Source organism: Paenibacillus sp. MB22_1, assembly GCF_047200555.1.
GTDB classification, from domain to species: domain Bacteria; phylum Bacillota; class Bacilli; order Paenibacillales; family Paenibacillaceae; genus Fontibacillus; species Fontibacillus phoenicis.
On record NZ_JBLADV010000001.1, the window covers coordinates 1,610,480 to 1,841,165 of the forward strand.

Sequence of the window (230,686 nt, forward strand, 5' to 3'; positions counted from 1 at the left end):
TGATCAAAATGGAGCCAATCAGCGACTTGTATGTAAATTCCTCATGTAAAAAAATAAGTGCCAGAACCAGCGTGATCACGATGCTTAATTTATCGATTGCCACCACTTTGGAGGTATGTCCCAACTGAAGAGCTTTAAAATAGCAGAGCCAGGATGCACCGGTAGCCAAGCCGGACAGGATCAGGAAAATCCAGCTTTTTCGGCTGATCTCGAACAGTCCGCTCTGGGCGTGGGTGAGATACACCATCCCCCATGCCATAATGACCACCACAACCGTGCGAATCGCTGTCGCCAGATTGGAGTTAACCCCCTCAATACCAACCTTCGCCAAAATTGACGTAAGCGCCGCAAAAATAGCGGACAACAAAGCGAGTATAAACCACATTTACGAGAGACTTCCTTTCACTTTCATAGGGAGATTTAAAGTTACTTTACAACATGATCCGTCGACCTAGTGTCATAGGTACGCACTCCAAACAATAACGGAACTTTTTACCCTTATTTCGCCCAAATGAGCTAAATCCAAGCAAATAGCGGTAAAAAATGTCCTTATTCCGCTCAGAAACTTGCTGAAACCCGGCTCAAATGTGCCCACTCCCAGCAATAGCGGAACTTATTACCCTTATTTCGCCCGTTCAGCCACAAAAGGGCGAAATAACGCCCTTTTATGGCCTTATCTGTGGCGAGGAAGGGTAAACTTCTCACCCCAGCTCCACGCTCTCCGCCGGGCTGAGGTGCTGGATGTTGTACAGCTGCGCGTACACGCCGTCCGGGATCGCCATCAGCTCGTCGTGCGTGCCGCGCTCGACGATTTCGCCGTTCTTCAGCACGATGATCTGGTCGGCGTGGGTGATCGTCGACAGCCGGTGCGCCACGATCAGCGTCGTGCGGGCGCGCGAGAGCTGCTGCAGCGACTGCTGGATCAGGTGCTCCGACTCCAGGTCAAGCGCGGATGTCGCCTCATCGAGCACGAGGATCGGCGGGTCTTTCAAGAAGACGCGGGCGATGGCAATCCGCTGCTTCTGCCCGCCGGACAGCTTGACGCCGCGCTCCCCGACCTCGGTGTCGTAGCCCTGCGGCAGCTGCATGATGAAATCATGCGCGTTCGCCGCGCGGGCCGCCTCGATCACCTCCGCCTCGGTGGCGTCCGGCCGGCCGAACAAAATGTTGTCGCGCACGCTGCCGCTAAACAGGAAATTGTCCTGCAGCACCATGCCGATCCGGCTGCGCAGGCTTTCCATCGTCCACTCGCGGACGTCACGGCCGCCCACCGTCAGCGCCCCCCGCTGCACATCGTAGAACCGGGGAATCAACCCAACGAGCGACGATTTCCCGCCTCCGCTCATGCCAACGAAGGCAACGGTTTGGCCGGGATTGACTTCGAATGAGATATTTTTGAGCACCCAATCGCCATCTTCCCGATACTTGAACCACACATCCCGGAACATCACGCCGTGGCTGCCCTGCGGCAATACCTTTGCATCCGGCGCATCGATCATATCGTACGGCTCCTCCATCAGCTCGAGCACCCGCTCCCACGAAGCCGAAGCCTGCGTTAACGTGGTCGAGGAGTTAATTAATCTCCTTAACGGTGCGTAAAGCCGATCGAGATATCCAAAAAAGGCCACAAACGTCCCCAGCGTCAAATCGCCGTGAATCACCTGATACCCGCCGTACCCGATCACCAGCAGCGGCGCGATATCGGTCAGCGTGTTGATCACGGCAAACGTCCACGCGTTCCAGCGGCTGTGAGCCAACGCTTTTTGCAGAAACCGGCCGTTGGTCCCTTCAAATCGTTTGCGGTCATAACGTTCCAACGCAAAGCTTCGGATAACGGAAATGCCCTGAATCTGCTCATGCAAATAAGCCTGGATCCCGGCGAGTGCCGCCGAACGGTCTTTGGTCAGCTTCTTCAAGCGCTTGTACAGCACTTTCACCGCGATCGCGTACAGCGGGAAGATCGCAATCGCTACCAGCGTCAGCCAGGGGTTCAGATAAAACATAAATCCCAGCACGAACACCAGCGTAAACATGTCCAGCCAAACGTTCATCATGCCGACCTCGACGATGTTCTTGGTCTGCTCGGCGTCGTTAATAAAGCGGGAGATGATCTCCCCCACCTTCGTGTTTTGGTAGTACCGCAGCGAGAGCCGCTGCAAGTGCGCGTACAGCTTGTTGCGCAGATCAAACAAAATCCGTGCCGTGATCAACTGGGCAAAATATTGCCGCGCATATTCCACCGGACCACGCACGATCACAAACAGAAACAGCGTGGCCCCCAGCACGATCATCAGCTGCGAAACCTTCTGCTCCAGCTCCATCGCACCGCCCAGCAAAATATCGTCCACTACATATTTCTGCACCAGCGGCAGCAAGGAGGGAATGCCAAATTTCAGCATCCCGATAAACAAGGTAAGTATGATCCATTTCGTATAAGGCCTAACAAACGTCAAATAGGCTTTCCAATGTTTCAATTTGTTAGCACATCCTCTATTTGTTTCTTACCGTTCGGTGGCGGAGGTATCCAGCTTCCGGATCAGTCGCTCCGCGTATTCGTCCAACCGGCGGGCGAGAAGCTCCGGCGTTAACCCGTTCAGTCCCAAATCCGGCCAACCCTGGTACACTTCGGGCGGACCTGGCAGCATTTCGATCAGGCATAGCATATCCCAATAGGGATCGTTTACGTCGCACCCCTCCCGCCGCGCTTGAGCAAGATAGTTGTCCAAAAAAGCATCCGCCGCCTCCACCCCATACATCTGCACGAGATTCAATCGGCAGTGGCCGGTATCGATCCCGGTCGGCCCCATGCAGGCATTGGCCCAATCCACGACCCCGCTGATCGCCCCCTCCTGCCACAACACGTTAGCCGGATGGTAGTCGCGATGAATGAATTGCGGCACGTATGATGGTACAGGTCCTTGCACGCGATCAATAATTCTCCGCCACGCCTCAGGAACACGGGACCACTGGGGCACAGACAATCGGGACACCTCGTTATAGGTAAAATAGTTCCATCTGATCGGCTGAGCTTCTGCCGCATGGATCTCCACCAGCATCCGGGCAAGCCCGTCCAGCCATTCCGGCAGATCCGAAGGGTTCAACACGACCCGGCCAGGCAGCCGGGTCATCAGCACGGACGGCACGCCGCAAGCACTGCCGTACGAATCGCAGGCGAGCGCACGCGGCGACGGCAGTCCCGCCGCATGGGCCGCCTGCAGCGCCGCCGTCTCGTGCAACGCGAGCTCCGGCTCTTCCTGCAGCCACTCCCTGTTGGTAAATTGCCTTAGCACCGCTTCGTGGCAGGTGTCTCCTTGGGTTATTTTTACCCCGTAAACCACCGATGAAGTGCCGCCTTTCAAGGACAACGCCGAGACCACTTTGGCGCCTTGCCCGAACTGTTCCACTACCCAGCGCAGCGTTCGCTGAGAGAGTCCGAAAGTTTCTTTCTCCATGTTTGCTGTCATTCGCCACTTCCCCCTTCCCGTAGATGAAAGCCGATTTTCGTGCGGCAAAGCTGAATTTATTAACTGGTTATGGTATACTCCTTAATAAATTGAGTTGTCGTAAGATACTTAAGGCAGCAATGAGTTACAGGCCGTTTTAGGAGGATGACCATGTCACGCCGATTTGTGATCGAAGCCGTGATGGTGGCGATATATGGTGAATTGCTGGTGCCGGGTGCGCCTGTGGAATATATTGTACCTTACAACACCGTCATGGAGCTTTATGAATTTCAAAACAGTCCCGAGCCGCTGATGAACGACCCCGTCGACGATATGCACGTGAAGCAGAAAATCAGCGAATTGATCGCTTACCTCGAAGAACCGCTGAACCGCAAGAAGCTGGAGCGGGCACTCACCATTCCTTGGGCTAAGAGTCCTTCGATCTTATTCGGTGATCATGTCACCTGGACCGTGGTGAACGCGGTGGACAACGAGCAATACGGGGAGTTCCTCGATCCGATCGAAACGGAGATCGTACTGACGGCCCATCGGGAGAACGTGCCAATCCTGACCGATCAGCTGGAGCTGATCCGGCGGATCATCGAAGCCGAGGTGCCGGTGCAGGTATACGATATCGGCGATTTTGAATTTGCGATGGAAGACAGCATTATTTGACGATTGACGGGCCCGCGCCCGTCCGTCTGATCCTTCAAAGGAAAAGGCCCGTGAATGGACGGGCCTTTTTGTTCTTGCGTTTATTGCCTTGGCTTAATTCGATGCCGCAACCTCGTACTCATATTCAATGTCACCCAACTGCGGATCATAGGTCACGTTGAGGTGATATCCATCCAGATACCACAAATCCTGGTCTTCCATGTAGAACGTAATGCCCTCGACTTCGGATTTGATCCCCGGGGATACGGGTTGATCAACGTCGATCCCCAGCGAGAAGCCCGGATGCAGCTTGCCTCCCGCGCTATAGCGCGCAAAGAAGCGTACTGCCTGACCTTCCTGAAGTCCCAGTTCCTTCTTAAACCACGCTGCGGCTTCGCTGCTCACATGAATCATGATCGTTTCTCCCTCCTCTTTCTATTCAACCTTCTTGGTGCTCCAAGTGAAACTGAACAACGTTCCGTACCACACCATCTTCCCTTTTATTGTAGTCGATACCGGGCCAAAAGCCAAACCTTTGTTCGAGCCGTTAGGAGGCATTGGATAGTTACTGAAAAAAATTAATGTTTGACATCTTCTTTGGCACGATGCTAAAATCGGGAACATACGAGATCGCATTTCAAATAATTACCATTCAAGAAAGGGTGAAGCACGGTGTTTAAAGTTAATCTTATGTCAGTGTATCTTCATGCGCATCCCAACACACAACTAAATACCGGAGCAACCCCTGCAGGATTGGTTCATCTCATGCGATAACCGCCCCTTTGGCTTATTTTCCAGTTATTGGGTAAACGTGATATCATACACGCGGAGGTTGCTTATCATAAGTAACGGACGCGACATATGTTATGGTTTTAAGGCATATCGTTTTCGGACGATATGCCTTTTTGCGGTTTTTGGCAGGTTTCGGACACTTGTAGAGGTTCTCCGGCAAGTTAGGCAATCGGGAATTCAAAGGAGGAAACCCCACTATGTTTTCGGTTTTAAAAAATTTAGGTTGGTTTTTCAAACGGGAAAAAAGGCGGTACATCATCGGCTTGTTCCTGCTCATCTTTGTGGGCATCGTAGAACTAGCACCGCCGCGGCTGCTCGGCAGCGCCATCGATGAAATCGTGGCCGGCACGGTCACTTGGGCATCGTTAACCCAATATATTTTGCTCATTATCGGCGTACTGATCTTCATCTATCTCATTACGTACATATGGATGCATTCCCTGTTCGGAGGCTCGAACCTCGTGGAGCGGCTGCTCCGCACCCGGTTCATGAGCCATCTGCTGCGGATGACGCCGCCGTTCTTCGAGCGGAGCCGCACCGGCGACCTGATGGCCCGGGCGACCAACGATTTGCGGTCGGTGGCGACAACCGCTGGTTTCGGGATGCTGACGCTGACCGACTCGACGGCGTACCTCACGGTCATTTTCCTGGCCATGAGCACGCTGATCAGCTGGAAGCTGACGTTGGCGGCGATCATCCCGCTCCCTTTTATCGCCTTGGCGATGAAGATTTATGGAAAAATCATCCATGAGCGCTACACCTTGGCCCAGGATGCCTTCGGGGACATGAACGACCAGGTGCTGGAGTCGGTCGCCGGGATCCGTGTCATTCGCGCCTATGTACAAGAGCGTAATGATGAGAAGCGTTTCGCGGAGATCACGGATGACGTTTACAAGAAAAATTTGGCGGTGGCCAAAGTTGACGCTTATTTTGAACCAACGATCCGCTTATGTGTTGGACTCAGCTATGCCATTGGACTCACGTACGGCATTTATCTCGTCTTTCAAAATGAACTGACGCTGGGCGATCTCGTAACCTTTAACATGTACCTGGGGATGATGATTTGGCCGATGTTTGCGATCGGCGAGCTGATTAACATCATGCAGCGCGGCGGCGCTTCGCTGGACCGCGTCAACGAAACGTTAAACGAAAAGCCGGACGTCGAGGACCTTCCGAACCCGATTTCGGTAGAAAAACCGGAAACAATCGAGTTCAAAGATGTGACCTTCCGTTATCCGACTTCAACGATCAATAATCTTGAGCATATTAACTTAACGATTAAACGCGGCGAGACGCTGGGCATCGTCGGCCGTACCGGCAGCGGGAAATCCACCCTGCTGAAGCAACTGCTGCATGAATATCCGGTGGGCAGCGGCGAGCTGACCATCTCCGGCGTGCCGATTCAGCAGATTGCCTTGAAACGGCTGCACAGCTGGATCGGCTATGTGCCGCAGGAGCAAATTCTGTTCTCCAAGACGGTACGGCAAAATATCCAATTCGGCTGCCCAGGCGCGTCCGACGAGAAAATTCTTGAGGCGATCCGCACCGCAGCCTTCGACCAGGATCTCGGCACCTTGTCCGACGGCTTGGATACACTAGTCGGCGAGAAAGGTGTCGCCCTTTCCGGCGGCCAGAAGCAGCGGGTCTCCCTGGCGCGGGCGTTTATCGCCGATCCGGAGCTGTTGATTCTCGACGACGCCCTGTCCGCCGTTGATGCCCGGACCGAAGCGCGGATCATCGAGAACATCCGCCGTAAGCGCGCCGGCAAAACGACGCTGATCTCCACGCACCGCCTGTCCGCCATCGAACACGCGGATTGGATCGTCGTGCTGGAGAAAGGCAAAATCATTGAAGAAGGTACCCATGACATGCTGCTGCAGTTAGGCGGCTGGTACCGCGAACAATACGAACGTCAACAGGTCGAATCGAACCTGACTGACGGGGAGGTGTCTTAAGCGATGCACACCCATACAGGAAAAGCACTTTTCAAATACGCCTTAACGGCGAAAAAGACGTTTATCCTCGCGCTCGTCATGCTGGCGATTGGGGTCGCGGCCGAACTGGCCGGCCCGTTTATCGCCCGCACGATGATCGACGATCATATGCTGGCGATCGAACAGCCGTTTTACGAAACCACGGTCAAAGACAAATATACCGCCACGTATGACGGCCGCAACTTCAAACGCGGCGACCGCTTTGCGGAAGGCGAAGCCAAAGGCGCCGAGGTCCGCGTGCTGCAGGTCGGCAAAAGCTTCGTCTTCGTGGAAGCGGCCATCCCGGACGTCTCCGGCGACCGCAGCTTTAAAGACGGCATACTGACCCTTACCGGGAACGACGGCGCAATTAGCGAATATCCGGCGCAACAACTTAGCGCATCTGGCCTGTTTGCTTTTTACAAGCCGGAGGTTCCTGGCATTCTGTCGCTTATCGTCTGGTATTTCGTCTTCCTGGCCATTTCCATTGTGATGGAATTTGGCAAAACTTACTGGCTGCAATCCTCGGCCAACCAGGTTATCCGCAAGCTGCGCATGGACGTCTACGCCCATATTCAGCGGCTGCCGGTGCATTTTTTCGATAATCTGCCTGCCGGGAAAGTCGTCTCCCGCGTCACCAACGACACGGAGGCGGTAAAGGAATTGTTTATCGCTGTGTTGGCGAACTTCTTCTCCGGAGTCATCAACATGCTGGGCGTGTACATCGCTTTGTTTATCCTGGACGTGAGACTTGGACTGATCTGCTTATTCGTCGTTCCGATCATTTACTTATGGGTCGTTCTTTACCGCAAATTCGCGACGAAATATAACACGATTATCCGCTCGCGGTTAAGTGAAATTAACGCCATCATTAACGAATCGATTCAAGGGATGTCCATCATCCGGATTTTCCGCCGCGAGGAGCAAACCAAGGAAGAGTTCGAGAACCTGAACAGCGATTACATGAAGCACCAGAACAAGATGCTGAACCTGAACGCGTTCACTTCGCATAACCTGGTGAATGTCCTCCGTAACTTGGCATTTGCGACCGTGCTTTGGTATTTCGGTTCGGTGCAGCTTGGGGGTTCCAGCGTCATTTCACTTGGCGTACTGTACGCTTTCGTTGACGTGCTTGGACGGTTGTTCCAACCGATCACCGGGATGGTCAACCAGCTGGCCGCACTGGATTCCTCGATGGTCTCCGCCGGCCGGGTGTTCGCGCTGATGGACGAACCGGGTGAGCCTGTCGTGGACGGCTCGATGCCGCGCTACAAAGGCAATGTGGAGTTTAAGGACGTCTCGTTCGCCTACAAGAAGGACTATGTATTGAAAAATATTTCCTTTGAGGCGAAGCAAGGCCAGACGGTTGCGTTGGTCGGACACACAGGCTCCGGCAAAAGCTCGATCATCAACCTGCTGTTCCGGTTCTACGATCCGCAGAAAGGAACGATCACGATCGACGGTAAGCCGGTAACGGAGCTTCCGAAGCAGTGGATCCGCCAGCATATGGGGATCGTCCTCCAGGATCCGTACCTGTTCACCGGGACGATTCTGTCGAATGTCACGCTGGGGGACGAACGCATCTCCCGCGAGAAGGCGGAGAAAGCGCTGATCGACGTTGGCGCGGACCGGATTTTGGCCCACTTGCCGAAAGGTCTAGACGAACCGGTCGTGGAAAAAGGCAGCACGCTGTCCGCCGGCGAACGTCAGTTGATCTCCTTCGCGCGGGCGCTCGCCTTCGACCCGGCGATCCTCATTCTCGATGAGGCGACCGCCAACATCGATACGGAAACCGAAGCGTTGATTCAATCCGCGCTGGAGGTACTGAAACGCGGCCGGACGACCTTCATCATTGCGCACCGGCTGTCGACGATCCGCAGCGCCGATCAGATCCTCGTTCTGCACCGAGGTGAAATCGTCGAACGCGGTACGCACGAAGAGCTGCTCGCCCTGGGCGGACGGTACTATCAGATGTACCGGCTGCAGTCGGGAGCTGCTGAGGCACCAGCCGTACCCGGCGCCGGTCCAGCGATCTCGCCGGTGGCGAATCCGAGTTAAATCGGGTAGGAGGCTACCCATTAATTGGGCAGCCGACCTCCCACACCACCGTACGTACCGTTCGGTATACGGCGGTTCCATTAGGAATGCGCAGTAACTTGTCGATAATAATCAGAAAAGAAAAGGAATCCGAGGTTCTTCAGCCTATTGTTACCGAGGGACTTCGAGAGGATTGGGCTATTGGAGATTCTCCAATAGCCCTTTCTTGTGTTTGCGTATTCCCACGCCTTCTGTTCATGAATTCCGAGCGATATAAGCCTTTCGAGTTTCGTCCTCACTCGTTTCCATTGCTTCCAGAAGACCATTCGGATACGCCTTCTCATCCATTTATCAGTGGTTTGGAGTAGTTGTTTCATGTCAGCAAGCTTGAAATAATTTACCCATCCCATGATGTAACGCCTAAGCTTCAGCGCCCGGTCGGTGTTGCCCATTCCGTTGCTTCTCGACGTTAGCTCTTTCACTTTAGCTTTCATCTTGGATACGGATTTGGGATGGATTCTGACCCGCGTTTCCCCTTTGCTCTGGTAGAATGAGAAGCCAAGAAATTTAACTTTTGTCGCATCGTCCACGATCGTTTTCTCCCGGTTTACCTTGAGAAACAACTTCTTCTCGATGTAAGGGAGAATTTTCGTCAGGGTACGCTCCGCACTCCTCCTGCTCCGGCAGAATATGAGCATATCGTCTGCGTATCGCACGAATCGATGTCCTCTTGCTTCCAGTTCCTTGTCCAATTCATTCAGCATGATATTGCTGAGAATCGGACTTAGGTTCCCTCCCTGCGGTACGCCGATTTCCGTGTCCTCAAACTTATGCTTCACGACGACTCCCGCCCGGAGATACTTATGGATGAGCGAGATCACTCGTCCGTCTTTGATCGTTCTTGAAAGCACCTCGATGAGCTTGCTTTGGTTGACGGTGTCAAAGTATTTCTCCAAGTCCATATCCACCACGTAACGATATCCCTCTTGCACGTATTGTTGGCTTCGTTTCATCGCGTGGTGTGCGCTCCGTTTGGGTCGGAATCCGTAGCTGTTGTCTGAAAACTGCCTCTCATAAATTGGCGTAAGCACTTGGGCGATTGCCTGCTGGATGACTCGGTCAACCACTGTTGGAATGCCAAGGTTTCTCTTCTTTCCGTTCTCTTTGGGAATCTCTACCCTTCGAACGGGATTCGGGCGGTACTTGCCGCCCAAGATCAGTTGCTTGATGGTCTCGCCGTTGTCTCTGAGATATTGTAGAAGTTCATCTACTCCCATCCCGTCGATTCCGTGCGATCCCTTGTTCGCTTTGACTCTCTTGAATGCTTCGTTCAAGTTGTCCCTGCTAACGATTTTCTCAAGCAACCGGTCCTTCGACTCGGTTGCGTTGGTGTCGTCGGTTTCGGTTATCCTCGCAGGACTGTGCACTCCCGCATATCCTTCGTGTTCCGCACTATTCTTTTGCAGAGAGTCTTCCGTTAGAAGTTGGCTGCCCTTGGCTCCTGTTTCGGTAACTTTCATTGACTTCACCTCCTAAGGTTCAGCCCTTCCCTCGAACCGTCGACTGTTCGCGGTACTATGGCGTCTGCTGACTTCTCATGATAAATCTTGTTTCAACCGTGATTCGAAGTGCATCTCCTCACGTCCATGAGACCTCCCACGGTAAGACGATTCACTTTCCTTCCATATACCCACATCATTTACATTGGTACGTCCGTGTAGTTAATTGGACTTCGTCTTGTTTAGCAGACTCATCCCGTATCCTATGCCTGATGATGTTCGTGTTCCTTGGGCCGGAAGTTTGCCTCCAGCTTCCTTTGGATTCCACCTCGCGGTGGACACCCTTGCTCTTGGCTAGTGGTTGGTAACTACAAACCCCCACAGTGGACTTTCACCACCTAGTTAATCGCCATGCGTGGCACACTAAAAACAACCGTTCCTGATGATTAGGAACGGTTGTTTCCTTTTGCCGTTATTCGGACAAACGCTTGATTTCCACCTGATACTCGCTGGAGACGTACGTTTCCGCTTTCGTATCGGTGATAACTTGGATGTAATCTTTATCGGGCTCAGGGGATAGCAACTCATAATACACGGTAGCCGTTTTCCCTGTGAACTCGACTTTGGCGACGCGTATGCCGTAACCCGGATTCGGCTGCTGGGCCCGGGTCAGGACCACTTTATTGATTTGCTCATTTACTTTCTCGACTTCAAAGCTCACCTGATCCTGCACGTCTTGCTCCGCTTCCTTATATTTGTTTACGAAATCAGCAGCATTGTGAACGAGCCGGGCTGCTTCAATCCGCGTAATCGCCTGTTTCGGGTGAAATTCCCCCTGCTCATCCAGACTAGCGATCTTCATCAGCAGCAAGGTCTGAATGCTGTTCGCATAATCCGGATTCATTTGGTCGGCATCGGCGACCTCAATATACATTTTAATGGTCGGGTAATTTCCCGTGACGTTAATGGCCTGCATCAGAAGATCGGCGAAGGCTTCCCGGCTCAGCTCGGCATTAGGCGCAAAATCCTTCGGCAACTTAATGCCGTTATCCTCTGCAATCCGCAGCGAGGATGCGTACCATTCAGTATGACCCGAAGGTTGCAGTGAGCCGCCGGCTTTCGGCTTGAGCTCCAACGCCTTCACGATCATATGAATACCTTGCGCACCGGTCAGCTTGCCGAGCGGAACGAAATGGTCTTTCGTGATCCCTTGAATGATCCCTTTCTGTTGCAAAGCTTCCGTTATCTTCGCGTCCTGTCCTTGAACATCGCTGAAGGCGGACACAGAGGAGGCCAGAAGCAGCGAACTGGTCATCATAAGGCTGGCAGCCAGTTTTATCTTGCGGTGGTTATTCAGTTTGGATTTTAGTTTTGTTTTATTCATGTCTTTATCACCTCTGCCCCTCCTAGACGGCCTGTCCACCAAAAAGGTTGCACCCTTTCCCCTTTTACGTCCGACAAGGGATCCACGCTTACCCGGGTTGCTCCTTCTGCCGTTCTTCCGCCCAGCGAAGCCAGCCATTCACTTCCAGGATCTCAATAAATTTGCGAAGCCTGGGCAGGAGCGGCTCTGCGGCTTCCCCGAACCTCGTCTTGACCGTTTCGGCGATCTCACCTACCGTATGGGTGCCGTCGCAGCGGGATACGACCTCGCTCCCAAGCTCATCGAGGTGCACATGAATGACCGGCGGTTGTTTCAGATAACGAACCGATTGACGCTCCAGCCAACTGCGGCGAGGCAGCAACAGTTCGGTCCGTCCATCCTCCCCTGTCGCCACCTTCAGATGCGGCTGCAAGCAAGGGATCATCTCCAACAGGTTAAGTTCGGGCGCTTTCAGGTGACGTTGTTTTTGGTGCGGTCGATCGTCGTCTTCTCGTTGAATGCGGAGCGCTGCATCAGGCCGTTCAGCGTGGAGCGCAAGGAGCTGTACAGCATCGGCAACGTTTTTATGAGCGTAATCAAGCCGCCGGCGGCTACCGCCCCTGCGCCGATATAGCGAATGTAATCGCCCCAAATCCCCCAGGCATCAAGTTCGGCGATTGGGGACAGCGAAGGCGCTACTGCCCCCGCCGAGTTGGCGCCAAAAAAGCCGATCATCGGAATCAGCACCAGCCAGGCCAGAATCCCGCCGGCCAGCATTTGCCCGGCGATCCGCGGCCCGATAATATAGCCAACGCCCAGCAGGGCTGGATACGTATCCATCCCGATGACGGCGTTTCTGAAGCGAAAGATTGTTGTTTCAATCTCCGTCTTAAATAACATGAAGCCATCGCCTAACGCTTTGACCAGGCCGCCAACGCCAAAGCCAAGCGAGACCATGCGGGCGCTCCGGCCGCCGGTCTCCCCGGAGACCAGCACCTCGGCACAGGCCGTCCCTTCCGGATAAGGCAGCGTTTCATGTTCATTCACGATCAACAGCCGTCTTAGCGGAACCATCATGGCTACGCCCAGGAACCCGCCGATCAGCACGACAAAGCTGATCATTTGCTGGCCGGGATTCAAATCCCACATATACAGCGCCGGGAGGGTAAAGATGGCGCCAGCCGCCACCGCTTCACCGGCGGTTGTCATCGTCTGCACGATGTTGTTTTCCAGGATCGATTTGCGCCGGAATAGCCCTCGCAGCACCGCCAAGGATATCACCGCCGCCGGAATGGAGGCGCTGACGGTCAGACCGATTTTCAGCCCTAGATAGGCGTTCGCCGCGGCAAACACAACGGCCAAAATGATCCCGAGAACGACGGCAACAGCCGTCAACTCCGGCAAGGAGCGCTTAGCTGACACATAAGGAACGAACTTCGTGGAGTTTTTAGATTTTCCATTCATGTGATTCTCTCCCTCTTCAAGAAAAAAGCAGTTTTAGGTTACCCCGGGGAGATTTAATTTAATCGACGCCAAAAAGAAGAGAACCGCGATGGACTCGCGGTTCTCTTGGTCAATTTGGCTTAACGTTCGTTACTATTATCCGATACGTTGCGCTCCAGGGCGTGCAGCCGCTGTGCTAAACCCTGCTTGTCGAAGTGCTCTCCGATAAACACGGCAACGTCAGGCACGTCCCCTTGCGGTGTGATTTTCAGGTAATCGGCTTCCCTATACGCATATTGGAACAGGAACCGGCTGGCTGTATCGGTAAATCGCAAAACCCCTTTGCCGCGGTAGACTTCCCGGGGCAGCTCGGCAATAAATCGCTCAAAGTCCTCGCTGTCCACCGGCCCGTCGAAATAGTGCGTATAGACAGTAACATGCTCATGCGACGCGTGAGGATGTCCATGGTGATGATCATGACTATGCGCCGCATGATGATCATGGTGATGCTCGTGGTTGTGACCCTCATGATCGTGGGTGTGATCACGAGCTTGGTGTTGCGCCCATAATGACGGCAAATCAACTTCACATTTCACTGCCGGAATGATTCGAGCGTAAGGGTTCATGCGGCGAAGAAACGCCGTCATTTCCTGCTGGCGATCAGGCTCAAGCAAGTCCATTTTATTTAAGATCAATACGGACCCGCAGCGGATCTGCTCCACCATAAGCCGGTAGGACTTCCCCTGCTGGGATGCGTACAGCTCGGCCAGATGGGCTGCATCCACCACGGTCACCATCGGCTTGATGTCCAGTTTGAGATAAAGCGACACTTCGGTCACCGCATCAAAGATTTCCATCGGATTGCCCGCGCCTGTCGCCTCAATAACGATCAGGTCCGGCTTCTCCCCTTCGATCAGCTCCGCCATCTGCACGCTCAAGTCGCCGCGAATCGTGCAGCAAATACAGCCGCCCAGCATCTCCGCCATCGGCACTTCGCTGGAAACGAGCAATCCATCGAGATTGACGTCTCCGATTTCGTTCATGATCACGGCCGGACGAAGCCCCTGCTCCTGCCAGTGACGGATCAGCCGCTGGAGCAGCGTCGTTTTACCGCTTCCTAAAAATCCGGACAATATAAAAACGGGTGTCACCCTGCTTCCCACCTCAACAACCTCCTGCAATCGGGATAAAGGATAAAGCCATTCGAATGCGAGTGTACACCAACCATCCCGGACATGCAACCACATTTCCTGTTCCGCCTCAGATCTGCTCCTGGACAAGCTCAAGCCCGTCAAACATGGTACAATGGAATTAACCTCCAAGGAAAGGAAGCGAACACGATGAGATCCGTCGATGAACACCGGATGGAAGCGCCGGATGAAGTATCTTGTTTCGTCATTACTGTCTCCGATACACGGACCGAAGAAAACGATACCAGCGGCCGGTTGATCCAAGAGCTGCTTCGGCAGCACGGGTATCACGTTGCCCGCTATATGATCGTTAAGGACGATTATAACGGCATCCGCCAGCTGCTGCGGGAAGCGGCTTCGGACAATACGATCGAAGCGGTTCTGCTAAGCGGCGGCACTGGCATTGCGCCGCGGGATACGACGTTTGAGGCGGTGCGCAGCCTTCTGAACAAAGAGATGCCGGGGTTTGGGGAAATTTTCCGTTACCTCAGCTTTACGGAAGATATCGGCTCGGCCGCCATCCTCAGCCGCGCGATCGCCGGAACGATCGGCAATACGGCGGTTTTCTCCATGCCCGGTTCGCAGGGCGCAGTCAAGCTGGCGATGGAACGGATTATCCTTCCAGAGCTGCGTCACGTCATGCGAGAAATCTATAAGAAGTAGAAATCGGATAGGAGGCTACCCATTAATTGAGTAGCCTGTAGCGGACTTTCACCGCCTAGTTATCGCCCATGCCGGGCGCACATGCAAAAAACCAACCGCTCTCCTTCCTTAAACGAAGGCAGCGGTTGGTTTTGTATTGGGAAACGCTTTGCCATTTACTTCGATGTATTATTCATTTGGTTCAGCAGTTTACCAAATACCGCCTGCATCTCTTCCCGGTATTGACTGTCCTTCTGCGCGCTGGACGAATAAACCAAGGCGGCGTTGCCCTTCACCGAGATGACGGCAGCCTGACTGGAAGCCGACTGCGCTGAGATCGCCTGCTTGCCGTCCCCGGTTCCATAAATCTCGGAAATTTCGCGAATCCGTTCTTGCTCGCTGGGAAATACATGTACGATAATAAAATGCCGCGCATCCCCGTTAATAAAATAACTGTAGCTAATATTCCCGTCCAGCCCTTCGGCATAGGTTTCATGGGTCAGTTTAATCCCGCGCTTCGCGCATTCCGCTTTCAAAGATTGCAACAGCGCCGTATTAAGCGTCTTCCCTGTCGTTAATTGGCGTTCGTTTCCTTGCCGATAGCTTTGCATGCTATACTTGCTCATTTCTTCCTTGGCGACCCGTTGCACATTACCGCACCCTACGGTTAAAGAGAGCGCCAAGGCCATTCCCAATCCTGCCTTCCACCATCTCATTGGTATCCCATCCTTTACCCTAAGCTAAGCCAGCTTCGGCCGATGGTGTTAGGTTGTCTCAAGATCCCCCAATTTATACCATGAGTTCCGTTTCAGTTGATGAAGGAAATGACCTGGCGTCCGATGGCTTCCCCGGCCAGTACGGTACGAAGCGCCTCCGGGAGCTTCTCCAGCGGATACTCGGTGATGCCAGAGGCCAGCACCGGCTCCGGCTTCCACGGTCCGGCCAGAAGCTGCCAAAGCTCGCGCCGCAGCGGCTCCGGACAAAATACGGAATCGATCCCCAGCAAATTCACACCGCGTAAAATAAAGGGATACACGTTCGTTTCGATCCCGCTGCCGCCGGTTAACCCCGACAAGGCGATCGAGCCGCCATAACGAACCGATTTCAGCAGATCGGCCGTCATAGCCCCCCCCACCGGGTCAACGATGGCCGCCCAGCGCTCTTTGCCAAGGGCGCCTTTGGCTCCCGAAGCCGCCTCCTCACGGGAGAGGACCTCGGCGGCGCCGAAGGCCGCCAGCTTCTCCCGCGCCTGCGGCTTGCCCGTGACCGCGGTGACAGTAACCCCAAGCCGGCTGAGGATCGCCACGGCCATGCTGCCCACGCCGCCGGTGGCGCCGAGGACGAGCACCGGCCCTTGTCCGGGCGCCAGCCCGTTATCGAGCAGGCGCCGGACCGACAACGCTGCCGTAAACCCGGCCGTTCCGATTGCCATTGCTTCGCGGAACGAAAGGCCTTCCGGCAGCGTCACCAGCCAGTCGCCCGGGACACGGGCGACTTCAGCAAACCCGCCCGCGTGCGTCACGCCAAGCCCGTAACCGGTGCACAGCACCCGGTCCCCGGGCTTCAGCCGCGGATCGCGGGAGGCGATTACCTCCCCGGCCAGATCAATGCCGGGGATAAATGGATAGGTTTTAACGATTTTTCCCTCTGGTATGCTTGCCAATCCGTCTTTATAGTTGACGCTGGAATAATGCACCTTGACGGTCACATCGGCGTCAGGAAGCGCCGAGAAGTCTAGCTGCTCGACCCCTGACCGAAACCCGGACTCGTCCTGGTGTACGCGAAATGCACGAAAGGATGGGTTCATCCTCTCACTCTCCTTCCATTCGGGATGTAAGCTTCCGAATAACGCTTTGATCATAAAAGAAGCTGCACATTGCCGCTTCCCCTAATATCGTGTTTTGTCCACTTTCTGGCCTGTTTTTAGAGATAAGGATGTTCGTGTTTAGCCAGAAGGATTTTCCAACGCCGTTCTACCTCTTGTTCGAACTCCGCAAGAGCCTCAGCGTTCTCCGGCTTCGTCAAATGACGGGTCTTGCCCATCGTCTTCAGCCAATCCGCCAGCGGAATGCGGTTGCCCTTCTCCTCCGGATTGTACGTGATTGTGGTTTGACCATGCTCCACCTCGTACAGCGGGAAGAAGCAGGAGTTAACGGCAGCGTCGATGATATTCGTGCCCTGATCGTCCGGCGAAATCCAGTTGAGCGGGCAGGCTGTTAATATTTTACCATAAACCAGTCCTTCATTTTGCGCGTACCATTGGGCTTTGGCTGCTTTCTTCACCAAATCCTGCGGGTAAGCCTCGCTGCCGGTAAACACGTAAGGAATGTTGGTGGCCGTCATGATTTGCGGCGTGTCTTTGTGCTGGAACGTTTTGCCTTGCTGCGCTTTGCCGATGTTCGACGTAGAGGTACGGTGGCCAAGCGGGGTCGAATACGACAGCTGTGCCCCGGTATTCATATATCCTTCGTTATCATACTCGATGATGATCATTTTATGACCGCGCAGCGCCGCTCCGATCGCCGGCCCCATGCCGATGTCCATGCCTCCGTCGCCGGTAACCATCACGAACGTAAAATCGTCCTTCAGGCCAAGCTCGTCGAGCTCACCGCGGCGTTTTCTTTCCCAGAACATTTCGACGACACCGGACAAAGTGGCCGCTCCGTTCTGGAACAGGTTATGGATGTACGTCGCTTTATGGGACGAATACGGATACCCAGTCGTGACGACCATCGCGCAGCCCGTATGGAACAGGGCCACGATGTCGCCTTCGATCCCTTTAAAGAACAGCTCTAGACCGGAGAAAATCCCGCAGCCCGGACAGGCCCCATGCCCCGGTGCAATCCGCTTTGGCTTCTTCGTTAATGCGCGAAGCGGCGGAATGCGCACGCCAAGCTTGCCGGTTTCTTCATTCTTCGTGACCGTGATCAGGCCGGTCTTCAGGTCCTCAAACTTCAGCGGATTCAGCACCCGCTTAGGCGCTTTCTCCGGATCCCCCGGGGTATGTCCATAGTAATCAAACGGCACTTCTACCCGGCCTGTTTTCGCCGCTTCGATCGCCAATTGGAAGAAGTGATGCCCGTCCTCGGCATAAAACTCCTTGCCCCCCAGACCGTATATCCGGCTGATGACCTTCGTTGTATGATTTCCATGCGTGAACAGCGCAGCTTTAATCTCATTAACCATATTACCGCCATAAGCGCCATAGGAATCACCGCGGTCGCCGACCGTGATCGCTTTCACGTTCTTCAGCGCTTCGGCAATTTGTCTTTGCGGGAAGGGCCGAATCATATTTGGTGCGATCGAGCCGGCTTTGATGCCTTGGCGGCGCAAATCATCCACGACGTCTTTAATAATTTCAGATGCCGAGTTCATGAGGAAAACCGCCACCTCTGCGTCTTCCATCCGGTACAGATCCAGCATTTTGTACTCGCGTCCGGTCAATTCCGCATATTCGCCGGCAATCCGTTCAAAGACGCGTTCCGCGTTATACATCGCTACGGACTGCTGATAGCAGTTATTGATGTAATCCGGCTCGTTCATGTACGGCCCGACGGTAATCGGGTTGTTGCGATCCAGCGTATGCGGGAAGCCGCCCGGCGGGCGTTCACCAACGAATTTCAAAACGTCCTCACGGTTTGCGAAGGTATGCACGCGCCGCTTTTGGTGGGACGTAAAGTATCCGTCGGACGCGACAAGCACCGGCAGCCTTACCTCCGGATCCTCAGCCAGCTTGATCGCGATCAGGTTCATATCGTATACCGCTTGCGGATCTCGGCACATCAGGATCGGCCAACCGGTGTTTAGCGCAAAATAAAGGTCCGAATGGTCGCCGTGAATATCCAGCGGTCCGGAAATGGAACGACAAACCAAGTTCATGACCATAGGGAAACGCGTGCCGGACTGCACCGGCATTTGCTCCAGCATGTACAAGTAACCTTGAGCACTGGTCGCGTTAAATACCCGACCGCCGGCGGTTGAAGCGCCGTAGCAGATACCGGCCGAGCTATGTTCGCCGTCCGATGGAATCAGCTTGATGTCATGCTGTCCGTTTGCTTTCATCAAATCGAGAAATTGCGCTACCTCGGTGGAAGGGGAAATCGGAAAGTACCCCATAATATGATAATTGATCTGGCTGGCCGCATAAGCTGCCATTTCATTTCCTGACTCATAAACCACGCGCTGCTCAACCGTGCCGGAGCGGCGTTCTTTCTCCAAATCGATCGCCATGATGAACATACCACCTTTCCTGCGTATTAGCGTATCGCCAAATCAAACAGATGCGGTACGCGATGCGCCTCCGCATACCCTTCTTCCTCCCGCTCCCCGGACAAGGCGTCCGTTGGACATGCGTGGATACATTTTAAACAACCTTTACAATATTGATAGTCGATGCCTTTTAGGAACATTTGCGGTCGGCCCTTCTTATCGGGGCGTTCCTCCCATACGAAGCAATTATCCGGGCAGACGTTGTCGCATTGGGCGCAGTGAATACAAGACTCTTCCTTGAAATGCGGCATCATCCCAGAACGGGAAATACTAAGGTCCTTCAGGATGCTGTTGCCCGGATTGATAATCAACCCGCCGATCGGCTGTGTTTCATAACCAAGCACCGGCGTATCAGCACGAACGAAGGCCGGCATGCTTACACCTTCCGGCAAAGCAAACGTTTCAAAGACAACTTCATGATAACCCCGTTCGAACGTCGCAATAGCTGGGGCTACGGTTTGCGGATATTTCTTCTCCAGCGATTTGCGGATGACGTCTTTCATCGTTTCAGGATCGAGGAATGGGCACAACCGGAATAAGGCACCCAACATCGCCATGTTCACCCGGTTTTTCTCTTCGAGCGCAATGCCGGTGGCATCGATCACCGCGATCGTGCCGCCGATCAGCTTCATTTTCTCCTTAAGCTCCTGCGGAGTTTTGCGCGAATTCACCAATACGGTGCTGTCCTCGTAAATGCCGCTGATCACGTTCACTGTCTTGGCGAGCGCCTCATGAAAGATCCCCACAATATGCGGGCGTTCTACTGGCGACGTATCGCGAATCGGCGTACTCAGATCGCAGAAGCGGATATGCGCCTTGACCGGGGATCCTTTTTTCTCCGAGCCATAAGAAGAAAAGCTGACCCCATTCAATCCGGCTCCCTCAACCCCGGCTTCGGCCAGCATTTTCCCTGCCAAGTTCGCACCCAGCCCACCAATGGATTCCAAACGGATTTCAAAAAATCCCAGCTCGTTTAATTTCGGTAATTGTACCACGCGCTTGACTCCCTTCTTCGCAAATGCGAGCTCTTCACGACGTAAATAAGTGCTAAACATGACATCAAACGATATCTTTCTTAATTTTAAAATTTATCATAGATGCGATGTGACTTATGTAACAAATGTCATATAGACATTCTTGTCTAGGCGGATACACCACCCCGCCCAGGAATGAATAGGATAGCGGTAAAACAACTTCAGGAGGAACCTCAAAGGATGATACCCAAGTACCCTTATTACAGCTCGAAAACGGTCTGCCAAGAACAACCAATTACCTTCCCGCCGCAACATCAACCAAGACAACCCGGCTTAGAAACCCTGATGGTTCCGCCCCCGATCTCCGAAAACCCCGCTTACGTCGGCAGCGGCAAGTTGAAGGATAAGGTCGCAATTCTGACCGGCGGTGACAGCGGCATCGGGAGGGCTACGGCGATTGCTTTTGCCAAAGAAGGCGCAGACTTAGCCATCGTTTATCTGGATGAGCACGAAGATGCCCAGGCAACCAAACGGCGCGTTGAGGAACTGGGACGACGGTGCCTGCTCATTCCCGGCGACTTGCGCCAAGAGGCTTTCTGCCATGCAGTGATTCATCATACCCTGCATCATTTGGGGAAAGTCGATATCCTGGTGATCAATCAGGCGGTTCAATTTCCTCAGCAGCAAGGGATCGAAGCGATTTCGACCGAACAGCTGTACCAAACCTTTGCCACCAACATCTTCCCTCATTTCTACTTGACCAAGGCCGCGCTTCCCTATTTGCGACCCGGTAGTACCATTATTAGCACCGCCTCGATCACCGCATACGCCGGCGCTCCGCTGCTGATTGATTATTCCTCTACCAAAGGCGCTGTCGTTTCCTTTACCCGCTCCCTGGCGCTGTCGCTCGTTCATCGAGGCATTCGTGTCAATGCCGTGGCGCCGGGACCGATCTGGACCCCGTTGATTCCATCCAGCTATTCTGCGGAATACGTGTCTACGTTTGGCCTGGAAACTCCGATGAAGCGAGCCGGGCAGCCGTTTGAATTGGCACCGGTCTTCGTATTCCTGGCTTCCGACGATTCCAGCTATGTGACCGGGCAAACGATCCATGTCAACGGCGGCGCGATGGTTACGAGTTAACCTTCGGGGAGAACGACAAAAGCACCCTTTCCAAAAAGAAAGAGTGCTTTTTCGCATGTTTGCTTCAATATATTAATGCCCCGCCATCAGACTTGGGTCTGGTTGCGTTCCTTCGGCTGCTGAATTCTTGCCTGCTTCGGTTTGCTTCTTTGGCTTAGATAAGAATAAAGTCAGCAGGAAGCCAGCAGCGGCAATGCACGAAGCCAGGAAATAGGTATCCCCAAAGCCGGATGCGGCCGCCTCCAGCGGATTTCCGCCTTGTGCTGCCTCCTTCATATGGCTGCTGATTTGGGAAGTCAGATAGCCGGTTAAGCCGGCTACCGCGAAGGAGACGATAACTTGTTGCGCCGCCGTCATTAGCGGGGTAACCCGAGCCACCAAATGGCGCGGCGCGGAGTTTAGAATATGCGTGTTCAGCGGCATCATCGTCAGACCCATCCCGCCGCCGAGCAAACCAAGCGGCACCAACACCATCGCCAGCGGCGTTTCCGCTGTAATTCGCGACAGCAGGAACAAGGCCGTCGATACGATACCAAGGCCGATAAAGGCCAGCGGCCGCGCACCAACCCGGTCAAACAAGCGCCCGCTGATCGGCATGAAGAACGCCGACATCAATGCTTGAGGCAGCAAGTAAATCCCGGTTTCCAACGCGTTGTAGCCTCTGACTTGCTGCAGGTATAACGGAGTCAGAATCATCGAACCAAACAACGCCGCTTGGGCAATCCAGACCAAGATGATCCCCCGGGTGAAATGAGACGAACGGAACACACGCAGCTCAAGCAGCGGTTGTTGATGTCTTATTTCAACGAAGATGTACAGAAGTAAGGCAAGTCCTCCTACGCTAAGACCCGTAATTGTCGTCGCTGAGGTCCAGCTGGTTCCCCCTTCACTCACGCCGTAGGTCAGCATCGCAAAAGCGATCGGAGCCAGGATCATCCCCAGCTTATCCAACTGTGGCGCCTCCCGTCGACTGGACTTCGGCAAGAACCGCAGCCCGATCAGAAACGCCACAATCCCAATTGGCAGATTGATCAGAAAAATCCAGTGCCAGCTGACGTTCTCCACCAGCCAACCGGATAGTACCGGACCTAGCGCAGGCGCCAGCAACATAGGTACACCCAGCGCCCCCATCACGGCTCCGCGCTTCTCAGGTGGTGCCAGCTTAAACACCATCGCAAACCCGATCGGCGATACCATCCCGCCGCCCAGACCTTGAATGATGCGATAGATGATCAACTGCTCCGGCGTCTGCGCTACGGCACACAACACCGAACCAATCGTAAACAACGCGATCGTCATCAAGAAAATGCGTTTCTCCCCAAATTTATCGGTCATCCATCCCGCTAGCGGAATGACGGCAGATAAAGCCAGCGTATACCCTGTGATCGTCCATTGCACCGTCTTTAAATCGGTTGCGAAGAAGTCGACCAGCTTAGGTACGGCCACGTTAACCACCGTGCTGTCCAAAATGACCATAATCATCCCAACGATGACCGCCATCAGCGGTGCGATAATCGACCGGATGGAAAATTCTTTGCTTTCGATCGAACTCTCCACAGTATTCGGCATCCTCTCACTCAGCTTTCTTTCTAAATTTAAACACCGTTTAAAACAATGTTTAAAACAAAATTAAATGGATGCCGCCGTTTTGTCAAGGCATTTGTCATCGGTGGCTTCTGCAAGATCTGGTTCGCTCTTCCTTCCCCGCTGCGCCTTATTCTTGACACCTGGAGTGAGAGCGTATTATGGTAGTTTCTATACGGGCAGTAGATTGGATGGCATAAAGGAGCGAAACTATGAGCAATTGCGTCAAGGGGCCGACAACCAAACAGAATATTCTACAGGCTACGTTGGAGCTCATTAAAACCGAAGGGGCCGATCAAGTCACCTTGCGCAAGATCACGGCTGCGGCCAATGTCAATTTAGCTCTAGTGAATTACTACTTTGGCTCGAAGGACAACTTGATTAACGAAGCGCTGAAACTGCTGCTGACAACGTTTCAGGAGAATTTCTCCGTCTTGGACGATACTTCGCTACCCCCTAAAGATCGATTAAAGGCATTTCTTCTCCAATACGTGGATTCAGTACTGCAATACCCCGGTTTGTTGCATGAAGTCTTAGGCAAAGGACGAATTACTTTTGAATCCCGGCAGGACTTCACCGGTTTTATGAAAACGACCGGATTCAGCAAGATTACTGGCGTGCTGGAGGAGATTACCGGCGAGACCAATCCGGATATTCTTTTTATTATGATGATGCAAATCAATGCAGCCGTCCTCTTCCCGCTCGTCTTGGCAAGGCAGATTAAGCAACTGGAGAACCGTCCGGGCAAAGAAATCGTTGAGCGGCAAATCGATATTTTGTTTGATCACTACTTCGCGAAATATGAGTCGTGTCGTTAACTTGTCGAAATCAGCCTTCTATCCGCCGATTTATAGCGCTTTTTGCGCTTTCCCGAGAAATAATTTCCAACGCAAATGAAGACCGCTTCGCCGCCGATTGGCGAGAAGCGATCTTTCTGTCTTAAGGGGGTTAGAAGAAGTTAATCCTCATGCTGCCCCATATATTCTTCGATCATCTTTTGCTTTAACTCCCAGGCTTCCTGGCTTAAGCTGATGCGGTAAATTTCCGGGTTCAGCTTGCGGAGATATTCTGGCCAGAATAAATTTAACTGCTCGCGGTGGTACTCACGAATTTCATCCAGCGTTGGCAGCTTGTACACGAGCTGACCATCCACAAAGATCGGCTGCAGCATGGACACCGCTTCATAGTTTTTGACTGACTTTTTGATATAAGGATGTACCGGATCAAACAATCGGAGTTTGCCGCCCGTCCGCGCTTGCTGTTCATGCGGAAAACAGATGTAATCGGCAATCGCTTTGCCGCTGTCTTTGCTGACAATGCGCAATACGTCTTTTCTGCCGGGGGTTGTGACTTTTTCCGGATTACCGGAGATCTTGATCGTGGGCACCATCTGACCGTCCTTCTCCCGTTCAACCAGCTTGTAGACGCCTCCGAGAGCCGGTTGGTCCGCTGCTGTAATCAACTGAGTCCCTACGCCCCAAATATCGATCTTCGCACCTTGTGCCTTCAGGTTAAAAATCGTATTCTCGTCCAAGTCGTTTGACGCGACGATTTTGACATAAGGTAAGCCAGCGTCGTCCAGCATTTTGCGGGCTTGAATCGACAGATAAGCTAAATCGCCGCTGTCCAAGCGGATGCTCGCCAGCCGCTTGCCTGCGGCTTCCAGCATTTTGCCGGTGCGGATCGCATGCGGAACGCCGCTTTTGAGCGTATCATACGTATCGACCAGCAGGGAAACCTGATCCGGCAGCGCTTTGGCATACAACTCAAACGCTTCCTGCTCCGAGTCGAAGATTTGCACCCACGAGTGGGCATGCGTTCCTCGGGTCGGAATGCCAAAGATCTCCCCAGCCAGCAAGTTGGACGTCCCATCAAACCCGGCCAAATAAGCAGCCCGAGCCCCCCAGATGGCCGCATCTGCTTCTTGTGCCCGGCGGGTGCCGAACTCCAGCAGCACGTCGTTCTCGGCGACCCGTTTCACCCGTGAAGCTTTGGTGGCGATCAAGGTCTGGAAATTCATAAAGTTTAGCAACGCCGTCTCAATCAGCTGTGTTTCCATAATTGTGCCTTCAACGCGGATCAACGGCTCGTTCGGGAAGCAAAGCGCCCCTTCGGCCATCGACAGCAGCGTGCCTTTAAATTCAAAGTTACGCAGCAATTCCAGAAATTCCGGCTTATAGTTCTCTTCTTGTTTGTCCAAATACGCTAAATCCTCTTCCGTAAACCGCAGCTGCCGGATATAGTCCACGATCCGCTCCAAGCCTGCAAACACCGCATACCCGTTGCCAAACGGCAGCTTGCGGAAGTAGGCCTCAAATACGGTCCTCCGCAAATGCGTTCCGTTCATCCAATGCGCATAGATCATGTTGATCTGATATTTATCGGTATGCAGTGCTAAACCCGTGGTTGGCATCGCCTGTTCATCCTCTCTGGCTGTTCGTTACGTTTGCTCCTAAACTGGTGCGGAAATGCCCCAGCGCCCAGGTATGTCCCTCCGGGTTAAAGCTGGCTACCGCATCTTCGTATACTGTAATTGCAAATCCCTTGTTATAAGCCTCCACCGCCGTATGCAGCACGCAAATATCCGTGCACACGCCGATCAGATGCACCTCCGTAATACCGCGTTCCCGGAGCTTCAGCTCCAGGTCCGTTCCACAAAACGCGCTGTATCTCGTCTTATCCATCCAATAGATGCGGTCCTGGTTCTTCGCATAAACCTCAGACAACCGCCCGTACAACGCACGGCCTTCCGTATCCCTCAGATTGTGGGGAGGAAACAGCTTCGTTTCCGGATGCAGGTGGTCTTCCCGCTCGTGCAGATCTACGGCCATCACGACAAAATCCCCTTGCGCCACAAAGGATTCCGTTATCCGGCAAATCGCCGGTTCAATATCGATGGCCGGCTGGCCCACCGGAAGGTTACCGTCCACGAAATCCTTCGTATAATCGATGACGATCAGAGCTTTCATGATTTCACTCTCCCTTCACACATTCCATTTGCCGCAACTAATATTTCATTATGTAAAATATCTTAAGTGTAAATCGAAAGCCGCGGGGTGTAACCAGTAAATCGGTACAATTGAGCCGGCCGTTGCGAATATTGGTTAGACAACATCGGCTTGCCATTCTCGTCACGCACTTCTTCCAGTATCCCCTGACGACTGCGCGTCGATGTAATTTTGCGGATAAAATTTAGCTCTTCAAAGTCTGGAACGACCGTTTGAATCACCTGATACAATTCGCCGAGAGTGAAATGCGGCGGCAAAAATTGCTTCGCAATCGTCGTATGCAGCATCTGCTGCTGAATCCGTTTATAAGCGTCTTGCAAAATCTCGCGGTGGTCGAAAGCGAGCTGCAGATCCTCTAAGGCTTCTCGAACGGTAAACAGACCAACCTCTTGGGCATCATCCGCCGATTGCCGTTTCTCCAGCACCCATTCCTCTACTAACGCGAAAAAAGCGTGGGAGATAATCCAGCCGCGCGGGTCCCGCCCCGGCTTGCTGTAGACCCCCAAATATTCAAGATGTGAGCCGTCGACACCGGTTTCTTCCTTCAGCTCGCGACGCGCGGTTTCGTACAGCGATTCATCCTCCTGCGAGAAACCGCCCGGCAATGCCCAGGCCCCGGCGAACGGCCAGCTCCGCCGACGGATCAGCATGACCTTCAGATCAAAGCGCGGCAGCGATTTGGTCGATGCTTTTCGTTCCTGCCTCGTCAACGTAAACATGACGATGTCGGCCGGGATTCCGTCCGGCGTGCGATATTTTTTAACCTCATTAACTACCTGCTTTTGTTCTTCGTTCATCATGTATCACCACATCGTCTAGGATAACGCCGGCCGTTGGATGTCCGGCACTTACGAATTCAAGCGATCTAAACTGGAAGACGGCCCTCTGCTCACTTCGGCAAGCGGAACGTTGCCGTCGATATACATCCGAGGGTACCTTCTTCGTTACGAACCTCAGAGCGGAGCGTTAGCGTCCGATGGGTCTCATGGATTGGCATCGCCAACACCACCAGTTCCCCTGTACGCATAGGGCTTAGAAAATTAACATTCAAATGAGTTGTGACTCCAAGCTTCCCTTTAATCGTTGCTACCAACGTGCCCATCGCTTGATCCATCATGGACGACAGCACGCCCCCATGGACGATGCCCATGGAATTGAGATGGGATGCCCCCGCTGTAAGCCCCAGCTTCACCAGGGATTTGTCGGCAGAAATCAGACGCAATCCGAGTAACCCCCAGAACGATTGCTCATCCCGCCGCAGTACTTCTTCGCTCCATTCATCCATCTCGGTGTCCCCCCTATCCTTGCTTCTCTTTATATTATAGTATTCCGATGCGACGTTGCTTCAATCATTACAGACAAGATGAAAAAAAGCGGAGGGGTTGCCTCCGCACCAACTGCCTCGTATTACTCTCCGTATCCGGATGAAACAGCCGGCTCGCTGCCCGACTCGACGTTCACTTTGCTGGCTACCGTATCGCGGATGACAGAAACGACGAGCTGGAGCAGATAATTGATATCGCTTTGGCTCTGCTGGAACTCCGTAACGAGCGGAATCTGATCGAGTTCGTCCTGCAGCTCCTCGATTTCACGTTCGATCTTCTGCACCATAGCTTGGTTCTGGAACGTTTCAAATGCGACGATTTCCTTCTGTTTCTTCTTAATTGCACTGATCAACGCCTGCACGCGGTCATGCTTCTGGATCAGCTTCTCCGCCTTCTGAAATTGCTGAACCTCTTCACTGGTACCGATCAGTTCAGCCAGCTCTTTGGCCTTCTTCATAATATCCTCGCGGATGACCAGGTCCCGCGAATCATACTTCGGAATTCCGCAATCGGTTTGATCTTTGTGCTGTTCCACTGTCAATAACCTCCCCTGCATTACGCCAATTTGGCGGTTTGCTCTACGAGCTTGCCTTTGATGTACCAAGTCATCGGATCGGTAATCTCCACCTGGACAAACGTTCCGATCAATTCCGTTCCGCCCTCAAAATGGACAAGCTTGTTGGTGCGTGTACGTCCGGATAACATATGGGCGTTGTTTTTGCTCTGGCCTTCGACCAGCACCTCAACGATCTGTCCGCGCAACGCTTCGTTACTGTTGCGGCTGAATTCGTTAATGGTATCGTTTAACTTCGTCAGCCGCGCTTTCTTCACTTCCATCGGGACGTTGTCTTCCATGACGGCAGCCGGCGTACCTTCCCGTGGCGAGTAGATAAATGTATACGCCGAATCGTACCCTACCTCGCGTACGAGGGACAGCGTTTCCTCGAACTGCTCCTCGGTTTCACCCGGGAATCCAACGATAATGTCCGTGGTGAGGACGACGTTTGGAATTTTCGCCTTGATTTTACGCACCAGTTCAAGGTAATGTTCACGGGTATATTTGCGGCTCATCTTCTTCAGCACTTCGCTGCTGCCCGATTGAACTGGCAGATGAATGTGCTCCACCAGATTTCCGCCTTTGGCCAGAACATCGATCAGCGCATCGTCAAAATCGCGTGGATGCGATGTCGTAAACCGAACGCGCGGAATATCGATTTGACGGATATCGTCCATCAGATTCGCAAACGTATAGTTGATATCGGTAAAGTCCTTACCGTAGGCGTTGACATTTTGCCCCAGCAGCGTAATCTCTTTATAGCCCTGACGCGCCAGCTCACGAACTTCGGCAATGACGTCCTCCGGACGGCGGCTGCGCTCCTTGCCCCGCGTAAACGGCACGATGCAATACGTACAGAACTTGTCGCACCCGTACATGATGTTCACCCATGCCCGCATGCCTTCGCGCTTCTTCGGCAGACTCTCGATGATGTCGCCTTCCTTGGACCAGACCTCAACCACCATCTCTTTGCTGAACAAAGCTTCTTGAATGAGGTATGGCAAACGGTGAATGTTGTGCGTCCCGAAGATCATATCCACAAAACTGTGCTTCTGCAGGATCCGCTTCACGACACCTTCCTCCTGCGACATACAGCCGCAAACGCCCAGCAGCAGATCCGGCTTCTCCGTCTTGAGACTCTTCAGGTGACCCAGCTCACCAAACACCTTATCCTCTGCGTTCTCCCGAATCGCGCAAGTATTCAGCAAGATAATGTCCGCCACTTTGCGGTCCTCGGTCGCACGGTAGCCCATCTGCTCCAGCAAACCTTTGATCGTTTCGGTGTCATGCTCGTTCATCTGGCAGCCAAACGTATAGACGATATAATGCTTGCCAACGCCAATCCCCTTCAGTTCTTCGGGAACGGCATTTTCATACAGCACCTTCACGTCTTCTTTCCCGCGTTGTTTCTCTTTGCGTTGGTTCGGCTCGGACAAAATTTGAATATCCCGGCCACGGATTCGGATTTTCTTCCCTCGCTCATCCTCCGAAATGACCCGGGCGTCCGAGAAGTCAAAGTATTTGGCGTAATCTTTCGTTTCCTTAGCCATGTGCCCGTTCACTCCTTTACCTGATCTATCTTCGTTCCATGTGGGCATCGTTATCATTCATAAAAATGCATTACACTAAATTATAACATGGCCAGGCTTCGATATCCAGATAAACGCCGTATACGTGGAAACGCAAATAGACCCGTTCGAATGAACGGGTCCTTTCTAATCATAGTTAGAATCCCTTGTATTGAGGTTCTTCGCTTTCCAGCTGCGCTACGCGGCTTTCCACTTGCGTTACGATTTGCTGCGTTTGTTGCGCGCATTGCGTAAACAGATCCTTCGCTTGCTGGTTTTGCGTGCTTAACGCGAATTGTTCCAGGCTCGCTTGCGCGCTTTTTAACGAAGCTAAGGCCGTTTTGACTTGAGATGCTACGGTCACAATTTCACCACCTTTGTTTTGGCATGTTGTTTATGAACAATGCATAATTTCACCTGCTCGAAATTGATTCATACGCCCTGTTCCCTTCCACATATTACCTTAGTAAATTTGCGTACCCCCGCGCATAATTGGGATATCTCGCCTTGGATTGTCTACGAAAGGAGTATTCCCCATGCCAATGTGGTTGGAAGTTATCGTCCGAACGTTGGTGGCCGTCGTCGTGTTATTTGTGATCACCCGGCTGCTCGGAAAGAGGCAAATTTCACAGCTTTCCTTCTTTGAATACATCACCGGGATTACGATTGGGAGTATTACCGCCTACATCTCCCTGGATATTAACACAGATTGGTATCTCGGCATCATTGCCGTAACCGTCTGGTTTCTCGTATCGCTGGGAATCGAGTTTTTACAGCTCAAAAGCAAGAAAGCCCGGGATATGATTGACAGCAGCAGCACCGTGCTGATCAAGGATGGCAAGATTCTTGAAGAGAATCTGAAGAAGGAAAAGCTAACCAACGAAGAGCTCATGGAGCAGCTGCGGAAGAAGAGCATCTTCAAAGTGGCAGAAGTTGAGTTTGCGGTCATGGAGCCCGATGGACAAATCAATGCGATGCTGAAAAGCGAATATCAGCCAATTACGCCGGCTCACTTGGGGATCAAGGTTGCCCCTCAGCCGGAGCCTCAAACCGTCATCATCGACGGAAATATTATGGACGAGCCGCTTGCTACACTGGGTCTCAACCGGAAGTGGCTGAATACCGAGCTTGAGAAGCTGGGCGTATCCCTGGATAACGTCAATTTAGGGCAGGTTGATGCGTACGGCCAGCTTTATGTCGATTTGTACGACGACCAGATCACCGTGCCGCAGCCTCAAGAAAAACCCGTTTTGCTGGCCCAGTTGAAGAAGTGCGAAGCCGATCTGGAGATGTTCGCTCTCTCGACGGACGAGGAAGAAGCCAAGAAACTGTACGGCGATTGTTCGGTGAAGCTGCAGAAGGTCATCGATCAAGTCAAACCGTTATTAATCCAATAGGAGGATGGGAGCATGGCCAAGAAAAAAAATAAGCAATTGACTCCTACACAGCAACAGTATCAACGGCTGGCACATGCCCATGAGCCAAAGCGCCCGGTAGCTGTCAATTGTCTGAGAGCCTTTTTGGTCGGCGGATTGATATGCCTGATTGGAGAATGTATCCGACAGGCCTTTATCCATTTTGCCCATATGGGCGAAAGAGAAGCCGCTAACCCGACCGTCGCTATTCTTGTCATCTTGTCCGTGCTGCTCACGAGCTTTGGTGTCTATGACAAAATCGCTCAGTGGGCCGGAGCAGGTACCGCTGTTCCTGTCACGGGCTTTGCCAACTCGATGGCATCGACGGCGATTGAGCATCGCCCGGAAGGTCTGGTGCTGGGCGTAGCTGCAGGCATGTTTCAATTAGCCGGTTCCGTCATCGTGTTTGGTACGGTGGCTGCTTTTATCATCGGGGTGATTTACGCGGTGTTTATCCCCGGGTATGCCGGAGGTGGGCACTGAAATGCTGAAAGGCCATCAAAGCTGGGTATTTGAAAATAAACCTAAGATCATTAGCAGCGCTACTGTGGTGGGGCCATTTGAAGGCCAAGGGCCGCTCGCTGAAGATTTTGATGTGATCCATGCCGACCTCTATATCGGTCAAGACAGCTGGGAGAAAGCCGAAAAGACACTGCTCGAAGAATCAGCGCAGTTAGCGATCAGGCATGCCGGGTTAACGAAGGAACAGATTCAATTCTACTTCGGCGGCGATCTGATGAATCAGATCATCAGCAACAGCTTCGCCGCACGGACGTTAAGCATTCCGTACATCGGCATGTTTGGCGCTTGCTCAACCTCGATGCAGACGCTGGCGATGGCCGCCTATGTCGTCAATTCCGGAGGCGCGAAATATGCCGTAGCTGGAACGTGCAGTCATAACGCCAGTGTGGAGAAGCAATTCCGCTACCCGACCGAATACGGGTCGCAGAAGCCGCCCACCGCGCAGTTCACGGTCACTGGCTCGGGCTCCGTCGTTTTATCCCCTGAAGGAGAGGGGCCTTCGGTAACGTCAGCTACGATGGGCAAAGTCATCGACATGGGCATCACCGACCCATTTAATATGGGCGCTGCAATGGCACCGGCTGCTGTCGATACGATCCAGGCTCACTTCCGCGACCTGGAGATCGAGCCATCTTACTATGACCTGATCGTCACTGGGGACTTGTCCAAAGTCGGCTATGCCATCGCGAACGATCTGTTCGTCCGGCACAACTTCCCCATCAAGCAGACGACCTATATGGATTGCGGGATGATGATTTACGACTACGAGAACCAACAAGTCCAAGCCGGCGCCAGCGGCTGCGCCTGCTCCGCCGTCGTCACTTACGGCCATCTGCTGAACCGGATGAAACGCGGGGAATTAAAACGAATCCTCGTCGTGGCCACCGGGGCGTTGCTCTCTCCGCTCTCCTACCAGCAAGGCGAGAGCATCCCCTGCATCGCCCACGCGGTGTCCATCGAAGCTTAAGCTGTTCACACCAAAAAGGGCTTGCCCCACGGCATTTACAGCCGCTGGGCAAGCCCTTTGCTTTTTTTTCAAGTGTAACCGATTAGTCGATGATTTCTGCCGTGTCTCCTGTTTTCGCACCGGCAGCGTTCGCTTCGTCCGTATCGATATGCATATCGAGGGCAAAGTTGTCAGATACGCGCGCAATGACGTTCTCCAACACCAAACCACGTTCTCCGCTCAAACGAACTTTCAGCAGTTGCTTGTCTTTAATGCCCCATTTCTCAGCATCGGAAGTATGGAAGTGAATATGGCGAGCAGCGACGATCACGCCTTGCTCCAAGTCGATTTCGCCGGCAGGGCCTTTCACCTTGATGCCAGGCGTGCCTTCAATGTTGCCCGATTCGCGCACCGGAGCTTTAACCCCAAGCGCAAAGGAATCCGTACGGGAAATTTCCAGTTGGGACGCCGGACGGGCTGGACCCAAAATGCGAACTTTATCGAACTGTCCTTTTGGTCCGATGACTGCCACTTGTTCGTTCGCAGCAAATTGTCCCGGTTGGGACAGCGGTTTGAATTCCGTTAATTGATAGCCTTGTCCAAACAAAATTTCAATGTGCTCCTGCGTCAAATGGATATGACGCGCGGATACGCCGACAGGTACAGTTTTGCTCATGTCTACAAACACTCCTCGTATATTCTCTATATCGATGACGATTCACATCGCTACTCATTATACACCTAATGGCGAAAAAAAGGAAAAGGCGTCCACCAGAAATGGACACCTTTCACCTGATTATTTGAATTCTGCAACAAGATTGTCAAACTCGCTTTCAGAAAGTGCCAGCGATTGATGGACCAGCGGCTCTTTCTTAAAGCCGTGAACCAGATCTTCGTAGCATTTCTTCTCTTTGTTCTGATAGATCAATCCGGTGATCATGCCGTTTGTCTCCATCAGCTTCGCCATGGCCATCGCCCGGTTGCTTGGATCATAATCTGGAACGGTCTCGAGATTGATGATGTTCTCTTTGAACCAATCGTACGTATTTACCTTGTTAAAGGTGACGCACGGGCTAAACACGTTGATCAAGGAGAAGCCTTCATGCTGGATGCCTTGCTCGATCAAAGAAGTCAGCTGCTTCAGATCGCTGGAGAACGATTGAGCCACGAAGGTGGCACCGGACGCCAGAGCGATTTCGAGCGGCGACAAAGTCGATTCTACCGAGCCTTCCGGCGTACTCTTCGTCTTAAAGCCTTCACCGCTGCGCGGGGAGGTTTGCCCTTTGGTCAACCCGTAAATTTGGTTGTCCATGACAATGTAAGTGATGTTGATGTTTCGGCGAATGGCATGTACCGTGTGTCCCATCCCGATTGCAAAGCCGTCGCCGTCGCCGCCTGAAGCGATGACGGTCAGGTCGCGGTTGGCCAGCTTTACACCTTGGGCGATCGGCAGCGCACGGCCGTGAATCCCGTGCAATCCGTAAGCGTTGATATATCCGGAGATCCGTCCGGAGCAGCCGATCCCGGAAATCACGGCAAGTTGCTCTGGCTCAAGACCCACATTCGCTGCAGCGCGTTGGATTGCGGCTTGAATGGAGAAATCGCCGCATCCCGGACACCAGTTAGGTTTAACGTTGTTACGGAAATCTTTAAACGTTGCCATTTTTCACCAACTCCTCCTGCGCTTTCTTCCCGGCTGCCTTCTTGCACTCTTCGTAGACTTCCGAAGGAAGGAACGGATTGCCGTTATATTTCAGGACATTCACGATTTTGTCGTGGTAACCTACGTTTTGTTTAATCAGGTTAGCCAATTGGCCCGTTGCGTTATTCTCCAGAACAACCACTTTCTTCGCCTTCTCAATTTGCGGTAGTACTTGCTCCGTGGGGAACGGATGCAGCAAGCGCACCGTCATGTGGTTCGTCTTCAAGCCGTCCTCCGACAGACGGATGCGGGCTTGATCAATCGTCCCACCCGTAGAGCCCATGCCGATGATCAGCAGATCTGGTTCAGCATGCGGGGCTTGAAGGTGAATCGGATTCGTGACCTCCAGATTGGCCAGCTTCCGCAACCGCTTATCCATCATTTTCTTCCGGTTCACCGGACTTTCCGACGGACGACCGGATTCGTCGTGTTCCACCCCAGTCACATGGTGAATGCCGTTCTTCTCACCTGGCAGCACCCGCGGGGAGATCCCGTTTTCCGTAAAGGCGTAGCGGTTGAACATGCTTGAATCTTCACGATCTGGAATATCCTTCACCAGGTAACCGCGATCGATCGTAACTTTGTTGAAATCGAGCATTTCGCAGGACTGCTTCCCAAGGGATAATTGCAGGTCCGTCGCCACGATAACAGGCACTTGATATTTGTCAGCCAGGTTGAACGCCTCTACCGTATCGTAGAAGCACTCTTCAATCGAACTCGGCGCGATCACGATCTTTGGAATTTCCCCATGGGTACCGTAGATGAGTGCGTTGATATCGCTTTGCTCCTGCTTCGTCGGCAGACCTGTACTTGGGCCGCCCCGTTGCGTATCGATGATCACGACCGGCGTTTCGGTCATGCCAGCCAGTCCGATTGCTTCCATCATCAGGGACAAGCCGGGTCCCGCCGACGCAGTCATCGAACGGACGCCCGCATAACTCGAACCAATCGCCATCGTAATAGCTGCAATTTCGTCTTCCGTCTGAATAACCGTACCGCCAAATTTCGGCAATTTCTTAATTAAATATTCCATAATTTCAGAAGCAGGGGTAATCGGGTAAGCACTCATGATTCGGCAACCTGCCGCAACGGCCCCCAGCCCAATCGCTTCGTTACCGATCATAAACAGCTTCTGCTTGCCATCCGCCGGCTCGAGTCTAAACTCCTCCAGAGGTCCTCCAGCAAGCTCAAGCACGAAATCCGCGCCCCGTTTCACTGCTTCGATATTTTTCTCAACAATCGCAGGTCCTTTGCGGCCGAACTCTTCTTCCACCGCTTTGTTAAATACCTCAAGCGGAAGACCGAGCAGCGCCCACGATGCACCGGAAGCAACCATGTTCTTCATCAGCGAAGTTCCAAGCTCTTCGGCAATGCTCGTAATCGGCACCGGGAACAAACGGGCATCCACGCCCTCCGGTACGGTCGGGTTAAACTTAGCGTCCGCTACAATAACCCCGCCGCCGCGCAGTTCATGTGCATTCAAATCGATACTTTCTTGGTCAAAAGCGACTAAAATGTCCAAGTCGTCGGAAATCGCACGAATTGGCTTGGTACTGATCCGGATTTTGTTATTCGTATGACCGCCTTTGATACGGGAGGAGAAATGCCGATACCCGTACAAATAATATCCCAGCCGGTTCAAAGCCGTCGAAAAAATCCGGTCTGTACTTTCAACGCCCTCTCCCTGCTGTCCACCGATCTTCCAAGACAATTGACTAATCAAGATCGCCCACCCCTTTAATCGTATCGCAATGGAAAAATAGAAATAATAATAAAAGTTGTAGAATGCTAACGTGCAAGAGGTCACATTCCGGCCTATTGTTTGTGAACATTCTGTTTCAGAGTCATGTCAATTTTATGTCTCAACTTGGTAAAAAGCAAGCGTTTTCTAGCCTTTTTTCATATAGTAGTTTTCGATCAATTCGTTCTCACAATTGGATGAATTAAAGCGCTTACTTGTGGGAAGGCAACCAAGCCCGCAGGAATGCGGCTGCATTGTCGTACAACCATCCGCGAACAAGCTCTTCCGGGTAGTACTTCAGCAAAGTTTCCTGCCAATTTGTGTAATGTCCCGCATGCCGGAAATCGGTCAAATGGGTGTCGATCCCGTCGAAGTCGGATCCGAACATCAGGTTCTTCGCTCCACCCAATGAACATATCCGCTCGATATGCGGCAGCAAATCTTTGCTGGATGCATTTTTCCCCTCTTTGACGAACCAAGGCACAAAGGTCACTCCAATTCGCCCGCCTAACTTAACGATCGCCTGGATCTGGTCGTCACGAAGGTTCCGTGCATGCGGGCAGATCTGATAGGCGTTGGAATGGGAGGCGATAAACGGCTTGCCGGCAGCCTCCGCGAGCTCCTGCAGCTCCCAAAATCCTTTGATCGACAAATGTGAGACATCCAAAATGATGCCGAGCTCATGGCATAACTTGACCAGTTCCAACCCAGCCGGGGTAAATCCGCCGTTTCGCGGCTCCATGACCCCGTCAGCGGCCCAGTTGGCATAATTCCAGGTTAACCCGAGTAACCGCACGCCTTTCTCATAACAAACACGGACATACTGCAGGTTCCCCTCAAGCCCGTCCGCTCCTTCCAGCGATAACAGCCCTCCGATGACCTCTCCTTGCTCCAGGGTATGTAAATCCTCGACAGACTGCACAGGGAGCACGCCTAGCGGGAGAACCCGTTCCCGAAACAAATCGATTTGTCCGAGGATATGTTCCATTTTCGCTGGCCCCAACTCGCTGGACAGAAAAATGGCGAACGTTTGCAGCTTCACCCCGCCTTCCTCCAATCGGCGAAGATTGACGTCCAACCGGCGGTCACGGGCAAAGTCCAGCTTCGGGTCCAACTGCAATTTGCTTAACACATCACAATGAAAATCGATAATCGGCAGGCTCATGATTTTTCCTCCTCGGTTACCATTATTTTAGCTCAAAAAAAACAAAAAAGCCTGTCTACGGAACGTAAACAGGCGTCATTCTATCCAAAACTTATCTCGGTTCTACGATCAGTTTAATCGCGGTCCGATCCTCACCATCGATGACGATGTCGGTAAAAGCAGGAATGCAAATCAAGTCCACGCCGCTTGGCGCGACGAATCCCCGGGCGATCGCAACGGCTTTGATGGCTTGGTTAAGAGCACCCGCCCCAATGGCCTGAAGTTCAGCAGCGCCACGTTCTCTAAGGACGCCAGCCAACGCACCGGCAACGGAGTTGGGGTTGGATTTTGCTGAAACCTTTAATACTTCCATGGTTAGTACCTCCCTGGGAATATTCGTTGGATTCCACTACTTAGAAGATATTCGTGAGAATTTGGGATATTCCTTCTTTTTCCCCGAAGAGAAAGTTTCGAGAGGCCTTGATTTATCGGACTTCTTGGCGATTAACTAATCCATAATCCATTCGTCTTCCAGTAAACGGATTTTTTGAATCTTCTGAGCTTTGCCCGTGGATTCATCCACATCGACGATCACCGCGTGGAAATGCCACTTCCCTTCGCAGACTTGGAACCGGACAGGAAGCTGTGTGGTGAACTTGCGCAGCACCGCCGTCCGTTCCATGCCCAGGATGCCTTCACGCGAGCCGACCATACCGGCATCGGTCAAGTAGGCCGTCCCCTGCGGCAGGATCGTGTCGTCATTGCTTTGCACATGGGTGTGCGTCCCCACTACGATCGAGGCACGGCCGTCTAGATACCAGCCCATGGCGATTTTTTCCGAAGTGGCCTCGGCATGGAAGTCGACCAGGATACACTTGTGCTTCTTGGACAGTTGACCGATGATCTCATCCGCAACCCGAAACGGGTCGTCGAGCGGCGGCAAAAAGGTGCGGCCCATCAAATTGACCACGGCCAGCTCCTTCCCATTGGCTTTAATCACGGTGTAACCTAATCCTGGCGTACCTGGCGGGTAGTTGGCCGGCCGGACCATTCGCGGCTCCTGATCGATGAAGTCGAAGATTTCTTTATTGTCCCACGTGTGATTCCCCATCGTTAAACCGTGAATGCCCTGATCGAAAAACTCTTTGGCGATGTTGGCGTTAATGCCCCGGCCTGCCGCAGCGTTTTCCCCGTTAGCGATGATGATATGCGGGTTGTATTTAGATTTCAAATGAGGCAGCGTGGCCTTCAGCGCTTTGCGCCCCGTATTTCCAACGATATCTCCGATAAACAGAACTTTAATGCTGGTTCCCTCCTCTGACTACTACCCCTTGCAGCATGTGAGCTCAAGGCTTATCCAAGTAATGAAAAAGCGGCCCGCGAGGGGCCACTTTTCAGCATAACCTTTACTTGGCGTATTCAACCGCCCGCGTCTCGCGGATTACGGTTACTTTGATATGACCTGGATAATCCAGTTCATTTTCAATCGTCTTCGTAATGTCACGCGCCAAGCGGAATGCTTCCGCGTCGTCAATCTTATCCGGCTGCACCATCACGCGAACCTCGCGGCCCGCCTGAATGGCAAACGATTTCTCGACGCCTTCAAACGATTCGGAAATTTCCTCAAGCTTCTCCAACCGACGAATGTAGGTTTCGAGCGTTTCCCGGCGCGCCCCCGGTCTTGCTGCCGACAATGCATCGGCTGCGCCAACCAACATGGCAATGACTGAGGTGGCTTCGCAATCGCCGTGGTGAGAGGCAATGCTGTTGATAACCACCGGATGTTCTTTATACTTCTTAGCCAATTCCACGCCGATTTCGACATGAGATCCTTCCACTTCATGATCAAGCGCTTTGCCGATATCGTGCAGCAAACCTGCCCGTTTGGCAAGAGTGATGTCTTCGCCCAGCTCTCCAGCCATTAATCCGGCCAGATAAGCGACTTCCATCGAGTGTTTCAGGACGTTTTGGCCGTAGCTTGTCCGGAACTTGAGACGTCCCAAGATCTTGATCAAATCCGGGTGCAAAGCATGTACGCCCACCTCGAACGTAGCCTGCTCGCCATATTCGCGAATCCGTTCGTCCACTTCTCTCCGGGATTTCTCGACCATCTCTTCGATCCGTGCCGGATGAATCCGTCCGTCTGCCACCAATTTCTCCAAGGCGGTCCGGGCGATTTCGCGGCGAATCGGGTCAAAGCCCGACAGGATCACCGCTTCCGGCGTATCGTCGATAATGAGATCGATCCCGGTCAACGTTTCGAGTGCACGAATATTCCGGCCTTCCCGGCCGATAATCCGTCCTTTCATTTCTTCGTTTGGCAGTGTTACGACGGAAACCGTTGTTTCCGCTACATGATCAGCTGCGCAGCGTTGAATGGCCAGCGTAATGATCTCGCGGGATCTCTTATCCGCTTCTTCCTTCGCTTGCTGTTCAATATCTTTGATCATCTGCGCCGTTTCATGGCGAACTTCCTGCTCCACGTTGTTCAATATGATCGTACGGGCATCTTCCATGGTAAGGTTGGAAATCCGTTCGAGTTCCTGAACCTGACTCTTATAGATCAAGTCGATTTGTTGCTGGGTTTCTTCGATCCGTTTCTCTTTGCTGACCACTTGCTCTTCTTTACGTTCAAGCGATTCTAATTTTTTATCCAGCGACTCTTCTTTTTGCAACAATCGTCTTTCTTGTCGTTGTATTTCATTCCGACGTTCACGAATGTCTTTATCAGCTTCGGCTCTCAGCTTATGGACTTCGTCCTTAGCTTCCAGAACCATTTCCTTTTTCAGTGCTTCCGCGTCCTTCCTAGCATTCTCCAGGATTTGGCTGGCCGCGTGCTCTGCACTGGAAATTTTAGCTTCGGCAAGAGACTTGCGAATAAAATACCCGATCACGAACCCAAAGAATAAAGCGGCTGCAACGAGAACGATCCAGATTACTGTGTGCATCTGTTCACCTCCCCGTTGTTTCCTCCAAGGCATTCCTTGGGATGTTTGCAGTTGTAGTTACTTTTCGTTTCTTAGGTTCATCATTCCATACAAAGAATTCATGACTTGCCCTTTCAGCTCAGCACTTCATGCTGCAAAAGCATGACTCTTCCGCAGTAGCCTAGCGGACGCACTTTGCCTGATTGGAGAACATAAATCCTATACCCTCAGAGCCATAATTTTGGAAGGAAAAAAAGGGCCCTCAAGGTATGGACTCAAATTCATTTTATTATTTGTGAAAAGATATTGTCAAGCAAATGACAGGAGTTCACTCGCCCTGTTATTCTTCGTCCCATTCATCCATTCCATGCATTTCTTCACGGTTTCCGAGTTCGCGCATGACCCGGGACACGACGCTTCCACTAAAACCACGGCGCTGCAGGAACGCCCCGGTTTTGCGTTTTCGGTCAAGCATTTCACCTGTGGTTGATCGCCACTTCTTCATGCCCAGCTGCAGGGCGCTCTCAAACTCGTCCTCTTCGCTGACCTCGCCAAGCGCCTCCTCGATATACGCCTTGGAAATCCCCTTCTGGCGCAATTCATGCTTGACCCACAGCTTCCCTTTTCCGCGCAGCTTCACGCGTTGAGAAGCCCATTCCTGAGCGTATGCGGCGTCATTGACGTAACCTTCCGACTGCAACCGGGCAAGCACATCCTGAATCGTCTCCTCGGCCCAGCCTTTCTCTCCCAGACGTTGTGCAATTTCATAGGTTGTCCGCGGTTTTAAGCTTAAATACTTCAACGCGTCGGCATACCCTTGCTGACGCTCATCTGCTGCTACGATTTCCTCCAGCTCCGCTTTCGTAAATACCGCACCTTTAATCATGCGGTATTTGATCATCACGTCCTCGTGAACCTCCAGCGTATATGCCCCAAAAGAGATCCGATAACGATGCTTCGGCCGCTTTAGCATCAACACGGACGTGATCGCAAGCTCTGTGTCCTTAGGGAAAGCGTCCAATCCGGCAGGGATTTCGCCTTCCGTCTCCTCTCGGTTCGAATCCCAGCCGGTATCCCGCGGCCGCGGCTCCCAGAACGCCTCGTCGGAGATATCTACGATATCGTCCTCTCTCCGTTCGCCAGAGTTAGCTCCATCTCTTCTTCCCGCAGCCTTCCTGCGCGATTGTCCCCACGTACTCACGTCCTATCCCTCCTGTCTATGCCCTAGGCGATCCATCCGCTTCCTTAAGTACTGCAAAAGCGCCCTGACCCGGCATATTGCCGCGGTCAGAGCGCTTGATAATTACGGCTTAACAAGCTTATTCATCTGCGAACAGCGCTTGCTCTTCTGCAAACTCCGCTTCCAGCTCGCTGGCGGAAGCCGAAGCTACTGACGTCGTCAGATTGCTGGATTCGCGGATCTTCTGCTCAATTGCATTTGCAATCTCCGGATGTTCCTTCAAGAACTGCTTCGCGTTCTCGCGGCCTTGTCCCAAACGTTCGCCGGCATACGAATACCAGGCGCCGCTCTTATCCACGATATCCAGTTCCGTCCCGAGATCGATAATGCTGCCTTCCTTGGAAATGCCTTCTCCGTACATAATGTCGATTTCGGCCTGTTTGAAAGGAGGCGCAACCTTGTTCTTCACAACCTTGATCCGCGTCCGGTTCCCGACCATGTCGTTGCCCATCTTGATCGTCTCAACGCGGCGTACATCCAAACGAATCGTCGAATAGAATTTCAGCGCGCGGCCCCCCGGCGTCGTCTCTGGGTTCCCGAACATGACACCGACTTTCTCACGCAGCTGGTTGATGAAGATCGCAATCGTCTTCGACTTGCTGATTGCCCCCGACAGCTTCCGCAGCGCTTGAGACATCAAGCGGGCCTGCAAGCCGACGTGCGAGTCCCCCATTTCGCCTTCGATCTCCGCTTTAGGTACCAATGCCGCAACGGAGTCGATGACGATAATGTCCACTGCGCCGCTGCGCACGAGTGCTTCAGCGATCTCCAATGCTTGTTCCCCCGTATCCGGTTGGGACAGCAGGAGTTCGTCGATGTTGACACCCAGCTTGCTGGCATAGGAAGGATCCAGCGCATGCTCGGCGTCGATGAAGGCAGCTTGTCCACCGATCTTCTGAACTTCAGCGATCGCGTGCAGCGCTACCGTCGTTTTACCGGAAGACTCCGGCCCGTATACTTCAATAATCCGTCCGCGTGGAAGTCCACCTGTACCAAGGGCGATATCCAGAGCGATCGATCCACTTGGAACGATCTCGACCTGCATATGCGTCGATTCTCCAAGCTTCATAATCGAACCTTTACCGAATTGCTTTTCTATTTGGCGAAGCGCCATCTCCAGCGCTGCTTTACGATCTGACAATCAGCTCACATCCTTAAATGTTATATAAATCATTGAATACTTAAAGTTACTGAATTCAGTATACTTCGGACCTCTCGTAACTTCTTTCGTATATCATTGTACCTTGTTTTGGAATGTTTGCCAAGCGTTTTTTCGAACATACATTCGCAAAATTTCTCCACCTCCCAAACCGCTGACTCTCCTCTCCCTATCCCTCTTTTACCGTAAGGGAGGGCCCCCAAAGGCCTGCTGCCCTTGGGAATCCGTAAACTGGACAAACGTTGTTGTGACTGAGGCGCTTCTTAGATGCTCTATTGTGCGGTGAATCGCTGAGTTTGTTACTTGACAGACCTCTCCTGCTCCTAGATGCGGGTACTTTTGGAAATGTGCTACCAGGGTGGTGGCGCGGTACATGGTGCGTTACATGATATGTTGCATAAATGCGTTACATAGTGCGTTGCATAGTGCTTTAGTGCGGTACATGCGCTACATAGTGCGTTTGCATAGGTTCGTTACTTGGGGGTCACATGCTGCGCTACAACTTGATATGTATGAAATTTCATATATAATTCGTCGAAATGAACTGGAATCGCGGATTATGTTCGATTTTTCATATATATTTGCTCGTATCGACCACTAGCCTTGCACCAAACCTGACATGAGAAATTACAGAAAAATTGTTTGTAAAATATCCTAAATATGGTTGCTATTACTGGTATTCTTCTGGTTGCTCATAAAAAAATCTCCTATTGTTAAGGTGTAGGCATGTTACCCACTCCATAACAGAAGGAGACCATAGCATGGGTAACAATAACTCAAAATCAGTCATTTGTAAATGCCTAAATTTGCTGAATGTCGGAGAATACCGCGGCCTGCTTGCCGACCATCGCACTCGCAAACTTACAACCGGTAAAGCCATTCAGATTTTTGTGGAGTCTCAGCTTGCAGGGCGTACCAGCTATGATGAAATCTCGGAACACCTTCGCATCATGCCGGATCTGCAGGACGACCATCTGAAGTCGATCAGTGCCTCTCAGCTTTCACGAAAGATCAAGCAACTCCCGACGGATCTGTTACAAGCGATCTTTCTCTGCAACATCGCACGCATCCAGGAGATCACCAAGCAGAAGCAAGGGATCCCGAATATCGGCAAGCTCCGGATTCTCGACTCCACCGTGCTTACCTTGCCTACCCTAGCTGGACGCTGGGCGTACTGGAGCAAAGAGCAAAATGCGGTCAAGATCCATACCCAGCTCGTGGTGGCCGATCGCGAAACGGTGTTTCCCGGCAAGATCATCAACAGCACAGCGGCGGTGAGTGATCAGGAAGTCGCTCTTGATCTGGTGGTGGCGGACGATGCGATTCATGTGATGGATCGCGGGTATATCCAGTACGAGCTATATGAATCGCTGATTCACCAACAGATGAGGTTTGTGGCCAGATTGCAGACCAAGAACAAGGTGACCATCCTCCATCAGCGAGCGGTTCCTGAGGGTTTTCCCATCACGATAGATGCGGACGTCGAGATCCAGTGGAACGATAAGCAGAAGCAGACGCATTACCTCCAAGCCCGACTGATCGAGTTTACGGATGAGCAGAAACGGACCTACCGCTTGCTGACCAATGTGCAGGATCGCTCTGCCCAAGAGATTAGCGAGATCTACCGCTATCGATGGTTGATCGAGTTGTTCTTCAAATGGATCAAGCAACATCTGAGGCTGGTGAAGATCTACAGCGCAAACCAGACCGCCATCTGGAACCAAATCTATCTGGCGTTGATCGCGTACAGCTTGGTGCTGTTGATCAAGTTAGAGATGCAAACGGATCTAAGCTTATGGCAGATCTTGAAACGCATGCGCTTATATGCTGAGCGATCGTGGGAAGAGTTTCAACAAGCTGTGTTACGACCGCCGTCTCGGCCATCCAAAGGCCGGCGTAAGAAAGGGCGGCCAGGAAGGCCGAGAAAACATCCGTTGAAGCTCAAGAGCGTCAAGATGGTACTAGAGTAACCGAACGATTCATCTACTAATTTTTGGTAACATGACTACACTTCACGTCCTGTTACCCTTTTAGCACATTGGCGGGAAATAGAAATGGAAAATTTTAATACAATAAGCTGATATAACTAATATTAACAATTAATTAAATACCATGTCACTTTAGATGCAAGGCTAGTGCGTATCGACTCAATAGTGCTGGATTATATTCGATTTTTCATACATATCACGTAAATTTGCTCTTACGGAGCACTATTATATATGATTTTTCGAACAGATTCTCTGCCCCCACCACGCGCACGCACCAAAACGAGCCTACCGACAGCCCGACCTTTCTTATTTTCCTATTTACTTGCTTGTTTGTTTGCTTACCGGATTACCAGATACTTACTTTCTACTGCTAACCAGCTAACTAGCTTATTTACTTGTTATAGTCTCAAGTAGTGGTGTAAAATTAGCCCGGGCTTCTTGACAAAGGAAGCCACGGTATGATTTCTACTAAAGTGAAGCCAATCACCTTTAGAAGGAGGATCACACCGTGACTTCTATAGATAGAATGTCACTTTTAGAGCTGTTGCGCAAGTCCGGAATTGATGGTGATGTAGATTTTCTTAAAGAGGCTTTGAACGTTCTGGTTCATGCACTGATGGAGGTGGAGGTAGCGGCACAAATCGGTGCAGAGCGTTATGAACGCAACACAGACAGAACCAACCATCGAAATGGCTATCGACACCGTGAATGGGATACACGCGTAGGAACACTCGATCTAAGAATCCCAAAACTACGCAAAGGCACTTATTTTCCTTCGCTGCTTGAGCCTCGAAAGCGTGCAGAGAAAGCGCTGCTTTCCGTGGTTCAGGAGGCATACGTTCATGGCGTCAGCACACGGAAAGTAGACGAACTCGTAGAATCGCTCGGCATGAAGGGCATTAGCAAAAGTGAAGTCTCCCGGATCTGCAAAGAGCTGGATGAAGTCGTACTGGCCTTCAAGGAGCGTCCGCTCGAAGGGCAGTTCCCTTATGTTTGGTTGGACGCGACATTCCCGAAGGTGCGTGAAGGCGGCCGTGTACGAAGTATGGCACTGGTTGTAGCCATTGGGGTTCGGGAAACCGGAGAACGAGAGATCCTTGGTTTTGACCTTGGGATGAGCGAAGACGGCCCGTTCTGGGTTGAATTTCTTCGCAAATTGGTTTCAAGAGGGCTGCATGGCGTTCAACTGGTGATTAGTGATGCACATGAAGGATTACGCGGCGCAATCGAGCAAGTTCTGACAGGCGCGGTTTGGCAGCGTTGCCGTGTTCACTTTATGCGCAATGTGTTGAGCCAGGTGCCGAAGTCTTCACAATCGATGGTTTCTTCGATTATTCGGACCATTTTTGCACAGCCGACCCAAGAAGATGCAATCCTGCAATTACGGCAAGTCGTGAACCAGCTTCACGGGAAGTTCCCGAAGGCTATGGAGATCCTTGAGCAGGCTGAAAGTGATGTCCTGGCTTACATGGCTTTCCCCAAGGAACATTGGCGGCAAATCCATTCCACGAATCCATTGGAGCGCTTGAACCGAGAAATCCGCCGGCGTTCCGATGTTGTTGGGATCTTTCCGAATCGAGAGTCTGCCATTCGTCTTATTGGTGCCATCCTGATGGAACAGCAGGATGAATGGACAGTATCGCGCCGTTATTTTAGTAAAGAGTCCATGGCCAAAGTGGTTCAGGGGGAGCAAAATCTCTTAACATCTGCTATGCTCTTGCAGAAATAAATATGGGTCACAGAGTAGAAATCAATTTTACACCACTTGACGGGACGCTACCATTTACTTGTTACTTCCTTATTTACTTCCTTATTTACTTCCTTACATACTCACTTAATTACTTCTCACTCTCCCCTCCCCATGGTTTCTCTTACAACAAAAAAAGAACCGCAGCACAACTAAATCAGTTTGCTACGGTTCTTCCGTACCTTGATTATATGTCATAATCTTCCAAAGCACAAGGGCCTGCTTAACAAAGTCAGTGTCAAGCTAGCGTGGGCAGTCATTTAAGATGCCTGGAACGCGAACCCCGAAGGAACCTCTTCCTTGTAAGCGCTTTGCTTCGTTCTTTCATCAAACACAAGTGATTTGTCAGAATTTTTTGCCGTTATCCGCGAAGTGCTTTGAGTGCCATACCCGTTGTGCTGCTTTGCTTCGGTCCTTGCAGCATGCGAATCATTCCAGCGATACAACCCTTGACCGGTTGCGTCACGTTCTTGAGCAATTGCCGCATGTTTATCGACTGCTGCGGCGTTGCCTGCTTACTCGCTTGTCCTTCAACCGTTCTTACCACCGTGCCCGCTTCTTGAATCCTCATCATCGTCCTCAGCATCGCCCTGACGCCTCGCTCACTCCAACTGTACCCGCCACGCTTCGTCCGCTTGGCGAATATACGCATCTGCGATTCCGCGCTTCCCATCGGGCGCATGCCGCTTGTGTCGATCCCCTTCGCCTGGAGTGTTTTTCGGTAGTCGTCCAAATGCTTCTCATGCCGCTTTAGAAATCTTTTATACGGCTTCCAATCCTTCCGGTTCTCTTCCGCTATCTCTTGCTCCGACACGCCTTCCAGGACCGCCATAAGCGCGGCTGCATCCTGTTTGGCCAAAGACCGTCTCACGGTCTCCCACACCTGCGGCAAATGACCGACAAAGCGTTTCAAATCACGCGCCACATGAAAGCGGTCCAGCATGTACAGACATTGGTGAAAGTAGGATGTACATTCCCCGATCCACGCCGCGCCGTCTCCGTTCACCACAAGCCACGTGTTCTCGTCGATTTCGTAACGCTCCACCAGAAAGTCCCCGAACCCTTCCCAGAAGTCGCCGCCGCTCGTATGCAGGTAATGCTGTTTGTTCTTCAGCTGTACCCGCTTGCCGTTCTTCTCCCAGCCTTCGTGTACGACTGCAATTGCGTTCTCCATCCCGCGCTTTTTGCTCCGCTGCAGCTTCGTGTACAGCCCATCCACTTCCACGAACAGCACGCGGGCAGCGCGCCGTTTCACCGCTGGCATCGGCTGTTGCGCACGCTCCATCAGTTTTTCCCTGATCGCTTGGTGGCTCAGCACATTGTAGCCCAAAAGCTGCTCCAGCCGCTTTGCGCTGTCCCGGTACGACGGTCCTTGGCTTGCGAATGCGATTGCTGTCTCTTCCAAATGCGGACTGACTTTCCCGCGCCCTTCGAATTGCAACAGCTGATCCAGCAGATACACGTGTTTGCCGCTTCTACGGTCACAGTACAATCTCCGCTTAAAGCGCACATTCCCGAACACTGTGTTGACGCTTGTTTCACGCTCGTCCTTTACTCGATAACGCTCTCGGTCCCGTTGCTCCAGGATCTGCTGATCCAGCGCCTCCAGTACCTGCTTCATCGCACGAGCGAATTCCTCCTGCATTTTCCGGAAAATCCATTGCTCAATCTCTTTCATCGTCGGCATTGTTGTGGTAAAGTGGCTCACAGGAGCTTCCTCCTTCTTGGTGTGTTGTGCGTCAAACATCACTTTACCAAGGGAGAAGCTCTTTTTCTATATCCGCTTTTTCCAATTCCTACACCCACAGAGATTTTACACTATCCTTAACAAAGAACATTCACCCATCCGGATTGCTGAAGCGCTTCTTCCGTCATCCCTGATTGATCGGGATAATGCGCGAAAGGAAGCCACGAAGTACTAAACTACCGAACACGCAGATGGAGCACTACATACAGAACACTGCACACAGAGCAGCGAAAGCACGTGACCGAGAGCACATGACCACAAGAGCACGAGCCCCCGAGAGCATTAAAGCACTAAAATCCCTGTTTCCCCTGCAATACCCGCCACAACTGGTAGAACAGCGACTTCACTGCGCGCAGCCGGATGATCTCGCGGTTGCCCTTAAGGTTCAGCTCGAAGACGGCGGTGTCCGCTCCCTCGCGCGCAATCGCGATATACACAAGCCCCACAGGCTTGCGCTCGGAATGGGCGGGGCCGGCCACGCCGGTGATCGCCAGGCCAAAGTCGCTGCCTACGGTCAGGCGCACCTGCTCCGCCAGCACTTTGGCCGTTTCCGCGCTGACCGCGCCGGGCGCGCCTTCGCCTTCCAGCAGGTCATGCGGCACGTTGAGCAGCTTCTCCTTCATCTCATTGGAGTAGCAGACGATCCCGCCCGCAAACACGGCTGAACTGCCGGGCAGCGCGGTGAACATCTCCATGAGCAGCCCGCCGGTGCAGCTTTCGGCCGCGCTCAACGTAAGGCCGCGCGAAGCCATCAAATCGAGGATCGTCTTCTCGATAGGCTCATCCACGTTCGCATACAAGTGCTCCGGCAGCCGCGAGGCAATCTCGCGTTCCATCGCATCCAGCTTCACCGCCGCTTCCTGCTCGTTTGCCGCTTTGGTGGAAATGCGAATCGTGACCTCGCCTTCCTTCGCATATGGCGCTACCGTAGGATCGCTTTGCGCCTGGATCAGGTCAAGCAGTTTGGTTTCCAATGCAGATTCGCCAATCCCGGCAAACTTCAACATCCGCGAAAAAATCGGCATCTCGCTGGTCAGCACATGCTTCAAAATCCAAGGCTTCGCCTGATGCTCGAACATCGGCTTCATTTCCTTTGGCGGCCCAGGCAACACGATATAGAACTTGTCGTTCAATGCAATCGCATTGCCCACAGCCAGTCCGGTTTCATTCGGAAGCGGCGTGCCTCCTTCAATGGCGAGCGCCTGGCGGCGGTTGTTCTCCGTCATCGGGACCCCCCGGTCTTGAAAGAAACGCTCGATGTTCGCCATCGCATCCGGATCGATATAAAGCGTCCGACCGAGTACCTCAGCCAGCGCCTCTTTGGTGAGATCGTCCTGGGTCGGACCCAGCCCGCCGGTAAGGATCAGCACATCCGCCCGCCCCGACGCCGTCTTCACCGCTTCCGCCAGCCGATTCATATTATCTCCGACCACGGTTTGGAAATAAACGTCGAGCCCGAGTGCGGCTAACTCCTGAGACAAGTACTGCGCATTCGTATTTACGATTTGGCCAAGCAGCAGCTCCGTACCAACCGCAATAATTTCCGCTTTCATCTTCGCATGCCTCCTTTTTCTCAGTTCCGCCTAACTCATCAACATCATTTATATTTTGGAAAAAGAAAGCACGCTCTTATTTTTCACGAAATAATCGATCCCCGAATACAACGTGATGATAGCCGCCAGCCATATCGCGATATCATCAAACGGGAACGACAGCCATTCGAACGGAAAATTGTTCAGCAGCAGCGCTGAAATGGCGATGATCTGCGTGATCGTCTTCGCCTTGCCCCACTTGCTGGCCGCAATGACGGAGCCTTCCAGAAGCGCAACTTCACGCAAGCCGGTCACCGCAAACTCCCGGGCGATGATGATGACTGCAATCCAGGCATCGCATTTGCCCAAGGCCACAAGACCGATCAGCACCGTTCCAACAAGCAGCTTATCCGCGAGCGGATCCAGGAGCTTGCCTAAGTTGGTGACCAGATTATATTTACGGGCGATGTAACCATCGATTCCATCCGTACTGGCAGCGATGATAAACAGCACCGCCGCAATCAGTTGATTTACCGGCAGCGAGTACTCGCCAAGCGTAAACTCATAGGCGAGCCATCCGGCATCCAACAGCAAGAAGACCAGCATCACCGGAATCATGAAAATACGAGCTAATGTGATACGGTTGGGCAAATTCACAGGACAGCCTCCCCGGATAAATCATAGTCAAAAGCATGCGTAATCCGCACTTTGGTCAGTTCCCCAAGCCCAACAGGGCAATTCGTGACGTATACCTCGCCATCGATTTCCGGAGCGTCGTATTGCGAGCGGCCCACGTATACGTCGCTGCGCCCGTCATAACGCTCGATCAGCACATCCAGAACCTGACCAATGTACTTACTGCTGTTGGCGTTTGCAACTTCCCGCTGAATCTCCATCAGCGTATTAGCCCGCCATTCTTTTACCTCTTCATCAACTTGATCCGGCAAACGCGATGCCGGCGTATCCTCTTCCTTGGAATAGGTAAATACGCCAAGGCGGTCGAACTTGATCTCACGCACAAACTCACATAACCGCTCAAAATCTTCCTCCGTTTCCCCTGGAAAACCAACGATCAAGGAAGTACGCAAGGAAACGTTCGGAATCCGCGCACGAATCTTAGCAATCAGCTCACGGATATCGCGATTCCGCCCAGGCCGGCGCATCCGTTTCAGAATGGAATCTTCACTGTGTTGCAGCGGCATGTCCACGTATTTGCAAATTTTCGGGTTGGTCGCCATCATCTCAATCAGCTCGTCTGTAAAAAAGCCAGGATAAGCATAATGCAACCGCACCCACTCAACGCCTTCCACCTGGGTGACCCGATCCATCAGCTCTGCCAATTTAAACTCCCCGTACAAATCGGTCCCGTAATTGGTGGAGTCCTGCGCAATCAGGCTGATTTCCTTGACGCCTTGGGCCGCCATGCTCCGTACTTCCTCCAAAATCGATTCCATCGAGCGGCTGCGGAACTTCCCGCGCATGATCGGAATGCTGCAGAATGTACAGTTGTTGTCGCAGCCCTCAGCGATTTTCACGTAAGTCGTATAGCGGGCTGTAGACAGCTTGCGCGGCAGCGCTTGCTCATAATTAAAGACAGGGTTGCCGACCAGCGCCGGCTTCTTGCCCTTAAGCGCTTCGTCAACGATCCGGTTGATTTGGTGAAAATCCCCCGTACCCACAATCCCGTCGATCTCCGGCATTTCCTCCATTAAAGCTTGCTTATATCGCTGCGTCAAACACCCGGAAACGATCAGCGCTTTCAGTCTTCCGCTTTCCTTCAGATCAGCAAGCTCGAGAATCGTATTTACCGATTCTTCCTTAGCCGCATCGATAAATCCGCAGGTGTTGACGATAATGACGGTTGCATCCTCGCGATTATCCACCAAGGAATAGCCGCGCTGCTCAATCAGACCCGACATGATTTCCGAGTCCACCAAATTTTTCTCGCAGCCGAGTGTCACGATTTTTACCTTTTCTGTCATGAACCATTTCCCCCATCGTTGAAAGCCAAAATTCCCGTCAAACTTAAGGATTAAACAACCTCTACAAGTATAATATTCAGGGACCGATGCTGTCAAAAATATGAAAAGGGCCTGCCGCAGCTAGAAATTCCCTGCAGGAGACCCTTGCGCTCTATTTGAAATTGGTGAACTGCAAATCCACCGATAAATCGGCTTTACGCAGCATCTGAATGATCTCTTGTAAATCGTCACGGCTCTTGCCCGTCACGCGAATTTGATCGCCTTGGATCTGGCTTTTGACCTTCAGCTTGGAATCGCGGATCAGCACATTAATTTTCTTGGCATTTTCCTGATCGATCCCTTGTTTGAGTTTAATCCGCTGACGCACGGTACCCATTGAAGCCGGTTCCACTTTGCCGTAATCCAGGTTCTTGATCGGCAACCCGCGCTTAATCATCTTCGATTGCAGGATATCGATGACAGCCCCCAGCTTGTATTCATCGTCAGAAACGATCACCAGTTCGTCTTTCTCCAGCTTCAGCTCGCTCTTGCTTCCTTTGAAATCGAAGCGGTTCGCAATTTCCCGCTCTGTTTGATCGATTGCGTTGGTCAATTCCTGCATGTCCATTTTTGAAACGATGTCGAAAGAATTTTCCGAAGCCATAAGTCACATTCCTTTCTCGGTTTCCAATCTTATCATAAATAAATTATATGTAAAAAAAATCGCAAAGTCGAGCAATTCAGCCACCACCATCCGTATACAGCCAAAAAAGCGCCGTTTGACCTGACCGGTCCTCACCGCGCTTTGATTAAGCGAATAAGCGATCGGCTTGTTGCCGCCCTCGCTTATTCGTTGCCTTCTGTGGTTGAATTCGTTCCGCCCGTATCGGCGTTATTCGTAACGGCGCCTTCCGTTCCGGTATTTCCGGTGGTACCGCCGCCTGTCCCGTCGTCAAGGTTCAATAGGAACTTTGACGTCGTTTTTCCATCCTCGATTGTCTGTCCGGCGACCGTGATCACGGTTTGAGAGGAATTCCCCGATTTGACGAATAACCCTTCAGGTCCGATATCATAGGTCAACACGTCGCCTTCTTTGGTGTTGTCATAAAACAACTTCTCACCCTTAGAGTTGCCTTTACGCACTTCAACCCAACTTTTTCCGCTAGCCGTAATGACGACTTGCACGGGCCCCGTTCCAGGGTTTTGAATCTTGAACTTCGTTGTGCTGCCTTCCGCTCCATCCGGTACGATCGTTACCGTCTGATTGCCGGTATCATTCGTCGGGGATTCGTCTCCCGTGTTACCCGCATTCCCGGTATTCGTGTCTGTCCCCTGATTTATTCCCGGTTCCGTACCATTGTTCGTCCCGTTCTCGACGCCATTGTTCCCGCCAACGGCATCGCCGCCGGTTGCGTTACCGGTTTGGTTGCCATTTTGGCTGGTACCCTGAGTTACCGGCGTAGGATCCGGTTCCTTATTGCCATCCGCTTGATCGTTATTGTTTCCCCATACCGAGAAATACAGATAGATGACAATCAAAATCAGCACAGCAAACGACCACATCAGCGTCGTAGACAGCCATTTCGAGTTGCGCTCGTTGTGCTGCCGGCTGCGGCGTTTTTGAATCACCGGTTCCATCGTAGGTTCCGGAGCTGTAGAAGGCACGTTTTGCCGATGTTCGGCAAGCAGTTCGTCCGCGTCCAAGCCGACGGTCTCCGCATACGTCTTAATAAAAGCCCGAACATAGAAGCTACCAGGCAGAACCTTATAATCCCCCATTTCGATGGCTTCCAAATATCGTTTGCGAATCTTCGTCATTTCCTGTACGTCATCCAGCGACAAACCTCTGGCAAGGCGGGCTTCTCTTAACTGCTGGCCCAAATCCGACACGACCATCACCTCCTGCTTATGATTTCATTATGCGGCACATCGTTTATAGATCGTCCGTATAAATTGTCGTGAACGTATCGTAAACGATTTGCTCCTCGGGATTGTTACGCAATTCAATAATTATGTCAAAATTGTCATAACTATATTCAGACTCTTTCACGAACACATCCGGATGTTCGATGACTTTCGTGGAAGGCATGGACATCAACTCTTGCAAGAGCTGATGATGCTTTTCATTGGAACGAAGAGTACTTATGATACCGTCGATAATAAATACATTGCGAGGATCCATTTCATTCTCTGACAATTGGCTGCGTACCGTTTGTCGCAAGAGCGTTGAAGATACGAACGTCCATCGTTTCATCGCGCAGACGCTTCCAGCGATAATCGATTCCGTCTTCCCCACGCGGGGCATCCCTCGTAATCCGATCACCTGATGGCCATCCCGCTTAAAAATTTCGCCGAGAAAATCAACCAAGATCCCCAGCTCATCCCGCGTAAACCGAAAGGTCTTGCGGTCGTCAGAATCCCTATCAATATAGCGTCCATGGCGGACGGCGAGCAAATCGACCAGACGCGGATTACGCAAAGCGGTGACCGTAATACTGTCCACCTTGTTCAATAACTGACTGACTTGTTCGATTTTTCCGTCATCGTTGGTTTCCAGCAGCAGCCCGCGCGTCTTGCCTTCCACGCCGTTAATCGTTAAGATGTTGATCTCCAACATCCCTAACATGGAGGCAATATCCCCCAAAAGTCCCGGTCGATTTTTATGTATTTTGTATTCCAAGTACCATTGTTTCCCATCCATCCCAGACACCTTCTCCATATCCTCTTGCTCTTTCGACAAAATAGGTCTTAATTCCTGCTAATTTACAGAAAACAATTTATAAAGAACAAATCTTCCCATTCCTGATAACCGATATTCATATGTGTTTTATGATATATAAAATGAAATTGAAAGGCAAGCGGGCGGAGAAAATGAGGGAAAAGCTCCCGAAGCGGGAGCTTTTCCAAAGCGTGACTATGCGTTTTTCTTGGCCAACTTCACCATCAGACGAGCAATGGTCTTCCGCTCTTCCTCCGTACCCACATCCCAAATTTCTTTGAGGGCGCGGTTGGATTCGTTTTGCGGATCCACTTTGTCGTCCAGAAAACCGCCGATTTCGTAAGCAAGGTTGGTAATTGCCTCTTCGCTAAAACCGGCATTTTCCGCATGCTTGACGCGCTCACCCAGGAATTTCTTCCATGTATCAAAATTTTTGAGTACTGTTGACATGATAAATCCTCCTTCGCTTGGCGATTTAAAATCAACAGTTGTAATATGCGAAAATCCCGGGGAATTTATGCGCGCACCGAGCTCGAACCCTTACTCCAAAACCTGTGAATGCAGGGGTCTCAAGTAATCCAGCCGCCGTTGGGGCTGATGATTTGCCCGGTGATATAACCGGATTCCGGCAGTGCCAAAAAATAAACTAATGAGGAGATCTCCTGCGGTGAACCCAGCCGTCCTACGGGAATATCCTCCTCCAACTGCCGCAGCTCCTCCGCATCAAACCGCTCCATCATCTCGGTCTTCACCGCTCCTGGAGCGACGGCATTCACTGTAACGCCGGAGGGGGCCAGTTCTTTGGCCAGCGCTTTGGTAAATGCATTAACTCCGCCTTTGGCTGCCGAATAGGCAACCTCACAAGAGCCGCCCGTGATTCCCCAAACGGAAGAAACGTTGATAATACGCCCGAAGCGTTGGCTGATCATATGCGGCATAAACAGCTGGCTGCACAGAAACACACTTTTTAAATTGACGTTCATAATGTCGTCCCATTCGTCTTCGGTCACATCGGACAAGAGTGCATAATGCGAGATGCCCGCGTTGTTGACCAAAATATCGGGATGCAAGCCGTAATTCTCAAGCCGTTCCTTCATCCGCAGAATTTGCTCCTTGCTCCGCAAATCCGCCGCGACCGTATACGCCTTGGCTCCGAGCTCCAAGCATTTGCGGGCGACCTCATTCGCCGCTTCGTGAGATTTCATATAATGAATGACCACGTTCATGCCCACCGAAGCGAACCGCAGCGCCACCTCGGCGCCGATCCCCCGGCTTGCTCCGGTGATGAGGACGGTCATGTCCGCGATATTTTTTCCTATCCCATGATTGGTCTGCATTTACGGGCTCACCACAATCGAGACGGCGAGCTGTTCCCAATCGATATGCTCGCGCAGCCGCGCGTTGATCTCATCCAGCGTCAGCGATTCGTAAATCGGAAGTACAGCAAACAGGTCGCCGCCGCGGAATTTGTAACGGGTGAATTCATGGGCGATGTTCTCCGGCGAATTCAGCATGCGCAAGTACCCGCCGATCTTCTTCTTGCGCGCGCGTTCGAAATCCTCCTGACGGAATCCGGAAGCAAGTACCGCCTCGGTTTCTTCCTTAATCACAGCCAGCATCCGGTCTGGATCCTTCGTATCCCCGCCAATCGCGGAAAACGCATAATTCGGGTTGCTATTGTATTCGTGGCCAAAGCTGTCAGAGATGAGGTCCAGATCATAAAGCTTTTGGTACAGCTTCGTGCTGGCCCCAAACAGCAGGTCGAGCGCCAGCTTGGTGGCCAAATCGCGACGCAGCAACTCCTCGCCGGTAAAGCCGAGGCGCGTCTCCTTAAAGCCAAACAAGCATTTGGGCTGCGACACTGGCAGACGGGATTCCCGCCGTTTCTCCGACACCTCACGCGGCTCCGGATCAAACAACCGCTCGATGGATCCTTGCGGCTTGTATTCCTTTTTCGCTTGATTGTACCGGACCAGCTTGAATACTTCCTCCGGATCCACGCCGCCAACGACGAACAACAGCATGTTGCTCGGATGATAAAACGCATTGTAGCATGTATATAACGTTTCCTTCGTAATGGTGCCAATGGATTCCACCGTGCCGGCGATATCGATGTGAACCGGATGCACCTTATACATCGCTTCGATCAGGCCAAAATAGACCCGCCAATCCGGGTTATCCCGGTACATGCCGATCTCTTGGCCGATAATGCCTTTTTCCTTCTCGACGTTCTGGTCGGTAAAGTAAGGATGCTGCACGAAATTAATCAGCGTCTCCAGGTTGGCCGCAATATTCTCCGTCGCAGAGAACAGATAGACCGTCTGGTCGAAGCTGGTAAACGCATTCGCGGAAGCGCCTTGGGAAGCAAAGGTGGCAAAAATATCACCTTCGGGCTCCTCAAACATTTTGTGCTCCAGAAAATGGGCAATGCCATCCGGAACCGAAATGTCGTCCTGGCCTTCTACCCGAAAATGGTTATCGATTGAGCCGTATTTGGTCGCGAACGTGGCGTACGTTTTCTGGAAGCCCGGTTTCGGAAGCACATACACCTGCAAACCGTTGTCCATCGTTTCGCGATACAGCGTTTCCTGCAAAGCGTCATAACGTATCGTTTCCATCCGCCTACCCCTCCTTCTGGCCTGTCAAAAAGTATATCGTATCAAGCTGGACGGTTTCCGCGGCCGCTACAACGTCCTGAGGCTGAACCTGCTCGACTTGTTGAAGCAGCTCCTCCGCCGGCCGGTCTTTTCCGGACAAGACGCGGTTGAAGTCATAGGCGATCATATCAAAAGCGGAATCCTGCATCTCCAGCAGACTGTTACGGATCATCGCCTTCGTCTGACTCATCTCAAGCTCGCTGATTTCTCCGGCGCGCATGCTGGCCAGCTGAGCTTCGATAATGCGAAGAGCTTTCTCGTAATTGGCGATTTCGATGCCGGATTGAATGCTGACGATGCCTTTATGCCCGTCGTAACGGGAGGCGGCGTAGTACGCCAAGCTTTCTTTCTCCCGAACATTAAGGAACAACTTGGAGTGTGGATAGCTGCCCAGAATGCCGTTATAGAGCAGCAAGGAAGCGTAGCGATCGTCCCCGTAAGTGATCGGCGTGCGGAGGCCTAAATTCAACTTCCCCTGATTGACGTCGAGCACTTCCTTCACGGTCCGGACTTCTTTGCCGCGAAGATCCACCTGCTCCGGTTGATATTCTGGAGTGGTTGAGCGATTTAAGCTAAAATGCTTGGCAACCAGCTCCTCCACCTCGGCCAGCGTCGTGTCGCCAACCACATACAAATCGAGGTGTGCCTGCTGCAGCCAGCTTTGATAGGAGGCGTATAAGGATTCGGGCGTAATCCCGTCCAGTTCGCTTCGCTCACCCAGCGGATGGAGGCGATACGGATCGTCCTTAAACATCTCTTCCGTACAGCGTTCAGCCGCATAGCGGATTTTATCATTGATGATCCCTTCCAGCTTCTTGCGGACGGACTCCCGTTCGGAATTCACGTAGGCGGTGCGGAACACCCCGTTTTCCTTAGCCGGTTTGGTGACGACTTCCCCGAGGAAAGCAAAGCTTTGACCCAGGAGTGAATCGTTGCTCTTGACAAAAGAATCATTAATCGTGTCCATACGGAACTGGACCATTTGGTAATTGCCGCGTTTATATACATCAAAGCCGAAGCCCGCTCCGTACATATGCTCGAGCTGCTCGCGGAACTGCGTGGTTTCCGGATACGATTCCGTACCCCGGCGCAGCACGAACGGAGTGAGGGCCGTTGCGGTGACCGTTTGCTCTTGCAACGGCAAGCCCGCATATAGGGAAATGGCAAAAGTTTTGAATCGGTTGGTCGGCAGGACATGCAGACGAATATGGCCTACGGTGCCGCGCTCAAATCGCGTTTTGTTCAAAACCAAAACTCCTTTACAAGAAAGTCAGTTCCATTCTATACCAATTCAAAGGAAAGAAGCAACCTGACGACAAGCGGTTGCTCCTTCGATACTCAGCTATTTACATGCAGAAAATATGCTCTCCGATCGTCTTCACCTGCGGACGTGACCAGATCCATTTCGATGTCGCCGTTTTCGGGTTAAAGTAATACAAGCAACCGCCGGTTGGATCCCAGCCGTTTAACGCCTGCTGCACGGCTTTACGCGCCTGTGCGTTTGGCTCCAGCCAGATTTGGCCGTCAGCAACGGCTGTAAATGCTCCGGGTTGAAAAATAACGCCGGATACGGTGTTAGGGAAGCTCGGCGACTTCACCCGGTTCAAAATAACCGCCGCTACCGCAACCTGGCCTTCAAAAGGTTCCCCTCGCGCTTCCCCATATACCGCGTTCGCCATAATTTTCAAATCGTTTTCCGACAGCCCCATGGTGTTGGAGGCGGACAGTTCATCGGATTCCGCTTTGACGCTGCCACTGCCGGACTTATTAGCTGCACCGGCTTGCGATTTCTCGTTTCCGCCGGCATTAGCGTATTCCATGCCTGGCTTCCAGTTTTTTGTGGCATTGTACAGCTTCAGTTTCGTTTTTGGTCCAGCCAGTCCGTCAACCTTCATGCCAAATTCCGATTGGAACCATTTGAGGGCCCCGAGGGTTTTGGGCCCAAAATAACTGTCCAACTTCCCATGATAAAAACCAAGATAAGCGAGCCGTCCCTGCAGCTCATACACGTCCTTCCCGTAAGCTCCATAGTCGATAACCTGCTCACTGAACGCGGGCTGCGCTTTATAGGTATTGACTTTGCCCTCGGTAAGCGTATGCCGGAGCACATCGGCCCCGTATCCGATTCCGAACAAAAGCAGCACTAAACCGGAGGCAAACCAGATCTTTGCTTTCTTCATACGTTTAGCTCTACCTCTCTTCTTAGAAGTTGTTCAACAAGGATGGGTAACTTTAGTATGACAAGCGTTGTCCCTTCCTATGCACCCATAAGGTTCGAGCTATACGAAATAAAGAAAAGGGAAGGCTCCCTTCGATTCTACAGAATCAAGAAGAGATTCTTCCCATTTTATATTGATCGATGGACATTAACACTTCCCGCGGTTTGCTGCCTTCATACGGCCCAACGATTCCTCGCGCCTCCATGGAGTCGATCAGCCGAGCAGCGCGAGTATACCCAACCCGCATACGCCGTTGCAGCAAGGAGACGGAGGCCTGCTTGGCTTCCAGTACGATTTGGACGGCTTGATCAAAGAGCTCGTCCTGTACCTCTTCGGTCTCCTGTACTTCATCGCCCACTTCAGGAACCAGGCTTTCGTCGTATTCGGCTTGGCCTTGCCCGCGCACATAGTTTACGATCGCCTCGACCTCTTGGTCGCTCATAAACGCTCCCTGCACCCGGATCGGTTTGGACGCGCCCATCGGCATATAGAGCATGTCACCGCGGCCCAGAAGCTTCTCCGCACCGGCCATATCCAGAATCGTCCGGGAATCGACCTGGGACGATACGCCAAACGCGATCCGTGACGGGATGTTGGCCTTGATTACGCCGGTGATGACGTCAACGGACGGCCGCTGCGTAGCGATGATCAAATGGATCCCCGCCGCGCGGGCCATTTGCGCCAGTCGTGCAATCGCATCCTCGACGTCGCTGGCTGCAACCATCATGAGGTCAGCTAACTCGTCCACAATCACCACGATATACGGCAATACCGCCTCAGGTTGGTCCGCCATCATTTGGTTGTAGCCTTCAATATTCCGCGCTCCCGATTTGGAGAACAACTCATACCGTTTCTCCATCTCCACAACGATCTTCTTCAGCGCCAGTGAAGCTCGCCGTGGATCGGTCACAACCGGGGTCAACAGATGCGGGATGCCGTTATACACATTTAATTCGACCATTTTCGGGTCGACCATCATAAATTTCACTTCATCCGGCTTCGCTTTGAACAGAATGCTGGTGATAATGCCGTTAATGCACACCGATTTCCCGGAGCCTGTAGCCCCGGCCACCAGCAAGTGGGGCATCTTCGCCAGGTTGCCAACGATCGTCTGGCCGGAAATATCCCGCCCGAATGCGATACTCAGCTTGGACTCCGCCTCCATAAACGTTGGCGTCTCCATCACCTCGCGCATCGTCACCAGCGATACTTCGTTGTTCGGCACCTCGATACCAATCGCGGATTTCCCTGGAATCGGCGCTTCCATCCGAATATCCTTCGCTGCCAAAGCCAAGGCGATATCGTCCGTCAAGTTAACGATTCGGCTTACCTTCACGCCGATATCCGGCTGAATTTCATAGCGCGTCACCGCCGGTCCGCGTACTACCTCCAGCACCCGGGCCCGCACGCCAAAGCTTTCGAGCGTGGCTTCTAGCTTACGCGCAGTTTGCATATAGTCCGCTTGATCGCCGGACTTCCCTGCCCCGACCGGCTTCGATAAGAGCCGGAACGAAGGCAGCTTGTACGGCTTCGGAACAGGCTTAGGCGCAGGCGGCGGCACCGTGGCTTGTCCGTCGCTGTCAGCCTCTTCGGCCGCAGGATTCCCGAGTCCAGATTCGTCACCGCCCCCGGAGAATTCCCCTCCTACGGGATCTAGTGCATCCTGTGCCGCCTCATCGAACAAGACTCCATGGGAGCTATGTAGCCCAGGCTCGTCCTCATCGTTGTCCTCATCTTGATGCAGGCTTTCCCGCTGAATATTGTCGAAGAAATCGCGGATAATCGGCCCGGTGTCACTGCCAGCGAATCCGTCCGACTTCCTAAGCTCCACGTCCTCATCCCTGCCGATGTAGTTCACCTCATTCCAGTTGATTCCTGTATCAGCAGCTTGCGTAGCAGGCTCCACGACCGCAGGTTCCTCTTCCTCGATGGACGCTGTCTCCACGGGTTCATCCGATCTTCCCTTGAAGTTCAGCAGCTGAAAAAACACCGGCTTCTTGCTCGTTGCCGCAGGCACCGTTTCTTCGTCGAGAGGGGATTCTTCATCCTCTGGATCATCATATGAGGTGACCGCAGGCTCCGCCTTCTTCACCGCCCGTTTGGCTTTGTTCCGCACTGGGATCGGACGCAGCATGCGCATTTTTTTCCCGAAGCTTTCGGCCAGCACGGCCAATCGGGAATGCAGCATCCGGAATAAATCCACATACGATAGTCCGGTCACCAGCATAAAACTGATAGCTAATAGCACGATCATAATCAGCTTCGCACCGGCCATGCCAAACAAAGAGTACAACAAGGCAAATTCTAGTGCGCCGACATACCCTCCGCTAATATCCAGCCCCAGCAGGCTCATGCCGGCATCGCTCACCGCAGGCTGGAACAGCGCTCCTTGCAGATCGCGATGAATCTGGCCCAGCACGTTGCCTGCGGACAAAGGCACCGCCGGCGCCAGCTTATGCTGCATGGCCGAAATGGTGCTCATCAGCGTCAGCGCCAACACCGCCAGCAGCACACCGCTGCGGCGGGCATTCCAGCGATTCGGCCATTTCCGGTTGATCATGACAGCTAGTCCTATGTAAATGCCAATTAAGGGGATCACAAAATAAAATTTGCCGAGGATTAACGCAGCCATTTTCGATAGCGTCCTTCCTACGGCAGCCTCCCCGCTCAAGGCGATAATGGATAAGGTGATCAGGATGATTCCGTATATTTCGTATTTCAGCATGCTGCCGATGGCAGCTTTCCTCTTCTTCCGTTTCCGTGGCAAGACGAAAACACCCCCTAGATGAATATTATACCATATTCACCGAGGGGGGCCTAGAAAAGATGCCGTCACCGGCATAGATTCTCAATTTAATAAGGTTGGATAGAAGGTGATTTGCCGCCCGGGCGCCAGATCGGGATTCAAATAATCCTCCAGCCGGCAACGCAACAGCCGTACGATGGTCGCCCGATTGCCTTCCTCCATCCGTATTTGCATCAGCACGCCGTTTAGTTCGATTTCACCGTACGCCGCCTGATTTTCGGCATTCTCCCAATAAGCCTCTTCCGGTAAGATCGTATAATGCGTCATTGGGTAATCCCTCCTGCTTGCTTCGCTTGTCGCTTCGATTCAATCATCGAATTCAGCTTGGCCAATCCATCGCCAATCCCGCCGATGGCATCGATCAGCCCGTACTTCACCGCATCGCTGCCGCCAACTGCTGTACCGATGTCCCGGTTTAACTCACCCGTCTTAAACATGAGCTCCTTGAATTTCTCCTCGGAAATTTTCGAATGTGTCGTTACAAAACGCACGACCCTTTCTTGCATCTTCTCAATATACTCAAAAGTCTGAGGAACTCCGATCACCAGCCCGGTCATACGAATCGGATGGATGGTCATCGTGGCGCTTTCGGCAATCAACGAATAATCGGAGGCTACGGCGATCGGAACGCCGATGCTATGTCCGCCGCCGATGACAACCGTGACGGTAGGCTTGGACAAGGAAGCAATCATCTCCGCAATGGCAAGTCCGGCCTCCACATCGCCGCCTACGGTATTTAATATAATTAACAGTCCTTCAATCCGCGGGTTCTGTTCCGCTGCCACTAATTGGGGGATGACGTGCTCGTATTTCGTTGTTTTATTTTGCGGCGGAAGCACTAAATGTCCTTCGATCTGACCGATAATCGTTAAGCAATACACATTTGATTCACCGGGAGTCGGCACCGCCGTTTGCCCGAGCTGCTGGATCATTTCCGGTACCGTGGCTTCTTTTTTCTCCGGTTCGGTTGTTGGCGGAAGTTCAGATTCACTGCGAACGCTTGATTTGCTTAGGTCCTTATTCATGATTAAGCCTTCCTTTCGGTGTCGGCAATCGACAAAGTCTCGTTACTCTATGCAGCCCTTAGTATGCCGACAACCTTCTTCAATCTATACAACGATACCTCAAGTCAGGAACCTTCCGCCATTTCGCGCTAAACGACGAAAAGCCCCTTTCCTGCGGAAACCGTCCAAATAACCGGCAGGAAAGGGGCGACTGTGTGCTTAAAGTTATTGATTTCTTCTTTATACTTCCATGATGATCGGCAAGATCATCGGTCTGCGGCGCGTTTGCTCATACAAGAAACGGCCGAGAGCATCCTTAACGTTGGTTTTCAACGAAGCCCATTCGTTTACGTTCTCGCTCATCAGCTTCTCCAGCGTGCTGGAGACAATGCGGTTTGCTTCTTCCAGCAAACCTTCCGATTCACGCACATAAACGAAGCCGCGGGAGATAATATCCGGTCCGGATACGATCGTTCCGTCTTGCTTGCTCAGCGTTACAACAACAACCAAGATCCCGTCTTGGGATAACAGCTTACGGTCGCGCAATACGATATTGCCGACGTCGCCTACGCCAAGACCGTCGATGAGCACGTTGCCGGCAGGAACTTTCCCGGCTTTGCGGGCTACACCGTTCTGGATCTCAATCGTATCCCCGATATCAATCAGGAAAATATTGTCCGGATCAATACCAACCGACTCACCAAGCAAAGCATGCTTCCGCAGCATACGGTATTCCCCGTGGATCGGAATGAAGTATTTCGGCCGCATCAGGTTCAGCATGAGCTTCAGCTCTTCCTGGCTGCCGTGACCCGAAACGTGCACGCCGGAATTTGATCCGCTATAAATGACTTCCGCACCGAGACGGAACAATTCATCTATCGTCCGGCCAACGTATTTCTCATTGCCCGGTACCGGTGTTGCCGCGATGATGACCGTGTCGCCTGGAAGAATATCAACCTTGCGATGCGTCGAGCGAGCCATCCGCGTTAAGGCAGACATCGGTTCACCTTGGCTGCCTGTGCACAAAATGACAACGCGATCTGCAGCCATCTTGTTGACTTCTTCCGGCTCAATGATAATTCCGTCCGGTACGTTCAGATAACCCAACTCTTCTGCGATCGTCACAACGTTCACCATGCTGCGTCCAATGATGGTCAGCTTCCGGTTCGTTGCGTGTGCCGCATCGATGACTTGCTGAATCCGATGCACGTTGGAGGCGAAGGTCGCCACAACAACGCGCTGCTTCGCTTTGTGGAAAATATCGCTAAGTACAATGCCTACATTCTTCTCCGATGGCGTAAAGCCCGGTCTCTCCGCATTGGTACTGTCGGATAACAGCGCAAGCACGCCGTTCTTCCCGATTTCGCCCATCCGGTGCAAATCCGCATATTGATCATTGACTGGGGTATGATCAAATTTGAAGTCACCGGTATGAACGACATTCCCTTCCGGAGTTTCGATGCATACACCCACCGAATCCGGAATACTATGATTCGTCCGGAAGAACGAAGCTTTCATCGTTGTTCCAAGCTCGATTACGGAATCGGCATTGATCAGCACGCGTTTCGTTTCGCCGAGCAGTCCCGCTTCCTTCAGCTTGTTCTCAACCAGACCTAAAGTTAATTTGGTCCCGTAGACCGGAACGTTTAAGTTCTTCAGCACGTAAGGCAAACCGCCGATATGGTCCTCATGCCCGTGCGTCAATACGATGCCTCTTACTTTATCGCGGTTCTCCGTCAAGTAAGTGATATCGGGAATGACGATGTCGATGCCAAGCATGTCCTCTTCCGGAAACTTAAGTCCGGAGTCGATGACTACAATGTCATTGGCATATTGAACGACATACATGTTCTTCCCAATCTCTGCGACGCCGCCCAATGCGAAAATCGTCAATTTCTCATTATTTATTTTTTTAGACAAGTGAATCTAACCCTCCTAATTATTATGGACGTCGTATCGAAAACTCCTATGGAAATGGCTCCGACCGCTGCATATAAATTCCAAAGCCTATAAATTGCAGGAATAAACAATCGCCTTGATTAAGACGATCTCGCCGTTTCTCAAAGTCATTATCAAATGGTTGCTCAATCAAGTTCTGGTAAACTCCACAGCTTCATCCATTCCAAGCGGTCTGGTAAAACGTTCTCCGTACTCGCTTACACTGGCAGAAGCCAACTTCTTGAACAAGCCATTTAATTCAAAATTCACCGCACCCAGTCACTTGAACTCATTATACATGATTAAATTGGCAAAAAACAAGTCAGCGCTTTTCCCTACGTCTAACCTTACCTTGTGCCATGACAAAAAAACCGATGCCTGCGGATCAGGCATCGGTTTCTGGGAATACGCACATATCTGGTTATAGAAGTAGACCAGCAGCTATTTGAGGAAGCTGCGAATCCGCTGCGCTTCCTGTTCATTTGGCGGCACCAGCGGTAACCGAACCGTTCCTACAGGATGGCCGGTTTCATTTAAGGCATACTTCACGGCTACCGGATTCGGACATTCAAACAACACCTTAAATAACGGCAGAAGCTCGCGATGCAACTGGCTTGCCCGCTCTACGTTCCCGCTAAAGAATTGTGCGACCATCTCTTTGATGGAGCGGCCTGCGACATGACTGGCCACGCTAATGACACCGTAAGCTCCGACCGCCATCGCCGGCAGTGCCGAGGCGTCATCGCCCGAATAAACCTTGAAATGCTCCGGCGCTTGGGCGACGATCATAGCGATCTGATCCAGAGGCGCGCATTCCTTGGTCCCCACGATATTCGGGATTTGCGCCAGCCGCAGCGTCGTTTCCACGCTCAAGCTGACAACTGTACGGCTTGGCACATTGTACACAATAACCGGCAGACTGGTTACGGCCGCAATCGCTTCAAAATGGCGGAAAAGGCCTTCCTGATTCGGCTTGTTATAATACGGAGCGACCAGCAAAATTCCGTCTACTCCGCATTTTTCAGCTTCGCGCGTCAAATGAACGGAATGAGCGGTATCATTGCTGCCCGTGCCGGCGATAATTTTGCAGCGTCCGGCTGCATGTTTCACCGCGAAGGCAAACAGCTCAAGTTTTTCTTCATCCGTTAGTGTAGGGGACTCCCCCGTCGTTCCGCTCACGACCAAACTGTCAGATTGCTGCTCCTCCACCAAATAGTCGATCAGGCTTGCGGTTTGGTCCCAGTCGATTTTTCCTTGATCATTAAAAGGCGTTACCATGGCTGTAATCATTCTTCCGAAATCAATCACGCCATATCCTCCTCCCGTCTCCCGCTTCGCTTATTTATTGCCGTCTTCTCAGTATGCCTTCCATTTCTTAAGCGATGAACTCACATGCCTCGTTAGCGGCCCAGTTCGAACTTGGCATGCAACGCCCGCAACGCTTGCACCATATCGTCCTTCCGCACCAGCACCCAAATCGTAGTATTCGAATCAGCCGATTGCAGAATCTGAATGCCTTGCTCGGTCAAAGCCTCAACGATCTTGGCCATAATTCCGGGAACGCCGTTAATGCCTCCGCCGATGACGGACACCTTGGCGCATCCGGTGCATATTTGCGGTGAGAGGTCCAGCGATCTCAACACCGCTTCTGCCTTCGCCGAATCTTTATCAAAGACCGTATAAACGACACCGGTTGGGGTCACATTAATAAAATCAACACTAATGTCGTTCTCTGCCATGGATTTAAAAACTTGCAGCTGCAAATGATCCGGGCCGTTGCCAGCGGATTCCACCCGGATTTGAGTCACATTCGCCACATATGCAATCCCAGTCACGTAACGGTCCACAATCCCCAGCTGTACGTCCTTAAATCCTTCGGGGTTGGCAACCAATGTTCCTTCCCCTTGCGAAAAAGTCGAGCGAACGCGTACCGGAATCCCCGCTTGCATCGCAATTTCTACGGCGCGGGGATGGATCACCTTAGCCCCTTGATGCGCCATATTGCAGATTTCTGCGTAGCTGACGTATTCCAGCGGCTTCGCATCCTCGACGATCCGGGGATCCGCAGTTAAGATCCCATTCACATCGGTATAAATATCAACCATTTCGGCGTGCAGCGCGGCGCCCAAGGCTGTAGCCGACGTATCGCTGCCTCCGCGGCCCAACGTCGTGAAGTCGCCGTCTTGATTTTGACCTTGAAATCCTGTCACGATCACGACATCCTTCTGCTGCAGTTCTTCCAGCACCCGAGTCGGAACGATATCCAGAATTCTCGCGTTGCCAAACTGGCTGTCCGTTCGGAATCCAGCTTGAGCTCCAGTCAATACGACCGAAGAGATGTGCTGTTCAGCCAGCAGGCTGCACAGCTTGGCTGCGGAAATAATTTCGCCGCAAGCCATCAGTAAATCTTGTTCGCGGGGCGGTAAATAGCAATCCCCTTCAGAGACCAAATCAAGCAAGGTATCCGTCGCGTAAGGATCCCCTTTTCGGCCCATAGCCGAAACCACCACGACGAGCCGGAAACCGTTATCCAGTTCCCGGCGTACGTGTGAGATGACATGCTCTCTCGCTTCTTTCGTCGAAAGAGACGTGCCACCGAATTTTTGCACCAAAATGCGCATGGATATTCCTCCAGTTAATAAGTGCGGAGTAAAGCGATGACTTCATTCCGTTAGTAATAGCAAGATTAACGAACCCAGAGCTTCGAAAACATACCCCTTCGCCGCAATGATCTCCGCGATGGTATACGGCATTCCATGCTGCGCCTTTGAGCAATTTGTTCCGATACTTCCCACCTATATTGAGTCCGTCCTGTAAAGATCACGGCGTGAAACAACCCGAACGGTGCTTCGTACATGGTATGCCGGCTGCGCTGCATTATCCATGAACACGTTCGATGATTAACGGTTGCAGCTGTTTTCCTTCAAGCGCGGCATAGCAAGTTTCAGGGATCAGTTCCATGTTTGCTACGAGCGAATTCGGTTTGCCGGTCGGATTGTCTTGACCAAACGGAACGAAATACACGTTCTTGGCCACAATTAATTTCGCGATATTTGCCAAATTAAAACCTAAACCGTCATTCGTCGACACCGCGATGACAAGCGGTCGCCCGTTTCTCAGCTGGGCTTTTGCGGCCATCAGAACAGGACTGTCCGTTATCGCATTTGCCAGTTTGCTCGTCGTCGTTCCCGTGCAGGGAGCGATCACCAAGACGTCCAGCAGCTTGCTTGGACCCAGAGGTTCGGCTTCGACAATTGAAGAAATAATATCATTCCCTGTAATATCTTTCAACTGTTCGCGCCAATCCTCCGATTTACCGAAACGGGTGTCGGTCGTCAGTACCGACTGGGATATGATCGGCACAACCTTCGCCCCTCCGTCGACAAATCGTTGGATCTGGGGCATTACCTCAGCAAACGTACAATGCGAGCCCGTAATGGCGTAACCTACCGTTTTACCCTGCCAATTCACTGTTCATCCCCCCGTAATTGATACTCATCCATAATCGACTGACAAATCGTGTTTGCCATAATAATTCCAGCCGATTTGGGAGCGACGATTCCGGGGAGGCCAGGGGATAAAATCGCCTTCACTCCGCGCTTCTCGGCGAAACGGAAATCCGTTCCTCCAGGCGCCGAAGCAAGGTCGATAATCACTGCCGTACGGGGCAGTTTCGAGATGATTTGCGCTGTGACTATCATAGTCGGAATTGTGTTAAAAATCAAGTCAACATCCCCTACGTTGGCGGCCAAATCCCTTGTCACAAAAGGCTTCCAGCCCATTTGTATCGCCCTAGCCACATCATCTTCCCGACGTACCCCTACCCTTACATTCGCTCCCAAACCTTGCAGCGTTCCTGCCAGCGTAAACCCTGTCCTCCCGATCCCAAGCACAATACAGTTCGAACCGTGAATCGTGATGTCCGTGTTCTGGATCGCCATCATCACTGCGCCTTCCGCCGTTGGAATCGAGTTGTAAATGGCGACGTCGTCACGTTCGAGCACCTCAATGATCCGGAAGCCGTGCTCCTCGCCCATTTGCTTTAAGAAGCTCTTGGCAATTCCGGTATAGACCAGCGTGCTTTTTCGGACGGATGCAAACCATTCCCGTTTGATGACCAGTTGTTCTGCAGAGAACGGCGCCGGGACGACACCGTGATCATCGCAACCGATTACCGGAAGGATAATTACGTCCGCGCCGGCCAGCAAGCCGGGGCTTAACGTCTCCTGCGAGACTCCTTTAAGGGGTGTCTCCAATCGGTCGAAGCCAACAACCCGTACCGTAGCATCCAGTTCGACACATTTGTTGATGACCTCCACCTGCCGGGCATCCCCACCGAGGAATACAATTGTGATTCCGGTCAGCATTCTTAGACGGCACTCCTTCCAAGCAACACAGTATAGACCATCTTATGCCGTGGCCTACGAAGTGGTGAAAGGCTAGAATGCCTCGCGAAGCTGAGGATAGGAATATCGTCATAGCAAACCTTCACAGCAATTTTGTAGGATGTATTCCATATTATTACAGGTGGTGGAGTGAGTTGAGAAAGCCAGGAAAACGGGCTGTGATTTATGCAATTTTTTTGATGATTCTTTTGATATTGGCGTTTGCAGGATCTGTTGTTATTTCCTCACCGGAGCGGCAAGCGTCAGAGGTCGAACCATTCACCTCGCCTATACAAAGGCTGGGCGAAGCGGATCCCGCAGAAAGTGCTCTCTTGACGCCCGATACGATGAAAGCGGATTTCGATTACCTTATAAGCACGCTGGAACAGGTTCACCCGTCACTGATCGACGGATGGCAGAGAGAGCAACGAAAAAAAAATACGGGATACTTACCGGATGATTCAAGCAGGTCCGCTGCCCATAAGCCGTTTTTATATCTCCGCTGTAGAAATGATCGGGCAACTGCATGACGCCCACACGAGCATCAACCCTTATTCCCCTTCCCTTTCCTATTTGGAGCTGCCGTTATACTGGACTGCGGAAGGCCCGGTGGTGATTCGATCAACGCCGTTGTTACAACGGGGCGACCTTTTACTTGAGTTAGGCGGGCTAACCCCTCCACAGTTATTAGACGAGCTGTCCAAGGTAGTGCCAACTGAAAATGAACATTGGTTAAAAATCATGGGAAGGCCCATGCTAGCTCATCCGTTAACCCGTTTAACGATCACTTGTATCTATTGATCTCCCCCAAAACGTTCAGCGCCGCAAATGTCTTTGCCGTCACCTTCAAAGATAATGGGCTGGCCACTTTGATCGGAGAACCAACGGGCAATCAGCCATCTTGTTATGGAGATATATTCGTGTTTAAGATGCCTCACTCCGGATTTCAATTTACCGTATCTTATAAACATTTTTCTCGGCCGGATCAACGCTTGACCCACGAAACCTCCTTAGAACCGGATATCTATGTTCCAACAACACGCCAAGACATTATCGGCGGAAGAGATGCCCAAATGGAAAAGTTAATGGAGATCATTACTGCAGCAAAATAAGGGACTTTTCGGGCCTTATTTCAGCGAAATTCTTCTAAGCGCAAAAAATAGAGGACATTTTAGGCCTTATTTGGAGCGGAACCCACCATAACCGCCACTTTTGAATGCGATAAATGAAAATAAGGGTAAAAAAGTCCGCTATTCCCGGCCATATCCCTCTCCTAACCGAAAATAAGAACCTTTTTTACCCTTATTCTTCAACACCTGAACATAAACAGGCTACTCAGGTTAAACGTGCCTCAGTCCCTTACTTCGTGCCCGTATGACCAAACCCGCCGGCGCCGCGAACCGTCTCCGACAGCTTGTCTACCTGCACGAGATTCACCTCAGGAACGATCTGGAACACCATCTGCGCAATCCGCTCATTCCGACGGATCACAAACGGTTCCTGCCCGAGGTTAATCAGCAGCACCTTGATTTCCCCGCGGTAATCCGCGTCGATCGTCCCCGGCGTATTCAGGCACGTAATGCCGTGCTTCAACGCCAACCCGCTGCGCGGGCGAATTTGCGCCTCTAGGCCGCCGGGCATCGCGATAGCGATCCCGGTCGGTACGAGGGCACGTTGCCCCGGCTGGAGCGTCAGCTCCTCCGTAACGGCGGCGTAGAGGTCAAAGCCGGAGGCTAGCTCCGACATTTTACGCGGCAGCTCGATATCTTCATTTCCTGCCAAACGGTTGATTTGCACTTCAAACGACAAGCTCATCTCTCCTAACTCCCGATATCACGCGATCTGACGATCCCACCATGGCGAGCGAAAACGGTTGGCTAAACATGCCCTTCAACACCTGATTGACATCGTCCATCGTCACCGCCTCGATGCGGGCGATCATCTCATCCAAGGAATAATGTTTGCCGATCATCAGCTCATTTTTGCCAAGTCGGTTCATGCGGCTTCCGGTGCTCTCCAAGCTCAAAATCAAGCTTCCCTTCAGCTGTTCTTTCCCCTTGCTCAGCTCATTTGGAGTAATCCCGTTCACCGAAACATCGTGCAGGATCTCCTTGGTCAAATCCAGCACTTCCTTCGTTTGGCGCGGCGCGGTTCCTGCGTACACCGTAAACAGTCCGCTGTCCGCGTGCGAGCTGTGATACGAGTACACCGAGTAGGCCAACCCGCGTTTCTCACGGATCTCCTGGAAGAGCCGCGAGCTCATGCCGCCGCCCAGCGCATTGTTCAGTAGCACCATCGCATATTGTTTCTCATCCCCGATCGGCAAACCTGGGAAGGACAAGCAAATATGGTTCTGCTCGGTCTTCTTGCGATGGAATTTCAATCCCCCCAAGAACTCTGGCGCAGCCAAAGGGCTGGAGCTTCCCCGATTCGAAAAATCACCGAAATATTGCTCCAGCAGATCAATCACCTGTTCATCGATATTGCCTGCCACGCTGATGACCGTATTTTCGATTGTATAGTGCTCGCGCATGTATTCCCGCAGGTGCTCGGATTCCATGGCGCGCAGCTTCTCCTCCGTCCCTAAGATCGGCAGAGCCAGCGGATGGTCCCCGTAGGCTGCCTGCGTCACAAGATCGTGGACCATATCGTCCGGCGTATCTTCGTACATAGAGATTTCCTCTACGATCACGTTTTTCTCTTTCCGCAGCTCTTCCTTATCGAACAAGGAACGGAAAAACATGTCGGACAACACGTCAACCGCAATCGGTAAATGCTCATCCAGCACTTTCGCGTAATAACAGGTATATTCCTTGGACGTAAACGCGTTAACATTGCCGCCAATCGCATCAAACTGCTCTGCGATGTCCTTGGCGCTGTAGCGTTCCGTGCCTTTAAACAGCATGTGTTCGATAAAATGCGAAATTCCGCCCCGCTCAGGGCGTTCATTGCGGGAGCCGGTTTTGACCCATATGCCGAACGAGACCGAACGGCAAGTCGGTATCTTCTCCATGACTACCCGAAGGCCGTTTTTCAATTGCGTTCTCTTCACGAAAGGCCCCCCTAAATGTTATGCGATGCATTGGTTAGCGTCGTTAATAAATGCATCCCTATCCTACCAAAAAAAGGCGGAAAGCTCAACTCTGCGGAGCAGGGACTTCGACGCGGTCCGGCGACAGCGTTTGTTCCACGGTTCCGAGCACCAACCCTTTGCTGCGAATGGCCTGAATCATCCCTTCCAGTGCATCGCGGCTGGACGCCGTCGGATGCATCAAGATCAGCGATCCTGGCCCCACTTTGCTGCTGATCTTACTAACGATGCTGGCTGCGGGAGGATTTTTCCAATCTACTGTATCCACGGTCCACAATACCGTCTTCAGCCCCTGTTCCGCCGCCAGCTTGACGGTTTGCATATTATAATCACCCGAAGGCGGCGCAAACCAGCGATTTTCCACGCCCAGCTTCTCCTTCAGCAGCTCCTTCGTTTTGGAGATCTCCAGCCGGGCCCGGGTTTGCTCCAGTTGGCTCATATTCGGATGCGAGTAGGCGTGGTTTTCGATTTCATGCCCGCGCCGCTTGATTTCGGCGGCAAGGTCCCCGTTCTTCTTGAGCCAGCTGCCATCGAGGAAAAAGGTCGCCTTGACCTTCTGCTGATCCAACGTATCCAGCATAGGCACCAGATATTCATTGCCCCAGGCGACATTGATCATGAGCGCTGCCATCGGCTTGTTTGGGTTCCCCCGGTAAATCGGCTGCGGCCCTAAATCCTCGAGATTTACTTTCGGCCGAAGCTCCCGATAGACATATTCGATGTTCGCGCCCTCCGGCAGCTGTTTGGCCTTCTTGTAAGTGCGTTCGATATCCACCTCACGACCGTTATAGCCGGGAATGGCTTTCCAGACCCGGTCGACCACCGCATCGATCGGCTCGATCCGCTGCTTCTCCGCCTCTTCGCGGATCTTGGCCAGCAACGGATCCGTATCCTTCGCTGTCCCGCCGCTAGCCGGGTGAGGCTGGTTCTGGGCCCCCAGGTCACCGGTCAGGTCATGAATCAGGCGGAAAGCGTAGCTGCCGCCATTTTCCCCCGAGCTTTTGGCAACGAATGCCCGAATGCCGGCAAACTGCCCCAATATCATCATCAACGCAATGCAGATCGCGATGACTGCAAACTTGTTCCGCCCCATGCTAACAGCTCATCCCCTTAAACGGTTTTTGTCCCCATCATATGTTGACAAGCCCAGGGATATGCGAAAGCAATAAAAAAGAGCCAGAATTTAATTATTCTGTCTCTTTTCCCGCAAGGGTTGCCTGCGTCGTTAGATTATAAATTTATTTGGTTGGAGTTTTGTCCGTTTCGGCGGTTAATACCGCTTTGCGGGAAAGATTAATCCGTCCTTGGTTGTCGATCTCGGTCACTTTCACCGTTACCGTATCGCCGATCGCCACAACGTCTTCAACTTTGGCGACGCGTTCCGTTGAGAGTTGCGAAATATGCACTAAGCCGTCTTTACCCGGCAAAATCTCAACGAATGCACCAAATTTCTCGATCCGCTTGACGGTCCCGACGTAAATCTCGCCGACCACCACTTCTTTAACGATCCCTTCAATGATCGAACGCGCTTTGTTGTTCATCTCTTCATTGGTAGAAGCGATGTACACGCGGCCATCTTGCTCGATATCGATCTTCACGCCGGTCTCCTCGATGATCTTGTTGATGATCTTGCCGCCGGCTCCGATAACATCGCGGATTTTGTCCGGATTGATCTGCATGATCGTAATCTTCGGCGCGTAAGGGGACAGATGCTCCTTCGGCTTCTGAATCCGTTCCATCATTTTGGACAAGATAAACAATCGACCTTCTCTTGCTTGCTTCAAAGCATCGGACAAAATTTGCCGGTCAATCCCGTCAATTTTGATATCCATTTGGATTGCGGTAACGCCTTCCGCGGTACCAGCCACTTTGAAGTCCATATCGCCAAGATGATCTTCCATCCCTTGGATGTCAGTCAAGATTGACACATGTTCGCCGTCTTTGATCAGACCCATCGCAACCCCGGCAACCGGAGCTTTGATCGGTACGCCTGCATCCATCATCGCCAGCGTACTGGCGCAAATGCTCGCCTGCGAGGTCGAACCGTTGGATTCCAACACTTCCGATACGAGACGAATCGTATAAGGGAATTCGGATTCCGGCGGAATCACCTTCGACAACGCGCGTTCGCCCAATGCCCCGTGGCCGATTTCCCGGCGGCCTGGAGCCCGCAATGGACGAGCTTCGCCAACGCTGAACGGCGGGAAGTTATAGTGGTGCATGAAGCGTTTCGACTCTTCGAGGTCAATCCCGTCGAGAATTTGAACATCACCCAATGCTCCAAGGGTACAGATGCTTAGCGCTTGCGTTTGCCCGCGCGTGAACAGACCGGAGCCATGCGTACGCGGCAGCAGGCTGATATCGCATTCAATCGGACGAATCTCGTCCAGTTTACGACCGTCAGGGCGTACTTTTTCATGAGTGATCAACCGGCGCACTTCTTCCTTAACGATGTCGTGAAGTACTTCCTTCACATCGGCGAGCAGCTCCGGCGTTTCTATGTATTTCTCTTCGAAATGAGCTACCGTTTCGTCGTTAATCGCGTCAATCGCATCCTGACGAGCATGCTTCTCAGCGATCTTCACCGCTTCAATCAAGCGATCTTGGGCATAAGCGCGAACCTCACGGTTCACTTCTTCATTTACCGTATGCAACTGAACTTGCATCTTTTCTTTACCGGCGACTTTTACGAGATCTTCAATGACGGCAACGATCCGTTTGATCTCTTCATGGCCAAACATAATGGCTTCCAGCATCACTTCTTCTGGAACTTCGTTCGCTTCCGCTTCTACCATCATGATAGCGTCCTTCGTGCCGGCAACCACGACGTAAATGTCGCTCGCTTCCTGCTGGGCTACGTCCGGGTTAATGACGAATTCCCCGTTTACCCGGCCTACAGCCACGCCTCCGATTGGCCCGTTAAACGGAACATCGGAAATGCTCAGCGCTGCAGAAGTCCCGATCATGGCGGCAATTTCCGGTTCGCAGTCCTGATCCACACTCATGACCAGGTTTACGATTTGCACATCATTACGGAAGCCTTCCGGGAAGAGCGGACGAATTGGACGGTCGGTCAAACGGCTGGCCAGAATCGCTTTTTCACTTGGACGTCCTTCCCGTTTAATAAAGCCGCCGGGAATTTTACCGACTGCATACAGTTTCTCTTCATAATTGACGGTTAACGGGAAAAAGTCCAAATCCTTAGGTTCCGAAGAAGCCGTAACCGTACAAAGCACCGCCGTATCGCCGTAGCGGACCATGACAGCCGCATTGGCTTGCTTCGCCAATCGGCCGGTTTCCAGAATGAGAGGTCTTCCTCCCAAATCCATTCTCACTTCAGTCTGCATGAAATCCCTCCTTATCACCAATACAAGTTCGGTACTGAGTTCATTATTTCCTGCTTTTCACCAATTCATAATGAGAAGCGGCGCTGGCGCAGAAGAATGTCCTCATAACAAAAGCTCCTGACGGAGCTCTTCATGAAAGCTTATCGCAACAAAGCCTAATTTGTAAAAAGCAACCCGGCCGCACACCGCACGCTTCGCCAGCGTCCGCCATGCAACTAGGCTGCTTTTATACAAACTTGTTTAATTAACGACGCAATCCAAGTTTCTCGATCAAAGCGGAGTAACGATTTACGTCTTTGTTCTTCAAGTAAGCCAACAATTTCCGACGTTGACCAACCATCTTCAGAAGACCGCGACGGGAATGATGGTCCTTCTTGTGTGTACGCAAGTGGTCCGTCAAATTCACGATGTTCTCCGTAAGGATAGCAATTTGCACCTCAGGGGATCCGGTATCGGACTCATGAGTTCTGTGCTCTTGGATCAATTGTTGTTTACGTTCTTGAGTCAATGCCATCCTGTTCACCTCCTTTATCTCAAATCGCCGTTAGCCTCGTCGCCGGCGGTGAAACCGTGCAACCAAGCCAAGGTTCTCGCTGCCGATTGGAAAAAGCAAAGTTCTTCCGCATGACAACGTTACATAGTATACCACAGCCGATGGGCAAAGTAAATGCCGGATCGGTTTAGTTATCAGGAATCTTTCAGCAATCGTTTAGCCGTTTCCGCATCCTGTCCAATTTGAGCGATCAGCTCATCCAGGGAGCCGAACTTGCGCTCCGCCCGAATATAATGAACTAATTCCACAGACAAGCTTTCGTCATAAATCTCGCCGGAAAAATCAAACAGATGGGCTTCCAGCCAAAAGATTTTGCCGTTCTCATGAAAGGTTGGCTTAACCCCAACGTTCATCACGCCGGAGTACGTCGTACCTTCGCGCGTAACTCGCACGGCGTAGACCCCGCTGGCCGGGACGACGTAGTGCTCCGCCAGCTGCAGATTGGCTGTAGGGAATCCGAGCTGGCGGCCGCGTTTCTCGCCGTGCATGACCGTCCCTCTCAGCGTATACGTCCGCCCAAGCCAACGATTCGCTAGCTCAATCTTCCCTTCCTGCAGCGCTTTGCGAATCCCTGAACTGCTGACCTTCTCCCCGTCGATCAGGAACGGCGGCACGGTGTGCACGTCAAGGACGTTGCCGCTCAATTCACGCAGCATGCTCGCATCCCCTTCGCCCCGGTAGCCGTAACGGAAGTCAAAGCCAACCACCGCGGTGTGCACCTGAAGCGGCACCAGGATGCCGGAAACGAAGTTCTGCGGACTTACCCGCGAGAAGGCATCGTTGAATTCAACGATATATACGTAATCCACGCCCATCTCGCGCAGAATACGCTCCTTCTCCTTCGGCGGCGTCAAATATCCGTCGTAGTCGCCTTTTTTCATAACTTCCTTCGGATGGGGATGAAAAGTCATGACGGAGGCAGGAAGACCTAGTTCGCCAGCCAACCGGACAGCCGAATCAATCACGCTGGCATGTCCCAGGTGAAGGCCGTCAAATTGGCCGATCGCCAGCACTTGCGGACGGGCATGTTGTTCTATAAATCGTTCATTTAGTGGATATGATAAATGTATCGTTTCCATGATCGTGTCACCTGCAATTTCCCTCGGAATGCGCATTTCTTGAGGCTATTCGGGTAAAAACACTTTAACCGCCTTCACGGCCTTCGTTCCCTCTTCTACCCGGAAGATGCCTAAAAATTGCTGTTCGGGGCTGTACAGCCGCAGGGTCTCTCCGCGCTTAACCGCCGGAGAGACCACAGAGGGGGACAGCCGCTGACCTTGCAATGCTGCCTTGACCTTCTCGGCAGCAACCGTGTGAGCCGGCAAATGCTGAACAGCTCGATCGACCGGCAGTAAATAATCTTGCAGCGATCCGCTTGCCGCGTGGCGGGCCACCTCATCCAGCGTCAGACAATGCGACTCCGTGATCCCCGCCGACATCGTCCGCTTCAGCTCCGTCATCGCTGCAGGCACGCCTAGTGCACGTCCGATATCAACGCAGAGCGTACGGATATAAGTTCCTTTGGAGCATAACGCACGAAAAGAAATCCGCGGATGCGGCCCCTCCGGATGAAAAGCAAGCAGCTCCAATTGATAGATTGTGACTTCCCGGGGCTTACGCTCCACGGTCTTCCCTTCCCGTGCCAGTTCATACAGACGTTTACCGTCTTGCTTCAGCGCCGAATACATCGGCGGAATTTGCGAGATCGTGCCAACAAAACGGGACAACACGCGCCGTACGTCCTCTTCCGTCACCTGAACCTCATTTACCTGTTCGATGATTTCGCCGGTCATGTCCTCTGTATCGGTCGCAACGCCAAGCACCAAGGTCGCTTCGTATTCCTTCGGCAAGTCCTGCAAATACTCCACCATTCGCGTTGCACGGCCCAGGCATAGAGGCAGCACTCCGGTGACCGCCGGGTCTAACGTACCCGTATGGCCGATTCGCTTCATTTTCAAAATCCCCCGGCATTTGGCAACCACGTCATGCGATGTAAAACCGGCCGGCTTGTGGATGGGCAAAATGCCTTCGTATGCGTTCATAGCTGCAGCCTCACTTGTTCCAACACTCTAGGGACAACCGTGTCTAGGGTCCCTTCAATGCGAGCACCCGCGGCCCGGACATGGCCGCCGCCGCCAAAGCTTTGGGCCACCTTGGCCACGTCAACTTTTCCCGCCGAGCGCATGCTCACCTTTATGGCTTGTTCGTTAATGACTTTAAACAACAGGCCTACTTCGACCCCTTGGATATTTCGCGGATAGTTGACGATGCCTTCCATATCCTCGTGAACGGCGCCAGTCGCTTTCAGGTCCTCATCTGTAACCGATACCCAGCCAATCTTCCCGTCTTCCGTAAGCTGAAGACCGTTTAAAGCCCGAGTCAGCAAACGCAGCTGCGGAAGCGTCATTTGCTCTAGCAGCAATTCGGATAAAGCGGGACCGTCCACGCCGTATTCCAGCAGTTTGGAGGCAGCCGCCATCACCTTCGGCGACGTGTTGGAGTACCGGAACCCGCCGGTATCCGTCAGCAGTCCGGTATAAAGCACCGTTGCTATCGTTTCATCCAACGGCAGACCCATATAGTTGATCAGATCAAACAAAATTTCAGCGGTCGCCGCCGCATTTGGCACTACAAGATTCACCGAGCCGTAGTGGTCGTTGGTCGGATGGTGGTCGATGTTCAGCAGTCGTGCCCCTTCGGCAAACCATTCATGCGTCGTGCCAACCCGTTTGAAATCCGCGCAGTCCACGCAAATCACATGATCAAATTTGCGGTCAAGCGGCGTCACCGACAAATCGAGAATCTCGTCCGCATGCCACAAATAATGCATCCGCTTTGGGATCGGGCCTTCGTTGACCATCACGAATTTTTTACCCAGACATGACAGAAGCCAGCCCACCGCAAGGGTGGAACTGACTGCGTCACCGTCCGGCTGAACATGCGACACAATTAGGAAATGATCATTCTGAGTCAGGAACTCCTTGGTCTGACTCAGCTCCCTTTCATAGGTCGTCTGCATTGCCGTCTCCTTTAGGGACCTACAAAACTCATCCGCTCATCTTCATTCAAGGGTGGCAGATGAGTTATCGATTCCCTTTCATATTTCATTCTTTGTGCTCTTGCGTAATTTCGCCGAGAAGCTTCTCTATCCGGCTGCCGTAAGCGATAGATTCGTCGATTTTGAAAATCAGCTCCGGCGTGTGGCGCAGCCGAATTCGTTTGCCAATTTCGGTGCGCAGGAAGCCGGTCGCTTTCTCCAGCCCTTTTAAAGATTCGTTCTTCTGCTCCTCGTCGCCAAATACGCTGAGGTAAACTTTGGCCTGCGACAAATCATTTGTCACATCGACCCCGGTCACCGTGACAAAACCGATGCGCGGATCTTTCAGTTCACTCTGGATGAGCACACTAAGTTCTTTCTTAATCTGTTCGCCTACGCGGCCGGTACGATTTTTGGCCATTTTAGACACCCACCTTACTTCGGTTCAACAGTTTCCATGACGAACGCTTCAATGACGTCGCCTTCTTTAATGTCGTTGTAATTGTCCAAGGTAATCCCGCACTCGTAACCTTGAGCAACTTCCTTCGCGTCGTCCTTGAAACGTTTGAGCGAATCGATTTTGCCTTCGTATACGACGATTCCGTCACGAATCAAGCGGACTTCCGCCGTACGGGTAATTTTACCGGAAGTCACCATACAGCCTGCAATCGTTCCGACCTTGCTGATCTTGAACGTATTACGGACTTCCGCGTGACCGATAACCGACTCTTTATAAACCGGATCAAGCATCCCTTTCATCGCTTGCTCGATCTCTTCGATTGCGTTGTAAATGACGCGGTGCAAGCGGATGTCAACCTTCTCTTGCTCCGCTGTCGCTTTCGTTTGGTTGTCCGGACGGACGTTGAACCCGATGATAATCGCGTTCGAAGCCGCCGCCAAGATGACATCGGATTCGGTAATCGCACCGGCCCCGCTGTGGATAATCTTGACGCGAACGCCTTCGACTTCGATCTTCTCGAGTGCGCCTCTGAGCGCTTCAACCGAACCTTGCACGTCGGCTTTGATGATCACGTTGAGATCCTTGATTTCGCCTTCCTTGATATGGCGGAACAGATCATCCAGTGTAACGCGCGTATTGGCACCCAAATCGGATTGACGCTGCATCGTAGCCCGTTTGTCCGCGATCGACCGCGCTTTGCGTTCGTCCTCGAAGACCATAAACGGATCGCCGGCTTGCGGTACCTCCGTCAGACCGGTAATTTCCACCGGCGTCGACGGACCTGCTTCTTTCAAGCGGCGCCCGCGATCGTTAACCATCGCGCGGACGCGGCCGAAGCAGTTCCCTGCAACGAAGGCGTCGCCGACCTTCAACGTTCCGTGCTGTACCAACACGCGAGCTACCGGACCGCGGGTTTTATCGAGCTCGGCTTCGATGACCGCACCGCGAGCGCGTTTATCCGGGTTGGCTTTGTACTCGTTCACTTCGGCTACCAGCAGAATCATTTCGAGCAGGTTTTCCAAGCCGATTTTTTGCTTCGCAGAGACATTGACGAAAATCGTGTCGCCGCCCCATTCTTCCGGCACAAGCTCATACTCCGTCAATTCTTGCTTCACTCGATCCGGATTTGCCTCCGGTTTGTCGATCTTGTTCACAGCAACGATAATTGGCAAGCCTGCTGCTTTGGCATGGTTCACCGCTTCGACCGTCTGCGGCATCACGCCGTCATCCGCAGCAACGACGATAATCGTAATATCCGTTAACTGGGCACCGCGGGCACGCATCGCTGTAAACGCTTCGTGGCCTGGCGTATCCAGGAACGTGATCTTCTTGCCGTTGATTTCGACTTGGTATGCCCCGATATGCTGCGTGATCCCGCCGGCTTCGCCGCCGGTGACGTTGGTGGAACGAATGGCGTCCAGCAGCGTCGTTTTCCCGTGGTCAACGTGACCCATGATCGTAACGACTGGTGGACGTTCTTTCAGATCTGCCTCATCGTCAACCTCTTCGATCGTTTCGAAACGGTCTTCTTCCACCGGAATTTTCAATTCAACCTCAACGCCGTAGTCACTTGCCAGCAGCTGGATCGTGTCAAGGTCAAGCTCTTGGTTAATGGTTGCCAAGACGCCGAGCAGCATCAGCTTTTTGATCACTTCGGAAGCGTCCTTATGCAGCAATTTGGCGGTTTCGCCAACCGTCATCGTGCCGCGGACGATAATTTTCTTCGGCGTATTGTCGATCTTCTCGCGTGGAGGCTGCTGCGGAGCACCTTTGCCGCGCCCGCCTTTGCCGCCGCGATTATTTTTGAAATTGGCGCCGTTGCGGTTATCATCGTAACCTCTTTGGTTTTTGCCGCCGTTATTATTTCCTTTTCTTTGCCCTTGACCTTTGCCGCCGCCGTTTCCGCCGCCAAAATTGTTGCTTGGCGCAAAGCTTCGGTTTCCGCCGCTATTTTGGCCTTGAGCTGGGCGCTGACCGCTATCATTCCGCTGGCCGCCTTGACCGGCTCCCCGGTTCCCTTGCGGGTTCCGGTTTGCACTGGAGGAATTTCCTCCGCCTTGGCCTTGCGGTCGTGAGTTTTGATGATTGCCGCCGTTCGGACGGCTGGATCTTTCTTGAACTGCCGTACTGCCACCTGCATTGGTTTGGTTTGTGTTTGGTTTATTATTCATGCTTACCTGCTTTTCCTGTTGATTTTGGTTTTTTACGGGTGCGTTTGCGCCGCGTCCCTGATCTCCGCGATGACCGGAAGATTCTCCGGATGTAGCTTTCGGTGTTTGGCTCCCTCCTGCGGAAGCCGATGCCGGCGATTTGGCAGAGGAATCGTTGCGTCCCGAGCTTTCTCGTTTCGCCGCCGCGTTGCTTTTAATATCCTTGAAAAACTGTTCCACACGGGCTACTGCATCGTTCTCCATGACGCTCATGTGATTGTTGACCGGGATATTCAGACGCTTAAGAATCGTGATAATTTCTTTGCTGCTCATGTTGAGCGATTTAGCGTATTCGTACACCCTGAGCTTATCTTGTTTTTCTTGTTTACTCAATATACTCCACCTCCGATGTTTTCAAGATCGCTTTGCGGATCATCTCGGTAAACCCTGGATCGGTGATCGCCAGAACAACCCGTTCCGGTTTGCCAACACTTCTCCCGAGCGCTTCACGGTCAAATCCGATGATCAGCGGGATGTTGTAGGTCCCGCATTTGTCCCGGAATTTCTTCTGTGTATTGGCGGAAGCATCCCCCGCAACGATGACGAGCTTGGCTTCTCTTGAACGAATCGACTTCAGGACGAGTTCGTCCCCTGTCACCAGCTTACCGGCTCGCATGGCGAGACCAAGACCGGACAACGGCTGGGCCTTACTCATCTTCATCCTCATCTCGAGCCTGAGCAGCAAGGAATTCATCCTCGACGGCCAAGAAATCACGAGCGAGCTGTTCATAAACCTCGTTACCAACCGGAGCTTTGAGCGCCCGATCAAGAGCACGCGATTTATGAGCGAGCTTAAAGCATTCCGTCTTGCCGCAGAGATAAGCGCCGCGGCCCGACTTTTTGCCCGTTAAGTCGATCGATACCTCGCCCTCCGGGGAACGCACAATCCGGATCAGCGTCTTCTTGGGCATCATTTCCTGGCAAGCTACGCATTTGCGCAGCGGTACTTTTCTTTGCTTCATCCTTGCCACCTCCCGTTAATCCACGGAGATGGAATCCTGAGGCATTTCGCCTTGATCGGTTTTTTCTCTGCCGAATTCCTCTTCCGCTTGGGTTTCGCTCTTGATGTCGATTTTCCAACCGGTCAATTTGGCGGCGAGACGCGCGTTCTGTCCTTTAATGCCAATCGCCAGAGACAACTGGTAATCCGGCACGATGACGCGGGCCATCTTCTCCGCTTCAAACACCTGCACCTCGAGCACTTTGGACGGGCTCAGCGCATTGGCTACATATTCCTCAACATTTTCCGAATAACGAACGATGTCAATTTTCTCTCCGCGCAGCTCGTTAACAATCGTTTGCACACGCGTGCCCTTCGGGCCAACGCAGGAGCCAACAGGATCCACTTCGCTGTTGCGGGAGTATACGGCGATTTTGGAGCGGAAGCCGGCTTCGCGGGCTACGGAACGAATCTCCACGACTCCGTCGAAAATTTCCGGAACCTCCAGCTCGAACAAGCGCTTCAGCAAGCCCGGATGCGTACGGGACAACAAAATTTGCGGTCCCTTCGTCGTATTTTCCACTTTCGTAATATACGCCTTAATCCGGTCGCCGTGCTTGAACTTCTCGTTTGGCATCAATTCGTTCAGCGGCAAATGGGCTTCCACCTTGCCAAGATCAACGTAGATGTTACGTAAGTCCTGACGTTGTACGATCCCGGTTACGATGTCCTCTTCCTTCTCCACGAACGCATTATAGATCAGTCCGCGCTCGGCCTCGCGAATGCGCTGCGTCACGACTTGCTTCGCCGTTTGTGCCGCGATCCGACCGAAGTCCCGAGGAGTCACCTCAATTTCAGTAATGTCGTCCAGATGATAGTTTGGATTAATCTCACGGGCTGCCTGCAGTGAAATTTCCGTCCGCGGATCAAGGACTTCTTCTACGACAAGCTTGCGCGCATAAACTTTGATTTCGCCGGTATGGCGGTTCATATCCACACGCACGTTTTGCGCCGTATTAAAGTTACGTTTGTAGCTGGAGATCAGCGCGGCTTCGATCGCTTCGAACAAGATGTCCTTGCTGATTCCTTTTTCCCTTTCCAATTCGTTCAAGGCTTCGATAAAATCCATGCTCATTTGCCTCGATTTCCCCCTTTCATAATTCCCCGCAGGTCACACTAGAAAATAATGGCCAATCTTGCGCTGGCAACTTTGTTATATGGAATGGCGTGACGCTTCTTCCCGACTTCGACAACTAATTCGTCCCCATCGAAGGAAAGAAGCCGGCCTTCAAATTCTTTCAGGCCGTCTACCGGTTCGTATGTAGTCACAAAAACGTCTTTGCCGACCGCCTTGGAGACATCCTCGGCTTTCTTCAAGGGGCGTTCCGCTCCCGGCGAAGACACTTCCAGAAAATAAGCCGACGGAATCGGATCATTCTCGTCGAGCTTCTCGCTAAGGTATTCGCTGATCCGGCCGCAGTCATCGATGTCGATGCCACCTTCTTTGTCGACAAATACGCGGAGGAACCAGTTGCTGCCCTCCTTGACGTATTCCACGTCAACCAGTTCAAAGCCGTTCTCCTCCAAATAAGGCGTGACCATTTGCTCGACGGTCGCTTTGATCTTTGGTGTGCTCAAGCGTACATTACCTCCAATAATTCAATCCTATATACCAAAGATTAAAGAGTGGGTTTCCCCACTCTTTAAACAACGGTTCTATCTTCATGATTGCCAAAAAAATTATAACATAGTACATACCAAGTGACAAGTAAAACACCTTTACTCCTAAAGGTAGTTTAAAAAGCCATCTTCGGATCACGAAGCAAATACGAGAAGTTTATTCGACGTCGAATCTTGAACTCAGCCCGGCCCTCCGTTGCTCACGTACCTCTTTGTACGCTCCGCTACTCAGTCCTGACTTCGTCCAACCTTCTTGGTGCTCCAAACCTGTCTTTTTAAACCTTCAATAAACCAGTAGCTTAAAAAGCCATCTTCGGATCACGAGGCTAGATTAAAATAAGGACAATTGATTGCTTTCCGGCAGGCCGCGGAAGCAGCCCATGGAACCTAGGAGCTCCATGATCGTTTTGCTCGCTTTGGATTTCTGCTGGAAGTCCTCGATCGACAGAAATTCGCCTTGCTCTTTCGCTGCAGCGATATTCTTGGCCGCGTTCTCCCCAATCCCGGCAAGGGCCGAGAACGGCGGAATCAGCGAATCGCCGTCGACGATAAACTTCGTAGCGTCGGAGCGATACAGGTCGATCGGCTTGAAATGGAAGCCGCGGGCCGTCATTTCCAGCGCCATTTCCAAGATCGGCAGCATGTTCTTCTCCTTCGGCAGCGCCTGGAAGCCCTTCTGCTCGATCTCTTCAATTTTGCGGTAGATCGCCTCATACCCTTGGCAGTACAGCTCGATATCAAAGTCCTCACCGCGGACCGAGAAATACGTCGCATAATATTCGATCGGATAATACAGCTTGAAATATGCGGTCCGCACCGCGGAGATAACGTAGGCAGCGGCGTGCGCCTTCGGGAACATGTACTGGATCTTCAAGCAGGAATCGATGTACCATTGCGGTACTTTACACTTTTTCATTTCCTCGATCCATTCCGGCGTCAACCCTTTCCCTTTACGGACGCTCTCCGTAATTTTAAAGGCCAAGCCGGCATCCATCCCCGCTTTATAAATCAGGTACAACATGATATCGTCACGACACCCGATTACGGTTTTGATGTTACAGGTTCCGTTTTTGATCAATTCCTGAGCATTCCCCAGCCATACGCCGGTTCCGTGTGACAGCCCGGAGATTTGCAGTAAGTCAGCAAAGGAAGACGGCTGCGATTCCACCAGCATCTGGCGAACAAACTTCGTCCCCATCTCCGGGATCCCATAAGTGGCAACCGGGGTACGGATCTGTTCCGGTGTAACCCCGAGGGCATCCGTTGAGTTGAACATGCTCATCACTTTCGGGTCATTCATGGGGATCGTCGTTGGATCGACCCCGGTCAAATCCTGCAGCATCCGCATCATCGTCGGATCATCGTGCCCCAGAATATCCAGCTTGAGCAGGTTCGCGTCGAAGGCGTGGTAATCGAAATGGGTTGTTTTCCATTCGGATTCGGTATCATCGGCCGGGTACTGTACGGGAGTGATATCTTCCACATCAATGTAATCCGGTACGACGACGATCCCGCCGGGATGCTGCCCGGTACTGCGCTTGACGCCGGTACATCCCGCCGCCAGACGGTTCAGCTCCGCCCCGCGCCAATGCTTGTTATGCTCTTCTTCGTATTTCTTGGCAAAGCCAAACGCGGTTTTCTCCGCAACCGTACCGATGGTTCCTGCACGGAATACGTTCTTTTCACCGAACAGGACCTTGGTATAGTTATGGGCGACCGGTTGATATTCACCGGAGAAGTTAAGGTCAATATCGGGGACCTTGTCGCCTTTAAAGCCCAGGAATGTCTCGAACGGAATGTCCTGGCCTTCGCCCTTCAGCTTGCCGCCGCATTTCGGGCAGCTTTTGTCGGGAAGGTCGAAGCCGCTGGGCACGCTGCCGTCCAGGAACCATTCGCTATATTTGCATTCGGGATTTTGACAGATATAATGAGCCGGCAGCGGATTCACCTCGGAAATCCCGAGGAACAGCGCGACCACCGACGAACCGACCGAACCCCGGGAACCCACGAGATACCCGTCTTGGTTCGACTTCTTCACCAGCCGCTCGGAAATCAGATAGTTGGCCGAGAACCCGTATTTGATAATCGGCTCCAGCTCTTTCTCCAACCGCTTCACAATTACTTCAGGCAATTCTTCGCCGTAAATCGATTTGGCGGTATCGTAGCACTTCTGACGGATTTCCTCGTCGGCTCCTTCAATGATCGGAGTAAACAGCTTGTCCGGGAACAATTCAATTTCCTCGAATCTATCCGCCAACGCCGAAGTATTGGTAACCACCACTTCCCAAGCTTTCTCCTGGCCCAGGAACGCGAATTCCTCCAGCATCTCCTCCGTTGTCCGGAAATGCGCATCCGGCTTGCGGACTTCCTTCAACGGGCTGAACCCGGTGATCCCGTGGATCGTAATGTCACGGAACAGCTTGTCTTTCGGATCTAAGTAGTGCACATTCCCGGTGGCAACAACCGGCTTGTCCAGCTTCATCCCGATCTCTACGATTTTGCGAATCGCAGTTTGCAGTTCTTCCGTGCTGCCGACGAGCCCTTTTTCTACGAGATGCATATACATCGTCAGCGGCTGAATTTCGAGCACATCGTAAAATTCTGCAACCGCTTCGGCTTCCTCCACCGATTTGTTCAATACGGTCTCGAAGAATTCGCCCTTCTCGCAGCCGGAGAGAATCAGCAGACCTTCCCGCAGCTCCACCAGCTTGGATTTGGGAATACAAGGCACCCGCTTGAAATATTCCGTATGCGACAACGAGATGAGCTTAAACAGGTTTTTCTTGCCGACCGGATTCAGTGCATAAATGCCGCAATGGAACGGACGGGCATTGGACAAGTCTTTCCCGACCTTATCGTTCAAACGGTCAAGCGTCTTGTATCCTTCAATCTTGACCGCATCATCCAGCAGACCGTTTAAGATCTCACCCAGCGCCACGGTATCATCGATCGCCCGGTGGTGGTTCTCCAGCGAAACCTTGTACTTGGCAGCCAGAGTGTTCAGTCTGTGATTTTTCATCGTCGGGAACAGCATCCGGGCCAGCTCCAGTGTATCAAGCACCGGGTTTTCCATGATTGGCAGACCCAGCTCCTTGAGCTTAGCATTAACAAAGTCATAGTCAAACCGGGCGTTATGGGCCACCAAAATCGCATCCTCGGCGAACTCCACGAACCGTTTGAGCACCGGCTCCACATCAGGCGCATCCTTCACCATGTCATCGTTGATATTGGTCAACTGTTGAATATGGTACGGGATCCGTTCATGCGGATTCACAAAGGTCGCATACCGGTCGATCTCTTTGCCTTCCCGCATCTTCACGGCCGCAATTTCAATAATTTTGTTCTGCGTTACCGACAAGCCGGTGGTCTCGATGTCAAAAACAACGTAGGTCGCCGTCTTCAACTCGTCCCCTCTCGGGTTCAGCACGACAGCAACATCATCGTTCACGACATTGGCTTCTACGCCGTAAATCATCTTGATGCCATGCTTCTTCGCAGCCTTCGCTGCGTCCGGGAAGCTTTGCACGCCGCCGTGGTCCGTAACGGCGATCGCTTTATGTCCCCACTTTGCCGCCATCTTCACATAATCGCCAATCGGCGTGACGGCGTCCATCGTACTCATGGTTGTGTGCAGATGGAACTCAACCCGCTTCTCCGACGCGTTATCCATCCGTCCCGGAGGTGCAGGCACCTCACATAGATCCGATGGAATCATCACCAGCTCGGGTACCGGCATAAAGCGGTCCATCTCCACTTTGCCTCGCGCCTTAATCCACTTCCCGTTGGCGAGTTGCCCCATGATCTTCAGATCTTCTTTATTTTTGGCGAACAATTTCAGCTGCAGGGAATCGGAGAAATCGGTCAGGAAAAACGTAAACAACGTGTTGCCGTTTCGCAGCTCCTTGCGGTCCAGTCCAAAAATCGTCCCTTGAATCGTAATCTTCTTCTCTTCGTCCTGGATTTGCTGAATCGGTACCGGCGGCTCCTTGATGTCGTTCCCAAGCTGCAGCTTGATCACTTCACCATCCTCTTCTTCCGGAGGAGCTTCCACAGTCATGCTCTCCATCATCTGTTGAATGACTTCGCGTTCTTCCTCTACGATCCGCTGCTGGAACTCTTCAAACGCTTCGACGTTCGACTCCCCAGTTTGTAGCTTGATTCTTAACGGCAGGGCAAAATACGTCTCGTAATAAACGGTGATGGCTTTGTCGATCTGTTTCTTGCGCGCCAATTCCAGCGCCATGGCGTCGCCAAACGTCACAGTGACCATATCGCCGTCGATATCCAGCCCGGCTCTTGCCATCCAGCCGTTGACCGACGGAATCTGGCGTTTCACCCATTCGAGAAAGAGCGGCCAATACTCTTCAACGATGTCTTTGGCGGTCAACCCGCCGCCGTAATGAAACTCAAAGGAAATGGTGGCGATATGCTCCATCCGTTCTCTGACCCGCAGGCAAAAGGTGCGGTAGGCTTGAGCTGGCACCAGCGTGTCCTTCTGAATGGTGATTCTCCATTCCCGATTGCTGCGGCTGACCTCTACTTTTTCGATATGCCCGTCAAGAAAATACGGATCGATCAGCGAAGCGGGCACATCCGCCTGCTTCATTAACAGCTCCAGCCGGTTTCTCTTGTCTTGCGTCTCGGTCATGTCCTCTCCCCTCACCTTGCTTGCTGACTTCTTCCCATGATTCAAAAAAAAGGCTCCCGGCGGTGATGCCGGCGGCGTGATAAGCCTGCAGGCGCCTTACTGCCGAAAGCCCTCTTGTGGTTGTGCCATTCGCCCGCGTCCCCAGCTTCCCCAAACTCTAGCGGGACGGTAACGCGAAAGTTATTCTTAATAGGCTCTGGCAAAAACAACGGTATGTTTCGCTGGATCCCCGCAAACGAGGCAGGTATCCTTCGTCGTTTGAGGATTAAATGGGATATTGCGGCTGGTTGCCCCCGTTTCTTCCTTCACCGTGCGTTCGCAAGCCTCCGAACCGCACCATCCAGCCAGGGTGAAGCCGCGTTTCTCTTCGATGCTCGCTTTCATTTCATCCAGCGTATCGACACTGTAGAAATGCTCTTCGCGGAACGCTTTGGCCCGCTCGTACATTTCCTGATGAACCTGCTCCAGCATTGCCTGAACCTCTTCGACCAATCGGTCCTGTTGAACTACCTTCTTCTCGCCGCTGATGCGGGAGACAAGGACGCAAACGCCGTTCTCCATATCGCGAGGCCCAATTTCCAGACGAACCGGTACACCGCGCATTTCGTATTCGTTAAACTTCCAGCCTGGGCGGAAGTCGGCGCGGTCATCAATGCCAACGCGAATGCCCGCTTTCTTCAGCTCGGCGAACAGCTCGTCCGCTCTGCCTACGACGGCTTCCCAAGTTTTTGGCGGGCCGATTGGAATAATCATAACCTGCTTCGGCGCGACCTTCGGCGGTAACGCCAACCCGCGGTCATCGCCGTGCACCATGATAAGCGAGCCGATTAACCGGGTGCTGACGCCCCAAGACGTCGTATGAACATATTCGCGTACGTTCTCGCGGTTGAGATATTGAATATCAAACGCCTTCGCAAAATTAGTGCCCAGATAGTGCGAAGTCCCTGCCTGTACAGCGCGGCCGTCCTTCATCATCGCTTCGATCGAATAGGTATCGACCGCCCCGGCGAACTTCTCGGACGGCGTTTTTTGCCCAACGATAACCGGAATCGCCAAATAATTTTCCACGAAATCGCGGTAAATTTCCAGCATGCGCATCGTTTCTTCGCGGGCTTCCTGCTCGTTCTCGTGCGCAGTATGGCCTTCCTGCCACAGGAATTCGCTCGTGCGGAGGAATGGCAGCGTCCGTTTCTCCCAACGGACCACGTTCGCCCATTGGTTGATCAGCACCGGCAAATCACGGTAGGATTGGATCCATTTTTCGTACATATGCCCAATCATCGTTTCAGAGGTCGGACGGATCGCCAGACGCTCCTCCAGCTTCTCACCGGCAGCCTCGGTCACCCAAGGCAGTTCTGGGTTAAAGCCTTCAACGTGCTCTTTTTCCTTCTGGAAAAAGCTCTCGGGAATAAACAGCGGAAAATAAGCGTTGCGATGTCCAGTTTCCTTAAAGCGGCGGTCCAGCTCGGCTTGGATATGCTCCCAGATTTCATAGCCGTCCGGCTTAAATACGATACAGCCGCGGACCGGTGAGTAATCCATCAGATCCGCTTTTTTGATAACGTCGATATACCAACGGGAAAAATCCACTCCCTGCGGGGTAATCTCCGTGACGAATTGTTTCTCCTCGTTTGCCATAAGAACCTTTGTCCTCCCGTTAAAAACCACAAGTTTAATATTCACCTGCGCCGTCAGCTGCGTATCCGTCTTAGATCAGCCGTGAATCAAGCGCAAAATGTCGTTATACGTGACCGCAATCATCAGCAGGAATAACATCGCAAATCCGATGAAATGTACCATACCTTCGCGGTTGGGATCAATCGGTTTGCCGCGCAAGGCTTCGACCCCTAGGAAGATCAGACGACTTCCGTCGAGCGCCGGGATCGGCAGCAGGTTAAAGATCCCCAAATAGAGGCTTAAAATCGCCGCCCAATAGGTTAACTGAACAATCCCTTGCTTCGCGATTTGGCCGGTCACTTCAAATGTGCGCACCGGTCCGCCCAGATCATCCATGTTAAAGCGATTGATCAACTGTTTGAACCCGAGAAAGATCGCCTTCGTCGTGTTGACCATGTCCTCCCCGGCGACTTGGAACGTCTCTCCAATGGACGCGCTGCGCGTCGGGAAAACGGTGACGATCGTGCTTCCGATTTTGCCGTCCTCATTCTCCGCCCCTTTCGGGGTAATGGTGACATTCAAAGTTTCGTCCCCGCGTTTAATCGTCCACGTCATCGGCTTGTTTTTCGAAGCCTGGATCATGTCGATCATTTTATTCGCATCGGTTCCTACCGGAGTTCCGTTGATCTTTTCGATGATATCGCCCGTTTTGAGCCCTACTTCCTCAGCCGGCATGCCTTTCATCACCTCGCCGATTTGCAGGTGGCTGGGTTGATCCAACGGAATCCCCGCCATTTGGGTATGCAGGGCGAACAGCACAAACGCCAAAATAAAGTTCATCAAAGGACCCGCGAAAATCGATAGAGCCCGCTGCCCTACGGTTTTGCTGCCGTACTGCCGGTCTCTCGGCGCAATTTGCGTCTCTTTGCCTTTCGCCACCAGCATGGCTTGCGGATGCACGCGGTAGGTGAGCGCTTCGCCGTCCACATCCAATCGTACCGCAAGATCGTCCTCAAGGTCGATGTGCTGCACTTCGCCGCGGATTACGTTTTTACGACTGTCCAATCGGTCCAGATAAATCTTCCGAACCTGATCGTTCTCCAGACGCAAGGCGATGGTTTGTCCGTCTGAAATCTGGATCAGCTCCGGATCTTCCCCCGCCATACGCGCATAACCGCCGAAAGGAAGCAAACGCAAGGTAAACTGGGTCTCACCCCGTTTAAAAGACAGCAGCTTGGGGCCAAACCCGATGGCGAACTCCCGTACCAAAATGCCAGCACGCTTCGCAAAGAAGTAATGTCCCCATTCATGCACCGTAACGATGACGAAAAACATGAGCACCGTCAAAAATATGATTTTCAGCAATTCCAAGCGTAAGCATCCCCCTTCTGGCCACGGATCGTCCAACGTTACTTTAGATTAATATATTCTCCGATCAGGCACAAGAGAATACCGCCGCCTACAGCTTTTGATCACGAGGTTCTTCTAATGGTGCGAAAGCCTCACCGCGATTAAAGCGTCTCAGCAAGGGCTCTTGCCCAACGATCCGCTTCGCGAATCGTTTCCAGATCCGGATGGGACTGTACCTCATGTTTGGCTAACGCCGTTTCAATAATCGCCTCGATCTGCAAGAAAGGAATCTCCCCTTTCAAAAAGCGGGCGACTGCCACTTCATTCGCGGCATTGTAAACGCTGGTTGCCGTACCTCCTATTTTACCACACTCATAGGCAAGTCTTAAACAAGGGAACCGCTCGAAGTCCATCTCCCGAAAATGCAGCTTCCCGATCTCGGCCAACGACAACCGTTTCGCCGCCGATGGCCAGCGATGCGGATAGGTCAGCGCATATTGGATCGGCACGCGCATGTCCGGTGTCCCTAACTGGGCGATCACGCTGCCGTCACGATATTCAACGAAGGAGTGGATGATGCTTTCCGGGTGCAGTAAGACCCCGATTTGCTCAAAGGGAAGCCCAAACAACCAGTGCGCTTCGATGACTTCCAATCCTTTGTTGACCATCGTGGCCGAGTCGATAGTAATTTTAGCGCCCATCGACCAGTTGGGATGCTTTAAGGCGTCCTCTACCGTGACATCCCGAAGCTGATTTCGCGTCAGATCCCGGAATGAACCGCCGGAAGCCGTCAACGTAATTTGACGAACTTCTTGCTTGTTTTCACCGTTCAGGCATTGGAAAATGGCTGAGTGCTCGCTGTCGACCGGAAGCAGCGCGACTCCTTTGCGCTGTGCCAGCTCTGTGACCAGGTGCCCGGCCGTCACCAGCGTTTCCTTGTTCGCCAACGCAATGTGCTTGCCTTCCTCGATTGCCGCAAGTGTCGCGGGCAGCCCTGCGCTGCCGACAATGGCCGTCACAACCGTATCGGCATCGGTTCCCGCTGCCACTTCGATCAACCCTTGCTCGCCATAGTAGAGCTCCACGCCTTCCGGCAGCTCCGGACGAATCCGGTCAGCCAATTGTTTGGTGGCAACGGAGGCTTTACGAGGCCGAAACTCATGGACTTGTTTAGCAAACAACTCCAGATTGCTGCCCGCCGCCAATCCTTCCAGCCGAAACTCCCCGGGATACGCCCGGATCACATCCAGCGTTTGCGTGCCGATGGAACCGGTCGAGCCAATCAACGCGATTTTCTTCATTGTTGCACCTACCTACCTTTTAACGGACCGTAGGGCCGTTATTCATCAATTTCCCGATCATTTCCCGCTGTAACGGACTCCAGGGGCTTTATTTGCGATCTAATGCATCTGACTTAGTGTCTTTTACCCAAATAAGGTCACTGAGGTCCATTAGCTTTTCAAACCCTTTTTTGTTACTTCAATAAGGTCTCTGGTGTCCGTTAGCCCGGCTACTCAGCACCAAGCAGCGGAAGGCCCGGCTGAATTCAAGATTCGACGCCGATTCCGCACCCCTGAGTTCACTTCGTGATGGGAAGCCGATTTTAAATCCACCAGTTCAATAAAAGATTTAAAATCGGGTTTTCAGCACCAAGAAGGTTGGATGAAGCTAGGGACTGAGTAGCGCAGCGTACATGGGGGTACGTGAGCAACGGAAGGCCCGGCTGAATTCAAGATTCGACGCCGATTCCGCACCCCTGAGTTCACTTCGTGATGGGAAGCCGATTTTAAATCCACCAGTTCAATAAAAGATTTAAAATCGGGTTTTCAGCACCAAGAAGGTTGGATGAAGCTAGGGACTGAGTAGCGCAGCGTACATGGGGGTACGTGAGCAACGGAAGGCCCGGCTGAATTCAAGATTCGACGCCGATTCCGCACCCCTGAGTTCACTTCGTGATGGGAAGCCGATTTTAAATCCACCAGTTCAATAAAAGATTTAAAATCGGGTTTTCAGCACCAAGAAGGTTGGATGAAGCTAGGGACTGAGTAGCGCAGCGTACATGGGGGTACGTGAGCAACGGAAGGCCCGGCTGAATTCAAGATTCGACGCCGATTCCGCACCCCTGAGTTCACTTCGTGATGGGAAGCCGATTTTAAATCCACCTTACTAAGGAAGAAGGGTTAGGATATGTATGAACGGGAACACCGTAATCCAACTGTCGCACCGGTCCAAAATCCCGCCATGACCCGGCAACAGCTTGCCGGAATCCTTGATGCCATATACGCGCTTGTACGCCGATTGGATCAGGTCGCCAAATTGGCCGACGACTGCGGCAGATATCCCGATCAGCACGGCTCGTCCGACCGTAAGCAACCCGCCGGAAGCGAGCGCAAAGATCACCGCAACGATGACCGCCAGCAAAACGCCGCCCAGCGCCCCTTCGACGGTTTTGTTCGGACTGATCGCAGGCCAAAGCTTATGCTTCCCGAACCGCCGCCCGGCAAAATAAGCGCCCGCATCACTGCTCCAGATCGACGCCAGCATCAGAAACGTCCAGAATAAGCCGTGACCATCGGTCGTATTGCGAGTTTCCGCAATCGCCGCAAATCCGATGCCGACATAAACCATACCTATATAGAGCAAGGCGACCTGACCGATTGGGATCTCGTTCTTACTGATCACGGTCACCGCCAGGAAGAGCAGCATGAATAGCCACAATACCGCCGAATCGCTCAGCGGTCTGTCGATCTCAAGCAGCCGCCACGGAAACGCAAGATAAACCACGCCTAAATAGCCCAGGATGGCCGTGCCCTGGAACGCTGGGATGCGCGTCATGCGTACGAATTCGTAATATCCGATGAGCGCCATAAGCATGATGAGTACATGATAGAGAGTTCCGCCAAGCCAGCACATTCCGAGGAAAAAGCCGCCGGCAATGATCCCCGTTATCAACCGCTGTTTCACCAGTCTACACCTTCCATCGCTAGGTTAATCCACCGTACCGCCGCGTGCGGCGTTGATACTCCGCCACCGCTTGAACCAAATGCTCCTTGCTGAAATCAGGCCAGAAAATATCCGTGAACCAAAGCTCACTATACGCCGTTTGCCATAACATAAAATTACTTAATCGCAGTTCTCCGCTCGTCCGAATCAGCAAATCCGGATCAGGCAACCCGGCGGACAACAGCCGGGATTCAATCGTATCCGGCGTAATGTCCTCCACCGACAGCTCCCCGGATTGTACAGCCTTCGCGATACCCTTGACGCTTTCCGTAATTTCGCGACGGCTGCCGTAATTCAAAGCAAAATTCAAGATCAAGCCGGTATTGTGCTTCGTCCGCTCAATCGCTTCCTCCATTGCCGCAATCGTATGCGCGGGCAGCTCATCCGTATGTCCCATCATGCGAACCTGGACGTTCTTTTCAACCAATTCATCCAGCTCGATCGCCAGAAACTCCTGCGGAAGCGACATCAAATAGTCCACTTCATCCTTCGGCCGTTTCCAATTTTCCGTTGAGAAAGCATACAGCGTCAAAATGGAAATGCCAAGTTCGTCGGCAGCGATCGTCGCCCGCTTGACGGCTTTCATCCCCGATCGATGGCCGACGATTCGCGGCATACCAAGCCTGCGCGCCCATCTTCCGTTCCCGTCCATAATAATCGCAACATGTTTCGGGATATTGTCCGGGGACAGGCTGACGGATGCCCCAGGATTTTTCTTTTTCCGCCAAGGTTGAAATAACTTGATCATTCCTTTTCCTCCAGCCGATGATGAAAAAGAGACAAAACCCCACCGTAATAGGAGGGGCCGCTTTTTGTCTCTTAGACTTCCATGATCTCTTTTTCTTTCGCAGCGAGGACCTTATCCACTTCCGCGATAAATTTATCCGTTGTTTTCTGAATGTCTTCCTGATGCCGGCGCGATTCATCCTCGGAAATGTCGGTTTTCTCCAGCTTCTTGATGTCGTCGTTCGCATCGCGGCGAATGTTGCGGATCGCCACCTTTGCTTCCTCACCAAATTTCTTCGTCATCTTCACGAGCTCGATCCGACGTTCTTCCGTTAAGGCTGGAATCGTCAAGCGAATGGACGAACCATCGTTTGCAGGCGTTAATCCGAGATCCGATTTTTGAATCGCCCGCTCAATTTCCGATAGCGACGATTTGTCCCAAGGCTGGATCAGCAACGTCCGGGAATCCGGCGTGTTGATATTGGCCAACTGGTTGATTGGCGTCGGCGAACCGTAATAATCAACCTGAATGCGATCAAGCAGCGAAGGCGTAGCTCTACCGGCGCGCAGCGTCGAAAGATCTCTTCTCAGCGCCTGAATCGCTTTCTCCATGCGTTCTTCGGCATGTTTCTTAATCGTTTGCGGCATTAATCTACACTCCCTTTGACGATCGTCCCGATTTTTTCACCGAGCACGACGCGTTTAATGTTCCCTTGTTCAGTAATCGCAAAAACAATCAACGGAATATCATTGTCCATGCACAGCGAGGACGCCGTAGAATCCATGACACCAAGGTTCTTGTTCAGCACATCCAAATACGTGAGAGATTCGTACTTCACCGCGTTTGGATCTACAAACGGATCTGCGGAGTAGACGCCATCCACCTTGTTCTTCGCCATCAGGATGACTTCCGCCTCAATTTCAGCCGCGCGCAGCGCTGCTGTAGTGTCCGTGGAAAAGAACGGATTGCCCGTACCCGCCGCGAAAATCACAACCCGACCCTTCTCCAAGTGGCGGATCGCCCGACGCCGGATATAAGGTTCGGCAATTTGCTGCATCGCAATCGAGGTTTGCACCCGGGTTGGCACCTCGATTTGCTCCAGCGCGTCCTGCAGTGCCAGGGAATTCATCACGGTCGCGAGCATTCCCATATAATCCGCCGTTGCGCGGTCGATCCCTTTGGCACTCCCGGCAATCCCGCGCCAAATGTTGCCGCCGCCGCATACGATGGCGACCTGTACGCCCAGCTCTACGACTTCCTTCACCTGTTGGGCAATGGATGCGATCGTATCGGCGTCGATGCCGTAACCATTTTGACCGGCTAATGACTCCCCGCTAACCTTTAAGACAACACGTTTAAACACTGGCTGTTCCAAATGTATACCTCCACATCGAACTCTTTCGCGGGTTAAAAAAGAAGGAACACGGCGTGTTCCAACTTTCCTTCACATGTATGTGAGATGGTTTGCTTATTTGTTCACTTGAGACATAACTTCTTCTACGAAGTTGTCCACTTTCTTTTCCAGACCTTCGCCAAGCTCGTAGCGAACAAAACGACGAATGGAGATGTTTTCACCGATCGTGCTGATTTTTTCTTTCAGCAATTGCTCAATCGTTTTGTCTGGGTCTTTAACGAAAGCTTGTTCCATCAAGCAGAACTCTTCGTAGTATTTGCCGATGCGGCCTTCGACCATTTTTTCAACGATTTTTTCCGGTTTGCCTTCGTTCAGCGCTTGAGCTTTCAGAATTTCCTTCTCTTTCTCGATTTCCTCTTGCGGAACTTCTTCACGGCGTACGTAGCGAGGGCTCATCGCAGCGATATGCATCGCAACGTCGCGTGCAAATTCTTTGAACTGTTCGTTCTTCGCAACGAAGTCCGTTTCCGTGTTGATCTCAACCAGAACGCCGATACGGCCGCCTGCGTGGATATAAGATTCAACAACGCCTTCTGTCGCGATCCGGCCAGCTTTATTTGCTGCAGCAGCCAGGCCTTTTTCACGCAAGATTTCAACAGCTTTCGTCATATCGCCGTTGGATTCTTCCAACGCCTTTTTGCAGTCCAGCATTCCCGCGCCGGTTTTTTCACGTAGTTCTTTGACCGATTTTGCATCAACAGCCATGTTTAATTCCCTCCATATCGATATATAGGGGATACCCCCTGTAACTGTGAAGGCATAAAACCAACTGCAGATTGAATAAGATCGTACTGCAGAAGATTCTATCCCGTCCTTTCCCTTTAAAAAAAGGGTAGTGAGAGGTTTGACACCTACCAACCACCCTTTTCATTTAATTTATCGATTTAGCGTATGGCCAAAGCCATTAAGCCGTCGTTTGTTCGCCTTGATGAGCTTCGATCACGGCATCCGCCATTTTACCCGTCAACAGTTTTACGGCGCGGATCGCGTCGTCGTTACCCGGAATGACGTAGTCGATTTCGTCCGGATCGCAGTTCGTGTCGACGATACCCACAATCGGGATACCCAATTTGCGAGCTTCGGCAACTGCGATACGTTCTTTGCGAGGATCGATAACGAACAGAGCGCTTGGCAAGCTCTTCATGTTCTTGATCCCGCCCAGGAATTTCTCAAGACGTTCTTTCTCTTTGCGAAGAATGATAACTTCTTTCTTCGGCAATACGGAGAACGTGCCGTCTTCTTCCCAAGTTTCGAGTTGTTTCAAACGTTCGATCCGTTTTTGGATCGTTTGGAAGTTCGTCAGCGTACCGCCCAGCCAACGTTGGTTAATGTAGAATTGACCAGCGCGCTCAGCTTCTTCTTTTACAGAATCTTGAGCTTGTTTCTTCGTGCCCACGAACAGAATGGTGCCATTCTCTTCAGCAATGCGTTTTACGAAGTTATAAGCTTCTTCCACTTTCTTGACCGTTTTTTGCAGGTCAATGATGTAAATACCGTTTCTTTCGGTGAAGATATAACGATCCATTTTCGGATTCCAGCGACGAGTCTGGTGACCGAAATGAACACCTGCTTCAAGCAGTTGTTTCATGGAGATTACTGCCATCTTCACGCACCTCCTAGTTTGGTTTTTTTGATGCTTCCTCCGCAGGTTTCATTTCCCGCTAAGACTCCCTCTAATCGTGAGCACCCTTAGCGAAATCATCCTGCGTGCGTTATAACACCGTCAATTAATATACCATAACTAAAATAGGGATGCAACCGAAGTTTGACGCAAAATGACAGCAACATAAAAAGGCACCCGAGGTGCCTTTTTATACATCTATTCTATTTGCTCCCGGAAGCCTTTATGGAGATTTTTGAAATGATCGAATCATAACTTTCGCCAACTTGAAAAGTATAGGTGCCTGCGCGAACCTTACGGTTGATTTTCTTATTGATCGCGGATTTCAGAAACGCATCCTGATCCTCAATCACCCCAGCTTGCTCCAGGCCTTGAGCTACGCCTTCCAGCGTTGTCCCAGCAACAATCTTGTATTCCACCGTCGCTGGCTGAGGCGGGTTCGGGGAAGCGGGTTCGTTCGTTCCTCCGACCTTGGCGTCCGAAGAAGTAGATCCTTCCCCTGCTTCTGGTGCGTCCGGAGCTTCGGGAGACGCAGGTGCATCTGGCTGCTTTGGATCGGCCGGCGTTACATCACCGTTCTCGTCCTCATTCCCAGCCGAATCGGATGCTAGTCCGGAACGCTCCATCCATTCCTCTTCCGTCAACAACTCCTGATCCGCCTCCACGACCTTTAAACCGGCCAGCACAGCAGCACGTTCGATCTGTTCCTTCGAATGGAGATCATTGTTGCTGCCTTGTCCAATCAGCATGAGCTGCAGAAGCAAAGCCCCGGCGATGAGTCCGCATCCCAAACCAAGCATAAACTGGCGGTTTTTCATCATCGGGACTCCTCCTTCTTGGCCAGCTGCAGGATCAGCTGAACCTCCCCACGTTGGAAGCCCGTCGATTTGGCGATCATATCGATCGATTTCCCTTTGTCATACAACTCGAACAGTTCGGGGTATCGATCCCGAACCAGCTCTTGTTGCGGCGGCACCGGTCCATCCGGTAATGGTGTTTGTTCTGCAGACAAATGGTCGGACTCTGCGGCAGCCGCAGCCTCAAGCTGAGGCTGGATGACTTGCGGAGTCTCCTCAGGCTCTGAGGATGCATCACGAACCGCCTTCTCCTTCATGGCATTTTCCACAAGTTCAAGCCGTGCTTCCGTTTGCTTTGCGTAAGCTTCCGCATCCCCCAAACGTTGGCGCAGCTCGGCAATCTGCTCTTGCTGGGCTAACTGTTTGGATGTTAAATCCTGCTTCATCTTCGCAACCATATCGATTAATTCTTGGTTTTCATTTTCGATTTCCGCCATATACTGCTCCAAAGTGGCCTCCAGCTCCCTGGCCATTTCCGCTTTGGGTGCCGCTGCTTGGCGTCCCGGCAGCAGCAGGGCATAGACAAGTGCCGCTGCCCCAAGCAACACGATGTAAAACCAAGGCTCTCCAAATGACAATCTAATCCTCACCCTTTGCGTTCATGTGGTCTCCTCTATAAAGACAGGTCGATATGTTTGCCCTTATAAGGATGTTCCGCCTTATGCCCTTGTCCTTGTTCGTCCGGCTTGTCCTGGGAGTTGCCATGTTCCTGCTCCGACGTGAAAGAACCTTTCCCTTCGCGCTTTACCGTCGTATTATGAGCACTCTCATCTACGTTAGCGCTGCGCCGGCGCTCGATCTCGCTGTCCTTTAACCCTTGAAGCGATAACAGACCCTGGTCATGAAGAGGCCGTTGCTGCTGATCATGTTGAACACGCCCCGCCTCACTTGTCCGAGGGACTGCGATTTGCATTTCCACGGATTTCATATTCATGGGATCACCTCATGATTCAACGAAGGGAATGGATAATTCGAATATCGTTCCTTGGCATGCCAGTCCTAGATGAGAGGCGACATGGAAATATCCCCTTCGCTAAAATAGAAAGTCATTCGCGAAATGGGCTCCTTAATGTACTTGGTATATCTTCCAATGACGATTTTGGAACCGCCGTAAATCATTTTAAGGACATCAACCCGGGCTTTCCCCGTATCCTCGAGCGCCTTCTCAATCGCCAGAATGCGTTCCTTCATTAGATTCAGTTCCTGCGTGTTCGATTTCTTGGTCATATTCAGCTTCGAACGCATCTCGACCTTGTCCGGCGGCAATTTGCCCATGGAGGCCAGCTGATCAAGCAGCGTCAGCGCCTTCTCCGTCTTGTCCAAATTCGCCAACTGGTCCTTCACCTGCTGCCGCAGCTCTAACAGCTCGTTCCGCAGTTCTGGCAAGGCGCCCACTTCGATCGAGGTCGTTGTCGACATCGGGTTGCCGATAATCCGCGCAACCACTTTCTCGCCGGCCTGGATGTTCCCCCCGACGATCAAGCCCTTGGCCCCGTTACAGATGACGTCGCGGCCGGCACGAATGTTGGAGTGCATAATGCTCTGCGACACGATGACGTCTTCTCCCGCTTGGACGTTACCGTCTTGGATAAACGAGCTTTTTACATGATGTCCCGCCTTTACCAGTCCTTTGTTATATCCGATGATGCCCCCGGAAATTTCGATGGACCCGTCCGCAATCAACTCGGCTCCTTCAACCCCGCCAACGACGCGAATGTCCCCGGCAGCGCTGATGCGAAAGCCTGTCAGCACATTCCCGCGGACAACGACCGTTCCTACGAAATTGATATTTCCAACACCGTAATCGACGTCCCCGTTAATCTCATAAACCGGGAACACATTAAGCTTCCCCTTCTCCGTCCGCGTCACCAGGCCGTCGATGGCTGCATACATCGCGGTCTGTTCCGCGTTTAACACGACGTTCTTGCCGACCTTGAACCGCGCTTCTCTACCTTCGCGGCAAGGAATCGCTTCGCCCGTTACCGCCGTTCCGTTGCGGCCCGGAACAGGAGGTACCAGCTCCGCGATTAGTTGCCCTTTGCGGATATTATTAAGCCGCGTGACATCCTTCAAATCAACTTTGCCGTCTTCCGTTTCAACCGGCCGATGTTGATGATCGTCGTCAATCGAAATGGCATAGCGGATAAACCCGTTTTCCCCATGAACCGGCTCTTGTCCCATCGCGATCGGCGTTCTACTGAAAAAGTACTCCTTGGGATTCGCTGCAAATCGCTTGACGATATCCTCCTGAATCCCATACTTGATGCCTTCGCTTTGCAGGAAGTGAAGCAGTGCATCCGGCGTACAGGAAAAATCATCTTCTTTCTTTAAAAATTGCAGATAGGCCACCGTCTTATCATCGTTCAGCGTCACGCTTAAGATCTGCTTTAAATCATCCAATAGCTCCACGAAGCCGTCCCCCCTCATCATTCACTCGTTATAAAATAACCCGTCAGTCTTCAGCCAGCAATAGATCGCGCTGCTTCTCTAAGCTGCCCCGAAGGCGCAAGATCGCCTTAGAGTGCAATTGCGAAATCCGCGAGGGCGACAAAGACATGACCTCGGCGATCTCGCTCAAGGATAAATCCTCATAATATAGTAGGGAGATCACTGTACGTTCCTTCTCGGTCAACTTCTCAATCCCTTTTGCAAGGGATTCACGAAGATAGAACTCCCTAACCTTATAATCCGGGTTTTTTGCCTTTTCGTCAACGAGTAAAGTAAGACGAGTCTCCGATTCTTCTTCGCGGATGGGATCCTCCAGCGAACAAAGGGTCATGACGGCAACTTCCTGAAGCATACTTTGAAATTCCTTCTCGCTAACATTGAGATAGGAACTCATCTCAGCGTCTGTGACGGAGCGGAGATATTGCTGCTCTAGATGCTGGTAACCCTCTTCGATTTTCTTGGCTTTCTCTCTCACGGATCGGGGAACCCAGTCCCCTTGCCGCAGGCCGTCCAAAATCGCCCCCCGAACCCGCCAAGATGCATAGGTTTCGAACTGAAGTCCCCGTTTATAGTCAAACTTTTCGACCGCATCGATCAATCCCATAACACCGTTGCTGGCGAGATCGTCCTTGGATACGTTTTTGGGCAAACCGACAGCGAGACGTCCTGAAACGTAGTCGACAATGGGCAGATACTTCTCGATAAGTTGTTTCTTGGCCTCTAAATCACCGTGCTCTTTCCATCTTTCCCAAAGGTCGGCATGATTCAGAGTGGATGTCTTCCGCTCGTTCAATTGCCTTCACCCTCCTTATTGTTCTGTCAGGTGACGAACGACCTTAACCAGCTCTTCAGGATCTTTGCCGTCAGGTGTCTTCACTAATTTTGGCGGATTCAGCGGCGCAAATTGCTTCTCCGCATCCGAAGCGGCCGGAGCAGGCTTTAACAGATCATTGAGCTGCTCGCTCTCGTCTGGCGTCAGCAAATCGAGATTCGTGCCCTTGCCCTCCTCGGACGTAGGGTCAGCTTCCGGAACAGGAGCATAATCCCCCGGCATTTCCTTCAGGAACCCCAACATCCAGTTGGCCGCAAACGCCAACAGAAACCAAACGGCAAACGAAATAAGCCCTCGAACAAAGCTGGTCATGAATAAATTGTTTCCTGCCGAAACGGCAAACGTAATTAGAAAACCGATAAAGCCCGACATCAAGTAATATCTCAATTTTCCTGGCATGGCTACAATTCCTTTATCCCCATTTGTACACTTCGCACATATAAGATCCCCGTCATGCTGTCCAGTTCGATCGTTCGGCCGTAATTGCCGCCCGTATCCTCCGCCAGCAATGGGATGCCGAGTTCAGACAGCTGTTGCTTGCAAGACTCCACATTACGTGGACCAATCCGCATCGTGTCGTTGCTGCCGGCAAAGGTAAACATTTGTGAACCGCCGGCCATCTTAGCAACTAGGCGGCTTGGCGCTGCTCCAAGGTCCAGCAGCTTCCGGTAGAGGGCCGGAATGGCTGTATCAGCATACTTGGCGATATTCAGCGCCCCTTCCCGGGCAATGTCCGAGGAAGGCAACATCACGTGCGCAAGACCGGCAATTTTAAGCTGCAGGTCGTATAAGGTCAATCCTACACAGGAGCCTAGGCCCGTTGTCCGTATCAATCCCTGCTGAGTAATGACATTCAACTCGGCCATGCCTACCTTGACGACATACTGCTCATCGATCATGATCAATCGGTACTCCAAGCGCTGCAAAGATTTTGGCGAATGAATCCGGATCCGGAATGAGGAAGAACTGACCTTCCACCTCATCTTGGCCTTCAATAAATTTCGTATCGATCAGTAGGGCGGAATCCCCCATTTCGCCAAACTGCAGGAGTCCGTAACTCAAGATCGCACCCGCCATGTCCAGAGCTAAAGCAGGTACGGTAGGCGACATTTGCAGGGAGGTGAAATCGGCCAACGATGACAAATACGAACCGGCCAAAATATTTCCGATTTCCGATAACGCCGACCACCCCATCTCAGAGAAGGTTCCACCATCATCCACCGTGATACCGGCCAAACGAGTCAGCAGCTTCTTCGCGGCTTCCGGGCTTAGGATGAAAAACAGATTGCCCGGCGCATCCCCTTCCACACGGAAGAATACGGCCAGCACCAAGTTTTCCGCGCCGCCGACACGATCCGCAATCGCTTCAAACGGGAGCATCTGAACCATAGGAACGGCCATATCGATCGGCTTGTCCAGCAGCTTGGACAACGCCGTAGCGGCATTTCCCGCGCCGATATTGCCGACCTCCTTCAAAATGTCTATTTTGAAGTCTTCGAACCCTCTGAACAAATCCACGGCGTTAGCCCTCTAAGCTTTCTAATTGAATGATTTCCTTACGGCTAAGCACTTCCGACAAATTCAGCATGACCAGCAGCCGTTCCTCGGAAATTCGGGCTACCCCGTGAAGATATTTAGCTTTGATGCCGCCAACGACATCCGGCGGCGAGTCGATCAAATCGGTATTCAGGTCGATGACATCATTGGCAGAGTCAACGATGAAGCCTACCTGCATTTCGTTAGCCGAGACAATAATGATCCGGGTCTGATCCGTGTATTCGGTCTCCGGCAGTCCAAAGCGGCCGCGCAAATCGATCACCGGAATGACGACGCCGCGCAGATTAATCACGCCTTTCACAAATGAATAGGTTTTGGGAACGCGCGTGATGGGCATCATGCGTTCGATCGTTTGGACCTTGTCCACGTCGATGCCGTATTCTTCATGCCCTAACTTAAATACGATAACTTTTAATTCCTCTCCCATGTGGAAACCCTCCCTTAGAGTGTATAACTGACCTTATTTAATGAAGGCGTTCGGATCGATGATGAGCGCAACCTGACCATCGCCCAGAATCGTTGCACCGGCAACCCCTTGAATCGATGGCAGATATTTGCCCAGGTTTTTAATCACGATTTCGCTTTGGCCAATGAAATCCTCGATCGCTAACGCAGCTAACCGATCACCTTTGCGGATCACGACGATTTCCGTTTCCTCTTCATCACTCTCGGAGAAGCCCGGAATGTCAAACAACTTCGCGAGCGACATGAAAGGAATATGGGTATCGCGGTAAGCGACCATCGTATAACCGTGCACTTCCCGAATCTGGTCGCGCCGGATTAAGCCGGTTTCGACGATGGAGGACAGCGGAATCGCATATTTTTCTTCCCCGACCTTAATGAGCATGGCCGAAATAATCGACAAGGTCAGCGGAAGCTGTACGGAAAACTTCGTACCGACGCCCAGCTTCGATTCTACCGATACTGCGCCGCTTAAGGATTCGATTTTGGATTTGACGACGTCAAGTCCAACCCCGCGTCCGGAAATATCGGAGATGACCTCGGCTGTACTAAAGCCCGGAGCAAACAAGAGCATGTACACCTGCTCGTCCGTCATCGAGGCGGCTTCGCTCTCTTTGATGATGCCGTTTTTGAGCGCTCTTTGCAGTACTTTATTGCGGTCAATGCCGTGTCCGTCATCCTCGATTTCGATAAACACATGATTACCGCTATGGAAAGCCCGCAGCTGAATTGTCCCGGCTTCCGGTTTACCTGCGGCAATCCGTTCGGCCGTGGATTCTACCCCATGGTCAACGGCATTCCGAAGCAGATGCACTAAGGGATCCCCGATTTCGTCGATGACTGTGCGATCGAGTTCCGTTTCCGCACCCACGATGTTCAGATCGATTTTCTTGTCGAGCGATTTCGCTAGATCGCGAACCATCCGCGGGAAGCGGTTGAACACGGTATCGACTGGAACCATCCGCAGCTTCAGCACAATGTTCTGCAAATCGCTGCCGACACGGCTCATATGCTCAACCGTTTCAGTTAAGTCGCTTCGTTTGACTTCGGTAGCCAGCTGCTCCAAGCGAGCACGGTCAATCAACAATTCGCTGAGCAGATTCATGAGCACGTCCAGCCGGTCGATATCTACCCGAATTGTACGGGCAGGAGCGGAGGCACCTCCAGCTGGGCGAGCATTTGCTTTTGCTTCAGGTGCTGCAGCTGGTTTAGCTGGAGCGGATTGGGCTTTGGTCTGAGCTGGAGCAGGAGCTGGCGCTGCAGCTTCGGCTGCCGCAGCTGCCTCCTTCGAACCGGCATTCAGTTGTGCCAAAGTTTCATGATCCAGCGCTGCAACTTGTGCCGTATCGATTTCCGACAGATTCATAATCATGCTTTGAATCTCGGCAGAATCTTTTTGAGTTATGTAATAAAGGGAAAAGCTTCGATCAAATTTCTCTTGCTCAATATCCTGTACAGATGGCGAAGACTTCACGATTTCCCCGAATCGTTCCAGGAGATCAAAGACGAGGTAGGCGCGTGCTGCTTTCAGTTGACAATCCTCTCGGATCGCCACTTCAATGTACAACACTTTATGTCCTTCCGTGATGGACTGCTCCAAGACGGAAAATTGATATTGATCCAGTTGGATGGCCGATGCACTGTTCTCCGCGGATCCACCTGCTGCCGGCTTGCTTGCCGCCGCGCTTCCGCCTTCCGCAAAATCCCCGCGTACGATGGACTGCAGCGCGTCAACGATTTCGCTGACGTCCGCTTTCCCTTCGCCGCCTTGGGTAATGTCCTGCACCATCATTTGCAGCGCATCCAAGCTCTTAAACAGAGTGTCGAAGATAAACTCCTGCATTTTCAGCTTCTCGTTCCGGACGAGGTCCAGCACGTTCTCCATCTGGTGCGTGAGCGAAGACAAATCCTCGAACCCCATCGTCGCTGCCATCCCCTTCAGCGTATGCGCCGATCGGAAGATGACTTGAACGATGCTGATGTCCTCAGGGTTGTTTTCCAGCTCCAACATTTTTTCGTTTAATGATTGCAAATGATCGTTCGACTCATCGATAAACATGGATAAATACTGATTCATGTCCATGGTGAGGCACCTCCTCCAAGAGATTCCGTTAATAACTCATTTTCGTGGTGAGCTAAAAAAAGGGTTAGGATCTTTACAAGCTGGCTTTTTTAGCTACTTCTTGTACAAGCTTAGGGCCAATCTCGTATAGCGGTAATACATGGCTGACGCATTTCAGTTCGATTGCCGAGCGCGGCATACCGAATACGACGCACGTCTCTTCGCTCTCGGCAATGGTGGAAGTCACGCCAGCGTCATAAAGCCGCTTCATGACTTTCGCCCCGTCGCTGCCCATCCCCGTTAGCAGTACAACATGACGTTTCAGTGCTTGCAGCGGGAGCAGCGATTCATACAAGACGTCCACCGAAGGTCGATGTCCGTTACAAGGCTTGTCGGTCGTCAAATGGACGCGATAACCGCCTGTCGGACTTGGTACGACATTCATATGGAAACCTCCCGGAGCAATGTATGCCGTCCCACTTTGCAGCTCCTGGCCTTGCTCTGCCTCAACGACGTTGAGTTCGCATAAGCTGTTTAACCGCTGAGCGAGCGACTTGGTAAAGTTTGGCGGCATATGCTGCACGATGACGATTGGCGCCGGAAAGTCCCCGGGGATTTTCTCCAAGACGGCTTTGAGCGCCTTGGGCCCCCCGGTTGAAGTACCGATCGCAACGAGATCGGTGAACTCCCCCGCAGGGCGTCCGGAACGGGGACGCCCTCTGCTGGCATCGCCGCTCGTCTTCTCCCGAGCGGCGGCCACTTCCGCCGCCGCCGGCTCACGCCTTGGCGGCGATGCGGGCTTGGCCGGCGGGGCGGCATGTGCTGTGCCGCCGCCAAGCCCAGGCGCGGGCCGCGCTGCAGGCCGCGCGCGCTCCGCCGGCGCCTTCGCCGGGCGCCGGCCCTGGCCGTCCCGGCCGCTGCTCGGCGCGGCCGGGTTCGCTGCGGGCGGCCTCGTCGTCAGACGAGGCGAGCCCGCGAGCGGCGCGCGCGCAGCGGCGGTGCCGCCGGTAGGCGCCGCCGGCTTCCGCGCCGGCGGCTTTGGCGCGGTAACGCCTGCCTGTGGCGGCTTGCCGGACGCGGGCAGCACCGGCGCGCTGCGGAGTTGCGCCGCCGTCCAGGCATCGCGCCGCTCCTTCGCCTGCATCGCGGCGCGCATCTGCTCGCGCAGCTCGCGGCCGACCTGCTCGATGTCATGCTCGCTGGTGGTGGCCGATGGCTTGCGGATGAAATCGAAGGCTCCAAGCTCCAGTGCCATGATCGTCTCCCGCATGCCTTGTTCATTGATGCCCGATAACATAATGACCGGCAACGGATGTTCCTTCATGATGACCTTGAGCGCGTCCAGACCGTTCATTTCCGGCATTTCCACGTCCATCGTCACCAAATCCGGTTGGACCTGTGCGATTTGCTCGATGGCTTCACGTCCGTTCTTGGCCGTTGCTGAGACCTGAAAAGCCTCGTCCTGTTCAATCAGGTCCGAGATAATCTTACGCATAAACGCCGAATCGTCTACCACCATCACTCGATAAGACATCAACGTTCCACTCCTGTCCTTTACGAAGAATCATTTCGCCAGTTTTAACCATTTCTGCATAAATCCCTTGATTCCCGATAAAGTATCCTTCGGCTTGGTTTGCGGAACATTCAGATAAGCCAACGCCAATCGCTGAATATCGCGCGTTGCCGAGCAACCGGGGAAAGCGATGGAGAAAGGAACCTGCCTCTTGACCGCCTGCATCACATGCGGATCGTCGTTGAGATAGCCCAATACGGGGATTTCCATATCGAGGAAACGGCTGGCGACCAACGAAATTTTATCGGCAACCTGCTTCGCCTCAAGCTCCCCGGAGACCCGGTTAACGACTAATCGGAACGGCAAATTAGGATCCATTCCATGAACAACCTTGATCAAGGCATACGCGTCTGTGATCGAGGTCGGCTCCGGTGTCGTGACAACTAGACACTCATCAGCAGCGGTGATGAACTTGAGGGTTTCCTTCGATAAACCGGCACCTGTATCGAAAAGGATGAAGTCCATCTCCTCGGAAATCATCTCGATCTGCGAGGTGAAGTAATTCAGATCCCCTTCGGACAGGGTGAACAGTTCGGCGAGCCCGGAGCCGCCCGCAATAAAGGGTAATGCATGCGTGCCCAGCTCCACGATTTCCGTAATGCTCTTTTCTCCCTTCAGGAGATGGTACAAGTTATATCTCGGCCTGATGCCCATTAACACATCGATATTTGCCATACCGATATCCGCATCAAAGATCAGTACTTTGCGTCCAAGCGACTTTAATGCTAAAGCAAAATTCAGCGTGAAGTTGGATTTGCCTACGCCGCCCTTGCCGCTGCTAATCGTCACAATCCGGGCAGAACTCTTACGAATCGTTGCCCCCGTTACCTCTCGTTGCGAAGATACCAATTGTCTGAGTGCTTGGGCCTGGTCATTCATGGCTTCCGCTCTCCCAGCAGTATATCAACCATTAACTTGGCGTCGGCCTGCAACAGGTCATCAGGTACATTTTGACCATTGGTCAGGAAAGACACCTTAAGCGGGTACTCGTTTAACAGATTAAAGATCGCGCCGGTTGTTTCCGTTTCATCCAGCTTCGTAAAAATCAATTTATCCAAGTTATATTTGCTAAAGTGCTCGGTAATCCGTTTCATGTCCTGCACTTTGGAGGTCAAGCTAAGGACCAAGTACGTCTCGCTGACATCCGAAGGAGCAAGTAAGCTGTGCAGCTCCGCCACAAACAGCTCATTTAGATAGTTCCTTCCGGCCGTATCCATCAGGATCAAGTCACAGTGCTCTAACCGTTGCATAGCCCGTTGTACATCGCCAGGGGACTGAACTACCTCCAAAGGTACGTTCAAGATAGTTGCGTAAGTCCGCAGCTGCTCTATGGCCGAAATTCGATAAGTGTCCGCCGTGATGAACCCTACCTTTTTGTGCAACCGGAAAATTTGATCCGCCGCAAGCTTGGCAATGGTTGTCGTCTTCCCAACCCCGGTCGGTCCGGCAATATATACGATCTTTGTCTGATCGCCGATCCCCGCATCAATTCGGTGATCTAGGAAGCTGGTAACGATGGTCTGAAGCCTAGCCTGCATGTCGTCATCGCTTAAAGTCTTGCCAGAGCTTAACCAGGCTTCGTAGATTTCTTCTACCCATTGATTGGCAAGCTCAAAGTCCAATTCTTGGCTCATCAGCTGCTGCTGGATCGCATGCAACCCCGGCGGGAATTCGCGGCTATCGGCTTGCTTCTTCGCCAGCTCGCTGAGCCACATCTTCATTTGCCGAATCTCTTCAAGCAAGCGCTCTTCTTTGTCGGAGTTAGCGCTCCCTACTGTAGTCTTGGTCAAGAGTTGCTCGGAATCTGCCGCTCGTGCGATCGCCGCCTCCAATCGAGCTGAAGCCACTGAAGCACCGCTGGAAGTGGGTTCAATGGAGGTCTGATGTATTCCCATCTCCGTCACGGGCGACTGCGCCACTGGCGGCATAACCGCGGTGATGATCGGCTCCTCCCGCTCCTGAACGCCAATGGCCGTGAGAACGGGGGACGCAGACCCAGCCTGCGGCGAGGCAGCAGGCTGGGCTAACTGCGACGTTTTGCGGTATGCCTCCGGCACGGCTTGGCGTGCAACAGGAGCCGGAACCGACGGCTGTGCCGGCAGAAGCGGTTTGGCTTTAGGTGCCGGTGCCGCCTTCTCCTCCGTCGCAGCAATCACTTCAATCTTCTTTTTCTGGAACATGCCGAGGAAACCGCCGAGCTTTACTTCCTTCGTACTCAAGATAACCGCATCCGAACCCAGCTCATTGCGAATTTTCAACATGGCGTCAGGCATCGTGTCGACGATATATCGTTTTACTCTCATAAATTCACCACCCCGACACTTTGAATTTCAACATTGGGTTCCAACTCGCTGTAAGATAACACCGGAATATCCTGCATGCTGCGCTCAATGATTTGCCGCAAATACATCCGGATCGTTGGCGAGGTGAGCAGGATCGGTTGATGGCCCGTTTGGACCAAGCGGTTGATTTGCTCCGTCAGCTTCTGGAAGACCGTCTGCGTTGAAGCTGGATCCAGTGCCAGATAGCTGCCTTGTTCGGTCTGCTGCACACTCTCGGCGATTTTCTTCTCCAGGTTAGGTCCCACAGTGATTACGCGCATCGTTTCACCTGGTTGGGTATATTGCTGCGTAATTTGTCGGGATAACGCTTGTCTGACGTATTCGGTGAGCACATCCGGATCCTTGGTATAGGTTCCGTAATCCGCCAGCGTCTCGAAAATGGTCACCATATCTCGAATCGAGATTTTCTCTTTAAGCAATTTGGCCAGCACCTTCTGGACGTCACCAATCGACAACACAGACGGAATTAATTCGTCGACAAGAACCGCGTAATTCTCCTTGAGGTTGTCGACCAGGACTTTCGTCTCTTGACGGCCCAGCAGCTCATGCGCATGCTTCTTAATCAGCTCCGTCAAATGCGTTGCCACGACAGACGGCGGATCAACTACGGTATAGCCCGCCAGTTCCGCCCGATCCTTGGTCGCTTCATCGATCCAAAGGGCCGGTAAACCAAACGCAGGTTCGCGGGTCTCAATACCTGTAATCGTGTCGTCATCCATCCCTGGACTCATGGCTAAATAGTGATTAAGTAATAATTCACCACCGCCTACGACATTTCCTTTTATTTTGATGACATATTCATTCGGTTTTAGTTGAATATTGTCGCGAATGCGAATGACGGGAACAACCAGTCCAAGTTCAAGCGCACATTGACGCCGGATCATGATGATCCGGTCCAGCAAATCCCCGCCTTGCCCCGTATCGGCAAGAGGAATCAGCCCGTAACCGAATTCGAATTCGATCGGATCCACCTGAAGCAGGTTGATGACGCTCTCGGGGCTGCGAACTTCTTCGATTTGCTGCTCCTCCTCCTGTTGCTCCTGCTCGATTTGCCGCCGGTCCATATTTTTCTGCATCTTAATCGCGGCAAAGACCATTAATCCGGCGAACGGATAAGTTGTCCAAATACCGATCGGCGTAAAGGTGCCAAGTAGGGCGATCGTCCCAGCTACTACGAATAACAGCTTCGGATAGGTGAACAGCTGCCCCGTAATATCGTCTGCCAGATTGCCTTCCGAGGAGGCGCGGGTTACGATCAGGCCGGCTGCGGTAGAAATCAGCAATGCCGGAATCTGACTGACCAAGCCGTCCCCGATCGTCAGCAGCGAATAAGTCGAAAGGGCATCGTTAAAGCTCATGCCATGGATCGTCATCCCGATAATAAAGCCCCCGATCAGGTTGATCAGGAGGATAATGATACTCGCGATGGCATCCCCTTTTACAAATTTACTCGCACCATCCATGGCGCCGTAGAAATCGGCTTCCCGTTCAATCTTATTACGGCGCTCACGGGCTTGCTGCTCATTAATGAGGCCGGCATTGAGGTCGGCATCGATACTCATCTGTTTCCCTGGCATCGCGTCGAGGGTAAACCGTGCAGCAACCTCAGCTACACGTTCCGAGCCTTTGGTAATGACGATAAACTGAACGACCACGAGAATCAGGAAGACGACAAAACCGACAACGGGCTCTCCATGTGAAACCCATGATCCGAATGTAGCCACCACGTGGCCGGCTTTGGCCTGTCCCAGAATCAGCTTGGTCGTCGATACATTTAACGCCAAACGAAATAAGGTCGTCACGAGCAGCATGGCTGGAAAGATGGAGAACTGCAAGGCCTCCTTGGTGTTCATCGCAACGAGCAAAATGATCAGTGCGAGGGAAATATTGATGATCAACAAAATATCCAGCAGCCAAGTCGGGATCGGAACGATCATCAGCAAGACGATGCCAATTATGCCAACAAGAATAAATAAATCTTTAAATTTCTTCACGTAAGTTCCCCTCCGATCCCATTATGATTTGGGTCTGCCTTTGATTCGATATACGTAAGCCAGCACTTCGGCAACGGCTTGGAACAAATCCGCGGGGATCGTATCCCCGATTTCGGTTCGTTGAAATAACGCCCGTGCCAGCGGCTTATTTTCCATCGTAATTACGCCATGTTCTTTGGCGATTTCCTTAATGCGGAGCGCCACATAGTCCTGCCCTTTGGCGATGACCTGCGGGGCATCCATTTTGGATCCGTCGTACTTCAGAGCGACCGCAAAGTGGGTCGGGTTGGTGATAATTACATCGGCTTTCGGCACTTCCTGCATCATCCGCTGCAGGGCCATCCGCCGCTGCCGTTCCCGAATTTTCCCCTTGATGAGCGGATCGCCTTCCATTTTCTTATATTCATCTTTGATATCCTGCTTGGACATCTTCAGATTCTTCTCATGTTCATAACGCTGGTACATGTAATCCAGCACCGCAAGTACGATTAAGGCGGCTGCGATTTTGAATCCCAAATTCATCGTTAACTGGGCGGTAAAATGAAACGTATCATCCACCGATAAATGCCCCAATGCGGACAAGCTCCCGCGGTACCCCCAAATCGTGGAGTAGACGAGATACCCGATAATCAGCAGCTTAAATAGCGTTTTGACAAATTGAACCAACGAGCGCATGGAAAAGATGTTTTTAAACCCTTTGATCGGATCCAGCTTACTGAACTTGATTTTAAGCGGTTCTCCGACCAACATGAAACCGATCTGCGCATAGTTGGCAACAACAGCCACGACGATGACAACCAAGAAGATTGGAGCCAGCAGCAGCAACACCTGCACTGCGTACTCCCCCATCATCGCCATCACGTTCGTTTTCGTTACTTCCATGGACAGGCGATGATAAAACACATCGACAAACAGACTGATCAACCGCTCCTTGAAATAACCAGCGAATGCGGTCAAGCATAGGAACCCGGCGATTAATAACAAGGCCCCGGTCAGTTCCTGGCTCTTGGCGACTTGACCTTTCTTCCGGGCCTCCTGACGTTTCTTCGGAGTCGCTTTTTCCGTCTTTTCGCCGGCGAACAGCTGCAGATCAAGCGAATACCGATATGACATAGCGATCCTCCATCCTACTGCGGCCTTTGTCCAAGCGTTCCGAGCAGATCATGCAGCGCGCGGAACAACACCTCGAACAAAGCTTGAAACGCAACGATAAAGCCCGGCACAAGCACCAACAGCACAAGTAACCCCACGATGATTTTGACCGGAATCCCGATAACAAAAATATTGAATTGCGGTGCAGTCCGAGCCAAGAATCCGAGCGCTACGTCGGTGACAAACAAAGCCACCACCAGCGGAGCTGACATTTGAAATGCCAGCATAAACGCCTGACTGAAGGTTTGAATTAGAAATTCGGCCACATTCCCGTTATAAATTTGTTGGAACACTTGATTGGATAACGGGATCCAGTTGTAGCTCCGCAGGACCGCATCCAGCAAATAGTGATGGCCGTTCATGCTGAGGAAGATCAATGTGGCGATAATATACTTGAGGTTCCCCAAAACGGGCGCCGATGCTCCGGTCATGGGGTCGATCACATTCGCGATCCCAAAACCGATTTGAATGTCGATAAACGAGCCCGCCATCTGGATGACGGAGAAGATCAGATTGGCCACATATCCCATCAGCAGACCTACCAGCACCTCACGTAGAATCACCAATATGTATCCCAAATCGTTTGGTATCGCCTGATTTGGACCAATGGTCAACAGAATGACAACCGCGATGATGCCGGAAAAACCAACCTTAAACGTATTCGGCACCGATCGGGATGAAAATATGGGCGAAACTACAAAAAAGGCTGTCATTCGACAAAAAATAAGCATAAAAATAGAAATTCCGTGCAGTATCGTATCCATATCTTCGGCAACCTAACCGATATAACTAGATAGGTTATTTAGAATTCCGTAGGTGAAGTCAACCAGCGTCGTCAAAATCCAAGGACCAAACAACAGCAACGCTAGTAAAACAGCAACAATTTTGGGAACGAAGGCAAGCGTCTGCTCCTGAATTTGCGTTGTCGCTTGAAAGATACTTACCAAGAGCCCCACCACGAGAGCGATCACCAGCATCGGTGCGCTGACCTTCAACACGGTATACACGGCTTGTCCGGCCAAACCGATAATAAATTCCGAACTCATACACCGTTTTCTCCTTCCCTGAACCTGAACCTATCCTCTATGTGTTAAAGCTGACTAACAGTGATTTGACGATCAGATACCAACCATCTACCAGCACGAATAGCAAGATCTTGAACGGCAGTGAGATCATGACCGGCGGCAGCATCATCATCCCCATGGCCATCAGCACGCTGGAGACAACGATATCTATAATCAAAAAAGGAATAAATATCATAAAGCCCATTTGAAATGCCGTCTTGAGTTCACTGATCGCAAAAGCAGGCACCATCACCGAAAGCGGGATGTCCTCATAGCTCTTCGGCTTTTCCATTTTGGTATAACCCATGAACAGCTGAAGATCTTTGGTTCTCGTATGCGAGTACATGAATTTCTTCATGGGAACCGCCGCCTTGTCCAACGCTTCAGTCTGGGTGATTTCTCCCTTGATATAAGGCTGTACTGCCACCTCATTAATTGTGGAGAGCGTTGGGCTCATGATGAATAACGTTAAGAACAAAGCTAAGCCAATCAATACCTGGTTTGGCGGCATTTGTTGCGTCCCTAACGAACTGCGGACAAACCCCAGCACCACGACAATACGGGTAAAGCTGGTCATCAGCACCAATATTGCCGGCGCGATACTGAGTACCGTAATCATTAAGAGAATCGACAACGAAGTGGTACCTGATGCCCCGCCCGAATCCGAATTACCGATTTGAATGCCAATGCTCGGAATCGGGTCAACGGGTTCGGCCGATGCTACGGAGACTGCGAGTATGCTCCATATCGTCAGCAACAAGCCGACAATTAACAATTTTCTCTTCATGACTCCCTCGACCGATCTATAGATTGTTCTTCCGGATCCTGCAAGAGTTCTTCCATTTGCCGTTTCCGGTCCGGCATCTTCCGCAGCTGCGATTGAAACACCTCGTGGAAAGCGACACTGTCCAGTTCTTCTTCCTCCCGAGGCGGTTCCTTTCGAAACCGGGAGATCAAGCCGGACAAAGTCGACGACAATCCGGCAAGTTCCGCTCCTTCATTTTCGAAGGCTTGTACCAGCGAGGCTACCTCGTCCGGGTTGGATATTTTGTCTACTAACGAAATGTCCTCACCGACACCCACAAGATAGATGCTCCCCCCGAGTTCGATCACTTGCAGGGATTTGTTTGGTCCGAGGCCAACGGCTCCCAAAGTGCGAATGGCATGGCTCTGGGACAAATACCGGTTCCTTTTACCTAGAAAACGGACCAGTAATATAATTAAAGCGATTATGAGGCCAAGAACTACAATGACGGTAAACAGGTTCCCCCAAAGGTTTACGTCCGGGAGAGTATCTTGCGAGTTATTCATCGCTCAGTTTACACCCCAAGCGTTTTGTTGATCGCTTCGATAACCCGATCAGATTGGAATGGCTTCACGATGAAGTCCTTCGCACCCGCTTGAATGGCATCGATAACCATCGCTTGCTGCCCCATCGCAGAGCACATGATCACTTTCGCATTAGGATCCAGCTTCTTGATTTCTTTCAACGCTGCAATCCCGTCCATTTCCGGCATCGTAATATCCATCGTGATCAAATCCGGATGCAGCTCTTTAAATTTCTCAATCGCTTGCGCACCATCCTGTGCTTCCCCTACGACTTCAAACCCGTTTTTCGTCAAAATGTCCCGGATCATCATTCTCATAAATGCTGCGTCGTCTACGATAAGAATTCGGTTAGCCATTGATCTAAAATCCTCCCTAAACTTCTACTATTGTAATTTTTGAATGCGGTCCCACTGGCTTACGATATCCGTGACGCGTACGCCGAAGTTCTCATCGATGACGACAACCTCGCCCTTAGCAATCAGTTTGTTGTTCACCAGAATATCCACCGGTTCACCAGCAAGCTTGTCCAGTTCGATGATAGAACCTTGAGACAATTCCAGGATATCTTTAATTTGCCGTTGGGTCCTACCTAATTCTACGGTGACTTTAAGGGGTATGTCCATCAGTAAGTTTAAATTATTTTCGTCAACCTGGTTAAAAGCTGGGTTCCCCAAATTTGCAAACTGTACAGGTTGTACATTCAAATTACGCCCAGGTGCCTGTCCATAATGATGCGGTTCGCCGTACGGCTGTCCTTGAGGCGGATACCCGTATGGAGCTTGCTGCCCGTAACCATAACCCTCTTGCATCGGCGGCTGCTGCATCGGTTGGGAAGGCGCAGAAGGCTGCTGATACGTTGGGGCTTGATGCGCAGGCGATGGTGCAGGCGTTGGCGCTGGCGCAGGCGGTGCGGCCGCCGCCGCGCTTTCCTTCGCGCCGGCATTCGTTTCTGCCGTCGATCCGCTGATCAGGCTGTCCACCATCTCTTTCGCGAATTTAACGGTGAGCAGCTGCATGATGGTCGAATCGATCAAATCCCCGATGGTCAAACGGAATGAGATCTTGATAAGCGGATCAGATTCCGGCAAGCTGCTCAAGCCATTCCCGTTGGACATGTTCAGGATATCGACACCGGGCGGCGAGATATTAACGAACCGATTGAAGATCGTGGACATCGATGTCGCCGATGACCCCATCATTTGGTTCATCGCTTCCTGCACGGCACTGATATGAATCTCATTTAACTCTTCCTCTTCCGGGTTCCCTTCCCCGCCCAGCATCAAATCTGCAATCACTTGGGCATCTCTCGTCTTGATGACCAAAGAGTTCATGCCTTCAAAGCCATCCACATATTGAACGTGAATCGCAACATGCGGTTTTGGAAATTCGGACTCAAACTGGGAACGAGTGATCACGGAAACCTTCGGCGTTGTGATATCCACTTTTTTATTTAACAGCGTGGAGAGCGCCGTAGCAGCACTGCCAAACGTGATGTTCCCGATTTCCCCCAAGGCGTCCTGCTCTAGCGGAGTTAGAACGTCGTTTACCGACAGCTCTTGGGGCGTCTCTTGATTGGCTTGTTTTAATAATGCGTCTATCTCTTCCTGGGACAAGTAATCATTGCTCGTCAAGTTCCTCAACTCCTTCGCTGACAATTTCATCGATTTGGACCGCAATCCGATCCTTTACTGTACCCGGGCTGCCTATATATTTCAATCGATCGCCAACCCGGATTTGCAGTCCTTCCTGGACCGGTTTATTTAATGAGATGACGTCCCCAACGGACAATCCCAGGAATTCACGGACCGTAATCTGTGATTCGCCCAACTCCGCGATGATCGGAAGCTTAGCTTTGTTCACTCGGTTTCGCAACGCTTCAACTTCTTCTGGAGCACGCGACTTTTTCTGAGAGACAAACCAATGGTGAACCGAAAGCTTTGGCATGATCGGTTCAATTACAACATGTGGTATACAGAGGTTGATCATCCCGGAGGTATCCCCGATTTTCGTGCTTAGTGAGATCAGCGCAATCGTTTCGTTAGGCGATACGATTTGCATGAACTGAGGATTGGTTTCCAGCGCCTCCATCCGTGGATTGATGTCCACAACGGTTTTCCAAGCTTCTTGCAAGCTTTCAAAAGCCCGGCTAAAAATCCGCTCCATAATAATTGTTTCGATCTCCGTTAGCGATCCGATTTTCGAAGGAGCTGTTCCGAGACCGCCCAACAGCCGGTCCAGCATAGCAAAAGCGACGTTGGGATGCACCTCCAGCACCATTCTTCCTTCCAGCGGCTCCGCTTCAAAAATGTTCAAAATCGTCATTTTCGGAATGGAGCGGATAAACTCGTCATAAGGAAGCTGCTCGACCTGAACAACGTTAATTTGCACGAACGTGCGCAGTTGAGCCGAAAAATAGGTAGTGAGATAACGGGCAAAGTTCTCATGTATTCGGGTTAAGCTTCGAATATGATCTTTGGAAAATCTCACCGCTCTTTTGAAATCATACGAACGGATTTTCTTCTGCGTATCTTCCTTTTTCAGTTCTTCGGCGTCCATTTCACCCGACGATAACGCAGCTAGCAACGCATCAATTTCGTTCTGCGACAACACATCAACCAACCATCTCACCCCCTTAGAAAAATCCCTATTCGTTCGATATTCGTTAGATCGTCGACATGATGAAGTCAGTAATATCGATCTGAATCAATTTCCCTTCCGGCAGCGATTTGTTGATCAGGTTGAGCAATTTGGAACTCAGATTGTCTTTTCCCAATGCACCCGTCAATTCCTCCGGCTTGGTATCCGCCAACGTTTTGATAATAATCGGCTTGATTTTGTAATCCTTGATTTTGTCGAAGGTTTCCTTAGATGCTGCGCTATCCAATTGGAACGCAAAATCGATGACCACCACATAATCCGGATCGGATAAATTCGTCTTGATGTCGTCGATCGTAGATGTCACCTGGACGAGTTCGTCGGCCGACAATTTCTTCGGTGCAGCTACGCTGTCAACAGCAGCATTCACTTCGGTACCTGGTTCAGGTTTGTTCATTTGATTCACCAGTAGGAAGGCGGCCAATACGATTAATGTGATGGCAAGCAAAATCGTAATTAACCATGGCAGCATTCTTTTCATGACCATTCCTCCGTTTGTTGCACTTTAATAGTTGCTGCGTGGATGCCGATCTCCCGATAATAGTCTCGTATCATCTGGATCACATCGGCCGCCTTCTCCAGCACGATAATCCGCTTCCCTGTGACCAGGGTGACGTATGTATCCGGTGTTTCTTCCACAGTCTCGATCATGATGGCATTCAGCCACATCTGAGAACCGTTTAGGCGTGTTACTGAAATCATGATTTCCCTCCTAAGCGATCAAGGAAGCGGGGATATCCGCCGGGGAACGGCGGTTTCCCCTTCCCCGGCTACCCCTTCGCTTAACGTTTCAGATTAACAACTTCCTGAAGCACTTCATCGGAGGTCGTGATGATCCGCGAATTCGCTTGGAACCCCCGCTGCGCTACGATCATTTCGGTAAACTCGCCCGTCAGATCGACGTTGGACATTTCCAATTGGCCGACGATCAGAGCACCCGTCCCCTCTTCTGCGTTATTCGGGTTCGTATACGTCAATTCTCCGTCTGCGATGGCATTCAGAGTGACCCGATAAAGGTTACCGCCAATCTTCTCCAGCCCCTCTGGGTTGGTGACCCGAGCTACCCCGATAACCTCACCAGGGTCCGTTCCGCCGTCGGCATTTTTCAGCATCATCGTTCCATCGGAAGCGATCGTGAAGGCAGTGACCGCGTCAAAGTCGATCGGTTCAATGACATCCCCGTCGCTGTTGCACACGAGCAAACCGTCCGAAGTAACCAGTTGGCCCGCAGCATCCAGATGAAAGTCTCCCGCACGGGTCAGGAAAGGAACCTCTTGATCCGGAGTCAGCTTCACAAGGAAAAATCCGTCCCCGTCGATCCGCAGATCGAGCGGATTGTTGGTTGTCATTGCACTGCCGCCGGTATGTAATGTATCGATGGAGCCAACGGAAACCCCAAGTCCGATTTGCTTGGCGTTCACGCCGCCAGATTCACCTTCAACAGGAGCCGTAACCCCGGAGACCGTCTGGCTCATGATATCCTTAAACATAACGCGGCTGGATTTAAAGCCTACCGTATTGACGTTTGCAATATTATTGCCGATGACGTCCAGCTTGGTTTGGAAACCACGCATTCCGGATACGCCAGAATACATTGATCTTAACATTTGCTCTCATCCCTTCCAGTGATTAAATTGCGTGCTTCGGCCGCTTCAGTCGATCCGCAGCCGATTGGCTCCCGTAACCGGTCCAGCCAATTTAAGAAATGATGACGGCGCTGTCGATTTGAGTAAATACGTTATCCTTCATGCTGCTTCCGTCCATCGCGGTCACGACGGTCCGATTGTGGACGTTCACGATCAGGGCCATATCTTTCAACAAAATGAGGGAATCCTTCGCTCCTTTAGCAGCGGCGCTGTCAATCGCCGATTCAATCTTGTTTAACTGCTCCGGCTTCAGCTCGATTCCGCGCTGCTCCAACCGTTTCACCGCATGATTGCTGAAATGGACCAGTCGATCCTCTAGCATCTCCTTAAAGTTAGACCCTACAGCGTTCTGCGGCGTGCTTTTAGTTGCCGTTAGTGCATTAGGCCCGATTCTGCCCGCATACAGCTGGCCTACTCGGATCGGCTCGTTCATGACGGATCCGCTCCTTGGCTGGCGCCGTCAGACGCTTCAGCAGGTACGCCTACTTGCTCAATATCGGAGATTTTAATTTCCTTATCCCCTACCTTCACGTAGTGGACACCGCTGCGAACGATGATGGAATCCACGATGCCGCTTTCTCTCTCAACAATGACCTCAGCTTGGCCTGTGGCAACGTCATAATTACCTGTTTTGGTCTCAGTCACCCATGTCACTTCTTTTCCGATCAGTCCGGAATCATTGCCTAAGGACTCTCCCAATGCAGCTATCTGTTCTGAAATGTTGGTCAACTGCTCGACAGAAGTAAACTGGGCAATTTGTGCAACCATTTGCGTATTGTCCATTGGGGACAACGGATCCTGATTTTGCATCTGGGCGATCATGAGTTTAAGGAAAGCATCTTTACCCAACTCGTTGTTTTTCGTACTGGCCTTCTGAATGTTATTTTGCGAATAATTCGGCCACGACACCGAAGAAAAATACGTATCAGCCACGGAGGTACCTCCTTTCTGCGAATTAAGGCGAATTAAGCCCGGGCGACAAAGGAACTGCCGTAGCTTTGCTCTTTGGCTCTGACTTCAGCAACCCATTCGTTCCATTCTTCGTTCAAGTCATGGATGGCCAGCGTTTCGTCCTCTGTTATTGGACGACGTTTTTCGCTTTGTTGTTGTCCTGTGCCTCCGCCGGATTGCCGGCCATCATGGTACATATGGGAGGACAATGACGTATTTTGCGTGACCTCCAGTTTGTTAACCTGAAGACCTTGAGACTGCAACGCCGATCTGAGCTGTGCCATTTGTTGTTCCAGCGATTCTTTGGCAAAAGCATGTTCCGTCATAAATTGGGCAGTTAACTGTCCGTTTTGCATCGTAATGCGTACGTCAACCTGTCCCAAATGCTCCGGATAAAGCGAAATTCTCGCCTCGGACACGCCTTTCAGATTCACGATCTCCAGCTTATTCACCAGGAAACCGCTCATTTCTTTCGCGAAATTTTCTACTGGAACCGGTTTGGCAACATGCTTCACGGACTTGATTCCGCTGTCCCGGAGTGCCAGTTGTCCTGCGGTCACGATCTGACCGGTTTGAACGGGATCCTCATGAACGTTAGTCTCCGCGGTTACCCCGTCAACTGTCGAATCGGCTTCGAATGCCGAATCATTAACGCGGAATGCCGCCGTGTTGTTGCTAGGCTGCGAGCTCGATTGTACAGCACGGGTATCTCCACGGTTTAGCATGTCACCGTTTTGACCTGAGCGGCCCTGTTGGTTAGCTGCTGCACCTGGGTCTGTCGTATAGGTACGAGGTTGCAATCCTGTGGTTTCCGTCCCTTTTCCGCCATTAAGCTTCGTCTCCGCCGAATCCGAGATCGCATCCAGCACTTGTTGCAGGGAATCCAGCATAGCACCGGCTTGTCCCTGTGCACTTGCGGTCAGCTTAGCGGCACCACCGTTCGACTCCGCAGCTGCTAACAGTTGGACCAGTGTGTCCTGAACCGCAAACCGCATCGTCTCCGGTTGCTGGGCCAGCACAGGCAGGGCGTTGTCGCCCTCCGCCCCTAAACCCGCATTTTCAGACACACCTGTCTGTTGCAATAGGGTTTGGACACTTTGCAGCCAGCCTTGCAATACCGTAAGCAACGCAGGATCCGCTTGAAGCGCGTCGTCCAATTTCGGCAATTGCTTCAACAACCCTTCGATTGTAGCAACAAGCGTATTGTCCGTTGCTTCGGATGGCGCAGCCTCCGTACTGTTCTGCAATCCGGTTAGCGAGAGCATCTGAGCAGAGGCTTGTCCTTCCTGCGGCTGGGCATTGCCGAGCAGCATGGCGAGGAGCTTCTGATCAAAAGACAAAGCAGCAGTTTGCCCCGCTTCCGCCTTGCCGGCAGATCCGTACCACAACGAGTTCACCGTCCCGGCTTTGCTTACATTCACTTGCGACATGGATGAATTCATCTTGTTTCTCACCTCCTTTCAAAGCTAAATTCCTTCCTTTATTACTTACTTACCAGCTGATTCAGGATCTTCACCGATGTCTTCTCGTCGGACTTCGCCATTTCCGTCAAAATCTTGGACCGCGCAGTTCCGTTTACCGATTTTAGGATCTTCAGCCCTTTCTCAGGACTTAGCTTGTATGTTTGAAGCACTAGCTTGGCAGCATCCGCTGCGGCCATCGAGGAGAAGGTCTGACCCAGCTCGGTATCGCTTAGCCCTGCTCCATTTGCAGCAGCTGCTGTATCCGCTGCTGCCTCCATTTTGAGTCTCGATTGCAGCGCGGCGATCGCCAAGTCCTCGGATGTCTTCACATCCTTCAGCTTAATCGAAATATCCGCGGCCTTTTGCGGATCCATCTTCTCCAAAATGGCCACTTTACTCTCATTACTCATTACGCTTAACATTTGCAGCGACTCTTCCGTCGTCAACTTATTGAAAATCGCTGCCGCTTTACTAGGACTCATTTCCGCATACAGATTGGCCAGCTTCTTGACTTCCTTCTGATAAGCTTCCAATTCTGCCGCTTGCCGCTGCTCGCTCTCTTTCTGCTGAACGGAAGCCAGCTGATCCTGCAGTTCCTTCACCTTCTCCTGCTGCTCGGCTGCTTGCTGGTTGGCGGTTTGCAGCTCTGCCTGCTGTTTGGCTAACTGCTCCTTTAGCTCCTTCACAGTAGCTTCGGTGCTCTCCCGCTGCTTCTGCTCTTCCTTCGCAGCTTCCTTTAATTCACTCTCAGGAGTGATCGGATCCGGTACCAGGTTCTTCACCACAGGAATCCGGTTCCCCCAATCAATCATGGTGTTACGAAAGTCGATATTAAATAAGGTTAATAACACCCCTAGCAGAACAACCGTAAAAAGAATAGGCGTCATGAAGAACAGAAAGCGTGAAAATCCGCCCCCTGTCTCCTCATCCAATTCTTCGTCCACCACCGTTTTTGCCATCTCTATCCCTCCTTCGAACAACCGTATGGGCGCCCGTTACTTTATCGGGCTCTCATGGCGAACCGGACTGTAGCCATTTCATCCAGCTCGTTTTGTTCCCGAAGAAGCATTTCGTGCCGAAATTTATCCATGGCCTTCTCTTTCGCTTTAAGCCATACCTTTTCGTCCAGCATTTTCCCCTTCAAAATCGTCTTCTTATGCTCGACGTTGACCTCCGCTGCGCGAATGTCCGCCAGCTTCCGCTCAATCGCTTGGTCAAGAAAATCCATGTATCGCTGAAGTTCCTGCAGTTTGATCATGGAGGCAGTACTCTCCGCTTCGGCAGCGATTACCGCTGCGGTATTGGCTTTCTCCTCCAGCAACTGCTCCAACGAGCGTTGTTCTGACTGCAATCGCCCAATAGCTGCAGATAACATCCATTCGGCCTGCGTTTTTTCGTTGGATTTCAAATCAACTACTTTCTGATACACGTAACGGAACTTCATTCTCTACGTTTCATCTCCTTGCGAATTCGGAAATTAGCCGTTCCTGGACTTCGGCGAGCGTGACCTTCTCATTAACCTTCTGCTTCGTAAAGTTCCATATCTGCTGAATGGCCCCAATTGCTTCATCAATGTCCGGGTTCGATCCGGGTTGATAAGCGCCGATATTAATTAAATCCTCGGAATCCTTATAAACAGCCATCAACCGTTTCAGATTTTCGGCCGCCTCATTTTGCTCATCCGACACAATATCCTTCATGACCCGGCTAATGCTGGCTAGGATATCAATCGCGGGGAAGTGACCTTTGTTCGCGATCCCGCGGTTCAAAACGATATGCCCGTCCAATATCCCGCGTACGGCGTCCGCAATCGGTTCATTCATATCGTCACCGTCAACGAGCACGGTATAGAAGGCGGTAATCGAACCGGTTGGTCCCGTTCCTGCCCGCTCCATCAGCTTCGGCAAGGCGGCAAACACGGAAGGGGTGTAACCGCGCATGGCAGGAGGCTCACCTACGGCTAACCCTACCTCACGCAGCGCCATCGCGTAACGGGTGACGGAATCCATCATCAGCATGACGTTGAGCCCGCGGTCCCGAAAATACTCCGCAATGGTTGTGGCGATCAAAGCCCCTTTCATCCGGATTAAAGCCGGCTGATCGGAGGTTGCAACGACGACAACAGAGCGCTCCAATCCTTCCGGGCCAAGATCCCGCTCAATAAAGTCAAGCACCTCGCGTCCCCGCTCCCCAACGAGCGCAATCACGTTCACATCTGCTGAGGTATTGCGGGCAATCATCCCCATCAAGGTACTCTTCCCGACCCCGGAGCCGGCGAAAATCCCTACCCGTTGGCCTTTGCCAATTGTCAGCAAACCATCGATAGCCCGTACTCCAATGCCAATCGGTTCGGAGACCCGCGGACGATTCAGCGGATTCATCGGCTTATTATAGGTAGAATAGTGGCCCATCCGTGAAGGAAGCAGCGATCCGTCCAGCGGTTGCCCCAAGCCGTCCAGCACCTTACCAAGGAGCTCCGATCCAACCTGTACCGTCAAAGGTTTGCCGGTCCCAACGACATCACAACCAGGTCCGATCGATTGCAGCTCACCGAGCGGCATCAACAATACCTTGTTATCGCGAAATCCGACGACTTCAGCCTGCAAAGGTTGCGCCGCTTTACTCGGATAGATGTAACAGAGATCGCCGATACTGGCATCCGGGCCTTCGGATTCGACCATCAGCCCAATGACTTGCGTCACCTTCCCGTTGATTCGGATCGGATCAAGCTGTCTGAGATGATCAATGTAACGTTCAGCTTTCAAACTCGTCATTCGCTTGCCCCCGCTCCTCCATCTGTAGAGAAACCCGCAACAATTCCTTCTTAATCTCCGTCAATTGTGTATCAATTCTGGCATCCACGCTGCCGAAGGAGGAGCGGATGACACAGCCGCGATCCTTGACGGTCGGGTCGGGCAAAATTTGAAGTTCAGCCTGCGAGTCGATGGCAAGGCTGAGCTCCTCCCTTGCCGCCTGCACGAAGGCAAAATCGCTTGGCGAAACGCACAACGTCAAAATTCCTTGCTCGCGTTTGCGTGCCAAACTCTTCTTGATCAGATCGATGACGTATTCCGGTTTAAGCTCAAGCTGCTTGTCGATGACTTTCTCGGCAATCGCACAGCTTAATTCGACTAGAAACGGCTCGGCTTCCTGAATGATGCGTTCTTTCTCCACATAAGCCTGTTGCAGAACGGAACCAGCTTCATTCATCATCTCTTCGATCTGGGCGCGCATCGTTGCTTCGGCCTGCGCTTTCCCTTCCTCGTAGCCTTGAGTGAAGCCCTCCGCTTTAACGGCTTCGATCATCTGTTCATCCTGCTCACGGCGCTCTTGCCACCAGGCTTCGATTTGCTTCTGTGCTTCGGCCAGCATGCGTTCCGCTTGCTCCGCCGCTTCCCTGACCTGACGTTCGGCGAACTCTTTCGCATCCGCCAACATCTGACGTCTCGTCTCTTCGGCCGCAAGATCTTCAGCGGAAGGACCTTGAACGACCGGATTCTCGGTGTGAGTGGATGACGGGTCCTCGGTTGTCGGATGAACCTTGGCTAAATTCAGCTGCTTCAAGATTTCAACCGGTACGTATTGAGACACCTTGATCAAATTAGACAATGATGTCATCTCCTCCGCCGCGGGCGATTATAATTTCACCTGCTTCTTCCAACCTGCGAATGGTAGCTACGATGCGGGTTTGTGCTTCTTCCACGTCACGCAGCCGCACCGGCCCCATGTATTCCATCTCTTCCTTGAACGTCTCGGACATCCGCTTCGACATGTTGCGGAAGACCGCTTCGCGAACTTCTTCGCTGGCCACTTTGAGGGCAAGCTGCAAGTCGCTGTTCTCGATATCGCGGATAATCCGCTGTATGGAACGGTTGTCGATATTGACGATATCCTCGAAGACGAACATCCGCTTCTTGATTTCTTCGGCCAGCTCGGGATCCTGGATTTCGAGCGAATCGAGAATCGTTCTTTCCGTCCCCCGGTCGACTCCGTTCAAGATTTGGACGATCGATTCAATGCCGCCGGCGCTGGTGTAATCCTGCGTAACCGTAGCAGAGAGCTTCTGCTCCAGAACGCGTTCCACCTGAGCGATGACCTCCGGCGACGTGCTATCCATCATCGCGATTCTCCGCGCTACTTCCGCTTGCTTCTCCTGAGGAAGTGAAGACAAGATGGCTGCCGCCTGTTCAAATTGCAAATAGGATAACACCAAAGCGATTGTCTGCGCGTTTTCGTTCTGGATAAAGTTCAGAATTTGATTTGGATCTGCCTTACGGGCAAAATCGAATGGCCGGACCTGAAGGGTTGCCGTCAAACGGTTGATGATGTCCACCGCTTTGGACTGGCCCAGCGCCTTCTCCAGAATTTCCTTGGCGTAAGTGATGCCCCCCTGGGTGATATACTCCTGCGCCAAGCAGATCTGGTGGAATTCCGCCATAATCATTTCTTTCTCGGCGCTGTCAACTTTACGGACGTTGGCAATTTCCAGCGTGAGCTGCTCGATTTCATCATCCCGCAAATGTTTGAAGATTTGCGCCGACACTTCCGGCCCTAACGTAATTAACAAAATGGCTGCCTTTTGTTTCCCGGTCAAAACCGGACTCGATGTTTTGGACAATACATTCACCTCTATTCATCAGCCAGCCAGGTGCGAAGCAAGTTAACGAATTCGTCAGGCTTCTTCTTGGCCAACGTCTCCAGCTGTTTACGCACTTGGTTCTCATTCGTGACTGTATCCAAATTGATCGATGGAAACTCAGGCGTAAGAGGCAGCGCGATCTCTTCTTCCTCTTCTTGCGCTTGCTTGCGGCGGCGGAACAAGACGATTCCGAGACCGGCCAGCGCCAGCAGAGCTGCACCTCCTACTCCCCATACCAACGGGCTTGATAAACTCAACCCGGCTTTTTGGACAGTATCCGAATGGAATGGCTGAGACAACACTGAAACTTTTCTCTGCAATTCTTCGTCTGTATATGTAGTACCAGAGTCAGCCAAATAGGATCCAACGATATTTTTCAGAATATTTTCGATCGCGGACCGAGTATTTTCATCCAAAGTTTCCTGACCTTCGGGTGGTTCAACGGCCACATTAATGGTTAAATCCTTAATAACATAGGGACTGGCGATAATGTCCTTCGTAATTCGATTAACCTCGTAGTTAATCGTCGACGAACTTTCTTCCGAGGAAGACCCGCCGTTCGTTTCCGACGAAGGATAGTTCACAACATCTTCTTCCCCAGTTCCAGGTACCCCGCTCGTTGGATTCGCCGATCCGGTGTAGCTTTTCTGCACTTTTTGTGCGCTGATCTCGATACCTTTCATGTTTTCGGTATCCACTGGAGTGACCAGATTGTCTTTCTGGCTAACTTGGTCGAAATTCAACTTGGAAGCGACCAGCACTTCAATCTTATCCGGACCGGTCAGTCTGGATAGGAATTGCTTTACGCTTTGGCGCACATCGCTTTCGAACTTCTTCTGCAGCGCCATGTTCTCTTGAACCGCCGAGGTCAGTGAGCCTGTCGTCCCGCCTTGTCCGCTTGGAAGCAAGATCGTATCATCACTCGAGGAGAGCGAGATATTTTCCACCGGCAAGTTAGGGACCGACGTTTTAACCAAGTTAAAATATCCATCGATGGCTTCCTGATTCGGACGATATCCCGGCTTGAACGTGAGGACGATAGATGCTGTCGCTTTCTCCTGTTCATCCGGGCTGGCGAACACGTTTTCTGCCGGTAAGTTAATGAGAACCTTGGCATCATTAACGCCTTGCATTCTCTTTAGCAGCTGTTCGACCTCGCCGTTAATGGCGTTTTTGTACTTGACGTTAAATTCGTTGTCCGTCATTCCGATTAAGGAAGAACTTTCATTGAAGGCTTCCAAACCGATCGAACCGTTCTGAACGATTCCTTGGGAACCAACTTCAACCTTAACTCGTGCTGCGTCTTTGCTAGGAACCGAAATAGTTGTACCGTCCGGTCCAAGCTTGTACGAGATTCCGCTGGATTCCAAGTAATTGATGATCCCTGCCGCATCAGTCGAATCGAGACCCGTAAAGGCCACATCGTATTCCGTTTTGGAAAATTGAATCGTCAGCAAGATGATCGCGAGCAGGATAAAAGTCGCCGTAGAGACTAATAACGTTTTTTGTTTTTTACTAAATTGGTTCCAGTACCCTATCAATCGATCCCGGTACTGTGTAATTCTCTCATTCACAATGTCACCTCATCCGAGCATGTTTCAATCCTTAAATTTGCGTACGCATAATCTCTTGGTAAGCTTCGATCACTTTATTCCGGACTTGCGTAGTCAACTGCAAACTTAACAAGGCTTGCTCCGAGGCGATCATCATCTCGTCGGCACTTACTTTTCCTAACAGGAACTGGTTGTTCACTTGTTGGGCATTGGCTTCCTGAGCAGCGACTCCTTCCAGTGCATCGTTTAGATAGGAGCTAAATTGCTTTATCGCTTGCGCAGGCGTGAGGTTCTGTTCATTACCGGACGTCTGCATTCCGGTTAGCGGCTTCAAGGAGTCAAAACTCATTCTCTCGATCAACGTGCAACACTCCCAATCACAAATTATGTAAGTCTACTTTTGGTCTATTTCCCGATTTGCAAGGCTTTGGTAAACATCGCCTTACTGGCGTTAAGCGCCGTTACGTTTGCTTCATAAGAGCGAGTTGCCGAAATCATATCTACCATTTCTTTCAAAATATCAACATTAGGCATATAGACATACCCTTCGCTGTCCGCATCAGGATGGGTCGGATTGTAAACCGGTTTAAGCGGTGAGGGGTCCTCTTGAATTTTGGTAATTTTCACCCCTTGACTGCTCACTTCCTTACCCATTACTGAATTCAAGGCACTGTCGAAATCCATTTCCTTGGGTGCCATGACCACCGTTTTGCGCCGGTAAGGAACGGCCTTGCCGTCTACAATCTTAGCCCGGGTTGTTTCAGCATTCGCGATGTTGGAGGAAATCACATCCATGCGAAGACGCTGTGCGGTTAAGGCGGAAGAACTAACCCCAAAACTATTACTGATATTCAAGTCCGATTATCTCCCTTCCACGACGGTGTGTTTCATTTTGATCATATAGTTCAATTGTTCGATGTACGCATTGTATCTCAACTGATTTTCGGCAAGTTTGGTCATCTCACTGTCGATATCGACATTATTTTGGTTGTTGTTCATTGCTGTCGTCTGATCCACACTAACCACCGGTTCAGGAACCTCGGTCATTGGTCCTATAACGAAATGTCTTACATCCGTTCTCCTTCCTTGGAGCGCCGGCATATTACCGTTCATTTCCGCTTGTAACATGCTTTCAAAGGACACGCTGGATCGCTTAAAGTAAGGGGTGTCCACATTCGCAATATTGTTAGCGATGACCCCTTGCCGGAGATTGGCGGCCTGGATGGCAGTCTCAAGCCTGTCAAATCCCAGTCCGTTCAACAACTGCACTTCAATTCCCCCCTTAGGCTCATTTGCTCTTAATCACTAAGGATTCTACAAACAATGAATAATTCCTCTTTTTTCGACAATTTATTGTTATTTATTGTCTTTCTTTTTGTCTTTCTTACGTCCTAGCATGAAATCTGTTTAATAATGTCATATATCCTAAGTTTCATGGAGATTCGACATATTTACAATAAGAAAAAAGCCCTATCTTTCAATTGTTTATCTCGTTTTTTGGTCTAAAAACCATTTTTTACATAATTATCGCCATCATCCAGCACAATCTAAAAAGAAAGACCACCCGCCATTACGGCAGAGTGGCCTATTTTTCGTCAAATTGTGAAAAATGGATTAGGTCCTTGAAAAACAAGGCCCTAACCCCACGTTCATGAATCTTTCTACAAAATAAATTGACTGAGGTCTCGATCCTGGGCAATATTTCCTAATTTCTCCCGCACGTATTCCGGAGTGATGACCATTTTATCCAGCGTCAGCTCCGGCGCTTCAAAGGACAGATCCTCCAGGAGCTTCTCCAGGATGGTGTGCAGCCGTCTGGCACCGATGTTTTCGGTATTCGCATTCACCATGGCCGCAATACGGGCGATTTCATGGATCGCTGCGTCCGAGAACTCGATTTCCAGATCCTCCGTTCGCAGCAATTCAATATACTGTTTCGTCAAGGCGTTCTCCGGTTCCGTTAAGATCGACACAAAGTCCTCCAGCGTTAAGCTGTCGAGCTCAACCCGGATCGGGAACCGCCCTTGAAGCTCAGGAATTAAGTCAGATGGCTTGGCAATATGGAAAGCTCCTGCCGCAATAAACAAAATATAATCTGTTTTGATGGGACCGTATTTGGTCATCACCGTCGAGCCTTCCACGATCGGCAAAATATCGCGCTGTACGCCCTCACGGGATACGTCGGGACCCGAGCCCTGTCCCCGGCTGGCAACTTTATCGATTTCGTCGATAAAGATGATCCCGGATTGCTCTGCCCGCGTGATTGCTTCCTGAATCAAATCGTCTTGGTCGATCAGCTTCGCCGCTTCCTCCTGCGTCAGCACTTTGCGGGCTTCCTTGACGGTCAGCTTCCGCTTCTTGGTGCGTTTCGGCAGGAGATTTCCAAACATTTCCTGCATGTTCATGCCAAGCTGGTCGTTGCCCTGGCCGGCAAACATATCCATCATCGTTGGCGTGTTGTCTTCAACTTCAACTTCCACGATGTCGTTCTCCATCTGACCGGACAACAATTTGAAGCGCACCTGACGTCGGCGTTCGGCCAGCGTGCTGTCTTCCTCCGGCTCCTCCTGAGCGGAGGTGTTCGCCCCGTTACCGCCCCCAAACAACATCTCGAACGGATTGCGAACGCCTTTTGTTTTATTTTCTGAAGGAACCAGGATCTGAACCAGGCGCTCGTTCGCAAGCTCTTCCGCTTTATCTTTCACCTTCTCGGTACGCTCAAGCTTTACTGTCCGGATCGCCGTTTCGATGAGATCGCGCACCATCGACTCGACGTCTCGACCTACATAACCAACCTCAGTGAACTTCGTTGCTTCCACTTTAACAAAGGGAGCACCAACCAGCTTGGCGAGACGGCGGGCAATTTCCGTCTTCCCCACCCCGGTCGGTCCGATCATCAGGATGTTTTTAGGTACAATTTCATCCTGAACCTCCTCCGGGAGCAAGCTGCGCCGGTAACGGTTCCGCAACGCGACAGCAACCGATTTTTTCGCTTGTTTCTGTCCTACGATGTATTTATCCAGTTCGGCTACGATTTGTCTTGGCGTTAAATTTTTTTCGGTCATGATTCGTCCCCCTGACACGATAGTATCAACGATACTCAAAGCTCCTCAACAATAATGTTGTTGTTCGTATATACGCAGATTTCCGAAGCGATCTGCAAGGATTCGCGGGCGATATCCTTCGCCTCCAACCCTGTAGCATGGCGTTTGAGCGCCCGCGCAGCCGACAGAGCAAAGTTCCCCCCTGACCCGATCGCCAGCACATCATCATCCGGTTCAATAATTTCCCCGCCGCCGGAAATCAGCAGCATCCCGGTTTTGTCCATGACGATCATCAAAGCCTCCAGCTTGCGCAACACGCGGTCCTGGCGCCAATCTTTGGCCAGTTCAACCGCTGCCCGCTGCAGGTTCCCCGAATGCTCTTCCAGTTTCCCCTCAAATTTCTCAAATAACGTGATGGCATCGGCGACCGAACCGGCAAAACCCGCAACCACTTGACCGCGGTACAACCGGCGGACTTTCTTGGCCGTTTGTTTCATCACGACGTTCTGACCAAACGTGACTTGCCCGTCACCGGCAATGGCGCCTTTGCCATTGTGGCGTACAGCGCAAATCGTTGTAGCGTGAAAAGATAGCTCCATGTGTTTGTTCGCCTTCCTCTCTTGTATGTTCTCAGCCCTTACGTTTTTCATCAATTCGAATTTACGCAGGAGGGACTGAGGCAATGGGTTCGTTTACTACGTATGATAATGGGCCAGTTCTATCATATGAACGTCCTTGATTTCAGCATAACCCGTTTACCCCCTAGATTGCAAAAAAACGGTGGATTAAGTCAGTGTCAAGCTAGCGTGGGCAGTCATTTAAGATGCCTGGAACGCGAACCCCGAAGGAACCTCTTCCTTGTAAGCGCTTTGCTTCGTTCTTTCATCAAACACAAGTGATTTGTCAGAATTTTTTGCCGTTATCCGCGAAGTGCTTTGAGTGCCATACCCGTTGTGCTGCTTTGCTTCGGTCCTTGCAGCATGCGAATCATTCCAGCGATACAACCCTTGACCGGTTGCGTCACGTTCTTGAGCAATTGCCGCATGTTTATCGACTGCTGCGGCGTTGCCTGCTTACTCGCTTGTCCTTCAACCGTTCTTACCACCGTGCCCGCTTCTTGAATCCTCATCATCGTCCTCAGCATCGCCCTGACGCCTCGCTCACTCCAACTGTACCCGCCACGCTTCGTCCGCTTGGCGAATATACGCATCTGCGATTCCGCGCTTCCCATCGGGCGCATGCCGCTTGTGTCGATCCCCTTCGCCTGGAGTGTTTTTCGGTAGTCGTCCAAATGCTTCTCATGCCGCTTTAGAAATCTTTTATACGGCTTCCAATCCTTCCGGTTCTCTTCCGCTATCTCTTGCTCCGACACGCCTTCCAGGACCGCCATAAGCGCGGCTGCATCCTGTTTGGCCAAAGACCGTCTCACGGTCTCCCACACCTGCGGCAAATGACCGACAAAGCGTTTCAAATCACGCGCCACATGAAAGCGGTCCAGCATGTACAGACATTGGTGAAAGTAGGATGTACATTCCCCGATCCACGCCGCGCCGTCTCCGTTCACCACAAGCCACGTGTTCTCGTCGATTTCGTAACGCTCCACCAGAAAGTCCCCGAACCCTTCCCAGAAGTCGCCGCCGCTCGTATGCAGGTAATGCTGTTTGTTCTTCAGCTGTACCCGCTTGCCGTTCTTCTCCCAGCCTTCGTGTACGACTGCAATTGCGTTCTCCATCCCGCGCTTTTTGCTCCGCTGCAGCTTCGTGTACAGCCCATCCACTTCCACGAACAGCACGCGGGCAGCGCGCCGTTTCACCGCTGGCATCGGCTGTTGCGCACGCTCCATCAGTTTTTCCCTGATCGCTTGGTGGCTCAGCACATTGTAGCCCAAAAGCTGCTCCAGCCGCTTTGCGCTGTCCCGGTACGACGGTCCTTGGCTTGCGAATGCGATTGCTGTCTCTTCCAAATGCGGACTGACTTTCCCGCGCCCTTCGAATTGCAACAGCTGATCCAGCAGATACACGTGTTTGCCGCTTCTACGGTCACAGTACAATCTCCGCTTAAAGCGCACATTCCCGAACACTGTGTTGACGCTTGTTTCACGCTCGTCCTTTACTCGATAACGCTCTCGGTCCCGTTCCTCCAGGATCTGCTGATCCAGCGCCTCCAGTACCTGCTTCATCGCACGAGCGAATTCCTCCTGCATTTTCCGGAAAATCCATTGCTCAATCTCTTTCATCGTCGGCATTATTGTGGTAAAGTGGCTCACAGGAGCTTCCTCCTTCTTGGTGTGTTGTGCGTCAAACATCACTTTACCAAGGGAGAAGCTCTTTTTCTATATCCGCTTTTTCCAATTCCTACACCCACAGAGATTTTACACTATCGTGGATTAACCCAACCGTTCTTCTGCCATAAAGGATCGCAAGCTATTCAGCGCGCGCTGCGCGAGCGCTTCGTTTTTCTCTGCTTTTTTGCGGTAGCGGGTATCCAGCTTCGGAAACAAGCCAAAGTTGGCGTTCATCGGCTGGAAGTGTTCGAAGTCTGCGGTGGTGATGTAACGCGCCATACTGCCCAGCGTTGTGTCCGCAGGGAAGACGATGCCCTCCTGGCCTGCGGCAGCTCGGGCTACGTTAATCCCCGCAATCAGACCGGAAGCAGCGGACTCGACGTAACCTTCGACACCAGTCATCTGACCCGCGAAGAAGAGCGACGGCCGTGCCTTCAACTGATACGTTGGCATGAGCAGCTTCGGCGAGTTGATAAAGGTGTTACGGTGCATCACGCCGTACCGGACGAACTCGGCATTCTCCAGACCTGGAATCATCGAGAAGACGCGCTTCTGCTCGCCCCATTTCAAATGGGTCTGGAAGCCTACCAAATTGTACAACGTGCCGGCTGCATTATCCTGACGCAGCTGCACCACAGCATGCGGGAGCTTGCCGGTGTGCGGGTTGACGAGACCAACCGGCTTCATCGGCCCAAACAGGGCCGTCTGCTTGCCGCGCCGCATCATCACCTCGATCGGCATACAGCCTTCGAAGTAAATCTCCTTCTCGAAGTCTTTCAGCTGAGCTACCTCCGCATGAATTAACGCATCATAGAAAGCGTCGAACTCCTCCTCCGTCATCGGGCAGTTCAAGTAGGCTGCTTCACCTTTGTCGTACCTGGAAGCCAGGTACACTTTGCTCATATCAATCGAATCTTTCTCCACAATCGGAGCGGCAGCATCGTAAAAGTAAAAATAGTCCTCGCCGGTCAACCGCTTAATTTGCTCCGAAAGGGCAGGAGACGTCAGTGGCCCGGTGGCAATCACGACAATCCCGTCCTGCGGGATCTCCTTGATTTCTTCATTAATGACTTCGATCAACGGGTGCTCTCTCAGCGTCCGGGTAATCTCTCCAGAGAAACCGTCCCGGTCAACGGCCAGCGCGCCGCCGGCCGGCACCGCATTGCGATCCGCCGCACCAAGCACCAGCGAGTTCAGCATCCGCATTTCTTCTTTGAGAACGCCAACGGCGTTCGTTAACCCATTGGCCCGCAAAGAGTTACTGCAGACCAGCTCGGCAAATTTATCGGTATGATGCGCCGGCGTCTTCACAACCGGGCGCATTTCGTACAACACCACGGGGATGCCGCGGCTCGCGATTTGCCATGCCGCTTCACTGCCGGCCAATCCCGCGCCGATGACCGTTACTTTATTCGTCATGTTCATGTCCCCCTACTAAATCTCATGCTGAATTTCTAAGCTGTCTCAAAGCCCGCACAAACGCGGGCTCATCTTAATCATCTGTATCGTCGTTATCTTCAATGGCTTCCACGTAGTCGCAGGAGGTACATTGCAGCTTCCCGCCTTGCTTATTTCGCTTCTCTACGAGCATCGAACCGCATTTCGGACAAGGCTTCGGTGAAGGCTTATCCCACGAAACAAAGTCACACTCCGGATAACGGTCGCAGCCATAGAAGACCCGTCCCTTTTTACTCCGGCGCTCGACCACATGGCCTTCTTTACATTTAGGACAGGTGACGCCGATGTCCTTGACGATCGGTTTCGTATTCCGGCATTCCGGGAACCCCGAGCAAGCCAAAAACTTCCCGAAACGTCCCAATTTATAGACCATCGGTCTTCCGCATTTTTCGCAAATCTCATCGGAGACTTCGTCTTCGATTTCGACTTCCCTCATTTCCTCTTCGGCAACCCGAAGACGTTTCTCAAACGATTTATAAAACTCGCTCAGCACTCTTACCCAATCCTCGGAACCTTCTTCAACATGGTCCAAGTCCTCTTCCATATGGGCGGTAAATTCCACATCAAGGATTTCTGGGAAGAATTGCTCCGTCTGTTCGATGAGGAGCTCGCCTAACTCAGTTGGGACAAACTTCTTGTCCTCAATCGCTACGTAACCGCGTTTTTGAATGGTTTCCAGGGTTGGCGCGTACGTACTCGGACGTCCAATGCCGAGCTCCTCCAAAGTTCTCACCAAACGCGCCTCCGTATAGCGAGGCGGGGGTTGGGTAAAATGCTGCTTCGGTTCAATCGACTCTTTCGCCAGTTCTTCCCCTTTCGCCAGGGGTGGCAAAAACTTGTCGTCCTCATTGGCGTTGCCATCATCATTGCCTTCCACGTACACCTTCATAAAGCCAGGGAAGCGGATCTTCGACCCAACCGCGCGGAACGTTGCTTCACCAGCGGCAATATCCACTGACATCGTGTCCAGCACGGCAGAAGTCATTTGGCTGGCCATAAAACGATCCCAAATCAATTTGTACAGCCGATACTGATCCCGGGTGGTGAACTCCTTCACCGATTCCGGATCTCGCATCGCCGATGTTGGACGGATCGCTTCATGGGCGTCCTGCGCGCTGGCAGCCTTCTTGGAATATTGACGCGGCGTTTCAGGCGCGTAGGCTTCACCAAATTTATCTAGGATATATTGCTTGGCTTCCTCTTGGGCGGAAGTAGCGATTCGCGTCGAGTCTGTACGCATATACGTGATCAGACCAACAGTCCCTTCTTTGCCGAGGTCAACCCCCTCATACAGCTGCTGAGCGATCGACATCGTTTTGGCTGCCCGGAAATTCAGTTTACGCGCTGCCTCCTGCTGCAGGGAGCTGGTTGTAAACGGCGCCGCCGGATGGCGGAGACGTTCCTTCTCCTTCACATCGACCACGCTGAATTTGGCCTTCTCGATCGATTTCAGAATTTCCTGTACCTGCTGTTCGTTCTTTAGCTCGATCTTCTCACCTTTGTACTGGTGAAACTTCGCTTCGAACGAAGAGCCTCCCGTCTTCAGCTTCGCCGTAATACTCCAGTATTCTTCCGGGACAAATTCAGAGATTTCGTTCTCCCGGTCCAAGATGATTTTCACCGCTACGGATTGCACGCGGCCAAACGACAACCCTTTTTTGATCTTCTTCCACAGCAGCGGGCTGACTTTATAACCAACCAGCCGATCCAAAATCCGTCTGGCTTGCTGCGCGTTCACCAGATCCATATTGATGGGGCGCGGATTTTTGAAGGCGTCTCTAACCGCTTGCTTCGTAATTTCATTAAATACGACGCGGCATGTATCCTTCTCATCCACGTCCAGCACATGGGCCAGATGCCAGGCAATCGCTTCTCCTTCGCGATCGGGGTCGGCTGCCAGATAGATTTTTTTTACTTTTTTGCTGGCATCCTTTAATTCTTTTAATACAGAACCCTTCCCACGGATTGTAATATACTTCGGACTGAAGTCGTTCTCTACTTCAACCCCAATTTGGCTCTTGGGCAAATCGCGAACATGACCCATTGAGGCTTTCACGATGTATTTGCTGCCTAAGTATTTGCCAATCGTTTTCGCCTTGGCAGGCGATTCCACGATGACGAGTGAATCCGCCACAGGTTCGTCCTCCTCTCAAACAATACGAAACTCTAAAACTGGTGTTCCTTGTATTCAGGTAAAATACTCATATAGTCATATATTCAAGCCACTCTCGGTTAGGAATGGACTATATTAGCTGGTATACTGAGCCGGGGAGTTGAACCGCCGTTTTTTTCATGATTAAAGATAACAGAACTGAATGTAAAAGTCCAAAATCCCACCCGGTTTGTACGAGCAGATCATCAAAACTCGTGATGCCCTGCTCCAACATATGGTATATGCGGCGCTCCTCATCTGTCAACTTGTTTCCTGTTACCGCTTCCTTTTTCGTCTCCTCCGCGACAGGCAATAAGGCCTGATATTCCTCCCAAATATCCTTGGCTTCGGTGACGAGTTTGGCTCCCTGCTTCAAAAGCGACAGGGTTCCCCGGCTCTTCGGCGACGTAATTGGCCCAGGGACTGCAAACAGGTCACGATTCGCATCCAGCGTCTCATCCGCCGTGATCAAGGACCCGCTGCGAGCGTCGGCCTCTACAACCACCGTACCATAAGAAATTCCCGCAATGATCCGATTGCGCTGCGGGAACATCCCAGGGTGACCAGGGGTACCGATCGGATATTCCGAGATGACCAGCCCTTGCTCGGCGATTCGTCGATACATGGAGGCATGCTCCGGTGGATAAGCTACGTCAATCGCCGTACCTAATACGGCGATGGTACTTCCTCCTGCCTGTAAAGCCGCTTCATGGCAAACCCCGTCAATCCCGCGGGCCATCCCGCTCACAATCGTTACTCCGAAGGAGCTAAGGTCAGCGGCTAAGGCGGCTCCTACCTTTCGACCATAGGCGGTTGGCGTCCGCGTACCTACCATCGCGATATTAAGACCGTTCAGCAGCCTGGTATCACCCAGAGAATACAAAACCCATGGCGGCTGAGCGGTCTCCTTCATTAAAATAGGATACTCCAAATCCAGCCTTGTAATCACCTGTATCCCTTTACCTTCATACTGTTCCATTTGGGCCTCAATCCAGTCCCATGTGAACCGCTCCGACAGCCGAAGTGACAGCCCTGGGCCCAGTCCCCGCTTCCTCCAATCCGCTGCCGTAAACTCGATGGCATGCTCCCAGTCCTCATCATATGCAACGATTTGCTGCAGCGTTTTCCAGCCTACCCCGGGGAATTCATGTAATCCCGCGAGTACCCATTTCTTCTCCACAACGAATCCCTCCTTGAAAAATAAAAAAAGCAACCTCCTCGAGCCATGTATGGCTAAGAAGGTTGCTTACCTTTGGATATGATTATATCAAAAATAGCTTATCGTGTCGTGCACAATTCTAAAAGGCCGCGTTCTTCCAGAACACTGACCAGTGTTGCGCCCATCTCCGATGGGGTTGGCGCGACTTTAATGCCGCAGGACTCCAGCTTCGCGATTTTTTCCTTCGCCGTTCCTTTCCCGCCGGAAATAATCGCACCGGCATGACCCATCCGTTTCCCTGGAGGAGCCGTCACACCGCCGATAAAGCCGACGACAGGCTTCGTCATATTTTTTTGGATCCATTCGGCGGCTTCTTCTTCAGCGGTTCCGCCGATTTCCCCGATCATGATCACGGCATGCGTGTTGTCATCGTCATTAAACCGGCGCAAAATATCAATAAACTCCGAGCCCTTCACCGGATCGCCGCCGATACCAACCGCCGAAGATTGTCCGATGCCGCGAGTCGTCAATTGATGCACCGCTTCATACGTCAACGTGCCGCTGCGCGACACGACGCCGACATGACCAGGCAAATGGATATAGCCCGGCATAATGCCAATTTTGCATTCGCCTGGAGTAATGACGCCTGGGCAGTTTGGACCGATCAGCACGGTCTTTTTCCCTTCCATATAACGCTTCACCTTCACCATATCGAGGACCGGAATTCCCTCGGTGATGCAGATGACCAGATCCAATTCCGCTTCTACGGCTTCCAGGATCGAATCGGCTGCAAATGCCGGCGGTACGTAAATCACGCTGGCAGTAGCCCCCGTCGCTTCCTTCGCTTCGCGAACCGTGTTAAACACCGGCAGGCTGACGGTTTCGCCATTCTCCAACGTAATATCTACCTTCGTGCCGCCTTTGCCTGGAGACGTTCCCCCGACCATTTGCGTGCCGTAGTCAAGCGCTCCTTTGGCGTGGAACAATGCGGTTTTCCCGGTAATTCCCTGGGTGATGACCTTCGTATTCTTATCGACCAAAATACTCATATTTCGAGCCTCCCCTTATGGATAGGTGATTGCAATGTGAGGTACCACTCTAAATTACGAAACGAGCGAAACGATCTTCTGAGCTCCATCTGCCATCGAGTCGGCCGAAACGATTGCCAGACCCGATTCAGCAAGAATCTGCTTGCCAAGATCAACGTTCGTACCCTCAAGGCGCACAACGAGCGGACGGTCCAAACCAACCTGCTTCGCGGCTTCCACGATCCCTGAAGCAATCACGTCGCATTTCATGATGCCGCCAAAAATATTTACGAAAATCCCTTTCACCTTAGCGTCCGACAAAATAATTTTAAAGGCTTCCGTGACCTTCTCTGCCGTCGCACCTCCCCCAACATCGAGGAAGTTCGCCGGGTCTCCGCCATAATATTTAATGATGTCCATCGTCGCCATCGCCAGACCGGCCCCGTTCACCATGCAGCCGATGTTCCCATCAAGCGCAATGTAGCTGAGGTCGTACTTCGAAGCTTCAATCTCCTTCTCGTCCTCTTCTTCCAAGTCACGCAACGCCAAAATGTCCTTATGACGGAACAGCGCATTGGAATCGAAATTCAGCTTCGCATCCAGCGCCAGGACGTTGCCATCTCCAGTGACGACAAGCGGATTAATCTCCGCGATGGAGCAATCTTTGTCCACAAAAGCTTCATACAAAGCCATCATAAATTGCGTGGCTTTGCCTACTAGTTCATTTGGAATATTAATGGAGTAAGCCAATCTGCGGGCCTGGAACGACGTCAAGCCAATAGCCGGATCAATCACTTCTTTGAAAATTTTCTCCGGAGTTGCGGCTGCCACTTCTTCAATTTCCGTCCCGCCTTCCTCAGAGGCCATCATCGTCACGCGGCCTGTACCACGGTCCACGACAACGCCAACGTAATACTCCTTCTTGATATCGCAGCCTTGCTCGATTAAGAGGCGTTTAACCTCTTTCCCCTCTGGTCCCGTTTGATGGGTGACCAGTACCTTGCCGAGGAGTTCCTGAGCATAGGTTCTCACCTCATCCAAGCTTTTGGCCACTTTGACGCCGCCGGCTTTACCGCGGCCCCCGGCATGAATTTGCGCCTTGACCACGACAACCGAGGTCCCCAGCGCTTGAGCCGCTTCGACAGCTTCCTCGACCGTAAACGCCACGCGTCCTTCAGGAACGGCCACACCGTACTGCTTTAGGACTTCTTTTCCTTGATACTCATGGATATTCATGCGTAAAATCCTCCTATCAACAGGCGGTATTTTAGAGGGTCCAAAACCTGCGGCTTGTGGTCCCCCTTCTCGAAAATATCAGCTGAAACCCAGATTATTGTACCACTTTTTTGAAACGCTTTCCTCAAAAAGTTCATCATTTATACACAACTTTTTTATATCATTTTCATCTCAAGTTGAGATGAATAATTGACGCAGCAGGGGAGAATGGCCAAAGTGCAATGAATCGCTTTCAAAGTTTCAAGGAGTTGCAGGGACAGGAAAAACTCGCGCCAATTTGTTCAGCCCAAAATTGACACTGCGCCCCACGCATCTCATCATGAGATGGATTTCGACGAATTTCAGCAATTTATGAAAATATCTTAGGTTGTGAGAAAAATGCTTGCCAGCTTCCTCCCGAAATCACATTCTGATACCTCCCCTGCTTCGCCTTAGCAGCGTAGGTTTGCCAACTTGACAATCGTTAACGTTCGTCCTAGAATACGTGTAACTAAATGAATCGGGAAAATAAGGAAGCACCTTTTTCCAATCCAGGCTTTGCCCAAGCAAAGCTTAAATCGATAGGAATGAGGTGTTTTTTTGTTATGTACGGTAAACTACACAGCGCGTGCTTGTACGGCATTGACGGCGTGATCATCGAGGTTGAGGTTGACTTGTCCAGCGGCATTCCGCAAACGAGCATCGTCGGCTTGCCGGATTCGGCCGTTCGCGAAGCGATTGACCGGGTCCGGGCAGCGATCAAAAACTGCGGCTATCGCTTTCCGCTTCAGCGCGTAACGATTAATTTAGCGCCGGCTGACCTGCGCAAGGAAGGCTCGGCCTTCGATCTGGCCATCGCGCTGGCAATATTGGCGGCTAGTGACCAGGTGAGATTGCCGCCGGAGGAGCGCTTGTTGATCATCGGAGAGCTGTCGCTGGACGGCACGCTGCGTCCTGTACCAGGCGTTCTGTCCATGGTGGATCGGGCACGGCGCGATGGCTTTACGGCGGTGCTGCTCCCGCAGAATAATGCCGAAGAAGCGCTGCTGCTTGGAGGTATTCGAGTTTATGCCCTCAGCCATTTGAGCGAACTCGCCCCTCCCTCGCACGAAGCGAAGGACTCGGAGGTGGCAGCTGCGTTGCCTTTGCACTCCATTCAGGTGCATCAAGAGCAGGCTCCGCTTGTCCTTCAAACCTTAAACCATCTTGAGAAAAAGCCGGAAGGCACGGGGACAACGGCCGAGCTTCCTCCCCTGCTCGATTACAGCGACGTGATCGGTCAGCGGCAAATTAAACGGGCGCTAGTCATCGCTGCCGCCGGGTTCCATAACATCGTGCTGATCGGGCCGCCCGGTACCGGCAAGACAATGCTGGTGCAACGACTGCCATCCATTCTGCCTCCCTTAACGCTGGAAGAATCGCTAGAGGTCACGAAAATCTACAGCTCTGCCGGCAAGTTCAATGACTCCGGACAAGGTCTGATCCAGCGCCGCCCTTTTCGTTCGCCGCACCATACGATATCCGCCGGCGGTCTGATTGGAGGGGGCGGAATCCCGAAGCCGGGGGAAGTCAGCCTTGCCCACCACGGCGTATTGTTCCTTGACGAACTGCCGGAGTTCTCGAGGAATGTGCTGGAGGTGCTGCGCCAACCGCTGGAGGATCGCGTCGTCACCATCAGCCGTTCCCGGGCGTCGTTCACGTTCCCTGCTCATTTCCTGCTGGCGGGATCGTTAAATCCGTGTCCTTGTGGCTATCTCGGTGCCGAGCCGCCGCTGCCCGCCTGTACCTGCTCGCCTTGGCGAATCGCTCAATACCGCGAAAAAATATCCGGCCCCTTATTAGACCGGATTGATATGCAGGTGGAGGTTCCTCGCCCGCAGCGTTGGCAGGACGATCCTCAGCCGCTGGATTCCGCAGCGATGCGGGAACAGGTGATGGCAGCCGAACGGATTCAACAGGAACGCTATCGCGGCTGCCGGATCTCCCGGAACAGCGAGCTGTCCGGCAGCCTGCTGCGTCGATTTGCCCCGCTAGACCGTGATGCGACCAAGCTGCTGCAGGATTGTTTTGCCACGCTGGGGCTGAGCATGCGGGCATATGACCGGATCATCAAGCTGTCCCGAACGATTGCCGATCTGGAAGGAGAAGTCCATATTCGTGCCGAGCATGTCGCAGAAGCGATCCAATACCGGCAACTGGACCGGCGGCATGAAGTTGCGGGATGAGTCCCCATCAGAAAGCGGCTTGAATATGCTCCAGCGCGATATTATCGCCTCGGCCGAACGTCACCGCAATTACATCAAAGCGAAGGTTGGCGTCCGATTGACCCGTACGATGCAAATAAACCGCGGCTGTATCACGAACCTGCTTGATTTTGCGGGCATTCACCGATTCCGCCGGCGTGCCGAAAGCCGCAGCCTGCTGGCTGCGGCTTCGGACTTCTACGATCACGAGAACGTCTCGCTTCCTGGCAATGATGTCGAGTTCTCCGCTGCGGCAGCGCCAATTTCGCTCAAGAATCGTGTATCCCTGTGAAATCAGATGCTCGCAAGCGGCCTGTTCCGCTTTCCGGCCGCGTTCTTTGCGGCCATCTCCTCTTCGCCCATTGATGCCAAGGTTACTCAAAGAACAACCCTCTTTCCACCATTTTATCCGATCGATAAATAAAGGTCAGAATTTCGGCAACCAGGTCATACAGTTCGGCAGGAATCTGTTGATCCAAATCCAGCTTGGACAACACCTCAACCAACGCAGCATCTTCCTGGATTGGGATCCCGTGCTCCAGTGCCGCGTCGAGGATCCGGTCAGCGATCAGCCCCTTGCCTTTGGCCACAACGACCGGGGCCTCTCCCTGGCCGGGATCGTATTTCAAGGCGACCGCTTTTTTGAAAGCCAAGCTGGGCGCTTGCGGTTTCTCCTTCATACGCGGTAATCCACTCCTTTGTATACGCTAGGCGCATAAGACATCGGCTGGCTGAAATCCGCTTCGTTGCCTTCCTCCCCCTCCGGCTTGATCAAAGGCTCCGCCTTGAGCGACAAGAGCCGATAGCCCGCCTTCTCCAACGCCGTACTCACTTCTTCCTGGCGGGATTCCAAAAAGGCTCCGGTCGTTTCCTTTTCGCTGTAGATTTTGAGCAGCACCTTCTTGTCGGCGACCTGTACGTCGACCATGATTTGCCCCAGCGTCTTCATCTGCAAATCGAACCATAACCGGCAATTGGCCGGATCCAGTTCGCCTTTGCGTCCGCGCCGCGACTCGATGTGCACGGCGGCGGTTTGCCGTCCGTCCGGACCGATCAAAGGCAGGAACATCGTCACCTGCGCAAACGGCGCGGTCCGGTCGGTATTGAGCAGCAGCTGCTGCCCGGTCAGCTGCTGTACGAGCTGGCGCGCCGCCTCCTGGAGCGGCGCGGGCAGCTCGTCTGAGGCCATCACCTGCAGGAGAAGGCCTTTCAGCGTCTCATGCGCAGCCGTGCTCGCCGCCGTCACGCCGCTGCCGCTGCGAGCGGCTGCGGCGGCTGCTTCGGCGCCAAGCGGCTGCGCTTTCCCGGGCGGGAGCTCCGCCTCGCCCGGGGCCGCACCGCCCGCCGCTGCAGCATGGCGCAGCGGCGCTGGCGCCGCCTCCGGCGCGGCCGCAGGCCCGCTGCCGGGCACCTGGCCGCCGGGCGCCTCCGCGCCCCCGGCGGCGGCCCGCGCCGAAGCGCCGGCCGCAGGCGGCGCTTCCTGCGCTCCCGCGGCCGGCGGGCTCGCCGCCGGCGCGGTCGCGCGCAGCGCCTGCTGCTCGTGCTCCGCACCGAGCAGCTTCAGCACGCGCCCCACCCACGGCTCCGCCGCGAGCGTGGGGCGCGTGCCCGCCGGCGAAGGCCCTGCGGGCCCTTCGCCTTGCGGCGCGGCCGCCGCCGGGCCCTTGCCATCGGCGGCGGCGCCTCCTGCCGGGCCGACCATCGCGCGGCCCGGCAAGTCCGTGCCCTCCGGAAGCACGGACGATTGCAGCTCCGCCAGCACCGCTTGCAGCTTCGCGACCAGCGCTCCGCCCGGTGCACTTGCGGCTTGCTGTCCCTGCAACCCCGGCTGCGGGGATTGCGGCCCGCCCGAGGCAACCGCAAAAGCGCCCTGTCGGGCTAACTGCACCAACCCAGCTGCCTGATTTGGCTGGGCTCCTCCGCCGCTCGGCAGCGTCCCTGCTTGTGCTGCTCCCCAGGCGGCCGTCCCGGCATTCGACCCGGGCGCTGGAGAAGCGGTGCCCCCCGCAAGCAAGGGGGATGCCGTTTGCCCCGTCTGAGCCGATGAGCCAGCCGCCGAGCCTGAGCCGGTATGTCCTCCGTTTCCGGTCATGTCCGGCCCCGCTTGGCGCAAAAAGCCGGCGATCTGCTCCTCCAGCGAGGACAGCAGGACGTGCAGCGGAGGTCCAAAAACAGCTTGGTGCAACCCCGCTACCGTTTCACCGGTGATCGGAAGCCCCCGTCCAAAAGCAATGCCAGCCGCCTGAATCCACTCCGACAGCGGCACTCCAGCCGGCTTTAGCCCGGAGACCTGCTGCAGGAGCGACAAATTTTCCCGCGTTAACGGAATTCCGCTTTTCTGCATCATCTGCAGGAATTCCCGGTTCGCCGGCGTATTCTCAAGTCCCAGCGATTCGAGCGCCTTAGCAAGAGAAGCGGGAGACAGGACGGTCCCCGGGTCCGAGGAAATTGGCTTCAAGACCGCTAAACCGTCCTTCGATTCCGGCTGCACCTGCAGAAGCGTTGTTTCCCCCGGGCGCATCGGCGTCTCTAAGGCAGCGTGAAGCTTCACGCCCTGGACCTGAATGACGGCCACTTGCCCATCGTCAGAGACGGACAAGACCGTGCCGCGGACCACCTGCCCCGTCTTGAGTTCCAGCGATTTCGGCTCCCCGGAACGAACGTCCCCCATCAAACTGCGCAGCAGCGGTCCGATATTCATAAGCTCCCCCCTTTGATTTCGTTTAGGATATGGAAAACCCGCCTCGATCGAGAGCGGGTAAGGAATGCCAGTTAAAACAACGTTTGTTCTTCCACGATCAAATTGCGCATAAAGCTCTTGCGATGCATCGGCGTTGGCCCCAATGCAAGTAGCTGTTCGCGGTGCAGCTTGGTTGCATAACCTTTATGTACGGCGATTCCGTATTCGGGATAACGTGCATCCCATTCGCCCTGGCACAAACGGTCCCGAGTCACCTTGGCAACGATCGAAGCGGCCGCGATCGACTGACTGGTGGCATCCCCTTTGATCACCGAAAGTTGGGGAATGGGTACATCCACCTTCTCCGCATCGATGAGCAGAAAATCCGGCTGAATCGTCAGCTGCTCGACCGCCTGCTTCATCGCCCGCCTTGTTGCCTGCTTAATATTGATTTGGTCAATTGTAGCCGCATCCACAAATCCGATCCCCACGGCAATCGCCTGCTCCATAATGAGATCAAACAGCTTCTCCCGCTTCTTGGCGCTTAATTTCTTCGAATCGTTAACGTCCTCAAACACGAGCCCCTGCGGCAAAATGACCGCAGCCGCTACCACATCTCCAAACAAGCAGCCTCTGCCCACTTCGTCGATCCCCGCAATATGCGGATATCCCGCTTGCCAGTACTCGCGCTCATATTTTAATAAATCGTCCATAATGCCTCCTTGTTCTCGCGAAACTTCCCCCGTTGCTAGCTGTTCTATGTTGTTGGTTCCTATCTCCGGACTCGGAAATGAGGGTTCCACGCCTGGAGCGCATCCATCACTCTATCGGTTTCATCTCTATAAATTACGATGCTTCCCTTATTTTATCGGCAATCCTCTTTCGATTCTACAGCCTTTCGCTAAAAAAACAAGCCGCCGGCGATCTGAAGAAGGATCTCCAAACCGCCAGCGGCTTTCATTTATTAATAGGGGGCTTCCAACGAATATCTGCCCAGCTTCCCGGCTCTCAATTCGCGAAGCAGAATCCCCGATGCTTTCTCCAAATCCACTCGTCCACCGCTGATGAGGCAACCGCGTTTACGCCCCACCGCTTCCATGATCGCAACGATTTCGTCCGGATCGTCGAAGTCTCGCGGCGGCTGATCCAGCTCAAACCGCGCTTTGAACGGCTCCCAGTAATACCGGACCAAATATTTTACGGCAAAAAAAGCGATGTCTTCCACGTTCAAAATCTCTTCGCGGATCGCACCGGTCACGGCCAGCCGGTAGCCGACGTTCTGATCCTCAAACTTCGGCCATAAAATACCCGGCGTGTCGAGTAACTCCATCTCCGTGCCAACCTTGATCCATTGCTGACCTTTGGTGACGCCGGGTCTGTCGCCGGTGGCGGCGATTTTACGACCAGCTAAGCCATTAATCAGCGTTGATTTCCCAACATTCGGGATTCCGACAATTAAAGCTCGAACCGCCCGGGGCTTGATGCCTTTGGCGATTTGCTTCTCGATCCGCTCCTTCAGCAGTTCCTTGGCCAAGCGGGGAATCTCCTTTAAGCCTTGCCCGCTGGCGGCGTCTGCTTCAACGGCCAGATGCCCTTCTTCCTTAAAATAAGCAATCCATTGCCGCGTAACCGCAGGGTCGGCCAAATCGGATTTATTTAATACGATCAAGCGCGGCTTGCCTTGCAAAATCTCATCGATCATCGGATTGCGGCTCGACAGAGGCAACCTCGCGTCAAGGAGCTCGATGACCACATCGATCAGCTTGAGCTTCTCCTGGATTTGCCGGCGTGCCTTGGTCATGTGGCCGGGAAACCATTGAATTGTCATATACCTTCACCTCACTGTCCCAAGAACGCGCCTTCCCTCACGTTTCTCCCATTCTATTGCGCAACGTCTAGTGCCGGATAAACTTCAGATCCGACAGCGGCCAGAACACCAGATCTGCCCGACCTACGATGTCTTTGTAAGGTACGTAACCGATCCGCCGGCTGTCCGTGCTATTCGAGCGGTTATCCCCCAGTACAAATACGTATCCTTCCGGCACGGTTCCATCCGGAACCAGCTCGTTGGGAAAATTCGCTTCCGTATTGTACAGCTCGTTATTATTATGCTTCTCGATCACGACATCTTTAATGTACTTCTCGTCTACGACCTTCCCGTTGACCGTCACCGTATCCCCTTCCACTTGAACGGTATCCCCAGGGACGCCGATTACACGTTTGATGAAATCCCGCCCCTCCGACGGAACGTGGAAAACAATGACCTCGCCGTGCTTTGGAGCGCGGATATCATAAATGATCTTGTTGACGATGATCCGTTCTCCCGTATGAAAGTTTGGCTGCATCGACGGGCCGTCGACGATAAACGGAGCAAAGAAAAGCCAACGAATCAGGAGAACCAGCACAACGGCGATGGCGATAGCTTTCAGCCACTCCAGCGCCTCGCTTTTTTCCTTCTTGCCCGCAGGCGGCGTTTGCACCGCTCCTGGCCCGTCTGGCGACTGCTCCACCCGTCCGGAAGACGGCGAAACCTCCGGATAATCCTGACGTTCATGCTTCTCCATGGATCGTGACCTCCCCTTATCTCTTAAAATATGTACTGGAGGTAGTGAATGAACTCGAAACTTCCCGAAGAAAAAGCAAAGGGGCTTGATTGGATACAAGCCCCCTCTTCGTTAACGGAAAATTAACGACGTACTTCTTTAATTCTCGCTGCTTTACCGCGAAGCTCACGAAGATAATACAACTTCGCACGACGCACTTTACCACGGCGAGCCACTTCGATTTTATCGATTTTCGGGGAATGAAGCGGGAAAGTTCTTTCCACGCCTACACCGTTGGAAATTTTACGAACCGTAAAAGTTTCGCTAATTCCGCCGCCACGACGCTTAATCACAACACCTTCGAACAATTGGACACGTTCACGAGATCCCTCGATAACCTTAACGAACACTTTCAAGGTGTCACCAGGACGAAAGCTCGGAATATCCTTGCGAAGCTGTTCTTGCGTAATCGCTTGTACGATATTCATCTAGGACTCCCTCCTTCCACTCAGGTGTTCATGCCTCTTCCAAAGAACCTCTTGTTCTTCTTCATCATCCGCAGCGGACCACCGAATTCACAACAAATTGAATTTTACCATAATCCCATAGGCTTCGCAAGAAAAATATAAGTTCTACAAGGCAAGGGTTATCAGGGGATATCCTAAATTTATCCTATCCAAAATTGAACAAAAAAATGCCTCCAATCCCTTGGAGGCGAACGTTTCAGCCTTAAATTAAAGCAATCGCCAAGAGCGTGAACAGGCTCAGCGTCAAAATTTCGTCGGCCGCTCCATAAGGACCGTACCCGTAGCCACCATAGTAGGGCGGATAAAATGCCGAGATTTGAGCCCGGCCTTTCCCCGATTTTTTTAAATATACGTTGTTCCGGTCAACCTTCACAATCGTGCCTTCGTGTACAGCCCCATCACGGGTTAAAATCCGAACACGCTTCCCCATGCATTGTAAGCAATTATAATATATCTCTTCCATTCCCTTGTTCCCCTTCCTTATGCAAGCTAATGCATAGTATGAGAGCAGTGGACGAACGGTATGGGCGACTAACGGTTTGAGGCAACTGTCTTGATAGCTTGCGCGGTATAAAAAAGGAACAGGCAAAATTCAATTGAAATTTGCCTGTTCCTTCGGTTTGCTAAAGATCGGAGTAGCGGGATTCGAACCCACGGCCTCACCCACCCCAAGGGTGCGCGCTACCTGACTGCGCCATACCCCGATAATCACTCATGGTGGTTAACGATTTGCCGTTCAACGTTAACCTTATGTCAATCGCGTAGTTCCATTATAAGCCATAAGCGCGCACCCTCGCAAGAGCTTAGGCGCAAGCCTAAGACCCAATCTCTCTGGATTAGGGCTAGTCCCTTCGTCTGATCTGCTCCCAGCAAAATAACCCACAAATCCTATATCATTAGATAAGCTTCTATGTAATATTTTTAAAGGACGATAATCGATTGGAGGGAATCGAATGAAAAAGTTCGTACTCGCGGTTACGGCGTGTGCCTTAATTGGCTCGGCATCCGTGGCGGGGGCTGCTCCTGCGGTAAAAACGGTCAAAGCGACCATCAAATACTTCAATTACGTGGTGAATGGGCAAACCAAGCTGACCGCGGATGCGCTGGTCTTTAATGGAACGACCTATGTCCCGATTCGTGAAGCCGCAAGCTTGTTTAATTACAGCACAACCTACGATGGTGCGACCAAAACGATTTCGTTCAGTTCAAAGAAGGAATGGATCACCTTATCCGATCTGATCGCTGCAAACCCGCGCCTTTCCGCTTCGCAATCTGAAGATACCGCCAATGTATACGTTGTTCGCGCGGGAGGCGAAACCGCATTTAGCCTTAATGCCGCAAACCTTAAGGATGGAGAAACGACTTCTGTCGTTACGAACAAGTCTCATTTGATCACTGTTAAGAAAGAGCTGGGGTCGATTGTGTTAAGCAAAAAAGACGTCATCGCCGCCGGATATATCGTCGAATCATTCGAATAAGCAAAACCCTCGGTAAATCTACCGGGGGTTTTTGGTTTTGATGTAGGCTAACAAATCGTAACCACTTTTTTGGAGAGAGCGAATAAAATAGATCTAATAGAGTAAAATAGGAGTTTGTGGAGAAATGAGAAGAAGATTAGCAAAGTATGTACTATTTTTCGCAGCAATTTCGATTTTTGTGTATTCGGCCGCAGTGACCCATCCGAATACGGTAATGGCCCGTAAGGCTTGTACCTCATGGGATATGGTAAAAACGAAGGTGTTTACTTCAAGCCATGCGAAGCATGAGGAATACCCCACCCTGCCGAAGGACTTTGCGGTTGCCCCAGGCACCGCCGCACAAGTGCCCGTACTGATGTATCATTACATAACCCCGAAGCAATACAATCAAGAGCCTGGCAACAAATCCATCATCAATCTTGAGGCTTTTGAAGCAGAGATGGCCTATCTGCATGAGCAGGGGTATTATACCGCCTCTTTAAGCGAACTTGAACAATACGTCAGAGGACAAATCTCCCTGCCGGCCAAGAGCGTGGTGATTACCTTTGATGACGGCTATCAAAATAACTATATTTACGCTTATCCGATTCTCAAAACCTATGGATTTAAAGCAGCAATCTTTGTCATCGGCAGTAAAATCGAAGAAGAAACCCAAAACTTTGATCCCACGAAGAAAACGTATCTTTCAAAGGAAGAAATCCATGCTGCGCGCGATGTATTCGAGTTTCACAGCCACACGTACAATCTGCATTACAAAGGCTTTCAAAAATGCGGGGTTGCTGCATCCGCAGGGCTAGACTCCACGTTGATCCAAGCCGATATCGACAAGATGAAGGAAAATGGGGTCGACTCTCCTTACTTTGCTTACCCGTATGGCGAGAAATCCCAACAGATGATTTATGAGCTGCAGGAGAACGGCTACCGCATGGCTTTCACCGTTCGCCAGGGCTTTGTTCAACCCGGTGACCGGTTAATGGCTTTAAACCGCTTAACGGTCACATCGGACACAGACATGGAGAAGTTACTTAATCCTTCCCTTTCGGAGCATTAGCTTTGATTTCTTCCAGCCAGCGCAAGTCCTTAGGGGATAACTCCACCTTCTCAAGCAGATCGGGGCGTCGCTCCCACGTCCGCCGTAACGCTTCCTTGCGCCGCCATTCATCGACATTGGCATGATGTCCACTGAGCAGAATATCCGGCACTCTCCAGCCGCGAAACTCAACGGGACGTGTGTAATGCGGGTATTCCAGCAGTCCGGTGCTAAACGAATCGGTGACCGCGCTTGTTTCATTGCCTAACACCCCGGGCAGCAGGCGCGTCACGCTGTCGATGACCACCATCGCCGGCAGCTCGCCCCCGGTCAGTACATAATCGCCAATCGATAACTCGTCGGTGACCAAGTGTTGGCGAATCCGTTCATCGTAACCTTCATAATGCCCGCAAATAAAAATCAAGTGATCTTCCTGGGCTAATTCTTCCGCCTTCTTCTGCGTAAACGTCTCGCCTTGCGGACACATCAGGATAATGCGCGGTGGACGAACGGAAGGGTTTGGCGTCAGGTCAGGTTCTGCAGCAGCTGCCGGATCTTTCGCTGTATCTCCGTTTTCCCCATCAACCTCCCGTCCAAGCAAATCTTCAACCGCACGAAAAATCGGTTCCGGCTTCAGCACCATCCCTCCGCCGCCGCCATAAGGCGTATCATCAACGGTTCCATGTTTATTGCCTGCATAGTCCCGGAAGTTAATGGCGTTGAAGGACACAATCCCCTTGTCCTGAGCTTTGCCGAGGATGCTGCTGCCAAATACGCCGGCGAACATTTCAGGAAACAAGGTCAACACATCCACGCGCATCCTACAACAGTCCTTCCATCAAATGCACTGTAATGATTTTCTCCTTCACGTTGACGTCCAATACAACGTCATCGATCACCGGAAGCAGCAGCTGTTTACCGTTTGGCAGCTTGGCAACCCATACATCATTCGCGCCGGGCCGCAAAATCTCCACGATTTCCCCCAGCTCTTCCCCCTCATCGGAAACCACGCTGCAGCCGATGATTTCATGGAAATAATATTCGTTCTCCGGAAGCTCAACCGATTCCGCCTTGCTCACCTTCAAGTTGCGGCCTTTAAACCGTTCCACATCGTTGATATTGGAGAATTCGGCAAATTTAACAATATACATCTGTTTGTACGGCCGCGCCGATTGCACGGTGACCTCCAGCCGTTCCCCCGTTTCGGGATGAACAATCAGAAGCCGGCTCTTCGGTGCGAAGCGCACCTCCGGAAAGTCCGTCTGCAGCAGCACGCGAAGCTCCCCACGTATCCCGTGCGTATTTACGATTTTGCCTACCGATAACAATGAATCCGACATATTAACCTCCCAAGTGCTATCTCCTCATCATACTCGCAGCTTGTCCCAACTGCCAGGATCCTTCTGCTTCAGCATGTACGAAAAAGGGCTAGGACAAACATCCTAACCCGCTTTCGTCTATCATTATGAAGTTAACGCTCAAGACATGATATCCACGGTGACCCGCTTATCCATCTTGACCGCTGCCGATGCTACGACGGTGCGAAGCGCCTTGGCGATTCTCCCCTGCTTGCCAATAACCTTCCCTACATCGTCGGGATGTACGGAGAGCTCATACACAATCAGGTGGTCCTTCTCCACGACATCTACGCGCACGTCGTCCGGATGATCAACAAGAGCCTTCGCAATAACGCCGACTAATTGTTCCATTTACGACCCTCCGAATCAGCAATTATTTCTGCTGTCTAAGCTCATGGAATTTCTTCATAACGCCTGCTTTGCTCAGCAGATTGCGAACGGTATCGGATGCTTGTGCACCGTCTTGGAGCCATTTCAATGCTTTCTCTTCATCGATGTTGACTACGGCCGGCTCAGCAACCGGGTTGTAGTAACCAATCTCCTCGATAAAACGACCGTCACGCGGGGAACGGGAATTCGAAACCACGATACGGTAGAAAGGAGCTTTATGAGCACCAATACGTTTCAAACGAATACGAACTGCCACGAAATTCACCTCCTTCTAAGAATGAACCTTGCTATCGATTAACGGAAAGGGAATCTCATCCCTTTGCCAGCCTTGCTTAATTGCTTTAACATTTTGTTGCCTTTGCCTTTCGGCCCCATCATGTCGGAGAACTGCTTCATCACGCGGCGCATCTCGTCAAATTGCTTGATCAAGCGGTTGACGTCGGCGAGCGTGGTTCCGCTGCCTGCAGCGATCCGTTTGCGCCGGCTGTGATTGATCATATCGGGATTCTGCTTCTCCTCTTTGGTCATCGAATGCACGATGGCCTCTACCCGGCTCATTTGCTTCTCGTCCACCTTGACGTTCTGCATCTGCTTCATCTTGCCCATGCCGGGGATCATGTCCATGAGCTGATCCAGCGGGCCCAGCTTCTTCACCTGCTCCATTTGCTCCAGGAAATCCTCGAACGTAAACTCCGCATTGCGCATTTTCCGTTCCATTTCCTTCGCTTTTTCCGCGTCGATGTTGGCTTGGGCTTTCTCAATCAGCGACAGCATGTCGCCCATGCCAAGAATCCGCGATGCCATCCGTTCCGGATGGAACGGTTCCAGCGCATCGATCTTCTCGCCAAGCGCGGCAAACTTGATCGGACAGCCGGTTACGGCCTTAACCGACAACGCCGCACCGCCGCGGGTATCGCCGTCGAGCTTGGTCAACACGACGCCAGTGAGCGTCAGCTGTTGATTGAAGCTCTCCGCAACGTTAACCGCGTCCTGACCGGTCATGGCGTCCACCACGAGCAAGACCTCGTCCGGGTTCGTCACTTCATGGATTTGCCGCAGCTCCTCCATCAGCTCTTCGTCCACATGCAGCCGGCCTGCGGTATCGATCAACACATAGTCGTTGCCGTTATCCTTCGCATGCTGCAGCGCCTGACGGGCAATTTCAACCGGGCTGTTGCCCTCCGGCAACGTAAACACCGGCACTTTGATCTGCTCGCCGAGCACCTGCAGCTGCTTGATTGCCGCCGGACGGTAAATGTCCCCTGCGACCAGCAGCGGCCGGTGATTCTCCTTCAGCAGCAGCTTGGCCAGCTTCGCCGAGGTTGTCGTCTTCCCAGCCCCTTGCAGACCTGCCATCATCACGACAGTTGGCGGCCGATTGCTGCGAGCCAGCTTGGCTTGGCTTCCGCCCATCAGCTCGGTCAGCTCTTTGTTGACGATATCGATGATGACCATGCCCGGCGTAAAGCTGTCCATCACCTCTTTGCCGACCGCCTTCTCCTTCACCTTGGCGATGAATTCCTTGACGACTTTAAAGTTGACGTCCGCTTCCAGCAACGCGAGGCGAACCTCACGCATCGCTTCGTTCACATCGTCCTCGGAAACTTTGCCCTTGCCGCGAAGCTTGCTGAACACGCTCTGTAAACGGCTTGTCAAACCTTCAAATGCCATACCTCGTCACCTCCATCTCTATAAGAATCGTTCCGTATTCCTATTGTCATCTTACAATTGCTCCGCCTCGCGAAGCAAATTTCTTGCGGTTTCTTTATGTAACGGGGACATGTCGCTGTCTTCGACCAGCTGCCCTAACCGGGACAACACGAGGCTCCGCGCTTCGTGCTTCTTCAGCAGACCCAGCTTCTCCTCGTACGTTTCCAGCATGCCTTCAGCCCGTTTGATATGCTCATATACCGCCTGACGGCTGATCTCGAACTCAGCGGCAATTTCGCCCAGCGAGAAATCATCGAGAAAATAATATTTCAAGAACGTCTGCTGCTTCTCCGTCAGCAGCGCTTCATAGAAGTCAAACAAAAGGTTGATCCGGTTTGTCTTCTCAAGCCTATTCTCCTGACTCATCTGGGCACCCCCTCCGTCAAGGAAAAACACTTTACAGGCATCAACTTTTCCTATGATACCGAATGCCGGGATGGATGTCAAGCACTTTTCCTTAACATCAGTTCAGGACATAGCCAAAGCCGCTGTTCTATGCAAAAAAGCCGCTCCCAGTGCTTCGGAAAGCGGCTTGACGCCTAGTTCTCTTAATGATTCGGCAAGAGATACAGCAAGATCGCAAAGAAATGCGTTGCGCTGCCGCCGAGGACGAACAGATGCCAGATCGCATGGTGATAAGGAAATCCGCGCCAGACATAAAATATCGTTCCCAGCGTATACGCCAGCCCGCCTGCAACCAGCAGGACGATCCCTTGATGCGGCATCGCCGCGGTCAGCGGTCCCCAGGCAATCACGATTAACCAGCCCATAATCAAGTAGAAAAACGTCGATAGGAACAGGAATCTTTTGACGAAAAAGGCTTTAAACACAACGCCAAGCAGCGCGATCCCCCAGACGGTGCCAAACAGGCTCCAGCCGAGCGGTCCCCTAACGGCTACCAGCAGAAACGGGGTATACGTCCCCGCGATGTAAATGTAAATCGAGGAATGGTCGAAAAATTCGAACAAATCCTTCAGTTTCCCTTCCTTGAAGCTGTGCACGAGGGTCGAGCACAGGTATAACAGCAGCATGCTTGCACCATATATTGTAAAGCTGACAACGTGCCAAGCTGTGCCCTTCATGCTGGAAAAAACGATCAACAGCACTAATCCTGCCACACTGAGCAAGGCGCCGATGCCGTGAGTGATCGCGTTGGCAATTTCCTCACGGCGGTCATACGTATGTGTATTGGCCATCCTGTCACCTCCTAAAATTCTCTTGATTAGTTTGTCTTGCCGGGCGTTTGCCTATGAGCATCATACGAAGGAACCCCGCAATGTGTTACTGGGACTTGCCCAATTAAGCCTCATTGGGTTCCCCTTCAGCTTCTTCCTCCTCAGCAATCAAGCCGGCAAACAACCCATGCACGAATTGCTCGGAATCGAATTTTTGGAGATCTTCCATCTTCTCGCCTAGTCCAACGAATTTCACCGGAAGGCTGAGCTCTTGACGGATGGCGATGACAATACCGCCTTTAGCCGTGCCATCCAGCTTCGTGAGCACGAGACCGGTCACGCCGCTCTTCTCGCCAAACAGCTTGGCTTGGCTAAGCGCGTTTTGCCCTGTTGTTGCATCAAGCACCATCAGCACCTCATGCGGAGCGCCTGGAATTTCGCGCTGGATGACGCGGTAAATCTTGTTCAGCTCCTCCATCAGGTTCGACTTGTTCTGCAGCCGTCCCGCGGTATCGCACAGCAGAATATCGGCCCCACGCTGCTTGGCGGCTTGAACCGCGTCGAACATCACCGCTGCCGGATCAGAGCCGGCCTGTTGCTTGATGACATCCACTCCAACTCGATTGCCCCAAACCTCGAGCTGCTCAATCGCCCCTGCACGGAAGGTGTCGCCGGCAGCCAGGATGACCTTCTTACCCTGTTGCTTATAGAAATGGGCCAACTTACCGATCGTCGTCGTTTTACCGACCCCATTAACGCCAACGAACAAAATGACGCTGATCCCGTCCGGGTTCAAATGCATTTCGCTGTCCTCATCCCCGCGCAGCAGCTGGGTCAGCTTCTCGGAGAGCAGCGGCTGGAGCTCCGAGGCGTTCTCGATCCGGCGCTGCTTCACTTCAGCCTGCAGATCATCGATCAGCTTCATTACGGTGTTCACGCCAACATCGGCGCCAATCAAAATTTCCTCCAGCTCTTCGAAAAATTCCTCATCGATTTTTTTGCGCCGGGTTACGAGCTCTGTCACTTTTTCAACAAAGCCTTTCCGGCTTTTCTCCAGCCCGTCCCGGAACTGTTTCGTTACGGATTCCGTTTTAGATGCAATGCTTTCTCTCAGTTTCTTAAAGAAACTCATAGGAATATGTCCTCCTTCATCACTTCGAACTCAATTATCTCATACCGCAGGGGGCCTAAGCAATTTTCCGCCCCAGACCGCGTAAACACAAAAACGTGGCAGGAGAGCCAAGCTGTCGTCTTGACCCCCAAGCCACCGTAAATTGTATTTGAGAATGTTCTGTTGGCTTAAGCGATTTCGACCGTATCTTCGTCCTCCAGCTTCACCGAAACGAGCTTGGACACGCCGCCTTCCTCCATGGTCACCCCGTACAGCACGTCGGCTTCTTCCATCGTGCCTTTGCGGTGAGTCACCACGATAAACTGGGTTTGCTCCGAAAATTCGCGCAAGTACTGGGCAAAACGGACCACGTTGGCTTCGTCCAGCGCCGCCTCGACCTCGTCGAGCACGCAGAACGGCACCGGCTTCACCTGCAAAATCGCAAACAGCAGCGCCATCGCTGTTAATGCCCGCTCCCCGCCGGAGAGCAGCTGCAGGTGTTGCAGCTTCTTGCCCGGCGGCTGAGCCACCACATCGATCCCTGTGTCCAGCAGGTTGTCCGGATCGACCAAGATCAAATCCGCCCGCCCGCCGCCGAACAGCTTCGAGAAGACGATCACAAATTCGCGGCGAATGGCGTCAAACGTCGTTTTGAAGCGTTTGGACATCTCCTCGTCCATTTCGCGGATTACCTGGTACAACGTCGTTTTCGCTTCGACGAGATCATTCTTCTGCTCGCTGAGGAACTGATAACGTTCCGACACGCGGTTGTATTCCTCGATCGCGCCGAGATTCACTTCCCCAAGCAACGTGATCTGCCGCTTCAGCTCCTTCACGTCGGCCTGGGTCTGCGGCACATCCTCCGGCACGGCGTAACGCTGCTTCGCCAGCTCGTAGCTCAGCTCGTAATCCTCAGACAGCTTGCGCAGAATGTTATCCAGCTCCACGTCGAGGCGGTTCGCCTGGATTTCTGTCTGGCGCAACTGCTCCTCTACGGCCTTGAGCCCAAGCCGCTGCTCTTTCGTTTCGCTTTCGCCTTCCTCCAGCTTCTTCACAAGCACGGCGCGCGAAGCGCGTTCCAGCTCCAGCTGTTCGCTGGCCCGTTCCTTCTTCAGCTTAAAGTCGTTGAGCTCTTCCCGTTGCTTCACGGTCTGCTCCTCGTTTTGCTTCAGGTCCGCTTCAATCGACTGCAGGATCGTGCGGGTCTGCCCCAGCTCACGCTCCTGCACCTTGAACTCTTCCTCCGCGCGGCGCAGCTGCTCACGCAGCGACTGGCATTCCTGATCCAGCTTGCCTTCCCGGACCTTGAGCCCGGTCAGCAAATCCTGCAGCTCCTCCTTGGCCGATTCGCTAGCTTTACGCGCGAACTCGGCTGCCCGGATCGACTGCTGCACCGTTTGCTCTTCTTTCTCCAGCTCAACGAGTCGCGCTTCCGCCGCGGTCTTTGTCGCTTCAAGCTCCTCGAGCTCTTTCAGGTAGTGGCCTTTCTCCTGGCCATAGAGCTCAAACTGCTCGGAGACACGGCGCCATTCGTGGTCGATCTGTTTCAAATCACCGGCGCATTCTTGCTCCTCTACCCGTTTGGCATCGCCGGCTTCCCGCAGTCGCGTTAACTCGCTTTCGGCCTTGGCCAGCTGACTGCGTACGTCTGCCAACCCTTTGCGCAGCTTGTCCAGCATTTCCTCGCTTTCGCGAATATCGCCGGCAAGCTGGTCGAGCTGGCGTTTACGCCCCAGCAGGTTGCTGTTCTTGCGATGCTGGCTGCCCCCGGTCATCGAACCGCCGGCATTCACGACATCGCCTTCCAGCGTCACGATCCGGAAGCGGTATTGCAGCCGTGCGGCCATTTTGTTCGCCCGCTCCAGATCGCTGGCAAAGACGACATTACCGAGCAAGCTGCCGACAATGTTCTTATACCTCGGCTCGTAGCCCACCAGATCGGCTCCAATGCCGATGAATCCGTCCGCTTCCTCCAGTAGACGTTTGTCCGCTGCGGAAATCTGGCGCGGACGAATTACGTCGAGCGGAAGGAAGGTCGCCCGGCCCAGCTGCCGCTGCTTCAGAAAGGCGATCGCCTGCCGCGACACCGCTTCGTTTTCCATGACGATATGCTGCATCGCAGCGCCTAGCGCCGTCTCTACGGCGACTTCAAGCTTCTCCGGCACCCGAATCAGCTCCGCGACAGCACCGTGGACACCGGACAACGTCGACCGTTTGGCCGCCTTGAGCACTTCCTTAACGCCCAAGACAAACCCGTCGTAGTCGTCCTCCATCTCCTTCATCGTGTCGCGGCGGGAAACCAACGCTTCGCGCTTCTGTTCCCACTTGCGGATGTTGCTTTGGCTTTCTTCCACAAGCTTCTGCAGCGAATTCACGCGTTCGCTTTCCTGGATGTACTGTCCGCGCAAATCGGCAATCTCTTTGCCCAGCTTGTCTAGCACCTTCTCCAGTTCAGCCTTGCGCGCTTTGAGCCGTTCCAGCTCCTCCGTCCATTTGACGCCTTCCTCTTCCGCGCGTTCCATCCGGCGTTTCACGCTTTCCTTCTGCTGTTCAGCATAATGGATCTCGTTGCGCGCTTGCGCCATCTGGTTCATGATGTCCAGCAGTTGGCCTTTCAGGCCGTCCTCCTGCGCTTGGCTGATGCCGCCGGTCACCCCGATCAGCTTCGCCTCTTCGGCTGCCAGTTCATTGCGCAGCTCATGAAGCTGCTGCTCCGCTGCAGCGAATTTGGCTGCCAGCTGCTCCTTTTCCTGCTGCCGCTGGGCGAACCGCTCTTCACTAATCTCCAGCGATTGAAGCAGCTGCTCGCGATTTTGAGTCAGATTTTTAGCGCGTTCCTTCAGCACTTCGCCGTAGCCTTCGCTTTTCTCGTAGCTTTCGCTGTATTCGAGCAGCTGACTTTGCAGCAGTTCGATTTGATCCTCAACCTGACGAAGGGCCAGCCGGTCGCTCTCCAATTTGGCATCATGCGCGGAAACAACGGTCGACAGCGCCAGCTGCTCCTCCTGCAGCTTGGCCAGCTTGGCGTTGGCCTCGCTCCACGATTCATGGATTTGCTCGATCTGATGCACATATAGCGAAATTTCTTTACTTTTTAATTGCTCACGCAATTCCTTGTACTTCAGGGCTTTCTCCGACTGCTCCTTCAGCGGCTCGATCTGATCCTCCAGCTCGGACACCAAGTCGTTGATGCGAAGCAGGTTCTGCTCGGTTTCATCCAGCTTGCGGCGGGCGTCGCGTTTGCGGCTCTTGTATTTCACAATCCCCGAAGCCTCTTCAAAAATGCCGCGGCGGTCCTCCGAGCGTGTGCTCAAAATTTCCTCAATCCGGCCCTGCCCGATGATAGAGTACGCTTCCTTCCCGATCCCCGTGTCCATAAACAGCTCGGTGATATCCTTCAGCCTGCAGGGCTGCTTGTTGATGAAGTATTCACTGTCGCCGCTGCGATGGACTCGCCGGGTCACCGTCACTTCGCTGAAGTCAAGCGGCAACGCTTGATCGGTGTTGTCCAACGTCAGCGATACCTCACTGTAATTCACGGCCTTGCGCGCGTCACTGCCGGCAAAAATGATATCTTCCATCTTCCCGCCGCGCAGCGACTTGGCGCTTTGCTCCCCGAGCACCCAGCGGATCCCGTCGGAGATGTTACTCTTACCGCTGCCGTTAGGTCCAACCACGGCGGTAATTCCGCGGACGAATTCCATCTCCGTCTTATCGGCGAACGATTTGAAGCCCGCTAACTCTATCCGTTTCAAAAACATACGTTCACGATCACCTCTACCGACTATTGTAACATACCCCAAGCCCTGGAGGACAGGCTATCCGTCGCGGAAGATTGCGCGGCATGACGCTTCTCTCATTCGCTTGAAATTTAAGGCACTTTTTGCTAGTGTGATAGAAAAAAATCCAACCTCTTATATCGGTAAAAGGAGCAACATTGATGAGCACAAAAAAACTTTCCCGCCTGGCCGGCATCATGATATCTGTATGCCTTGGGACGGCTTCCCTCGGATCGCCGGGACTGCCAGTGGCTTCCGCTTCGCAGACGCAGGCGGGGAAATCCGTAACTGTGACCGTAGGGGGGCAATCCGTTGCCTGGACAACCAAGCCCCTCATTTATCGCGGCGTGACCTATGCCCCTTTGCGTGAAGCGGCGGAATACCTGGGTGCAGAAGTACGATGGAATACTACGAAACGTGCTGCCGAGCTTCGGGTACACGGGGACACGATCCTGCACCGCGCGGGGACGGATCTGTTCAGCGTCAACGGAAACCCGCTCCGGATCGGCGTAAATTCGTTAGATCAAGGCGGCGTCACCTTGGTGCCTTTGCGGGCTTTAGCCGAAGTGCTGAAGGCTGAGGTGGATGCCGTGGCAATGTCAGGAACGATGCACGTTGCCTTGACCCCGGACGCAGCGACAATCCGTTCTTCGGAAACCGAGGTAGCTGACCGCTATTTGCAAGCCCAGAAGTACTCCGGCATCGCAATGATTGCTAAAGGTGACCAGATCCTGCTGCGCAAAGGGTACGGATATGACGGCGATAACCAGCTCGTCCGGGCCGATCAAAAGTCGCGCATTGGATCGCTGACCAAATCGTTTACGGCGGCGGCCGTCATGAAGCTCGCGGAGGAGGGAAAGCTTCACCTAGACGATACATTAGAGTCGTATTTCCCCGGTTTTCCTAGTGGGGATCGGATTACTATTCACCTGCTGCTATCCCACCTGTCCGGCATCAACCCCAACTTTCCACGTGTTGCGGGCCTGTCCTTGCAAGATACCATCGAAGCGATCCGCTCCAAACCGCTGCTGAGTGAACCGGGCAGCAAATTTATGTACAGCAACAGCGGTTATGTCGTGCTGGCAGGGATCATCGAGAAAGCCTCGGGGATGAGTTATGGGGAATATCTGAAGCAGAGCATTTGGGAGCCGCTGGGTTTAAAAGACACCGGCGAAGCGAAGCCCTCGATTGCAGTCCTTCAGGGCTATGTAAGTAGGGGGGATCATATCTGGGCTCCGGCCGGGCCTTATATCTCCCAATCGGGGACCGGCACGTTATATTCCACGGCAGACGATATGTTAAAGTGGATCACCTCGTTTGAAACGGAGCAAGTGCTTAGCCAAGCGTCTATTGACCAAATGTTCACCCCGTATTCTGGGAGAAATTACGGCTACGGCTGGATGATCCGAGAGGAAAACGGAGTGACGCGCGTCTTTCACAACGGCAGCGGCACCGGCTACGCCACCGGAATGTCCCGGGAGCTTGGCGACGGGTATACGATCATCCTGCTCGGCAACCACGCCGGCATGGATACGTTGACGCTGATGACCGAGCTCAGAAAGCGGCTGCCTTAAGCTTTGTTGAATCGTTACGGCATCCCTGTACTGAATAAGTATCCGTCTTTAAGTACCCGTACTCGCATCGCATATACTCTAACGCTTACCAGGATGCTTATTTGGGCAAAATGCACACGTTCCATTATCTAACGCTGATCAGCATGCTTATTTTCTGTGAAACCCCGTTTTTTTAAGGAGAAATCGCTTAATAAGCTCTCCTACAAGCGTTACATCTTTCAACTTCACGTTTCACTACAAATAACAACTGTGGTCAGCGTTACAGATCTTCGGAAGGCAGTGGATATGAATAAAGGTCGTCCCCCGCTTGAGCTTCAAGTGACAGGGACGACCTTTTTTGTTTCAAAATGACTTGGTTAACCGCCAAGCTCAGAGCTCTTAAGCAACTCCAGCGCCACGGCGGCGGCCTGCTGCTCGGCTTCCTTCTTGGATCTGCCAGTACCCTGGCCAAGCGGACGCCCATCCATGCGGACCTCCGCAACGAATTCGCGCTCATGGGCCGGTCCCCGTTCTTCAATGATCCGGTATTCCAATGTGCCCATGCCATGATGCTGCGTCAATTCCTGCAGCTCCGTCTTGAAGTCGCCGGTCGACAGCTTGCCATCAAGGGTCAATTTAGGGAATACATGGCGATGAAGGAACGCAGTAACTGCTTCCAGGCCCTGGTCCAAGTACAAAGCGCCAATAAAGGATTCGAACACATCCGCGAGCAATGCAGGACGAGTTCGCCCACCCGTCAACTCCTCGCCTTTGCCTAGCAGGACGTATTTTCCAAACTCCAGGTTTTCGGCGAATTTCACGAGCGACGGTTCACAGACGATCGCGGCGCGCAATTTGGTCAGCTCGCCTTCAGGACGATCCGGGAATAACCGATATAAATGCTCCGAAACGGTCAATTCGAGAACGGCATCGCCCAAGAACTCCAGCCGTTCGTTATCCTCATATTGACTGAAGCGATGCTCATTCACGTATGACGCATGAGTGAAGGCTTGTTTCAGAAGCTGCCGATTTTGGAATACCAGTTCAAGTTTTTGCTGTAACTGCTTCAGATCTCCATTCACCGGACTTAACCCCTTATGCTTCGTATTTCTTCATGATGATCGTGGCATTGTGTCCACCGAATCCAAACGAGTTGGACATCGCGACGCGGACATCCGCACGTCTGGCTTCGTTCGGAACGTAGTCCAGATCACATTCTGGATCCGGATGCTCCAAGTTGATCGTTGGCGGAATGATGCCATGCTTCAAGGTGAGCCCGCAGATGACACCTTCCACCCCGCCGGCAGCCCCAAGCAAGTGGCCGGTCATCGATTTCGTCGAGCTGACCGCCAACTGATAAGCATGGTCGCCAAACGCCCGCTTGATCGCAATCGTCTCCGAGCGGTCGCCAACCGGAGTCGATGTCCCGTGGGCGTTGATATAATCCACTTCTTCCGGCGCAATCCCGGCATCACGGATCGCCATCTTCATGCAACGCTCCGGCCCGTTCGGATCCGGCTCGGTCATATGGTGAGCGTCTCCGCTCAAGCCGTAGCCAATCACTTCACCGTAGATTTTAGCACCGCGCTTCTGTGCATGCTCCAGCGATTCCAAAATCAGAATCCCGGCGCCTTCGCCCATGACAAAGCCGTCTCGTTCCAGATCAAACGGCCGGCTGGCTTTCTCCGGTTCGTCGTTGCGGGTCGACATCGCCCGCATCGAGCAGAATCCCGCCATACCGGTCGGACGGATCGTTGCTTCCGCGCCTCCGCAAATCATCACATCGGCATCACCCCGCTGGATAAGCTTGTACGAATCGCCGATGGAATGAGTTCCGGTCGCGCACGCAGTTACCGCCGTCGTGTTCGGACCCTTCGCTCCAAACATGATCGATACATGGCCCGAGGCCATATTGGCAATCATCATAGGAATAAAAAATGGGCTGACGCGTTTTGGACCTTTCTCCAGCAAAATATTGTGCTGGTCTTCCCAAGTTCCAAGACCGCCGATCCCCGAACCAATCATAACGCCAACCCGTTCCGGATCGGCCGTCTCACCGATGGTGAGTCCGCTGTCTTTCATGGCGCTGATTGCCGCAGCGGCTGCAAATTGCACGAAGCGGTCCATCTTCCGCGCTTCCTTCCGATCCACATAATCCTCTGGATTAAAATCTTTCACGGAGGCGGCAATTTGCGTCGGGTATTCGCTGACATCAAACGCTTCGATTCTCGAAACGCCGGATTTCCCCTGAACAAGGTTATTCCATAGCGTATCGAGGTCTTGTCCTAGCGCCGTCACGACCCCCATTCCTGTAACTACTACTCTATGCTTCAAACACATTCACCTCGTATGGACTTCATGTGTACTAATCATTCTAAGTCTTAAGCACGAATGCTTGAAGAGCTGAAGATGAGGAGAAGTCCCGCCTGCTATGTAGGAGGTACGGGACTTTTGGATGACATTAGGTATGAGATTGTATGTAGTTTACAACTTCACCTACAGTCGTAATCTTCTCTGCATCTTCGTCGGAAATTTCCAGATCGAATTCATCTTCCAATTCCATGACCAACTCAACTACGTCAAGCGAATCCGCACCCAAGTCGTCTTTGAAAGACGCTTCCAGGGTCACTTCGGCTTCATCAGCGCCGAGGCGATCCACAACAATGCGTTTTACGCGATCCAAGATATCGGACATCCGGTTCACCTCCTCTTTGGTATTATAAGAGATTTGAAGTTAAAATGCCATAGAAGCGAAAGGCGTGTTTTTACATATACATTCCGCCGTCTACGTGCAACGTTTGACCGGTCATATATGCCGCGCTGTCCGAGGCGAGGAACAGAACCACGCTGGCGATCTCCTCAGGTTGTCCCAAGCGGGCCAGTGGGATATCCGCCAGCAGCTTCTGGCGATACTCCTCCGGAAGCTCGCCCGTCATATCGGTATCGATAAATCCGGGAGCGACGCAATTCACGGTGATCCCGCGCGAAGCCAACTCGCGTGCCGAAGATTTGGTCAAGCCAATCACCCCGGCTTTGGCAGCGACATAGTTCGCTTGGCCCGCATTGCCGAGCACGCCAACCACCGAAGAGATATTGATAATTCGTCCCGAGCGCTGCTTCATCATCGGGCGGGTTACGGCTTTGATGCCGTTAAATACGCCTTTGAGATTCGTCTCGATGACTTGATCAAACTCTTCTTCCTTCATGCGCATAATTAAATTATCTCTTGTAATCCCTGCGTTATTCACGAGAATATCAATCCGGCCCCACGAATCCAGCATGGATTTCACCATTTCCTCGAACTGCTCGCTGCTGCCTACATGCGCTTTAACCGCGTAGGATTTCACACCAAGCGCCTCGATTTCGGAAACGACGCGGGCCGCGGCTTCTTCATTCCCCGCATAGTTTACAACAACGTCAGCTCCCGCCTCGGCCAAAGCAAGCGCAATGCTGCGGCCAATTCCACGTGAAGCCCCCGTGACCAAAGCGGTTTTCCCTTGCAGCGGTTTGCTCATACGGTTCATCTCCTTTCGCCTAACCTATGCGAAGCATTTAAAAATCAAAGCTCTAGATTGCCTCTATGATCCTATCGCCATTCTTTGCGCCAAGCGGCACCTTTGCGGCGATGGTAAAACCTAAGGCTAAATCGGCCTATTCGGTTAAAGCTGCAGCCGTTTGTTCCAGGCTGTCCAATCCGCTAACGTTAAACAGCCGCGCCGATTTATCGATTTTTTTGATTAATCCGGTTAAGACGCTGCCAGGCCCGATCTCTACGAACGTATCCACGCCTTGGGAAAGGAGCCAACTCACGCTATCCTCCCAAAGCACAGGAGAATAAACTTGACGAACCAGCAATTCGGCAATCTCTGCCCCGCTTTGTACGGGACGAGCCGTCACATTAGCGACAACCGGCACCTTGGCATCGCTGAACGAAGCAGCGGCCAGCCGTTCGCCGAGCCGTTCCGCAGCCGTCTTCATCAAAGAAGAGTGGAACGGACCGCTGACTTCCAGCGGGATCGCCCGTTTGGCTCCGATTTCCTTCACCCGTTCAATAACAAGGTCGACCCCTTCTCGGCTTCCCGAGACCACAATCTGCCCAGGGCAGTTCACATTCGCCAGCTCAACCAGCGCACCGCCAGCAGTAATGTCGGCGCACAGCTTAGCAAGTGCGTCACGCTCGCCGCCAAGGACGGCTGCCATCGCGCCTTGCCCGCCCGGCACCGCTTGCTCCATAAATTCGCCGCGCGCCCGAACAAGCTTCACGGCATCTTCAAAGTGAAGAACACCGGCTGCGGTCAGCGCGCTGTATTCCCCCAGGCTGTGGCCGGCTACATAGTCCGGCTGAAAGCCTTTGGCCGCAAACGCCTCATACAACGCCACGCTAGTCGTTAAGAGCGCAGGCTGCGTATTGGCCGTTTGCTTCAGCTCCGTATCCGGGCCGCCGAAGATCAGATCGGTGAGCTTGAAGTCAAGCTGCTCATCCGCAGCTTCAAACCGCGCCCGCGCCTCCGGCAGCGCGTCATATATATCCTTGCCCATTCCAACGCTTTGGGAACCCTGTCCCGGAAAAACAAAAGCGATTTTGCCCATCCTGTGCACTCCCTATCGTAAAAGTCCGGTGAATGACCATCCACCCGCATGTCCTATGGCGAAAGCCTAGATTACCATACGAGTACGGATGCGCCCCAGGTTAATCCGCCCCCGAAGCCAACCAGCAGGATGGTGTCGCCTTCCTTCATGCGTCCATCCTCTGCCGCTTCAACCAGAGCCAGCGGGATCGAAGCCGCCGAAGTGTTGGCGTATTTATCCACATTGATCACGCATTTCTCCTCCGGCAGATTCAGACGCTCCCTCGCCGATTGGATGATTCGGATATTCGCCTGGTGAGGGACAAAGAGATCGATGTCCTCTTTGGTCTTCCCTGCTTTGCGCAGCACTTCTTCGGTTGCCGTTCCCATCACGCGTACGGCAAACTTGAACACCTCGCGGCCATTCATATAAATGTAATGCTTGCGATCCGCCACAGTCGCCTCCGAAGCCGGAAGCCGGGAACCGCCCGCTTCGAGCTTCAGCAACTCACCGCCGGCCCCTTCCGCGCCGAGATCAAAGGACAAGAATCCGCGGCCTTCCGGCACCTCGCCGAGAACGACAGCCCCGGCTCCGTCCCCAAACAAGACGCAAGTGTTCCGGTCCGTATAGTCCGTGATGCGGGACAAGGTATCCACACCGATCACCAGTGCATTCCGGTACATTCCAGTCTGAATAAATCCGTTCGCCGTGGCCATTCCGTAAACAAACCCTGAACAAGCGGCGGATAAATCAAAGGCAGCCGCTTTCTTCGCACCGAGCTTGTCCTGCAAAATGCAAGCGGTTGAAGGAAACGCCATGTCCGGGGTGATCGTTGCCACAATGATCAAATCCAGCTCTTCCGCTTTCAAACCCGCGGAATCCAACGCCCGAACGGCCGCTTCATAAGCCAAGTCGGAGGACGCTTGGTCCGGTGCGGCGATATGCCGTTCTTTAATTCCTGTACGCGAAACGATCCATTCGTCGTTCGTATCTACGATTTTCTCCAAATCGGCATTTGTCAGCACCTTCTCCGGAACGTATTTCCCGGTCCCGATAATTCCAACCGAACGTAATTTTGTCACTATCGTCATTCACTCCCCGCTGATTTCACGTGCTATACTCTCCGTCAATTTGCTTTGCAGCGCCGTTCGCGCTTGGCGTACAGCGTTCTTAATGGCCCCTCCGTCAGAGGAGCCATGTCCCTTCACGACCAACCCGCTTAATCCCAGAAGCGGCGCTCCGCCATGCTCCTTGTAGTCAAGCGTCTTCTTCAAGCCGCGCAGCGACGGCATTAACACAGCTGCAGCCAGCTTGTTCTTCAACGATTTCGAAAATTCCTTCTTCAGAATCGAAAACATTGTGCCCGCCGTACCTTCCAGCGATTTCAGCAAAATATTTCCCGCAAAGCCGTCACACACCAGTACATCGCAAGCACCGGTCAAGATATCCCTAGCTTCCACGTTCCCAACAAAGTTAATCGGCATCGTCTCTAACAGCGGGAAAGCCGATTTGGTAAGCTCATTCCCCTTCTTCGCTTCGGTGCCGACATTCAGCAGACCCACCCGCGGCTTGCTAATGCCGTGCACCTTCTCGCGATAGATACTGCCCATCAGGGCATATTGGGCTAAATGCTCCGGCTTGGCATCCATATTGGCACCAAGATCAAGCGCTAACACGCCGCGCTCGTCCACCGTCGGGATCATCGGCGCGAGCGCGGGCCGCTCGATCCCTTCCATCCGCCCGACCACCAGCAGTCCCGTAGTCATCAATGCACCGGTGTTGCCGGCGGAGATCATCGCCTCTGCTTCCCCTTCGCGGACAAGCCGTCCGGCGACGACCATCGAGGAGTCCTTTTTGCGGCGAACCGCCTTAACCGGCTCGTCCTCCGCTTCGATCACTTCGGACGCGTGATAAATTCGTAAATTTGCCGGCGCTCCTTGCAGCATCGGCTTCAGCACTTGCTCATTACCAACCAGAATGATTTCGGTATCGCTCCATTCCTTGGCTGCGGCCAGTGCACCTTGGACCGTGCTCTGCGGCGCGTGATCTCCGCCCATCGCATCAATGGCGATTCTCATGCTGACTTCCTCCTTCTGAAGTGTCCTCTCCGGTGGACCGGTAGATGACGAAATTCCCTTGGAAAACCATTTCTTCGCCTACGTAAGTAAAGACCTCAACCTTCGCTTTGCCTTTTTGGCCGGAATTGGGTCTGACATAAGCTTTCGCAATGCATTTCTCACCGAGATGCACCGAACGGATAAACCGGATGTCTGCAGAGAATGTCAAAGCGATTTCGTCGTTGATCACAGCCACCGCCAAGGAGTTCGCCTGGGCAAACACATGATGTCCACGGGCGATCCCCGTCCGGGAGAACACATGCTCCTCACGGATTTCAAAGATGGAGATCCCGCTCTTGTCCAGCTGCAGATCGACGATCTCCCCGATGACCTCATGCAGCGGCAAGGAACGAACCTGGTCATACGACCGTTCCGCCATCAGCTTCATCCGCTCCCGGAGCTCCGGGATGCCCAGCTCCATGCGGTCAAGACGGATTGTCTGAATGCTGACTTTCAGCTGACGGGTCAGCTCTTGGTCCGTAATAAACGGGTTAGCTTCTATCATTTGGACGAGCTGTTGCTGCCTCGTCCGCTTCGGCAAACGTTCGATGGGTATCCCCCCCTCTTCAGCAAGCAATGATGGTCTATCTATAATATCAACGTTCCCTTAATATGTAATAGTTGGCGAAGCTATTCTTTAGAACCTGGTACTAAAATGTAGTATAAAGCATCCCGTCCCAAAAGAAAAGCGAAATTGCCATAAACCTGACGGGAGGCGGCACGGGAGGCGGCAACAACAAAGACAAAAAAAATAGCACCTCATCGAAATGAAGTACTACTTTGAGTTGTTGCTTAAAGCTTATTGGCCAATAATTTCTCTAGATTTGTAAGTTCCGCAAACTTTGCAAACGTGGTGAGCAAGCTTCAATTCTCCGCATTGTTCACATTTTACCATGCCCGGCACAGCCAATTTGAAATGCGTGCGGCGTTTGTCGCGGCGCGTTTTGGACGTTCTCCGTTGAGGTACTGCCATGGTTCCCACCTCCTTATTCAAGTCAACCCTAACCGGGGCTTTATTTCTTGTTTACTTGCTTATTTTTTGAAAAAATCGCCGAGCGCTGCGAGTCGCGGATCGATCTTGTCCGTATTGCAGCCGCAATCCCGCTCGTTCCGATCCGTTCCGCAAACCGGGCATAGCCCTTTGCAGGATTCCTCGCACAGAGCGGCATACGGAAGATGAAGCAACAGCGTCTCTTCCACGTACGGCACGAGATCGACTTTGTCGTCGGCGACATAATGCAAGTCATCGTCTTCTTCCTGCGCCTGTACGTCTGTCTCGGGATCGTCGCCTTGTTTGAAGCTCTCTGAAAACTCCGCTTGCACGACCTGCTTCAAGGGCTTCAGACACCGGGAACAGGTCATATCGAGCTCTGCAGTCAGCTGGCCTTTGACATCGACAACGTCTCCGCCTGCGGCTTCCGCCTGCAAATCGACCTGAAGCGGACTGATCGCGGTAATGTCCCTGCGACCTTTAACGACATGGCTTACGTCCAAGGCTTGATGAATCTTCACCGGAGCTCCGGACGAGTTCACCTGACGTAAATGAATAATCATCAGCATCACTCCAAACAAACAAAAGTTATTATACCGATTTTAAGTAAGTTTTGTCAACAATAAAGCGATAATCCTGCGGAAAAGCTGTCGTTCACTTCCCCCTTGCCGTACCGCGCCGATTTCATGGTATATTGTGGTATATTCATAAATGAAAATTTGAAACTATCACCCCGGAGAATAAGGAGTCGAGTCCTTTGAAGATCGTAGGGATTATCGTTGAATATAATCCGCTCCATAACGGTCACGCCTACCATTTCGCCGAGGCGAAACGGTTGACGCAGGCGGACGCGGTCATCGCCGTGATGAGCGGCGATTTCCTGCAGCGCGGCGAGCCGGCGCTTGTCGACAAATGGGCTCGGGCCGAGATGGCCCTCCGCCTCGGGGTCGACGTGGTGCTGGAGCTGCCGGTCGCCTACGCGGCCCAGCCGGCGGAGTGGTTCGCCTACGGAGCCGTGGCGTTGCTGGATGCGACGGGGATCACGACGCATCTGTGCTTCGGCAGCGAAGCCGGCGCGCTGACGGCGCTGCTGCCGCTGGCCGAGCGGCTGGCCGCCGAACCGCAGGCGCTGCGGGCGGCCCTGGCGGAGGAGCTCGCCACCGGGGCGAGCTACCCCGCGGCCTACGCGGCCGCAGCCGCCCGCACGCTCGGCGGCAGCGCCCTTGATGCCGCCGCAGCGCGAGCGCTCTTGGAGCAGCCCAACAACAGTTTGGGGCTGCATTACCTGATCGCGCTGCGGCGGCTTCGCAGCGGCATCGCGCCGGTCACCGTCCGGCGCCGGGCCGCGGGATACGGCGATGTCGCGCCGACGGACGCGAGCATCGCCAGCGCCACCGCCGTGCGGCGGCTGATCGCCGGCGGCGGCCTTACCGCGGCCGCGCCGTATCTCCCGCCGTCCACGGTGGACATCCTCGCCCGCGAGTTCGCGGCGGGACGCGGGCCCGTGACGTGGGAGAGCTTGGCCGCGCCGCTCTTCCATCAGCTGCTCCTGGCGTCGCCGGAGCAGCTGGCCGCCCTTCACGAGGTGACCGAAGGGCTGGAATACCGGATCAAAAAGACGCTGCCCCGCTTGGCAGAGCCCACCGTCGCCGAGCTGCTCGCGCAGCTCAAGACGAAACGCTACACGCATACGAAGCTGCAGCGCACGCTGCTGCATATTCTCTTGCAGCATCCCCGAGAGCTGCTGGCGCCCGAGGCGCTCGCGCAAGGCCCAGGGTATCTGCGCGTGCTTGGCTTTAGCGCGGCCGGGCAGCAGCTGCTCAAGCGGATGAAACAAACGGCCCGTCTGCCGATCCTCACCCGGGCTGCTGAAATGGAGCACCCGCAGCTGAATCTCGACATTCGGGCCGCTGCCGTATATGCAAATGCGATGCCAAAGCGAAGCGCAGAGGAGCTGCTGCGCGAGTACCGTCAAGCCCCTATTCGCCTGACGGATTAATCGCGCCGTTACGCTCCAAGCCTCACGCCGCCAAACCTGGAATCGCTTGCCCTGGATTATGGCGCCTTCGGCTCCAACGAAGCCAAATAATCCAAGGCATCGTCCAGCGTCTTCACCGGAACGAGCTTCATCTTCGAACCGATTTCCTCCGCTTTGGCCTTCGCAACCTTATAATTTGCCTCTGGAACAAAAAATATTTCCGCCTTCTCCCGATCCGACGCCACAATCTTAAACTGGACGCCGCCGATCGCTCCTACGGTGCCGTCCTCGGCGATCGTGCCGGTGCCAGCCACCCGGTAGCCTTTGCTTAAGTCCCCTGGTGTCAGCTGATTATAAATCTCAAGCGCAAACATTAAGCCGGCCGACGGACCGCCAATCCGCGTGTCGGCAAACTTCACTTCCTTAGCCTGATCCGCGGCCTGTATCTTCCGCAGTTCGCCTACCGATACACCTAATCCAGCCTTGCGCGCGCCGTCAGCCGCCTTAATCTCTACCAGCTCCACCTGCTGGTCGACCGATTTGCCTCCCCGTTCCAGACGGACATCAACCACATCCCCCGGTTGATTGTCCTGCAGCAAGGCGCCAAGGTCTTCAAACCGATTGACCGGCTGTCCCTTCACCGCTCGAATTATATCCCCGGAGTGAAAATCTCCCTTGGGCGGGCTATCCTTAGACAAGCCGATGATAAATACGTACTCCGGGACGATACCGTACTTGACGCCGGCTTTATTATAGGCCGCCATAATCGCATTGGATTGGGAGCTGTTCATATAGTATCGCTGTTGCGTTTCGTATTCCTCGTCATTGCGATCAGGTTCCTTCTTCACGATCTCGGCATGCTTGTTGAAGCGAGCCGTCGCCAGCATCCATACGTTGGCGTAACTGACGGAAACCGTTGTGAGCATAAAAGTGCCCTTCTCCTCAGGATCTCCCGACGGGATGGAAACCATCGGTTTGATTTCCTCTGCCGTCCCCGGCTGATTGATCATATACGGGGTAGACATATAGACGACAACATAGACGATCACCGCAAGGATCAGCACATACAGTCCCGATTTTAACGCTTTGGTTCTGGATGGTCGCATCCCGTTTCTCCTCCCTTCCTGTGTGGCGGCGCTTTCGCATCTTCTCAGCCGCCGCTCCTCTGCCTGCACCTGCCATGCGAAACCGGTAGTCTGTCCTTCGCCGCTGATGCATAGCATGTACTATGCGTATATTCGCTATCGATCTTTATCTAATGACAAAGAAGGTGGATCTATACATATGAATTTCCGACGTTTGGCTGCCAGCCCGCTCTCCACATGGTTAACCGGATTTTTGGCCGTTTTGCTCGTGATCTGCGTCGTTTACGCCCCCGGCGAAGCGTTCAAAGCTTCGGGGGAAGGCTTGGCCATATGGTGGCGCATCGTATTCCCAGCCTTGTTGCCATTTGTCGTCCTGTCGCAAATGCTGATCGCCTCAGGATTCGCCCACGGTCTGGGCACGTTGCTCGAGCCTTTCACCCGCCGCGCCCTGGGTCTTCCCGGCTCCTTCGGCTGGGTGCTGCCGCTGGGGATGACGGCCGGCTTCCCTGCTGCAGCCGAAGCTGCGGTAACCCTGCATAAGCAGGGCAAGATCACCGCGCGTGAAGCTGAACGTCTCGCCGCGACAGCTCACTTCTGCAGCCCGATGCTGCTCGTCGTTGTGATTGGCGCAGGCTTCTTAAGCCGACCCGAGGTCGGCTTGCTCTTGCTCGCCGTACATTGGATGGCCGGCATCGCCGCCGGCGTGACGCTGCAGTTGGTGTTCCCGGACCGTTCGAAATCAGCGGTGTCTCCACCAGCGGTAAAGCCTGCAGCCAAGCGGCATGAATCGATCCTGCGCCTGGCCGTTCGCCGCATGGAGGAGGCCCGCCGCGAAGACGGCCGCAGCTTTGGCAAGCTGCTGGGCGACGCGGTCACTTCGGGCGTACAAACGCTGATGATTATCGGCGGATATATGCTTATTTTCGCAGTTGTGATTCACGTTATTCTGCTTGCGTTCCCTCATCATACGATGGCCGTCGCAGTGAAAAGCGCCCTGGAGGTCCATTTAGGCTCCTATGCCCTGTCCGGACTGGCTCCTTCTCTTCCTCCGGCCCTCAGCGCCTCGATATTGGGGGCGGTACTAGGGTGGAGCGGCCTATGCGCTTACCTGCAAGTGCGAGCTATCCTCGGCCCCGCAGGCATCGGTGAACGGTCGTTCCTGCTCAGTCGTATGCTCCATGCGACTTATGCTTATATCCTCACTTTGGTGCTGTGGAAACCGTTCACCCGCTGGCTGCCAAGCGTTCTCCCCGCATTTGGCGGCAGCGCAGCCTCGCCAATAGGAAGCGACACCCCGTCCGTCAAGCTGCCCAGCTGGCAACTAGCGTTCGGGGTGATGGAATGGCAGTTGTGGATGCTGACTTTGTTGACGGTTGGCTTCTTGTCCATCGCGCTCCTGTGGCGGGGACAAGAGAAGCCTTAAACTTTAAGCCCTAAGCCGTGCTTAGCTCGGCCCCAGCTTATCCTTGAACTTCTCGCGCAGCGCCAACTCAACCTCCGGCGGCACGAGATCGCTGACATCGCCGTGGAAGCTGGCAATCTCCTTGACGACGCTGGAGCTCAAATACGAATATTTGGGGTGCGTCATCATAAAGATCGTTTCCACCTCGCTGTTCAGCTTATGATTCGTAGAAGCCAGCTGCAGCTCGTATTCAAAATCGGTGACGGAGCGAATGCCCCGGACGATCACATGGGCTTGTTTGTAGTCCATGTAATTGACCAGCAGATCCCGGAAGCTGTCAATTTCGACATTAGGAAGATGCCCGGTCACCTCTCTGAGCAAGGCCTTGCGCTCATCGACCGTAAATAACGGCTTCTTGCTCAAATTGTTCAGCACGGCCACGATCAGCTTGTCAAACTGGCGCGAGGCCCGCTGGATGATGTCCATATGCCCTTTCGTTACAGGATCAAAGCTGCCCGGATATACCGCCACTCGCGGTTGCCGCTGTTCACTCATGTTGTTTTTCCTCCTGATCGTCGGTTTGAACCGTGTTCAACTCGGTATCGTAAGTATAAATGGATACGGAAGTCTCCCCGTATTCCGCTTTACGTATTTGCACAAAAGGCCCAAACCGCTCAGGATAAACATACGAGGCTTCGTATTCGAGCACGATCGTTGCCTCCGGCTTGAGCAGCTGCAGCTCGTCCATCTGGGTCATCAGCGCATCCCCGTGTTTCAGGCGGTACGGCGGATCCAAGAACACCAGATCAAATGACGCCTCCCGTTTCGCCAGAGCTTTCAGCGCACGTTCAGCGTCGTTTTTGTAGACTTCAGCCATGGTCTCGAATCCGGTCGCCTTCAAATTCTGACGGATCGTCTCAATGCTCTTAAAATCTTTATCGATAAACACCGCCTTGTCCATGCCGCGACTTAACGCCTCAATCCCGAGACCGCCGGTTCCGGCAAACAAGTCCAGCGCGGAGCCGCCGTCGAAATACGGACCGATCATGCTGAATATCGCTTCTTTGACTTTGTCTGTGGTTGGCCTGGTCCCCATGCCGGGTACGGCTTTGAGCGACCTGCCCCGGGCTCGGCCCGAAATAACTCTCATCGATTTGTTCACTCACCTTTTATGCCTGGAAAATTCCTGTCGATATCGTACCATAATCCGCCTTGGAATGAAAAATGAAAAAATCATCGAACTTTTTTGCGAATGGAGGTATAAAACCCCTCTGCCCGGACACACTTAGAGTATCGACATCACCAAATGTCGTAGACAACCGCGGAGAAGACTTACGTTTCCCCATAAGCTCTTCGTCCGGTTTCTCCTCTCCCATGATGGGCATCCCGCAAGGGATGCCCGGACAAAAGCCCTTGTAGCAAGGAATTCTACGAGGGCTTTTGTCCTTTTTTTATTTCAGCTTTAGCTTCGCGAAGTAACGATCTACTAACTCCTGTCGTAAGTTGCTCGCCTCTTCACCGGATGAAGCCGGGCTAATTAACCAAATCTCCGCATCGGGGAACTTCGGGTGGGTCAACTCAGGAGGGAGCTCTGACTGAGGAATGGACCACGCGATGCGTACCATCTCTGCATCGAAATAGCTTGCCCCAAGCCGAATCAAGTTAGCGCCTTCATAACGATGTCCGGACCCGTTGACGAGGAAGCAATTGTCATACACCTGTCCGTTAATCTTTACTGCACCCTTAAATTGGGCGTTTCGTTTGTCATAATACCCGTCTAACGAAAGATGGACCGGCGGTGCAAAAGTCGGGTCCTCCTCCATCCAGGCCGCACCGTCAAAGGTTTTCGTCACCTTCACTGGAGATACGTTCTCGATATACCACCATGTATACATTGCCAGCAACAAAACCAATCCGGCAACCGCGGATATCCATAATCGCTTGCGAATCGTTACTCCCTCCCTCGCGGCAGTTCCTTAATCTTCCAACCCATCGTACCACCGGGGGACGCTGATGACAACCGTCTAAGTCCTGGCTTATATCCCCTTGTCAAACAAGCCCCGACGGTGCATCACGGTAATGATTCGGTAAAAATCCACGCTGCCCTGCTCCGGGTTCATCAACAGCGGATCGTCTTTGCTGTATTTCACCGCCGCCTCCACCGCTTCCTTGGCCCAGGCGGGAATCCCCGGCTTTGTCCATTTCTCCAACTCGGCGATTTTCTTCGCCTGCGCTTGGACGAGGTCTTGAAGCGCAGCAAATTGTTTTTTCTCCTCTGCAGTCATCGGTTCATCTCCCTTCGTTGCATCATATTGCGTCAAGCTGTAGGTATTCATCAACTGGATCAGCTTGTTGGCATATTGCGGATCCGTCGCGTATCCGGCCGCTGCAACGGCCCGCGCCGCTTCCGGACCTGTCTTTCCAATCGCCCCGGCATAGCGCGGCGCCGATAATAAACGGGCGTGATCCGCAATCGATTCTGCCCATGACCGGTATTTGCGAAAAGCCGCGTTCACCGTCACCGCTTTGCCGCCCCGATACTCGGTTGTGGGCAGAATCAAGCTGCCTGCCGGACCGGTGCCTTTTAACCCAAACAGGTTATTGCCTTGGACAGCAAGACGACTGGTCCCCCAGTTCGATTCCAAAACGGCTTGGGCGATCGTCAATGAAGCCGGAATCCTGCTTTCCTTCGAGCTGGCGACGGCAAGGGGGGCGATTTTCTGAATAAACCCGTTTTTATCCAATCGCATTCACCTCCACCATAGTTTATGTATCCGGTTGGACGAGGGATTGGACCCTTACCTTGACGGCCTCGGGATCTGCTTAATTCGATGTATAGCCGTGAATTCGAGGGGTAACCTAAAGATGGTTTCACAACCTAACTTAACTTTAGGAGGATCCTTAGCAGATGTACAACAATGTCAGTCAACAACTTCGTGAGATCGAACAAACGATGCGCCAGCTGGAACAGCAAACCCGTCAAGCTACGATGATGTACCAGCAAATGCTGCAACAGGAACAACAAAACGCGATGCAGCTGGAAGAGCTGGCTCAACGCGAGCGTAGAGCCGTGCAAGTGATTCAATCCGCACTCCAAGGGCATCAAACTGCGATGCAGCAGTATCAACGCGTAGCACAGCTTGCGAATCAACTGGAAAGCAGCGTAAACTCGATGTCTGGTTTCGGCACGAGTTATACCCAGCCTGGCATCGGTCAAACCTCCTACAGCACGCAAGGAATCGGTCAAAGCAGCTATAGCGGTGGCAGCATCGGCTCTTCCATGAACAGTCACCAGCCAAGCTCCACGCATACCAGTTCTTTGAGCTCCATCGGCTCCAGCGCTGCCAGCTCCATGAGCTCCATAGGTTCCGTAGGTTCCACGGGTTCCGCAGGCTCCATGAACTCCACGGGATCTCACACCTCGGGTTCGATCACCGGTGCAGGTTCGATCGGCTCCACAGGCTCGTTTCGCAACTTCCAATAAATCAATGTGACAGCCGCCTCGAGGCGGCTGTTTTTATTTTTTCCTCGTCCTCCTTCCCCTGTGATATAATTGGAAATTATCATGTGATTGCGGAGGACTTTTCATGAGTAAGATATTCCTGTTTTTTCTCTTGTCTTGGCTGCTAGGCAATCCGTTTCTCGCCATCATCGTCTTGCTCCTCATCCTTTACTTCATTGATCGGCGATATGTTGGGTTGTTTCCGAGCCTGAGCAAACCGATCAAACGCAGCCGCAATATAGGTCGTCTCCGGCAGCAGTTGGCCGCAAGCCCCTTCGACGTCTCTGCCAAACGCGAGCTTGCCCGCTTACTGCTGGAACGCAAGAAATATGCCGAAGCTCATCGCTTGCTCGAAGAGGCGAAGGACTTCTCTGAGTCGTCGGCAGAGTTTTGGGATGACCTCGGGACGGCCTGTTTAGGACTGGGACGGATCGAGGAAGGGGAAGCGCATATTTTGCACGCCCTAAGCCTGAACGAACGGGTGAAATACGGTCAACCTTACCTGCGCCTCGCCTCCGCCTTCCGTGAGCGAGATCCGCAGAAAGCGCTGCAATACGCCGCTCGGTTTGGCGAAATCCAATCCTCCTCCAGTGAAGCGTATTATTTGCTTGGCTGCTTGTATCAGTCGCTGGGCAGCAAGGAAGAGGCAAAACGCGCTTACAAGGAGTCGATTGAGGTGTACCGTTCTCTACCGAAATATAAGAAGCGTCAAGAGCGCGGATGGGCGCTGCGCAGCTTCCTCAAACGCAGCACGCTTGGTTAAGGTCAAGGTATCCACAACAAAACGCCGGCTTCCCTCCAAATTGGAGAAGAAGCCGGCGTTGCTTTTGTACACCTGCGGTTTACAAATTTACACTGTTCTCTTGCTGCGTCCCTTCGCCGAAGCGGCGGTGAAACGGCCACCAGTTCGCTTGCCCAAAAAGCTTCACCATCACCGGGATGAGGAACGGCAAAACGACTACGGAGTACAGCACCAGGCCGGTTAACACCAGCGTGGCGATTTGCAGCATGGACAGCACGCCGGACGGATACATTGAGGCCATCGTCCCGCCAAGAATGATCGCTGCGGACAAAATCACTGTCCCCATATTGCGCATCGAATGCAAGATCGCGTCGCTGACGTTCCACTCTTTGTTCTCGTTAAAGCGGTCCATCAGGAAGATGCTGTAGTCAACGCCCAGCGCTACCAACAGAACGAAACCGAAGAATGGCGTCGCCCAGCTCACGCCGGAGTACCCAAAGACGTCGACGAAGACCCACTCCGTAAACCCGATCGAAGCGTAGAACGTCAACACCAGGGACAAAATGATGTAGACTGGCATCACCAACGAACGAAGCAATACCACCAGGATAATGAAGATCCCAGCCAGCATTAAAAAGACGGTGCGCGTATAGTCGTTCCCCGAAATCGTCTTCAGATCGTTAAACGTACTCGATACGCCGCCGATCGCGATGTCGGCGTTTTCCAGCGGCGTCCCTTTCACCGCCGTTTGCACCGCAGCTTCCACTGCATCGATCTGGTCAATCGCTTCCCGGCCATAAGGGTTGCTGGAGAAGACGACTTCAAGCTTCATGACTTTGCGGTCCGCGGACAGATACGTATCGAATACTTGCTCGATCTGTTCGTTCTCCAGCGCTTCCTTCGGAACGTACCAGCCGTCCAGACCGTTGTCCGTGCTTCCAACCTCCGTCAAGTAGTCCTTGGCAGTTGTTAATCCGCCGGACACTTGAGCCAGGCCGTCAACGCTTTGATTCAGCCCATCAGTAAGCTGCGTGATTTGACCGGAGAATTCGCTGAATCCGCTTTGTACTTGCTGTTGCCCGTTTTGAATTTGCGCCAGACCGGATTCGACTTCAGGCAGCTGCCCCACGATCTTGCCTTGACCCTTGGCAGCCTGATCCAATCCCGTTTGCAGCTTCGCCAGCCCAGCAACGATTTGGTCCAGGCCCTCAGCCAACTGCTTCCCGCCGGCTGCCGCCTGCGCGTAGCCTTGGTTAGCTTGATTCAGCCCGGCCGCAACCTGCTCAAGCTGAGCTTCGATCTGCTGAAGCCCGGCCGTCAGTTGCTCCAGACCTTTGCCGGTTTCCAATACCGTCGTGCGAATCGTTAAATAATCTGGATCCGACGCTAAATCAGGATATTTGCCCTCCAGGCTGCTGAAGCGACCCGTCAAGGCGGCTAACCCCTGCGAAGCAGCCCCCAAAGGTTCGCGGATTTCCTTCAGACCGTTACCCAGGCCGGAAACCCCTTGAGCCAACTGCTGATAAGAGTCAAGCAGTTGATTGTGGGCGTTCGCCAAATCCTCAGCGCTCTTTTGCGCTTGTTGTAATCCTTGCTTCAACTGGCCGGCCCCAGCCGAACCTTCACGAATCCCTTTCTCGATCGCGGTAAGACCTCCGGACAGCTGAGAGATTCCGTCCTTCAGCTTCGCGGTACCGTCCACCAGCTTCCCGGTGCTATCGGCGGCTTCCTTCAGCTTAGGGGCGTTTTCCGACAGCGCCTGGCTGGCTTCCGCTAATCCGTTTTGGATCTTACCCAGCCCTTCGCCGCCTTCGCCTAATCCTTCACCGACGGTCTTCACCTGATTGCTTAATGCGAAATCCTTAAGCACTTCCCCTGTCGGGCGGCTCATCCCCCGAATGCTGGCGACGCCATCCGTTTTCTCAACCTCGCGGCTGATCTTCTCAGCGAGTGCCATATACTCCGCATTATCCATGGGCTCGTCATTTTTGATCACGATGGTGGACGGCAACGACTCGCCGGGTTCAAAGCTTTCGGAGATGATGTTATACGCTTTGACCGATTCATATTCGCCGCCGATTTCCTCCATACTGTTGAAGGATACATTGCCGGTGTACGTAATCACGAACGGTACCGTTACAGCAGCAACGATCAACAGAGCTGCCCATGGACGCTTCAAGGAGAAGCGACCGATGGCGCCCCAGAACCGGTTTTCCTTATGTTCCAGCGAACCGCGGACAGGCCAGAACAGCTTGGTGCCCAGCACGGCCATAAAGAACGGCACGACCGTAACCAAGGCGATAAGCATAACCGCGATGCCGACAGCTACCGCTACCGCCGAGCGGTACAACATAAATTGCGATAATCCAATTGTCGTGAAGCCGACCAGGACGGCGAGCCCGGAGAAGAGCACCGTCTTCCCTGCTTTACGGTACGTCTGGACGATCGCCTCCCATTGGTCATCCGTATGCTGCAGTTCTTCCTTAAAGCGGCTGATCAGCAGGATACAATAGTCCGTCCCGATCCCAAACATCACCGCCACCATAAAGATCTGCGTGTACGTCGAAATCGGGAAATTCACCGTATCCACCAGGAACGCAACGACGGATTGGGACACCAGATAGCTGAGTCCAACCGTCAGCAATGGGATAAACGGTGCCACCACCGAGCGGAATACCACGAACAGGATCAGCAAAATAAAGATTACGGTAAAATATTCCGATTTCTTCAGACCCTGCTCCGAGCTGACGATCATATCCTCGTTAATTTGCTTTTGCCCGGTCAGATAGTGCTCGACCTTCAGCGAATCGAGGGTTTGATGAATATCTTGCTCGATCTCCTTGAGCGGACGCTGCTCGTCAAGCACCGACAAAGAGGTTAATATCGTTTTACCGTCCTTGGAGATCAACTTATCTTTCGCTTCCGGCGTGCTGAACGGATCGGTAATTGAAGCGATGCCGATCTCCTCCATATGGTCGCGCAGCGCGGAGATGCCTTGTTCAATCTCTTTCTGCTCGGCATCATCGATGCCTTGATCATCATGAAAGACGAGGGCGATCTGAGTCTCTGCCGCTCCGCCCTTCAGCTTGGCCGCCTCCGCTAATATGGCGGAAGCTTCAGAGGAGGAATACCCGTCCGGAACGGTGATCTCCCCGTTCTCCCGCACTAAATTCCCCATGGAAGGCGCCGTCAGCATTAATGCTGCCGCCAAAGCGATCCACAACAGCAAGATCCACCATCTTGCCTTCAGTATGAATCTCATTTTCCCGAACTCCCCTCTCCGACCAATCTGGCTAATCTCTCAAACGCGCTAATAAATCCTTCCACTTCGTCCGCTTCGAAATGCACCAAATACTTCGAAACGGTGCTGATGATCTGATCTTGGACAATGTCGTAATTGCGCTGCCCCTGCTCTGTCATCGTTAAATAAACGACCCGACGGTCGTCTTGATCCCGAGTCCGCTGAAGCAATCCTTTGTCGACCATCCGTGTGATCATCGCGGTGATGGAGCTTTTGCCTACCCCAAACGCATCTGCCAGTTCCGTCGAGGTACATCTGCCGCGGGAGGAAATGTACTTCAAAATCTGAAATTGCTCCATGGTGATATCCTCTTGAATCATGTCGCGGATTTGCCCGTTCAGCCGCTTCGAGACCTCGAAAAAAGCTGCCATATACCGCTCAATCAACTGCTTCGTTTCAAGATTCACCCCTAAATCCCCCCTTGTCTTCTGAACAAGAAACATGTCCAGTTAGTTCACTAGTAGAATAGTTCGACAATGAAACTACATATGAAACTATAGGCGATTGCCGCCTGAAAGTCAAATCCCTTGAGCGAATTTTTATCACGATGATTACGCAAAAAAAGCCGCGGGGTTCTCCCCGCAGCCTTTCAGCCGGACCTTATTCATCCTCTTCGTTCTCTTCCACTTCATAGATGCAGCGAAACCGTTCTTCCCCGATGGCTTCATCCCAAAACCCGGTAATTTGAAACCCGATGTTCCGGAAAAAATCTGCGCCTGCCTCATCGGTAATGGCCTCCATCCGCTCCGGAGATGCTTCCGTGAGGGCGAGCAGCACCAAGGCTCGTCCATACCCTTTCATCCGCTGTTCTGGATGGACGGCAAGATGGATGATTTCAAGCGTCTGCGAAGCGTTGACACGATAGCCGATAATTCCGGCAATCCCCGCTTCCTCTTCATATCCATACAGCTGACATGTATCCTCTTCCCGGTACAAACGAGCCGCGTCCTCCAGCGCATCCGGGTCAAACATCACCGCATATTCCAGCAGCTCCCGAATGACAGGCTCGTCCACCCTCGCTTTTATTGATTTGAACATGGTGCCTCCTTAATTTCTGTACGCCCATCCTCATAACCAATCACGACGGTTTGCGCAATGCCAACGAACAGTCCGTGCTCGACAACGCCTGTCATCGCCTTCAACTCGTCGCTTAACCGGGCAGGGTCAGCGATTTGTCCGAAGGCCGCATCCACGATGTAGTTCCCGTTATCGGTCACGTACAGCTGATCCCCCTGCATCCGCATTTCGAACGGAACATCGTAACGGCTCTTCAGCTCCCGCAGGGTCCATTCGTAACAAAACGGCACCAACTCAATCGGCAGTTTGAAACGCCCCAATGTAGGAACCATCTTGCTATGATCGGCAATGACGATAAACCGATCGCTGTTGATCGCGACGAGCTTCTCCCGAAGCAGCGCTCCCCCGCCGCCTTTGATCAGCGCCATTTGCGGATCCACCTCATCGGCCCCGTCGATCGCCAGATCCAATCGGTCCACGTCCTTCGCCTCAATTAGCGGGATGTGATATTTCGCGGCAAGCTCCTCTGAAGCCTTCGAAGTTGCGATGGCACGAATTTGCAACCCGTTCCCCACCATCTCGCCGATTTTCTCGATCGCATAATAAGCGGTTGACCCCGTCCCGAGACCAACGGTCATTCCGTCCTTTACCCATTCTGCAGCGCGGTAACCCGCCGCCTGTTTGGCATTCATGTCTACCCCTCCAAAATCATGATGTTCGTACCTTTGCCCGCTCGAACACCTCTGTCCCAGCGGCACTTTCGCTCCTAATCATACCAAAAAAGCCCGGACAATAGAACAGCAGCGTAACCGATCGGTCCGCTGCTGCCGAGAGTCCATGCCCTTATGCCTAGCTGTGATGGAAAGCCTTTACCACTTTCGTACGTTTTCGGGGCTCCTTGGGCTTGATTGCGCCACCGTGCCCGGATTCCGGCTTGACCATCGTCAGCAGCAGGATGACCGCCACCAGCGACACTCCGGCGATGACGAAAAACATCGTCATATGGCCAGCCTTCATCAGCAACGACATCACCGGCGGCCCCGCCGATACACCGATAAACCGCATGCTGCTGTAGAGTGAAGTAATCATACCTCGCATTTCCTTGTCGACACCTTCGGTGATCAAGGCATCGGAGCTGGGCAGGACGATGCCGATACCAGCGCCGCAGACGATCAGGCAAACGATCACAAAATAGATGTTGTTGAAAAAGCCGATGCCAAATAAGGCGCCGGTCGATAGGATTAAGCCTGCGACGCCAGACCATTTCATCAGCTTTTTGTCCTTGCCGATTTTTTTCCCGGTCACATAAGAAGCCAGACATAAAGCTGCCAGCGGAATCGCCAGTACCAACCCCTTGATCACACCGTCCAGGCCGTGTTTTGCTTCCAGTTGCTCAGACAAATAAAACAGCACGCCAAACAACAGGAACATCGAAATGCAGCCGATCGCAAAGATGGCATACAGCCAGCGGCCTTTTTGCTTCAGCACCGCTTTGACGGCAGAGATAAATTCCCTCAGCGGCTTGGCCTTCTCCCGATCTTTCGGTTCCCGCACCAAAAACAGCACCAGCAATAGCGAGATCAAACATAATACCGGAATCGACAGAAGCGGCACATACCAGATCCAAGCGCCAAGCAGTGCACCTAAGATCGGGCTGAGCACTTTGCCAAACGTATTGGAGGTTTCGATCAAGCCTAAATTGTGGCTGACTTCCTCCTCACTTTCATACAGATCGCCGACCAGCGGCAACACGATCGGGAAGGCGCCAGCCGCTCCGATCCCTTGCAGGAAGCGACCGCCTAGGATCAGCCAGTATACGGCCAGCCCGTTCACAAACCAATCCGCCACGCCAGAAATACAGCCGCCGATTCCCGCGATAATCAAGCTGGGCACAATGATCGCTTTACGGCCGAATTTATCGGAAAGATAGCCGGCAATCGGAATCAGCAAGATCGCAACCACCGCATACACGGTGATCAGCATACTGACCTGAAAGGAGTTGACATGAAGCTCACGGGCAATCTGTGGCAATATCGGAATCAGCATGGAATTTCCCAGCGTCATAATAAGCGGTATGGAGGCCAATGCAATCAAATCGCCTTTTTTGCCGAGCATCTAACCATCAGGCCACCCTTCACGAATGAAGTTTAAACAGACCCGGTTAGTGTGATACATTTAGCCGAAATTATACCGCTGTCAAGGAACCAGAATATAGGTTGATTTCGAAGCTCCCCGGATAAACCGGCTAGGTTCGCCTACGGAGTAAATGCGCAGCAAGTGCATCGCTCTTGTGCAGGCCGTATAAAACAGCTTCCGTTCGGCTTCTCTCGTGTACTTCCGGTCGGAACCGTCGTAAATCAGTACCGCATCGAACTCCACACCTTTGGCCAAATACGCCGGAATGACATGAACCCCTTTCTCAAAGGATAACGTCGTCTTCTTGATCAGCTTGGCCGGCAGCTTAGCGCTAAGCCGATCGTAGGCTTGCTTGCTTTCCTCCGCCGTTTTACAGATGACGGCAATCGATTCATATCCGTCCGCGCGCAGCTGACCGATCGTTGCCTCCAGCGAAGCGTGGAGCTTATCTGCATCGTCAACCAGGTGAACCTCCGGCATCTCGCCTTCCCGGTTAAACGGAACGATCGCCTCCCCGCCAGGGATCATCTCGCGGGTGAACTCAACAATTTGGCGGGTGGAACGGTAGCTTTGCTCCAGCGTAATCAACTCGCTCTCCTCCGCACCGTACAAATCGCTGAATACAGAAGACTGCTGAAGCACCGAGGCGTGAGCATAAATCGCCTGGTTCAAGTCGCCGAGCGCCGTCATTTTGGCCCGCGGGAACAGCCGCTTCAGGAAGAACAGCTGGAACGGCGAATAATCCTGCGCTTCGTCGATAATGACGTGACGGATCGACGTGTTGGACCGGAAGCCAAGCAGCAGCTCTTTTAAATAGAGGAAAGGCGTAATATCTTCATAGAACAGCTCGCCCCTCGCAATCTTCTGCAGCGTTTGCTCACAGATATCTTCCCACTGATCTGGAAGCTCTTCTTGATGGACTTCCCGGAAGATCGTCAGGTCGCTGAACAGCTGCATATATAGACGCGTCACATCAACGAACCGCAGCGATTTGACCCATTTCCGGAGCGGTTTAAGACGATCGCTGACAACCATTTTGGCCAAAATCGTCTTCTCATCCTCGTAATCGCTGAATGAAGGACTTTTACCATGCTGCTTGCGCCGCATGCGCTGGTAAGCCCGCTGGTAGTCCTCTGCATCCAGCAGCTGAATTTGTTCCTCTACCCAAGGCTGATCCAGCTCGGACTTACCAAAGGCCGCGATGGCCTTCAGCAGCCAATCTTTTAACAGCTCACAACGGTTGGCCAGCCGGATCGCGGGATCATAAGCATAAAATTGCCGGGCAATTTCCTCCACGCCAACAATTTCCTTGCCTTGAAAGCGGAGCGGTTTAAAGATCATCCCTTTCTGCTCCAGCAGTTCCTTATACCGCGTGATCGCATGCAGGAACTGTACCGACGATTTAAAACGGATTCCGCTGACCCGAGCTTGATAAGCCTCATCCTCAGGAGCAGAGAGGACAAATTCGATTTGTACAAACGGGTCCTCAAGCTGAAATTCTCTTCCAAGCCGATGCTCCAGATACTCCTGGAACGTCGTTTGCAGCATATTTTCTTCGCCCAGCTCCGGAAGCACCGTTGAAACATAGCTGTTAAACATCGGATTGGGCGAGAACAAAATCATCTGATCCGCTTGCAGCACCTCGCGGTGCTTATAAAGCAAGTAAGCGACCCTCTGCAAGGCGGCCGATGTCTTGCCGCTGCCGGCGGCCCCTTGCACGATCAGCATCCGGCTGCGATCGTTGCGGATGATTTTATTTTGCTCACGCTGGATCGTGGCCACGATGCTCTTCATCTGCGCATCAGAGCTGCGGCTTAACACCTGCTGCAACAGCTCGTCGCCAATCGTGACGCCGGTGTCGAACATCACCCTGATGCGGCGCCCGTTGATCACGAACTGACGTTTTAGCGTCATCGTCCCTTTGATCGTACCGGACGGCGTCTCATAGGAAGCTGGACCCGGAACGCTGTCATAATAGAGATTGGAAATCGGGGCACGCCAATCATAGACGAGGAACGTTTCATCCCCCTCTTCGAGCAATGAAGCAATCCCAAGATAGATGGCTTCCACCGGTTCGCCGTCTTCAGCGAAATCAATGCGCCCGAAATAAGGAGACTGCTTTAGACGTTTCAGCTTCCCCAACGCGATAGAGGCATGCTGGTGGCTTTTCTCCCGCTCTGCGAGCACCTGGGACTGCTGCCGTAAGCTAGTTGACGTTTCACCGACATCATCCGCTTCGCTGAAGTTCACCGTTACTTCGTCCCAAAAGTTCTTCCGCATCTCAACGACATCGCCGCGTACGCTGCCAACCTCCCGCTCCAGCTTGCGGATTCTGGCGTCGATTTGGTCGGCCACGTACTCCACGCGGCGCTGTTCTTCCTGCCATGCCTGATCTGTATGGTCCAATTAAATCGCTCCCTTGAATGACATCTAACTTTATCTACAGCAGTACTGACGCATGAAACTGAGATGTAACATTTGACGCGGGTTTTCATAGATCGTCGAAAAAACTTTTTCGCAATCCCGTGCTGGACAAGGCAAAAACACTATGCGATAATAGTGTGGGAACCTGTGGGGGGGGGCGAAATCTTTATGACTCAGGACTCGGAGCTGTTAGCTGGACGGATATTTACCAAGCAAGAGTTGGAAGATATCAAGTACATCGTACGCCGGTTCAAGCACTTAACCCGAACAGAGTTGGCACATACCATCTGTGAGGGGCTTGAATGGTTCGCTCCTAACGGAAAGTATAAGCGAGATGCCTGTATGGCATTGCTTGAGAAGTTGGAAGCCAAGGGTGAGATTGTTCTTCCGGCAAAGCGGAAGACGGTCGTTCGTAATCCTTATGTTCCTTTCGCGCAAAGTGATGAACTTCAGGAGCAAGCAGTTCTTTCCGGCACTGTATCTCAATATGCCCCAATCGCTTTGGAACCCGTTCAAGACCAAGCCGATGTTCGCCTTTGGAACAGTTTCATTGAACGTTACCACATGCTGGGCTACAAACGCCCGTTTGGCGCCCATCAGCGCTACTTTATCTGGTCAAGCGCCGAACCGAAGCGTCGGCTCGGATGTCTGCTGTTTTCTGCGTCGGCATGGGCCTTGGCTGAACGCGACAACTGGATTGGCTGGAGCAGGGAAGACCGCAGCCAGCGTTTGCATCTGGTCGTGAACAATACTCGGTTTCTCATCTTTCCATGGGTGAAGATCAAGAACCTGGCGAGCAAAGCGCTGGCGATAGCATCATGCCAAATCGTCGTCGATTGGCAGGAGCGATACGGCTATGCACCCGTACTGCTGGAGACATTCGTGGACACGGCGCATTACGCAGGGACGTGTTACCGGGCGGCCAATTGGATCGATCTTGGTCTTACCGCCGGACGGGGGCGCATGGACCGAACACACGAGCATGCGCTAAGCCGGAAACGCATCTTTGTCTATCCGCTGCGGCGGGATTTTCGAGCGCAGCTGTGTTCGCTGCCCGTATCCGGGGGTGAGCGGGATGAGTAAACCGGTGTCCGCAGCCCAGTTACGCCGCAAAGCCAAAAGAAGAAGCCAGAAGATGCTCCGAGTCCGTCAGCAGAAGCAGGGCATAGCCATGCCGCGTAAAGCAACGCTTCCGAATCGCAACAGCATATGGAAGACGCCGGAAGAGGAAAAGGCGGGAAGACAGCAGGCGGTGGAGGGAACCCTGAACGTATTCCGGCAACTGCTGCCGGGGCTGCTGCATGACCTGGGGAAGATCGAGGATCCGCGCCATCCCAACAAAGTCAAGCACAAGCTCACCGTGCTGATGCTGTACGGGATACTGGCGTTTGTGTTTCAATATGCGTCGCGGCGGGAAGCCGGACGCGAGATGAGCCGTCCTGTGCTGTACGAGAATCTAAAGGCGTTGTTTCCCGAACTGGAAAGTTTGCCGCATCACGATACGCTGTGCCGGTTGCTGGAGCGGATCGAAGTACAGGAGATTGAGCAGGCGCACCTGAAGCTGCTTCGGCGGCTCATCCGAAGCAAAAAGTTTCGAAACGATCTGGTGAAGAAACGATATCTGATCGCGGTAGACGGCACACAAAAATTGGTGACGCAAACGTGTTTGTCCGAAGAGCAACTGCACCGGAAACCGGGCGGCAAAGAAGAGCCGGAATACTATGTGTATCTGCTGGAAGCGAAGCTGGTGTTTCCCAGCGGGTTGGTGTTGCCGCTGATGAGCGAATTTCTGGATAACACGGTCGATGAAGGGAGCAGCAAACAGGATTGTGAATTAAAGGCGTTTTACCGGCTGGCGGCACGACTGAAAGCGGCGTTTCCCCGCTTGCCCGTGACGCTTCTGCTGGATGGCTTGTATGCCAACGGTCCGGTGATGGCGCTTTGCCGCAAAAACCGGTGGGAATTTATGATCGTGCTGCAGAACGATTCGCTGCTGAGCGTATGGAAGGAAGCACATGCGCTCATGAAGCTCCATCCGGAGCAGACCGTCACCCGCACTTGGAAGGGGAGAGCCCAGACATTCCGGTATACGAATGACATCGAATACGTTTATGGCTCCAATGAACGGTTGAAGCAGACCGTACACGTCGTCGTCTGTGAAGAAACGTGGGAAGAAGCAGATGAGCAGGCCAAGATCGTCACGAAAACCTCCCGCCATGCCTGGCTTTCCAGCGAACCGCTCCATGAGCGCAACCTGCATGTGCGTTGCAACGTGATGGCCCGGAGCCGCTGGGGACTGGAGAACGACATCCTGCAAGAGAAACGGCAAGGGTACCAGTACGAGCATGTTTTCGCCTATGATTGGAACGCGATGAGAGGATACCACTACCTTATGCATCTGGCCCATTTGATGAATGAACTGGCCGGACTGGTTGAAGTTGTGGCGGCATTAACTTCTCAGTTCGGCATTCGCGGATTTCTTCGGCTGCTGCGGGAAACGATTGCGAGTCCGTGGTTAGACCTCGTACGGATGCGGGAACTTCAGGAACAGAAGAGGTACCTGCGTTTTGCTTCATGACCTGCAAATGTGCATAAAGAATCCAAGAGTGCGACGCAACACGTCTGTCCATTATAAGGAAAAAAAGTACGCTCAAAGAAGAAAGTACATCACGAGAAGGTTGTGATGCAGCCGTACAGCCGGATATTTTCCGGAAAAGTTCATAGGATACCCCGTAAAAACGGCATTTTAGCCATTCGCAAGACCTACAAACATTTTCATGCGTCAGCTGTGTATCTACAGCTGATATCCGTGTCAACTCATATAAAAATGTTACCGAAGGATAATGGTTCACTCACGTAATTTTGTTACCCAGTGGAGGCTGTTACACAGCCTCCACTGGTTGCGTAGCGGAAGCAGACGTCACGGGTTGGGAAAGCAGCGCTTCCAACTGATGGTGTAATGCAAGCGGATCTTGGGAAGTCTGATACGCCTGTAACCGCCCGGTTTGTTCTGGTAGTAGCACGCCCAATTCGATTAACCGCGCAACGGGTGTTTTGGCCGTGTCGAATGTTTTCTTTACACGAGCTCCGCGACGCTCCTTGCCGATCAGCTTGCGAGTGGGCAGGCAGCAATTGAAGTACCGATCATGCAGAGCATAGATGGAGTTGAGCCACTCCACCTGTTCCGGGCGGTCATAGCGTTCGTAGCCGACCAACTGGCGGACGAGAAAGCCGTTTTTCTGCTCCACGTGAGCATTGTCGTTTTTGCGATAAGGGCGGCTGCGCGTGAAACGAATGTTGTTCGAAGCGCAGAAGGTTTTCAAATGGGCGTTTAAAAACTCTTGGCCGTTGTCACTGTGGATCCCCCAAGGCTGCATGGGCCACTCCGCGATGATGTGCTTGAGCTCACGAAGCACGGCAAGTTGGGATTTGCCCAGCAGCGCGCGTCTGCGGGTGTAGCCGGAGACCACGTCGGTCACAGTCAGCGTATAGGCGAAGTGGCCGAGCGACGATCCGCCGTTGTGTTCGACCAAATCGATTTCCAGCGCGCCCGGACGCGTTTCATCCCAATCGTAGGCGATCATGGGCACTTGTGAACGGAGTTCGGCGAGCGGCTTTCGCTTGTTGACAGCTGGTCTGGCTTTTGGACAACGAAGTGTGGATAACCTGCGCGCCAATGTCGGGCGGCTGATCTTTTGCAACTGCGATATGATAAGGTCGGTAAGGTGCAGGTGACCGTGCCGGGCAAGGCTCTGGGCTGTATCGAGCAGAACAGGATGCAGTCGCTCGGCACAAGGATAATCCAGGGCTTCCCAAACGCGCTCAATGACGGGCATCGCCTCCTGGTAAGCTAATGGCCGATTACGTTTCGATTTCGCTGGCGTCAGCGCAGGAGGGTTCGTGAGAGCGCGGATCGCATGCTTCCGATGGCAACCCAGCACCTTCACGGCGTTGTCAAGGATTGCAGATTTCTCATTTCGCGATTTCGCTCTCATGTATTGATCAGCCAAGGTACGGATTACTTCACGTCGTGTTTTCATGCTCAGTTTCAAAACACATCCCTTCGGTAACATTTCGATGTGAGTGAACCGATGCCTCTTTAGTAACATTTTAACTGAGTGATCGCGATATCTTGACAAATGATAAAAAGCATGTTATAATTGATTTGGATGAAATCTGATCTGCAACAACGATTGATAGTCTATCTTTTATTGTACCAAGATGAACTTTACTTATCAATCTATGTTTACACGATGAATGACATGAAAGTCCTGCCTTAAAGGCAGGACTTTTTTTGTTATTCCCATTAATCGCCGGTCGCTGCTGTGGAGTGATCTGCCAACCGGTTGAGCCGCTCCAATTGGTGACCGTATTCATACATTTCGGCTGACACAATCGATAAGCGCAGCACGCCTGTGCGCTCGGCTGCATATCGGTCCAGCATCCGCCGCAGGAATTCGTCGTTTTCCGTTTCAAATTGCATCGATTCGCAGTAGCCCGGCTTCAGCTTGTCATCAAACTTCAGCATGACATGCTCGTGGAATTTGGTCAGCTTCTCCAGATGCTCGTCAAATTCTTGATTTAATTCCGGCGTGCGAGCCGCCTGGAAATAATGCTGCTCCACCGCGTTCAGCACCTCAAGCCCTTGGCGAAGCGTGCGCAGCATTTGCTTATACACCACAAGTTGACGATGGTCGCTAAATTTCGGTGCTTTGATTTTCTTCTGATCCTCCTCCATCAGCTTATACTTATCTGCTAATTGGCTGATGGTATCCTCAAGTTTACGCTTATCGGACCGGAACACCGCTTCCTTAATCTCATCGGAAATCGCCGTTCTTAGCAGCAGCGACAGCCGATCAAACGTTTGCCGGACCTGTTGCTCGAACTGTACCTTTGGTTTGGGCGGGAACAAGACGATGTTGATAATAAAAGCTGAAAAAATACCAATTAAGCTCAACAGAAAACGGTTTAACGCAAATTCCCACTGGCCTGACGCCTCCATCACGGACACGACCGTAACCAGTGTAATGCCAATCGTATCCCCCATTTTCAGCTGCAGACAGATCATGATCACTAGAATGCAAACCAGCCCTACGGCGATGGGTTCATTGGAGAAGACCATGCCGCCCAGCATCGCTAACACGGCCCCAAGCGTATTCGTCTGCAGCTGATCGATCAAGTAACGCCAGGAACGATAAATGGTCGGCTGCATGGCAAAAATCGCGGCGATCGCCGCGATCACCGGCGAGGATAATCCCAGTAAAGTACCGGCATATAAAGCCAGTGTAACCGCAACCCCCGTTTTTAGCATTCTTGCGCCAAATGTCACTTCCATTCCCCCTACGTCCCCCAGCACATTCCATTTATTTTAAGCAAAATTTTAACAAATATTAAGGTTCATCTCAGATATCCTGCCTGTTTTTGGTCAAAACTGATAAAGGCAAGGACCAAATAATTCTATACGAAGAGGTGAAAAATGTCCATGTTTATGGAGAACTTGAAACCGATGGCTGGCAAATTGACCCTTGCACTTCTGCTGGCTGCCGGTTCGGCTGCTACGGCGGGCACCGCATATGCGGAAACCGGCGCTCCGGCGGATCAAACGCCGCAGGTGAGTCCAAGTCCGTCGCAGACGGAAACCAAGCCGCATAAGCATCACCCGCACGGCCATTTCCGCGGCGGTCACATCGTCAAAGATACGGCCGAAATGCTGGGAATCGAGCCCAAAGCCCTGGTAGACCAACTGAAGCAAGGCAAGACATTGCTGCAAGTCGTGCAGGCCGAGAAAGGCTGGAGCGAAGAGGAATATCTGAAGAAGCTGACCGAGTCCGCGAACCGGAATATCGACAAAGCGCTGGCTGAGGGCAAAATCGACCAGGAAAAAGCGGACAAAATGAAGTCCAAGCTTCCGGACAAGTTGAAGAAGGTCATCAACCGCAACTGGAAGGACCGGATACCGGGACAGCCTGCAGCGGATTACCAAAATAACAAGGTCAACTGGAGCCATATGGTTCACTAACCCAGGTGAATAACTACGGACAACCGTGAAAAAACCGCTGGGCGGCCTAAAAGGTACGCTCAGCGGCTTTGCATGATCTAACGATTTATTTCTCTTCCGGCGCCCCCGTCTCCACTGCAGGTCCTACCGCTTTATGTGGAGTCCCTCCTACGGGAACCTCAACGATATCCAGCAGGAAGATAAAGATCGGTACACCAACGATCAGTCCCCAGACCCCAAGGAAATGCTCAGAGACCAGCAGAATGAGGAAGGTGAAAAAAATCGGCAAATGCGTTTTGTTGGACATGAATTTCGGGTTTAAGAAGTACGTTTCAACTGCATGAACAAGCGCGATCATGATGAGGACATAGACGATTTTGATCAATCCGCCAATTTTAAAAGCGATCGCACACAGCGGAATCAGCGAAATGATAACCCCCATAACTGGAACAAGCCCTAGCAGGAAGATCATGATCGCCAGGGCGATCAGATTCGGAAACCCTAAAATCCATAGGAAAATGGTCGATAATACCGCATTTACCGTTGCAATCAAAAACTGCACTTCAATCACTTTGCCGAAGGACTGAACGAATTTGCGACCGAAGTACTCCAGCTCCTTGAACAACCCTCCGATCCGGCTTTCCCGAAACTGGACGGCAAAGTTCGTGACCTTCTCTTTCTCCAGCAGGAAGAACAAGCTGAGTACGATCGCGATGAACAGATTTAAGCTCCATTCGCCGATATCCGTCAGCGTGCTGAGCAAGAACGTAAACCCGTTGTTAATATATGCCGATAGATCGATATCTTTCAAGTACTCCACGATGTAATTCAAAATCGGGTTATCCGGGAGCACCGGCGGGTTCGAATAGAACGAAATCACCTGGTTGACCAAGTCGGTCAGCTCGGTAAGCAGCACCGGCATATAATAGTAGATGGCGGAACCAAGCAAGGTAATTAGCACGACGTAAATAAACAGCACGGTGACGGTTCGATTGATGCGAATCACCTTGGCTACGTTCCGGCTGATGAAATTGTGCAGCCGATTGATTAAATACGTCAGAATAAACGTAATGAGCAGCATATTCAGCATACTGCGGGCGAAATACAAAACGAGGACGACAAACAGCAGGGCAAGCACCCTGCGGAATCCCGCCATTTGAAACAGTTCCTTAAAAAACGTCATGAGTCACAAACGGCTCCTTCACAGTTACTGGAGGGTATTCCCCTGCGTTAATCTTAAGCGAGCCGTTAAGACTTTGCAAATAAAATAGTTAGAACCATACCGGCTTTACGCAAACCGGCTTGGATACGGATACGGTTCGGCCGGTAAACGTTAAGCGTCCGCTATCGGGATCAACCGTAAAGACAGCCAGCAAGTTGTTATCCCGGTTCGCCGCAATCAGATGTTTACCGTCCGGGGTAAGCGCAAAATGCCGCGGATGACCGCCTTCGCTGGAGACATGTTCAACCAAGGTAAGCCGTCCGCTCTCCGGATCGATTGCAAACTGCACTAAGCTGTCATGGCCGCGATTGGAACCGTACAGATAACGGCCGTCTGCCGAAATGGCTACCTCTGCCGTGGTGTTCTCCCCGGTATAATCAGCAGGCAACGTGGGTACGGTGTCCTGCAAGGCCAGCTCTCCGGTTGTTGCATCATAAGAAAAAAGAGAAATCGAGGAATTCACTTCATTGATGGAATAAAGCCACTGCCCGTTCGGATGGAATGCAAGATGTCGCGGACCAGCCCCCGGCGGCGTAGACGCTTCGCTTCGGTAAACCAGCTGTCCGGATTCAGGTTCAAACGAATAGACGAAAATGCGGTCCAACCCCAAGTCGGCCACCAACGCGTATCGGTTATCCGGGCTGAAAGTAACAGAATGGGGATGCGGACGATCTTGGCGCACCGGATCAGCCCCTTGCCCTTCATGCTGGCGCTCGTCAACCAACTTGCCCACGGTTCCGTCTGCTTGAAGTGCCACAAGGCCAACGTTCCCTCCGTGATACCCCGATACGGCGGCAAATCGACCGCTGCGGTCAAGTTGAATATGCGAGGAGGAAGGGCGAATCGTCACTTCCCGGTTCAATTCACGAAGCTGGCCGCCCGCATCCACATCAAACGCAACAACTTCCCCGATCCGCTCCCCTCCCAAGGTCGTTTCGGAAATCGCGTACACCTTGCGGGAATCTTGATGGATGCCCAGGAATGTGGGGTTCTTTAACCCGGACGCTTGATCCAGGAGACGGAGCTCCCCTGCGTCCAAATCCATTTCATATGTGTAAACTCCGGGATCGCTCGCTTCAGCATACGATCCCACAAATATCAGCAATCGTTGTTGTGAGACTGACAAATGAAATTCCTCCTTCATATGAAGCTTGTTTAAATGATGTCCCCTATATTTTTCCGTAATTCACCCAAAAAGTCCAGTCTCGCCCGGGATAAAGTTAAATTTGAAACTGAAATGAGGCCAGCTACCCAAACCAGATAAAATATGATATACTGTAAGCGCTTCCGAAAGCATCTTCTAAAGGGGGATTTGGAATGATGAACGTCGGACTCGAAGAAAGAGGCGTCTACGAGGATCTTAATCCTTACGAGACGTATTTCTTCAAGATCGGAGCTCACGGACTGGTTTGCTTCCATGGACGGAATTACAGTATTAAACAGAGATTATCCGCCGAACAGACCTCGAAGTTGATCTCAGACCCTCGCTTTTACCGCATCAGCACGAACTGCTATGTGAACCTGACCCAAGTCTCGGAAATTCGCGATAACGTTGTTTGGTTCCGGGATGAACGGCATGGGATCAAGACGATTTCGGTCCCCAGACGTAATCTGGAGCAATTGAAACGGCTGATCCCGTCTCAACGCGGCAAAGTCACTGCCGGAGTGAACTAACCCTCCGCTGAACTGACCTGCCAAGCGGCCAAAGGCAAAAAGCAGCCTGACTCGCACCGTCGTAGACGGCCGGGTCGGCTGCTTTTTCCGTTGTCCCTCTTATTTCACGTATAGACGGGCGCGTTCCTCCCAAATCTCGCCGGGAAGCAGGCTAAACAGACCAATTTCCTCTGCCGGTAAATTCGACTTTGGTGCGTTCACCAGATTGATCTGCGGCTCCGGACAGAAGAAGCCTTCCGTCGCCCCGTTATTCCAAATCATCCATTGCTTGTAGGAGGTCCCTACGTCATACACGAGCGTCTTGCCGAGCTTCGTATCGGTCAGCTCCATCCGGTTTCTGCCGTTTTGCGGTACCGCCGTGTAATGGTTATCCATCGAAGCGAAGAACGGATAGACGCCTTCCCCTTTCATCTGCTCTTCTTCATCTGTCAGCGGCTGGAAGGATCCGGTTGGGAGCATCCGCTCGCTCATTTGCCAACGCTGCCCGATCGTGAGCTTGACCTTGTAATCCTTTGCCGTACTTTCAGGCGCAAACGGTGCATTCACCGCGGTATGGAAGGCTAGCAGACATGGCATCTCTTTGTCGCCGTCATTGCGGATGAACACCTGCTGAGCCAAGCCATCATCGCTCAACGAATATCTCAGCCGCATTGTAAATTTAAAGGGAAGGTACCGATACACCTCGTGGTTCTCGTCAACCGACACTTTGACAGAAACGTAACTTTCCAACGGGGTCTGTCCGAAATCCTCAACCTCCCAGGCCGTCGTATGTAGAAATCCGTGCAAATGGTTGTGAGTTGCGGCCTCGTTCACCGGGAATTGAAGAACTTCATCTTTCCACGGGAATTGTCCGTCTTCATAACGGTTGGGCGGGAACAGCACCGGGATCCCGTGGACGCCGGGATTGCTTTTGAACGCCTCCATCTCCTGTTCACCGGGCTCACGCAAGAAACGGTAACCGCTTTCGACATCGCGGAAAGCGATCAGATTGCCGCCGATTTCCGGCAGCATCACCGCCTCATAACGCCCGGATTTGAGCCAAACTGCTTTTTCTCCTTGATAAGTGCCTTCATAAGCCGTTCTTTGTGCCATGGATGGTAATCTCCCTTCATTGCTTAGCGCTCATCTTGTAATATACCTTAAAGCGCCTCCAAAAGTCACCCCTGTCCATCACAACAGCTTTAGGGTCGCAAATTATCATGTTGTCTCCATCCGCTTTACATCATGCATCGCGCAAGATTTTGCGACCCAAGCTTGCAGCCAAGACGATCATGGACGCCCCAACGAACAGTTGCATGCCAAAGATTTGCGTCCACATCGGCCACGATTCAATCCATTCCAACACCTGCCCGCCGAGCAGCGGACCAAAGAAAGAGGCCACCCCCGTGATCGCCGAATACATCGCCATATACATCGGACGCTCCGATTTGGGCGTGTCGCCAATCATAAAGTTAAAGGCCAGTTGGTTAAATCCGCCGACGCCAACCCCAAATATCATATGGGCCAGGAAGAGCACAGGCAGCACAGGCAACACGGACAGTCCGCCCCAGCATAGAATCGCCAGCGCAATGATCGGTAGCGTCCAGAACAGCAAGCGACGATTGCTGTAACGCGCATTCAGATTCCCCCACACGTAAAAGCTTCCCATCATAAAGACCGTCTGGGTCACATTTAAAAGCGAGATCGTCTGATAATTGATGTGCAGCAGCTCCAACATCACGTACGAGTACAGCGGCACGACAAGGTTCTGCAGCAGCAGGAAGCCGGCCAGAAACAACGTTGCTTTCATAAAGGCTCCGTCCTGGAGCGGTTTACGCAGCATCGGCATAAACTTGCTTTCCGCTGAGCGCTCGAAAGCCGCATCGGGATAGAACATAAACACGATGATGTTGGCGATCGCGCAAATCCAGATCACGATATATAAGTAAAAGAACCCCTGCGCCGCCGGATAATGGTCCAGCACCATCCCACCCAAAAACATCACCAACGTGTTCAGCGCATTAAGAAACGTATTACGGATTCCAAAATATCTTCCCCGTACGCGGGCCGGCACAATATCGCTAATCAGCGAGTTCCACAGCATCGCTCCAACCGTATTAAATATAAACGCCGCGATATATAGAGCGATAAATCCGGCAACCCAATAATGGCGCGGTAAAACAAACGGAACAAGGCCCGTTGCACCCCACAGAATGCGATGCAGCCCAACGAACAGCACCAGCGCCCATTTGCGGCTGGTTAATCGCTGAATGAGAAAAGCAACGGCGATTTGAGCAATATTCACGAAAGTCGTTATCGCCAGGACAAAGCCGATTTGCGCTGAATTCGCCCCGAGATACAGCAGAAATCCCGTCAGGAACTGACCGCCAAGCAACGTTTGGAAGATCGTGGAGGGCACGCCCTCCCAGGTCGCGATCGCCAAGTTGCGGCGCTGGCGGGACGGCTTTCTCGATACAAACGATTTTTGCATAATATTGCTCTTCATTGTTGATGGATGCTCCTTTGATTTCTCTCTCCGAATAGTTCTGTCTCTTTTTTTACATACTTCAAGTGATTCGCTAATCTAAATGAATGGAGTGCTAATGATCTTATGCGGATTTCCTTGAGGTTTGGGATGTTCCTTGTTTGTTTGACCCTGCCGCTGACCATGATCACTTCCTGCGGCCAGCAGGATCGGCTCCGCTCGAATGCTGTCCCTCCATCCGGCAATTCCCCGGTGAGAACAGAAGCCATCACCGAATCCAACGGCACAACCTGGGTGCCGTTAACGCAAGTGGCTCAGAGCCTTGGCCTGCGATTGCAGGAGAACAGTGACAGCGCCAATCTCGGTTATACCGATGTGATGTTTACCGTTCAGCCCAGCCAAAGGCATGCGATCTCCTTCGGACAGCCGATCGCTCTGCCTCAGGCGCCGGTGCGTGAGAACGGTCAGCTCTATATGACGATGGATGCCGTATCCGCCCTGCTGCAAACCAAAGCGAAGATCGATTCCCGCACGGGAAAGCTTAGCTTTGACCGCATTACCCCGGCGGACGGCAATATTCCACCGCAGACAGGAACGAGCCGATACGGAGTTCTAAGCGTCGCCGATCAACAGGATGAAATGGTCGCTTATGCCAAGCAATTTTTGGGCGTACCTTATGAATTTGGCGCCGCACCTTACGAACAGTCCAAAGCGTTCGATTGTTCGTCCTTCACTCGTCATGTCTTTAAGAAGTTTGGCCAAGATTTGCCGCGGCTGGCTCGGGATCAAGCCAAAGAAGGCGTACCGGTGACGCGGGATCAACTGCAAGTGGGAGATTTGATCTTCTTCACAGTCCCCGGCCGGTTTCAATCCGACAAAATTCCAGGCCATGTCGGCATCTATATCGGCGACGGCAAGTTTATTCATACCTGGGGGGAACCCGGAGTTCAAATCAGCCCGCTGGACAGCGGGTACTGGAGCACGGTGATTCTTTCCATGCGCCGGGTTCGTTAATTCTGCCCCAGAGCCTAAAGCTAAGGTCGGGAAACCGTAAGGTTCACCCGGCTTTTTTCCTGCCAATCAGCGATTTCCCTTCGATACAAATACAAAGTATAATGAAAGTAGGCATCACTTTCCATATAATAATTTATACTTAAAACCTGATGGATTTAGAGGAGAAAGACGATGGACAACGACAATCTGAAACAGGCTTATGAGGTGCTTGGACTGCCCGAAAACGCTTCCCGCGAAGAACTGGAGAGAGAATTCGACATTTTGCTGCGCAGATCCCGTTCACGTAACCTCGATCCCGGCGAAGCCGAAGAAATCGAGCGTAAGATCCAGGCTTACAAGCGGATCGTGGAGACGGAGGAACAGCGCAAGCTCGCGGAGTTAACCCGCAGGCGTTATGAGAAGTGGGGCAAGTTTGCAGGGACCGCCGAGAAGGTTGACGATTTTTTCCGGCTTTATCGCAATTATGTGATTATTGGAATCATCGCTATCGCAGCAATTATTTGGGGGACTAACGCTTATCTTAATCATCTCGAGGAACAAAGACGGCTGGCCGCCCTGCCTCCGATCGATCTGTCGATCATCATGGCGGGCAATTATATGACCGATGACCAGAACGGCGGTGTCGACGCTCTAGAGCAAGCGATGACAGCACAAATCCCCGGATTCCAAAGGGTGGAAATTGAAATGCTGTACTTACCCATGCAAGGAGAAGCCCTGACGACTGCAGATATCGCTTATCAGCAAAAGGCGATGGCCGTGATCGCTTCTACAAGTCCGGATATTTATATTACCGATGAACCTACCTTTGAGTGGTTATCAAATGGCGGCGCCTTCCTCAGCCTTGACGATTTGGTTAACGGAGAACTAAAGGATTTTCTGACGGAGGACTCCCTTGTCAAGGATGTGTCCGATGAAGACAATACGGAGCATGTGTACGGCATTAAAGTTACCAACAGCAGTCTCGTCAAGGATCTGCCGTTAGGTTATACAGACTTAATTATTTCGCTCCGCGTCGATGCGAAGAACAAAGACAAAGCGATCACAATGATCAAGACTTACTTGGAGAATGTCCCGAAGGCGGCGGAATAGCCGCCTTTTTTTGTGCATATTTCATAATTGATTAATTGCAGGGGATGCTATAAAATAACCCTATAAACGCGCGTTTACGAAAGTGGGGACAAACCTTTATGCGCAGTGAAGACATCGCCAAACTGGCCGGGGTGTCCCGCAGCACCGTATCACGGGTGATCAACAACTATCCGAACGTTCCGGAAGCGACCAGGGCCAAGGTGCTCCGCGTCATTGAGCAGCACCATTACGAGCCGAATAGCTTCGCCCGGGCGCTCGCCGGCAAACGGACGGATACGATCGGCCTGTTCGCCATCAGCATGACAGAGAAAGAAGATACTAGCCGCATCTATCAGAACAGCTACTTTGCCCCAATCGTCGACATGGTCGTCGACACGGCCAATGCCCGCGGATTTTATGTACTGATTCATACCGTTTATTCGCCGGGCGACTTCCAAAAGGTGAAGCAAGCGTTCCTGCAGAAGCGGATTGATGGCGGAATTCTCGTCGGTACGCAGAAGGACATCGAGCTGGTTCGGGAAATGGTGGATCAGGAAGCGCCGTTAGTGCTCGTCGATTATGACATTGCAGAAATTATGACCGAACGCCTGAACAAAAATCATCTGGCAGTCATCAACTCCAATGACTACGAAGGCACGGTCCAAGCGATTGAATATTTGATTGAACTTGGGCATCGTGACATCGGCATTTTGAAAGGCAGCATGAATACGTACTCGGGCCGTGAGCGATACTTAGCTTATGAGCACACGCTTAAGAAGCACGGATTGCCGCTAAATGAAGCGTATGTCCTTGAAGGCGAATTTCTGAAGGACAGCGCCTACCGCGAGGCTCATCGACTGATCGAGCAAGGAAATTGGCCAACCGCCATATTCTGCGCTAACGACGATATGGCCATCGCAACAATGGAAGCGTTTGCGGAAAAAGGGATCAGCGTTCCGGAGCAAGTGTCGATCATCGGCTTTGACGATGTCGAGTTAGCTTCCCGGGTTACGCCGAAGCTGACGACCGTCCGGCTGCCCATCGATGAGATGGCCAAGGCTGCCGTATTCAAAGTGATTGAGCTTTGCGAAGCGGAGCAACCTACCTTCAGCACAGTCAGCTTCCCAACTCGTCTGGTGATCCGGGATTCCTGTCAACCCCCGGCGAAATAACCAAACACCCTACCCTCCTCCCCGATCTTTTAACGATCGCCGGAGGAACCTTTTCTCATGATAATAAACGCGCGTTCACAAACGAAGGGAGAGTTCCTGTTCATGAAATTTGGAGCATTTGACGATCAGCGTAAAGAGTATGTAATTCATACGCCGCAAACCCCTTACCCGTGGATTAACTACCTTGGAAATGAGCAATTTTTCGGTCTGATCTCCAATACGGCCGGCGGTTACACGTTCTATCGCGATGCGCGCCTGCGTCGTTTGACCCGCTATCGCTACAACAACATTCCGCTGGATACCGGTGGACGTTACTACTATCTCCGCGACCATGACAACGGCGATTTCTGGACACCGGGCTGGATGCCGGTCAAACGCGAGCTGGATTTCTACGAATGCCGGCACGGTTTGGGCTATACGTCGATCACCGGAGAACGCGGCGGCATTTCGGTCACGCAACTGGCGTTTATTCCGCTGGGTTACAACGGTGAAGTACATCGCTTAACGGTGAAAAATACGAGTACCGAGACGAAGAAGGTCTCTCTCTTCTCTTTTGCCGAGTTCTGCCTGTGGAACGCTCAGGACGACATGACTAACTTCCAACGCAACCTGAGCACCGGCGAAGTCGAAGTGCTGGATTCCGTCATCTACCATAAAACGGAATACCGTGAGCGCCGCAATCACTATGCCTTCTATTCTGTGAACCGCGACATCGATGGCTTTGATACGGACCGCGAATCGTTTGTAGGGCTGTATAATGGCTTGCACGAACCGCAGGTTGTTGTTGCCGGAAGAGCTTCCAACTCCATCGCCAGCGGTTGGTCCCCGATCGGCTCGCATGAAGTGACGCTGAAGCTTGCTCCAGGCGAAACGCAAAGCCTGATCTTTATACTCGGTTACGTAGAAGTGCCGGAAGAAGAGAAATGGGAATCCCCTGGCGTCATCAACAAAAAACCAGCGCTTGAGATGATCGAGAAGTTCGCAACAGACGCCGACGTTGACCGCGCTTTGGCTGATCTTGCTGCGTACTGGGACGGCCTGTTGTCCAAGTATCAAATCCAAAGCAGCGACGACAAACTGAATCGCATGGTCAACATTTGGAATCCGTATCAATGTATGGTGACGTTTAATATGTCCCGTTCGGCTTCCTATTTCGAATCTGGGATTGGCCGCGGGATGGGCTTCCGCGATTCCAACCAGGACCTGCTAGGCTTTGTGCATCAAATCCCGGAACGGGCTCGCGAACGGATTCTCGACATCGCTGCTACGCAATTTGAGGACGGCAGCGCGTACCACCAATATCAACCGCTGACCAAGAAAGGAAATAACGAAATCGGCAGCGGCTTCAACGATGACCCATTGTGGCTCGTTCTGGGGACGGCGGCTTACATCAAGGAGACTGGCGACATCAGTATCCTGGATGAACAGGTACCGTTCGATAACAATCCAGACAATACCGCAACGCTGTTCGAGCATTTGAAGCGTTCCTTCTACCACGTCGTACACAACCTGGGACCGCATGGCTTGCCGCTCATCGGCCGCGCAGACTGGAACGATTGCCTCAACCTGAACTGCTTCTCCAAGGAGCCGGGTGAATCGTTCCAAACGACCGCGAACATCGAAGGCCGCGTCGCGGAGTCCGTATTTATCGCCGGCTTGTTCGTCTTCGTTGGCCCAGACTTCGCTGAAATCTGCCGGATCCGCGGGCTGGAATCCGAAGCGAAGGAAGCGCTGGATTGGACGGAGAAAATGCGTAAAACGACGCTGGAACACGGCTTTGACGGCGACTGGTTCCTGCGCGCTTACGATCATTACGGCGAGAAAGTCGGCAGCAAAGAAAACGCTGAAGGCCAAATCTTCATTGAGCCGCAAGGCATGTGCGTCATGGCAGGTATTGGCGTTGAAGAAGGCCTGGCCGCCAAAGCGCTTGCTTCTGTTGAGGAGCGCCTTGATACGAAATACGGGATCGTGCTGCAGCAGCCACCGTACTCGAAGTATTATCTGAACCTGGGCGAAATCTCCAGTTACCCGCCAGGATACAAAGAGAACGCCGGGATCTTCTGCCATAATAACCCGTGGATCATGATCGCGGAAACCGTATTGGGCCACGGTGATCGGGCGTTTGAAGTCTACAAAAAAATCGCCCCGGCCTACCTTGAGGACATCAGCGAAATCCACCGGATGGAGCCGTATGTATACTCGCAGATGATTGCCGGCAAAGACGCCGTACGTCACGGCGAAGCGAAGAACTCCTGGCTCACCGGGACGGCAGCCTGGAACTACGTAGCGATCACGCAAGCCATTCTTGGCGTGCAAGCGGACTTCAAGGGACTGAAAGTGGATCCTTGCATTCCATCGGCATGGGACGGATTCGAAATCACCCGCGTCTTCCGGGGGGACACGTACGTCATCCGCGTGAGCAACCCGAATCATGTGGAAAAAGGCGTGGTCAGCATTACGGTGGATGGCCAGCCAATTCAAGGCAACATCATTCCGCCGGCTGGCGATGGCGGCGTTCACCAAGTCGAGGTTGAGCTTGGGTAAGCCCCTGTTCTCAATAAGGTGCGAAAATGAAAAAGGTACAACTGCTCCAATCGAGTGGTTGTACCTTTTCTAATTATGGGAGAACTCATTAAGCCTTCGCAGGTTTCATGCCGGTTTCCTCTTTCCCAGTTCCCTGACCTTCTTTATTTACCTGCACTTTGCGGATAAAGAACGATAAGATGAGAGCCACCAGCGTAATCCCCGTCGCCACGACAAAGGCAAAATCAATCCCGTTGATCGTCGCATCCCGAGTGATCAAGGCGACTTGTTGGGCGTTAGCCGGGTCTTTCGGATTAATTCCGGCCGCGAGAATCATTTCGGCCGCCTTATCCTTGGCACGCGAGGACATGATCGTCACGAGAAGTGCGGTCCCCAATGCTCCCGAGATGGTCCGCAGCGTATTGGACATCGCGGTGCCATGGGCATTCAGCCGCGCCGGGAGTTGGTTGAGGCCCGCCGTTTGAATCGGCATCATCAGCATAGACATCCCAAACATCCGGGCGGTGTACATCAAAATGAGATGAGTGTACGTCGTATCGATGGTCAAGTTGCTGAATTCCCAGGTTGTTACGGTGGTGATCGCCAAGCCGATGACCGCCAGCCAGCGGGCGCCAATCCGGTCAAAGATCATTCCGGTAATCGGCGACATAATCCCCATCAAGATCGCTCCCGGCATTAACAACAGTCCGGATTCCACAGGTGAGAAGCCGCGGATGTTCTGCAGGTAAATCGGCACCAAGATCATCGCCGCATACAGCGCCATGGTGATCACCACATTGATGATCGTCGTCAGCGTAAACATATCGTAGCGGAAGACGCGGAACTCCAGCAGCGGCTTATCGGATTTCAATTGACGCCACAAGAATAAGCCCAAGGCGATCACGCCGACAATCAGACTGACGACGACATCCGTCTCGCCCCAGCTGGTGCTGCCAGCTTCGCTAAATCCATACAGGATGCCGCCAAAGCCGAGCGTTGACAAGACGATCGACAGTACGTCCAGATTCGGACGACCAACCTGGGTTACATTTTTCATAAAGATTACGCCAAGAATAATCGAAAGAACCGCAAACGGGAAAATAATCCAGAACAAAACATTCCATGGGTGATGCTCAATGATCCAGCCGGAGAGCGTTGGTCCAACCACAGGGGCGAAGATCATGGCGATCCCCATCATCCCCATCGCTTGCCCGCGCTTCTCAATCGGAAAGATCGTCAGGAAGACGACGGTCATCAGCGGCATCAGCACACCGGCGCCGGCCGCCTGCACCAGTCTCCCGATGAGCACCATTTCAAAGTTAGAACCGATTCCGCAAATGAATGTGCCCGCCGAGAACAAAACCATGGCGGAAATAAACAGCATCCGTGTCGTAAATCGTTCCATCAAAAAGGCGCTGATCGGAATCAAAACGCCGTTCACCAGCATAAATCCAGTCGTTAACCATTGGATCGTCGTCGCTCCAACGCCCAAGTCGTCCATCATTTTCGGCAGGGCAACGTTCATCAAGGTTTGGTTCAGGAGGGACACAAATGCCCCGATTAATAGCGCCATTACAATCGGCCATCTCTTGAAGTTAACGGCCGGTACAGCAGCAGTATTACTGTTCATAGGTTTCCTCTCTCACTTTCTCTAAGGATGCGATAATTTTGCGGTGGGTTTGCAGCATCTGGTCGATGTCTTCCCCCGCTGCCTCCAGGACCGCCGAGAACGCCCGGGTATATTCGAGGTCCGTCTTCCGATATACCTCCATTCCCTTGTCGGTGATTTGCAAGAACACGGACCTCCGATCGCTGTCCACCCGTCCGCGCTCCACGAGCCCCGCTTTGACCAGACGATCAATCACGCCGCTGACCGTGCTGTTCCCCATCCGCATCTGTTCGGCAAGCTCCGTCACCCCGATTTGCGGATGATGATGAATTCGCTTTAAGGCCATGAACTGGATGCCGGTGATGCCGAAGGGCTCGGCTTGTTTGGATAGCAATTGGTAAAAGGCTCTCTTCACCTCGCGGAAGGATTCCACGATCTCATGCATGCGTTGCTTCTGGTCCAAACGGTGCTCATCCTTTAACACTTAGTTCTACTCTTTAATATTTCGTATGCGAAACAATCCATTACTATATTTAACAGAGCATCAAGTTTATTGTCAATATGGGTATCACAAATATTATCAATAGACAAAATTGGATGATTTTCAACCTTCGGATAGCATTTCGCGGAAGATTTCATTCTATACCCCTGACGTGTTGAATGATATAATCATGGTAGAATTCACCTATTACTTAAGGAGGACATGAATCCCATGACATGGTTCAACCGACTTCCCTTATCCGGAAAGATCTCCGCTGCCTGTTATCTTGTGGCCGCGCTCTTTGCCGTACCATCGCTGCTCGCCTTCATCCTGCTGGGACATATCGTCATCGGTATCTTGCTGATCGTCGTGTTGGCAGCGCTTACCTTCCCGCTTTCGCGTTACCTCCAGAAAGCGCTTACGGATTCATTCGACGATATCACCAGCGCTTCGGCCAAAATCGCCAAAGGGGATTTTACCAGTCGAATTTCGGAATCCGGAGGCATGGATGATCTCAGCCGCTCCTTCAACAGCATGGTGGACAAGCTGCGCAAGATCCTCCAGGAAACGTCGGATATCACCCGCAAGGTAATGGATTCCAGCCGGAGGATTTCCGACCGCAACCAGGAGCTGATTGAAGTCATGACCCAAGTCACCCACTCCTCCAACGAGCTGGCTCTTGGTGCCAACGCCATCTCCGAAGATGTCAGCGGCATGAAGGACGCGATTGGCGAGATTGAGCAGAAGGTGAGCAATTACACCGAAGCCTCCCGTGAGATGAATCAGCGTTCCGAAGAAATGATTCAATTGGTAGAGCGTGGACGTGAGTCCGTCTCCCGTCAAGCGAGCGGGATGCGCAAGAACATCGAAGCAACTGAGAAAGTGGCTGAGTCCATCGAGGCTTTGGCGAAAAACGCGCAGGGGATCACCAAAATTACGGCAACCATCTCTGAAATTGCTGAACAGACCAATCTGCTGTCGCTGAACGCTTCGATTGAAGCGGCGCGGGCGGGCGAACATGGAGCCGGGTTTGCCGTGGTTGCCCACGAGGTTCGCAAGCTGGCTGAAGAATCCACCGCCTCAACCAAAGAGGTATTTAATCTGGTTCGCAGCATCGAACAAGACGTGAAGCAAGCTGGACAGAACATTAAAATCAATGAAGAAGTTGTCCGGCAGCAAAGCGAAATGATCCGGGAAGCAGAGCAAATCTTCCAAGAGATCGTGCAAAGCGTGCAGTATATTAGTGAGGAAATCGCCGCATTCGCCAGAGAGAGCGAGGAGATGCTGGAGAGTGCGCAGAACATCTCATCGGCGATTCAGAACATTTCCGCCATCACCGAGGAATCCGCGGCAGGCACGGAACAAGTCTCGGCATCCATGAACGAGCAGATTACCTCGATCCGCGCGATGGCCGAAGAGGCCGAAGCGATGAAAAATGCCGTGTTCCAGCTGCAGAAGACGATACATATCTTCAAGTTTTAATCGAACCACCCACCGCCCAGTCCCTTTTGCATAGGGGCTGGGTTATTTTTCTTTTTTTCGATAAGATATGAGGAGTCTAGCGTAAGCACAAATCATTATCCAATGGAGGGATTTGGGATGAAAGTTATCAACTGCTGGAACCGCATCGCCATTTCCACGGGGATGTTCCCCGGCTGCCATGATATAGTGAAACCTGCGTAAGCATCATCAAAAAAAGACCTGATGGAGTTAACCTCCCTCAGGTCTTTGCGTTATTTATAGCTTCGCTTTCAAGTGAACCATCTTGCTGCTGAAATCGCCGCGCACCGAAGCCATGGACAAGCCGGCGTTCATCAAACGGTCGCCGCCATACACTTCGCCGCTTCCGACCACCTCGTAATCTTTGGCCGGGTCAAGTCCTTGCAGCTTGACGCTGCGCAGCGGGCCATTAGGTTCCGCAAGGACGCGGAAATAGAACAGCAACGCTTCGCTCTGATCCGGGCTAACGAACATCCACGCCGTCTCATTTCCTTCGAACGGGCTTTGCAGACGGTACAGATCCCCTTGCTGCACCAATCCGCGGATTTCTTTGTAGAGTGCGATCTGGCGTTTGGCCGTCTCCTTCTCTTCTTCCGTAAACCGGGTAAGATCTAATTCGTAGCCAAAATTGCCGGACATGGCCACATCCCCTCGGAACGTCAGCGGGGTCGTCCGCTCTACTTGGTGGTTTGGCACCGCCGAGACGTGCGCGCCCATCGTCGACACCGGATATACGATGCTGGTGCCGTATTGAATTTTCAAGCGCTCCGCCGCATCCGTGTCATCGCTCGTCCAAGTCTGCGGCATGTAGTACAGCATGCCCGGATCAAACCGCCCGCCGCCGCCGGAGCAGCTTTCGAACAAAATATGCGGGAACTCGCTCGTCAGACGCTCCAAGAGCTCGTACAGCCCCAACATATAACGGTGGGCGACTTCCCCCTGCCGCTCCGCCGGGCTGACCGCTGAACCAATCTCCGTCATGTTCCGGTTCATGTCCCATTTCACGTACGTAATCGGCACCGTCGAGAAAATGGCACTTAAGCGCTCATACAGATACTGACGCACATCGCTGCGCGACATATCCAGCACCAGCTGGTCGCGGGCTTCTGTCCGCCGCCGCCCCGGAACGTGCAGACACCAGTCGGGATGCGCCCGGTACAGATCGCTGTCCGGGGAGACCATTTCCGGCTCGAACCAAAGGCCGAACTGCAGCCCGGTGTCCTTCACGCGGCGGGCCAGGTCCTTGAGCCCGTCAGGCAGCTTGCGGCGGTCCTCGAACCAGTCGCCTAACGAGCTGTTATCCCGGTCGCGCCGGCCAAACCAACCGTCGTCGAGCACGAACAGCTCGATGCCCAGCTCGCTGCCCGCTTGGGCAATCGCCTCGATCTTGTCCGCGTTGAAATCAAAATACGTCGCTTCCCAGTTATTAACGAGAATTGGCCGCTCCTGATCGCGGAATTGCCCGCGGCAGAGCCGAGTCCGATACAACCGGTGATAGGTTCGGGACATGCCTCCCAGCCCATCAGCAGAATACACAAGCACCGCCTCCGGGGTTTGAAAGCTCTCGCCCGGCTCCAGCTTCCACGTAAAGTCAAAAGGGTTGATCCCGATCTGAACCCGGGTTGTCCCAAACTGCTCAACCTCGGCTTCAGCGGTAAAGCTGCCGCTGTAAACCAAGCTGAAGCCATAAACCTCACCATGCTGCTCCGTCGCATCCGGCCGCAGCAGCGCCAGGAACGGATTCTGCTGGTGGGAGCTCGACCCGCGGCGGCTGCTGATCCCGGTCACCCCCGGTGCGAGCCGTCTGCGCTGCACATGGCGTTCACGAGCCCAAGCGCCGGATAAATACAAGGCGTCGTAAGCCGCGTCCGGGAAATCCACCGAGGCGCTGAGCGCCTGCTCCAGTTGGATCGACTCGCTGCTTCCGTTCGTGAGCCGGGCGGATCTGGCGATGGCGTCAAAATCAGCAAACACTGTATAGCTCAGGACGACGACCAGTCCGGAAACGCGATCTTCCAGCTCCAGCTCCAGCGTTTCTGCCTCATGGTCTTGCTCAACATATACAGCAGGAAGCCCCTTCAGCACCGGCTTACCCGGAACGATCCGGTGGGAGCGATACGTCAGCTCGGTTGCCCGGGTACCGTTCGCAAGCCGCACCTGATATGCCGGGCTCCGGAAGTCACTTGTTCCGTATTGCGGATATTCCTGTGGGAGAGAATCCAGCGAAATCGACTTATCCTCCGGGATCGGGTTCGGACTAAACGAAGCGCGTTCCTGGAAGGTCAGCAGCTGATCGAGGTTGCTGCCATGGCGCAGCTTGGCCCCGAAATAAGCATGGGCAGGATACCCGTGAACCAATTGAATCAAGTAACTTGTATTGCGGGACTGCAAATGGAAAAGGCCTTTCGCTTCATCGAAAAAGATAGGCATTCTCGATCCTCCTGGTAGGTTCTCATCTAACTTGGACTAGCGTTCATCTTCTTCCATTCTACTATCAACCCCAGGAGGAGTAACGAGAATAAAGTGATCTTCTATATGGATATTTGTGATTTATTCATGCTTTGCCACACGGATTCCGTCACTCAGCAAAGACTTCGTCGCACCTCCAAATTGCCGAGCATAATAACGGTAGAACAGCAGGATGCCGATATGCAGCAGCGCCAAAACCAGAGCGACATTGGAATACACGGCGGAACCCTCAAATGGATTTAGCGGATTCCAATGTGACGTCGCTCCGAAATCCACAGCTTTGCCGTAAAGGCTGATCGCGACCGTACCGGACAAAAAGCTCAGCATGGACAGCATCCCCATGCCTACCCCTGTCTGCTCCTTCGGCAAGGTGCGGGATATCGTGTTCGACAACGCTAACTGCATGAACATCTGTCCCACATTCCCAAGAATCAGAATCGCGGCAACCCAACCCGCCGATGCCCCGGACACCCCGGAGTAGAGAAAGAAGCAACTAATGAGCAACGACGACGCCAGATAAAACACAAAGGCATTGCCCTTGGTGTCCGCCAGCCTGCCTCCTTTGCGGCCAAGGATGGCCGATGCGGCAGCTCCCGGCACCATCGCAAATCCAATCCAGCCAGCAGGAAGCCGGTTCACCTCAGCCAGCAGCTGCGGCGTGAGAAACGGCAGCGCATACCCGATCCCCATAACCAGCGCCGACAGCAGGAGACCAAACGAATAGCTTTTATTCCGAAAAAGCCGCGGATTCACAAACGGCTGCTGGGCACGGAGAATGCGCCAAACAAACAGGAGAAACCCGATGAAGCTGCCCAAATACAACTCCCATCCCCCATAGGTCACCCCAAGCAACAACAGGGTAACTGTACCGGCAAGCAAGCCTCCGCCAAGCCAGTCGATTTGGACGGATTGAAGCGGTTCATCGCTGAGGTACTTCCGATAAAACGGCAACATCACCAGCATCAGCATCGGCACGCAGAATAACCATCTCCAGTCGACCACACTCACTAGCAGCGCGGAGACGACAGGCCCAAGCACACCGCCGATCGCAAGTCCTGTAGCGGTAATTCCGAGCGCGTATCCGCGACGTCCGGCCGGGAAATACCGCACCGGAATAATCATCGCCGCAGCAGGCACTACAGAGGCTCCCGCAGATTGCAGCGTACGACCCAGCAAGACCATCCAATACGCCTGCGCCGAAAGTCCAATGAGCGAACCTACGCAGAACAGAAGAAATCCAAACGTCAGCAGCTTTTTCAACGAAAAAGCATCGGCCAATTTCCCATAGATCACCGCACCGATGGCATAAATCAGTCCATAAATCGTTGTTACCCAGCTGACCTGAGTCACGGACAAGCCAAATTCCTCTTTCATATCCGGAAGTACGATATTAAAAAGCGTGGCGCCCATGGATGACAAAGTCATCGTAAACGCCAAAATGCGGATCAGCTTCTCACTCGCAGCAGACGTACCGGTAGAAACAGCATTTTTCATCGCAATCTCCTCCTATCGATCTCCTCACAAGTTATTGTATGATTGAATAATAATAATGAAAAATATATATTAAATTATAGATTCATAAACTTAAGGTTATCGATTCAGAGTAAATCTAAAGGAGTTGGCATCGACATGGAGATGCTGCAATTGGAATATTTTCGCACTGTCGCTCGTTTGGAGCATATGACCCGTGCTGCCCAAGAGCTGCATATTGCCCAGCCTGCGCTCAGCAAGACGATCTCCAGGCTTGAGAAGGACCTGGGGGTCCCGCTGTTTGATCGGCAAAATCGTCAAATTCGGCTCAACGCCTTTGGCAAAGCCTTCTTGAAAAAAGTAGAGGCCGCGCTGGATGTCCTGGAGGAGGGGCGCCGTGAGGTGGCGGATCTGGCGGGAATGGAGCGCGGCAGCATTCATTTGGCCACCAATACGCTGGGGCGGATTACGTCCGCACTGAGGGCTTTTCGCGAAGTCTATCCGGAGGTCAACTTCCGGATTCTCCAGACGTCCCCCGCATCCGCTGCGGAGATGATTCAGCTGCTGGAGTCCGGCGAGGTGGATCTGTGCTTCACCGCTTCCTCACTGGATTATCCCGGGGTGTGTGAACAGCCGGTGCTGAATGCCGAAGTCTTCTTAGCTGTACCGCCCGGCCACCGGCTGGCAGATAGAGAAAACATCCGCCTCGAAGACGTGGCGGACGAATCTTTCATTGAATATAAAACGGGGCATCCGTTTCACAAAATCAACGAGTCGTTTTGCCATGCCGCCGGCTTCCGTCCGCGCATCGTGTGCGAGGTCGATGAACCCAGCGCGTTGGGCAGCCTCGTTCAAGCCGGATTAGGCGTTGCCTTGATGCCGGCCTGCCGGAAGGATGAACGCCCAGCCTACCCGATGCTGCGAATCGAAAGCCCGGATTGCCGGCGGGTCTACTCCGTTGCTTGGCTGGAACGCCGTTATTTGTCTGAAGCGGCGCGGCGCTTCCGTGAGTTTTTAAGCGAATACTTCAGTGAGGCTTAAATCTTGTGATTACCGGTTGCTGCTGAGCGGCGTCCGCTTCAGCATATAGGCGCCGGCCAACGCCACGGTTGCTAGCGGCAAATACTTGATGTCTCTCAGGAGTTATAGATAATCTCTCAGCATCCATCTTCAAACCTTTCACTTCCGCGTTTTGTTCCGTTAGCTTAACATAGAACGAAATTGAATTCGTTTAAGTTTAGTTTAAGATGAAGTAAATTGGATCCAGTCCCACACAAAAAATTAAGCGCTAAGGACTTTTCTTTTCCTTGGGCTTACTTTTTTATTCGTTTCTTGAATTTAATGTTCCTCCGGGTGATCCACATGACCCACCCTCTTGTTTTTCCTCTGTACTGGAGGTAGGCATCGTTTCCCATTGCGGCGAGGTCGCTTTGGAAGCCTTAAGCTCAGCACGGCGGCGTTCGCGCTGCTCCCGGTTCTTCCGGCGCTTGATCCAGATCGGGATGACGATAAGGGCGGCAATGACAAGCGGCGGCAGCGCCCCTGCTGCGAATACGACAAGCCACTGGAAGAAGAGCGACAAGACGTCGATGCTGCCGGTCAAGGCTTTTTTCATCCGTTCCAGCAAGGGCGTATCATCGCTGGATGCCGCTGTCAGCTTCGACGGATCCGACTGGAAGACGCGGATATCAATCGTTGAATAGGACACATTGCTGTCGAGGTACCGCATTCTCCCTTTAATTTGCTCGATCTCCGTTTGAATCCGCTCCAGCTCATTAACGTATTCAACCAGTTGCTTGGTCTGGGTCGCTTCCTCGACGAATTTCAGGTACCGTGCTTCCATCGCTTGTTTGACCTTTAATCGGGATTCCAGATCAACATACTCCTCCGAGACATCCTGTCCTTGGATGTTCCGCTGCAACGACTCGGGCTTTAATCCCTCCAGCCGGTCCAGGAACGAGGAGAAGCCAGCCGCCGGTACTTTGAGTACAAAGTTGCCGCCAAGCTCGTGCTGCGATTGGTTCTCGGAAAATTCTACGATGTAGCCGCCCGCCAGCGTCACCAGATTGCGGATCTCCGATTGTGCCTTGGCGTAGTCCTTCACTTCCATCACGACGTGTGCCCGGTAGATCAGCTTGCGGTTGAGCCCGGCATCGGTACTAGCTTGCTGAAATCCCGACGTGGAGTTCACCGCCTCGCTGTCGTTCCCCACATTCCCAGCCGCCGCTGAATCCGGTGCGACAGAGCCGGTCGCGGGTGCTGTGGCCACATCAGTTGCAGTCTCAGCAGCGCCTGCTCCATCCATTTCGGTTTCCGCCCAGCTGCTTGCTTGATTCATCGCTTCTTTAGAAGCCGACGAATTCGAGGCAACGTCATTGCTTGCACTCCCGCAACCGCTAAGCAGCAGAGGCAGAAGCATAATGATAACGCCCCAAACCGTTATCTTTTTTCCCCTTTTCCCCATCAATATGCCCCCCTGTGGTTTCAGATTTCAAGACTTCCGCACGATGCCGGCTTTGTCGGATTCATCTGTATTTCATCCTGCGGCGTCCCTTACCTATCCTAACGCGTAAGGGCTACCTAATGTTGCCTGACCTGTGAAATAAAAATAAACCGTCCCGCATCGACGGGACGGTTGGTTGGGTTGAACTTATTCCTCATATTTACGCACGACGATCACGGCGTTATGTCCGCCGAATCCAAATGAGTTGGATAACCCGATCTTAAGCTCGGCCCGGCGCGCCTCATTGGGCACGTAATCGAGATCACATTCCGGATCGGGGTTCATCAGATTGATCGTCGGCGGGATGATGCCTTCCTTCAGCGTTTGGACCAGGGCGATAGCTTCCGCGCCGCCAGCCGCACCAAACATATGGCCGGTCATCGATTTGTTAGCCGTAATCGGAATGCGATGGGCGTATTTGCCAAACGCCTTTTTGATCCCCTTCGTCTCCCCAAGATCGCCGACCGGGGTGCTTGTCGCATGGGCGCTGATCACATCAACCTGCTCCGGCGTGATCCCCGCCGAGGTGAGCGCTCGTCTCATCGCCAGATAGGCGCCTGCGCCTTCGGGATGCGAAGCGACCACGTGGTAGGCATCGGAGCTTGCACCGTAGCCGATCAACTCGCCGTGAATGCGTGCTCCCCGGCGTAATGCGTGCGACAGCGACTCGAGTACCACGATCCCGGCGCCTTCGCCCATCACGAAGCCATCGCGGTCCGCGTCAAACGGCCGGCTGGCTTGCTCCGGAGCTTCGTTCCGCTTGGAGAGCGCGGTTGCATTGCCAAAGCTGGCCAGCGCAAGCGGATGCACCGCCGCTTCGGTTCCGCCGGCGATCATCACATCGGCTTCGCCGCTGCGGATCAGCCGGAACGCCTCGCCGATCGACGAATTGCCGATCGAGCAAGCCGTAACCGGAGACAGCGTCTCGCCTAACGCGCCGAAACGGATGCTGATCTGAGCAGCCGCCATATTGGAGATCATCATCGGCACCAGACTCGGGCTCACCCGGTTAGGTCCGCGATTTTCGAGCACTTTAACGTTTTCCGCCAACGTTTCAATCCCGCCGATGCCCGAGCCGACATACACGCCAAAGCGCTCGCGGTCGATCAGCTCCGGATTGAGATCGGCGTCCTGAACTGCCTGTTCTGCGGCGAACAACGCGTATTGGCAGAAGAGATCCATTTTGCGGGCTTCCTTTCGCCCGAAGATTGCCTCGCCGTCAAACCCTCGAACCTGCCCGGCGATCTTGGTGCTAAAATCCGTAACGTCAAAACGTTCGATCTGCGATATCCCGGAGCGTCCTTCTTTTAACCCTTGCCAAAATGTATCTACATCATTGCCCAGCGGGGATACAATACCCATTCCGGTAATAACCACTCGTTCCATAAAACATCCTCCTTTAGGCATTTCATATGCAGGAAGTACAATCTGTCGTAATCTATTGTAGCTGCAGATTATCCTATTACAAGTTTTTAGTTATCCTAGTATAATGGGTAACATATTAAGCCATGATTCAGGGAGGATCTCTGCGGATGAGCACGGAACCGAGATTAGAAGCCTTATCGAAATTTTTAAAAACGCAACGCGCCAAGCTGCATCCCCATACCGTAGGCCTTCCGGCAGGCTCCCGCCGGCGAACGCCCGGCCTGCGCCGCGAGGAGGTCGCCCAGCTCGCCGGGGTGAGCACGACATGGTATACCTGGCTGGAACAAGGCCGGGATATCAAGGTATCCTCCTCCGTTCTGGACGCGATCGCCGGTGCGCTTAGACTAAACGCCGACGAACGCAAGTACCTGTTTGACTTGGCGTCCGACAGCGGCTTTCATCCCGATTGGGTTGAGAAGGAGCCGGTAATTACCCCGTCGCTCCATAAAATTTTGCAAGAGCTGAAATATTGCCCGACGATCATCTCCGACCGCCACTGCCATATCGTAGGCTGGAATCCTGCCGCTGCCCAGGTGTTTGTGGACTTCGAGCAAATCCCAGAGCAGGATCGCAACTTGATCTACCTGCTGTTCGCCAAGAAAGAACTGCGCAGCCTGGCCGTGAACTGGCCTCATTTCGTCAGGGGGTTCCTGGCTATCTTTCGCGCGTATTACGGACAATACGTTGCCGACCCTTGGTATTCACAATTTATCGACCGGATGTCACGGCAATACCCGGATTTCCAAGAGCTATGGAACCAGAGTGAGGTCAGCGCGGCTCCGGAGGTCATGATCGAATTCCGCCATGCCAAAGCCGGCAAAATGCTGTTTAATTTAACCTCACTTCAGGTTCAGGGGGATGCCGATTTGCGCTGCAGCGTGTATACCCCAATCGAAGGAACCGCAACCGAATCGAAGCTTAAGAAATTGCTAGAAGATACCTTTAAGAATGAGTATTGACAAACCGTGAAGAAATTCGTATTGTGGTTCATAGTGTGATAGTGAGAATCATTATCATAAATATGTGAACAAGGAGAATCACTCATGAAGAAGCTGTTTATTCCCCTTATTTTAGCCTTCACGGTTTTGGCTGGTGCTTGCGGCAATGAGACAGCACAGCAGAATTCTGCGGCAAACAACTCATCAGAGACCAATCAGACGAGCGGAAATGACTCCGCGGGGGCGGAGACGGCTTCCGGTACGGTTACATATCAATCGGAGAACGGTCCGATCGAAATTCCTGCCAATCCAAAGCGCATCGTGGCTCTGACGTACGCTCCAAACGTCGTGGCCCTGGGAGGATCGCTGGTTGGCGTTGATACCTGGACGATGAATAACCCGCTGTTTACCGAGAAATTAAAGGACGTCGCCGTCGTGTCCGAAGACAATCCGGAGCAAATCTTCGCTTTGGAGCCGGACCTGATCATTGTCGGATCGCATATGAAGAATCTCGATAAACTAAGCGAAATCGCTCCAACGATCATTTATACATGGGGCAAGCTGGACTATTTAGCCCAGCAAGTAGAAATCGGGAAAGTGCTCAACAAGGAGGCAGAAGCCCAAGCTTGGGTTGAAGATTTTACGAAGCGGGCCAAAGCCGTAGGCGAAGAGATCAAAGCCAAGATCGGCAAAGACGCCACCGTGTCTGTGTTTGAATATGATACGAAGAACTTCTATGTATTTGGGGACAACTGGGCCCGCGGAACGGAACTGCTGTATCAGATGATGGAGCTGAACATGCCGGAAAAAGCCAAACAAGATGCGTTGGGTCCGGGCTACTACACCTTATCAAACGAAATCATTCCCGAGTATGCTGGAGATTACATCGTACTGAGTCAGAACAAAGAAGCCCAAAACGAGTTCTTGCAATCCAATACGTGGAAAAATATCCCGGCCGTCAAGAACGGTCACGTAATCGAAATCGATACCGCAGCTTCTACCTACAGCGATCCGATTACGCTGGAGTATTTGCTGGAAATCTTTAAGGACGGATTCCTCTCGATGCCTTAAAGCTTAACTGGACCAAAATTAAAAAGGATGTGCCCCGCTGTGATGCAGAAGGGCACATCCCTTTTTTATGGGTTAAATAAACTCGATCCAGCCGATCTCCAGCCCCGGCTTGATATAATCAAACTTCAGCTCGTAATCGCCTTCCGTCAGCTCGATCCGGAGCTGCTTCTGCGTGACCCACTTGCCAAACGTACCGTTCGTCTGTACCGTGGTCAGCAGTTCTCCGTTCAGCAGCAGATTGCAGGCCGACTGCGACAGGTTCATCGCTTCGTAACGGATATGCGCTGTAACAGTGTACACCCCAGCTTCCTGAACCTTCACCACCGCAGTTCCGGCATCCGCCATAACCTTAGCGCTTTGCGAATGGGACAGCGTATATACGTCCGTTCCTTCGCCAGCAACCGGCAGATCACCTTGAACAGCCTTGATCAGGCGGACTTCGTCAACCGGTTTCGGTTCCCGCGCTAATGCAGGCGCATTCAGTAAAAATCGGCAAATGTTCATGGCACACCGTTGCAGTTCGCCAACCGTCAAGGTGCCGTTAGCCAAGGCTTCCAGCGTATTATCCCCCAGCGAATTGATTTCCGCACCATTGTTGTTAACGACCATATATAGATCGTTTTGCGCGCGTACCATAAAGGACGTGTTCTTCGCGTCGGCCGGACCGCCTTCAACGCAGTCGTTCATAACCGCCCACCAGTCCGTCATGACAATGCCCTGATATCCCCATTCATTCCGGAGAATGGTCGTATTCAAATCATAGTTGGATGCCGCCCAATGCCCGTTCACCGGGTTATAGGAAGTCATGATCGACGAGGCTTCCCCTTCTTTGACCGCCATTTCGAAGCCTTTGAGATAAATCTCGCGCAACGCCCGTTCCGAAACGACCGTATCCACTTTCGAACGCGCCTTCTCCTGGTTATTGCCGGCAAAATGCTTCACGGTTGCGGACGAACCGCCCTTCTTGATGCCCCGCGTCACCGCCGACGCAAAGCAGCCCGTCAAATAAGGGTCCTCGGAAAAATACTCGAAGTTTCGCCCATTTAACGGATGGCGATGGATGTTAATCCCCGGGCCCAGCAAGGTGTCGATTTCATTTTGCAGCAGCTCTTGGCCCTCCAGCACATATAACGACTCTACGAGGTCAACATCCCAGCTGGATGCAAGCAACGTTCCGATCGGCAGCTGAGTCGCCTTCAAGCCGCTGTCCATGCGGATGCCGGAAGGACCGTCGGCGCTACAAGCCACCGGGATTCCGTATTCCAACAAGTTCTCCCCCACCCCGCCAAAAGCGGAAGCCGTTCCAGGTGTAACCTTCGGACTGCTCATGCCTTCACCGCGTACAATCGTAGCCAGGTCCGCATCGCTCAGTTGGGCGACAAACTCCTCCAAGCTCGCTTTGCCGGCTTGAACGTCCTTTAATTTAATTCCGCGGTTCCCCGTTTGCGGATAGGCTTCCGGCAGTCTGCTTTCGATGCGTTCCTTCAGCGAAATGGTGCGCTGCGGCACTGCCTCCCGGACGATCTCATACGTCCCATCCGATTTCCGGCTTCCTGGTTTAATCCGGGAAAAACGTTCCGTAGGAGCCGCAGCTTCCTCCAACTGCTCCACAACCACCAGTTCAGCCAAATGGTAGGCAGCTTTCCCGTCCACCGTTACCCGCTCCGTATTTCGGATGCTGTTGCCTACATGAAGCTCATAATTGCCGGCTTCCAGCACGTAACAGGATTTATGCCCGGTATAGCCGCCATCGTCATAGGACGCCATCCGCCGTACCGGCAGTTGCAGGGTCAGCACATCGGTCTCGCCAGGCTGAAGCAGCTTCGTTTTCGCGAACGCTCCAAGCGCCCGGGCCGGTTTGCCCAATACGCCCTGCGGGGCTTCATAGTATAGCTGAATAACTTCTTTCCCGCTAAACTCCGAGCCGGTATTCGTTACCTCCACTTGGACCTCCAGTTGGGCATCTGTACCTGCTCCTTCGAGCTTCACCCCTTGTACTTTCCAGGCAAAGGAGGTATAGGAGAGCCCATATCCAAACGGGAACAGCACCTTGTCCGGACAAAATGTTTCGAAGTAGCGATAACCTACATAAATATCTTCTTCATAGAGATTCCGCTCTTCGCTGCCAAAGTTGGCTGTGGATGGATAATCTTCAATGTGATGGGCAATGGTATCCGGCAGCTTACCGCTCGGCGTGACATCCCCCGAGAGCAGGTCAGCTACGGCGTGACCGCCAATCATCCCGCCCTGCCATACGAACATCACTGCCCGAATCCGACCTTGATGGACGGGATCGTTGATCCAGCTCATATCGATGACATTGGCTACGTTCATCAACACAGCCACTTGATCGAAATGCCGGGTAACCGTTTCCAGATTCAGGCGCTCTTGTTCCGTCAACCGGTAACTTCCCTCGGTATCGGCGTTATCCTTATCCTCACCGGCCGTCCGGCCGATGATAACGATTGCCTTGGATGATGCTTGCTTCGCTTGCGCTACGATTTCGTCGGTTAAAAGCATTTCCTTCTGACACCAAGGCTCCGCAGCCCAACCGCCTCCGCCGTTATCAAACGGATTCTCGGCAATCCACTGCTCATATTGCTTCGCCAGTTGTTCATTCACTTGGATGCGAGGATTCGCCCGTAGTCCGTCCAAAATGTTGACGACATAAGGGACGTTCACCGCACCGCCAGAGCCTGTCCCGCTGCGATAGTAATCAATTTGGCATCTGCCGAAAACGGATACAATTTCATGCGCTCGAATCGGAAGCATAGTGTTTTCATTTTTCAGCAGGACGCCGCCTTCCGCTGCCGCAATTCTGCTGTACTCGGCGAAACCTTCCAAAGGAACGCCTAACATCGATTTGCTCATCTCTCTCTTCTCTCCTATCCGTTAGTAGATCCCAGCTTGGGATACATCAATAATAGTCCTAGTTTTTACTATACCAAAACCAACGTGAGGTTGAATAGAATAACGTACATTGGGATTTTGAAATTTAAGCGAAAAAATTAGCATAAATAAAGATGCCCAGATAAGGAATCACCCATAATAGCGGCAGCAGATTCCACCAAACCGCCGGTTTGTACTTGCCTTTGGCGAAATAAGTCCAGCCCAGGATCAAAGCGAGCAGCAGACCACCAGGATACGCCTGAAGATACGCGAATAACGCTCGCATGCCTGGGTGGACCCCTCCTGAATCATGGAAGAGGTAGGCGGAAATGCCAAGCACAATCAACCATGCCACGGAAAAAAACGCATAAATGAGCTGCGACACAATTAGAAAAATGAAGGTTTTTCGTTTAGGAGACATGGGAGTCCCGCCTTCCGTTCAGGAATCGCCTCACGTTAGTCGAACCATACTTCGGTGCTGTGCCGCATCTCAAACAGGCGTTGAATCTGTTTGGGCGTATTTCGTTCAAGCGATAAAGGCGGAAGCTCGTCACGACCGAAAAATCCGACCTCCAAAGTTTCCATTCCAGCTTCTGCGTGACCTCCGCCGATCTCGCACAAAATAAAGATTTTGTAGATATGGTACGCCTCCGGGGGATGATCGTGGAATTTCTTGTCCAACACCGCCATTAACCGCACCGGAAAGACGGTAAGACCGGCTTCCTCCTTCACTTCTTTAACCGCAACCTCTTTAGGCGATAGACCGATGTCGGCCCAACCTCCCGGCAATGACCACGCCCCATCAACTCGTTCTCGTACGAGCAAAATTCGGTCATCCTGAAACACTACGCCGCGCACATCCACCTTAGGGGTAGCATAGCCGGTTTCATTGGCGAACAGCGCTTTAACCTTCTCCGTCTCCACTTCGGTATAACGGCTGAGAATTTCCACGCTAAGCCCACGCAACATCTCAAAGCGTTCAAGATCGTACATATCTTTGGAATAAGCCAGCCCGGCCTGACTGATGGCCTGAATTTGCTTTGCCCACTCCAGCCATTGCAGCTTCGGAATCGAGTCCGACATCTGAATCGCAACCTTTCGGATAGAAGTCTAAATCCACTGTACCACCATAGAAATCATATATGCAGCAGGGAAGATGATGAGTTGCGCCGCTAATGTTCCGATAAATCTGGCGCCCATCAACATAATATAGATCCTCCCCAGCTGCTGTCGGGACTCCTCCTCATGCATCGCCCGATCGGTAATGAGCCCCAATTGCGGATCGATGAAGATCGTCAGCAGAATCGTAGCGATACCGTTAATGATGCCGGAAGCCTGCGAAGCGGTTGTACTCAGCTCCGGCACCAGATAAGCAGCATACAAGGAAGCCAACACGCCAACCGTATAGAAGGCAGTCACCGCGATATTCAGCAAAATAAACCGTTTCGGAACCCCCAGCAAACGATACGAACGGAGGCGAAGGGTTGGTTTACGTAAATGATGCCTGACGTTTTTGAGCTGGGTGATTGTCACGCTCGTTACGAGCTTGGGCAAGGACCCGGTGACCTCCAGCTTCGCGATCACACGTCCAAACAGATTCACACAAGTCGGAAACAGAAGCATCGCCAATAGAGTTCCGACAGAACCAGCGAGCAGAATAATCCGCAAGTAGTTCATGACTTGGAAATCCGGGTGCAGCTTGGAATAATCAATGAATTTGGCGGTCTTCGGCGACTGAATCAGATTGGCCGTTCTGGAGACGAGCACAACAATGCCTGTCAAGGACAGCGCCACGGCAATTTTGTTCAGTTTCACACCGGCATAGCGTATAGAATACGACAGCGTCTCCGCCGCATGAATAATCATGGTTAGGACGCACACGATTACCAGATAGGTGGTCACTTTACTTCCCTCTCCAACTAACTTCCACTATTTTTCGTTGCCGTGTTTAAAATGCCCCGTGGCTTTCGCCATGATCAGTTGGACTTCTTTAGGAGTCGCCGCGCTCTGGATACGCGTGATAAACTTCTCCGCTTCTTTCCCCGAGAGTGTGGTGACCCTGCGCCCTTTCCAAGAAATAAACACTTTTCGGTTTTTCGTCATCTCGTAAGAAAAAGTCTCTTCATCCAAACGATTGCGTTTATCTACGTTTCCCAAACCAGGGCCTCCAAATTAAAGTTAAATTTTTTTCACATACTTGGCCATCAACGTACGATAATCGAACAGAACTTCTTCTTTTTCTTCGGTATATACAAATCCATTGGATTTATAAAAGAGCGTGCCGATGTCGTTCTCACGTTCACACCAGGCGTAAATTTCTTTAATTAACGGGTTCAGACGAATCAACTCATTAAGCAATTTCTTGCCGATGCCCTTGCGCTGATGCTCTTTTAAGATATAAAGTCGAGTCAGTTCACTAACCCCTTCATCATCCGCTTCCGTTAGTTGGCCGAACCCGACGATCTCCCCTTCCCATTCCGCGACCAGAAACTTCCGCGCGGCTTGCGCTTCGTCCAGCGTAATGCTTTGCTCCAAGCTGCTTTTCGCATAGGCGTGGGTTAAATACGTGGCGATAAAATGCTCCGGATAAATCGTTTCATAGGTACTGTTCCAGGTTTCCACAGCTACCTCGCGAATGCCGTCGATGTCGTTCAGTGTTGCCGGACGGATCAGCAGTGAATCCATCAGCTTCAATCCTTTCTGTTTCGTAAATAACGGGACCCAGCTTCGGATATGGACCTATCTCCAGCCGGGTCGTATATCAAAAACGCTTCACTATAAAAATTACTTCTTACAAAAACTATGATACACTGACCTCAACCGAGAAAGCTACCCCTATTCATGAAATCGCTTTCTTTATTACCAATGTAATCGGCAAAGCCTTGTCTGATGCGTTTCCAAGCTAAATTTCATCGCCAAGGAATAGACGAATGTTGTCAGTTTCACAAACCATATATATAAGAACAAAGGACTGAACTTGAAGAAAAGCTGGTTTCTAGACTTAACACAGGTATGAAGAACACGTGCTACGCTTAAGTGATGATTCCCATGAACAAAAATAGGAGGCGATCAACTTGCTGGTGAACAGCGTGAATTGGCGGGAAATAGCCTTTCATCGTATCCCGCGTATGCTCATTGATGAACATGAGCCGTTCCGTCCCATTCGGGTTGGTGTTACGGTGCTGACGGAAAGCGGGCCGTCTCCTTCGTTCAAGCGAATGTTGATGGTGGACGGGGAGCGTGTTGGATCGGTTATTGAATATGCCGTCTACTGGGACTACGATATTACACATCCTTACGATCTGGAGCATATGTGGATCTTCCTGTCTCCACAAGGTGCCGTTGTCGATTGTGAAGCCAGTTTTCATGGTAGATACCTCAAAGGTATCGCTCCCGGCAAAACGAACGTAGGGCCAGATGGACGTATCAGCTTATATTGCCAGCCGGGAAAACACGCCTTCTCTCCAATCCGCGATCTGTTCGAGCTGCTTCCCGACCTGCACCTGGCAACCGGAGCACATGCAGGAAAAGACGGCGTTCTGGAGCCCGACATGCTGCACGGCATGTATAAGACGCTGCCCGAGGCGGACGCACTCGCAACCGAGCATCTTCGCGGCTTCCAGTTTAATATTGCCGGCACCTACCATCCTTTTGAGTGGTCCCTCGACATGCTCGTTACCTGGGAAGAGCTGAAGCGGGAAATCCCCATCCGGATGAGGGATTTGCTGAAGCGGCTACATGAGTTGAAGCAATCGGGATCGTCAGTCCAAGAAGCGATCCACTAAGCTAAAAAGCCTTCCTGTCCGTGGTAACCGCTTGGACTGGAAGGCTGTAACAACAATTCCATTGCTGCAAGGGCGGCCGAACCTATTCTTTTTTGTTCTTCGGCACGGTAGTCGAGTCCGGTACTTCATCCGCTGTCTCCCGATCATCGCGTATGCCCGTTATCTCCTCAGCAGCTTCCGTTAGCGGAGCAGGGATCGGTCGTTGGCTGGACGGAGCCGATACCCTTCCCCTTCTTTCTTTCACCCAATAGATCCCGGCAAGCAGTGCAGTTAATCCTAACCCCACCACCAACCCGGTCCCTTGTCCGGAAATAAAGGGCATGCTCACGATAATGGCGATCATCCCGATCAGACCAACCCAGGACGTATAGGGGTAACCTGGAAGCTGACATGTAGCTTCCGGAGAGCAGGGCGTTACCCGCCGCCAGCGATAATGGGAGGCCAAAATGATAAAGTAGGAGAACAAGAGCGAATATCCTCCGCAGCTGACCAGAAAGAGGTACACCTGCTGAGGCAGCAGGTACCCCATCGCCAAACCGAGCAGCATAGCGGCTCCCGAGAACAGGATACCCCTATACGGGATATCATGCCGGTCTTTCAGCCATGCCGGGGCATGGCCTTCCGCTGCCAACGAACGCAGCATCCGGGCAAGGCCAAATGTCGAAGCCAGCATCGTAGACAGAATCGCCGTAATCATCACAATATTAATCAGCGTCCCAGCCCATCCCATGCCCCAGCGGGTTAGAGCTAAAACTAACGGACTTTGGTCCGCGATCATCCCCTGTGTTGGATACAACATCAGAATCACTGCGATCGCAGCGATATACAAGGCGAGCAAACTGATCAGAGTCATATTAATGGCCCCGAGGAATCGTCTTTTTCGGGTTCTCCACCTCTGAAGCGGCTAGGCCAATGACCTCAAATCCCGAATAGCTGAACATCACGATAAGCATACTGCCCGCTATCCCTGCAATCCCCCCGGGAAACCACGCTTCATTTTGCAGTTCGCCTCCCCCCGCTGCTGGAGTCCCCGGAATCCAGCCCGCTATCAAGGCCAGCCCGATGACGATGAACCCGACGATGGCCAGCAGCTTCACCGCTGCCAGACCGCTCTCCAGCTTGCTCAGATAATCGGCACCAAGCAAATTAAGCAGCGTGATTCCGACGATAATGAGCATGCCCATCGCAACCTCCGAAAAGCTCGGGAACCATTCCCTAAGAAAGGTGGACGCCGCGATCGATTCACTGGACATCGCCAGAATCAAGCCCACCCAATACACCCAACCGGTAATAAAGCCAACGCTGCGTCCCAAACTCCGCTCCGCATACGTACGAAACGAGCCTGGCACAGGGTCAGCCACCGTCATTTCCGAGAGGGCATAGAGAATGATGTAAACCAGCAATCCGCCAAGGATAAACGATAGCAAAATGCTGGGACCCGCTGCTTGAATCGCCACGCCGGAACCGAGAAAAAACGAACCCCCGACGATCGTCCCCAGCCCCAGCATCGTTAAATGAAACGTCGAGATTCCTTTTTCGCCAGTCTTGCCATTGCCCATAAGCCAAGCCTCCCTCAAGCTCTTCGTAAACTATAGGGAGTATTGGCGTAAATTAACGAAATTATGTTGAATAAGTTTAGATATGGACTACATAGCAGCTTCTTTCCGCCATCGTTCCGCTTGTTCCCGAACCATCAAGACGAATTGCTCCAATGCAGGGGATCGCCACTTCTTCCGGTGTAATGCCAACTGTGTCGCCACCCGCTGCGATTCGTCATTCCAGTTCAGCTTCACCAGCTTGCCTTCTTCAAGCTCGCTGCGCACGGTGACCCGCGGCAAGAAGGAGACTCCCAGCCCGGAGATTACACACTGCTTGATCGCTTCGATGCTCCAAAACTCCAAGTTCGAGTCGTTCGCTCTTGTTTCTGATGTTTTGCTTTATAGCCGTCATGCTGCTTTACGGAACCGGGACAATGTCACTCAGCACGCTGATCCAATTTCCGAACGCAACCTTTATTCTCACGTACATGGGCGGCTGCGCTGCCGGAATTCGGCTCCTCAAAGGCAGCCGTATCGGCGTTGTCCTCAGCTGGATTTCGTTTGCGGCTACAGCCGTCGTATTCCGTTCACCGGCTGGGCCATGCTCTACCCGCTGCTGATCGCGCTGTTATGCCTCGGGATCCAGCTGCGCTTCAGCCGGCGGAAAGCCACTTCTCTGGATATCTAATTTAATACGGTCGTCACGAGGCTGCGGCGAAACAGCATCTGGTCTGTCCATCGCAGCCTTGCTTAAATCCGTCCTTCATCAAAATAGGTGACTTCCACCCCTCTGGCCACAATGGAGCTAATCCCTTCCGGATAATAGGGCATCAGTTCGTCTGCGCGCTCCACGTCAACCCATGCGATATCCAATATCTCCTCTGGACGGGTAATCTCCGGCTTGCCCCCCGTAATTTCCGCGCGGAACGTCAGCAGGATGACATGCTCCTCGTTTTTTATATGTACAAATTCATTCACAGCCACGATCCCGTGAACCTTCACATCCAGTCCTGTCTCCTCTTTCCCTTCGCGGATCGCCGCGATCTGCAGCGTCTCGCCAGGCTCCACCGCGCCTCCAGGCAGCGTCCAGGCTTCGTTTTCATTTTGCACCATGAGCACTTTGGTTCTCGTCTCATCGGGGATTAGCAAATATACCACATCTGTTCGTTTCATCGTTAGCCTCCAAATAATAAGTCCAATATCGTCGAAAATTTACCCGATGGCTGTCCCCGAAGCACATCTGGATCGTAGATTTCCACATGACCACAGTTCAGGCAGGAGACGAATAAATAATGGTTGTGCTGGATGTCCATCAGTTTGCTCAACCCGGTGCCGGTCATGGCCACTTCTTTCACCGCAGCTTCCCGTTTTCCGCACTTGCTGCATTTGAAACGACGCTCCAGCACCTCTTCCAGATCGAAGTAATCCCCAACCCGAGGAGGATCAACAGGGTCCCCCGATCCCGGCCCGGGGAATCCCTCCAGATGCTCAGGCAGCACCTCATGTTTGCATTCAGGACAAACGTCACCAACCAATATGACCTGTTCTCCGCACCAAGGACACTGAATCACGCTTCACGCCTCCTTCAGGATTAGGCCTCAAATATTTTGCCCATATAATACTCATCGACGTAATTTCCATCCACTCGAATCGAATATCGTTTGACACCCTCGACTTCAAAGCCAACTTTCTTGTACAGAGCAACGGCTCGTTCATTAGGGATCATCACCGTTAACTCGAACTTGGTGAGCTCCGTCTCCGCACGCCATGCCTCAGCAGCCTGAAATAAGCGAGTTCCGATCCCTTTGCCCGAGTAGGCTTGAGTGATGCCGACCACAATGTAACCGACGTGTTTCGTTCGGTTGGCTTGACCGCCAAACACGGCCAAATAACCAACCAACTTCCCTTGATCCTCCGCTACCAGAATCGTGGAGCCAGCTTCGGACAGAATCGATTGAATCCGCTCCCGCTGTTCTTCAGCCGTCGTGGTACGTTCTCCCGGTTCATAGAGCATAAATTTCGTTTCTTGGTCCAGTTGCAAGCATAGATTCAAAAAGCGCTCAGCGTCATCCACTCGAATTTCTCGAATCTCTATCAATTAGATCTCTCCATTGGTTCCTCATGCTCGTTCCCGTTCTCCTTCGCTGCCCACTTGGCGGCTACCTGATCCTCACCTTTGAAATAATCAACTTGGCCGGCGCTCTCGTAAACTTCTTGGTAGGGTAAAATATTGATCTTCCCTGAATCAGGATATTCACAAATGTCCAGCCCCATGTTCGTACGAATATCCAGATACTTGCACGGCTTCTCCGAATGGTTAAATAGCTGATGCGCCCCCGAGGGCCCCATTTCGAAGAACACGATATCCCCGGTATGTACTTCCTGATGCCCTTCCGGCGTCCGAAGCATCGCACTGCCTTCCAGAATGACGAAGAGTTCTTCTGCATTACGATGAAAATGATAAGGAAAAGAGTACTTCCCTGGATCCAGCGAACGGATATCAAACGTTAAATGCTTGGAGCCGGCCAGCTCCGCCAAGCGCTCGCTTGTATGCCAAGCGAACTCTGGCACGGGCGATTGCTTCTGATGATACTTCACACGGTCTGCATGATATAAATGTGCCATGTCTCTCCCCCTAATAAACAAATGCCCGGCCGCAGATCATTGCTTCCTGGGGCCGGGTCATACGTTGGTCTTCTCATTATACATAATTTCAGACCGATTCGAGTATTCGCTTTCGTCTACAACGAGAAAGTTTGAGCTAGAACCTCGTGAAGGCCGGACAACCCTTCGATTTCCACGCGTTCGATCGTCTCAACGAAAGAGATGCCTTGCTTCCGGTAAATTTTCTTCCAGAAAGCTACGGCAACAGCGTTATTCTGCAGCTGCTCCACCCGGATTTGGCCCTTCAAGCGCCGCATAATTTCGAAGACGGCCGTCTCCGCCGTTTTACCTCCGCGATATTTATGAAGCACGAACATCTCCTGCACCGTAAAGTCAATCTCCTCGGGCACAAACGGTGGGGCGCAAACCAGGATGAAGCCGGCTACTTTCCCCGAACAATAGATGAAATAAGGATGCAGTTCTTCCCGCTCCAAGTAAAGGGAAGTGTTCGCCAGATCAAATCGCCCGTCTTCCCCCGGTTCCTCGCCAGTAAACGCCGATAAATCATGCAAGTACAGCTGAAACAAATTAAAAAACAGCGAGCTTTGAGACGGTAAAATAGGTGCGATTCGAACGTCCATGCACTAGCCCTCCTTGGTTTCGCGATTTCGAATTACCTTCCTCTTTTGTCCCGGAGATAGATATCTAGCGCTTCGATGCCCCGGTGGGCCAGCCTAATAAACAAGATCAAGGCATATAAAATTAAGCCAGCGAGAACAAGATAAAACAAGAAAAGGAGAGCGGGTAGCACCCCAATCACCCCTACACCGGTCATACCTATCAACTCCT

General features: G+C 52.6%; 216 protein-coding genes, 1 tRNA gene and 2 pseudogenes (1 of these 219 only partly in view). 35 read left to right on the plus strand and 184 right to left on the minus strand.

Features of this window, described 5'->3' with window-relative positions; all coding sequences use genetic code 11:
- The 3 genes from ACL02P_RS07490 to ACL02P_RS07500 all read right to left on the minus strand — a co-directional run.
- Positions 1-385 carry the 5' portion of an EamA family transporter gene (locus tag ACL02P_RS07490; RefSeq protein WP_009223118.1) on the minus strand. 29 nt of this gene lie to the left of the window's left edge, so only the first 385 of its 414 coding nucleotides appear in the window; the start codon lies at positions 383-385; its stop codon lies beyond the left edge, outside the window.
- Positions 386-701: 316 nt separating this feature from the next.
- The gene (locus ACL02P_RS07495; RefSeq protein ID WP_412837045.1) at positions 702-2,474 is read right to left on the minus strand and encodes an ABC transporter ATP-binding protein; all 1,773 of its coding nucleotides are present in this window, start codon (positions 2,472-2,474) and stop codon (positions 702-704) included.
- A gap of 27 nt (positions 2,475-2,501) precedes the next feature.
- Positions 2,502-3,464 carry a phosphotransferase family protein gene (locus tag ACL02P_RS07500; RefSeq protein WP_412837046.1) on the minus strand — a complete coding sequence of 321 codons (963 nt, stop codon included), beginning with the start codon at positions 3,462-3,464 and terminating at the stop codon, positions 2,502-2,504.
- A gap of 150 nt (positions 3,465-3,614) precedes the next feature.
- Here ACL02P_RS07500 and ACL02P_RS07505 point away from each other — a divergent pair, with 150 nt between their 5' ends.
- Complete coding sequence (locus ACL02P_RS07505; RefSeq protein WP_036643774.1) at positions 3,615-4,118, plus strand: hypothetical protein; 504 nt, start codon at positions 3,615-3,617, stop codon at positions 4,116-4,118.
- Between the two features lie 93 nt (positions 4,119-4,211).
- Here the strand turns inward: ACL02P_RS07505 and ACL02P_RS07510 are convergent, their stop codons facing one another.
- Positions 4,212-4,511 (minus strand): HesB/YadR/YfhF family protein, encoded by a 300-nt coding sequence (locus tag ACL02P_RS07510; RefSeq protein WP_412837047.1) that lies wholly within the window; start codon positions 4,509-4,511, stop codon positions 4,212-4,214.
- A gap of 575 nt (positions 4,512-5,086) precedes the next feature.
- Here ACL02P_RS07510 and ACL02P_RS07515 point away from each other — a divergent pair.
- Positions 5,087-6,844, plus strand: coding sequence for an ABC transporter ATP-binding protein (locus ACL02P_RS07515; RefSeq protein ID WP_009223113.1), 1,758 nt, complete (start codon positions 5,087-5,089; stop codon positions 6,842-6,844).
- A gap of 3 nt (positions 6,845-6,847) precedes the next feature.
- Complete coding sequence (locus ACL02P_RS07520) at positions 6,848-8,920, plus strand: ABC transporter ATP-binding protein (RefSeq protein ID WP_323076479.1); 2,073 nt, start codon at positions 6,848-6,850, stop codon at positions 8,918-8,920.
- Positions 8,921-9,000: 80 nt separating this feature from the next.
- Here ACL02P_RS07520 and ltrA read toward each other — a convergent pair whose 3' ends face one another.
- From ltrA to ACL02P_RS07545, 5 genes and pseudogenes are all read right to left on the minus strand, one after another.
- The gene (gene ltrA / locus ACL02P_RS07525) at positions 9,001-10,419 is read right to left on the minus strand and encodes a group II intron reverse transcriptase/maturase (protein ID WP_068693838.1); all 1,419 of its coding nucleotides are present in this window, start codon (positions 10,417-10,419) and stop codon (positions 9,001-9,003) included.
- A gap of 451 nt (positions 10,420-10,870) precedes the next feature.
- Positions 10,871-11,782, minus strand: a complete 912-nt coding sequence (locus tag ACL02P_RS07530; RefSeq protein WP_323076478.1) for an S-layer homology domain-containing protein — start codon at positions 11,780-11,782, stop codon at positions 10,871-10,873.
- An 88-nt stretch (positions 11,783-11,870) separates the two neighbouring features.
- Entirely contained in the window at positions 11,871-12,194 is a 324-nt protein-coding gene (locus tag ACL02P_RS07535; protein ID WP_412837048.1) for a PqqD family protein, read from the minus strand.
- A 44-nt stretch (positions 12,195-12,238) separates the two neighbouring features.
- Positions 12,239-13,225 (minus strand): annotated as a pseudogene (locus ACL02P_RS07540) (OPT family oligopeptide transporter); the annotation flags it as partial.
- Between the two features lie 119 nt (positions 13,226-13,344).
- A complete protein-coding gene (locus ACL02P_RS07545) occupies positions 13,345-14,367 on the minus strand; it encodes a CobW family GTP-binding protein (protein WP_412837049.1) in 1,023 nt (340 codons plus the stop codon).
- 177 nt (positions 14,368-14,544) lie between these two features.
- Between ACL02P_RS07545 and ACL02P_RS07550 the strand changes: the two genes are divergently transcribed.
- Entirely contained in the window at positions 14,545-15,057 is a 513-nt protein-coding gene (locus ACL02P_RS07550) for a molybdenum cofactor biosynthesis protein B (RefSeq protein ID WP_009223107.1), read from the plus strand.
- Positions 15,058-15,212: 155 nt separating this feature from the next.
- Here ACL02P_RS07550 and ACL02P_RS07555 read toward each other — a convergent pair whose 3' ends face one another.
- From ACL02P_RS07555 to ACL02P_RS07570, 4 genes are all read right to left on the minus strand, one after another.
- Entirely contained in the window at positions 15,213-15,752 is a 540-nt protein-coding gene (locus ACL02P_RS07555) for a hypothetical protein (RefSeq protein ID WP_009223106.1), read from the minus strand.
- A 92-nt stretch (positions 15,753-15,844) separates the two neighbouring features.
- Complete coding sequence (locus tag ACL02P_RS07560; RefSeq protein ID WP_412837050.1) at positions 15,845-16,843, minus strand: acryloyl-CoA reductase; 999 nt, start codon at positions 16,841-16,843, stop codon at positions 15,845-15,847.
- 116 nt (positions 16,844-16,959) lie between these two features.
- Positions 16,960-19,266 carry a thiamine pyrophosphate-dependent enzyme gene (locus ACL02P_RS07565; protein ID WP_412837051.1) on the minus strand — a complete coding sequence of 769 codons (2,307 nt, stop codon included), beginning with the start codon at positions 19,264-19,266 and terminating at the stop codon, positions 16,960-16,962.
- 26 nt (positions 19,267-19,292) lie between these two features.
- A complete protein-coding gene (locus tag ACL02P_RS07570) occupies positions 19,293-20,300 on the minus strand; it encodes a 2-oxoacid:acceptor oxidoreductase family protein (RefSeq protein WP_009223103.1) in 1,008 nt (335 codons plus the stop codon).
- Between the two features lie 219 nt (positions 20,301-20,519).
- On the opposite strand from ACL02P_RS07570, the gene ACL02P_RS07575 reads away from it, so the two are divergent.
- Complete coding sequence (locus ACL02P_RS07575; RefSeq protein ID WP_009223102.1) at positions 20,520-21,422, plus strand: SDR family oxidoreductase; 903 nt, start codon at positions 20,520-20,522, stop codon at positions 21,420-21,422.
- A gap of 72 nt (positions 21,423-21,494) precedes the next feature.
- On the opposite strand, the gene ACL02P_RS07580 is transcribed toward ACL02P_RS07575, so the two are convergent.
- Positions 21,495-22,991: an MDR family MFS transporter gene (locus ACL02P_RS07580; RefSeq protein ID WP_397376599.1), complete on the minus strand. Its 1,497-nt coding sequence runs from the start codon at positions 22,989-22,991 to the stop codon at positions 21,495-21,497.
- A 227-nt stretch (positions 22,992-23,218) separates the two neighbouring features.
- On the opposite strand from ACL02P_RS07580, the gene ACL02P_RS07585 reads away from it, so the two are divergent.
- Positions 23,219-23,824: a TetR/AcrR family transcriptional regulator gene (locus ACL02P_RS07585; RefSeq protein ID WP_412837052.1), complete on the plus strand. Its 606-nt coding sequence runs from the start codon at positions 23,219-23,221 to the stop codon at positions 23,822-23,824.
- 140 nt (positions 23,825-23,964) lie between these two features.
- Here ACL02P_RS07585 and ACL02P_RS07590 read toward each other — a convergent pair whose 3' ends face one another.
- The 7 genes from ACL02P_RS07590 to ACL02P_RS07620 all read right to left on the minus strand — a co-directional run bounded on the left by ACL02P_RS07590 (position 23,965) and on the right by ACL02P_RS07620 (position 29,827).
- Positions 23,965-25,419, minus strand: coding sequence for a nicotinate phosphoribosyltransferase (locus ACL02P_RS07590; protein ID WP_009223099.1), 1,455 nt, complete (start codon positions 25,417-25,419; stop codon positions 23,965-23,967).
- Between the two features lie 7 nt (positions 25,420-25,426).
- Positions 25,427-25,975: a cysteine hydrolase family protein gene (locus ACL02P_RS07595; RefSeq protein WP_009223098.1), complete on the minus strand. Its 549-nt coding sequence runs from the start codon at positions 25,973-25,975 to the stop codon at positions 25,427-25,429.
- Between the two features lie 62 nt (positions 25,976-26,037).
- Positions 26,038-26,814, minus strand: a complete 777-nt coding sequence (locus ACL02P_RS07600; protein ID WP_009223097.1) for an NUDIX domain-containing protein — start codon at positions 26,812-26,814, stop codon at positions 26,038-26,040.
- An 89-nt stretch (positions 26,815-26,903) separates the two neighbouring features.
- The gene (locus ACL02P_RS07605) at positions 26,904-27,299 is read right to left on the minus strand and encodes a PaaI family thioesterase (protein ID WP_412837053.1); all 396 of its coding nucleotides are present in this window, start codon (positions 27,297-27,299) and stop codon (positions 26,904-26,906) included.
- A gap of 122 nt (positions 27,300-27,421) precedes the next feature.
- Positions 27,422-27,874 carry a RicAFT regulatory complex protein RicA family protein gene (locus ACL02P_RS07610; RefSeq protein ID WP_009223095.1) on the minus strand — a complete coding sequence of 151 codons (453 nt, stop codon included), beginning with the start codon at positions 27,872-27,874 and terminating at the stop codon, positions 27,422-27,424.
- A gap of 20 nt (positions 27,875-27,894) precedes the next feature.
- Positions 27,895-29,445: a tRNA (N6-isopentenyl adenosine(37)-C2)-methylthiotransferase MiaB gene (miaB, locus tag ACL02P_RS07615; RefSeq protein WP_412837054.1), complete on the minus strand. Its 1,551-nt coding sequence runs from the start codon at positions 29,443-29,445 to the stop codon at positions 27,895-27,897.
- Positions 29,446-29,620: 175 nt separating this feature from the next.
- Entirely contained in the window at positions 29,621-29,827 is a 207-nt protein-coding gene (locus ACL02P_RS07620) for a DUF1657 domain-containing protein (RefSeq protein WP_009223093.1), read from the minus strand.
- 172 nt (positions 29,828-29,999) lie between these two features.
- On the opposite strand from ACL02P_RS07620, the gene ACL02P_RS07625 reads away from it, so the two are divergent.
- Genes ACL02P_RS07625 through spoVAD form a run of 3 tightly spaced genes read left to right on the plus strand, consistent with a single transcriptional unit; the run spans position 30,000 to position 32,367 of the window.
- A complete protein-coding gene (locus ACL02P_RS07625; RefSeq protein WP_028539119.1) occupies positions 30,000-30,860 on the plus strand; it encodes a DUF421 domain-containing protein in 861 nt (286 codons plus the stop codon).
- A gap of 12 nt (positions 30,861-30,872) precedes the next feature.
- The gene (gene spoVAC / locus ACL02P_RS07630; RefSeq protein WP_009223091.1) at positions 30,873-31,361 is read left to right on the plus strand and encodes a stage V sporulation protein AC; all 489 of its coding nucleotides are present in this window, start codon (positions 30,873-30,875) and stop codon (positions 31,359-31,361) included.
- A 1-nt stretch (position 31,362) separates the two neighbouring features.
- Positions 31,363-32,367, plus strand: coding sequence for a stage V sporulation protein AD (gene spoVAD, locus ACL02P_RS07635; RefSeq protein WP_016312370.1), 1,005 nt, complete (start codon positions 31,363-31,365; stop codon positions 32,365-32,367).
- An 82-nt stretch (positions 32,368-32,449) separates the two neighbouring features.
- Here spoVAD and pduL read toward each other — a convergent pair whose 3' ends face one another.
- The 9 genes from pduL to recA form a co-directional block, all read right to left on the minus strand.
- On the minus strand, positions 32,450-33,022 hold the full coding sequence (gene pduL, locus ACL02P_RS07640) for a phosphate propanoyltransferase (RefSeq protein ID WP_016312371.1): 573 nt from the start codon (positions 33,020-33,022) through the stop codon (positions 32,450-32,452).
- 120 nt (positions 33,023-33,142) lie between these two features.
- On the minus strand, positions 33,143-34,009 hold the full coding sequence (locus tag ACL02P_RS07645; protein WP_009223088.1) for a 2-oxoacid:ferredoxin oxidoreductase subunit beta: 867 nt from the start codon (positions 34,007-34,009) through the stop codon (positions 33,143-33,145).
- The gene (locus ACL02P_RS07650) at positions 33,996-35,771 is read right to left on the minus strand and encodes a 2-oxoacid:acceptor oxidoreductase subunit alpha (RefSeq protein ID WP_412837055.1); all 1,776 of its coding nucleotides are present in this window, start codon (positions 35,769-35,771) and stop codon (positions 33,996-33,998) included. Before ACL02P_RS07650 ends, ACL02P_RS07645 begins: the two co-directional genes overlap by 14 nt.
- A 229-nt stretch (positions 35,772-36,000) precedes the next feature.
- Positions 36,001-36,954: a dipeptidase gene (locus tag ACL02P_RS07655; protein WP_009223086.1), complete on the minus strand. Its 954-nt coding sequence runs from the start codon at positions 36,952-36,954 to the stop codon at positions 36,001-36,003.
- Between the two features lie 91 nt (positions 36,955-37,045).
- On the minus strand, positions 37,046-37,306 hold the full coding sequence (locus ACL02P_RS07660; RefSeq protein WP_006286829.1) for a stage V sporulation protein S: 261 nt from the start codon (positions 37,304-37,306) through the stop codon (positions 37,046-37,048).
- 135 nt (positions 37,307-37,441) lie between these two features.
- Positions 37,442-38,236, minus strand: coding sequence for a TIGR00282 family metallophosphoesterase (locus tag ACL02P_RS07665; protein ID WP_036643757.1), 795 nt, complete (start codon positions 38,234-38,236; stop codon positions 37,442-37,444).
- A gap of 103 nt (positions 38,237-38,339) precedes the next feature.
- A complete protein-coding gene (gene rny / locus ACL02P_RS07670) occupies positions 38,340-39,881 on the minus strand; it encodes a ribonuclease Y (RefSeq protein WP_260070592.1) in 1,542 nt (513 codons plus the stop codon).
- A 319-nt stretch (positions 39,882-40,200) separates the two neighbouring features.
- On the minus strand, positions 40,201-41,061 hold the full coding sequence (locus ACL02P_RS07675) for a regulatory protein RecX (protein WP_323076469.1): 861 nt from the start codon (positions 41,059-41,061) through the stop codon (positions 40,201-40,203).
- A 118-nt stretch (positions 41,062-41,179) separates the two neighbouring features.
- Positions 41,180-42,241, minus strand: coding sequence for a recombinase RecA (recA, locus tag ACL02P_RS07680; protein WP_009223082.1), 1,062 nt, complete (start codon positions 42,239-42,241; stop codon positions 41,180-41,182).
- Positions 42,242-43,020: 779 nt separating this feature from the next.
- On the opposite strand from recA, the gene ACL02P_RS07685 reads away from it, so the two are divergent.
- On the plus strand, positions 43,021-44,229 hold the full coding sequence (locus ACL02P_RS07685; protein ID WP_009224685.1) for an IS4 family transposase: 1,209 nt from the start codon (positions 43,021-43,023) through the stop codon (positions 44,227-44,229).
- 544 nt (positions 44,230-44,773) lie between these two features.
- Positions 44,774-45,976: an IS256 family transposase gene (locus tag ACL02P_RS07690; RefSeq protein ID WP_412837292.1), complete on the plus strand. Its 1,203-nt coding sequence runs from the start codon at positions 44,774-44,776 to the stop codon at positions 45,974-45,976.
- A 379-nt stretch (positions 45,977-46,355) separates the two neighbouring features.
- On the opposite strand, the gene ACL02P_RS07695 is transcribed toward ACL02P_RS07690, so the two are convergent.
- From ACL02P_RS07695 to dpsA, 20 genes are all read right to left on the minus strand, one after another.
- Positions 46,356-47,702 carry an ISLre2-like element ISTco1 family transposase gene (locus ACL02P_RS07695; protein ID WP_080836672.1) on the minus strand — a complete coding sequence of 449 codons (1,347 nt, stop codon included), beginning with the start codon at positions 47,700-47,702 and terminating at the stop codon, positions 46,356-46,358.
- Positions 47,703-48,031: 329 nt separating this feature from the next.
- Positions 48,032-49,294, minus strand: coding sequence for a competence/damage-inducible protein A (locus ACL02P_RS07700; protein WP_412837056.1), 1,263 nt, complete (start codon positions 49,292-49,294; stop codon positions 48,032-48,034).
- 48 nt (positions 49,295-49,342) lie between these two features.
- Positions 49,343-49,930: a CDP-diacylglycerol--glycerol-3-phosphate 3-phosphatidyltransferase gene (gene pgsA / locus ACL02P_RS07705; protein ID WP_009223080.1), complete on the minus strand. Its 588-nt coding sequence runs from the start codon at positions 49,928-49,930 to the stop codon at positions 49,343-49,345.
- The gene (gene rimO, locus ACL02P_RS07710; protein WP_009223079.1) at positions 49,927-51,255 is read right to left on the minus strand and encodes a 30S ribosomal protein S12 methylthiotransferase RimO; all 1,329 of its coding nucleotides are present in this window, start codon (positions 51,253-51,255) and stop codon (positions 49,927-49,929) included. Before rimO ends, pgsA begins: the two co-directional genes overlap by 4 nt.
- A 151-nt stretch (positions 51,256-51,406) precedes the next feature.
- Positions 51,407-51,898: a YajQ family cyclic di-GMP-binding protein gene (locus tag ACL02P_RS07715; protein ID WP_009223078.1), complete on the minus strand. Its 492-nt coding sequence runs from the start codon at positions 51,896-51,898 to the stop codon at positions 51,407-51,409.
- Between the two features lie 182 nt (positions 51,899-52,080).
- Positions 52,081-53,124, minus strand: a complete 1,044-nt coding sequence (locus tag ACL02P_RS07720) for a helix-turn-helix domain-containing protein (RefSeq protein WP_412837057.1) — start codon at positions 53,122-53,124, stop codon at positions 52,081-52,083.
- Positions 53,125-53,167: 43 nt separating this feature from the next.
- The gene (locus ACL02P_RS07725) at positions 53,168-53,935 is read right to left on the minus strand and encodes a DUF3388 domain-containing protein (protein ID WP_036643941.1); all 768 of its coding nucleotides are present in this window, start codon (positions 53,933-53,935) and stop codon (positions 53,168-53,170) included.
- Between the two features lie 213 nt (positions 53,936-54,148).
- Positions 54,149-54,403, minus strand: a complete 255-nt coding sequence (locus tag ACL02P_RS07730; RefSeq protein WP_009223075.1) for a DUF3243 domain-containing protein — start codon at positions 54,401-54,403, stop codon at positions 54,149-54,151.
- Positions 54,404-54,522: 119 nt separating this feature from the next.
- A complete protein-coding gene (gene ymfI, locus ACL02P_RS07735; RefSeq protein WP_412837058.1) occupies positions 54,523-55,290 on the minus strand; it encodes an elongation factor P 5-aminopentanone reductase in 768 nt (255 codons plus the stop codon).
- A complete protein-coding gene (gene yfmH / locus ACL02P_RS07740) occupies positions 55,291-56,571 on the minus strand; it encodes an EF-P 5-aminopentanol modification-associated protein YfmH (protein WP_323076467.1) in 1,281 nt (426 codons plus the stop codon).
- Between the two features lie 4 nt (positions 56,572-56,575).
- Positions 56,576-57,856 (minus strand): EF-P 5-aminopentanol modification-associated protein YfmF, encoded by a 1,281-nt coding sequence (gene yfmF, locus ACL02P_RS07745; protein ID WP_009223072.1) that lies wholly within the window; start codon positions 57,854-57,856, stop codon positions 56,576-56,578.
- A 100-nt stretch (positions 57,857-57,956) separates the two neighbouring features.
- A complete protein-coding gene (sleB, locus tag ACL02P_RS07750) occupies positions 57,957-58,790 on the minus strand; it encodes a spore cortex-lytic enzyme (RefSeq protein WP_009223071.1) in 834 nt (277 codons plus the stop codon).
- 145 nt (positions 58,791-58,935) lie between these two features.
- Positions 58,936-61,596 (minus strand): FtsK/SpoIIIE family DNA translocase, encoded by a 2,661-nt coding sequence (locus tag ACL02P_RS07755; protein WP_009223070.1) that lies wholly within the window; start codon positions 61,594-61,596, stop codon positions 58,936-58,938.
- Between the two features lie 81 nt (positions 61,597-61,677).
- Positions 61,678-61,902 (minus strand): YlzJ-like family protein, encoded by a 225-nt coding sequence (locus ACL02P_RS07760; protein WP_009223069.1) that lies wholly within the window; start codon positions 61,900-61,902, stop codon positions 61,678-61,680.
- Complete coding sequence (locus ACL02P_RS07765; protein WP_009223068.1) at positions 61,899-62,660, minus strand: ClpP family protease; 762 nt, start codon at positions 62,658-62,660, stop codon at positions 61,899-61,901. Before ACL02P_RS07765 ends, ACL02P_RS07760 begins: the two co-directional genes overlap by 4 nt.
- A 219-nt stretch (positions 62,661-62,879) precedes the next feature.
- Complete coding sequence (locus ACL02P_RS07770; protein WP_009223067.1) at positions 62,880-64,559, minus strand: ribonuclease J; 1,680 nt, start codon at positions 64,557-64,559, stop codon at positions 62,880-62,882.
- A gap of 459 nt (positions 64,560-65,018) precedes the next feature.
- Positions 65,019-65,885, minus strand: coding sequence for a 4-hydroxy-tetrahydrodipicolinate synthase (dapA, locus tag ACL02P_RS07775; protein ID WP_009223066.1), 867 nt, complete (start codon positions 65,883-65,885; stop codon positions 65,019-65,021).
- Positions 65,886-65,977: 92 nt separating this feature from the next.
- Positions 65,978-67,198 (minus strand): aspartate kinase, encoded by a 1,221-nt coding sequence (gene dapG / locus ACL02P_RS07780; RefSeq protein ID WP_009223065.1) that lies wholly within the window; start codon positions 67,196-67,198, stop codon positions 65,978-65,980.
- Positions 67,199-67,454: 256 nt separating this feature from the next.
- Positions 67,455-68,048 carry a dipicolinate synthase subunit B gene (locus ACL02P_RS07785; protein WP_412837059.1) on the minus strand — a complete coding sequence of 198 codons (594 nt, stop codon included), beginning with the start codon at positions 68,046-68,048 and terminating at the stop codon, positions 67,455-67,457.
- Complete coding sequence (gene dpsA, locus ACL02P_RS07790) at positions 68,045-68,944, minus strand: dipicolinate synthase subunit DpsA (protein ID WP_260070584.1); 900 nt, start codon at positions 68,942-68,944, stop codon at positions 68,045-68,047. The genes ACL02P_RS07785 and dpsA overlap by 4 nt, the downstream gene beginning before the upstream one ends.
- A gap of 474 nt (positions 68,945-69,418) precedes the next feature.
- On the opposite strand from dpsA, the gene ACL02P_RS07795 reads away from it, so the two are divergent.
- Both ACL02P_RS07795 and ACL02P_RS07800 read left to right on the plus strand, forming a co-directional pair.
- Entirely contained in the window at positions 69,419-69,763 is a 345-nt protein-coding gene (locus tag ACL02P_RS07795; RefSeq protein ID WP_009223062.1) for a hypothetical protein, read from the plus strand.
- Positions 69,760-70,074 carry a S41 family peptidase gene (locus tag ACL02P_RS07800; protein ID WP_198136136.1) on the plus strand — a complete coding sequence of 105 codons (315 nt, stop codon included), beginning with the start codon at positions 69,760-69,762 and terminating at the stop codon, positions 70,072-70,074. Before ACL02P_RS07795 ends, ACL02P_RS07800 begins: the two co-directional genes overlap by 4 nt.
- Before the next feature lie 247 nt (positions 70,075-70,321).
- Here the strand turns inward: ACL02P_RS07800 and dut are convergent, their stop codons facing one another.
- The 69 genes from dut to sucC form a co-directional block, all read right to left on the minus strand.
- Entirely contained in the window at positions 70,322-70,777 is a 456-nt protein-coding gene (gene dut, locus ACL02P_RS07805; protein WP_016312395.1) for a dUTP diphosphatase, read from the minus strand.
- Complete coding sequence (locus ACL02P_RS07810; RefSeq protein ID WP_323076461.1) at positions 70,761-72,014, minus strand: pitrilysin family protein; 1,254 nt, start codon at positions 72,012-72,014, stop codon at positions 70,761-70,763. The genes dut and ACL02P_RS07810 overlap by 17 nt, the downstream gene beginning before the upstream one ends.
- 85 nt (positions 72,015-72,099) lie before the next feature.
- The gene (locus tag ACL02P_RS07815) at positions 72,100-73,146 is read right to left on the minus strand and encodes a polysaccharide deacetylase family protein (RefSeq protein WP_412837060.1); all 1,047 of its coding nucleotides are present in this window, start codon (positions 73,144-73,146) and stop codon (positions 72,100-72,102) included.
- Positions 73,147-73,291: 145 nt separating this feature from the next.
- Positions 73,292-75,400, minus strand: a complete 2,109-nt coding sequence (gene pnp, locus ACL02P_RS07820; RefSeq protein ID WP_127576524.1) for a polyribonucleotide nucleotidyltransferase — start codon at positions 75,398-75,400, stop codon at positions 73,292-73,294.
- A 244-nt stretch (positions 75,401-75,644) separates the two neighbouring features.
- Positions 75,645-75,914, minus strand: a complete 270-nt coding sequence (gene rpsO, locus ACL02P_RS07825) for a 30S ribosomal protein S15 (protein WP_009223056.1) — start codon at positions 75,912-75,914, stop codon at positions 75,645-75,647.
- Between the two features lie 173 nt (positions 75,915-76,087).
- Positions 76,088-77,032 carry a bifunctional riboflavin kinase/FAD synthetase gene (locus ACL02P_RS07830; RefSeq protein ID WP_260070579.1) on the minus strand — a complete coding sequence of 315 codons (945 nt, stop codon included), beginning with the start codon at positions 77,030-77,032 and terminating at the stop codon, positions 76,088-76,090.
- Between the two features lie 45 nt (positions 77,033-77,077).
- Entirely contained in the window at positions 77,078-77,995 is a 918-nt protein-coding gene (truB, locus tag ACL02P_RS07835) for a tRNA pseudouridine(55) synthase TruB (RefSeq protein WP_323076459.1), read from the minus strand.
- Positions 77,992-78,972, minus strand: a complete 981-nt coding sequence (locus tag ACL02P_RS07840) for a DHH family phosphoesterase (protein WP_009223053.1) — start codon at positions 78,970-78,972, stop codon at positions 77,992-77,994. The genes truB and ACL02P_RS07840 overlap by 4 nt, the downstream gene beginning before the upstream one ends.
- Before the next feature lie 85 nt (positions 78,973-79,057).
- A complete protein-coding gene (gene rbfA / locus ACL02P_RS07845) occupies positions 79,058-79,411 on the minus strand; it encodes a 30S ribosome-binding factor RbfA (protein WP_009223052.1) in 354 nt (117 codons plus the stop codon).
- Between the two features lie 14 nt (positions 79,412-79,425).
- Complete coding sequence (gene infB / locus ACL02P_RS07850) at positions 79,426-81,993, minus strand: translation initiation factor IF-2 (protein WP_412837061.1); 2,568 nt, start codon at positions 81,991-81,993, stop codon at positions 79,426-79,428.
- Positions 81,986-82,315, minus strand: a complete 330-nt coding sequence (locus ACL02P_RS07855) for a L7Ae/L30e/S12e/Gadd45 family ribosomal protein (RefSeq protein ID WP_009223050.1) — start codon at positions 82,313-82,315, stop codon at positions 81,986-81,988. The genes infB and ACL02P_RS07855 overlap by 8 nt, the downstream gene beginning before the upstream one ends.
- Complete coding sequence (gene rnpM, locus ACL02P_RS07860; protein ID WP_009223049.1) at positions 82,308-82,622, minus strand: RNase P modulator RnpM; 315 nt, start codon at positions 82,620-82,622, stop codon at positions 82,308-82,310. The genes ACL02P_RS07855 and rnpM overlap by 8 nt, the downstream gene beginning before the upstream one ends.
- 15 nt (positions 82,623-82,637) lie before the next feature.
- Positions 82,638-83,735 carry a transcription termination factor NusA gene (gene nusA, locus ACL02P_RS07865; RefSeq protein ID WP_009223048.1) on the minus strand — a complete coding sequence of 366 codons (1,098 nt, stop codon included), beginning with the start codon at positions 83,733-83,735 and terminating at the stop codon, positions 82,638-82,640.
- Between the two features lie 41 nt (positions 83,736-83,776).
- Positions 83,777-84,238 carry a ribosome maturation factor RimP gene (gene rimP / locus ACL02P_RS07870; protein ID WP_009223047.1) on the minus strand — a complete coding sequence of 154 codons (462 nt, stop codon included), beginning with the start codon at positions 84,236-84,238 and terminating at the stop codon, positions 83,777-83,779.
- 373 nt (positions 84,239-84,611) lie between these two features.
- Positions 84,612-88,928, minus strand: a complete 4,317-nt coding sequence (locus ACL02P_RS07875) for a PolC-type DNA polymerase III (RefSeq protein ID WP_339302082.1) — start codon at positions 88,926-88,928, stop codon at positions 84,612-84,614.
- 186 nt (positions 88,929-89,114) lie between these two features.
- Entirely contained in the window at positions 89,115-90,566 is a 1,452-nt protein-coding gene (gene proS, locus ACL02P_RS07880; RefSeq protein ID WP_009223045.1) for a proline--tRNA ligase, read from the minus strand.
- A 75-nt stretch (positions 90,567-90,641) separates the two neighbouring features.
- A complete protein-coding gene (gene rseP / locus ACL02P_RS07885; protein WP_127576470.1) occupies positions 90,642-91,916 on the minus strand; it encodes an RIP metalloprotease RseP in 1,275 nt (424 codons plus the stop codon).
- 140 nt (positions 91,917-92,056) lie between these two features.
- Entirely contained in the window at positions 92,057-93,196 is a 1,140-nt protein-coding gene (locus ACL02P_RS07890) for a 1-deoxy-D-xylulose-5-phosphate reductoisomerase (protein ID WP_412837062.1), read from the minus strand.
- A gap of 865 nt (positions 93,197-94,061) precedes the next feature.
- On the minus strand, positions 94,062-94,859 hold the full coding sequence (locus ACL02P_RS07895) for a phosphatidate cytidylyltransferase (RefSeq protein ID WP_009223042.1): 798 nt from the start codon (positions 94,857-94,859) through the stop codon (positions 94,062-94,064).
- Positions 94,860-94,878: 19 nt separating this feature from the next.
- The gene (locus tag ACL02P_RS07900; RefSeq protein ID WP_412837063.1) at positions 94,879-95,646 is read right to left on the minus strand and encodes an isoprenyl transferase; all 768 of its coding nucleotides are present in this window, start codon (positions 95,644-95,646) and stop codon (positions 94,879-94,881) included.
- A 71-nt stretch (positions 95,647-95,717) separates the two neighbouring features.
- Positions 95,718-96,272: a ribosome recycling factor gene (frr, locus tag ACL02P_RS07905; RefSeq protein ID WP_009223040.1), complete on the minus strand. Its 555-nt coding sequence runs from the start codon at positions 96,270-96,272 to the stop codon at positions 95,718-95,720.
- A complete protein-coding gene (gene pyrH, locus ACL02P_RS07910) occupies positions 96,272-97,000 on the minus strand; it encodes a UMP kinase (protein WP_009223039.1) in 729 nt (242 codons plus the stop codon). The genes frr and pyrH overlap by 1 nt, the downstream gene beginning before the upstream one ends.
- 93 nt (positions 97,001-97,093) lie before the next feature.
- Positions 97,094-97,744, minus strand: coding sequence for a translation elongation factor Ts (gene tsf, locus ACL02P_RS07915; protein WP_009223038.1), 651 nt, complete (start codon positions 97,742-97,744; stop codon positions 97,094-97,096).
- Positions 97,745-97,943: 199 nt separating this feature from the next.
- Positions 97,944-98,642, minus strand: coding sequence for a 30S ribosomal protein S2 (gene rpsB / locus ACL02P_RS07920; protein ID WP_009223037.1), 699 nt, complete (start codon positions 98,640-98,642; stop codon positions 97,944-97,946).
- Positions 98,643-98,863: 221 nt separating this feature from the next.
- Positions 98,864-99,481, minus strand: a complete 618-nt coding sequence (locus ACL02P_RS07925; protein ID WP_323076456.1) for a hypothetical protein — start codon at positions 99,479-99,481, stop codon at positions 98,864-98,866.
- On the minus strand, positions 99,478-100,095 hold the full coding sequence (locus tag ACL02P_RS07930; protein WP_009223035.1) for a hypothetical protein: 618 nt from the start codon (positions 100,093-100,095) through the stop codon (positions 99,478-99,480). The genes ACL02P_RS07925 and ACL02P_RS07930 overlap by 4 nt, the downstream gene beginning before the upstream one ends.
- A gap of 35 nt (positions 100,096-100,130) precedes the next feature.
- Positions 100,131-100,451: a hypothetical protein gene (locus ACL02P_RS07935; RefSeq protein ID WP_009223034.1), complete on the minus strand. Its 321-nt coding sequence runs from the start codon at positions 100,449-100,451 to the stop codon at positions 100,131-100,133.
- A gap of 65 nt (positions 100,452-100,516) precedes the next feature.
- Positions 100,517-101,926: a DUF342 domain-containing protein gene (locus tag ACL02P_RS07940; RefSeq protein ID WP_009223033.1), complete on the minus strand. Its 1,410-nt coding sequence runs from the start codon at positions 101,924-101,926 to the stop codon at positions 100,517-100,519.
- A gap of 43 nt (positions 101,927-101,969) precedes the next feature.
- Positions 101,970-102,758 (minus strand): FliA/WhiG family RNA polymerase sigma factor, encoded by a 789-nt coding sequence (locus tag ACL02P_RS07945; RefSeq protein WP_412837064.1) that lies wholly within the window; start codon positions 102,756-102,758, stop codon positions 101,970-101,972.
- A 15-nt stretch (positions 102,759-102,773) separates the two neighbouring features.
- Positions 102,774-103,196, minus strand: a complete 423-nt coding sequence (locus ACL02P_RS07950; RefSeq protein ID WP_036643745.1) for a hypothetical protein — start codon at positions 103,194-103,196, stop codon at positions 102,774-102,776.
- A 2-nt stretch (positions 103,197-103,198) separates the two neighbouring features.
- Positions 103,199-103,696 (minus strand): chemotaxis protein CheD, encoded by a 498-nt coding sequence (locus tag ACL02P_RS07955; protein ID WP_009223030.1) that lies wholly within the window; start codon positions 103,694-103,696, stop codon positions 103,199-103,201.
- The gene (locus ACL02P_RS07960; RefSeq protein WP_009223029.1) at positions 103,686-104,315 is read right to left on the minus strand and encodes a chemotaxis protein CheC; all 630 of its coding nucleotides are present in this window, start codon (positions 104,313-104,315) and stop codon (positions 103,686-103,688) included. The genes ACL02P_RS07955 and ACL02P_RS07960 overlap by 11 nt, the downstream gene beginning before the upstream one ends.
- A gap of 4 nt (positions 104,316-104,319) precedes the next feature.
- Positions 104,320-104,781: a chemotaxis protein CheW gene (locus ACL02P_RS07965; RefSeq protein WP_009223028.1), complete on the minus strand. Its 462-nt coding sequence runs from the start codon at positions 104,779-104,781 to the stop codon at positions 104,320-104,322.
- 33 nt (positions 104,782-104,814) lie between these two features.
- Positions 104,815-106,899, minus strand: coding sequence for a chemotaxis protein CheW (locus tag ACL02P_RS07970; RefSeq protein ID WP_412837065.1), 2,085 nt, complete (start codon positions 106,897-106,899; stop codon positions 104,815-104,817).
- 73 nt (positions 106,900-106,972) lie between these two features.
- Complete coding sequence (locus tag ACL02P_RS07975; protein ID WP_412837066.1) at positions 106,973-108,415, minus strand: protein-glutamate methylesterase/protein-glutamine glutaminase; 1,443 nt, start codon at positions 108,413-108,415, stop codon at positions 106,973-106,975.
- A 27-nt stretch (positions 108,416-108,442) separates the two neighbouring features.
- Complete coding sequence (locus tag ACL02P_RS07980) at positions 108,443-109,330, minus strand: MinD/ParA family protein (protein WP_085168977.1); 888 nt, start codon at positions 109,328-109,330, stop codon at positions 108,443-108,445.
- Positions 109,327-110,754: a flagellar biosynthesis protein FlhF gene (flhF, locus tag ACL02P_RS07985; protein ID WP_412837067.1), complete on the minus strand. Its 1,428-nt coding sequence runs from the start codon at positions 110,752-110,754 to the stop codon at positions 109,327-109,329. The genes ACL02P_RS07980 and flhF overlap by 4 nt, the downstream gene beginning before the upstream one ends.
- On the minus strand, positions 110,751-112,787 hold the full coding sequence (gene flhA / locus ACL02P_RS07990; protein WP_412837068.1) for a flagellar biosynthesis protein FlhA: 2,037 nt from the start codon (positions 112,785-112,787) through the stop codon (positions 110,751-110,753). Before flhA ends, flhF begins: the two co-directional genes overlap by 4 nt.
- Positions 112,788-112,808: 21 nt before the next feature.
- Positions 112,809-113,900, minus strand: a complete 1,092-nt coding sequence (gene flhB, locus ACL02P_RS07995) for a flagellar biosynthesis protein FlhB (protein ID WP_412837069.1) — start codon at positions 113,898-113,900, stop codon at positions 112,809-112,811.
- Between the two features lie 14 nt (positions 113,901-113,914).
- Entirely contained in the window at positions 113,915-114,703 is a 789-nt protein-coding gene (fliR, locus tag ACL02P_RS08000) for a flagellar biosynthetic protein FliR (RefSeq protein WP_323076451.1), read from the minus strand.
- Positions 114,704-114,715: 12 nt separating this feature from the next.
- Positions 114,716-114,985 (minus strand): flagellar biosynthesis protein FliQ, encoded by a 270-nt coding sequence (gene fliQ / locus ACL02P_RS08005; RefSeq protein ID WP_009223019.1) that lies wholly within the window; start codon positions 114,983-114,985, stop codon positions 114,716-114,718.
- A 37-nt stretch (positions 114,986-115,022) separates the two neighbouring features.
- Positions 115,023-115,790: a flagellar type III secretion system pore protein FliP gene (gene fliP / locus ACL02P_RS08010; protein ID WP_009223018.1), complete on the minus strand. Its 768-nt coding sequence runs from the start codon at positions 115,788-115,790 to the stop codon at positions 115,023-115,025.
- Positions 115,787-116,314, minus strand: coding sequence for a flagellar biosynthetic protein FliO (locus ACL02P_RS08015; protein WP_412837070.1), 528 nt, complete (start codon positions 116,312-116,314; stop codon positions 115,787-115,789). Before ACL02P_RS08015 ends, fliP begins: the two co-directional genes overlap by 4 nt.
- An 8-nt stretch (positions 116,315-116,322) precedes the next feature.
- Positions 116,323-116,688 (minus strand): response regulator, encoded by a 366-nt coding sequence (locus tag ACL02P_RS08020; RefSeq protein ID WP_009223016.1) that lies wholly within the window; start codon positions 116,686-116,688, stop codon positions 116,323-116,325.
- A 27-nt stretch (positions 116,689-116,715) separates the two neighbouring features.
- Complete coding sequence (gene fliY, locus ACL02P_RS08025; protein WP_412837071.1) at positions 116,716-117,963, minus strand: flagellar motor switch phosphatase FliY; 1,248 nt, start codon at positions 117,961-117,963, stop codon at positions 116,716-116,718.
- On the minus strand, positions 117,950-118,951 hold the full coding sequence (fliM, locus tag ACL02P_RS08030; protein WP_016312437.1) for a flagellar motor switch protein FliM: 1,002 nt from the start codon (positions 118,949-118,951) through the stop codon (positions 117,950-117,952). Before fliM ends, fliY begins: the two co-directional genes overlap by 14 nt.
- Positions 118,952-118,994: 43 nt before the next feature.
- Entirely contained in the window at positions 118,995-119,468 is a 474-nt protein-coding gene (locus ACL02P_RS08035) for a flagellar basal body-associated FliL family protein (protein WP_009223013.1), read from the minus strand.
- Positions 119,465-119,689 carry a flagellar FlbD family protein gene (locus ACL02P_RS08040; protein ID WP_009223012.1) on the minus strand — a complete coding sequence of 75 codons (225 nt, stop codon included), beginning with the start codon at positions 119,687-119,689 and terminating at the stop codon, positions 119,465-119,467. The genes ACL02P_RS08035 and ACL02P_RS08040 overlap by 4 nt, the downstream gene beginning before the upstream one ends.
- Before the next feature lie 80 nt (positions 119,690-119,769).
- Positions 119,770-120,594, minus strand: coding sequence for a flagellar basal body rod protein FlgG (flgG, locus tag ACL02P_RS08045; RefSeq protein WP_260071515.1), 825 nt, complete (start codon positions 120,592-120,594; stop codon positions 119,770-119,772).
- A 91-nt stretch (positions 120,595-120,685) separates the two neighbouring features.
- Positions 120,686-121,066, minus strand: a complete 381-nt coding sequence (locus ACL02P_RS08050; protein ID WP_260071516.1) for a TIGR02530 family flagellar biosynthesis protein — start codon at positions 121,064-121,066, stop codon at positions 120,686-120,688.
- Positions 121,063-121,566: a flagellar hook assembly protein FlgD gene (locus ACL02P_RS08055; protein WP_412837072.1), complete on the minus strand. Its 504-nt coding sequence runs from the start codon at positions 121,564-121,566 to the stop codon at positions 121,063-121,065. Before ACL02P_RS08055 ends, ACL02P_RS08050 begins: the two co-directional genes overlap by 4 nt.
- 32 nt (positions 121,567-121,598) lie before the next feature.
- Positions 121,599-123,026, minus strand: a complete 1,428-nt coding sequence (locus tag ACL02P_RS08060) for a flagellar hook-length control protein FliK (RefSeq protein ID WP_260071518.1) — start codon at positions 123,024-123,026, stop codon at positions 121,599-121,601.
- 41 nt (positions 123,027-123,067) lie between these two features.
- Positions 123,068-124,006, minus strand: coding sequence for a MotE family protein (locus tag ACL02P_RS08065; protein WP_412837073.1), 939 nt, complete (start codon positions 124,004-124,006; stop codon positions 123,068-123,070).
- A 41-nt stretch (positions 124,007-124,047) separates the two neighbouring features.
- Positions 124,048-124,491, minus strand: a complete 444-nt coding sequence (gene fliJ, locus ACL02P_RS08070; RefSeq protein WP_009223006.1) for a flagellar export protein FliJ — start codon at positions 124,489-124,491, stop codon at positions 124,048-124,050.
- 10 nt (positions 124,492-124,501) lie between these two features.
- Positions 124,502-125,821, minus strand: a complete 1,320-nt coding sequence (fliI, locus tag ACL02P_RS08075) for a flagellar protein export ATPase FliI (RefSeq protein WP_009223005.1) — start codon at positions 125,819-125,821, stop codon at positions 124,502-124,504.
- Positions 125,802-126,656: a FliH/SctL family protein gene (locus ACL02P_RS08080; protein WP_260071520.1), complete on the minus strand. Its 855-nt coding sequence runs from the start codon at positions 126,654-126,656 to the stop codon at positions 125,802-125,804. Before ACL02P_RS08080 ends, fliI begins: the two co-directional genes overlap by 20 nt.
- Positions 126,649-127,665 carry a flagellar motor switch protein FliG gene (fliG, locus tag ACL02P_RS08085; RefSeq protein ID WP_036643741.1) on the minus strand — a complete coding sequence of 339 codons (1,017 nt, stop codon included), beginning with the start codon at positions 127,663-127,665 and terminating at the stop codon, positions 126,649-126,651. The genes ACL02P_RS08080 and fliG overlap by 8 nt, the downstream gene beginning before the upstream one ends.
- Positions 127,666-127,676: 11 nt before the next feature.
- On the minus strand, positions 127,677-129,260 hold the full coding sequence (fliF, locus tag ACL02P_RS08090) for a flagellar basal-body MS-ring/collar protein FliF (protein WP_412837074.1): 1,584 nt from the start codon (positions 129,258-129,260) through the stop codon (positions 127,677-127,679).
- A 31-nt stretch (positions 129,261-129,291) separates the two neighbouring features.
- On the minus strand, positions 129,292-129,600 hold the full coding sequence (gene fliE, locus ACL02P_RS08095) for a flagellar hook-basal body complex protein FliE (protein ID WP_009223001.1): 309 nt from the start codon (positions 129,598-129,600) through the stop codon (positions 129,292-129,294).
- A 44-nt stretch (positions 129,601-129,644) separates the two neighbouring features.
- Positions 129,645-130,094 carry a flagellar basal body rod protein FlgC gene (flgC, locus tag ACL02P_RS08100; protein WP_028539391.1) on the minus strand — a complete coding sequence of 150 codons (450 nt, stop codon included), beginning with the start codon at positions 130,092-130,094 and terminating at the stop codon, positions 129,645-129,647.
- Between the two features lie 6 nt (positions 130,095-130,100).
- Positions 130,101-130,508: a flagellar basal body rod protein FlgB gene (flgB, locus tag ACL02P_RS08105; protein WP_016312450.1), complete on the minus strand. Its 408-nt coding sequence runs from the start codon at positions 130,506-130,508 to the stop codon at positions 130,101-130,103.
- 392 nt (positions 130,509-130,900) lie between these two features.
- Positions 130,901-132,304 carry an ATP-dependent protease ATPase subunit HslU gene (gene hslU, locus ACL02P_RS08110; protein ID WP_260071521.1) on the minus strand — a complete coding sequence of 468 codons (1,404 nt, stop codon included), beginning with the start codon at positions 132,302-132,304 and terminating at the stop codon, positions 130,901-130,903.
- Positions 132,305-132,339: 35 nt separating this feature from the next.
- Positions 132,340-132,882: an ATP-dependent protease subunit HslV gene (hslV, locus tag ACL02P_RS08115; protein ID WP_009222997.1), complete on the minus strand. Its 543-nt coding sequence runs from the start codon at positions 132,880-132,882 to the stop codon at positions 132,340-132,342.
- A gap of 320 nt (positions 132,883-133,202) precedes the next feature.
- Positions 133,203-134,549 (minus strand): ISLre2-like element ISTco1 family transposase, encoded by a 1,347-nt coding sequence (locus ACL02P_RS08120; protein ID WP_412837013.1) that lies wholly within the window; start codon positions 134,547-134,549, stop codon positions 133,203-133,205.
- A gap of 120 nt (positions 134,550-134,669) precedes the next feature.
- On the minus strand, positions 134,670-135,992 hold the full coding sequence (gene trmFO / locus ACL02P_RS08125; RefSeq protein WP_412837075.1) for a methylenetetrahydrofolate--tRNA-(uracil(54)-C(5))-methyltransferase (FADH(2)-oxidizing) TrmFO: 1,323 nt from the start codon (positions 135,990-135,992) through the stop codon (positions 134,670-134,672).
- 67 nt (positions 135,993-136,059) lie between these two features.
- Complete coding sequence (topA, locus tag ACL02P_RS08130) at positions 136,060-138,159, minus strand: type I DNA topoisomerase (RefSeq protein ID WP_412837076.1); 2,100 nt, start codon at positions 138,157-138,159, stop codon at positions 136,060-136,062.
- Between the two features lie 109 nt (positions 138,160-138,268).
- Positions 138,269-139,357 carry a DNA-processing protein DprA gene (dprA, locus tag ACL02P_RS08135; RefSeq protein WP_412837077.1) on the minus strand — a complete coding sequence of 363 codons (1,089 nt, stop codon included), beginning with the start codon at positions 139,355-139,357 and terminating at the stop codon, positions 138,269-138,271.
- Between the two features lie 98 nt (positions 139,358-139,455).
- A complete protein-coding gene (gene sucD, locus ACL02P_RS08140; protein ID WP_028539395.1) occupies positions 139,456-140,385 on the minus strand; it encodes a succinate--CoA ligase subunit alpha in 930 nt (309 codons plus the stop codon).
- Between the two features lie 54 nt (positions 140,386-140,439).
- Entirely contained in the window at positions 140,440-141,600 is a 1,161-nt protein-coding gene (gene sucC / locus ACL02P_RS08145) for an ADP-forming succinate--CoA ligase subunit beta (RefSeq protein ID WP_028539396.1), read from the minus strand.
- Between the two features lie 584 nt (positions 141,601-142,184).
- Here sucC and ACL02P_RS08150 point away from each other — a divergent pair.
- Positions 142,185-143,804, plus strand: coding sequence for a YifB family Mg chelatase-like AAA ATPase (locus ACL02P_RS08150; protein WP_323076445.1), 1,620 nt, complete (start codon positions 142,185-142,187; stop codon positions 143,802-143,804).
- A gap of 7 nt (positions 143,805-143,811) precedes the next feature.
- Here the strand turns inward: ACL02P_RS08150 and ACL02P_RS08155 are convergent, their stop codons facing one another.
- From ACL02P_RS08155 to ACL02P_RS08195, 9 genes are all read right to left on the minus strand, one after another.
- Positions 143,812-144,204 (minus strand): YraN family protein, encoded by a 393-nt coding sequence (locus ACL02P_RS08155; protein ID WP_323076444.1) that lies wholly within the window; start codon positions 144,202-144,204, stop codon positions 143,812-143,814.
- Positions 144,197-144,502, minus strand: a complete 306-nt coding sequence (locus ACL02P_RS08160) for an EscU/YscU/HrcU family type III secretion system export apparatus switch protein (RefSeq protein ID WP_009222989.1) — start codon at positions 144,500-144,502, stop codon at positions 144,197-144,199. Before ACL02P_RS08160 ends, ACL02P_RS08155 begins: the two co-directional genes overlap by 8 nt.
- Positions 144,499-146,523, minus strand: coding sequence for a flagellar hook-length control protein FliK (locus ACL02P_RS08165; protein WP_412837078.1), 2,025 nt, complete (start codon positions 146,521-146,523; stop codon positions 144,499-144,501). Before ACL02P_RS08165 ends, ACL02P_RS08160 begins: the two co-directional genes overlap by 4 nt.
- Positions 146,524-146,594: 71 nt before the next feature.
- Entirely contained in the window at positions 146,595-147,215 is a 621-nt protein-coding gene (locus ACL02P_RS08170; RefSeq protein WP_412837079.1) for a ribonuclease HII, read from the minus strand.
- A 251-nt stretch (positions 147,216-147,466) separates the two neighbouring features.
- Positions 147,467-148,330 carry a ribosome biogenesis GTPase YlqF gene (gene ylqF, locus ACL02P_RS08175; protein WP_260071976.1) on the minus strand — a complete coding sequence of 288 codons (864 nt, stop codon included), beginning with the start codon at positions 148,328-148,330 and terminating at the stop codon, positions 147,467-147,469.
- 67 nt (positions 148,331-148,397) lie between these two features.
- Positions 148,398-149,066, minus strand: a complete 669-nt coding sequence (lepB, locus tag ACL02P_RS08180) for a signal peptidase I (RefSeq protein ID WP_397376645.1) — start codon at positions 149,064-149,066, stop codon at positions 148,398-148,400.
- A gap of 122 nt (positions 149,067-149,188) precedes the next feature.
- The gene (gene rplS / locus ACL02P_RS08185) at positions 149,189-149,533 is read right to left on the minus strand and encodes a 50S ribosomal protein L19 (protein WP_059045398.1); all 345 of its coding nucleotides are present in this window, start codon (positions 149,531-149,533) and stop codon (positions 149,189-149,191) included.
- A 241-nt stretch (positions 149,534-149,774) separates the two neighbouring features.
- Positions 149,775-150,035, minus strand: a complete 261-nt coding sequence (locus ACL02P_RS08190) for a hypothetical protein (protein WP_009222983.1) — start codon at positions 150,033-150,035, stop codon at positions 149,775-149,777.
- A 167-nt stretch (positions 150,036-150,202) separates the two neighbouring features.
- Positions 150,203-150,276, minus strand: a tRNA-Pro gene (locus tag ACL02P_RS08195).
- Between the two features lie 249 nt (positions 150,277-150,525).
- Between ACL02P_RS08195 and ACL02P_RS08200 the strand changes: the two genes are divergently transcribed.
- A complete protein-coding gene (locus ACL02P_RS08200; RefSeq protein WP_009222982.1) occupies positions 150,526-151,050 on the plus strand; it encodes a stalk domain-containing protein in 525 nt (174 codons plus the stop codon).
- A 124-nt stretch (positions 151,051-151,174) separates the two neighbouring features.
- Complete coding sequence (locus ACL02P_RS08205) at positions 151,175-152,101, plus strand: polysaccharide deacetylase family protein (RefSeq protein ID WP_260071230.1); 927 nt, start codon at positions 151,175-151,177, stop codon at positions 152,099-152,101.
- Here the strand turns inward: ACL02P_RS08205 and trmD are convergent.
- From trmD to smc, 9 genes are all read right to left on the minus strand, one after another.
- On the minus strand, positions 152,076-152,900 hold the full coding sequence (gene trmD / locus ACL02P_RS08210; RefSeq protein ID WP_260071229.1) for a tRNA (guanosine(37)-N1)-methyltransferase TrmD: 825 nt from the start codon (positions 152,898-152,900) through the stop codon (positions 152,076-152,078). The two genes, ACL02P_RS08205 and trmD, sit on opposite strands and share 26 nt — an antisense overlap.
- Before the next feature lies 1 nt (position 152,901).
- Positions 152,902-153,420: a ribosome maturation factor RimM gene (gene rimM, locus ACL02P_RS08215; protein WP_412837080.1), complete on the minus strand. Its 519-nt coding sequence runs from the start codon at positions 153,418-153,420 to the stop codon at positions 152,902-152,904.
- 138 nt (positions 153,421-153,558) lie between these two features.
- On the minus strand, positions 153,559-153,789 hold the full coding sequence (locus ACL02P_RS08220; protein ID WP_009222978.1) for a KH domain-containing protein: 231 nt from the start codon (positions 153,787-153,789) through the stop codon (positions 153,559-153,561).
- A 22-nt stretch (positions 153,790-153,811) separates the two neighbouring features.
- Positions 153,812-154,084, minus strand: a complete 273-nt coding sequence (gene rpsP, locus ACL02P_RS08225) for a 30S ribosomal protein S16 (protein ID WP_009222977.1) — start codon at positions 154,082-154,084, stop codon at positions 153,812-153,814.
- A gap of 38 nt (positions 154,085-154,122) precedes the next feature.
- A complete protein-coding gene (gene ffh / locus ACL02P_RS08230) occupies positions 154,123-155,499 on the minus strand; it encodes a signal recognition particle protein (RefSeq protein ID WP_009222976.1) in 1,377 nt (458 codons plus the stop codon).
- 51 nt (positions 155,500-155,550) lie between these two features.
- Complete coding sequence (locus ACL02P_RS08235) at positions 155,551-155,904, minus strand: putative DNA-binding protein (RefSeq protein WP_009222975.1); 354 nt, start codon at positions 155,902-155,904, stop codon at positions 155,551-155,553.
- A 182-nt stretch (positions 155,905-156,086) separates the two neighbouring features.
- Positions 156,087-156,734, minus strand: a complete 648-nt coding sequence (gene trhA / locus ACL02P_RS08240) for a PAQR family membrane homeostasis protein TrhA (RefSeq protein WP_412837081.1) — start codon at positions 156,732-156,734, stop codon at positions 156,087-156,089.
- A 103-nt stretch (positions 156,735-156,837) separates the two neighbouring features.
- The gene (gene ftsY, locus ACL02P_RS08245; protein ID WP_323076437.1) at positions 156,838-157,845 is read right to left on the minus strand and encodes a signal recognition particle-docking protein FtsY; all 1,008 of its coding nucleotides are present in this window, start codon (positions 157,843-157,845) and stop codon (positions 156,838-156,840) included.
- Between the two features lie 167 nt (positions 157,846-158,012).
- Positions 158,013-161,585 carry a chromosome segregation protein SMC gene (gene smc / locus ACL02P_RS08250; protein WP_412837082.1) on the minus strand — a complete coding sequence of 1,191 codons (3,573 nt, stop codon included), beginning with the start codon at positions 161,583-161,585 and terminating at the stop codon, positions 158,013-158,015.
- Between the two features lie 179 nt (positions 161,586-161,764).
- Between smc and ACL02P_RS08255 the strand changes: the two genes are divergently transcribed.
- Entirely contained in the window at positions 161,765-163,177 is a 1,413-nt protein-coding gene (locus ACL02P_RS08255) for a serine hydrolase (RefSeq protein ID WP_412837083.1), read from the plus strand.
- A 356-nt stretch (positions 163,178-163,533) separates the two neighbouring features.
- On the opposite strand, the gene rnc is transcribed toward ACL02P_RS08255, so the two are convergent.
- The 10 genes from rnc to ACL02P_RS08305 form a co-directional block, all read right to left on the minus strand.
- Positions 163,534-164,238, minus strand: coding sequence for a ribonuclease III (gene rnc / locus ACL02P_RS08260; protein ID WP_260071225.1), 705 nt, complete (start codon positions 164,236-164,238; stop codon positions 163,534-163,536).
- A gap of 13 nt (positions 164,239-164,251) precedes the next feature.
- Complete coding sequence (gene fabF / locus ACL02P_RS08265; RefSeq protein ID WP_412837084.1) at positions 164,252-165,490, minus strand: beta-ketoacyl-ACP synthase II; 1,239 nt, start codon at positions 165,488-165,490, stop codon at positions 164,252-164,254.
- A gap of 127 nt (positions 165,491-165,617) precedes the next feature.
- The gene (gene acpP / locus ACL02P_RS08270; protein WP_009222968.1) at positions 165,618-165,851 is read right to left on the minus strand and encodes an acyl carrier protein; all 234 of its coding nucleotides are present in this window, start codon (positions 165,849-165,851) and stop codon (positions 165,618-165,620) included.
- A 70-nt stretch (positions 165,852-165,921) separates the two neighbouring features.
- The gene (gene fabG / locus ACL02P_RS08275) at positions 165,922-166,671 is read right to left on the minus strand and encodes a 3-oxoacyl-ACP reductase FabG (RefSeq protein WP_412837085.1); all 750 of its coding nucleotides are present in this window, start codon (positions 166,669-166,671) and stop codon (positions 165,922-165,924) included.
- Positions 166,672-166,807: 136 nt separating this feature from the next.
- The gene (gene fabD, locus ACL02P_RS08280) at positions 166,808-167,746 is read right to left on the minus strand and encodes an ACP S-malonyltransferase (protein ID WP_412837086.1); all 939 of its coding nucleotides are present in this window, start codon (positions 167,744-167,746) and stop codon (positions 166,808-166,810) included.
- A gap of 71 nt (positions 167,747-167,817) precedes the next feature.
- A complete protein-coding gene (locus ACL02P_RS08285) occupies positions 167,818-168,807 on the minus strand; it encodes a beta-ketoacyl-ACP synthase III (protein ID WP_016312477.1) in 990 nt (329 codons plus the stop codon).
- Positions 168,808-168,816: 9 nt separating this feature from the next.
- Positions 168,817-169,803: a phosphate acyltransferase PlsX gene (gene plsX, locus ACL02P_RS08290; RefSeq protein ID WP_412837087.1), complete on the minus strand. Its 987-nt coding sequence runs from the start codon at positions 169,801-169,803 to the stop codon at positions 168,817-168,819.
- Entirely contained in the window at positions 169,787-170,383 is a 597-nt protein-coding gene (fapR, locus tag ACL02P_RS08295; protein WP_412837088.1) for a transcription factor FapR, read from the minus strand. Before fapR ends, plsX begins: the two co-directional genes overlap by 17 nt.
- Positions 170,384-170,641: 258 nt before the next feature.
- A complete protein-coding gene (gene rpmF, locus ACL02P_RS08300) occupies positions 170,642-170,815 on the minus strand; it encodes a 50S ribosomal protein L32 (RefSeq protein WP_009222962.1) in 174 nt (57 codons plus the stop codon).
- A 59-nt stretch (positions 170,816-170,874) separates the two neighbouring features.
- Positions 170,875-171,396: a YceD family protein gene (locus tag ACL02P_RS08305; RefSeq protein WP_016312480.1), complete on the minus strand. Its 522-nt coding sequence runs from the start codon at positions 171,394-171,396 to the stop codon at positions 170,875-170,877.
- Positions 171,397-171,590: 194 nt separating this feature from the next.
- Here ACL02P_RS08305 and ACL02P_RS08310 point away from each other — a divergent pair, with 194 nt between their 5' ends.
- The gene (locus tag ACL02P_RS08310; protein ID WP_412837089.1) at positions 171,591-172,832 is read left to right on the plus strand and encodes a nucleotidyltransferase; all 1,242 of its coding nucleotides are present in this window, start codon (positions 171,591-171,593) and stop codon (positions 172,830-172,832) included.
- Positions 172,833-172,888: 56 nt separating this feature from the next.
- Here ACL02P_RS08310 and ACL02P_RS08315 read toward each other — a convergent pair whose 3' ends face one another.
- Positions 172,889-173,917 (minus strand): SepM family pheromone-processing serine protease, encoded by a 1,029-nt coding sequence (locus ACL02P_RS08315; protein ID WP_016312482.1) that lies wholly within the window; start codon positions 173,915-173,917, stop codon positions 172,889-172,891.
- 178 nt (positions 173,918-174,095) lie between these two features.
- On the opposite strand from ACL02P_RS08315, the gene ACL02P_RS08320 reads away from it, so the two are divergent.
- Positions 174,096-175,319, plus strand: coding sequence for a nucleoside recognition domain-containing protein (locus ACL02P_RS08320; protein ID WP_412837090.1), 1,224 nt, complete (start codon positions 174,096-174,098; stop codon positions 175,317-175,319).
- Positions 175,320-175,340: 21 nt separating this feature from the next.
- Here ACL02P_RS08320 and coaD read toward each other — a convergent pair whose 3' ends face one another.
- The 4 genes from coaD to ACL02P_RS08340 all read right to left on the minus strand — a co-directional run bounded on the left by coaD (position 175,341) and on the right by ACL02P_RS08340 (position 178,048).
- The gene (gene coaD / locus ACL02P_RS08325) at positions 175,341-175,853 is read right to left on the minus strand and encodes a pantetheine-phosphate adenylyltransferase (RefSeq protein WP_028537796.1); all 513 of its coding nucleotides are present in this window, start codon (positions 175,851-175,853) and stop codon (positions 175,341-175,343) included.
- Positions 175,846-176,448, minus strand: a complete 603-nt coding sequence (gene rsmD, locus ACL02P_RS08330) for a 16S rRNA (guanine(966)-N(2))-methyltransferase RsmD (RefSeq protein ID WP_009222955.1) — start codon at positions 176,446-176,448, stop codon at positions 175,846-175,848. Before rsmD ends, coaD begins: the two co-directional genes overlap by 8 nt.
- 301 nt (positions 176,449-176,749) lie before the next feature.
- Positions 176,750-177,202: a hypothetical protein gene (locus tag ACL02P_RS08335; RefSeq protein WP_198136135.1), complete on the minus strand. Its 453-nt coding sequence runs from the start codon at positions 177,200-177,202 to the stop codon at positions 176,750-176,752.
- A 132-nt stretch (positions 177,203-177,334) separates the two neighbouring features.
- On the minus strand, positions 177,335-178,048 hold the full coding sequence (locus ACL02P_RS08340) for a glycoside hydrolase family 73 protein (RefSeq protein WP_323076420.1): 714 nt from the start codon (positions 178,046-178,048) through the stop codon (positions 177,335-177,337).
- A 158-nt stretch (positions 178,049-178,206) separates the two neighbouring features.
- Here ACL02P_RS08340 and ACL02P_RS08345 point away from each other — a divergent pair, with 158 nt between their 5' ends.
- Positions 178,207-178,782, plus strand: a complete 576-nt coding sequence (locus ACL02P_RS08345; protein ID WP_339302049.1) for a hypothetical protein — start codon at positions 178,207-178,209, stop codon at positions 178,780-178,782.
- Positions 178,783-178,885: 103 nt separating this feature from the next.
- Complete coding sequence (locus tag ACL02P_RS08350; protein WP_009222951.1) at positions 178,886-179,563, plus strand: tetratricopeptide repeat protein; 678 nt, start codon at positions 178,886-178,888, stop codon at positions 179,561-179,563.
- 79 nt (positions 179,564-179,642) lie between these two features.
- On the opposite strand, the gene ACL02P_RS08355 is transcribed toward ACL02P_RS08350, so the two are convergent.
- The 6 genes from ACL02P_RS08355 to helD form a co-directional block, all read right to left on the minus strand.
- Positions 179,643-182,804, minus strand: a complete 3,162-nt coding sequence (locus ACL02P_RS08355; protein ID WP_412837091.1) for an MMPL family transporter — start codon at positions 182,802-182,804, stop codon at positions 179,643-179,645.
- Positions 182,801-183,250, minus strand: a complete 450-nt coding sequence (locus ACL02P_RS08360; protein ID WP_260071216.1) for a MarR family winged helix-turn-helix transcriptional regulator — start codon at positions 183,248-183,250, stop codon at positions 182,801-182,803. The genes ACL02P_RS08355 and ACL02P_RS08360 overlap by 4 nt, the downstream gene beginning before the upstream one ends.
- 193 nt (positions 183,251-183,443) lie before the next feature.
- Positions 183,444-183,881 (minus strand): GNAT family N-acetyltransferase, encoded by a 438-nt coding sequence (locus ACL02P_RS08365; RefSeq protein ID WP_412837092.1) that lies wholly within the window; start codon positions 183,879-183,881, stop codon positions 183,444-183,446.
- Positions 183,866-184,552 (minus strand): ribose-5-phosphate isomerase RpiA, encoded by a 687-nt coding sequence (gene rpiA / locus ACL02P_RS08370; RefSeq protein WP_260071214.1) that lies wholly within the window; start codon positions 184,550-184,552, stop codon positions 183,866-183,868. Before rpiA ends, ACL02P_RS08365 begins: the two co-directional genes overlap by 16 nt.
- Before the next feature lie 157 nt (positions 184,553-184,709).
- Positions 184,710-185,975 (minus strand): MFS transporter, encoded by a 1,266-nt coding sequence (locus tag ACL02P_RS08375; RefSeq protein ID WP_412837093.1) that lies wholly within the window; start codon positions 185,973-185,975, stop codon positions 184,710-184,712.
- An 81-nt stretch (positions 185,976-186,056) separates the two neighbouring features.
- Entirely contained in the window at positions 186,057-188,402 is a 2,346-nt protein-coding gene (gene helD, locus ACL02P_RS08380; protein WP_412837094.1) for an RNA polymerase recycling motor HelD, read from the minus strand.
- A 186-nt stretch (positions 188,403-188,588) separates the two neighbouring features.
- On the opposite strand from helD, the gene ACL02P_RS08385 reads away from it, so the two are divergent.
- Together ACL02P_RS08385 and ACL02P_RS08390 are read left to right on the plus strand one after the other, a co-directional pair.
- Positions 188,589-189,503: a DUF4338 domain-containing protein gene (locus ACL02P_RS08385; protein ID WP_412836711.1), complete on the plus strand. Its 915-nt coding sequence runs from the start codon at positions 188,589-188,591 to the stop codon at positions 189,501-189,503.
- Positions 189,496-190,998: a transposase family protein gene (locus ACL02P_RS08390; protein ID WP_412836758.1), complete on the plus strand. Its 1,503-nt coding sequence runs from the start codon at positions 189,496-189,498 to the stop codon at positions 190,996-190,998. Before ACL02P_RS08385 ends, ACL02P_RS08390 begins: the two co-directional genes overlap by 8 nt.
- A 304-nt stretch (positions 190,999-191,302) precedes the next feature.
- Here the strand turns inward: ACL02P_RS08390 and ACL02P_RS08395 are convergent, their stop codons facing one another.
- The gene (locus ACL02P_RS08395; RefSeq protein ID WP_412836780.1) at positions 191,303-192,460 is read right to left on the minus strand and encodes a DDE-type integrase/transposase/recombinase; all 1,158 of its coding nucleotides are present in this window, start codon (positions 192,458-192,460) and stop codon (positions 191,303-191,305) included.
- A 266-nt stretch (positions 192,461-192,726) separates the two neighbouring features.
- Positions 192,727-193,755: an FUSC family protein gene (locus ACL02P_RS08400; protein WP_036643723.1), complete on the minus strand. Its 1,029-nt coding sequence runs from the start codon at positions 193,753-193,755 to the stop codon at positions 192,727-192,729.
- Between the two features lie 141 nt (positions 193,756-193,896).
- On the opposite strand from ACL02P_RS08400, the gene ACL02P_RS08405 reads away from it, so the two are divergent.
- On the plus strand, positions 193,897-194,439 hold the full coding sequence (locus tag ACL02P_RS08405; RefSeq protein WP_009222943.1) for a hypothetical protein: 543 nt from the start codon (positions 193,897-193,899) through the stop codon (positions 194,437-194,439).
- 85 nt (positions 194,440-194,524) lie between these two features.
- On the opposite strand, the gene ACL02P_RS08410 is transcribed toward ACL02P_RS08405, so the two are convergent.
- Positions 194,525-195,601: an AI-2E family transporter gene (locus ACL02P_RS08410; RefSeq protein ID WP_009222942.1), complete on the minus strand. Its 1,077-nt coding sequence runs from the start codon at positions 195,599-195,601 to the stop codon at positions 194,525-194,527.
- 88 nt (positions 195,602-195,689) lie between these two features.
- Positions 195,690-196,784 (minus strand): lactonase family protein, encoded by a 1,095-nt coding sequence (locus ACL02P_RS08415; RefSeq protein WP_412837095.1) that lies wholly within the window; start codon positions 196,782-196,784, stop codon positions 195,690-195,692.
- Between the two features lie 173 nt (positions 196,785-196,957).
- Here ACL02P_RS08415 and ACL02P_RS08420 point away from each other — a divergent pair, with 173 nt between their 5' ends.
- Positions 196,958-197,314 (plus strand): LytTR family transcriptional regulator DNA-binding domain-containing protein, encoded by a 357-nt coding sequence (locus ACL02P_RS08420; RefSeq protein WP_009222940.1) that lies wholly within the window; start codon positions 196,958-196,960, stop codon positions 197,312-197,314.
- 99 nt (positions 197,315-197,413) lie between these two features.
- Here the strand turns inward: ACL02P_RS08420 and ACL02P_RS08425 are convergent, their stop codons facing one another.
- Complete coding sequence (locus ACL02P_RS08425; RefSeq protein ID WP_009222939.1) at positions 197,414-198,406, minus strand: aldose 1-epimerase; 993 nt, start codon at positions 198,404-198,406, stop codon at positions 197,414-197,416.
- Between the two features lie 130 nt (positions 198,407-198,536).
- A complete protein-coding gene (locus ACL02P_RS08430; protein WP_260071712.1) occupies positions 198,537-199,799 on the minus strand; it encodes an MFS transporter in 1,263 nt (420 codons plus the stop codon).
- Between the two features lie 105 nt (positions 199,800-199,904).
- Between ACL02P_RS08430 and ACL02P_RS08435 the strand changes: the two genes are divergently transcribed.
- The 4 genes from ACL02P_RS08435 (at position 199,905) to ACL02P_RS08450 (ending at position 205,576) form a co-directional block, all read left to right on the plus strand.
- The gene (locus tag ACL02P_RS08435) at positions 199,905-200,792 is read left to right on the plus strand and encodes an NlpC/P60 family protein (protein WP_412837096.1); all 888 of its coding nucleotides are present in this window, start codon (positions 199,905-199,907) and stop codon (positions 200,790-200,792) included.
- Positions 200,793-200,963: 171 nt separating this feature from the next.
- On the plus strand, positions 200,964-201,881 hold the full coding sequence (locus ACL02P_RS08440) for a molecular chaperone DnaJ (RefSeq protein ID WP_412837097.1): 918 nt from the start codon (positions 200,964-200,966) through the stop codon (positions 201,879-201,881).
- Between the two features lie 98 nt (positions 201,882-201,979).
- Positions 201,980-203,032: a LacI family DNA-binding transcriptional regulator gene (locus tag ACL02P_RS08445; protein WP_412837098.1), complete on the plus strand. Its 1,053-nt coding sequence runs from the start codon at positions 201,980-201,982 to the stop codon at positions 203,030-203,032.
- Positions 203,033-203,134: 102 nt separating this feature from the next.
- The gene (locus ACL02P_RS08450; protein ID WP_412837099.1) at positions 203,135-205,576 is read left to right on the plus strand and encodes a GH36-type glycosyl hydrolase domain-containing protein; all 2,442 of its coding nucleotides are present in this window, start codon (positions 203,135-203,137) and stop codon (positions 205,574-205,576) included.
- A gap of 88 nt (positions 205,577-205,664) precedes the next feature.
- Here the strand turns inward: ACL02P_RS08450 and ACL02P_RS08455 are convergent, their stop codons facing one another.
- Together ACL02P_RS08455 and ACL02P_RS08460 are read right to left on the minus strand one after the other, a co-directional pair.
- Entirely contained in the window at positions 205,665-207,185 is a 1,521-nt protein-coding gene (locus ACL02P_RS08455) for a DHA2 family efflux MFS transporter permease subunit (RefSeq protein WP_412837100.1), read from the minus strand.
- On the minus strand, positions 207,175-207,627 hold the full coding sequence (locus ACL02P_RS08460; protein ID WP_260071716.1) for a MarR family winged helix-turn-helix transcriptional regulator: 453 nt from the start codon (positions 207,625-207,627) through the stop codon (positions 207,175-207,177). The genes ACL02P_RS08455 and ACL02P_RS08460 overlap by 11 nt, the downstream gene beginning before the upstream one ends.
- Positions 207,628-207,876: 249 nt before the next feature.
- Between ACL02P_RS08460 and ACL02P_RS08465 the strand changes: the two genes are divergently transcribed.
- Positions 207,877-209,127 (plus strand): methyl-accepting chemotaxis protein, encoded by a 1,251-nt coding sequence (locus tag ACL02P_RS08465; RefSeq protein ID WP_412837101.1) that lies wholly within the window; start codon positions 207,877-207,879, stop codon positions 209,125-209,127.
- Positions 209,128-209,382: 255 nt separating this feature from the next.
- On the opposite strand, the gene ACL02P_RS08470 is transcribed toward ACL02P_RS08465, so the two are convergent.
- Together ACL02P_RS08470 and ACL02P_RS08475 are read right to left on the minus strand one after the other, a co-directional pair.
- Positions 209,383-211,575, minus strand: a complete 2,193-nt coding sequence (locus tag ACL02P_RS08470; protein ID WP_412837102.1) for an alpha-galactosidase — start codon at positions 211,573-211,575, stop codon at positions 209,383-209,385.
- A 120-nt stretch (positions 211,576-211,695) separates the two neighbouring features.
- Complete coding sequence (locus ACL02P_RS08475; RefSeq protein WP_323076408.1) at positions 211,696-213,108, minus strand: MFS transporter; 1,413 nt, start codon at positions 213,106-213,108, stop codon at positions 211,696-211,698.
- Between the two features lie 135 nt (positions 213,109-213,243).
- Between ACL02P_RS08475 and ACL02P_RS08480 the strand changes: the two genes are divergently transcribed.
- Entirely contained in the window at positions 213,244-214,125 is an 882-nt protein-coding gene (locus ACL02P_RS08480; protein WP_412837103.1) for a LysR family transcriptional regulator, read from the plus strand.
- Between the two features lie 280 nt (positions 214,126-214,405).
- On the opposite strand, the gene ACL02P_RS08485 is transcribed toward ACL02P_RS08480, so the two are convergent.
- Both ACL02P_RS08485 and fabF (ACL02P_RS08490) read right to left on the minus strand, forming a co-directional pair.
- Complete coding sequence (locus ACL02P_RS08485; protein ID WP_412837104.1) at positions 214,406-215,548, minus strand: DUF4349 domain-containing protein; 1,143 nt, start codon at positions 215,546-215,548, stop codon at positions 214,406-214,408.
- Between the two features lie 186 nt (positions 215,549-215,734).
- Positions 215,735-216,973, minus strand: coding sequence for a beta-ketoacyl-ACP synthase II (gene fabF / locus ACL02P_RS08490; RefSeq protein ID WP_412837105.1), 1,239 nt, complete (start codon positions 216,971-216,973; stop codon positions 215,735-215,737).
- A gap of 146 nt (positions 216,974-217,119) precedes the next feature.
- Between fabF (ACL02P_RS08490) and ACL02P_RS08495 the strand changes: the two genes are divergently transcribed.
- Together ACL02P_RS08495 and ACL02P_RS08500 are read left to right on the plus strand one after the other, a co-directional pair.
- Complete coding sequence (locus ACL02P_RS08495; RefSeq protein ID WP_009222925.1) at positions 217,120-217,971, plus strand: helix-turn-helix transcriptional regulator; 852 nt, start codon at positions 217,120-217,122, stop codon at positions 217,969-217,971.
- Positions 217,972-218,055: 84 nt separating this feature from the next.
- On the plus strand, positions 218,056-219,021 hold the full coding sequence (locus ACL02P_RS08500) for an iron-hydroxamate ABC transporter substrate-binding protein (RefSeq protein WP_412837106.1): 966 nt from the start codon (positions 218,056-218,058) through the stop codon (positions 219,019-219,021).
- Positions 219,022-219,093: 72 nt separating this feature from the next.
- Here the strand turns inward: ACL02P_RS08500 and ACL02P_RS08505 are convergent, their stop codons facing one another.
- From ACL02P_RS08505 to ACL02P_RS08530, 6 genes are all read right to left on the minus strand, one after another.
- Positions 219,094-221,892: a glycoside hydrolase family 3 protein gene (locus tag ACL02P_RS08505; RefSeq protein ID WP_412837107.1), complete on the minus strand. Its 2,799-nt coding sequence runs from the start codon at positions 221,890-221,892 to the stop codon at positions 219,094-219,096.
- Between the two features lie 124 nt (positions 221,893-222,016).
- Positions 222,017-222,196, minus strand: a complete 180-nt coding sequence (locus tag ACL02P_RS08510; RefSeq protein ID WP_127575531.1) for a hypothetical protein — start codon at positions 222,194-222,196, stop codon at positions 222,017-222,019.
- 170 nt (positions 222,197-222,366) lie between these two features.
- Positions 222,367-222,993, minus strand: coding sequence for an NUDIX hydrolase (locus ACL02P_RS08515; RefSeq protein ID WP_412837108.1), 627 nt, complete (start codon positions 222,991-222,993; stop codon positions 222,367-222,369).
- 27 nt (positions 222,994-223,020) lie between these two features.
- Positions 223,021-223,812 (minus strand): lipid II flippase Amj family protein, encoded by a 792-nt coding sequence (locus tag ACL02P_RS08520; protein WP_412837109.1) that lies wholly within the window; start codon positions 223,810-223,812, stop codon positions 223,021-223,023.
- A 27-nt stretch (positions 223,813-223,839) separates the two neighbouring features.
- Complete coding sequence (locus ACL02P_RS08525) at positions 223,840-224,067, minus strand: hypothetical protein (protein ID WP_412837110.1); 228 nt, start codon at positions 224,065-224,067, stop codon at positions 223,840-223,842.
- A 21-nt stretch (positions 224,068-224,088) separates the two neighbouring features.
- Positions 224,089-224,595, minus strand: a complete 507-nt coding sequence (locus ACL02P_RS08530) for a GNAT family N-acetyltransferase (protein ID WP_009222918.1) — start codon at positions 224,593-224,595, stop codon at positions 224,089-224,091.
- A 395-nt stretch (positions 224,596-224,990) separates the two neighbouring features.
- On the opposite strand from ACL02P_RS08530, the gene ACL02P_RS08535 reads away from it, so the two are divergent.
- The gene (locus ACL02P_RS08535) at positions 224,991-225,695 is read left to right on the plus strand and encodes a hypothetical protein (protein WP_412837328.1); all 705 of its coding nucleotides are present in this window, start codon (positions 224,991-224,993) and stop codon (positions 225,693-225,695) included.
- 82 nt (positions 225,696-225,777) lie between these two features.
- On the opposite strand, the gene ACL02P_RS08540 is transcribed toward ACL02P_RS08535, so the two are convergent.
- From ACL02P_RS08540 to ACL02P_RS08550, 3 genes are all read right to left on the minus strand, one after another.
- On the minus strand, positions 225,778-226,548 hold the full coding sequence (locus tag ACL02P_RS08540; protein WP_412837111.1) for an amino acid permease: 771 nt from the start codon (positions 226,546-226,548) through the stop codon (positions 225,778-225,780).
- 1 nt (position 226,549) lies between these two features.
- A complete protein-coding gene (locus tag ACL02P_RS08545; RefSeq protein WP_412837112.1) occupies positions 226,550-227,254 on the minus strand; it encodes an amino acid permease in 705 nt (234 codons plus the stop codon).
- 87 nt (positions 227,255-227,341) lie between these two features.
- On the minus strand, positions 227,342-227,596 hold the full coding sequence (locus tag ACL02P_RS08550; protein ID WP_232228279.1) for a LysR substrate-binding domain-containing protein: 255 nt from the start codon (positions 227,594-227,596) through the stop codon (positions 227,342-227,344).
- 14 nt (positions 227,597-227,610) lie between these two features.
- On the opposite strand from ACL02P_RS08550, the pseudogene ACL02P_RS08555 reads away from it, so the two are divergent.
- A pseudogene (locus tag ACL02P_RS08555) lies at positions 227,611-227,921 on the plus strand (amino acid permease); the annotation flags it as partial.
- Positions 227,922-227,983: 62 nt separating this feature from the next.
- Here the strand turns inward: ACL02P_RS08555 and ACL02P_RS08560 are convergent.
- The 5 genes from ACL02P_RS08560 to ACL02P_RS08580 form a co-directional block, all read right to left on the minus strand.
- The gene (locus ACL02P_RS08560; RefSeq protein WP_028537835.1) at positions 227,984-228,406 is read right to left on the minus strand and encodes an NUDIX hydrolase; all 423 of its coding nucleotides are present in this window, start codon (positions 228,404-228,406) and stop codon (positions 227,984-227,986) included.
- 2 nt (positions 228,407-228,408) lie between these two features.
- Positions 228,409-228,804, minus strand: coding sequence for a zinc ribbon domain-containing protein (locus tag ACL02P_RS08565; protein WP_412837113.1), 396 nt, complete (start codon positions 228,802-228,804; stop codon positions 228,409-228,411).
- A 20-nt stretch (positions 228,805-228,824) separates the two neighbouring features.
- Entirely contained in the window at positions 228,825-229,331 is a 507-nt protein-coding gene (locus tag ACL02P_RS08570) for a GNAT family N-acetyltransferase (protein ID WP_016312533.1), read from the minus strand.
- Positions 229,328-229,858 (minus strand): cupin domain-containing protein, encoded by a 531-nt coding sequence (locus tag ACL02P_RS08575; RefSeq protein WP_412837114.1) that lies wholly within the window; start codon positions 229,856-229,858, stop codon positions 229,328-229,330. The genes ACL02P_RS08570 and ACL02P_RS08575 overlap by 4 nt, the downstream gene beginning before the upstream one ends.
- A 116-nt stretch (positions 229,859-229,974) precedes the next feature.
- Positions 229,975-230,478 carry a GNAT family N-acetyltransferase gene (locus tag ACL02P_RS08580; RefSeq protein ID WP_412837115.1) on the minus strand — a complete coding sequence of 168 codons (504 nt, stop codon included), beginning with the start codon at positions 230,476-230,478 and terminating at the stop codon, positions 229,975-229,977.
- Positions 230,479-230,686 lie beyond the last annotated feature (208 nt).

Bases quoted from the DNA above. Each gene is read 5' to 3' on its own strand.
- rplS (WP_059045398.1), bottom strand. From the start codon at position 149,533: ATGAATATCGTACAAGCGATTACGCAAGAACAGCTTCGCAAGGATATT.
- ACL02P_RS07505 (WP_036643774.1), top strand. From the start codon at position 3,615: ATGTCACGCCGATTTGTGATCGAAGCCGTGATGGTGGCGATATATGGT.
- ACL02P_RS08425 (WP_009222939.1), bottom strand. From the start codon at position 198,406: ATGGCACAAAGAACGGCTTATGAAGGCACTTATCAAGGAGAAAAAGCA.
- trhA (WP_412837081.1), bottom strand. From the start codon at position 156,734: ATGGCCAATACACATACGTATGACCGCCGTGAGGAAATTGCCAACGCG.
- ACL02P_RS08390 (WP_412836758.1), top strand. From the start codon at position 189,496: ATGAGTAAACCGGTGTCCGCAGCCCAGTTACGCCGCAAAGCCAAAAGA.
- ACL02P_RS07595 (WP_009223098.1), bottom strand. From the start codon at position 25,975: ATGAAAGCTCTGATCGTCATCGATTATACGAAGGATTTCGTGGACGGT.
- ACL02P_RS08345 (WP_339302049.1), top strand. From the start codon at position 178,207: ATGTACAACAATGTCAGTCAACAACTTCGTGAGATCGAACAAACGATG.
- ftsY (WP_323076437.1), bottom strand. From the start codon at position 157,845: ATGAGTTTCTTTAAGAAACTGAGAGAAAGCATTGCATCTAAAACGGAA.
- ACL02P_RS08515 (WP_412837108.1), bottom strand. From the start codon at position 222,993: ATGTCGGACTCGATTCCGAAGCTGCAATGGCTGGAGTGGGCAAAGCAA.
- ACL02P_RS08485 (WP_412837104.1), bottom strand. From the start codon at position 215,548: ATGGGGAAAAGGGGAAAAAAGATAACGGTTTGGGGCGTTATCATTATG.
- ACL02P_RS07935 (WP_009223034.1), bottom strand. From the start codon at position 100,451: ATGAATATGAAATCCGTGGAAATGCAAATCGCAGTCCCTCGGACAAGT.
- ACL02P_RS08235 (WP_009222975.1), bottom strand. From the start codon at position 155,904: ATGAGTCAGGAGAATAGGCTTGAGAAGACAAACCGGATCAACCTTTTG.
- sucC (WP_028539396.1), bottom strand. From the start codon at position 141,600: ATGAATATCCATGAGTATCAAGGAAAAGAAGTCCTAAAGCAGTACGGT.
- ACL02P_RS07760 (WP_009223069.1), bottom strand. From the start codon at position 61,902: ATGACGCATTATACGATCTTACCGGAAGAGGCTTATTGGGAGAATGCC.
- ACL02P_RS07550 (WP_009223107.1), top strand. From the start codon at position 14,545: ATGAGATCCGTCGATGAACACCGGATGGAAGCGCCGGATGAAGTATCT.
- ACL02P_RS08410 (WP_009222942.1), bottom strand. From the start codon at position 195,601: ATGACGTTTTTTAAGGAACTGTTTCAAATGGCGGGATTCCGCAGGGTG.
- ACL02P_RS07515 (WP_009223113.1), top strand. From the start codon at position 5,087: ATGTTTTCGGTTTTAAAAAATTTAGGTTGGTTTTTCAAACGGGAAAAA.
- pnp (WP_127576524.1), bottom strand. From the start codon at position 75,400: ATGCAGACTGAAGTGAGAATGGATTTGGGAGGAAGACCTCTCATTCTG.
- ACL02P_RS07605 (WP_412837053.1), bottom strand. From the start codon at position 27,299: ATGGATGAATGGAGCGAAGAAGTACTGCGGCGGGATGAGCAATCGTTC.
- ACL02P_RS07765 (WP_009223068.1), bottom strand. From the start codon at position 62,660: ATGAATAAGGACCTAAGCAAATCAAGCGTTCGCAGTGAATCTGAACTT.
- ACL02P_RS07795 (WP_009223062.1), top strand. From the start codon at position 69,419: ATGATTCAAGCAGGTCCGCTGCCCATAAGCCGTTTTTATATCTCCGCT.
- ACL02P_RS08540 (WP_412837111.1), bottom strand. From the start codon at position 226,548: ATGACTCTGATCAGTTTGCTCGCCTTGTATATCGCTGCGATCGCAGTG.
- ACL02P_RS07585 (WP_412837052.1), top strand. From the start codon at position 23,219: ATGAGCAATTGCGTCAAGGGGCCGACAACCAAACAGAATATTCTACAG.
- fabG (WP_412837085.1), bottom strand. From the start codon at position 166,671: ATGAGCAAACCGCTGCAAGGGAAAACCGCTTTGGTCACGGGGGCTTCA.
- ACL02P_RS07830 (WP_260070579.1), bottom strand. From the start codon at position 77,032: ATGGAAACGATACATTTATCATATCCACTAAATGAACGATTTATAGAA.
- ACL02P_RS08375 (WP_412837093.1), bottom strand. From the start codon at position 185,975: ATGCTCGGCAAAAAAGGCGATTTGATTGCATTGGCCTCCATACCGCTT.
- ffh (WP_009222976.1), bottom strand. From the start codon at position 155,499: ATGGCATTTGAAGGTTTGACAAGCCGTTTACAGAGCGTGTTCAGCAAG.
- ACL02P_RS08480 (WP_412837103.1), top strand. From the start codon at position 213,244: ATGGAGATGCTGCAATTGGAATATTTTCGCACTGTCGCTCGTTTGGAG.
- lepB (WP_397376645.1), bottom strand. From the start codon at position 149,066: ATGGAGAAGCATGAACGTCAGGATTATCCGGAGGTTTCGCCGTCTTCC.
- ACL02P_RS08150 (WP_323076445.1), top strand. From the start codon at position 142,185: ATGTACGGTAAACTACACAGCGCGTGCTTGTACGGCATTGACGGCGTG.
- fliP (WP_009223018.1), bottom strand. From the start codon at position 115,790: ATGAAGAGAAAATTGTTAATTGTCGGCTTGTTGCTGACGATATGGAGC.
- ACL02P_RS07690 (WP_412837292.1), top strand. From the start codon at position 44,774: ATGTCACTTTTAGAGCTGTTGCGCAAGTCCGGAATTGATGGTGATGTA.
- ACL02P_RS07900 (WP_412837063.1), bottom strand. From the start codon at position 95,646: ATGATCAAGTTATTTCAACCTTGGCGGAAAAAGAAAAATCCTGGGGCA.
- ACL02P_RS08385 (WP_412836711.1), top strand. From the start codon at position 188,589: ATGACTCAGGACTCGGAGCTGTTAGCTGGACGGATATTTACCAAGCAA.
- ACL02P_RS08420 (WP_009222940.1), top strand. From the start codon at position 196,958: ATGATGAACGTCGGACTCGAAGAAAGAGGCGTCTACGAGGATCTTAAT.
- tsf (WP_009223038.1), bottom strand. From the start codon at position 97,744: ATGGCTGTTGATGCAAAATCGGTCAAAGAACTACGTGAAAAAACCGGC.
- ACL02P_RS08160 (WP_009222989.1), bottom strand. From the start codon at position 144,502: ATGAAGGAGAAACCGCAAGCGCCCAGCTTGGCTTTCAAAAAAGCGGTC.
- flgG (WP_260071515.1), bottom strand. From the start codon at position 120,594: ATGTTAAGATCAATGTATTCTGGCGTATCCGGAATGCGTGGTTTCCAA.
- miaB (WP_412837054.1), bottom strand. From the start codon at position 29,445: ATGGCTAAGGAAACGAAAGATTACGCCAAATACTTTGACTTCTCGGAC.
- hslU (WP_260071521.1), bottom strand. From the start codon at position 132,304: ATGACCGAAAAAAATTTAACGCCAAGACAAATCGTAGCCGAACTGGAT.
- ACL02P_RS08305 (WP_016312480.1), bottom strand. From the start codon at position 171,396: ATGATTATTCATTTACGTCAGGTGAACTCGTCCGGAGCTCCGGTGAAG.
- ACL02P_RS07815 (WP_412837060.1), bottom strand. From the start codon at position 73,146: ATGGGGCGGAACAAGTTTGCAGTCATCGCGATCTGCATTGCGTTGATG.
- fliQ (WP_009223019.1), bottom strand. From the start codon at position 114,985: ATGAGTTCGGAATTTATTATCGGTTTGGCCGGACAAGCCGTGTATACC.
- ACL02P_RS08170 (WP_412837079.1), bottom strand. From the start codon at position 147,215: ATGGACGATTTATTAAAATATGAGCGCGAGTACTGGCAAGCGGGATAT.
- rpsB (WP_009223037.1), bottom strand. From the start codon at position 98,642: ATGGCAGTAATCTCCATGAAACAACTGCTTGAAGCAGGTGTTCATTTC.
- ACL02P_RS07685 (WP_009224685.1), top strand. From the start codon at position 43,021: ATGGGTAACAATAACTCAAAATCAGTCATTTGTAAATGCCTAAATTTG.
- plsX (WP_412837087.1), bottom strand. From the start codon at position 169,803: ATGAGAATCGCCATTGATGCGATGGGCGGAGATCACGCGCCGCAGAGC.
- ACL02P_RS07875 (WP_339302082.1), bottom strand. From the start codon at position 88,928: ATGACCGAGACGCAAGACAAGAGAAACCGGCTGGAGCTGTTAATGAAG.
- ACL02P_RS08455 (WP_412837100.1), bottom strand. From the start codon at position 207,185: ATGAACAGTAATACTGCTGCTGTACCGGCCGTTAACTTCAAGAGATGG.
- ACL02P_RS07955 (WP_009223030.1), bottom strand. From the start codon at position 103,696: ATGATCGATGAGCAGTATGTCGTCAAGGTAGGCATGGCCGAGTTGAAT.
- ACL02P_RS08040 (WP_009223012.1), bottom strand. From the start codon at position 119,689: ATGATTTCAGTAACACGCCTAAACGGTTCTCAGATGTGGCTGAATGCC.
- ACL02P_RS08415 (WP_412837095.1), bottom strand. From the start codon at position 196,784: ATGAAGGAGGAATTTCATTTGTCAGTCTCACAACAACGATTGCTGATA.
- ACL02P_RS08575 (WP_412837114.1), bottom strand. From the start codon at position 229,858: ATGGCACATTTATATCATGCAGACCGTGTGAAGTATCATCAGAAGCAA.
- dapG (WP_009223065.1), bottom strand. From the start codon at position 67,198: ATGCGCATTTTGGTGCAAAAATTCGGTGGCACGTCTCTTTCGACGAAA.
- yfmH (WP_323076467.1), bottom strand. From the start codon at position 56,571: ATGGAAACGATACGTTATGACGCTTTGCAGGAAACGCTGTATCGCGAA.
- rpiA (WP_260071214.1), bottom strand. From the start codon at position 184,552: ATGAATGCCAAACAGGCGGCGGGTTACCGCGCTGCAGAATGGGTAAAG.
- rpsO (WP_009223056.1), bottom strand. From the start codon at position 75,914: ATGGCATTGACTCAAGAACGTAAACAACAATTGATCCAAGAGCACAGA.
- ACL02P_RS08530 (WP_009222918.1), bottom strand. From the start codon at position 224,595: ATGGATTCACTGCTGATCCGTCCGGCAACACTGAACGACATCGACGGC.
- ymfI (WP_412837058.1), bottom strand. From the start codon at position 55,290: ATGCAGACCAATCATGGGATAGGAAAAAATATCGCGGACATGACCGTC.
- spoVAC (WP_009223091.1), top strand. From the start codon at position 30,873: ATGGCCAAGAAAAAAAATAAGCAATTGACTCCTACACAGCAACAGTAT.
- fabD (WP_412837086.1), bottom strand. From the start codon at position 167,746: ATGGGCAAAATCGCTTTTGTTTTTCCGGGACAGGGTTCCCAAAGCGTT.
- ACL02P_RS08445 (WP_412837098.1), top strand. From the start codon at position 201,980: ATGCGCAGTGAAGACATCGCCAAACTGGCCGGGGTGTCCCGCAGCACC.
- ACL02P_RS08015 (WP_412837070.1), bottom strand. From the start codon at position 116,314: ATGAATAACTCGCAAGATACTCTCCCGGACGTAAACCTTTGGGGGAAC.
- rnpM (WP_009223049.1), bottom strand. From the start codon at position 82,622: ATGAAGCAAAGAAAAGTACCGCTGCGCAAATGCGTAGCTTGCCAGGAA.
- rpmF (WP_009222962.1), bottom strand. From the start codon at position 170,815: ATGGCAGTACCTCAACGGAGAACGTCCAAAACGCGCCGCGACAAACGC.
- rsmD (WP_009222955.1), bottom strand. From the start codon at position 176,448: ATGAGAGTTATTTCGGGCCGAGCCCGGGGCAGGTCGCTCAAAGCCGTA.
- sucD (WP_028539395.1), bottom strand. From the start codon at position 140,385: ATGAGTATTTTGGTCGATAAGAATACGAAGGTCATCACCCAGGGAATT.
- ACL02P_RS07855 (WP_009223050.1), bottom strand. From the start codon at position 82,315: ATGAGTAAGGCCCAGCCGTTGTCCGGTCTTGGTCTCGCCATGCGAGCC.
- ACL02P_RS08340 (WP_323076420.1), bottom strand. From the start codon at position 178,048: ATGCGATTGGATAAAAACGGGTTTATTCAGAAAATCGCCCCCCTTGCC.
- ACL02P_RS08400 (WP_036643723.1), bottom strand. From the start codon at position 193,755: ATGGAAGTGACATTTGGCGCAAGAATGCTAAAAACGGGGGTTGCGGTT.
- ACL02P_RS08545 (WP_412837112.1), bottom strand. From the start codon at position 227,254: ATGGGCAATGGCAAGACTGGCGAAAAAGGAATCTCGACGTTTCATTTA.
- ACL02P_RS08430 (WP_260071712.1), bottom strand. From the start codon at position 199,799: ATGAAGAGCAATATTATGCAAAAATCGTTTGTATCGAGAAAGCCGTCC.
- ACL02P_RS07575 (WP_009223102.1), top strand. From the start codon at position 20,520: ATGATACCCAAGTACCCTTATTACAGCTCGAAAACGGTCTGCCAAGAA.
- ACL02P_RS08020 (WP_009223016.1), bottom strand. From the start codon at position 116,688: ATGGCTAACCGAATTCTTATCGTAGACGACGCAGCATTTATGAGAATG.
- ACL02P_RS07970 (WP_412837065.1), bottom strand. From the start codon at position 106,899: ATGGACATGAATCAGTATTTATCCATGTTTATCGATGAGTCGAACGAT.
- ACL02P_RS08190 (WP_009222983.1), bottom strand. From the start codon at position 150,035: ATGGAAGAGATATATTATAATTGCTTACAATGCATGGGGAAGCGTGTT.
- ACL02P_RS07660 (WP_006286829.1), bottom strand. From the start codon at position 37,306: ATGGAAGTATTAAAGGTTTCAGCAAAATCCAACCCCAACTCCGTTGCC.
- rimO (WP_009223079.1), bottom strand. From the start codon at position 51,255: ATGACAGAAAAGGTAAAAATCGTGACACTCGGCTGCGAGAAAAATTTG.
- fliI (WP_009223005.1), bottom strand. From the start codon at position 125,821: ATGACGAGTTTGAAAGCTGAACGTTACATTGATCATCTCAGACAGCTT.
- ACL02P_RS07890 (WP_412837062.1), bottom strand. From the start codon at position 93,196: ATGAAGAAAATCGCGTTGATTGGCTCGACCGGTTCCATCGGCACGCAA.
- ACL02P_RS07560 (WP_412837050.1), bottom strand. From the start codon at position 16,843: ATGAACCCATCCTTTCGTGCATTTCGCGTACACCAGGACGAGTCCGGG.
- ACL02P_RS08510 (WP_127575531.1), bottom strand. From the start codon at position 222,196: ATGCGAGCGTTATTCGCGTATCTTCAGGCGTATCCTGGTGGTCTGCTG.
- ACL02P_RS07925 (WP_323076456.1), bottom strand. From the start codon at position 99,481: ATGATGAAAAACCGCCAGTTTATGCTTGGTTTGGGATGCGGACTCATC.
- rbfA (WP_009223052.1), bottom strand. From the start codon at position 79,411: ATGGCCAAAAATCGTACCGGCCGCGTAGGCGAACAGATTAAGAAAGAA.
- ACL02P_RS07520 (WP_323076479.1), top strand. From the start codon at position 6,848: ATGCACACCCATACAGGAAAAGCACTTTTCAAATACGCCTTAACGGCG.
- ACL02P_RS08470 (WP_412837102.1), bottom strand. From the start codon at position 211,575: ATGCCTATCTTTTTCGATGAAGCGAAAGGCCTTTTCCATTTGCAGTCC.
- ACL02P_RS08255 (WP_412837083.1), top strand. From the start codon at position 161,765: ATGAGCACAAAAAAACTTTCCCGCCTGGCCGGCATCATGATATCTGTA.
- ACL02P_RS08365 (WP_412837092.1), bottom strand. From the start codon at position 183,881: ATGTTCAAATCAATAAAAGCGAGGGTGGACGAGCCTGTCATTCGGGAG.
- ACL02P_RS07950 (WP_036643745.1), bottom strand. From the start codon at position 103,196: ATGCCAGGAAAATTGAGATATTACTTGATGTCGGGCTTTATCGGTTTT.
- hslV (WP_009222997.1), bottom strand. From the start codon at position 132,882: ATGGAGCTATCTTTTCACGCTACAACGATTTGCGCTGTACGCCACAAT.
- ACL02P_RS08220 (WP_009222978.1), bottom strand. From the start codon at position 153,789: ATGGAACAATTAGTCGGCGTTATTGCGAAGGCTCTTGTTGATCATCCG.
- ACL02P_RS07510 (WP_412837047.1), bottom strand. From the start codon at position 4,511: ATGATTCATGTGAGCAGCGAAGCCGCAGCGTGGTTTAAGAAGGAACTG.
- ACL02P_RS07645 (WP_009223088.1), bottom strand. From the start codon at position 34,009: ATGGCAACGTTTAAAGATTTCCGTAACAACGTTAAACCTAACTGGTGT.
- trmFO (WP_412837075.1), bottom strand. From the start codon at position 135,992: ATGAACATGACGAATAAAGTAACGGTCATCGGCGCGGGATTGGCCGGC.
- ACL02P_RS07725 (WP_036643941.1), bottom strand. From the start codon at position 53,935: ATGGATGGGAAACAATGGTACTTGGAATACAAAATACATAAAAATCGA.
- ACL02P_RS08500 (WP_412837106.1), top strand. From the start codon at position 218,056: ATGAAGAAGCTGTTTATTCCCCTTATTTTAGCCTTCACGGTTTTGGCT.
- ACL02P_RS07655 (WP_009223086.1), bottom strand. From the start codon at position 36,954: ATGAGCCTGCCGATTATCGATTTTCATTGTGATGTGTTAAGCAAATTG.
- sleB (WP_009223071.1), bottom strand. From the start codon at position 58,790: ATGAAGAAAGCAAAGATCTGGTTTGCCTCCGGTTTAGTGCTGCTTTTG.
- trmD (WP_260071229.1), bottom strand. From the start codon at position 152,900: ATGCGCGTGGATGTGTTGACCTTGTTTCCTGAAATGTTCGCCGGCGTA.
- ACL02P_RS08035 (WP_009223013.1), bottom strand. From the start codon at position 119,468: ATGAAAAGAATGCTGCCATGGTTAATTACGATTTTGCTTGCCATCACA.
- ACL02P_RS07565 (WP_412837051.1), bottom strand. From the start codon at position 19,266: ATGGCGATCGATTTGGAGAAAGAACGCCGCTCCGGCACGGTTGAGCAG.
- ACL02P_RS07530 (WP_323076478.1), bottom strand. From the start codon at position 11,782: ATGAATAAAACAAAACTAAAATCCAAACTGAATAACCACCGCAAGATA.
- coaD (WP_028537796.1), bottom strand. From the start codon at position 175,853: ATGAGTGAACAGCGGCAACCGCGAGTGGCGGTATATCCGGGCAGCTTT.
- spoVAD (WP_016312370.1), top strand. From the start codon at position 31,363: ATGCTGAAAGGCCATCAAAGCTGGGTATTTGAAAATAAACCTAAGATC.
- acpP (WP_009222968.1), bottom strand. From the start codon at position 165,851: ATGTCCGATATCTTGGATCGCGTAAAACGCATTGTTGTGGATCGCCTC.
- ACL02P_RS08050 (WP_260071516.1), bottom strand. From the start codon at position 121,066: ATGAACGAGCCGATCCGAGTAGGCCAGCTGTATGCGGGCAGAATCGGG.
- ACL02P_RS07840 (WP_009223053.1), bottom strand. From the start codon at position 78,972: ATGCAGACGACCTATGAAAGGGAGCTGAGTCAGACCAAGGAGTTCCTG.
- ACL02P_RS08560 (WP_028537835.1), bottom strand. From the start codon at position 228,406: ATGAAACGAACAGATGTGGTATATTTGCTAATCCCCGATGAGACGAGA.
- ACL02P_RS08450 (WP_412837099.1), top strand. From the start codon at position 203,135: ATGAAATTTGGAGCATTTGACGATCAGCGTAAAGAGTATGTAATTCAT.
- ACL02P_RS08350 (WP_009222951.1), top strand. From the start codon at position 178,886: ATGAGTAAGATATTCCTGTTTTTTCTCTTGTCTTGGCTGCTAGGCAAT.
- truB (WP_323076459.1), bottom strand. From the start codon at position 77,995: ATGAACGCATACGAAGGCATTTTGCCCATCCACAAGCCGGCCGGTTTT.
- ACL02P_RS08065 (WP_412837073.1), bottom strand. From the start codon at position 124,006: ATGGCAAAAACGGTGGTGGACGAAGAATTGGATGAGGAGACAGGGGGC.
- ylqF (WP_260071976.1), bottom strand. From the start codon at position 148,330: ATGACAATTCAATGGTTTCCCGGCCACATGACCAAGGCACGCCGGCAA.
- ACL02P_RS07965 (WP_009223028.1), bottom strand. From the start codon at position 104,781: ATGGGAGAGGAATTAAAAGTTATCGTATTTAAGTTAGGGCATGAAGAA.
- frr (WP_009223040.1), bottom strand. From the start codon at position 96,272: ATGCCGCAAACGATTAAGAAACATGCCGAAGAACGCATGGAGAAAGCG.
- rny (WP_260070592.1), bottom strand. From the start codon at position 39,881: ATGCACACAGTAATCTGGATCGTTCTCGTTGCAGCCGCTTTATTCTTT.
- ACL02P_RS08440 (WP_412837097.1), top strand. From the start codon at position 200,964: ATGGACAACGACAATCTGAAACAGGCTTATGAGGTGCTTGGACTGCCC.
- ACL02P_RS08205 (WP_260071230.1), top strand. From the start codon at position 151,175: ATGAGAAGAAGATTAGCAAAGTATGTACTATTTTTCGCAGCAATTTCG.
- ACL02P_RS08580 (WP_412837115.1), bottom strand. From the start codon at position 230,478: ATGGACGTTCGAATCGCACCTATTTTACCGTCTCAAAGCTCGCTGTTT.
- ACL02P_RS08435 (WP_412837096.1), top strand. From the start codon at position 199,905: ATGCGGATTTCCTTGAGGTTTGGGATGTTCCTTGTTTGTTTGACCCTG.
- flhB (WP_412837069.1), bottom strand. From the start codon at position 113,900: ATGTCATATCGGTATTCGCTTGATCTGCAGCTGTTCGCCGGCGAAAAG.
- ACL02P_RS08395 (WP_412836780.1), bottom strand. From the start codon at position 192,460: ATGAAAACACGACGTGAAGTAATCCGTACCTTGGCTGATCAATACATG.
- ACL02P_RS07555 (WP_009223106.1), bottom strand. From the start codon at position 15,752: ATGAGATGGTGGAAGGCAGGATTGGGAATGGCCTTGGCGCTCTCTTTA.
- dut (WP_016312395.1), bottom strand. From the start codon at position 70,777: ATGAGCTTGTCGTTTGAAGTGCAAATCAACCGTTTGGCAGGAAATGAA.
- ACL02P_RS08405 (WP_009222943.1), top strand. From the start codon at position 193,897: ATGTCCATGTTTATGGAGAACTTGAAACCGATGGCTGGCAAATTGACC.
- flhF (WP_412837067.1), bottom strand. From the start codon at position 110,754: ATGAGAGTAAAACGATATATCGTCGACACGATGCCTGACGCCATGTTG.
- ACL02P_RS08315 (WP_016312482.1), bottom strand. From the start codon at position 173,917: ATGCGACCATCCAGAACCAAAGCGTTAAAATCGGGACTGTATGTGCTG.
- ACL02P_RS08495 (WP_009222925.1), top strand. From the start codon at position 217,120: ATGAGCACGGAACCGAGATTAGAAGCCTTATCGAAATTTTTAAAAACG.
- ACL02P_RS07980 (WP_085168977.1), bottom strand. From the start codon at position 109,330: ATGAATGACCAGGCCCAAGCACTCAGACAATTGGTATCTTCGCAACGA.
- ACL02P_RS07715 (WP_009223078.1), bottom strand. From the start codon at position 51,898: ATGGCTTCGGAAAATTCTTTCGACATCGTTTCAAAAATGGACATGCAG.
- ACL02P_RS08060 (WP_260071518.1), bottom strand. From the start codon at position 123,026: ATGAATTCATCCATGTCGCAAGTGAATGTAAGCAAAGCCGGGACGGTG.
- fliR (WP_323076451.1), bottom strand. From the start codon at position 114,703: ATGGATACGATACTGCACGGAATTTCTATTTTTATGCTTATTTTTTGT.
- ACL02P_RS07625 (WP_028539119.1), top strand. From the start codon at position 30,000: ATGCCAATGTGGTTGGAAGTTATCGTCCGAACGTTGGTGGCCGTCGTC.
- ACL02P_RS08165 (WP_412837078.1), bottom strand. From the start codon at position 146,523: ATGAATATCGGACCGCTGCTGCGCAGTTTGATGGGGGACGTTCGTTCC.
- ACL02P_RS08200 (WP_009222982.1), top strand. From the start codon at position 150,526: ATGAAAAAGTTCGTACTCGCGGTTACGGCGTGTGCCTTAATTGGCTCG.
- smc (WP_412837082.1), bottom strand. From the start codon at position 161,585: ATGTTTTTGAAACGGATAGAGTTAGCGGGCTTCAAATCGTTCGCCGAT.
- ACL02P_RS07580 (WP_397376599.1), bottom strand. From the start codon at position 22,991: ATGCCGAATACTGTGGAGAGTTCGATCGAAAGCAAAGAATTTTCCATC.
- ACL02P_RS07730 (WP_009223075.1), bottom strand. From the start codon at position 54,403: ATGTCAACAGTACTCAAAAATTTTGATACATGGAAGAAATTCCTGGGT.
- rimM (WP_412837080.1), bottom strand. From the start codon at position 153,420: ATGTCGGATTCATTGTTATCGGTAGGCAAAATCGTAAATACGCACGGG.
- nusA (WP_009223048.1), bottom strand. From the start codon at position 83,735: ATGAGCATGGATTTTATCGAAGCCTTGAACGAATTGGAAAGGGAAAAA.
- pduL (WP_016312371.1), bottom strand. From the start codon at position 33,022: ATGAGCAAAACTGTACCTGTCGGCGTATCCGCGCGTCATATCCATTTG.
- ACL02P_RS07700 (WP_412837056.1), bottom strand. From the start codon at position 49,294: ATGAAAGCGGAAATTATTGCGGTTGGTACGGAGCTGCTGCTTGGCCAA.
- fabF (WP_412837105.1), bottom strand. From the start codon at position 216,973: ATGGAACGAGTGGTTATTACCGGAATGGGTATTGTATCCCCGCTGGGC.
- fliJ (WP_009223006.1), bottom strand. From the start codon at position 124,491: ATGAAGTTCCGTTACGTGTATCAGAAAGTAGTTGATTTGAAATCCAAC.
- ACL02P_RS07600 (WP_009223097.1), bottom strand. From the start codon at position 26,814: ATGATGAACGAAGAACAAAAGCAGGTAGTTAATGAGGTTAAAAAATAT.
- ACL02P_RS08355 (WP_412837091.1), bottom strand. From the start codon at position 182,804: ATGAGATTCATACTGAAGGCAAGATGGTGGATCTTGCTGTTGTGGATC.
- ACL02P_RS07500 (WP_412837046.1), bottom strand. From the start codon at position 3,464: ATGACAGCAAACATGGAGAAAGAAACTTTCGGACTCTCTCAGCGAACG.
- dpsA (WP_260070584.1), bottom strand. From the start codon at position 68,944: ATGCTGACCGGAATCACAATTGTATTCCTCGGTGGGGATGCCCGGCAG.
- proS (WP_009223045.1), bottom strand. From the start codon at position 90,566: ATGGCAAACGAGGAGAAACAATTCGTCACGGAGATTACCCCGCAGGGA.
- ACL02P_RS08475 (WP_323076408.1), bottom strand. From the start codon at position 213,108: ATGAAAAATGCTGTTTCTACCGGTACGTCTGCTGCGAGTGAGAAGCTG.
- ACL02P_RS08465 (WP_412837101.1), top strand. From the start codon at position 207,877: ATGACATGGTTCAACCGACTTCCCTTATCCGGAAAGATCTCCGCTGCC.
- ACL02P_RS08505 (WP_412837107.1), bottom strand. From the start codon at position 221,892: ATGAGCAAATCGATGTTAGGCGTTCCTTTGGAAGGTTTCGCCGAGTAC.
- ACL02P_RS07590 (WP_009223099.1), bottom strand. From the start codon at position 25,419: ATGCCAACCACGGGTTTAGCACTGCATACCGATAAATATCAGATCAAC.
- ltrA (WP_068693838.1), bottom strand. From the start codon at position 10,419: ATGAAAGTTACCGAAACAGGAGCCAAGGGCAGCCAACTTCTAACGGAA.
- ACL02P_RS08320 (WP_412837090.1), top strand. From the start codon at position 174,096: ATGAATTTCCGACGTTTGGCTGCCAGCCCGCTCTCCACATGGTTAACC.